The organism is Sorangium sp. So ce185 (assembly GCF_051526825.1).
In the GTDB taxonomy this organism is placed as follows: Bacteria; Myxococcota_A; Polyangia; order Polyangiales; family Polyangiaceae; genus Sorangium; species Sorangium cellulosum_D.
Genome location: NZ_CP150316.1, coordinates 10,341,305 through 10,571,990, shown reverse-complemented (window position 1 = coordinate 10,571,990; position 230,686 = coordinate 10,341,305). Strand labels below are relative to the sequence as shown.

Annotated in this window: 166 protein-coding genes and 3 pseudogenes (1 of these 169 only partly in view); 89 read left to right on the top strand and 80 right to left on the bottom strand. The window is 72.4% G+C overall.

The features are described 5' to 3' along the window. Positions 1-150, bottom strand: partial view of an NAD-dependent epimerase/dehydratase family protein gene (locus WMF26_RS38865; RefSeq protein ID WP_437996830.1) — the 5' portion only. Its footprint begins 924 nt before the window's first position; 150 of the gene's 1,074 nt are visible here — the first part of the coding sequence; it begins with the start codon at positions 148-150; its stop codon lies off the left edge, out of view. Positions 151-609: 459 nt separating this feature from the next. Between WMF26_RS38865 and WMF26_RS38860 the strand changes: the two genes are divergently transcribed. The 10 genes from WMF26_RS38860 to WMF26_RS38815 all read left to right on the top strand — a co-directional run bounded on the left by WMF26_RS38860 (position 610) and on the right by WMF26_RS38815 (position 10,673). Next, positions 610-1,839 carry an efflux RND transporter periplasmic adaptor subunit gene (locus WMF26_RS38860; RefSeq protein ID WP_437996829.1) on the top strand — a complete coding sequence of 410 codons (1,230 nt, stop codon included), beginning with the start codon at positions 610-612 and terminating at the stop codon, positions 1,837-1,839. Further along, positions 1,836-2,534 carry an ABC transporter ATP-binding protein gene (locus WMF26_RS38855; RefSeq protein ID WP_061628477.1) on the top strand — a complete coding sequence of 233 codons (699 nt, stop codon included), beginning with the start codon at positions 1,836-1,838 and terminating at the stop codon, positions 2,532-2,534. The genes WMF26_RS38860 and WMF26_RS38855 overlap by 4 nt, the downstream gene beginning before the upstream one ends. Beyond that, a complete protein-coding gene (locus tag WMF26_RS38850; protein ID WP_061628476.1) occupies positions 2,531-3,697 on the top strand; it encodes an ABC transporter permease in 1,167 nt (388 codons plus the stop codon). The genes WMF26_RS38855 and WMF26_RS38850 overlap by 4 nt, the downstream gene beginning before the upstream one ends. Positions 3,698-3,749: 52 nt before the next feature. Further along, positions 3,750-4,916, top strand: a complete 1,167-nt coding sequence (locus WMF26_RS38845; protein WP_020739752.1) for an ABC transporter permease — start codon at positions 3,750-3,752, stop codon at positions 4,914-4,916. A 266-nt stretch (positions 4,917-5,182) separates the two neighbouring features. Next, entirely contained in the window at positions 5,183-6,058 is an 876-nt protein-coding gene (locus WMF26_RS38840; protein ID WP_061628475.1) for a putative glycoside hydrolase, read from the top strand. 916 nt (positions 6,059-6,974) lie between these two features. Further along, positions 6,975-7,598 (top strand): RNA polymerase sigma factor, encoded by a 624-nt coding sequence (locus WMF26_RS38835; RefSeq protein ID WP_437996828.1) that lies wholly within the window; start codon positions 6,975-6,977, stop codon positions 7,596-7,598. Next, positions 7,595-8,233 carry a zf-HC2 domain-containing protein gene (locus WMF26_RS38830; RefSeq protein WP_437996827.1) on the top strand — a complete coding sequence of 213 codons (639 nt, stop codon included), beginning with the start codon at positions 7,595-7,597 and terminating at the stop codon, positions 8,231-8,233. Before WMF26_RS38835 ends, WMF26_RS38830 begins: the two co-directional genes overlap by 4 nt. A 143-nt stretch (positions 8,234-8,376) precedes the next feature. Beyond that, positions 8,377-9,162, top strand: a complete 786-nt coding sequence (locus WMF26_RS38825; RefSeq protein ID WP_437996826.1) for a DsbA family protein — start codon at positions 8,377-8,379, stop codon at positions 9,160-9,162. A 686-nt stretch (positions 9,163-9,848) separates the two neighbouring features. Continuing rightward, on the top strand, positions 9,849-10,232 hold the full coding sequence (locus WMF26_RS38820) for a helix-turn-helix transcriptional regulator (protein ID WP_437951174.1): 384 nt from the start codon (positions 9,849-9,851) through the stop codon (positions 10,230-10,232). A gap of 54 nt (positions 10,233-10,286) precedes the next feature. After that, on the top strand, positions 10,287-10,673 hold the full coding sequence (locus tag WMF26_RS38815) for a VOC family protein (RefSeq protein WP_020739749.1): 387 nt from the start codon (positions 10,287-10,289) through the stop codon (positions 10,671-10,673). A 72-nt stretch (positions 10,674-10,745) separates the two neighbouring features. Here WMF26_RS38815 and WMF26_RS38810 read toward each other — a convergent pair whose 3' ends face one another. Next, positions 10,746-11,627, bottom strand: coding sequence for an NAD-dependent epimerase/dehydratase family protein (locus WMF26_RS38810; RefSeq protein WP_437996825.1), 882 nt, complete (start codon positions 11,625-11,627; stop codon positions 10,746-10,748). A 92-nt stretch (positions 11,628-11,719) separates the two neighbouring features. Between WMF26_RS38810 and WMF26_RS38805 the strand changes: the two genes are divergently transcribed. From WMF26_RS38805 to WMF26_RS38785, 5 genes are all read left to right on the top strand, one after another. Further along, the gene (locus tag WMF26_RS38805; protein ID WP_437996824.1) at positions 11,720-12,727 is read left to right on the top strand and encodes an AraC family transcriptional regulator; all 1,008 of its coding nucleotides are present in this window, start codon (positions 11,720-11,722) and stop codon (positions 12,725-12,727) included. Between the two features lie 280 nt (positions 12,728-13,007). After that, complete coding sequence (locus WMF26_RS38800; RefSeq protein WP_437996823.1) at positions 13,008-13,928, top strand: transposase; 921 nt, start codon at positions 13,008-13,010, stop codon at positions 13,926-13,928. Between the two features lie 477 nt (positions 13,929-14,405). Beyond that, positions 14,406-15,056 (top strand): TetR/AcrR family transcriptional regulator, encoded by a 651-nt coding sequence (locus WMF26_RS38795; RefSeq protein WP_437333219.1) that lies wholly within the window; start codon positions 14,406-14,408, stop codon positions 15,054-15,056. 465 nt (positions 15,057-15,521) lie between these two features. Next, positions 15,522-16,208, top strand: coding sequence for a hypothetical protein (locus tag WMF26_RS38790; protein WP_437996822.1), 687 nt, complete (start codon positions 15,522-15,524; stop codon positions 16,206-16,208). Then, on the top strand, positions 16,205-16,939 hold the full coding sequence (locus WMF26_RS38785; RefSeq protein WP_437996821.1) for a ferritin-like domain-containing protein: 735 nt from the start codon (positions 16,205-16,207) through the stop codon (positions 16,937-16,939). The genes WMF26_RS38790 and WMF26_RS38785 overlap by 4 nt, the downstream gene beginning before the upstream one ends. Before the next feature lie 76 nt (positions 16,940-17,015). Here WMF26_RS38785 and WMF26_RS38780 read toward each other — a convergent pair whose 3' ends face one another. After that, positions 17,016-17,663, bottom strand: a complete 648-nt coding sequence (locus WMF26_RS38780) for a TetR/AcrR family transcriptional regulator (protein ID WP_061622161.1) — start codon at positions 17,661-17,663, stop codon at positions 17,016-17,018. A 100-nt stretch (positions 17,664-17,763) separates the two neighbouring features. Here WMF26_RS38780 and WMF26_RS38775 point away from each other — a divergent pair, with 100 nt between their 5' ends. The 3 genes from WMF26_RS38775 (at position 17,764) to WMF26_RS38765 (ending at position 22,038) form a co-directional block, all read left to right on the top strand. After that, positions 17,764-18,027: a twin-arginine translocation signal domain-containing protein gene (locus tag WMF26_RS38775; protein WP_061622160.1), complete on the top strand. Its 264-nt coding sequence runs from the start codon at positions 17,764-17,766 to the stop codon at positions 18,025-18,027. Next, positions 18,024-19,058, top strand: a complete 1,035-nt coding sequence (locus tag WMF26_RS38770) for a DUF6268 family outer membrane beta-barrel protein (protein WP_437996820.1) — start codon at positions 18,024-18,026, stop codon at positions 19,056-19,058. The genes WMF26_RS38775 and WMF26_RS38770 overlap by 4 nt, the downstream gene beginning before the upstream one ends. A gap of 145 nt (positions 19,059-19,203) precedes the next feature. Beyond that, a complete protein-coding gene (locus WMF26_RS38765) occupies positions 19,204-22,038 on the top strand; it encodes a serine/threonine-protein kinase (protein WP_437996819.1) in 2,835 nt (944 codons plus the stop codon). A 4-nt stretch (positions 22,039-22,042) separates the two neighbouring features. On the opposite strand, the gene WMF26_RS38760 is transcribed toward WMF26_RS38765, so the two are convergent. Beyond that, complete coding sequence (locus WMF26_RS38760; protein ID WP_437996818.1) at positions 22,043-23,683, bottom strand: sigma 54-interacting transcriptional regulator; 1,641 nt, start codon at positions 23,681-23,683, stop codon at positions 22,043-22,045. 335 nt (positions 23,684-24,018) lie between these two features. On the opposite strand from WMF26_RS38760, the gene WMF26_RS38755 reads away from it, so the two are divergent. Continuing rightward, positions 24,019-25,302, top strand: a complete 1,284-nt coding sequence (locus WMF26_RS38755) for a serine hydrolase domain-containing protein (RefSeq protein ID WP_437996817.1) — start codon at positions 24,019-24,021, stop codon at positions 25,300-25,302. A gap of 135 nt (positions 25,303-25,437) precedes the next feature. Here the strand turns inward: WMF26_RS38755 and WMF26_RS38750 are convergent, their stop codons facing one another. Continuing rightward, positions 25,438-26,970: a hypothetical protein gene (locus WMF26_RS38750; protein ID WP_437996816.1), complete on the bottom strand. Its 1,533-nt coding sequence runs from the start codon at positions 26,968-26,970 to the stop codon at positions 25,438-25,440. A 229-nt stretch (positions 26,971-27,199) separates the two neighbouring features. Between WMF26_RS38750 and WMF26_RS38745 the strand changes: the two genes are divergently transcribed. Continuing rightward, on the top strand, positions 27,200-27,583 hold the full coding sequence (locus tag WMF26_RS38745; protein WP_437996815.1) for a nuclear transport factor 2 family protein: 384 nt from the start codon (positions 27,200-27,202) through the stop codon (positions 27,581-27,583). Between the two features lie 67 nt (positions 27,584-27,650). Here WMF26_RS38745 and WMF26_RS38740 read toward each other — a convergent pair whose 3' ends face one another. The 5 genes from WMF26_RS38740 to WMF26_RS38720 form a co-directional block, all read right to left on the bottom strand. Then, entirely contained in the window at positions 27,651-27,908 is a 258-nt protein-coding gene (locus WMF26_RS38740) for a hypothetical protein (protein ID WP_437996814.1), read from the bottom strand. Further along, positions 27,905-28,372, bottom strand: coding sequence for a hypothetical protein (locus WMF26_RS38735; protein WP_437996813.1), 468 nt, complete (start codon positions 28,370-28,372; stop codon positions 27,905-27,907). The genes WMF26_RS38740 and WMF26_RS38735 overlap by 4 nt, the downstream gene beginning before the upstream one ends. 211 nt (positions 28,373-28,583) lie before the next feature. Further along, complete coding sequence (locus tag WMF26_RS38730; RefSeq protein ID WP_437996812.1) at positions 28,584-30,878, bottom strand: substrate-binding domain-containing protein; 2,295 nt, start codon at positions 30,876-30,878, stop codon at positions 28,584-28,586. Positions 30,879-31,110: 232 nt separating this feature from the next. Then, on the bottom strand, positions 31,111-31,881 hold the full coding sequence (locus tag WMF26_RS38725) for a TVP38/TMEM64 family protein (protein ID WP_437996811.1): 771 nt from the start codon (positions 31,879-31,881) through the stop codon (positions 31,111-31,113). 136 nt (positions 31,882-32,017) lie between these two features. Further along, positions 32,018-32,971 (bottom strand): hypothetical protein, encoded by a 954-nt coding sequence (locus WMF26_RS38720; protein ID WP_437996810.1) that lies wholly within the window; start codon positions 32,969-32,971, stop codon positions 32,018-32,020. Between the two features lie 258 nt (positions 32,972-33,229). On the opposite strand from WMF26_RS38720, the gene WMF26_RS38715 reads away from it, so the two are divergent. From WMF26_RS38715 to WMF26_RS38695, 5 genes are all read left to right on the top strand, one after another. Then, a complete protein-coding gene (locus WMF26_RS38715) occupies positions 33,230-34,483 on the top strand; it encodes a hypothetical protein (protein ID WP_437996809.1) in 1,254 nt (417 codons plus the stop codon). Between the two features lie 180 nt (positions 34,484-34,663). After that, on the top strand, positions 34,664-35,275 hold the full coding sequence (locus WMF26_RS38710; protein ID WP_437996808.1) for a hypothetical protein: 612 nt from the start codon (positions 34,664-34,666) through the stop codon (positions 35,273-35,275). 49 nt (positions 35,276-35,324) lie between these two features. Beyond that, a complete protein-coding gene (locus tag WMF26_RS38705) occupies positions 35,325-36,332 on the top strand; it encodes a cupin-like domain-containing protein (protein ID WP_437996807.1) in 1,008 nt (335 codons plus the stop codon). Between the two features lie 248 nt (positions 36,333-36,580). After that, entirely contained in the window at positions 36,581-37,210 is a 630-nt protein-coding gene (locus tag WMF26_RS38700; RefSeq protein ID WP_437996806.1) for a hypothetical protein, read from the top strand. Positions 37,211-37,259: 49 nt separating this feature from the next. Further along, positions 37,260-37,436: a hypothetical protein gene (locus tag WMF26_RS38695; protein WP_437996805.1), complete on the top strand. Its 177-nt coding sequence runs from the start codon at positions 37,260-37,262 to the stop codon at positions 37,434-37,436. 61 nt (positions 37,437-37,497) lie between these two features. Here WMF26_RS38695 and WMF26_RS38690 read toward each other — a convergent pair whose 3' ends face one another. Next, positions 37,498-38,385 carry a LysR family transcriptional regulator gene (locus WMF26_RS38690; RefSeq protein WP_437996804.1) on the bottom strand — a complete coding sequence of 296 codons (888 nt, stop codon included), beginning with the start codon at positions 38,383-38,385 and terminating at the stop codon, positions 37,498-37,500. A 65-nt stretch (positions 38,386-38,450) separates the two neighbouring features. Between WMF26_RS38690 and WMF26_RS38685 the strand changes: the two genes are divergently transcribed. Beyond that, the gene (locus WMF26_RS38685) at positions 38,451-39,254 is read left to right on the top strand and encodes an SDR family NAD(P)-dependent oxidoreductase (protein ID WP_437996803.1); all 804 of its coding nucleotides are present in this window, start codon (positions 38,451-38,453) and stop codon (positions 39,252-39,254) included. Positions 39,255-39,282: 28 nt separating this feature from the next. Here the strand turns inward: WMF26_RS38685 and WMF26_RS38680 are convergent, their stop codons facing one another. The 5 genes from WMF26_RS38680 to WMF26_RS38660 all read right to left on the bottom strand — a co-directional run bounded on the left by WMF26_RS38680 (position 39,283) and on the right by WMF26_RS38660 (position 44,427). Beyond that, the gene (locus tag WMF26_RS38680; protein WP_437996802.1) at positions 39,283-39,939 is read right to left on the bottom strand and encodes a hypothetical protein; all 657 of its coding nucleotides are present in this window, start codon (positions 39,937-39,939) and stop codon (positions 39,283-39,285) included. Positions 39,940-40,127: 188 nt separating this feature from the next. Further along, positions 40,128-40,892: a zinc-dependent peptidase gene (locus WMF26_RS38675; protein WP_437996801.1), complete on the bottom strand. Its 765-nt coding sequence runs from the start codon at positions 40,890-40,892 to the stop codon at positions 40,128-40,130. Positions 40,893-41,022: 130 nt separating this feature from the next. After that, the gene (locus tag WMF26_RS38670) at positions 41,023-41,757 is read right to left on the bottom strand and encodes an iron-containing redox enzyme family protein (RefSeq protein ID WP_437333193.1); all 735 of its coding nucleotides are present in this window, start codon (positions 41,755-41,757) and stop codon (positions 41,023-41,025) included. 85 nt (positions 41,758-41,842) lie between these two features. Beyond that, the gene (locus tag WMF26_RS38665) at positions 41,843-42,361 is read right to left on the bottom strand and encodes an SDR family NAD(P)-dependent oxidoreductase (protein ID WP_437996800.1); all 519 of its coding nucleotides are present in this window, start codon (positions 42,359-42,361) and stop codon (positions 41,843-41,845) included. Between the two features lie 116 nt (positions 42,362-42,477). Beyond that, complete coding sequence (locus WMF26_RS38660) at positions 42,478-44,427, bottom strand: putative Ig domain-containing protein (protein ID WP_437996799.1); 1,950 nt, start codon at positions 44,425-44,427, stop codon at positions 42,478-42,480. 746 nt (positions 44,428-45,173) lie between these two features. Here WMF26_RS38660 and WMF26_RS38655 point away from each other — a divergent pair. Together WMF26_RS38655 and WMF26_RS38650 are read left to right on the top strand one after the other, a co-directional pair. Further along, positions 45,174-45,659 carry a hypothetical protein gene (locus WMF26_RS38655; protein ID WP_437996798.1) on the top strand — a complete coding sequence of 162 codons (486 nt, stop codon included), beginning with the start codon at positions 45,174-45,176 and terminating at the stop codon, positions 45,657-45,659. Between the two features lie 89 nt (positions 45,660-45,748). Further along, on the top strand, positions 45,749-46,600 hold the full coding sequence (locus WMF26_RS38650) for an STAS domain-containing protein (RefSeq protein ID WP_437996797.1): 852 nt from the start codon (positions 45,749-45,751) through the stop codon (positions 46,598-46,600). 34 nt (positions 46,601-46,634) lie between these two features. Here the strand turns inward: WMF26_RS38650 and WMF26_RS38645 are convergent, their stop codons facing one another. Together WMF26_RS38645 and WMF26_RS38640 are read right to left on the bottom strand one after the other, a co-directional pair. Continuing rightward, positions 46,635-47,456: an SRPBCC family protein gene (locus WMF26_RS38645; RefSeq protein WP_437996796.1), complete on the bottom strand. Its 822-nt coding sequence runs from the start codon at positions 47,454-47,456 to the stop codon at positions 46,635-46,637. 12 nt (positions 47,457-47,468) lie between these two features. Then, positions 47,469-48,056, bottom strand: coding sequence for an ArsR/SmtB family transcription factor (locus WMF26_RS38640; protein WP_438002479.1), 588 nt, complete (start codon positions 48,054-48,056; stop codon positions 47,469-47,471). 340 nt (positions 48,057-48,396) lie between these two features. Between WMF26_RS38640 and WMF26_RS38635 the strand changes: the two genes are divergently transcribed. Both WMF26_RS38635 and WMF26_RS38630 read left to right on the top strand, forming a co-directional pair. Continuing rightward, on the top strand, positions 48,397-49,155 hold the full coding sequence (locus tag WMF26_RS38635) for a hypothetical protein (protein WP_437996795.1): 759 nt from the start codon (positions 48,397-48,399) through the stop codon (positions 49,153-49,155). A 200-nt stretch (positions 49,156-49,355) separates the two neighbouring features. Then, positions 49,356-49,940: a hypothetical protein gene (locus WMF26_RS38630; RefSeq protein WP_437996794.1), complete on the top strand. Its 585-nt coding sequence runs from the start codon at positions 49,356-49,358 to the stop codon at positions 49,938-49,940. Positions 49,941-50,027: 87 nt separating this feature from the next. Here WMF26_RS38630 and WMF26_RS38625 read toward each other — a convergent pair whose 3' ends face one another. Next, positions 50,028-50,258, bottom strand: coding sequence for a hypothetical protein (locus WMF26_RS38625; RefSeq protein ID WP_061624583.1), 231 nt, complete (start codon positions 50,256-50,258; stop codon positions 50,028-50,030). An 84-nt stretch (positions 50,259-50,342) separates the two neighbouring features. Here WMF26_RS38625 and WMF26_RS38620 point away from each other — a divergent pair, with 84 nt between their 5' ends. Continuing rightward, complete coding sequence (locus WMF26_RS38620; protein WP_437996793.1) at positions 50,343-50,552, top strand: SDR family oxidoreductase; 210 nt, start codon at positions 50,343-50,345, stop codon at positions 50,550-50,552. Between the two features lie 82 nt (positions 50,553-50,634). Here the strand turns inward: WMF26_RS38620 and WMF26_RS38615 are convergent, their stop codons facing one another. From WMF26_RS38615 to WMF26_RS38605, 3 genes are all read right to left on the bottom strand, one after another. Then, the gene (locus tag WMF26_RS38615) at positions 50,635-51,609 is read right to left on the bottom strand and encodes an aldo/keto reductase (RefSeq protein ID WP_437996792.1); all 975 of its coding nucleotides are present in this window, start codon (positions 51,607-51,609) and stop codon (positions 50,635-50,637) included. Positions 51,610-51,721: 112 nt separating this feature from the next. Further along, the gene (locus WMF26_RS38610) at positions 51,722-52,486 is read right to left on the bottom strand and encodes a dienelactone hydrolase family protein (protein WP_061624580.1); all 765 of its coding nucleotides are present in this window, start codon (positions 52,484-52,486) and stop codon (positions 51,722-51,724) included. A gap of 63 nt (positions 52,487-52,549) precedes the next feature. After that, positions 52,550-53,890 carry an LLM class flavin-dependent oxidoreductase gene (locus tag WMF26_RS38605; protein ID WP_437339559.1) on the bottom strand — a complete coding sequence of 447 codons (1,341 nt, stop codon included), beginning with the start codon at positions 53,888-53,890 and terminating at the stop codon, positions 52,550-52,552. Between the two features lie 621 nt (positions 53,891-54,511). Between WMF26_RS38605 and WMF26_RS38600 the strand changes: the two genes are divergently transcribed. Beyond that, positions 54,512-54,988, top strand: a complete 477-nt coding sequence (locus WMF26_RS38600) for an N-acetyltransferase family protein (RefSeq protein ID WP_437996791.1) — start codon at positions 54,512-54,514, stop codon at positions 54,986-54,988. 31 nt (positions 54,989-55,019) lie between these two features. On the opposite strand, the gene WMF26_RS38595 is transcribed toward WMF26_RS38600, so the two are convergent. The 5 genes and pseudogenes from WMF26_RS38595 to WMF26_RS38575 all read right to left on the bottom strand — a co-directional run bounded on the left by WMF26_RS38595 (position 55,020) and on the right by WMF26_RS38575 (position 58,307). Further along, the gene (locus WMF26_RS38595; protein WP_438002478.1) at positions 55,020-55,727 is read right to left on the bottom strand and encodes an aspartate/glutamate racemase family protein; all 708 of its coding nucleotides are present in this window, start codon (positions 55,725-55,727) and stop codon (positions 55,020-55,022) included. Positions 55,728-55,799: 72 nt separating this feature from the next. Next, a pseudogene (locus tag WMF26_RS38590) lies at positions 55,800-56,042 on the bottom strand (NAD-dependent epimerase/dehydratase family protein); the annotation flags it as partial. Between the two features lie 41 nt (positions 56,043-56,083). After that, complete coding sequence (locus WMF26_RS38585) at positions 56,084-56,494, bottom strand: hypothetical protein (protein WP_437996790.1); 411 nt, start codon at positions 56,492-56,494, stop codon at positions 56,084-56,086. A 45-nt stretch (positions 56,495-56,539) separates the two neighbouring features. Continuing rightward, positions 56,540-57,079 (bottom strand): hypothetical protein, encoded by a 540-nt coding sequence (locus WMF26_RS38580; protein ID WP_437996789.1) that lies wholly within the window; start codon positions 57,077-57,079, stop codon positions 56,540-56,542. Positions 57,080-57,623: 544 nt separating this feature from the next. Next, positions 57,624-58,307, bottom strand: a complete 684-nt coding sequence (locus WMF26_RS38575) for a hypothetical protein (protein WP_061624576.1) — start codon at positions 58,305-58,307, stop codon at positions 57,624-57,626. Positions 58,308-58,923: 616 nt separating this feature from the next. Between WMF26_RS38575 and WMF26_RS38570 the strand changes: the two genes are divergently transcribed. Both WMF26_RS38570 and WMF26_RS38565 read left to right on the top strand, forming a co-directional pair. Further along, entirely contained in the window at positions 58,924-71,082 is a 12,159-nt protein-coding gene (locus WMF26_RS38570; protein WP_437996788.1) for a tetratricopeptide repeat protein, read from the top strand. A 352-nt stretch (positions 71,083-71,434) separates the two neighbouring features. Continuing rightward, a complete protein-coding gene (locus tag WMF26_RS38565; protein ID WP_020739698.1) occupies positions 71,435-71,773 on the top strand; it encodes an HU family DNA-binding protein in 339 nt (112 codons plus the stop codon). Positions 71,774-71,979: 206 nt separating this feature from the next. On the opposite strand, the gene WMF26_RS38560 is transcribed toward WMF26_RS38565, so the two are convergent. Continuing rightward, positions 71,980-72,582: a hypothetical protein gene (locus tag WMF26_RS38560; RefSeq protein WP_437568221.1), complete on the bottom strand. Its 603-nt coding sequence runs from the start codon at positions 72,580-72,582 to the stop codon at positions 71,980-71,982. Between the two features lie 211 nt (positions 72,583-72,793). Continuing rightward, the gene (locus WMF26_RS38555) at positions 72,794-73,072 is read right to left on the bottom strand and encodes a hypothetical protein (protein WP_061626740.1); all 279 of its coding nucleotides are present in this window, start codon (positions 73,070-73,072) and stop codon (positions 72,794-72,796) included. Positions 73,073-73,342: 270 nt separating this feature from the next. Between WMF26_RS38555 and WMF26_RS38550 the strand changes: the two genes are divergently transcribed. Next, entirely contained in the window at positions 73,343-74,176 is an 834-nt protein-coding gene (locus WMF26_RS38550; RefSeq protein ID WP_437996787.1) for a hypothetical protein, read from the top strand. 147 nt (positions 74,177-74,323) lie between these two features. On the opposite strand, the gene glyA is transcribed toward WMF26_RS38550, so the two are convergent. Together glyA and WMF26_RS38540 are read right to left on the bottom strand one after the other, a co-directional pair. After that, positions 74,324-75,595 (bottom strand): serine hydroxymethyltransferase, encoded by a 1,272-nt coding sequence (gene glyA / locus WMF26_RS38545; protein ID WP_437996786.1) that lies wholly within the window; start codon positions 75,593-75,595, stop codon positions 74,324-74,326. Beyond that, positions 75,592-76,938 carry a dihydrolipoamide acetyltransferase family protein gene (locus WMF26_RS38540; protein WP_437996785.1) on the bottom strand — a complete coding sequence of 449 codons (1,347 nt, stop codon included), beginning with the start codon at positions 76,936-76,938 and terminating at the stop codon, positions 75,592-75,594. The genes glyA and WMF26_RS38540 overlap by 4 nt, the downstream gene beginning before the upstream one ends. A 271-nt stretch (positions 76,939-77,209) precedes the next feature. Here WMF26_RS38540 and WMF26_RS38535 point away from each other — a divergent pair, with 271 nt between their 5' ends. Then, positions 77,210-79,096, top strand: a complete 1,887-nt coding sequence (locus WMF26_RS38535; protein WP_437996784.1) for a glycosyltransferase family 39 protein — start codon at positions 77,210-77,212, stop codon at positions 79,094-79,096. A gap of 57 nt (positions 79,097-79,153) precedes the next feature. On the opposite strand, the gene WMF26_RS38530 is transcribed toward WMF26_RS38535, so the two are convergent. After that, the gene (locus tag WMF26_RS38530) at positions 79,154-80,857 is read right to left on the bottom strand and encodes a hypothetical protein (RefSeq protein WP_437996783.1); all 1,704 of its coding nucleotides are present in this window, start codon (positions 80,855-80,857) and stop codon (positions 79,154-79,156) included. Positions 80,858-81,289: 432 nt separating this feature from the next. On the opposite strand from WMF26_RS38530, the gene WMF26_RS38525 reads away from it, so the two are divergent. Next, complete coding sequence (locus WMF26_RS38525; protein WP_437996782.1) at positions 81,290-82,336, top strand: glycosyltransferase family 4 protein; 1,047 nt, start codon at positions 81,290-81,292, stop codon at positions 82,334-82,336. 60 nt (positions 82,337-82,396) lie between these two features. On the opposite strand, the gene WMF26_RS38520 is transcribed toward WMF26_RS38525, so the two are convergent. Next, a complete protein-coding gene (locus WMF26_RS38520; protein WP_437996781.1) occupies positions 82,397-82,864 on the bottom strand; it encodes an ABA4-like family protein in 468 nt (155 codons plus the stop codon). A 167-nt stretch (positions 82,865-83,031) separates the two neighbouring features. Here WMF26_RS38520 and WMF26_RS38515 point away from each other — a divergent pair, with 167 nt between their 5' ends. Next, entirely contained in the window at positions 83,032-83,826 is a 795-nt protein-coding gene (locus WMF26_RS38515; protein WP_437996780.1) for a class I SAM-dependent methyltransferase, read from the top strand. 7 nt (positions 83,827-83,833) lie between these two features. Here WMF26_RS38515 and WMF26_RS38510 read toward each other — a convergent pair whose 3' ends face one another. From WMF26_RS38510 to WMF26_RS38500, 3 genes are all read right to left on the bottom strand, one after another. Then, positions 83,834-84,139 (bottom strand): hypothetical protein, encoded by a 306-nt coding sequence (locus WMF26_RS38510; protein ID WP_061622822.1) that lies wholly within the window; start codon positions 84,137-84,139, stop codon positions 83,834-83,836. A gap of 528 nt (positions 84,140-84,667) precedes the next feature. Continuing rightward, positions 84,668-85,300, bottom strand: coding sequence for a TonB family protein (locus tag WMF26_RS38505; protein WP_437996779.1), 633 nt, complete (start codon positions 85,298-85,300; stop codon positions 84,668-84,670). A gap of 57 nt (positions 85,301-85,357) precedes the next feature. Beyond that, on the bottom strand, positions 85,358-87,661 hold the full coding sequence (locus WMF26_RS38500; protein ID WP_437996778.1) for an ArnT family glycosyltransferase: 2,304 nt from the start codon (positions 87,659-87,661) through the stop codon (positions 85,358-85,360). A 113-nt stretch (positions 87,662-87,774) separates the two neighbouring features. Here WMF26_RS38500 and WMF26_RS38495 point away from each other — a divergent pair, with 113 nt between their 5' ends. The 5 genes from WMF26_RS38495 to WMF26_RS38475 all read left to right on the top strand — a co-directional run bounded on the left by WMF26_RS38495 (position 87,775) and on the right by WMF26_RS38475 (position 93,968). After that, positions 87,775-88,557 carry a Uma2 family endonuclease gene (locus WMF26_RS38495; protein ID WP_437996777.1) on the top strand — a complete coding sequence of 261 codons (783 nt, stop codon included), beginning with the start codon at positions 87,775-87,777 and terminating at the stop codon, positions 88,555-88,557. Positions 88,558-89,084: 527 nt separating this feature from the next. Next, complete coding sequence (locus tag WMF26_RS38490; RefSeq protein ID WP_437996776.1) at positions 89,085-90,905, top strand: hypothetical protein; 1,821 nt, start codon at positions 89,085-89,087, stop codon at positions 90,903-90,905. Between the two features lie 38 nt (positions 90,906-90,943). Then, positions 90,944-91,786 carry an HmuY family protein gene (locus WMF26_RS38485; protein ID WP_437996775.1) on the top strand — a complete coding sequence of 281 codons (843 nt, stop codon included), beginning with the start codon at positions 90,944-90,946 and terminating at the stop codon, positions 91,784-91,786. Then, entirely contained in the window at positions 91,783-93,459 is a 1,677-nt protein-coding gene (locus WMF26_RS38480) for an MXAN_6640 family putative metalloprotease (protein WP_437996774.1), read from the top strand. The genes WMF26_RS38485 and WMF26_RS38480 overlap by 4 nt, the downstream gene beginning before the upstream one ends. Before the next feature lie 86 nt (positions 93,460-93,545). After that, on the top strand, positions 93,546-93,968 hold the full coding sequence (locus WMF26_RS38475) for an STAS/SEC14 domain-containing protein (RefSeq protein ID WP_020739679.1): 423 nt from the start codon (positions 93,546-93,548) through the stop codon (positions 93,966-93,968). A 77-nt stretch (positions 93,969-94,045) separates the two neighbouring features. On the opposite strand, the gene WMF26_RS38470 is transcribed toward WMF26_RS38475, so the two are convergent. Beyond that, entirely contained in the window at positions 94,046-95,617 is a 1,572-nt protein-coding gene (locus WMF26_RS38470; protein WP_437996773.1) for a S8 family peptidase, read from the bottom strand. Positions 95,618-95,957: 340 nt separating this feature from the next. Here WMF26_RS38470 and WMF26_RS38465 point away from each other — a divergent pair, with 340 nt between their 5' ends. Then, positions 95,958-96,977 (top strand): lactonase family protein, encoded by a 1,020-nt coding sequence (locus WMF26_RS38465; RefSeq protein ID WP_437333160.1) that lies wholly within the window; start codon positions 95,958-95,960, stop codon positions 96,975-96,977. A gap of 46 nt (positions 96,978-97,023) precedes the next feature. Here the strand turns inward: WMF26_RS38465 and WMF26_RS38460 are convergent, their stop codons facing one another. Then, positions 97,024-97,578 carry a hypothetical protein gene (locus WMF26_RS38460; protein WP_437951094.1) on the bottom strand — a complete coding sequence of 185 codons (555 nt, stop codon included), beginning with the start codon at positions 97,576-97,578 and terminating at the stop codon, positions 97,024-97,026. 570 nt (positions 97,579-98,148) lie between these two features. Beyond that, complete coding sequence (locus WMF26_RS38455) at positions 98,149-98,865, bottom strand: hemerythrin domain-containing protein (RefSeq protein ID WP_437996772.1); 717 nt, start codon at positions 98,863-98,865, stop codon at positions 98,149-98,151. Between WMF26_RS38455 and WMF26_RS38450 the strand changes: the two genes are divergently transcribed. Further along, positions 98,746-99,381, top strand: a complete 636-nt coding sequence (locus WMF26_RS38450) for an FMN-binding negative transcriptional regulator (RefSeq protein ID WP_437996771.1) — start codon at positions 98,746-98,748, stop codon at positions 99,379-99,381. The genes WMF26_RS38455 and WMF26_RS38450 overlap by 120 nt on opposite strands. An 82-nt stretch (positions 99,382-99,463) precedes the next feature. Here WMF26_RS38450 and WMF26_RS38445 read toward each other — a convergent pair whose 3' ends face one another. The 7 genes from WMF26_RS38445 to WMF26_RS38415 all read right to left on the bottom strand — a co-directional run bounded on the left by WMF26_RS38445 (position 99,464) and on the right by WMF26_RS38415 (position 105,795). After that, entirely contained in the window at positions 99,464-100,159 is a 696-nt protein-coding gene (locus tag WMF26_RS38445; RefSeq protein WP_437953967.1) for a pirin family protein, read from the bottom strand. A 121-nt stretch (positions 100,160-100,280) separates the two neighbouring features. Continuing rightward, complete coding sequence (locus tag WMF26_RS38440) at positions 100,281-101,240, bottom strand: GNAT family N-acetyltransferase (protein WP_437996770.1); 960 nt, start codon at positions 101,238-101,240, stop codon at positions 100,281-100,283. A 294-nt stretch (positions 101,241-101,534) separates the two neighbouring features. Then, a complete protein-coding gene (locus WMF26_RS38435) occupies positions 101,535-101,951 on the bottom strand; it encodes a VOC family protein (protein WP_437935525.1) in 417 nt (138 codons plus the stop codon). Between the two features lie 193 nt (positions 101,952-102,144). After that, complete coding sequence (locus WMF26_RS38430) at positions 102,145-103,320, bottom strand: hypothetical protein (protein WP_437996769.1); 1,176 nt, start codon at positions 103,318-103,320, stop codon at positions 102,145-102,147. Then, positions 103,317-103,547: an acyl carrier protein gene (locus WMF26_RS38425; RefSeq protein WP_437996768.1), complete on the bottom strand. Its 231-nt coding sequence runs from the start codon at positions 103,545-103,547 to the stop codon at positions 103,317-103,319. The genes WMF26_RS38430 and WMF26_RS38425 overlap by 4 nt, the downstream gene beginning before the upstream one ends. Positions 103,548-103,563: 16 nt before the next feature. Further along, positions 103,564-104,358: an acyltransferase gene (locus WMF26_RS38420; RefSeq protein WP_437333153.1), complete on the bottom strand. Its 795-nt coding sequence runs from the start codon at positions 104,356-104,358 to the stop codon at positions 103,564-103,566. 252 nt (positions 104,359-104,610) lie between these two features. Continuing rightward, complete coding sequence (locus tag WMF26_RS38415; protein WP_437996767.1) at positions 104,611-105,795, bottom strand: lysylphosphatidylglycerol synthase domain-containing protein; 1,185 nt, start codon at positions 105,793-105,795, stop codon at positions 104,611-104,613. A 155-nt stretch (positions 105,796-105,950) separates the two neighbouring features. On the opposite strand from WMF26_RS38415, the gene gor reads away from it, so the two are divergent. Then, entirely contained in the window at positions 105,951-107,369 is a 1,419-nt protein-coding gene (gor, locus tag WMF26_RS38410) for a glutathione-disulfide reductase (protein WP_437996766.1), read from the top strand. 170 nt (positions 107,370-107,539) lie between these two features. After that, a complete protein-coding gene (locus WMF26_RS38405; protein WP_061624094.1) occupies positions 107,540-108,130 on the top strand; it encodes a DUF420 domain-containing protein in 591 nt (196 codons plus the stop codon). A gap of 57 nt (positions 108,131-108,187) precedes the next feature. On the opposite strand, the gene WMF26_RS38400 is transcribed toward WMF26_RS38405, so the two are convergent. From WMF26_RS38400 to WMF26_RS38370, 7 genes are all read right to left on the bottom strand, one after another. Further along, positions 108,188-108,838 carry a sulfite oxidase heme-binding subunit YedZ gene (locus WMF26_RS38400; RefSeq protein WP_437333150.1) on the bottom strand — a complete coding sequence of 217 codons (651 nt, stop codon included), beginning with the start codon at positions 108,836-108,838 and terminating at the stop codon, positions 108,188-108,190. A 2-nt stretch (positions 108,839-108,840) separates the two neighbouring features. After that, entirely contained in the window at positions 108,841-109,881 is a 1,041-nt protein-coding gene (gene msrP / locus WMF26_RS38395; RefSeq protein WP_437996765.1) for a protein-methionine-sulfoxide reductase catalytic subunit MsrP, read from the bottom strand. 47 nt (positions 109,882-109,928) lie between these two features. Then, positions 109,929-110,711, bottom strand: coding sequence for a DUF5995 family protein (locus tag WMF26_RS38390; protein ID WP_437996764.1), 783 nt, complete (start codon positions 110,709-110,711; stop codon positions 109,929-109,931). Positions 110,712-111,895: 1,184 nt separating this feature from the next. Further along, positions 111,896-112,669, bottom strand: coding sequence for a succinate dehydrogenase/fumarate reductase iron-sulfur subunit (locus WMF26_RS38385; RefSeq protein ID WP_061628390.1), 774 nt, complete (start codon positions 112,667-112,669; stop codon positions 111,896-111,898). Further along, on the bottom strand, positions 112,669-114,582 hold the full coding sequence (locus tag WMF26_RS38380; RefSeq protein ID WP_061628391.1) for a fumarate reductase/succinate dehydrogenase flavoprotein subunit: 1,914 nt from the start codon (positions 114,580-114,582) through the stop codon (positions 112,669-112,671). Before WMF26_RS38380 ends, WMF26_RS38385 begins: the two co-directional genes overlap by 1 nt. Before the next feature lie 19 nt (positions 114,583-114,601). Further along, positions 114,602-115,297, bottom strand: a complete 696-nt coding sequence (locus WMF26_RS38375; RefSeq protein ID WP_437314778.1) for a succinate dehydrogenase cytochrome b subunit — start codon at positions 115,295-115,297, stop codon at positions 114,602-114,604. Positions 115,298-115,455: 158 nt separating this feature from the next. Continuing rightward, positions 115,456-116,316 (bottom strand): response regulator, encoded by an 861-nt coding sequence (locus tag WMF26_RS38370; RefSeq protein ID WP_437996763.1) that lies wholly within the window; start codon positions 116,314-116,316, stop codon positions 115,456-115,458. Positions 116,317-117,841: 1,525 nt separating this feature from the next. Between WMF26_RS38370 and WMF26_RS38365 the strand changes: the two genes are divergently transcribed. The 3 genes from WMF26_RS38365 to WMF26_RS38355 all read left to right on the top strand — a co-directional run bounded on the left by WMF26_RS38365 (position 117,842) and on the right by WMF26_RS38355 (position 124,006). Next, on the top strand, positions 117,842-119,173 hold the full coding sequence (locus WMF26_RS38365; protein ID WP_437996762.1) for a class I SAM-dependent methyltransferase: 1,332 nt from the start codon (positions 117,842-117,844) through the stop codon (positions 119,171-119,173). A gap of 86 nt (positions 119,174-119,259) precedes the next feature. Next, positions 119,260-120,381 carry an aminopeptidase gene (locus tag WMF26_RS38360; protein ID WP_437996761.1) on the top strand — a complete coding sequence of 374 codons (1,122 nt, stop codon included), beginning with the start codon at positions 119,260-119,262 and terminating at the stop codon, positions 120,379-120,381. A gap of 1,354 nt (positions 120,382-121,735) precedes the next feature. Further along, entirely contained in the window at positions 121,736-124,006 is a 2,271-nt protein-coding gene (locus WMF26_RS38355) for an ATP-binding protein (protein WP_437996760.1), read from the top strand. Positions 124,007-124,049: 43 nt separating this feature from the next. Here WMF26_RS38355 and WMF26_RS38350 read toward each other — a convergent pair whose 3' ends face one another. The 4 genes from WMF26_RS38350 to WMF26_RS38335 form a co-directional block, all read right to left on the bottom strand. After that, positions 124,050-124,568: a nuclear transport factor 2 family protein gene (locus WMF26_RS38350; RefSeq protein ID WP_061628398.1), complete on the bottom strand. Its 519-nt coding sequence runs from the start codon at positions 124,566-124,568 to the stop codon at positions 124,050-124,052. A gap of 116 nt (positions 124,569-124,684) precedes the next feature. Beyond that, positions 124,685-125,095, bottom strand: a complete 411-nt coding sequence (locus tag WMF26_RS38345; protein ID WP_061628399.1) for a response regulator — start codon at positions 125,093-125,095, stop codon at positions 124,685-124,687. A gap of 113 nt (positions 125,096-125,208) precedes the next feature. Then, positions 125,209-127,581 carry a phosphoribosylformylglycinamidine synthase subunit PurL gene (gene purL, locus WMF26_RS38340; RefSeq protein ID WP_437996759.1) on the bottom strand — a complete coding sequence of 791 codons (2,373 nt, stop codon included), beginning with the start codon at positions 127,579-127,581 and terminating at the stop codon, positions 125,209-125,211. A gap of 277 nt (positions 127,582-127,858) precedes the next feature. After that, positions 127,859-129,133, bottom strand: a complete 1,275-nt coding sequence (locus WMF26_RS38335; protein WP_437333140.1) for a SpoIIE family protein phosphatase — start codon at positions 129,131-129,133, stop codon at positions 127,859-127,861. Positions 129,134-129,482: 349 nt separating this feature from the next. Between WMF26_RS38335 and WMF26_RS38330 the strand changes: the two genes are divergently transcribed. From WMF26_RS38330 to prs, 3 genes are read left to right on the top strand one after another with little or no spacing between them, the layout of a single operon-like run. After that, entirely contained in the window at positions 129,483-130,463 is a 981-nt protein-coding gene (locus tag WMF26_RS38330) for a LolA family protein (protein WP_437996758.1), read from the top strand. After that, positions 130,463-132,415, top strand: a complete 1,953-nt coding sequence (locus WMF26_RS38325; RefSeq protein ID WP_437996757.1) for a class I SAM-dependent methyltransferase — start codon at positions 130,463-130,465, stop codon at positions 132,413-132,415. Before WMF26_RS38330 ends, WMF26_RS38325 begins: the two co-directional genes overlap by 1 nt. After that, the gene (prs, locus tag WMF26_RS38320) at positions 132,412-133,335 is read left to right on the top strand and encodes a ribose-phosphate diphosphokinase (RefSeq protein ID WP_061624325.1); all 924 of its coding nucleotides are present in this window, start codon (positions 132,412-132,414) and stop codon (positions 133,333-133,335) included. The genes WMF26_RS38325 and prs overlap by 4 nt, the downstream gene beginning before the upstream one ends. Positions 133,336-133,342: 7 nt before the next feature. On the opposite strand, the gene WMF26_RS38315 is transcribed toward prs, so the two are convergent. From WMF26_RS38315 to WMF26_RS38305, 3 genes are read right to left on the bottom strand one after another with little or no spacing between them, the layout of a single operon-like run. Next, a complete protein-coding gene (locus WMF26_RS38315; protein ID WP_437996756.1) occupies positions 133,343-134,413 on the bottom strand; it encodes a glycosyltransferase family 4 protein in 1,071 nt (356 codons plus the stop codon). Then, positions 134,406-134,843, bottom strand: a complete 438-nt coding sequence (locus WMF26_RS38310; RefSeq protein ID WP_437996755.1) for a serine O-acetyltransferase — start codon at positions 134,841-134,843, stop codon at positions 134,406-134,408. The genes WMF26_RS38315 and WMF26_RS38310 overlap by 8 nt, the downstream gene beginning before the upstream one ends. Further along, positions 134,840-134,989 carry a hypothetical protein gene (locus WMF26_RS38305; RefSeq protein ID WP_437996754.1) on the bottom strand — a complete coding sequence of 50 codons (150 nt, stop codon included), beginning with the start codon at positions 134,987-134,989 and terminating at the stop codon, positions 134,840-134,842. Before WMF26_RS38305 ends, WMF26_RS38310 begins: the two co-directional genes overlap by 4 nt. 1,455 nt (positions 134,990-136,444) lie before the next feature. Here WMF26_RS38305 and WMF26_RS38300 point away from each other — a divergent pair. From WMF26_RS38300 to WMF26_RS38280, 5 genes are all read left to right on the top strand, one after another. Beyond that, entirely contained in the window at positions 136,445-136,744 is a 300-nt protein-coding gene (locus tag WMF26_RS38300; RefSeq protein WP_437996753.1) for a hypothetical protein, read from the top strand. 179 nt (positions 136,745-136,923) lie between these two features. Further along, the gene (locus tag WMF26_RS38295; protein WP_437996752.1) at positions 136,924-138,990 is read left to right on the top strand and encodes a hypothetical protein; all 2,067 of its coding nucleotides are present in this window, start codon (positions 136,924-136,926) and stop codon (positions 138,988-138,990) included. A 162-nt stretch (positions 138,991-139,152) separates the two neighbouring features. Next, complete coding sequence (locus WMF26_RS38290) at positions 139,153-139,371, top strand: hypothetical protein (RefSeq protein ID WP_044989269.1); 219 nt, start codon at positions 139,153-139,155, stop codon at positions 139,369-139,371. 461 nt (positions 139,372-139,832) lie between these two features. Further along, on the top strand, positions 139,833-140,303 hold the full coding sequence (locus WMF26_RS38285; RefSeq protein ID WP_061621497.1) for a ferritin-like domain-containing protein: 471 nt from the start codon (positions 139,833-139,835) through the stop codon (positions 140,301-140,303). Between the two features lie 207 nt (positions 140,304-140,510). Then, complete coding sequence (locus tag WMF26_RS38280) at positions 140,511-141,293, top strand: leucine-rich repeat domain-containing protein (RefSeq protein ID WP_437996751.1); 783 nt, start codon at positions 140,511-140,513, stop codon at positions 141,291-141,293. Here the strand turns inward: WMF26_RS38280 and WMF26_RS38275 are convergent. Together WMF26_RS38275 and WMF26_RS38270 are read right to left on the bottom strand one after the other, a co-directional pair. Then, a complete protein-coding gene (locus WMF26_RS38275; RefSeq protein ID WP_437996750.1) occupies positions 141,274-142,962 on the bottom strand; it encodes a M23 family metallopeptidase in 1,689 nt (562 codons plus the stop codon). The two genes, WMF26_RS38280 and WMF26_RS38275, sit on opposite strands and share 20 nt — an antisense overlap. Then, on the bottom strand, positions 142,959-143,546 hold the full coding sequence (locus tag WMF26_RS38270; RefSeq protein ID WP_437996749.1) for a hypothetical protein: 588 nt from the start codon (positions 143,544-143,546) through the stop codon (positions 142,959-142,961). The genes WMF26_RS38275 and WMF26_RS38270 overlap by 4 nt, the downstream gene beginning before the upstream one ends. Before the next feature lie 638 nt (positions 143,547-144,184). Here WMF26_RS38270 and WMF26_RS38265 point away from each other — a divergent pair. The 6 genes and pseudogenes from WMF26_RS38265 to WMF26_RS38240 form a co-directional block, all read left to right on the top strand. Next, on the top strand, positions 144,185-153,136 hold the full coding sequence (locus tag WMF26_RS38265) for a neuraminidase-like domain-containing protein (protein ID WP_437996748.1): 8,952 nt from the start codon (positions 144,185-144,187) through the stop codon (positions 153,134-153,136). 39 nt (positions 153,137-153,175) lie between these two features. Then, positions 153,176-153,724: a hypothetical protein gene (locus WMF26_RS38260; RefSeq protein WP_437996747.1), complete on the top strand. Its 549-nt coding sequence runs from the start codon at positions 153,176-153,178 to the stop codon at positions 153,722-153,724. A gap of 192 nt (positions 153,725-153,916) precedes the next feature. Next, the gene (locus WMF26_RS38255; protein ID WP_437996746.1) at positions 153,917-161,221 is read left to right on the top strand and encodes a SpvB/TcaC N-terminal domain-containing protein; all 7,305 of its coding nucleotides are present in this window, start codon (positions 153,917-153,919) and stop codon (positions 161,219-161,221) included. A 51-nt stretch (positions 161,222-161,272) separates the two neighbouring features. Beyond that, positions 161,273-161,683 carry a hypothetical protein gene (locus WMF26_RS38250; RefSeq protein WP_437996745.1) on the top strand — a complete coding sequence of 137 codons (411 nt, stop codon included), beginning with the start codon at positions 161,273-161,275 and terminating at the stop codon, positions 161,681-161,683. Positions 161,684-161,791: 108 nt separating this feature from the next. Continuing rightward, on the top strand, positions 161,792-165,301 hold the full coding sequence (locus WMF26_RS38245; protein WP_437996744.1) for a toxin TcdB middle/C-terminal domain-containing protein: 3,510 nt from the start codon (positions 161,792-161,794) through the stop codon (positions 165,299-165,301). Positions 165,302-165,319: 18 nt separating this feature from the next. Further along, a pseudogene (locus WMF26_RS38240) lies at positions 165,320-165,538 on the top strand (RHS repeat-associated core domain-containing protein); the annotation flags it as partial. 355 nt (positions 165,539-165,893) lie between these two features. On the opposite strand, the gene WMF26_RS38235 reads toward WMF26_RS38240, so the two are convergent. Further along, a complete protein-coding gene (locus WMF26_RS38235; RefSeq protein WP_437996743.1) occupies positions 165,894-166,037 on the bottom strand; it encodes a hypothetical protein in 144 nt (47 codons plus the stop codon). 65 nt (positions 166,038-166,102) lie between these two features. Here WMF26_RS38235 and WMF26_RS38230 point away from each other — a divergent pair, with 65 nt between their 5' ends. Together WMF26_RS38230 and WMF26_RS38225 are read left to right on the top strand one after the other, a co-directional pair. Beyond that, on the top strand, positions 166,103-166,522 hold the full coding sequence (locus tag WMF26_RS38230; protein WP_437996742.1) for a DUF1308 domain-containing protein: 420 nt from the start codon (positions 166,103-166,105) through the stop codon (positions 166,520-166,522). Between the two features lie 58 nt (positions 166,523-166,580). Next, the gene (locus WMF26_RS38225) at positions 166,581-166,985 is read left to right on the top strand and encodes a DUF6210 family protein (protein ID WP_437996741.1); all 405 of its coding nucleotides are present in this window, start codon (positions 166,581-166,583) and stop codon (positions 166,983-166,985) included. A 249-nt stretch (positions 166,986-167,234) separates the two neighbouring features. Here the strand turns inward: WMF26_RS38225 and tnpC (WMF26_RS38220) are convergent, their stop codons facing one another. From tnpC (WMF26_RS38220) to tnpA (WMF26_RS38210), 3 genes are read right to left on the bottom strand one after another with little or no spacing between them, the layout of a single operon-like run. Further along, positions 167,235-168,563 carry an IS66 family transposase gene (gene tnpC / locus WMF26_RS38220; RefSeq protein ID WP_437996740.1) on the bottom strand — a complete coding sequence of 443 codons (1,329 nt, stop codon included), beginning with the start codon at positions 168,561-168,563 and terminating at the stop codon, positions 167,235-167,237. Then, a complete protein-coding gene (tnpB, locus tag WMF26_RS38215; RefSeq protein ID WP_437996739.1) occupies positions 168,517-168,987 on the bottom strand; it encodes an IS66 family insertion sequence element accessory protein TnpB in 471 nt (156 codons plus the stop codon). Before tnpB (WMF26_RS38215) ends, tnpC (WMF26_RS38220) begins: the two co-directional genes overlap by 47 nt. Then, positions 168,981-169,316, bottom strand: coding sequence for an IS66 family insertion sequence element accessory protein TnpA (tnpA, locus tag WMF26_RS38210; RefSeq protein WP_437996738.1), 336 nt, complete (start codon positions 169,314-169,316; stop codon positions 168,981-168,983). The genes tnpB (WMF26_RS38215) and tnpA (WMF26_RS38210) overlap by 7 nt, the downstream gene beginning before the upstream one ends. A 227-nt stretch (positions 169,317-169,543) precedes the next feature. Between tnpA (WMF26_RS38210) and WMF26_RS38205 the strand changes: the two genes are divergently transcribed. The 9 genes from WMF26_RS38205 to WMF26_RS38165 all read left to right on the top strand — a co-directional run bounded on the left by WMF26_RS38205 (position 169,544) and on the right by WMF26_RS38165 (position 175,628). Next, a complete protein-coding gene (locus WMF26_RS38205; RefSeq protein WP_437996737.1) occupies positions 169,544-170,143 on the top strand; it encodes a hypothetical protein in 600 nt (199 codons plus the stop codon). Then, positions 170,133-170,594, top strand: coding sequence for a hypothetical protein (locus WMF26_RS38200; protein ID WP_437996736.1), 462 nt, complete (start codon positions 170,133-170,135; stop codon positions 170,592-170,594). The genes WMF26_RS38205 and WMF26_RS38200 overlap by 11 nt, the downstream gene beginning before the upstream one ends. A gap of 17 nt (positions 170,595-170,611) precedes the next feature. Further along, positions 170,612-171,130, top strand: coding sequence for a hypothetical protein (locus WMF26_RS38195; RefSeq protein WP_437996735.1), 519 nt, complete (start codon positions 170,612-170,614; stop codon positions 171,128-171,130). A 437-nt stretch (positions 171,131-171,567) separates the two neighbouring features. Then, positions 171,568-171,876 carry an IS66 family insertion sequence element accessory protein TnpA gene (gene tnpA / locus WMF26_RS38190; RefSeq protein WP_437996734.1) on the top strand — a complete coding sequence of 103 codons (309 nt, stop codon included), beginning with the start codon at positions 171,568-171,570 and terminating at the stop codon, positions 171,874-171,876. A gap of 11 nt (positions 171,877-171,887) precedes the next feature. Beyond that, on the top strand, positions 171,888-172,229 hold the full coding sequence (gene tnpB / locus WMF26_RS38185; RefSeq protein ID WP_437562944.1) for an IS66 family insertion sequence element accessory protein TnpB: 342 nt from the start codon (positions 171,888-171,890) through the stop codon (positions 172,227-172,229). Between the two features lie 50 nt (positions 172,230-172,279). After that, positions 172,280-174,172, top strand: coding sequence for an IS66 family transposase (gene tnpC, locus WMF26_RS38180; protein WP_437996733.1), 1,893 nt, complete (start codon positions 172,280-172,282; stop codon positions 174,170-174,172). 156 nt (positions 174,173-174,328) lie between these two features. After that, positions 174,329-174,610: a hypothetical protein gene (locus WMF26_RS38175; RefSeq protein ID WP_437996732.1), complete on the top strand. Its 282-nt coding sequence runs from the start codon at positions 174,329-174,331 to the stop codon at positions 174,608-174,610. A 215-nt stretch (positions 174,611-174,825) separates the two neighbouring features. Continuing rightward, positions 174,826-175,068 (top strand): hypothetical protein, encoded by a 243-nt coding sequence (locus tag WMF26_RS38170; RefSeq protein ID WP_437996731.1) that lies wholly within the window; start codon positions 174,826-174,828, stop codon positions 175,066-175,068. Further along, positions 175,065-175,628 (top strand): hypothetical protein, encoded by a 564-nt coding sequence (locus WMF26_RS38165; RefSeq protein WP_437996730.1) that lies wholly within the window; start codon positions 175,065-175,067, stop codon positions 175,626-175,628. The genes WMF26_RS38170 and WMF26_RS38165 overlap by 4 nt, the downstream gene beginning before the upstream one ends. 71 nt (positions 175,629-175,699) lie before the next feature. Here WMF26_RS38165 and WMF26_RS38160 read toward each other — a convergent pair whose 3' ends face one another. From WMF26_RS38160 to WMF26_RS38150, 3 genes are all read right to left on the bottom strand, one after another. Further along, positions 175,700-176,539: a glutaredoxin domain-containing protein gene (locus WMF26_RS38160; RefSeq protein ID WP_437996729.1), complete on the bottom strand. Its 840-nt coding sequence runs from the start codon at positions 176,537-176,539 to the stop codon at positions 175,700-175,702. Next, positions 176,536-178,665 (bottom strand): ABC-F family ATP-binding cassette domain-containing protein, encoded by a 2,130-nt coding sequence (locus WMF26_RS38155; RefSeq protein ID WP_437996728.1) that lies wholly within the window; start codon positions 178,663-178,665, stop codon positions 176,536-176,538. The genes WMF26_RS38160 and WMF26_RS38155 overlap by 4 nt, the downstream gene beginning before the upstream one ends. A 187-nt stretch (positions 178,666-178,852) precedes the next feature. Further along, entirely contained in the window at positions 178,853-179,479 is a 627-nt protein-coding gene (locus WMF26_RS38150) for a glutathione S-transferase family protein (RefSeq protein ID WP_437996727.1), read from the bottom strand. Between the two features lie 842 nt (positions 179,480-180,321). Here WMF26_RS38150 and WMF26_RS38145 point away from each other — a divergent pair. From WMF26_RS38145 to WMF26_RS38120, 6 genes and pseudogenes are all read left to right on the top strand, one after another. Then, positions 180,322-195,834, top strand: a complete 15,513-nt coding sequence (locus WMF26_RS38145) for an SDR family NAD(P)-dependent oxidoreductase (RefSeq protein WP_437996726.1) — start codon at positions 180,322-180,324, stop codon at positions 195,832-195,834. An 8-nt stretch (positions 195,835-195,842) separates the two neighbouring features. After that, complete coding sequence (locus WMF26_RS38140) at positions 195,843-199,835, top strand: type I polyketide synthase (RefSeq protein WP_437996725.1); 3,993 nt, start codon at positions 195,843-195,845, stop codon at positions 199,833-199,835. Positions 199,836-200,084: 249 nt separating this feature from the next. Continuing rightward, complete coding sequence (locus WMF26_RS38135) at positions 200,085-200,492, top strand: DUF7793 family protein (protein ID WP_437996724.1); 408 nt, start codon at positions 200,085-200,087, stop codon at positions 200,490-200,492. Next, positions 200,489-201,595 carry a PAS domain S-box protein gene (locus WMF26_RS38130; RefSeq protein ID WP_437996723.1) on the top strand — a complete coding sequence of 369 codons (1,107 nt, stop codon included), beginning with the start codon at positions 200,489-200,491 and terminating at the stop codon, positions 201,593-201,595. Before WMF26_RS38135 ends, WMF26_RS38130 begins: the two co-directional genes overlap by 4 nt. 100 nt (positions 201,596-201,695) lie before the next feature. Next, positions 201,696-203,957 carry a DUF3160 domain-containing protein gene (locus WMF26_RS38125; RefSeq protein ID WP_437996722.1) on the top strand — a complete coding sequence of 754 codons (2,262 nt, stop codon included), beginning with the start codon at positions 201,696-201,698 and terminating at the stop codon, positions 203,955-203,957. A 223-nt stretch (positions 203,958-204,180) separates the two neighbouring features. After that, a pseudogene (locus tag WMF26_RS38120) lies at positions 204,181-204,345 on the top strand (hypothetical protein); the annotation flags it as partial. A 61-nt stretch (positions 204,346-204,406) separates the two neighbouring features. Here the strand turns inward: WMF26_RS38120 and WMF26_RS38115 are convergent. From WMF26_RS38115 to WMF26_RS38090, 6 genes are all read right to left on the bottom strand, one after another. Beyond that, positions 204,407-205,033: a glutathione S-transferase family protein gene (locus WMF26_RS38115; protein ID WP_437996721.1), complete on the bottom strand. Its 627-nt coding sequence runs from the start codon at positions 205,031-205,033 to the stop codon at positions 204,407-204,409. Positions 205,034-205,207: 174 nt separating this feature from the next. Then, positions 205,208-206,245: an RNA polymerase subunit sigma-70 gene (locus WMF26_RS38110; protein WP_437996720.1), complete on the bottom strand. Its 1,038-nt coding sequence runs from the start codon at positions 206,243-206,245 to the stop codon at positions 205,208-205,210. Between the two features lie 360 nt (positions 206,246-206,605). Beyond that, the gene (locus WMF26_RS38105) at positions 206,606-208,837 is read right to left on the bottom strand and encodes an ATP-binding protein (RefSeq protein ID WP_437996719.1); all 2,232 of its coding nucleotides are present in this window, start codon (positions 208,835-208,837) and stop codon (positions 206,606-206,608) included. Beyond that, complete coding sequence (locus WMF26_RS38100) at positions 208,834-210,813, bottom strand: ATP-binding protein (protein WP_437996718.1); 1,980 nt, start codon at positions 210,811-210,813, stop codon at positions 208,834-208,836. Before WMF26_RS38100 ends, WMF26_RS38105 begins: the two co-directional genes overlap by 4 nt. Before the next feature lie 193 nt (positions 210,814-211,006). Next, positions 211,007-212,065, bottom strand: a complete 1,059-nt coding sequence (locus WMF26_RS38095) for a YihY/virulence factor BrkB family protein (protein ID WP_437996717.1) — start codon at positions 212,063-212,065, stop codon at positions 211,007-211,009. A gap of 243 nt (positions 212,066-212,308) precedes the next feature. Next, on the bottom strand, positions 212,309-212,650 hold the full coding sequence (locus tag WMF26_RS38090) for a hypothetical protein (protein WP_020739604.1): 342 nt from the start codon (positions 212,648-212,650) through the stop codon (positions 212,309-212,311). A 148-nt stretch (positions 212,651-212,798) separates the two neighbouring features. Between WMF26_RS38090 and WMF26_RS38085 the strand changes: the two genes are divergently transcribed. The 3 genes from WMF26_RS38085 (at position 212,799) to WMF26_RS38075 (ending at position 217,648) form a co-directional block, all read left to right on the top strand. Beyond that, positions 212,799-215,819 carry a TIGR03960 family B12-binding radical SAM protein gene (locus tag WMF26_RS38085; protein WP_437996716.1) on the top strand — a complete coding sequence of 1,007 codons (3,021 nt, stop codon included), beginning with the start codon at positions 212,799-212,801 and terminating at the stop codon, positions 215,817-215,819. 108 nt (positions 215,820-215,927) lie between these two features. Then, the gene (locus WMF26_RS38080; protein ID WP_061624161.1) at positions 215,928-216,617 is read left to right on the top strand and encodes a sensor histidine kinase; all 690 of its coding nucleotides are present in this window, start codon (positions 215,928-215,930) and stop codon (positions 216,615-216,617) included. A 137-nt stretch (positions 216,618-216,754) separates the two neighbouring features. Then, complete coding sequence (locus WMF26_RS38075; RefSeq protein WP_437996715.1) at positions 216,755-217,648, top strand: Uma2 family endonuclease; 894 nt, start codon at positions 216,755-216,757, stop codon at positions 217,646-217,648. 30 nt (positions 217,649-217,678) lie between these two features. On the opposite strand, the gene WMF26_RS38070 is transcribed toward WMF26_RS38075, so the two are convergent. The 3 genes from WMF26_RS38070 to clsB form a co-directional block, all read right to left on the bottom strand. After that, positions 217,679-218,866, bottom strand: coding sequence for a vWA domain-containing protein (locus WMF26_RS38070; RefSeq protein WP_437996714.1), 1,188 nt, complete (start codon positions 218,864-218,866; stop codon positions 217,679-217,681). Between the two features lie 2 nt (positions 218,867-218,868). Beyond that, positions 218,869-219,708 (bottom strand): AAA family ATPase, encoded by an 840-nt coding sequence (locus WMF26_RS38065; protein WP_020739599.1) that lies wholly within the window; start codon positions 219,706-219,708, stop codon positions 218,869-218,871. An 86-nt stretch (positions 219,709-219,794) separates the two neighbouring features. Next, positions 219,795-220,943, bottom strand: coding sequence for a cardiolipin synthase ClsB (gene clsB / locus WMF26_RS38060; RefSeq protein WP_437996713.1), 1,149 nt, complete (start codon positions 220,941-220,943; stop codon positions 219,795-219,797). A gap of 488 nt (positions 220,944-221,431) precedes the next feature. Here clsB and WMF26_RS38055 point away from each other — a divergent pair, with 488 nt between their 5' ends. The 5 genes from WMF26_RS38055 to WMF26_RS38035 all read left to right on the top strand — a co-directional run bounded on the left by WMF26_RS38055 (position 221,432) and on the right by WMF26_RS38035 (position 229,056). Next, positions 221,432-223,345, top strand: coding sequence for a glycoside hydrolase family 2 protein (locus tag WMF26_RS38055; RefSeq protein ID WP_437996712.1), 1,914 nt, complete (start codon positions 221,432-221,434; stop codon positions 223,343-223,345). Between the two features lie 239 nt (positions 223,346-223,584). Continuing rightward, positions 223,585-224,724 carry a glycosyltransferase gene (locus WMF26_RS38050; RefSeq protein ID WP_437996711.1) on the top strand — a complete coding sequence of 380 codons (1,140 nt, stop codon included), beginning with the start codon at positions 223,585-223,587 and terminating at the stop codon, positions 224,722-224,724. Positions 224,725-224,727: 3 nt separating this feature from the next. Then, positions 224,728-225,849 (top strand): UDP-galactopyranose mutase, encoded by a 1,122-nt coding sequence (gene glf, locus WMF26_RS38045; RefSeq protein ID WP_437996710.1) that lies wholly within the window; start codon positions 224,728-224,730, stop codon positions 225,847-225,849. Further along, entirely contained in the window at positions 225,846-228,080 is a 2,235-nt protein-coding gene (locus tag WMF26_RS38040) for a family 1 glycosylhydrolase (RefSeq protein ID WP_437996709.1), read from the top strand. The genes glf and WMF26_RS38040 overlap by 4 nt, the downstream gene beginning before the upstream one ends. Positions 228,081-228,501: 421 nt before the next feature. Beyond that, positions 228,502-229,056 (top strand): hypothetical protein, encoded by a 555-nt coding sequence (locus WMF26_RS38035; RefSeq protein ID WP_437996708.1) that lies wholly within the window; start codon positions 228,502-228,504, stop codon positions 229,054-229,056. Positions 229,057-229,187: 131 nt separating this feature from the next. Here WMF26_RS38035 and WMF26_RS38030 read toward each other — a convergent pair whose 3' ends face one another. Further along, positions 229,188-230,045 (bottom strand): helix-turn-helix domain-containing protein, encoded by an 858-nt coding sequence (locus tag WMF26_RS38030; protein ID WP_437996707.1) that lies wholly within the window; start codon positions 230,043-230,045, stop codon positions 229,188-229,190. Further along, positions 230,042-230,200 carry a hypothetical protein gene (locus tag WMF26_RS38025; RefSeq protein ID WP_165374388.1) on the bottom strand — a complete coding sequence of 53 codons (159 nt, stop codon included), beginning with the start codon at positions 230,198-230,200 and terminating at the stop codon, positions 230,042-230,044. The genes WMF26_RS38030 and WMF26_RS38025 overlap by 4 nt, the downstream gene beginning before the upstream one ends. Positions 230,201-230,686 lie beyond the last annotated feature (486 nt).

Here is a 230,686-nt window from a genome sequence, read left to right as displayed (position 1 = left end):
GCGGTTGAGCTCCTGGAGGACGCCGACGATGTAGCCCCCGATGAACCCGGCCGCGCCGGTGATGAGCACCGTCTTCCCCTCGAACCGGAGCGCGATGTCGCCGAGCATGCCCGAGAGGCTCCGCAGCTCGTCCTCGATGAGCCGATCCATGTCGCTCGCTCCCTTACCCGATGACGGTCGGAGTTGGAACCGGGACGATGAAGGACGCCCATCGCATCGAGGAGCTTGCGGCGCCACGGCGCGCCGCCGGCGAAGCCGGACGCGGGGCCGTCCGCGCAGACGAGGATCTTCGGCGCGCGGGCGAGCCTCTCCCAGAGCGCGACCGCCCCGCGGAGGAGCGGGTCCTCGGTCGTCCTGTCCGCGCCCCCGCTCGTGCCGGCGATCGTCCTGCCGCGATCCTACCTCGCGTGCCCCTCGCATCGGGCGCCGCGCGATGCATTGTAGTCGGGACGTGCAGATTGCCACGGCACAGGGCGCCGGTCCGCGAGGAAAGCGGCGAGCCGGCCGCGGCGCGGCGCCGCGGGCGCCTGTCGGGCGCGGCCGGCGCCGCGTGTCAGGAATTAACGTTAGAATATAAACGCCACGCCCGAAGCGTGATAAGGAGGCGCCGTGTCCGACCAGCTCAGCTCGGATCTCGCGTCGCTCCGGATCCGGCGGGACGTCGATCCCGATCGGCGGAGTCCGCTCCGCACCGCGCTCGTCGCCGTGCTCGCGCTCGCGGCGATCGCCGGCGCCGCCGTGTTCGTCGCGCCGAGGGCGCAGAGCGCGATCTTCAAGACCGAGGTCGCCACCACCGAGGTCGCGCTGGTCTCGCCCGCGCAGGCCTCGATCTCGGTGACGTCGACCGGGTATGTGGTCCCGCAGGTCGTCTCCCGGGTCGGGGTCCGGATCCCGGGCCGCATCGCCCGGGTGTTCGTGAAGGAAGGCGACGTGGTGAAGGCGGGCGATCCGCTCGTGGAGCTCGAGGACGCCGACCAGAAGAGCCTCGTCGCCGCGGCCCAGGCCAAGGTCGCCGCGGCGCGTGCGCGCGCCGCCGCCTCCCGGGCGAGCATCGCCGAGGTGGAGCAGCAGGTCGCTCGGGAGCGGGCGCTGGTCGAGCGCCAGGTGACCGGCCGCGCCTCGATGGAGGACCTGACCGCGCGCATGAACGCCCTCGCGCAGTCGGCCGCGGCGGCCGACGCCGAGGTCAAGGCCGCGGCGGCCGACGTCGAGAGCCTCCGGGTCACGCTGGCCGAGCGGAAGATCGTCGCGCCGATCAGCGGCACGATCATGACGAAGCCGCCGGAGGTCGGGGAGGTCGTCGGCCTCGAGCTGCCGCGCCTCGTCGAGATCGCCGATTTCACGTCGCTCGTCGTCGAGACCGACGTCCCGGAGACGCGCCTTTACCTCATCGAGCCCGGCAAGCCGTGCGAGGTCGTCCTCGACGCGTATCCGTCGAAGCGCCACCGGTGCACGACGCTGGAGATCGGCAAGCGGGTGAACCGCGCCAAGGCGACCATCCCGGTCAAGGTGAAGTTCGTCGGGGAGGCGAAGGAGGCGCTGCCGGAGATGAGCGCGCGGGTGAGCTTCCTCGCGGAGGCGCTGTCCGAAGAGGCGATGAAGGAGCCGCCGAAGCGGGTCGTGCCGGAGGCCGCGGTGGTCGAGCGGGCCGGCGCCAAGGTGGTGTTCGTGGTCGACCAGGGCCAGACGAAGATGGTGCCGATCCGGGTGGGAGGGCCGGCGCCGGGGGGGCTGGAGCTGCTCGACGGCCCGGCCCCGGGGGCGCGCCTCGTGGTCAAGCCGCCCGCCGACCTCGCGGACGGCCAGAAGATCAAGGAGAAGGGAAAGGGGAGCGAATGACCGAGGGGTATCGCGACGGGAAGCCGAAGCCCATTGTCGAGCTGCAAGGGGTCGGCAAGACCTATTTCCGCGACAAGGAGCCGATCGTGGTGCTCGACGACATCACGCTCGATATCCCGGAGGGGTCGTACGAGGCGCTGATGGGCCCCTCGGGCTCGGGCAAGTCGACGCTCCTGAACCTCATCGCCGGGCTCGATCGCCCGACGCGCGGCACGGCGCGCGTGGCGGGGCAGGAGCTCACGCGGATGAGCGACGGCGAGCTGGCGCGCTTCCGGTCGAGGACGATGGGGTTCATCTTCCAGGCCTACAACCTGATGCCGGTCCTCACCGCGGCCGAGAACGTCGAGCTGCCGCTCCTGCTCACGGATCTGTCGGCGTCCGAGCGGCGGAAGCGCGCGCAGACGGCGCTGCGCGTGGTCGGGCTGGAGGAGCGGATGGGCCATTATCCGCGGCAGCTCTCCGGCGGCCAGGAGCAGCGGGTGGCGATCGCGCGGGCGATCGTGAACGACCCGACGATCATCGTGGCGGACGAGCCGACCGGCGATCTCGATCGGAAGAGCGCCGACGAGATCCTGACGCTGCTGGAGAAGCTCAACAAGGAGTTCAAGAAGACCATCCTGATGGTCACGCACGATCCGCAAGCGGCCGAGCGCGCCACGGTGACGCGCCGGCTCGACAAGGGGAACCTGTCATGAACCTCGTCTCCGTCGCCGCCAGGAACGTCCTCCGGAACAAGTTCAGGACGCTGCTGACCGTGATCGGCGCGGCGGTGGCGGTGCTCGCGTTCGTGCTCCTCCGGACGGTGCTGACGGCGTGGAACGTCGCCGCCGACTACGCCGCGAAGGACCGGATCGCGACGCGGCACAAGATCTCGTTCATCCTCCCGTTGCCGAAGCGTTACATGGCCACGCTCCGCGAGGTCCCCGGCGTGACGGAGGGGACGTTCATGAACTGGTTCGGCGGCAAGGACCCGCGCGACGCGACCAATTTCTTCGGCTCGATGGCGGTCGAGTCGGCGACGTTCTTCAAGGTCTACGACGAGATGGTGGTCTCGCCGGCGGACATGGAGCGGTGGCAGGCCGATCGCAAGGGCGCCATCGTGGGCGACGTCCTCGCGACGCGGCTCGGCGTGAAGGTGGGCGACACGGTGACGCTGGAGGGGTCGATCTACCCCGGGCCGTGGCAGTTCAACGTCTCGGGGATCTACACGGCGTCGCGCAAGTCGATCGACCGCTCGCAGTTCATCTTCCATTACGATTACCTGAACGAGTCGATCCCCGAGCGGGATCGCGACCAGATCGGCTGGATGGCCGCGCGGATCGACGATCCGTCGCGGAGCGCGGAGATCAGCGCGGCGATCGACAAGATCTTCGATGAGAAGGACATCCAGACGGCGACGATGAGCGAGCGGGCGATGAACATGTCGTTCATGGCGATGATGTCGGCCGTGCTGACGGCGCTGAACGTGGTGTCCGTCATCATCCTCCTCATCATGATGATGATCCTCGGCAACACGATCGCGATGGGCGTCCGGGAGCGGTCGCGGGAGTACGGCGTGCTGCGCGCGCTCGGATTCGAGCCGAAGCACGTGCGGATCTTCATCATCGGGGAGGCGGCGACCACCGGGCTGCTGGCGGGGCTCGTGGGGCTCGCGATCGCCTATCCGATCATCGAGCTCGGGATGGGGCGGTGGCTGGAGGAGAACATGGGCGGCATGTTCCCTTATTTCCGGATCGATCCTTTGACGATGGTGATGGCGGTGCTGCTCTCGATGGGGCTGTCGCTGGTCGCGTCGCTCCTGCCGGCGCACCAAGCCTCGAAGCTCTCGGTCACCGACGCGCTCCGGCGCGTGGCGTGAGCGAGCGACGTCGGAGCCTGTCCAGGACACCTGAAAGCGGGAGAGAGCGCTGATGATCCCCGTCGCTTACAATGTTCGGAATCTGGTGGTGCGCAAGACGACGACCGTCGCGACGGCGGCGGGGCTCGGCCTCGTGGTGTTCGTGTTCGCCTCGGTGCTCATGCTCGCGAACAGCGTGGAGCGCACGCTCGGGCGCACGGCGCGGAGCGACGTCGCGATCGTGATCCGGAAGGGATCGGACGTCGAGATGGCGAGCAGCGTCGAGGAGCAGCAGATCGGCTTGATCCTGGCGAGCGCCGAGGTGGCGAAGCGGCAGGACGGCAAGCCGGACGGCGCGGCGGAGGTCGTGGCGGTGATCCTCCTCGACAAGCTCGGCACGGACGGCGTCTCGAACGTCCAGGTGCGCGGCGTGCCGGACGACGTGCTCGCGTTTCGCTCGCAGGTGAAGATCGTCGAGGGCCGGCCGGCGCAGCCGGGCACGGACGAGGTGATCGTGGGGCAGGCGATCTACCGCCGCTTCAAGGGCCTGTCGATCGGCGAGTCGTTCGATCTCCGCAAGAACCGGCCGGTGAAGGTGGTCGGGGTGTTCTCGGACGGCGGCTCCTCGTCGGAGTCCGAGGTCTGGGCCGATCTGCACACGGCGCGAGCGGCGTTCGGCCGGGAGGGGAGCGTGTCGTCGGTGCGCGCGCGGCTCGCCTCGGAGAGCAAGTTCGACGCGTTCGAGGCGTCGATCGAGCAGAACCGGAACCTCGGGCTCGAGGTGATGCGCGAGAGCGAGTATTACGAGAAGCAGTCCGAGGGGACGAGCATGTTCATCAAGGGGATGGGCGTGCTCATCGCGGTGTTCTTCTCGATCGGCGCGATGATCGGCGCGATGATCACGATGCACGCGTCGATCGCCAACCGGCAGCGCGAGATAGGCACGCTGCGGGCGCTCGGCTTCTCCCGGCTGAGCATCCTCACGTCGTTCCTGATCGAGTCGGTCCTCCTCGCGCTGGTCGGCGGGGCGCTCGGCGTGCTCGCCGCGCTCGGGATGAGGTTCGTGCGGTTCTCGACGATCAATTTCGCGAGCTTCTCGGAGATCGTGTTCACGTTCGAGCCGACGCCGGGGATCCTGATCGCGTCGGTGCTGCTCGCCGTGATCATGGGCGTGCTCGGCGGCTTCTTCCCGGCGCTGCGCGCGGCGCGGGTCAGCCCGATCCAGGCGATGCGGGGGTAGCTCGGGCGCGACCCGGGCGGCGGGAGGGCTCGGGGGTGGCCGGGATTCCAGGCCGCGAGACGAGCCTGGCGTACATGCAGGAGCACCCTTTCGTGGCGATCTGAGCGAGGGGCGCGCGGCCGCGTTGCGAGGAGGGGAGGGGGAGAGCGGGAGAGGGCCGAAGGGGCGGCGAGGGCGATGTGTGTCGGCCGGGAACGGTGTCTTGGCCGAGGGGGCTCGTGCGCGGGTGGCCGGCGGCGTGCTCTACGTTGGCCGGGGGGAACGGCATGCCCACGGTCACCAAGGCGATTTACGTGAACTTCGCGGCAGGGAGGAGCGCGGACCGGATGAATCGGCTCTCCTCCCTGGTTCAGCGGACGGAGCTGAACTCCCTGGTCATCGATGTCCGGTCGGATGGAGGAGCGCTCCTCCTGGATCGCGACGAGGCCACCAGGGTCAGGCTGGGAGCCCTTCGCGACGCCGGGATCTACCTCATCGCCCGGCTGGTCGCGTTCAAGGGAGGTCCGCGGGGCTGGTACGATCCAGGCTCGGAGGAGCGATGGCGAGAGATCGCGGAGATCTCGCTCCGTGCGTTCGAGGTCGGTTTCGACGAGGTGAATTACGATTACGTGCGCTATGGCGCGGCGCGCGAGCCGCGGTCGCGGACGCCGGTCGAGGAGAGGGCGCCGACGATCCGCGCTTTCTTCGAGTTCCTTCGCGCGGAGGTCGGCGACGCGGCGTCGCGGCCGATTTCGGCGGATCTGTTCGGGATCACGCTCCTCGGGCCGCAGGACGGCGTGGGCCAGCGGCTGGAGGATGCGGTGGAGCTCTTCGATTACGTGATGCCGATGCCGTACCCGTCGCACTGGGGGCCCGGCAGCTTCGGGCTCGCGAACCCTGCCCATCACCCGTACGAGACCGTCCACGCGTCGCTGTCGGCCGGCTGGCAGAGGGTGGCCGATCTGCCGGGGCGGATCGCGCTGCTGCGCAGCTGGGTGCAGGCGTTCGACCTGGACAGCTCGCGCCCGATGCGGCGGTACAAATATACGCCGTGGCATGTTCGGGAGCAGATCCGGGCGATCGAGGACGCCGGCTGCGCCGGCTACGCGGCGTGGAATGCCCGCAGCGCGTACGAGGAGAGCGCGTTCCTGCCAGGGGGGTAGCCCGACCGGGTTGCGACCAGCGACCAGCGACCAGCGACCCGACCCGGGTTGAGCCGACCAGCGACCCAGCGGCAGCCCGACCCGCGCAACCCGACCCGGGTTGCGGATTGCGAGGATCGCCGACCCGAGGAGCGATCCGCCCCGGGTCGATTCGACCCGACCAGCGGCAGCCCGACCCGGGTTGAGCCGACCAGCGACCCGACCCGGGTTGAGATGAACAACCCGGACCGGACCGACCCGGGTTGACCGACCCGATCCGGGTTGCGGTGCGACCGACCAGGAGGCGCGACCCGACCCGGGTTGCGGATTGCGAGGATCGCCGACCCGAGGAGCGAGCCGCCCCGGGTCGAATCGAATCGACCCGACCCGGGTTGCGCTGCCGCGACCCGACCCAGGTTGAGCGGGGACGACCCGGCCCGGGTTGAGCCGAGGCGGCAACCTGACCGGGGCAGCGGCAGCCGCGGGAACCGGACCCGGGTTGCGGTGAACGGCAACCCGGCCCGGAGTGATCCGACCCAGGTTGAGCCAGCGACTTGGCTCAGGTTGAGCGGCGACGCGGTTCGCGGGGTCAACCGCGGGTCGCGGGTCAACCCGCGTGGACAACCGACCCAGGTTGAGTGGCGCGCGGAGTGGCGCGCGCGGGGTCAACCCGGGTCGGGGCGGACCGCGGGGTCAACCCGGGTCGGGGCGGACTGCGCGGACCGCGGGGTCAACCCGGGTCGGGTCAGCACCCCGGGTCGGGTCAGACCGTGGGGTCAACCCGGGTCGGGTCAGCAGGTCAGACCGCGGGGTCAACCCGGGTCGGGCCAGCAGGTCAGCAGACCGCCCCCGCGGTGCCCCCGCGCTCCCGCGCTCCGTCTTCGTCGAGGGCCTGTAACCTCCGGCCAGAGCCGGCCACAGTGGCTGCGTGGCATCCATGCCTGACGTGTGGCCCGCCGCGACGGCGCTTGCGCTCGACGAGCGCAGCGCTCCGGCTGACCAGCTCACGGAGCTGCGCGCCTGCGCCGCGGCCCGGCGCACGCTCGCGGAGCTCTACGCCGCGCACGCTCGGGGCGTGCACCGGTTCCTCTGCGACCTCCTCGGGGACAGCGCCGCCGCGGCGGACGCGACGCAGGAGACCTTCGTCCGCGCCTACCGGCGTCTGCACACGCTGCAGGCCGTCGAACGCCCAGCGCCGTGGCTCTTCGGCATCGCCCGGCACGTGTCCCTGGAGTTCCGCAGGGCGCGCGTGCGCCGGCGGCGGGTCGTGGACGACGCGCCGCTCGAACCGTGGGAAGTGCGCGGCGAGGGTGGCAGCGCCCTGCCGTCGCCCGAGGACGAGCTGCTCGGCCGGGAAGCCATCGGCGTCGTGCAAGGCGCGCTCGCGCAGCTCACCGAGGACCGCCGCGCGGCGCTGCTGCTCCGGCTCGACCACGGCCTCTGCTACGAGGACATCGCGCGCTTGATGGAGTGGAGCGTGCCCAAGACCAAGGTCGAGATCCACCGCGCCCGGCAGGTGTTGCGCGCGGCGCTGGCACATTACGAAGGAGGCCAGCGATGAACGCGTGCCCGATCGAGGCGGTGGAGGCGTACGCCGACGGCACGCTCGACCCGGCCGAGGCGCAGCGCGTCGCCGCGCACATCGAAGCGTGTCGCCGCTGCGCAGCCGAGCTCCGCTGCCTCCGCGCCGAGCAACGGCTGTTCACAGCGCGCGCGGCGGCGCTCCCCGGGCCGCCCTTGCTCGAAGCGGTGCTCGCGCGCGCCGCCGAGGGCACGCCCGCGCGCGCGGTCGAGGACGCGGCGCCGTGGGCGAACGCGGACGCCGGCGCGCCGGCCCGCCGCGGCCCCGGCGGGCGTCGGGCGGTGCGGGCATCGGCCCCGTGGGGGATGCGTGCGATGGCCGCGGCCGTCGCGCTGGCGCTCGCCGCCGTCGCGGCGCAGCCGCGCCCTGCCGAGCCGCCGCCCGTCGAGGCGGTGGCTGATCCCCCGCCGGCGCGGACCGACGAGGCCGCGCGCGCGTCTGAAGCGCGCGCCGCGGAGCCGCTCGAGGACGATGTGATCGCAAACGCGCCCCTCTGCGACGAGAGCGTCTGCGACGGGTGTGTGCCCGCCGTATCGTCGATGGAGGAGGCCGCGGCCGAGCGCGTCGCCCCTGGTCACGCGGCTCCGGGCGGGGAGGCGGGCAGCGCGCCGTAGCGCGTAACTCGCGACGTCGGCGGGCCACAGCGCTGGTGAGGCCCGCGGGGGAGCGAGCGCCGCGCCGCGGCGCCGGCAGCGCCATGCCGCGCGGCCGAGGAGGAACCACGATGAGCCGCTCGATTCGATGCCTGTCCATCCAGATGTCCCGTGTCGCTGTGCTCGCGCTGCTTGCCGCAGTCGTCTCCGCGACTGCGTGCGCCGAGGCGCGCGGGGACACCGAGAACCAACCGCTCCCTCGAGGCGAGCGTGTCCTGACGGCGCGCGCCCCCGCGCCCGCTGCGGAGGAGCGCGCCCCCGCGGCCGCTGCGGAGGAGCGCGCCCCCGCGGCCGCGGGCTGCGACGACCCGGGCCGGTCCTGCGACTGCGACGCGCACAGCGCCGGCGCGGAGCCCCCGGAGCAGTTGCCGGTCGAGGCGGTGGCAATCGGCGCCGCGCCGGCGCGCGGCCCGGAGGACGCCCCGGTGACGGTCGTGATCTTCTCGGACTTCGAATGTCTCTTCTGCGCAAAGGCGTCGCGGACCCTCAGAGAGCTCGAGGCCGAGTACCAGGGCAAGCTCCGTGTCGCCTACAAGCACCGTCCGCTGCCGATTCACGCGCGGGCGCGCGCGGCAGCGAGGGCATCGCTCGCCGCCCACGAGCAAGGCAGGTTCTGGGAGTTCCACGACGCGCTCTTCGCGTCACCCGGCGCGCTCGACGACGCCTCGCTGGAGCGCGTCGCGTCCAGTCTCGGCCTCGACCTCGCCCGCTTCAAGCGCGATGTGCGCTCCAGCGCGCTCGACGCCGCCGTCGCGGCCGACGACGCGGAGGCGACCCGGCTCGGTCTCCGGGGCACACCGACGATCTTCGTGAACGGGCGCCGCATCATCGGCGCGCAGCCCGCGGAGGTCCTCCGCGGTGCGATCGACCAGGCCCTCGCCGCGCGCTGAGGAGAGCGCGCGACCGGCGACCGAAGCGCCGACGGCGTGAATCGTCATGTGTCTCGGCATATCTTCGAATGATTCCGGCGACATAGCACCATCCTCAGCCACGCGCGCCGCCCGCCGCCAGGGCGCCACCGGCGCCGCAGTTGATCTCGCGCAGCAGCCGCGAGACGCGCACCTCCGTCCGCCGCGCAATCGACGTCCGCCCCCTCAAGCGGGCGCCGCGACCCGACCCGGGTTGAGGCGTCGAGCGACCAGCGACCCGACCCGGGTTGAGGTGTCCGGAAGTGTCCGACCTGGGTTGAGGTGTCCGACCCGGGTTGAGGTGTCCGACCCGCGCAACCCGGGTTGAGGCAGGCGACCGCGACCCGGGTTGAGGTGCCCGGGTTGAGGTGTCCGAGGTGTCCGGGGTTGAGGTGTCCGGGGTTGAGGTGTCCGGGGTTGAGGTGTCCGGGGTTGAGGTGTCCGGACCTGGGTTGAGGCGGCCGGGTTGACCTGGCCCCACCTGGCGCCACCCGCCACCCGACCCGGGTTGAGGCAGCGACCCGCAGGGCAGGTCTCGTTGCGCCAGCCGCGGGTCGGGTTGCACCGCTTGTGCCCGTTGCCGCCGCGGCCTATCGTGGACGCTGGCGATGCTGCTGGGACAGGACGCACTGAGGAATCTCTGTCGGGCACGCGACCTGCTTTCCGAGGTGCACGACACGAAGCTGTCGATCGAGGACGTGGCCCGCGAGGCGGCGATCTCTCCTTATCACTTCATCCGGCAGTTCGAGGCCGTGTTCGGCGTGACCCCGCACCAGTATCGCATCCGGCAGCGCCTCGACCTGGCCAAGCAGCTCCTGGCCGCCGGGCGGCACTCCGTGACCGACGTGTGCATGGAGGTAGGATTCTCTAGCCTCGGCAGCTTCAGCGCTCTGTTCGCGCAGCGCATCGGCATGCCGCCTTCGGCGTACCAGCGGCGGCTGCGCGCGATGGTCCAGGTGCCGGGGAAGCTCCCGTGGGAGCTCGTCCCGGGGTGCCTCAGCCTGATGGGCCGCCTGCCGCCGGAGGCGTTTCGCAGTTTTCGAGAAGCCTGATGCGGGCGACCCTGGCAAAGTCGGCCCAGAACCGCCAGCTCAGCGAGGCAAACGATGAAGATCAAGCTCAACAGCATCATGGTCGAGGACCAGGACCGAGCGCTGAAGTTCTACACCGAGGTGCTCGGGTTCAAGAAGAAGAACGACCTCCCCGTCGGGGAGTATCGATGGATCACCGTGGTCTCGCCGGAGGGCCCCGACGACGTCGAGCTCGTGCTGGAGCCGAACGCCAACCCGGCCGCGAAGACGTTCCAGCAGGCGATGTTCGCGCAGGGCATCCCGCTCACCGCGTTCGAGGTGACCGACCTGCGAGCCGAGTTCGCGCGCCTCAAGGAGCGCCAGGTCGCGTTCACACAGGAGCCCACCCCGATGGGCCCAGTCATGATCGCGGTGTTCTCGGACACTTGCGGGAACCTGATCCAGCTCTATCAGCCGCTCTAGCCAGCGAGCGCCGCTCTGCGGGCGCTCCGGCAGCAGAGCTCGGGGTCCGCCGCTGCTGCCCTGGAGCGCGGTTCACGAGGCTCCGTACCCCTGCGCGGGGTTGCGCAGCGCGCCACAGATCCCTCCGAGCGCCTCTCCCACGCGCGGCGTCCAGCCGAGGCGGCGCAGCTTGGCCGCATCGAGGGCGGCGTCCATGGCCAGGAAGCCTGCCATGAGCCCGTGCGCGGCCCGGGCCTCGGCGAGGCTCCACGAGCGCACGGGCACCCTCGCGACATCGCCGATCGCCGAGAAGAGGGTCGCCATCGGCTCGGGCGACGCGTCGGCGGCGTGGAACACGCCCGCCGCGTCCGACTCCAGCAGCATGGCGTAGGCCACCGCCAGATCCCGCACATGAACGGTGGACCAGCGGTTCGTGCCGTCATCGATATAGCGCGCCACCCCCGCTGCGCGCGCGGCGCTCACCAGGCCCGCCACCGGGCCTGCGCCATCGCCGTAGACCATCGGAGGCCGCACGACCAGACCGCGGAGCCCCGCCGCGCCGAGCACGCGCGACTCGGCCGCCACCAGCCACTCGAGCGGCCCACCGGGGTTGACCGTATCGTCCTCCGACACGGGCACCCGCGAGGATCGAGCCATCGGCGCCCCGGTGGTCGTGACGAAGGCGCCGCCGTTCATGGCCGCGAGCATCGCGGTGACCGCCGCCGCGTCCGTGGCGGCGCGATCCTCCCCCGCCGTGGCCGCGGTGTGCACCACGCCGTCGCCGGCCGCCGCCTCGCGCGCGAGCACGTCCAGCTGGTAGAGATCGCCCCGCACCGGATCCGCTCCGCAGGCCCGAACCGTCGCCTCCGACGCGTCGCTGCGCGCGAGCCCGCGGACGCGATGTCCGCGCGTGACCAGGGCGCGGGCGACCGCCGAACCGATGAATCCGCTCGCGCCCGTGATGAAGATGTCCATGTCTGGCTCCTTGTGGGTTGGTGGTCGAAGCCTGGCGGACGCCCCGCGGGTCATCCATGTGGTAGGATCCAGGTTCCTTTTGCGATCGTCCAATGCCGGATGTCCTCACCGCGCTGCTCCGCCACGTGCGCATCGAGGCCAGCCACTTCGGCCGTGTCGAGCTCGGAGCCCCCTGGGGGGCCCGCGTCGGCCGGCGAGAGCTCGTCTTGCTCCACCACCTGCTCGAAGGCGAGATGTGGCTGGAGCTGGATGGCCGAGAGATTCACGTGGGTCGGGGCGACCTGCTGCTCTTGCCGCACGGCGTTCCCCACTGCCTCCGGCATCGACCCGGGGCACCGGTCGACGACGAGGGGCGCTGGCTCGCGCCTCCTGCGCCGGGTGCGCAGACGGTGCGGCGCCGGCTTGGCGGCGACGGCGCGAGGACGGTGGTGCTCTGCGCCGCCATGAGCCTCGTCGGCGCCGGGAGGTCGCTGCTGCTGCGCGCGCTGCCCTCGGTGGTGCTCCTTCACGCCGGCTCCGGAGAGCCCGTGCCCGGTCTCGGCCGGCTCCTGGACGGCATCCGCGACGAGGTGCACGTCCGGCGACCTGGCGCACCGGTGATGGCCGCGCGCTTCGCGGAGCTGCTCCTGCTGCAGGCGATTCGCGCGGAGCTCGAGCGCCCCGCGCCTGCCGGCTCCTTTCGAGCCGCGCTCGCGGACGAGCGCGTCGCCCGCGCGCTAGACGCGCTCTACCTGGCGCCGGAGCGCACGTGGACCGTGGCGTCGCTCGCGCGGCAGGCGGGCATGAGCCGCTCGGGTTTTGCTCATGCATTTCGCGAGCAGGTGGGGGAGAGCCCGCTCCGGCACCTGATGCGCTGGCGTATGGAGCTGGCGAAGGAGAAGCTGCGGGAGCATCCCGAGTGTGCCCTCGCCGAGGTGGCGTCGTCCGTGGGCTACCGGGACCAGGCCGCCTTCGGCGTCGCATTCCGTCGAGAGGTCGGGGTTTCCCCGGGAGCCTATCGGGCAATCGGATCAGCAACAACAACCCGACCCGGGTTGGACCCGGCCCGAGACGACCCGACCCGACCCAGGTTGGACCCGGCCGGGTTGAAGACGACTTGACCCAGGTTGGACCCGTCCCGGGTTGAGGTAGCCAGACAGAGCAACGGAGCAGAGGGCAGCACGACCCAGGTTGAGGTAGCAACAGAGGTAGCAACAAGGTCAAGGTCGAGGTGGCAACAAAGCAAAGCGAGATAACAGCGGCAGAGATAGCTGCAGCCAGGATCAATCAGGATGGCGGACACGGAGGGCGTCATGGCGCCGCCACCCACGGAGCTGATATAACTCCTTGAAATCACCCGCGGGAACTGTTGGCATGGTGTTTGCTATTGCACGCTCAGCCATGAGCCAGCCCCGCGAGATCACTCCCGGCGCCACGTACATGATCACCCGTCGCGTCCTGCGTCGACATCTGCTCTTCCGCCCCGACGCGGCGATCACTCAGCTCCTGATTTACGCCCTGGCGGTCTCCGCGCGGCGCTATGGCCTCCGGGTCCACGCGCTCTGCGCGATGTCAACGCATCTGCACTTGATCGTGACCGACGTGGCGGGCGTTTTGCCGCGCTTCCTGCAGTTCTTCCATCGCATCGTCGCGCTCGGCACGAAGGTGCTCCGCACATGGGAAGGACCGGTGTGGGACCATGAGGCCCCGAGCGTGGTACGGCTGCTGACGCGCGCGGCCGTAGTGGAGAAGATCGCGTATATACTCGCAAATCCCGTGGCTGCAGGCCTCGTCCGACATGCGCGTGAGTGGCCGGGCGCCAAGGTGGATATGGACGCGCTCGGTCACGGCGTGCTGCGCGCCGCGCGCCCCTCTGCGTATCTTGACCCGGAAAACCCTCAGTGGCCTGAGGAAATTACGCTCTCGCTCTCGCTGCCGCCGGTCATTGAACAGGACGGCGCGGAGGCCTTCCGTCAAGAGGTCGCCGCCGAGCTCGAGCGCCAGGAAGCGCAGGCCCATGAGGAGCTGCTGCGGCAGGGGCGTCGCTTCCTGGGCGCCGAGCGAGTACGTGAGGTCTCCCCCTACGCGCGTGCTACGAGCTTTGAGGCGCTGCGCGAATGCAATCCTACGTTCGCGGTCGGCAGCGAGCAGGGGGATGCTTGGCGCATCGCTGGTGCTGCGGTGCGGGCGTTTCGCGCTTCGTACCGCGCGGCGCTCGAACGCTGGCGCGCCGGGGTGCGCAGCGTCGTATTCCCGGCGGGGACGTGGTGGATGCGCGTGTTTCACGGCGTCATAGTGCAGGACCTCGTGCTCTCGGCATAGACGCGGCGCAATTGCGCGCGCAGGGAGCGGCCACAACCTGGATTGGGCCGCCCAGCATGGTCGTGTGGCGGGCGACGCGAGTCGTCTCCGCGTCGCGGCGCGACTGCCAACCCGGTTCGGGCGATCGGCCACAGGTCGCCGCAACCTGCGTTAGACCACCTCCGTGACCGTCAACCCGGGTCGAGGCTCGCGGGTCAACCCGGGTCGGGGCACGTTGCACGCACGTCTCTGCACGCACGTCTCAACCCGGGTCGGGTCGCGTCGCGGGTGGAGTCGCGTCGGGGTCACATGATTGCCGACCTGGGTCGATTCGGTGGCCAACCCGGGTCGGGTCGATCCCGGGCTGGTCGCGCCGGGCTGGTCAACCCGGGTCGGGTCGCGGGTCGGGTCGCGCGGGTCGGGTCGCGGGTCGCGACGGACGCGGGTCCGGGTCGGGTCGCGGGTCAACCCGGGTCGGGTCGCGGTATGCTGGCGATCATGTCCAGCTCGAGGGTCAGGCAAGCGCACGGGAACGAGACCCGCGAGCTCATCGTCGCCACCGCGGAGCGGCTCTTCGCCGAGCAGGGGGTGGCGGCGGTCTCGAACCGTCAGGTGAGCGAGGCCGCGGGGCAGGCGAACAACTTTGCGGTCGGCTATCACTTCGGCACCAAGGCCGACCTCGTGCTCGCCATCGTCCGCCGCCATGCCCCGGCCATCGAGCGACGGCGCGCGGAGATGCTGGCCTCGATCAAGGGCTCGTCCGACCTGCGCGACTGGATCGGGTGCCTGGTGCGGCCGCTCACCGAGCACCTCGCCTCGCTGGGCAGCCCGAGCTGGTATGCGCGCTTCATCGCCCAGGCGACGACCGACCCTGCCTTCCGCCGCATCGTGATCGACGAGACGGTCGCCTCGACGTCGATGCAGGAGACCATCGAAGGGCTGATCCGGCTCATGCCGGTCCTCCCGGAGGAGGTGCGCGCCGAGCGCGGCGACATGAGCCGGCAGCTCATCGTGCACATGTGCGCCGAGCGTGAGCGGGCGCTGCAAGCAGGCACCGCCACGACGCGAGCAACGTGGGAGGCCGCCGCGGTCGGGCTGGTGGACGCCCTCGTCGGGCTGTGGCGGGCCCCGTTCACCCCCACGACCTGATCCACGGCGCTGGCACGACAGACCAGGAATCCGAGGGGTCGATGCACGCGTATCGTGCGCCTCGCGGAGCACGGCAGAGCAGGCCAGCGCCGCCTGCTCGCGCCAAAGGCGCTCACCGGCCGGACGACGGCAACGTGTCCGTCCTCGACGGCGCCCCCGGAGGAGCTCCACGCCGCCGTCCCGGCGCCGCGATAAGGCTCGAAGCGCGCGAGAGCACCCCTCCGAGCATCAGCGGCCGTCGCATTCACGCCGGCAACCGCGCGGCGATGCCCGCGCCCTCGTGAGCGCCGCGACGGCAGGGACCGCGGCGCCATTGTTCGGATTTTTGATTCAATGCTGTGTAGAAAATGCAGATTCCCTCCGCTTTCCTGCGCGCGTACGCTGATTCACGCGGGCCGCGCGAGCGGCTTGTACCGCGGCGGAGGCACTCCGCAGCGCGTACCACCTTTCGTGGAGGCGAACTGTATGCGTGAGGAGACGAGACGGGCAGCATTGCGTGCGGCGGCGAGGGTCGCGCTGGGGGCGCTGGCCTATGGCGCCTCGGTCGGCTGCGGCGGGCATATCACCACCGGCGGGCCGTCATCGGATCTGGATCCCGACGAGCACCTCGCGACGGAAGCGCCGGAATCACCGGACGCGCCGGGATCGCCGGACGCGCCCGACGACGCGGCTCCGGCCGGAGAGGACGCCGGCGACGGCGGGGCAGCGCCGACGGCGGAGGAGCCCGCGCCCGGCTGCACGCCCGCGGAAGGCGATCCGGACTGCTCCGAGGCCGCCCAACCGGAGCCGCCCGAGCTCGCGTGCGCCGAGCCGGCGAGCCTCGACGACGCGGAGGCCCGCCCTCGCGCCGAGCTCGATTGCTGCCTCGACTACACGGCAGAGCGCGCGCCCGCGCGCGGGGCAGGCCTCTCCGAGCAGGAGGTGGTCGCCCTCGCGGAGGACGCCTCCTTCGTGAACTGCTGCACGGCGTTGATCGTCGGCGTGGGCGCCGGCGCCATCTCGTACCGGGAGGCCGAGCCGGTCCGCGGCGTCTGCTGTTTCGGCAACGTGGTCGCGCCCGAGCAGGAGCTCTATTCCCAGACGTTCTGCACGCCGTGGGGCCCCCCGGTCCCGCCCGCGCTCGACGCCGACGCCGCGCCGGAGGTCGCATGAACGCCTCGCAGCTCGATCTCCGCGACGAGGCGCGCGCCCGAGCCTTGGACGTGAGCGGGTATCCGGCGGCGCTGTTCCCCTCGGCGATCCGCACCTGGCACGGGCGGATGGTGAACGAGCACGCGTCGTCGGCGGTGTTCGAGGCGCTCGCGCGCCAGCTCGCCGAGGCGGGCTTCCCGAAGGAGCTCGCCGACGCGTGCCGGGGCTTCGCCGCCGAGGAGCGCCGGCACGGGATCCTCTGCGGCGCCGTGGTGGAGGCCCTCGGCGGGGCCGCGACCGCGAGCGTCCCGGAGCGCCCGGAGTTCCCCCTGCACCGCGACGCGCCCCCCCGCGCCGCCGTGCTCCGCAACGTGATCCACGTCTGCTGCATGAGCGAGACCGTGGCCGTGGCCCTGATCGGCGCCGAGCGGCTGGAGATGCCGCCCGGGCCGCTGCTCGAGCTGCTGACGCGCATCTATGCCGACGAGGTCGGGCACGCCCGCTTCGGCTGGCGCCTGCTCGAGCAGGTCGCGCCGGAGCTCTCCGCGGCGGAGCGGAGCGCGGTCGAGCGCTACTTCCCCGTCGCGTTCCGGCACCTCGTGCAGCACGAGCACGCGCACTTGCCGCCCCACGACGCTCCGCCGCAAGGCGAGCAGCTCGGGCTGTGCAGCGGCCTGAAAGCGCGCGTGCTGCTCGACGAGACCATCGAGGAGGTCATCCGCCCCGGGCTCCGTCGCTACTTCGCGTGCTGACCCGCCGCGCGCTCGCGCGCCGCCGGGACACCCTCCCTCGTCGCCGGGACCCGCCCCCTCGGGTGACCCTCGCGGATCACCCGCGCTTCGGCCGCTTGCCGCGGGCCGCGGGCGCCTCGGTCTCCGCGGGCGCCAGGGTCTGCCGCGCCAGCTCGCGCGCGTAGGTGACGCGGTCGGCCGGCGAGCCGAGCGCGCTCAGCCCCTCGTAGAGCCCCGCGAAGAACCCCGGGAACAGGACCGCCGAGAGCGCGGCCACCACGCGGCGCGCCGCCGCCCGCTCCTCCAGCCCAGGCACCGCCGCCCGGACGACGTCGCGCAGGCGCACGACCACCGGCGCGAAGAGCGTCGGGAAAGGACCGCTGTAGTCGTCGGCGTGAAACGCGTCGTGCAGGTGGGCCCGGCTCAGGTTCGGGAAGCGCAGGCAGCCCTCGAGGAGGTAGCCGAGCAGCCCGCTGAGCGCCTCCATCGGATCGTCGGGCATCCGGGCGAGGAACTCCTCGGTGTGCTCGAGCATGTTGCGAATCGACACCTCGAGCGCCGTCGCGAGCAGCGCCTCCTTCGACCGGAAGTAGTAGTTCACCGCGGCGATGTTCACCTCCGCCGCCGCCGCGATCCTCCGCACCGTCGCCTGCCCGACGCCGTGCTTCTCGATCTGGTCGATCGCGGCGACCACGAGCCGCTGGCGTGGATCGTCCGCGTGGGCAGGGGGGTCTCGGTCGTTCATACGCTTGTTTGAAACAAATCTTGACGACGCGCCGTACAGATGTCAACGATTTAAACCTTCGTTTGAATCGTTTGTTTTGTAAGGCGCCGGAGATACATCGATGATCGATCGACGGAGGTTCCTCACCCATACGGCGGTCGCGGGCAGCTCGGCCGCGCTCGGCTGCGCGCCGGGCCATCGTGGGCTCGACCAGGAGGTCGCGTCCGCCTGGTTCCACGGCGACGACGCGCTCGCGAAGGGCCAGGCGGCGGGCGTCTGGCACCGTTGCGAGCTCATCGGCCAGCCGGTGATGGACGCGGCCCGCTGGTATTTCCTGGCCCAGGCGCGGCTCTTCGACGGGCTCGACGAGCGGGTGACGCGATGAGGCCCGCCGATCGCGCCGCCGCGCGCTCCGCGGCGCAGCTTCGAGGAGGCGCCCCCCGCCGGATCGCGCGGACCGCGCGGCTCCTCGCCCTCGCGGCGCTCCTGTGGGTCCTCGCGCCGGGCGCCGCGTGGGCCCAGCTCCCCGACCTCGCGGACCTGAGCGCGCAGTACATGCCGGGCGCCGCGCTCGAGGACCCACGCCCGACGCGGGCGCAGGTCACGTCGTACGAGGCGAGCGTCAACGTGCCCCTCCCCCTCGGGGAGAAGACGTTCCTGATCCCGGGGGCGATGTACCACGTCGAAGCGGTCTCCTACGCCGACGCCTTGCCCGGCTTCGACCAACTCCGGGCCTTTCACTCCGTCGATGTCTCCGTGCTGTTCGTCCAGCTCCTCCCCCGCGACTGGTCGCTCTCGCTGCGCGTCGCGCCCGGGCTCGCGGGCGACTTCGAGGGCTTCGACGGCGGGCTCGCCCGCATCAGCGCGCTCGGGCTCGTGACCAACACGCTCTCGGAGCAGCTCGTGCTCGGGGGCGGCGCGCTCGCGTCGTTCAGCTTCGGCACGTTCCTCCCGCTGCCGGCCGCCTACGTCGACTGGACACCGACGCCGTACCTCCGCCTCGAGGCCTTCCTCCCTGGCTTCGCGACGGCGAAGCTCCTGTTCTCGGATCGCGTCGAGCTCGGCCTGCGCGCGGACCTGGCGGGGAACGCCTACGCGGTGCGCGACGCGCGCGTCGCGGGCGCGTGGCCCTGCGCCGCCCAGCCGGCCGACGACCCGGCGACCGAGCCGGACGAGCGGGTGGCGCGGCCCGAGCGTTGCGTCGATCACATCGCCTATTCGGTCGCGACCGCGGGCGTGACGCTCGGCGTGCGCGCCTTCGGGACGGTGTGGCTGACCGCCCAGGCGGGCCACAGCCTGTTCCGTCGCTTCGAGCCGATGAACGCCGATGACGATGGCATCCCCGGCGAAGGGCAGAGCATCCCGAACGTGCTCTTCTTCCGCGCCGGCGCGACGTGGCGTATCCCGAGGAGCTGAGGCGCGGCCCGCCGCGATGGCTCCACCACGCCTCCAGAGGGGCCCTCTCCCCTCGCGACGCCGCGGCGTGGGGGCGAGGCGCACACCAGGCGCCCCCGGCGCCGGACCGTTGATGGCGGCTCGACCCCGGTGCATCCTCCGCCTCATGCGCCCGGGAGAGGTCATCGACAGCCGCTTCGAGATCGAGCGCGTCGCGGCCTCCGGCGGGATGGGGACGATCTACCGCGCCCTCGACCGGGCCACCGGGGCGCCGGTCGCGCTGAAGCTCCTCGGCCAGCCCGACCGGAGCGCCGCCCACCGCTTCGAGCACGAGGCCCGGATCCTCGCCGAGCTCGATCACCCGAGGATCGTCCGCCACGTGGCCCACGGCGTCACCCCCGACGAGGTGCCGTACCTCGCCATGGAGTGGCTCGAAGGCGAGAGCCTCGCGCAGCGCCTCGCCCGGCAGAAGCTCGACCTCGAGGAGAGCCTCGCGGTGCTCCGCGCGACCGCCGAGGCGCTCGGGGCGGCGCACGCGCGGGGCATCGTCCACCGCGACATCAAGCCGGGCAACCTCCTGCTCGTCGGCGGCGAGGTCGCCGGCCTCAAGGTGCTCGACTTCGGCATCGCCAGGACGAAGCGCACCCTCGGCGCGCTGACGCGCACCGGCTCGGTGATGGGAACGCCGGGCTACATGGCCCCCGAGCAGGCCACCGGCGACCGCGACCGCCTCGACGCGCGGGCCGACATCTTCTCGCTCGGCGCCGTGGTGTTCGAGTGCCTCACGGGCAGGCCGGCGTTCCAGGGCCAGCACGTGATGGCCCTCCTCGCCAAGCTCCTCATGGAAGACCCGCCGCGCGTGCGGCACCTCCGCCCCGAGCTGCCACAGGAGCTCGACGACTTCGTCGCCCGCATGCTCGCCAAGGACCCCGAGCAGCGGCCGCGCGACGGCTCGGCCGTGCTCGAGGCGCTCGACGCCCTCGAGCGCGATCCGAGCAGCGGCCTGGCCGCGCCGCCCGTGCTGTACGAGGCGATCACCACGGGCGAGCTCCGGCTGCTCTCGATGGTGGCCGCGAAGGAGCTGCACCCGGCCTCGTGCGACGGCTCGGCCAACACCCTCGTCGCCGCCATGCCGGGAGACCTCACGCGCAAGCTCCACACGAGCGCGCAGCCGTTCGGCGCGCGCGTGGACGCGCTCGCCGACGGGACGATCGTGCTCTCGATCGCCGGCGTGGGCGACGCGGTCGAGCAGGCCGCGCGCGCGGCGCGGTGCGCCATGAAGCTCGGACAGATCTTGCCCGACGCCTCGGTCGTGCTCGCGACCGGCCGCGCCGAGCACACCGGCAGCCTCCCGGTCGGGCCCGTCATGGACCGCGCGGCCGCGCTCCTCGCCCTCGCCGAGCTCGAGGCCCGGGCGCGTCCGGAACGGAAGCCCGATCCGGTGCGGATCGACGACGTCACCCGGTCACTGCTCGACGCGCGCTTCGAGATCGAGGCGGCGCGGTCCGGCACGTTCTTCCTGCTGCAGGAGCGGGAGGTCGGCCGGTCGGCGCGGACGCTCCTCGGCAAGCCGAGCCCCTACGTCGGCCGCGACCGGGAGCTCCGGAACCTGCGCGAGCTCCTGGAGGACAGCTTCAGCGGGCCCGAGCCCCGCGCCATCCTGATCACCGGGCCGCCGGGGATCGGCAAGTCCCGCCTGCGCTACGAGCTCATCGAGGTCCTGCGGGAGCGGCACCCCGAGATCACCGTCGCGGTCGGCCGCGGCGACTCGCTGAGCGCCGGGTCGCCGTTCTCGCTGCTCGGCTCCGCGCTCCGGGGCGCGGCCGGGATCACCGGCGGCGAGCCCGCGCCGGCGCAGCGCGAGCGGCTCCTCTCGCTCGTCGCGCGCGCCCCGGCGCTCGGCCCGGGCGACAGGACGCGGATCGCCGCCTTCCTCGGCGAGATCGTGGGCACGCCGTTCCCGAGCGAGGCCGACCCGCGGTTCCAGGAGGCGCGGCAGAGCCCGGCCCTCTTGGCCGACCAGATCCCGCTCGCCTACCTCGACTTCATGGAGGCGGCGTGCGCGGCGGGGCCGTACCTGCTCGTGCTCGAGGACATCCAGTGGGGCGACGCGGCGTCGCTCAAGCTCATCGCGCGGGTGCTCCGGGAGCTCCGCGACCGGCCGTTCGCGGTGCTCTACCTGGCGCGCGTCGAGGTGCGCAAGGTCTTCCCCATCCTCTGGGAGGGCAGCGAGGTCCACGAGATGACGCTCGGCGCGCTCCCGCGCCGCGCCGCCGAGGAGCTCGTGCGGCAGATGCTCGGCGACGGCCTCCCGCCCGCGGAGGTCGCGCGCCTCGTCGAGCGCGCGAGCGGCAACGCCTTCTACCTCGAGGAGCTCATCCGGGCGGTCGCGGAGGGGCGCGCGGACCGGCTGCCGGAGACGATCCTGGGCATGGTGGAGGCGCGGCTCGAGGCGATCCCCCCGGAGGCAAGGCGGCTGCTCCGGGCGGCGAGCGTCTTCGGCGAGACGTTCTGGAAGCAGGGGGCGCTCGCCCTCCTGGGCGACGCCGGCGGCTCGACCCTCGCGGTGGACTGGCTCCCCTGGATGCTCCAGCGCGAGCTCCTCGAGCGGCGCGAGCAGAGCCGCTTCTCGGACCAGGAGGAGTACGCGTTCCGGCACGCGCTCATCCGCGACGGCTGCTACGCGATGCTCCCGGACCACGATCGCGCGCTCGGCCACAGGCTCGCGGCCGAGTGGCTCCTCCAGGCGGGGGAGCACGACGCCAAGGTGCTCGCCGAGCACTTCGAGCGGGGCGGCGAGCCGCGGCTGGCCGTGGAGTTCTACCTGCACGCCGCCGAGCAGGCGCTCGCCGGGAGCGACTCGGCCGCGGCGAGCGCGCTGGCGGAGCGGGGGCTCGCCCTGGGCGCGGAGCGGGACGTCGAGGCGGCGCTCCGCGGGATCCGCGAGGGGGCGACCAGCACGCTCCGCAAGGGCGGCGCCGCCCTCTCGTCCAGCTCGTGAGCGCTCAGGGCGACCGCTTGCGCGGCCGCGGGATGCCGTACGCGTCGATGCGGTTGATCAGCGTGCGCAGCGAGATGCCGAGGAGCTTCGCGGCGCGCGTCTGGTTGCCGGCGGACTGCTCGAGCGCCTCCAGGACGCGCTGGCGATCGACGGCCCTCATCTCGAGCCGCAGCCGCTCCATCTCCTCGGAGTGCGGCGTCGGCGTGGGCGGCTCCGCGGGAGGCCCGGCGCCCTCGGCGCCCTCGCCCGGCGGCCCCCCGCGCGCCCGGGCGGCCTCCCCGGCCGGCGGCGCCGGGGGAGCCGGCGGCGGCGTGGAGCCCCTCGGCGGCGGCGTGGAGCCCCTCGACGGCGGCGTGGGGCCGGCCTGCGGCGCCGGGGGCGCCGGCGGCGGCGTGGAGCCCCTCGACGGCGGCGCGGCGTTGCTCAGGGGCGCGGGCCCGCTCAGCGGCGGCGCGGAGCCGCTGAGCGGGCCCGCGCCCCCGCTCGTCAGGTGCGGCGGCAGATCGGCGGGCTGGACCGAATCCCCCGCGCACAGGACCGCCGCGCGCTCGATCACGTTGCGCAGCTCGCGCACGTTCCCCGGCCAGGCGTACGCCTCGAGGACGGCGAGCGCCTCCGGCGAGAGGCGGGGCGCGCTGCGCTGCTCCAGCTGCCGGCACGCCTCCCCGAGGAACCTGTCGGCGAGCGGGCCGATCTCGGCGACCCGCTCGCGCAGCGGCGGGACGACCAGCGAGATGCCGTTCAGCCGGAAGTAGAGGTCCTGCCGGAAGGCGCCGCGCGCGACCTCCGCCTCCAGATCGCGGTTGGTCGCCGCCACGAAGCGCAGATCGATCCGCCGGGGCGTGCGGCCTCCGATGCGGAGCACCTTCCGGTCCTCGAGGACGCGGAGCAGCTTCGCCTGGAAGGCGAGCGGCAGCTCGCCGATCTCGTCCAGGAAGAGCGTCCCGCCGTGGGCCGACTCCAGGAGGCCCGGGCGCGCCTGGCTCGCGCCCGTGAAGGCGCTCTTCTCGTGGCCGAAGAGCTCGCCCTCGAGGAGCGACGGCGGCAGCGCGGCGCAGTTCAGCTCGACGTAGGGGCCGCTGGCCCGCGGCGAGCGCGCGTGGAGGGTCCGGGCGAGCACCTCCTTGCCCACCCCGGTCTCGCCGAGGATGAGCACGCTGATGAGGCTCCGCGCGGCGCGGGCGGCCTGCTCGTAGAGCGCCAGCATGGCCGGGGCCCGCACCACGACGTCCGCGGGCGCGCAGCAGTCGGGCGCCGCGGCGGCCTCCGCGGGCGCGCGGCCGACGACGATGGTCGTCGCGCCGAGGTTGAAGCGCTCGCCGATGCCGATCTCGGCGCTGTCCCGCGACAGGCGCCGCAGCCGGTGGGTCCGCGCCGTCACCCCCGGGAGCTGCTGCTCGCCGACGAAGGTGCCGTTGGCGCTCCCGAGATCCTCGATCCGGAGCGGGGGGCCGACGTGGAGGACGGCGTGCCGGCGCGAGACCGAGCGGTCCTCGATGCGCACGTCGCACCCCTCGTCGCGGCCGAGGACGACGCAGCCGCGGGGCGGCAAGGGGGCGAAGGCGATCGTGCTGCCCGCCACGATCGCGAGCCGGAGGGTCGTGCAGGAGCCCCGCGCATCGCCGCCGGGAAAGCCTTCGTCCACGAGCACATCCTACGCGGGGCCGCGCATCGATCCGCACGAAGATCTGCACGAATGATGCAAACCCGTGCAGATCGTTCGGATCGTGCAGGCGGATGCACGACCCGCGCGCCGGTCGCCGGAGCGAACGGACGTCACCGCCGCAAATTGCTGGGTCCGCCGCCCGGCACGCGTCCTGCTCCACGCTCCACGACCGCTGAGAGCGGCGATGACGACCTCGATCCCACAGCGCGCGGAGCGCCTCCGAGCGGCCTCTGCAACGGCGCGGCTTGGCCCCCACGGATCGCGGTTCGCCACCCCACGGATCAGGAGCGATCATGTGCACTGAGCATGGATCTTTGAATCGCAGGCGTCTTCTCCAGGGGCTGGGCCGCACGGCGGCGGTGGCTGCGTTCGCGCCATCGGTCCTGTCGGCCCGGGTGGCCGAGGCGCACGCGCCGATGCATGCGCCGGTCTACGACAGGCTCGTCCCCGGGCGGCCCGAGAGCGTGGGCCTGAGCTCGGAGCGCATCGAGGACGTCTTCGCGAGAATCCAGCGCCGCGTGAACGACGGCCTCTTCCCGGGCGCGGTCGCCCTGATCGCGCGGCAGGGGAGGATCGTGGGGCACCGGGCGTTCGGCACCCGGGTTCGCGGCGCGCACGAGCCGGTCACGCTCGACACGCTGTTCGACCTGCTCTCGATCACGAAGGTCCTGGCGACGGCCACGTCGGCGCTGATCCTCGTGCAGGACGGCGTCCTGCGGCTGCACGATCGGGTCGCCGACTTCGTGCCGGAGTTCGCGGCCAACGGCAAGCGCCGCATCACCGTGCGGGACATGCTCCGGTACGCGGCCGGCCTGCCGATGGACGCCCCGTTCCTGGAGGATCCGGACGACGAGCGCGTCTGGCGGCGGATGGCCGAGTCGCCGCTCGAGTACCTGCCCGGCACGCAGGTGCTCTACAGCGATCTCACCTACCGGCTCCTCGGGCGGGTGATCGAGGTCGCCGCGGGCGTGGATCTCGACACCTTCGCGAAGGAGCGCATCTGGGGCCCGCTCGGCATGCGCGACACGACGTTCAACCCGTCGGCGGCGCTGATCCCGCGGACCGCGGCCACGGGCTACTCCGAGATCCGGGGCCGGGTGGTCCGCGGCGAGGTGCAGGACGAGCAGGATTATGCGCTCGGCGGCATCGTCGGCTGCGACGGCGTCTTCTCGACGGCGATCGACATGGCGGTCTTCTGCCAGATGATCCTGAACGGCGGCAGGTACGGCGGCGTCCGCGTCTTGAGCCGCAACGCCGCCGCGGCGATGGTGAGCAACCAGACGCCCGAGGTCTCGGCGGCGGAGACCGATGTGTCCCCGCTGTCCAACCTGCTGTCGACGCCCAAGGGCTATGGCTGGGAGCTCGCGACGCGCCGCTTCTCCAGCGGTGGGATGCGCCTCTCGAGGGGCTCTTACGGAAAGGCGGGCGGCGCGGGGACCTTCATGTGGATCGACCGCAGCCGCGAGCTGTTCGGGATCCTGCTCACCAACCACGGCTTGCCGAACCCGTTCGACGAGATCGGGTGGAGCCGGATGCTCGACGCGGTCGGGACCGGGGAGTTCTTCGACGGCATCATCCAGGCGGTCGTCGACGAATAGGGGGCGCGGGCTCTCCCGGTGAGGGCGTGAACGGGGACGGCGGGGCGGCGGCCCACGCGCGGCGCGGCGCTGCTCGCGATTGCGCCCGGCTTGGGCTGCTGTCGCCGGTGGGGCGGCGCGGGCTGCGCCGCCGGCTCAGGGCGCGGCCACGGCGGTGATCTCCCCGGTCGTGTACAGCGCGGAGGTGTCCCACGCGAGCCCGGGCGCGAGCGGCAGGGCGATGCTCACCTCCGCGAAGGTGCCTGTGAGCTCGCCGCTCCAGCCGAGCAGGGCGATCGTGTCGCCGGCCTGGAACGACGCGGCGTCGTCGGCCGGGACCACCTCCAGGACACCGCCGAGGCCCACGTCCCCATCCACCTCCAGGAGCGGCGCGGCGCCCGGGCTCGCGACGGCGATGCGCAGCGCGGCGCTCGGGCCCTGGCGGTAATCGCCGGCCACGCCCGTCGACGGGTACGCCTCTCCCACGGAGAGCTCGCCGGCCTGCGCGTTGACGAGATCGCCCACGAAGCTGCCGGTGCTCAGGCGGCCGCCGGCGAAGTCGAAGTCGCCCTCCTCGACCTCGATGGCGCCCGCGTCGAGCTCCCCGCGCACGAGGCGCACCACGGGGCCCGGGCCGGGTTCGGCGCCCTCGCGGAGCGGCGCGGTCCGGAGGAGGCCGCCGATGCTGACCTGGCCCCGCCGCTCGATGAGGAGCGACGGGGATGTCGCCCACGACGCGAAGACCGTCACGTCGCCGCTGTTGCGCCACGACGCGTAGGGCTCGTTCACCCGGACGAACCCTCCGCCGAACTCGGAGCGGATCTCCGTGTCTTCCGTCACGAGGCTCCCATAAGCGCCGATCGTGAGCTCGCCGTAGCCCACGCGCCCGACGCGCAGGAGCCCCTCGTTGGTCCAGGTGGCGTCCCAGCCCCTCACGATCGCCGAGCTCGACGCGTAGAGCGGCGAGGAGGCGTAGGTCTCGATCCGCGCGCCCGCGGTGAAGACCTGGGCCCCCTGCTCGACGAGCAGCGTCCCGTGGCCGTTCGCGCCCAGGTTGAACACCCCGGTGTTGACCCACCGCGTCGCGGAGCCCGTGACGGTCACCTGGCCCTCGCAGACCGGGCACGTCGCGATGTAGGCGTTGTTCGAGAAGAAGCTCCCTCCCTGCTTGATCTCGACGTAGCTGATCCCCTCCGCGTGACCGATGTTCGCGCTCGTGCACCTGAGGGAGGCGTCGTATCCCTCGACGAGCACGTATCCTTCGGCCAGGTAGCCGCCCCCGCCGAGCGTGAGATCGTAGGTGGTCACCTGCGCGCCTCGCTGCACGAGGAGCGATCCGCGCGACTCGGTGCGGAGCGAGAGCGCGAGTTGCCCGTTGTTGATCCACCGCGATCCGTATCCGACGACCTGGACCGTTCCCCCCGAGCCGACGCCCGCCGCCACGGCGGCGCCGGCGCTGATCAACGTCCCGCGGCGGCTGACGATCACCTCGCCCGAGGTCGGCTCCATGGGCGTGCTCGCGCCGCCGATCACGAGCGCATTCGGCCCGAGGTCCCAGGGGTCGCTCGGGTCGACGGCGCCGGGCGCCACCTCGCCCGAGACCGTCACGTCTGCGTGGGCCGTCCCCGCCAGGCCCACCGAGGCTGCCGCGAGCGATGCCGAGAAAGCGTGTCGAGCTAGCTGGTTCATCCGCTGTACCTCCCCAAAAGAAAATTCTCTTCGCGCGGAATCGATCCTCCCCCCGCGCGACCTCGAGCCGGGGTCGCTGGTGGGCTCGGTGACCCGTAGCGCAAGCGCATGGGTGACGCTCCCCACTTCCGTGAGCGGTTGGGCGCACGGGCGCACGCGCGATCGTGGTTGTCGTGCCCGGCGCCAGGGCGGCCTAGGCGCGCGCGCCGCGGCTCGGTATCCTGAGCCCATGACCGAGGCCGAGGTTCGTCAGCTCCTGGAGCGTTATTTCCACACCGCTTTCAACGACACCGAAGAGGCCTTCGCGGCCCTCTTCACGCCTGACGGCGTCCTCGAAGATCCTGTGGGCGCCCCGCCGCTCCGCGGGCGGGAGGCCATCATCGGCTTTCTCCGCGCGGCCAAGCCGAAGATCGAGCGCGCGAACGTGCAAGTCCGCGAGATCATGGCCTGCGGGGATGAGAGCGCGGTGCGCTGGTCGCTGGACCTGCGGACCAGGAAGGGCGATCACGTCGGCATCGAGGGGATCGGCAACTTCGTGTTCAACGAGCGGCGCCAGCTCCGCCTGGTCCGGGAGTTCTACGACGTGGAGCTCCTCCGCAAGATCATCGCCTGATGCGGCGCGAGGCCGCCGGGGCGCGCAGCGACGGCTCGCCTGGTCGTCACAGGACCGCCGTGGCGCGTCATGGCAGCTCTTCGCCGCCGCCGGCGGCGTCGCTGCTGCTTCCACCTTCACCGCCGCTCGCGGGCGGATTGAACACGGCGACATATCCATCCCGGCCTCCCGCATAAATGATGACACCGCCTGCTGAGACGAAGATGTTGCCGGTCGGGTCGATGGCGAGCTCGCCGCTCGCGGAGATCGGACGGGTGAAGACATGCCCGCCGTTCTCATCCAGCTTCGTGAGCGTTGTCCCGAGCCCAGTGACCGAGGTCGTCACGAGGATCTCGTCCGCCGGGTTGACCGCCACCGAGACATGGCCCGCTTCCTCGATTCCCAGCCCTGCCATAACACATCGCCCGCCGGAGAGAGCTTGGAGACGAGCGCGTACACGAGGCGGCCATCGAAGGTTACTCGATATGCCGTCGCTACGTTGCCGGCGCTGTCGAGCGCGAGGTCCGCTGCATAGCTCGCGTACCCACCCAGGGGGCGCAGCCAGAGGGCGTGGCCTGCGGCGTCCACCTTCATGATGCTGGTGAGGCCCGGCTCCTCGAAGGCGATGTACGCGTTGCCGAGCGCATCGACGGCCATCTGGCGCACGTAGGGCTCACCGGCGTTGAGGTAGAGGTCGAAACCATCGCTCCAGATGTGGTTGCCGTCGGCGTCGAAGGGGGGAGCCGAAGCGCTTGCTCCAGAGCAGCGCGCCCGAGGGGTCGAGCTTGAGAAGGAAGACGTCCCGTCCACCCGCGCTGGTCAGAGGGCCGGCGCCGAAGTCGACCGTTCCTTCGAAGTAGCCGGTGACGTAATAGTTTGCCATGGCGTCGCTGGCGATGGACAGCCCGAGATCGGCGCCGGTGCCGCCGAACCCGCGCGCCCAGGCCGGCGGCAGGGCCCTCGTCCGAGGAGAGAGAAAACGTGAGACGATGCCTGAGCGTGGCTCCCCTGGCCCCGGCCGTCAGGCGATGCGCGCCGATCCGCGCCGCGCGCGGGCCGGGCGGAGGACGCCTGTCGTCAGCTCGTGCAGGACGCCCGCCAAGGACGAGTACGTCGATAGATCGCCGAGCTCCACGTCCACGAGGCTCCTGGCGATCTCGGGTCGCATGCCGACCAGGATGACGCGCGCGCCGAGCAGGGCGACCGCGCGGCTCGTCTGGCCGAGCGCGTGGGCGACCTGCGCGTCCACGGCCGGCACGCCGGTGATGTCGAGCAGCACGAACCGCGCCTCATGCCGGCCCACGCCCTCGGTCACGGCCGTGAGCACCTGCAGGGCGCGGTCCCGGTCGATCGCGCCGACCAGCGGCACGAGCAGCACGCCGGGCAGGAGCGGGATCAGCGGGCAGCCGAGCTCGCGGACCGCGTCCGAGAGCGTGCGCTCGGTCGCGTAGGCGGTCTGCAGCTCGTCGTTCTTCGCCGAGAGCGACTGGACGAGCTCGTTGCGCTCGAGGGCCGCGGCGAGCTGCGACGCCCAGATCCCGACCGTGCCCTCGTCGCCGGTCAGCTCGCGGAGGGTCGGCCCCATGAGCGCCAGGATCCCCCAGTCGTGCTGGACGGTGCGGATCGGCAGGAGGAGCATCATGAGCGCGCCGCTCGCGGCCGAGGGGGGCAGCAGCTCCGCAGGCGGAAACGCCTCCAGCCGATAGTGGCTGCCGATCGGGGGCGTCGCGCTGCCGTCGCGGCTGTAGGCGCCGGCGACGACGAGCGTCGTCGCGTCCTCCCGGAGCGCAAGGCAGCCCCAGATCGCGGGCGTCTTCGCGAGCCAGGAGAGCGAGAGGGATTCCTGCTGGGAGCCGCTGAGCAGCGACAGGCCCACCTCATAGTTGGACCTCACGAGCATCCCGAGCTGCGCGACGGCGTCCGTCTCCACCGTGAGCCGAGCCCGGGCGATCGAGAGGTGCACGCTGTCCAGGAACGCCGCGACCCGCTGCGCGGACCCCGCGTCTCCACCCAGCCGCTCGCGGCGCCGCTCGTAGGACAGGCGGAGCAGGCGGACGATCGCCATCAAGGTGCCGATATCCGGGGTGATGCCGATCGCCTGCTGGTAAGCGCGCTCCAGCTCCTTCGTCGGAGGGGGCGCGGTGCCCTCGATCGCCGCGGAGTACCCCGCGAGCACCAGGGCGACCCCTGGCCATACGGCGGCGGGCGACGTATCGGGCGCGAGGCGCTGGGGCGCGAGGAGCAGCTCGACCATCCGCCGGTCCAGGTCGCCGCCCTCGTCCTCCCCGGACGACGCGTCCTCGTCGAGGAGGCTCTGGATCACGTCGCATCCGCACGAGAGCCGCTGGATCAAGGTGGTCGGCGTGAGCACGAGATCGGGCGGGGCGGTCTGGCCGTCGAGCATCGACACGACGAGATTGCACGCGGCGCTCCCCATCATCTCGAACCGCTGGCGCACCGTGGTCAGCGGCGGGTCCGTCGCTTGCGCGTCCGGCACGTCGTCGAAGCCGACGATCGCCATGTCCTCCGGGATACGGACGCCCGCCACCTTCAACAACGGCATCATCCCGAGCGCGTTCTTGTCCGTCCCGAAGACCGCCGCCGTGCACGCATGCCGCTTCGCGAGGAGCTGCGGAGCGGCGTTCTCGCCTCCGGTATACCAGTTGTCGTCGCTCCGGATGACCAGCTCGGGATCGAACGGTATCCCCGCCTCCGCGAGCGTCTCTCTGTAGCCTTCGAAGCGAACGACCACATCGGATTCGTGGAAGCAGCCAACGAACGCGATGCGCCGGTGCCCGTGCTCGATCAGATGGCGCACCGCGCTCCGGATCCCGCTGCGGTTGTCCGGGATCACCGACGGGCAGTTGCCCTTGTGGACATGGGTGCCTACGACGACGAGCGGGACCCGCTCAGCAGCGAGCTGCTCGATGCCGCTCACCCCGATGACGACGATCCACCCATCCACCTGCTCTCTGGCGAGCGACGGGGCCTGGAGCGTGGCGGGCGTGCCGCGCAATACCAGCGTCCGACAACCGCGCTGCCGCGCTGCCTCGTGGATGCCCATGAGGACCGGGTTCCAGAACGAGCCGTCGAGATAGGGGGAGATAACGCCGATGGTATATGCACGGCGCGTTCCATGGACGCCCGCTCCGCGGAGGGGTGGCGCTGCGGGGCGGCCCGGATCGCGCATCGAGCGGCCGGCCTCGTCTCCCATGGCTCGTCGTCCGGCCGCGCCGTCTCCCTGGTCCGAGCCGCCAGGTTGGTTGCCCGGCGGCTCCGGCGACTCGACGTCACTGCTCCGGCTAGCTTGAACCATCGCCCGCTCTCCCTGCTCACCGCCCCACGGCTGCGCTGCCTCGTGCATCCATACCATGATCTGGACGCGGGCTTCCGCTGCGCGTCGGCGTCGAGAGCGCCGCGCGTGTGGCCCTCAGGGCCTTCAAGCGACCGAGCAGCAAGGAGAATAGCGACGCCATTTCGATAGCGTATCGGTCCTGTCGACGGCCTCGAAACGAGCTGCGCGCGCGTGGCGCTGGTCGATCTCTGGGTTACATCGCGCTCCGCCCCGCTCCCCGCTTCGAACGCTGCGCCAGGAAGAGCACGAGCGCGATGGCGACCGTCATCGCGCCCATGCCGACCCACACCGCGGGGGGCGCGCCGCGCAGGAAGTCGAAGACCTTCGGACCGAAATAGGCGGTCGCCAGGAGGGGCAGGACATACCCGGCCAGCGAGCCCCAGAAATGGGTCCAGAACGGAACCCTGGAGACGCCGAAGAACACGTGGAGCATGGGCGGCATCCAGAAGACGAGGCGGAGCACGAACACCGTGAGCCAGGCCCGCTTCTCCAGCGCCTCGTCATAGGCGCGGAAGCGCGCCGGCACCCGCCTCGCTACCCAGTCGCGCGCGACGAAGCGCGCGAACGAGAAGCCAACGACGCTCGCCGCCATGGTCCCTGCCATGGAGAGCGCGAACGCCGTCGGCCATGGCCAGATGAGCGGCGCCGCCACGATGAACACCGTACCCGGCACGCCGAACGGCTGAAGCGCGGCGTACGCCGCCACGAACGCGACGTACCCCCACGGCCCGAGCTCCACGAGCGCCTGCTTGATCCGCGCGGGCTCGCCGAAGGTCTCGAACACGCCCGCGCGCTGCGCGACGACGAGGAGAGCGGCCACCGCCGCCACGGCGCCGAGCCTCACCCCGCGGAGGGCGCGGGCGCCGGCGACGTCGGGCGGGACAGGCGAGGTCGAGGCAAGGCCCTCGGCGCTGGCGCCGCCTGGCTCGGGCGCGCGATCGGCCGGTGAATGGGACTGCCGCACTCGACAGAGTTGACACTAAGGGTCGATTTTGTCAAATCCTGGAGATCGACAGGGTGACCTTCCGTTGTCGCTCTCGTCGTCCGTGAGCGAGACGAGCGCCACCCCGCGCGGCGTCATCCGCGCGGCGCTCCCCTCATCACGTGCCGCAGCCGGCGCGCTCCGCCCCGAGCGCGAGATCGTCGTACCACATCGTCTTGGCGCCGCCGTGGTACTTCTCGAACCCGAACTTGAAGAGCTTGTAATCGTACGGACCCCAGTCCGTGACGTGCATCGCGTCCACCTCCTTGCTGTCCACGAACACGCGCACCTCCCTGCCCGGGCCGTCGTAATAGAACTCGAGGCAGTACCAGGTGTTCGCGACGAGCTTCACGCCGCCGGAGCACGTGTACATCCCGCCGTTCGAGAGCTTCTCGGCGTCGTCGCTCTTGCGGTTCAGCTCGAGCTGGCACTGGTGCTCGCCGATGCGGATAGCCTCGCCGTCGTTGGGATCGCCGGTGCCGGACACCGCCGCGACATAGGTGTTGTGGCCCATCTGGATGTCGGTATCGCTCTTGAGGTAGACCCTGCCCCAGAACTTGCTCGGGACGGCGACGCCGAGCATCTGGCTGAAGTCTGTGCCCGACACCTTCACCGAGCCCGTCCCGCTGTGACCCGTGCTGTCCAGCTTGACGTAGTTGCCCATATTGCTGCGCTGGTATTCGGGGAAGAACTGGAGCTCGGAAGGCAGCGAGCCCCCCTCGAAGTCGGAGCAGAAAATGCTGCACCCACCGGAACCCGTGCTGCCGGTCGACGTGCTGCTCGTGACGTCGCTGCCCCCGGTCCCCGTCGTGGCGCCGCTGGTGCTGGTGACGCTCCCGGTGGTGGTGCTTCCGGTGGTGACGCCGCTGCTGGTGACGCCGCCGCTGGTGACGCCGCCGCTGGTGACGCCGGAGGAGGTGCTCCCCGGGCCAGCGGGGCCGCCGCCGGCGCCGCCGGCGCCGCCGCCACCGTCGTTTCCGGAGCTCGAGGTACCGCCGCACGCGGCCGCCGCGGACGCAAGCGCAAGCGCAAGCGCAGCAAAGAAGGCAAAGGAACGAGCCGAGAAGGACATACTGGAGATCTCCTCAACAAAGGGCGCAGAATGGCCCAAGCGATGCTTGCGACTCTACCAGTGAACCCCGCGCGTGTCAGGCACAACCGGAGGAGTGGGCCGCGCCAGCGCGGTTGCGGGCGTGCAGGCGAGGCGGCGATGCGCGCGACCGCGCGCGCACAAGCGGCCTTCGCCGGGCACGGCCGGCCGGCGCATGCGATCTCGCGCGCGCCGCGCGGCGGCGATCCTCCCCGGTCGAGCTGAGCCGGCGGTCGCGACATGCCGTCTGCTTCCCGGCCCCCCTTCGAGCTCACGAGCCCGCGCGTCGCGTGGCGTTACGAGGCCGTGGGCCGCGTCCTCGGGGGCGTCGCGCTGCTCCCGATCGTGGTGCCCCTCGTCGGCAGCACGATGGCCGTCGTCTTCGCCGAGGTGCTGGACGACGGGAGCCTCAAGCGGACCGCGTTCGGCACGCTGGCCCTGGTCCTGCTCGGCGTGCTCCTCGCCTTCGTCCTCGCCCTGGCGAGCGCCTTGCTCAGCACCACCGCCTTCGGCCCGAGGCGCCCGGTGCGCGTGTCCGCCGGGGCGGCCGGGCTGCGCCTCGCCCGCGGCGCGACGGAGCGCTCGATCCCGCGCGCCGCGATCGTGTCGGGCCTGCTCTTGACCGAGCCGCGCGTCCGGGTCGATCTCCACCTGCGCGGCGGCCGGGTGCTCGAGGTGCAGGTCGCGCGGGAGCGCGACGGCGAGCGCCTGCTCGCGGCGCTCCGGATCGGCCCGGCAGAGCGGCGCGTCGCGGTCTCGCTGGGCGGCGTCAACCGCGAGCTCGTGGCCGGCTGCGTCGGCCTGCCGGGCTTCATGGTGCTCTGGGGCGGCGCGCTCGGCGCGATCTCCAGGCCGATCTTCGGCAGCGCCGCGCTGGCCGTGGCGTGGCTGGCCCTCAGCCTGGGGTCCACCTGGCTCTTCCGCCGCGCCGTTCGCCGCACCGAGGTCGTGGTGGGCAGCGACGGCGTGCGCGTCGAGCGGCCGTTCTCGAGCGTCTGGCTCCCCTACACCGAGCTCACCGCGGTGCAGGCGCGCGGCGATCGGCTCGTGCTCGCGCGCCGGCGCGGCGAGCCCGCGGTCGACCTCGAGGCCGGGGAAGACCTGACCGAGGCGCTCGCGCAGCGCATCCGCGAGGCGCACGCGTCCGCGGTCGGCAGCGCGGCGCCGCGCGGCGCGGAGGCGCTGGAGCGGCGCGGCCGCGACCTCGCGGCGTGGCTCGACGACCTCCGCAAGCTCGTCTCCGCCGGCGACTACAGGGCCACGGCGCTGAGCCCCGAGGACGTGCTCCACACCCTCGACGACGCCGACTCTCCGCCGGATCGCCGGCTCGGCGCGGCCCTGCTCCTGCGCATCGCCGGCTACCCCGAGGCGCGGGACCGCATCCGCGTCGCCGCCGAGGCCACGGCCGACGACGCGCTCCGCGCGGCGCTGGAGCACGCCGCCGAGGAGGAGGTCGACGACGCCGCGCTCGCGCGCGCGCTGCGCCGAGCTTGACCGCGCTCGCGCGCGCCGCGCCCAGCTCGCGCCGCGGAGCGCTGGGCCAGGGCCTTGAGCCACTCTGGGCCAGGCGCGACGGAGGCTCCGGGCCAGGGCCATCGACAGCGCGAACTTCAGGGAGATCAGGCGCTGTACGGAATGGCACATGCCGTGCACGACGCAGGCGTGGAGGTGTTCATGTCACGGTTCTTTCTTGTGGACGATGGATCCTTGTTGACGCCGCGGCCCACGCCCCCGCCCCGAACGGCGGCCCTGGTTCGTGGGGTATCCCGCGCTGCCGCCGCGGCGGCGGCCGTCTTCGTGGTGGCCTGTGGTGCGCCGGTCGTCGAGGAGGGGAGTCAGGAGGACCAGCCCACCACCGAGCCTCAGCCGGAGGAGGAGTGTGGCGCTGGGGCGGCGATCCCGCCGATGCCTCCTCCCCGGGACGACGAGGGCGAGATCATCCCACCGATGCCGCCTCCGCCGCCCGACGGCGAGGCCGTCCCGCCGATGCCGCCGCCGATGCCGCCGCCGTGCGGCGACGAGGGAGAGATCATCCCGCCGATGCCGCCGCCGCCGGACGGCGAGGAGGGCGGGATCATCCCGCCGATGCCTCCGCCGTGCGGCGACGGGGGAGAGATCATCCCGCCGATGCATCCCCCGATCGAGGAGGATGGCGAGATCATCCCGCCGATGCATCCCCCGATCGAGGAGGATGGCGAGATCATCCCGCCGATGCCGCCGCCGCCGCCGGACGGCGAGGAGGGCGAGATCATCCCGCCGATGCCGCCGCCCCAGCCGTGCGAGTGAGCCGTTCGAGGGTCGTGCCGGTGCATCCCTTCACCTGATGAGGTCGACGATGGGCGAACGTGATCGCGAGCTGGAAGTTGCGCCGGAGTGGTGGCGCTGGGCCACGGAGAACCTGCTCCGCGGCGTGTCGGAAGGCGCGGTGTCGGAGCAGCTCCAGGCGGCGGGCGTGAGCGCCGCGCAGGCCAGCGAGCTGCTCTCGGCGATCGTCCGTTCGCCCATCTTCCTCGCTGCCCGGCCGTTCGCCCGGGCGGCGCGGCAGCAGGAGATGCTGGTCCGGCTCAAGCAGAGGATGGCGTCGAACGCCCTCGATCCGACGGGGATTCCGCGGCGCTCCGGCGTGTCTGCCGCGGAGTTTCGCGACGTCTATGTCGCCGGGAACATCCCGGTCATCCTGACCGACGTGGTGACCCGCTGGCCCGCGTTCGGCCGGTGGACGCCGGCGTATCTGGCCGAGGCCTTCGGCGACGTCGTGGTCGACGTCACGACGGGGCGCATGAGCGATCCCGATTACGACATGCACGCGGCGAAGCACACGCAGAGCACGCCGCTGCGCGACTTCGTCGCGCGCATCGAGGCCGCCCGCACGGAGACGAACGACTTCTACATGGTCGCCAACAACCGCGTCCTCGAGCGGACGAGGCTCGGCTCGCTGCTGGGCGACGTGGTCCTCCCGGACGGGTACTGCGCCGCGCATCGGCTCCTCGGCAGCTCGGCGCTGTGGCTCGGCCCTGCGGGGACCGTCACGCCGCTGCATTACGACACGTCCAACATCCTCTTCGGGCAGGTGTACGGCAGGAAGCGATACCGCATGATCGCCCCGTTCGAGACGTCGCTGTTCGAGGGGGCGCGCGCGATGTACGCCGACCGGGATCCGGAGCAGGACGCGATGAGCCCGGCGCTCGTGAAGGACGTCGTGCTCGAGCCGGGCGAGGCGCTCTTCATCCCCGTCGGCTGGTGGCACCACGTCCGCGCGCTGGACGTCAGCATCAGCCTCGGGATCAACAGCTTTCCGTTCCACAACAACTTCGACTGGTACCGGCCGAGCAGCGTGGCGTAGCCCTCGAGGCGGAGCGCCGCGCTCCAGGGGCTGAAGCTCGGTCGCCGATGGCGCGCCGTTACGGAATCAGCCTCCGGCGAGATCGGGATGACAAAGCGTCGCGGCGGGCGCGCTCGGCCCGACAGCTCGTCATCCGGTGCGCAACATGGACGCATTCATCCGCGCGCTTCACGCGCGTGCTTGGCTGGCATGGGAGGTGCTCTTCAGGCCGACCGATGCGAAACCCTCTCTTTGCAGCGATGTTTTCCGTGCTGACCACGGCCTGTGGCTCGCGAGAGCCAGCGCTGGCGCGCTCGCCGCAGCCGGCCGATTCGCCTCCCCGGGTGTTCATCGACGCGATGCTGATCGACATGCACCCGGACAGCGTGCCCCGCCTCGCCGGGAGGAGCTTCGAGGAGATTGTCGCGGACAGGGACGTCCGCGTGCTGTCGGGAGCGCACGCGCTCGCCACCGACGACGTGACCACCGATATCGAGCTCACGCGGGGTGAGCGCGTCCCCCCCGCGCAGCCCGCGCCGGCGCCGGAGCTCGAGCTCAGCCTCGCCGAGCACGACTTCCGCTTCGAGGTGCGGCCTCGGCTGGTGGAGCCCGACGCCGTCCACCTGCGTGTCGTCCTGGAGCTCGATGGTCGACCGACGCACCCCCCGCACACGTTCAGCGGCAGCGTCATCGTTCGCAACAGTCAGTTCGTCCCCTTCCGCACCGACTTCCCCGCGCGCGGCGAGCGGCTCGTCGTGCTGCTCGTGAGGCCGGAGATCCTCCGGGATCAGGAGGACTGGCGGCGATTCATGGAGCGCCGGAGATCTCGGCCGCTCGACGCCAGACCCGCGGTTCCCTCCGGCGATGACCCTGGGCGGACCCACCCGCAACCAGGCTGATCGAGGAGAGCGCCAGGAGCGGCGGGCGCCGCCGGGAAAAGAGCGCTCCGTGAATGAGCTCGTCCGGGCCTGGAAGGTCGCCGACGGCGAGGGTCATGAAGCGGAGGACGACGAGGACGGCCCCGGATCGGCGCCCGTCGCCTCGCCGTCCCAGTGGTCTCTGACCTGCGATTTGTCGTGCACCTCGTCGACCGAGCGCACAAGGCTCTTGTTCGAGTCGGTGTAGACGCAGACCTCATCCGGCTTCTGCTCGCCGATGACGACGAAGCGGCACGGCGGGTCGCTCGTTAGCGAAGCGCCTCGCGCACCGCGGCGTCGAGCGTGTCGACCACGAGGCGCACGCGCGGCACCTTCCGGAGCTCTCGATGGTACGCGAGGAAAATGGACGACGACGGCAGCTCCGCGTCGACCTCGAGCCGCACGAGCCCCGCGATCGAGCGGACCGAGGGGTCGGACATGAGCGCGATCCCCTGGCCCTGGAGCGCCGCTTCGAGGAGCGCGTGGTGCGAGTTCGACCTCACGACGAAGCGCTTCGCGCCGTGGGCCATGAGCCACGAGCTCTTCGCGGTCTGCGCCAGCGTTCCCTCGTAGCCGACGAAATCGTGGCGCGCGAGCTCCGCCGTCCGCAGCCGCGCGCCCCGCAGCCGCCGCTCGACGTAGCTCGGCGCGGCGTAGAGCCCGAACGAGGCCCGCCCGGCCAGGCGATGGACGACCGCGGGCGACGACGACTTGTTCCCGCGAATCGCGACGTCCGCCTCGCGCCGCGCGAGGTCGACGAGCCGCGTCTCCGAGAGGATCTCGAGCTCCAGCGCCGGATACAGCCGCCGGAGCTCGCAGAGGCGCTGCGTGACGGGCCGCACGACCTCGTCGGCCAGCGACAGGCGCACCGTCCCGGAGAACGCCTCGTCCCCTTCGTCGCGCCGGATCGCGTGGAGCCCGCTCTCGATCCGCTCGGCGAGCGCCACGAGATCGAGCGCGTCGGGCTCGACCGACGTCCCCCCGTTGCTCCGGTGCACGAGCGGCCGCCCGAGCGCCGCTTCCAGCGCGTCGATGCGCCGCGCCGCGGTGGAGGTCGAGACCCCGAGCGCCCGGCCCGCGGCGAGGAAGCTGCGGTGACGGTGCAGCGCGAGGAGAACGCGGAGATCGTCCCAGAGCGGAACACCTGCGTTTTGCATCCGTGGAAATCGGATTACCACCGATACCCATTGTCGACAAGCGCGCCGGCGGCCATCTTCCCGGTATGAACGCTTTCGATTTCAAGGGAAAGACGGTGCTCGTCACGGGCGCCTCGATGGGCATCGGCGAGGCGTTCGCCCGCGAGCTGTCGCGGCGCGGGGCCACCCTGGTCCTCGTCGCGCGCAGCGAAGCGAAGCTCGCCGCGCTGGCCTCCGAGCTCGGCAGAGCGCATGTCGTCGCCGTGGATCTCGCCGCTCCGGGGGCCGCGCGGCGCGTCTTCGATGCCGTCGCGGAGAGGGGGCTCGACGTCGATGTCCTCGTCAACAACGCGGCCTTCGGCGTCTACGGCGCCTTCGGCGGCCTGCCCCTGGCGACGCACCGCGAGCAGATCGATCTCAACGTCGGCGCGCTCGTCGAGCTCACGCACCTGTTCATGCCCATGATCGAGCGGCGCCGGGGGGGCGTGATCCAGGTGGCGTCGACGGGGGCCTTCGTGCCTTCCCCGTACTTCGCGATCTACGCGGCGACGAAGGCGTTCGTCCTCTCCTTCAGCGAGGCGCTCTGGGCCGAGTACCGCCCGCGCGGCGTGCGCGTGCTCGCCTTGTGCCCCGGCGCGACGGATACGCCGTTCTTCCAGCGCTCGGGCGACATCCCGGGGGCCGAAAGGCGGGCGCGGCCCGAGGACGTGGTGCGCCTCGGCCTCTCGGCCTTCGTGGCCGGTCGCGCCTCGGTCGTCCACGGCGCCGCGAACAGCCTGAGCGTGTTTCTCCTCCGCTTCTTCAGCCGCGAGCTCGTCGTGAAGATCATGACGCGCCTGATGAAGCCGCGGGGGGAGGAGCTCCCCGGCGCCGCGGGCCGCGCGGCGTGACCTCGACGCGCGCCCGGCGCCCAGGGCCTCAGTCGACGCTGACGGCGGTCACGGCGGTCCAGTCGTTGCGGCCGTCCGCGGAGACGACGTGGAAGCGGAGCGCGTCCTCGTGGCGCGCGGTCGAGACGAGGGCCGCGCTGGCGCCGACGAAGTCGTCGCCGCGGCAGGTGTCGCGGAGATCGCCGCCGTCGTCGAGCACGCCGACGCGCGCGGGCGCCGCGTGCCCTTGCAGGTACGGTGCGGCGATGAGCTCGGCCAGGGTCGACGGGGAGGGGACGGGCGCGTCGAGGTCCCAGAGGCGGAGGTGCTTCGCGTCCGCGAGGTGGGCATAGAGCCGCTCGACCTCCTTGCCGGTGTCCTCCTCGACGGCGAGGACGAGGAGGAGGATACGGTCGTCGTCGCGGGCGCGAGCGCGGGCCTTGAACGAGAGGGGACCGCGGAGGGTGAGCACCGCGGGGAAGCGGCCCTGGGGCGCGCTGAAACGCACGAGGGTGCGGCCGAGGGGGCGAGGTGGCGTGAGGCCGGCCGGTGCGCCCGGTGCGGGCGGCGGGGCGCCCGGGTCGGGGGGGAAGAGCAGGTAGGCGGCGACGAGGAGGACGGGCTCGGGCGCGCCGCGGAGGAGGCCGTCGTGGCCGGAGGCGAGCTCGAGGGCGGTGATGTCGAGGCGGAGGCGGAAGGAGCGCACGCGCCGCGCGGGCGGCGCCGCGGGGGCAGGCGACGCGGAGGACGCCGGGCGGGGCGCGGAGGACGAGCCGCCCTTGCGGGACCTGGCTTTGCGCTTTCGGGCCATCGAGGGAGCGGGAGATACCATGACCGGCCGCGCACGGGCGATCGGCGCGCGCGGGGCGGCGGGGGCGGCGGCCCGCGGCGCCGCTACCGGCCGGCCGGGTCCTGGCGATAGAACGCCTTCAGCTGATCGTAGAGCTCCGGGTGCTTCGCCCTGAGCTTCCGCGGCTTCTCGAAGAAGGCCTCGGTGACGACGGCGAAGAACTCGGCCGGGTTCGTGGCGCCGTAAGGATCGATGACCGTGCGCTTGAGGCTCGCCTCGTCGCGGACGAGGCGCTCGTACTCGCGGCCGAGGATGCGCGCCCACGCGGCGTACATCGAGCGCTCGGGCAGCTCGGGCGCGCCGTCGGCGGGGCCCTCCTCCTGGTCGAGCTGGTGCGCGAACTCGTGGAGCACGAGGTTGTGGCCGTCGCTCACGTCCGCCGCGCCCGCGAGGACGCCGTCCCACGCGAGCACGACCGCGCCGCGCGACCACGACTCCCCGAGCCGCGCCCGGCCGCCCTCGACGACGACGCCCCCGTCGCGCACCTCCCGGCCGGGGGCCACGTAGGCGCTCGGGTAGACGAGGATGACCTCGAGCTCGGGGTAGTAGTCGGTCTCGCGGTGAAGGAGGAGCAGGCAAGCCTGCGCCGCCACCGTGACCCGGATCTCGTCGGTGATCTCCAGGCCGCCGCACCCCTCGAACGGCTTCTCGTCCAGGAAGACCTGGATGTGCCCGAGGAGCTCCTCCTGGTCCTCGGCCGCAAGGCGGCCGAAGCTGGGCACGTTCCGGTCGAGGATCGCGCGCCACGCGGGCGGGAAGGGCGCGCGGCGGACGGCGGCGCGCCGGCGCTTCCTGAGAAAGCCGAGCATCGACGCCGATCTTACCCGCGCGCGGGGCCCCGCCGGAAGGCGCGCGCGGGGCCCCGCCGGAAGGCGCGCGCGGGGCCTCGCCGGAAGGCGCGCGCGGGGCCCCGCCGGGAGGCGCGCGCGAGAGGCCCGCTCACGCCTGCCGGAGCCCCATCGCGCGCGCGACGCCGTCCCGGTACGAGAGCCACGCCGCGTGCGCGGCGGCCACCGCCGACGCGACCGCGTCCGCCGCGGGGCCCTCGTCGGGCACGTGCCCCAGCACCATCTCCCACGCGTCCCGCCGGTGCCCGCCCTCGACCGCCCGGTGCGCCCGCACGAGGCGCATGCGCTCGGGCGGACACCCGTAGTGACGCACCATCGGGTGCGCGCGCAGCGCCTCGTCGATCGGCGGCGCCTCGCGCTGGCCGAGGAGCTCGGCGCGCTCGTGCACGCTGCCCTCCACGAAGATCGTGAGCACCGCCGCGCCCACGACCCACGGCGGCGCCGCGCTCACGCGGTCGAGCAGCGCCCGGTAGGCGCGGGCCTCGGGCTCGAGCGGGATGGACTCGTCCTCGATGGCCGCGCGCGGGATGCCCAGGCCGTCGATCATCTCCAGGAAGAGCTCCGGGTGCGGCGCGCCCAGGGAGAGCTTGCCGGTCTGCTCCTCGAAGAGGTTCTCCGCCAGCGCGCTGCGCACCGCGGCCGGCGGCGACTGGCCGAGCACGCGCGCGAGCAGCACCGGGAAGTCGCGCACGTAGACCCGGTACTCGTGCCGGAAGTGGACGACGAGCTGGTCGCGCGTGAGGCCAGGGCCGGTGAGGTGCGCCCAGGCCCAGTGGTTCTTGCGGTCCATGATCGCGAGCAGGCGCTCCTGAAGGCGATTCGTCATGCGGCAGCTCCTCGGCAAGGGGAGCCTTGGTTGTACAGCACGGGCGAGGCGCGCGCCCACGCCCTCCGGGCGAGCGGATTGCGCCTCACAGCCTGGGCGCGAACCTGGACCGCATCAGGGCGATATACGCCTCCTCCGAGGTCTGGCGCCGCGCGGCGACGAGCGGCGCGATGTTCTCCGTGCCGAGGTACCGCAGCCGGTCGGTGCCGTCGGTCGCGGCCTCGAAGATGACGTGCGCGACGCCCTCCGAGGTGGCGCCGTCGCGCGCCTGCACGAGCTCCGCGAAGAGCCTGCCGGCGCCGTCGACGAAGGGCGCGTAATCGGCGATCGGCGCGGTCTGACGCGCCTCTTCGGCGCTGCGCTCCACGAAGCGCGTGCTCGGCACGCCCCCCGGCTCGACGATCTTCACCCGGATCCCGAGCGGCGCGAGCTCGTACGAGAGCGCCTCCGAGAACCCCTCCAGCGCGAACTTGCTCGCGCAGTACGACGAGAGCATCGGGAGCGTGAATACGCCCGCCCCGGAGCTCACGTTGAGGACGACGCCGGAGCGCCGCGCTCGCATGGCCGGGAGGACGGCGCGCGTCACGTCCATGACGCCGAACACGTTGACCTCGAACTGCTCGACGCAACCCGGGTCGGGTAGTCGCCGCTCCTCCGCTGCCGGTCGTCGCTGCGCTGGATGCCCCGCTGGCCGTGGCCGTCCCTCGCGGGACGCCGAGATCAACGGCGGGCGGCGTTCGCGTCGCTGCGTCTGGCTGCTCTTCGACGAGACGCGCCTAGCGCCGTCGTTGCGAGGAGCAGGAGGAGCGCCGCGGGCGTGCGAGGGGGGCCGGGCACCGCGCAGCCGCAGCCGCTCGGCTCGCCGCCGGTGTCGCTCGCCGCGCCGGCCTCTCCCCCGCCGCCCTTTCCGCCGGCGCCCCCGCCCGCCGTTCCCGCGCCTCCGCCTCCTCCAGGGCCGCCTCCACCTTCGCTCGTGCTCCCGCCTCCGCTCGAGCTGCTCGTGGAGGCCGCGCTCGAGGCCTCGCCCATCCCGCCCGGCGGCGACAGCGTGTACATGAGCGCCGCGCCGGCGGGGACGCTGGCGGACAGCGCGTCGCTCACGCCGCTCACGTCGGCACGGCGCCACAGATCGCGGATCACCGGCGTCCCCGTGACGCCAAGCTCCGAGAGCTGCACCGACATCGTCATGTCCTGGTCGCCGTGATTGAAGAACGCCACGGCCTTGCGGTCGCCGCTCAGGTCACGGACCCAGATCTCGCCGCCGTTCACCGCCGTGCGGTGGCCGCGCGCGCCGAGCGCGTCCTGGTTCACGGCGAGCACCTCCTCGTTGGTGAGCAGCGCGAGCGTCCACGCGTCCGAGCCGAGCCGCGCGGGGTTGCCGCCGAACATGAGCGGCGACGGCAGCATGGTCCACAGCGACATGATCGTGACCTGCTCGTTCTTGGTGAACGTCGTCTGACCGGACGCGTGCCATTCGTTGCGTGGGCCGAGGTAGCCGAGCGGCAGCATGTCGAGGTCGGGCCAGTGGCCCGGGGTGAGATCGCCGACGCCCTGCCAGGTGCTCGCTGCGCGGAGCACGCCGGGGAGATCGGTGAGCGCGTTGAAATCCCAGAAGTCGTTCACGACGCGCCACATGTTGGCGTTGCCGTTCAGGTGGCCGGACGAGGCGATCAGCCACGAGGGATCGTTGGGACCCGGCGAGAAGCTCAGCACGATCGAGCGTCCCGTCTTTTCCACGGCCCTGTGGATCGCGTCGGCCTCGGCCTGGTGATACCTGCGCGTCGTGTTGTTGAGCATGTCGTCGATCTTCACGAAATCGACGCCCCAGGACGCGTACTGCTGGAAGAGCGCGTCGTACCAGGCCTGCCCCGCCGGCGTGTCGCCGCGCACGCCCCACATGTGATCATCCCAGGGGCAGGGATCGTTCGGGTTGCCCGCGTCGCGCGTGGAGAAGCTCGACCCCGCGATGGGGAGATTCGCGTCGTACGATTTGCGCGGCACGCCGCGCATGATGTGGATGCCGAAGCTCAAGCCCATCGCGTGGATGCGGTCCGCGAGGCTCTTGAAGCCGTTGCTGCCCGTCGCCGATGGATATTTGCTCGCGGCCGGCAGATAGCGGCCGTTCGCGTCGATCGGCTGTCCGGGCTCGTACCAGCGATAGTCGATGACCACGGTGTTCCAGCCGTACGGCTGGAGATGCGTCCTCACCGCCTGGGCCTGGTCGATCATGTCCTGCTCGGTGACGCTCGCGCCGAACGAGTCATAGCTGTTCCAGCCCATCGGAGGCGTGAGGGCGAGCGTGCCGCCGGACTGCAGCGTGTACGTAGCGCTCGCGGTGCCGGCGGAGCTCGTGACGGTGACCGTGACCGGGTAGGAACCGGCGGCCGGCGTCGTCCCCGAGATGATCCCCGTGGACGGCGCGAGCGTGAGCCCGGCGGGCAACCCCGAGGCAGAGAACTCGAGGGGCGCCCGGCCGGTGGCGGGGATGGCGAACAAGAACGGCGACGAGGGCGCGGCGCCGTACACGAATGGGCCCTGCAGCCGCGGCGCCGCGGGCGCCTCCGCCATCGAGATGTCGATGGTCGACTGCGCGTGTGCGGCCCCGCTCAGGACCAGGGTCGCCGCGAGTGTGGCTCCAACCAGAAGAAAGGAGGTGCGAGGTCGTCTCATGAGCTCTCCTGAGTGTCGGATGCATGCCGGCGTCGTGCTCGGCGCACGAGCCTCAACGCCTGTGCGCTGAGCAGCGGCGGCAGCTAGAGCGCCGATCACGTTGAATTTCGGCGAAATCGATTCATGGGAACAGGAGCGCGAGGGACGCAAGGGGAAGAGAAGAATACAATTCCATCTCCGTCCCCTCGCGCCGCTTGCGCCATTGCGGTCTATCCTCTTGCTGCATGCCGGGCTCTTTCAGCTTGCTCCTCGGCGGATCCGGCGGGTGACGCAAGGTGTCGGTGCGCATGGAGACCCACCCAGGGCGCGACAAAAAGGATAGCGTTAGGGATTATGTTAACGTTAACATAAGCGACGTCAATTCAAATCGACGGGTCGGCGCGTCTCGGCCGGAGCTCCGCTGCCGCCATCTCCGGCGGGCGGTGGATCGAGAGGGGGCCAGCGCTCGTCGTCGCGCGTCGTGGTCGAGATCGCGCTGGTCCTGCGCGAGAGCACTGCGGTCCCGGCCGCCGCTCGGACCGCGAGATCTGACGTGTTGTTATCGTTGACATGACGGGCCGGCGCGACCTCGCGCCGCCGGATCACGTCGGAGCCCGTTCTGGGAGCGCTCACCATGTGGCATGGTTCACACTCGCTGAATCAGTCCGGACTGATCTTGACAAGCTGGGCGGAATGCGATGTTCTGTCCCTGCGGGAGCATCGTGTGGGGGCTGCGAAGCGCGGCCGCGTCGAGGGTGGGGGGAGCCATGAGGATCGTTCTAAGGCAGTCGACCGAGACACGGACTGGCATCTCCGTCGTGAAGACCGCGCGCGCCATCGACACGTTCAACATCCTCGGCAGCCGCATTCACACGATCGAGAGCACCTATTGCGCCGATGGCATCCTCACCCACCGGTGGTTCGGTGAGGTCTTCGATGAGGAGATCAAGGAGATCCTCGGGGTCCACTTCGTGGATGCTTTCATCGAGAGCAAGTGCACGAAGCTCCTCGCCGACCTGAGCCAGTGGGCCGCGAGCTGGGACGGCGTCAACGATTTCCTGCGAGACGACGTGATGCCGCGGCTCTTCGCGGCCGGCCTGCGGCACCTGGCCGTGTTCGTCAAGCGAGACGAGAGCACCGAGGACCACGCCAATCGGTTCGCGCTGGAGCGGTTCGCGAACGAGATCGACAACGTGAACGCCTCGTTCTCCTCCGAGAGAGCGGCCGTGGAATGGCTGAGGGCGCGCGGCTGAGCGGCGCCGCCGCGCGACGCCGCGATGAGCGCTGAGCGAGGGGCCCCGGGATGTCCGAGTACCGCGATAGGGCACGCAGCGAGGTTGCTTTGGAGCGCGAGCAGCCGGGTCGAGCGCCGGCGAAGCTGCGCGACGTCTTCGACCAGCTCCGCGACGCCGTCATCCTCTACAACCTTGACGGCTCCGTCGATGATTGCAACGCCCGCCTGCTGGAGATGTACGAGGTCGGACGCGAGGATCTGCGCCTCTTCGAGGTCGCCGTGGGCAGCGCCGGCGCGGCCCATCCGCTCGATCCGCTGCGGAAGCTCTGGCCCGAGCTGCTGAGCGACGTCCGCAAGAGCTTCGAGTGCCGTCCACGTACGCGCCAGGACGGCAGCGTGCTCCACGTGGAGTGCTTCGCCCGCAAGGTGGATCTCGCGTCGGGCCAGGCGATCCTCGTCGACATCCACGATGCGGAGCGGAGGCGGCGAGCCGAGGAAGCTTTGCGGGAGAGCAAGCGACAGCTCGAGCAGCTGGTCCTGAGCCGCACGGCAGCGCTGCAGGACAAGCTCCGGCTGATCGAGGAGCAGAAGGAGGCGCTCTTCGCGCTCTCTACCCCGGTGATCCAGGTCTGGCAGGGCATCCTCGTCCTGCCGCTCGTCGGCACGGTCGACGGCAGGCGCTCGCAACAGATCATGGAGAGCGTGCTGTCGAGCATCGTGAAGACCTCGGCGCGGGAGCTGATCATCGATATCACCGGCGTGCCCTCCGTGACCGAGGAGGTTTCCCGCTACCTGCTCCAGACGATCCAGGCCGCGAAGCTGCTCGGCGCGACCTGCTCGCTCACCGGGATGTCGGCGCAGGTCGCGCGATCGCTCGTCGCTCTCGACGTCGACTGGTCGTCCCTGCGGATCAGCGGGACGCTCCAATCGGGGTTGCAGGCCGCGATCGCGCGGGTCTGAGCGGGGGCCATGGCAGGCCCCCCGGAGCGGGCGGCTATGCGTTCGCCTTCTGCGCGGCGTTGGCCGGGAAGCGGGCCTCCAGCCAGGCGCGCCATCGCGGCTCGAGCTCGGCGGCGGTCTCGGCCGCTCGATCGCCGTAGAAGAACAGGCTGACAGCGACGCGCGCCTTGTCTTCCCAGGGGTAGCTCCCGAGCAGCGCGACGCCCTGCGCCGGCTGCTCGAGGCGCAGCAGGACCTCGCAGGTCTGGTCGCTCTGCTCGACGTGCTCGACGGTGCCGACGAGCGGCGGGGCCCCTGCCGGCGCTGACCGTCGCTCGCCCAGGTTGGGGCCGGAGACGCCGAGCGCGGTCGCGAGCTGCTTCCAGGCCTCGGCGTGCGCGCCAGGGTAGGCGCTCATCGCGCGCGCGGCGGCGGCGCGCTGGTCGGCAAAGTGACGCAAGTACAGGCGGAGGACCCGGAAGAAGCCGGGCCAGCCGCTCTCGAACCCCTCGATCTCGTCGTCCCAGGCGTCCTTGGACGTGAACAGGCTGTGCACGAGCCGCACGAGGCACTCGCCGCCCGAGCGGCCGGAGACGACGAACTCCGTCGCGAGGGGCGGAGCGCCCTCGCTCCAGCCGTGCTCCTCGTACTCGAGGCGCGACGGGGGCCCCCACGCCGTGATCGTTCCCGACGAGGCGGCGCCTTCGCCGAAGGTGAACTCGATCTTGCCGCCGACGCGCTCGTCGGCGGTGGTGGGCGCGAACCAGGCGCTGATGCCGGGGCCGGTCGCGATGGCGCGCCACACCTGCTCCGGCGTTCCGGGCACGATGAGCTCGAGCTCGACCCAGCGTCGTTCTGCGTCGCTCTTTATCGGCATGAAGGCTCCTTTCTAGGGGTCATCGCTCGGCTTTGGATAAGCCATCACGAGCAACCGGTGCTCGCGCCCGCCGGGGGCGGCCGCGTCGTGATATCGCGCCACGAGGTCCGTGACGGCCTTGCTGAGATCGGCGGTGAAGGCGGCGCGCTCTGCGGCCGACGCGAACCGGATCTCCGTGTCGATCGAGAGCGTCGCCAGCCGCTTCTGGGCGTCGAACGCGAGGCGCCACAGCCTGCCGACCTCGCGGACGACGCGCGCCGCGAGCGCGATGAGGTAGCTCGCGGACAGGCGATCCCTCGTCCGCTGTGGATCGGCGGCGGCGGGGCCGAGCGCGCTCGGAGATACGACATAGGCGCTCGCGGTCGCCACGAACAGGCGCTCCGTCAGCCCGCCCCATTTCCGCTCGCCGGCCGCCCGCACCAGCTGGTGCGCTTCGAGCGCGCGCAGGTGGTAGTTGACCTTCTGACGCGCCAGGCCCACCCGCTCCGCGAGGCTCGCAGCGGAGGCCGGCTGCGCGAGCTCCGAGAGCAATCGGCTCCGGACCGGGTCGAGCGCGACGACCGCCGCGGCAGGGTCTTCGATGACCTCAACGTCCAGCATGTCGTCCAGCACGTGGCCCATGGTAGTTTGACAAATTTTGTTGTCAAGGCTTCCGTCCGACCCAGGTTGAGGTGCCGCCCCGCCGGCGACCCGGGTTGGGGGGCACGGACCCGACCCAGGTTGAGGTGCCGCCGGCGACCCGGGTTGGGGTGGCACGGACCCGACCCAGGTTGAGGTGCCCCCGCGACCCAGGTTGAGGTGCCGCCGGCGACCCGGGTTGGGGTGGCACGCCGACCCGGGTTTGGGGCAAGCACGGCCCCGGCGGGTGGCCCAGGCCGCCACCGAACCCGGGTCGGGTCGCCCGTCGCCGTCGGGCGGCTCTGCTTTTATGATGCGGCCCATGGCGTCGTCTCCTGCCCGTGCATCGGGTCCGTCTCACCGCGCCGGCGCCGTGCCGCCGGCTCTCCTGCGGCTCCTCCTGGTCGTCGCGCTCGCAGGATGCGCCGTCGAGCAACGCACCTTCGTCGACAGGGGCCAGGGCGGCGCCGGCGGGACCGGCGCCTCAGGCGGGACCGGCGCCGCAGGCGGAGGCGGCGCGAGCAGCGACGCCGCCTCGACCACCGGGTCCAGCGGCGGCAGCTGCGCGGAGCCATCGGATTGCCCCGCCCCCGCCGAACCATGCCAGATCCCAGCGTGCGTCGGCGGCAGGTGCGGCACGGCGCCGCTGCCGGAAGGCACCGAGATCGCGCCGACGACGGGCGACTGCCAGCGCACCGTCTGCAACGGTCGCGGCGCCCAGGTCGTCGTCGCCGCCGACGAGCCCGCGGACGACGGCAACTCGTGCACGTCGGATTCCTGCGACGGGACGACACCTGTGCACTTGCCCCTGCCCGGACCATGCCCAGGCGGACGATGCGACGACGCTGGCCAGTGCGTGCCGCTCCAGTGCGCGCAGGACGCCGAGTGCGGCGCCTCGACAGAATGCTACCGAACCACCTGTGATAACGGCCTCTGCGCAGAGGGACCCGCGCCGGCAGGCACCCTGTGCAACGCGCAGCAGGATCAGTGCGACGGCGCGGGCCGCTGCGTCGACTGCGTGAACAGCGGCGGATGCGGAGAGTGCTGCGTCTGCTCCAGCGGCGTCTGCGTCGAGGCGTGAGCCGTCCCCGGGCCCGCGTTCCCGCCCCGCGCCCCGACCCCCGCGCCCCGACCCGGGCCGGCGCCCACGGTCGCCGACCCCCCTCGCTTTCTTGCTCCGCCCGCGGCGCCTGCCGCTAGGATCGCGGCATCGTGCGCCCGCGCGCCGCCACCGCTCGAGTGCGCCCGCGCGCCGCCACCGCCCGAGAAGGAGATCGCTCCGTGCACCGTCGACATGCGCTCTTGATCCTGATGCTCTGCCTCGCCCCCCTGCTCGTCGCTTGCGGGCACCCCTGGAAGACCACCCGTCAAGCCGTGCCGAACCCGTTCTACGGCAAGGGGCGCTTCGCGGTCGTCCCGATGGCGTTCCTCGGCACCACGGTCGGCGACATCACCGAAGCCGACTGGATGGCCGACAAGGACGCCGAGCAGCGGCAGAGCTGGCAGGAGGACAAATCGGCGATCAACGAGCAGTTCACCGAAGCCCTCATGGCCGAGACCGCGTCGGAGGACGCCGTCGTCGTCAGGGCGGTGAGCGCCGGCGACGCGCCGTTCTTCATCCGCGCGAACGTCACATCCTATGAGCCCGGCATCTTCACGGGCGTCTTCAACAGGCCCACCGTCATCAAGGCGACGGTGCAGCTCACCGATCCGGCCGGGACGGTGCTCGACGAGGTCCTGCTCGAGACTGCGGCGCCCGCGAGCTTGTTCAATCCATCGAGCGGAGGGCGCGCGCGGGCAGCGGCGAAGGAGCTCGGAAAGCTGACGGGGATGTACGTGCTCCACCGCGTCCGCGGCGACGACTGAGCTGCTCCCGGCGACCCGACCCAGGTCGAGGTCGCCCGCCTCCCCGGAGCAAAGCCCCCGCGTCATGCCGCGCCTGGACGACGGGGGCTATTCGCCCTTGGCGAGAGACTTTCCCTGGGCCTCCAGGGCGGCTTTCAGCACTCCGATGGCCTTCGGCCCCACGCCATGAAGCGAAAGGAGCTGGGCCTCCGAGAATCGAGTGACCTCGTCCAGGCGAGAGACGCCCATGAGCGCGAGCGCGCGCGTCGCCGGCTTCCCGATGCCCTTCGGGAGCGAGGATCCTGGTTGTTCCTTCGGTTTGCTCGGTTTGCTCGGCATGGGTCCATCCTGACGGGGTGATTGGCCGCCCGGCGGCCAGCGCAGCCAACTTCCCGGAGCGCCAACCCCACAACCACGCTCAGCATGCCAGGGCGAGGCCCCCCGGACAACACCGCGGCACGGGGTGGAGGCCCCGAGGAGCACTACGCGGCGCTCGGGAAGAACGTGCCGCTCGGGCGCGTCGGCGAGGCCGAGGAGGTGGCCAACGTGATCGCCTTCCTCGCCTCCAAGGCCGCAAGCTACGTGACCGGCACCAGCATCAACGTGGACGGCGGGACCTCCGGCGCGATTTAGTCCGCGCCGCCGCGCCCTCGGCGAGCCCCGCTCGCCAGGCGGCAGCCGCTGCCTCGAGCCGGCCGCCGCCCAGCGCGGCTCCTCAGAGCGCGCCTCCCGCGGACGCCTGCGCCGCGCCGCGCGAGCGCGCGTCCGCCGCGGGCACTGGCTCGGGCACCGAGCCTGCCTCGCTCAGGCGCCGCTTCGCCTCGGCGAGCACGTCCGCCGGCAAGGGGCCCTTCCTCGCGAACTGCAGGTTGTCGCGCAGGTGCTTCGGATTCCGGGTCCCGACGATCGTGGTGCTCAGCCCCGGGTGCGAGAGCGTGAAGCGCAGGGTGAACTCGATCCGGCTCAGGCCGTCGAGCAGCTCGTCGAGCCTGGCCCGCTCCCAGCGGTCCTGCATGGTCGTGCCGGGCAGCATGTAGTTCGTGCGCTGCCAGTCGGTCGGCGCGCCGCGCGCCACGCCGCCGCGGATGATGGTGCCGGCGCCGGCCTGGGCCGCCTTGCCGATCACCTCCTCGTGCTCGCGCTGCAGCGCGGAGTACGGGATCTGGAAGGCGTCGAAGACGCCCATCTCGATCTGCTCCACCAGGTTGGGCAGCGTGCCCGAGACGCCGAGGAAGCGGACCTTGCCCTCGCCCTTGAGCTTCAGCGCCTCCTCGAGCGCGCCGTCCTGCTCGAACTCTCGCCGGGTGAGGCTCCGGTGGAACTGCACAAGGTCGAGGTGGTCCGTCTTCAGCAGGCGCAGGCTGTTCTCCACGCCGTGCCGGATGTTCTGCGCCGTGTGCACGTGCTCGCCCTGGGCGCCGCCGACGACGCAGCCGCACTTCGAGGCGAGGAAGTACTCGCCCCGGCGATGCGAGATGAAGCGCCCGATGCGCTCCTCGCTGCGGCCGTAATCGATGGACGTGTCGATGAAGTTGATCCCGGCGTCGAGCACGTCGTTCAGGATACGCTCGGCCTCCTGATCCGAGAGCTCCGGGCCGCGCGGGGCGCCCCGCAGCTCCATGGCGCCGAAGCCGAGCGTGGTGACGCGGACGCCGGTGCGTCCGAGCAGACGAGTGGGCAAATCGGTCATTGTCTTCCTCCGCGGGCGCGCGCGCGCCGCAGCTTGCAAGCCGTGAGAGCGGGGCGAGCTCCGCGAGCCCGCCCACCTTGTGGCGTGGAGATGAGCGCTGGCGCCGTCCGGCTCAGCTCTTCGGAGGCGCCGACTTGAGCGTCGCGTCGAACAGCGCGAGCAACGTCTGGTAGTGGCGCTCGGACGCGGCCTGGTTGTACACCGCCGAATCGGAGGGGACCCAGCCGTGCTTCGCGCCTTCGTACGTCTCGACCGTGTGCCGCACGCCCGCCTGCTGGAACGCGTCGATCAGGCGCTGCTTTTGCTGGTCCGGGAACGAGGCGTCCTCGACGGCGCCCGCGACGTAGACGCGCGCTCGGATGCGCGGCGCCAGGAGGTGCGGGCTGTCCGGATCGTCGGTCGCCAGGTTGCCGCCGTGGTACGACGCCGCCGCGATCACGCGGTCAGGGAAATGGCCGGCGGCCGACAGCGACAGCCCGCCTCCCATGCAATAGCCCGTGGTGCCGATCGACAGCGAGCTGACGTCGGGGCGGTCGGCCAGGAAGGCGAGGAACGCCTCGGTGTCCGAGCGCACGTTCGCCTTGGTGGCCGTGGCCATGTATTTCTGCTGCCAGTGCTTGCGGAACTCGGGATCTCGGCTGAAGGTCTCGGCGTCCGGCGCCTGGTAAGGGCCGCCGCGATAGAACAGATCGGGCAGCAGGACGAGATAACCGCCCTGCGCGATGCGCTCCCCCAGCTCGAAGAGCGCGGGGCGTATGCCGCGGCCGTCCTGGTACACAAGCACCGCGGGCCAGGGGCCTTCGCCGGCGTCGGGCCGGAAGATGGAGGCTTCGGTTTGCCCGTCCCGAGTCTTCAACGTGACCGTGGTTCGTGACATCTGTTCCTCGTGCCCGGCGTCCGGGCGGGTGGTCGTAGACGCGAACGGGCGCGCCGATCGCGCTCAGCGCGGCGCGGCGCGCTCTGGAAAGAAACGATTCGCGGGCCGCGCGAGCCCCAGGTTCTCGCGCAGCGTGCTCCCTTCGTACTCGCGCCGGAACAAGCCCCGTCGCTGGAGCTCGGGGACGACGCGATCGACGAAGTCGTCGAGCCCGCCCGGCAAGTAAGGGAACATGATGTTGAAGCCGTCGCAGCCGTTCTGGACCAGCCACTCTTCCATCTGGTCCGCGATGGTCCTGGGCGTACCGACGAACGCGAGCCCCCCGAAGCCGCCGAGGCGCTGCGCGAGCTGGCGTACCGTGAGCCCTTCCCGCTGCGCGAGCTCGATGACGCGCTCGCGCCCGGACTGCCCGGCGTTCGTGGGGGGGATCTCCGGGAGCGGCGCGTCCGGATCGAAGCGCGAGGCGTCGCAGCCGAGCATGACCGAGAGCGACGCGATGCTGCTGTCGAAGTGCACGAGGCCATCGAGCCGCGCGCGCTTCTCCTGCGCTTCCTGCACGGTCTCTCCCACGACGACCAGCGCGCCGGGCAAGATCTTGAGCGTGTCGGGATCCCGCCCCAGGCGCTCCCGCCTGCCCTTGACGTCGGCGTAGAAGCGCCGCGCGCTCTCCAGCGTGGATTGCGCCGCGAACACGACCTCTGCGGTCTCCGCCGCGAGCTGCCGGCCTGCTTCCGAGGCGCCCGCCTGCACGATCACCGGCCACCCCTGGACCGGACGCGCGATGTTCAGCGGCCCGCGCGCGGAGTAATACTTGCCCTTGTGGTTCAGGACGTGGAGGCGCTCCGGGTCGAAGTAGATCCCGGCCTCGACGTCGCGCACGAACGCGTCGTCGGCGAAGCTGTCCCAGAGCCCCGTGACAACGTCATAGAACTCGCGCGCGCGCCGGTAGCGCTCGTCGTGCTCCACGTGCTCGGTGAGGCCGAAATTCAGCGCTGCGTCCGGGTTCGCGGTGGTGACGATGTTCCAGCCGGCGCGCCCGCCGCTGAGGTGATCGAGGGACGCGAAGCGCCGGGCGACGTGAAACGGCTGATCGAACGTGGTCGACGCGGTCGCCACCAGGCCGATGCGCTCGGTGGCGCCGGCGAGCGCAGAGAGCAGCGTGAACGGCTCGAACGACGTGACCGTGTGACTGCGCATCAGCGCGTTGAGCGGCATGTTCAGCACGGCCAGGTGGTCGGCCATGAAGAACGCGTCGAAACGAGCCTGCTCCAGGCGCTGCGCGAAGCGCTTGAGGTGAGAAAAATTAAAGTTCGCGTCCGGGTAGGCCCCCGGATAGCGCCAGGCGCCCGTATGAATGCTGACAGGGCGCATGAACGCGCCGAGCTTCAGCGTGCGTGCGGCCATCTTCGGCCTCCACGCCGCGAGCGCGGCCACTCCAAGCGTCCCGTTGCCATGTGCGATGTCTACTATAACGGATGCCAAGGCGAAAGCGGAAAATATAACGGATGCCACGGCGCCGGCGGGGACGGCGGGCGAGCTTCCTGAAGCCCCAGGCGCTCGCCGGGGGGTCCCCGGGCCGCGCGTGGCCGGTCGCCGCGCCGATCCGCTTCGAGGGCGGGGTCGTGTCGCTGGGCGGGTCTGCTTCGCGTGCTCCGTCGCCCGCGAAAAGGCGCTCTAACGGCCTGACCCCAGGCCGTCGCGGGCGAGGGCGAGGGTTCGCGCGTGCTCGGGCACGCCCTCCAGGAAGCTCCGCCGCAGCTCGGGATCGTCGATGAGCGCGGCCTGCGCGAGCAGGCGGCGGTGGGCCTCGTCGAGGGCGGAGGCGGCAGCGGCGTGCTCGCCGAGGGCGTGGAGGCACTCGGCGTGAATGAGCCGAGGCCTCGCCTCACGTGCGCCAGCGTCGCATCGCTGTCTCCTCCACGGTTCGCCTGCTGGGCGGCGCGCAGGAAGAGCCGCCGAGGAGGAAGCTCTCGTCGTCCCGCCGGCGCACCCGCCTTTGCGTTAGATTCTGCCATCTTGCCGTGCATGGACGACCATGACAGCCCCATCATCCGAGCCGCTCGCCCCGAGGACGCCGAGCTCCTCGGCGCGCTCGCCCGCCGCTCCAAGGCGCACTGGGGCTACTCGCCCGAGTTCCTCGAGGCGTGCCGCGCGGAGCTCTCGATCTCGCCGGCGTACATCGCGCAGCATCCGACCTTCGTCCTCGCGCGCGGAGACGATCCGCTCGGGTTCTACACGCTCGAGGCCCTGAGCTCCACCGCGGTGGAGCTGGGCCACCTCTTCGTCGAGCCGGCGGAGATCGGACGCAGCCTCGGTCGCGCGCTCCTGTCGCACGCGCGTGAGGAAGCGCGGCGGCGCGGGTATCGCGTCCTCGTGATCCAGAGCGACCCGAATGCGGCGCGGTTCTACGAGGCCTGCGGCGCGCGGCGCGTGGGCGAGCGGCGCTCGGCCAGCATCCCTGGCCGGCTGCTCCCGCTCTTCGAGCTCGACCTGTCGGGCTGACGCGCCGCTGCTCGCGACCGAGGGAGCCGACTCACGCCGGCGCGGCCGCGCCGTCCGCCGCCCGGCGCAGCGCTGCCCGCGCGAGCAGTCGTGTGGAGTCGAGCGTCGGCAGCGGGGAGTTCGCGTCGCTCATGATGAGCGGGATCTCGGTGCAGCCGAGCACGACGGCGTCGCAGCCCTCCGCGCTCATCCGCCCGATGATCCGCTGAAAGCAAGCGATCGCCTCGGGCCTGAAGACGCCGTACACCAGCTCCTCCATGATGATGCGGCTCATCTCCTCGCGCTCGGCGGCGCTCGGGCGCACCCACTCGAGCCCGAGCGCCGCGAGCTTCTCCGGATAGATCTCGCTCTCGACGAGCCAGCGAGTCCCGGTCAAACCGACGCGCCGGAGCCCGCGCAGGGCGGCCTGTTCCGCGACGACCTCGGCGATGTGCAGCCAGGGCAGCGGCGACCGCGGCTCGACGTAACGCAGCGCCTGGTGGATGGTGTTGTCCGGGCAGATCAGGAAGTCGGCGCCGATGCTCGCGAGCTTGTTCGCCGAGGCGAGCATCAGCTCCCCTACGCCCTCCCAGTCGCCGCGGTCGATGTGCTTCATGTACTCGGCGAGCGAGGGCGTGTGCATCGAGACCTCGGGGTGAGCGTGCGGGCCGAGGAGCGCTGCGCCTTCCGCGCAGAGGGTCCGATAGCAGAGCGCCGCGCCCTCGGAGGAGCAGCCGACGATACCGATGTGCTGGGTCATGACGAGCGTGCCCGGAGCGTACCAGAAGATGAGCTCGGGCATCAGCGCGCCCGTCCGCCGGGCCTCGTGCAGATCCGACGAGAGCGACGCGGCGCAATGCACCACGACCTGCGCACCGCGCACCGCCTCCTCCCGGGCGCGCTGCTCCGTCATCTCGCCGAGCACCGTCTCGGCGCCCATGCTCTCGAGCTCCGCGCGCGCGTCGGGCCGCCGCACCAGGGCGCGGACCCGCAGGGCCTCCTCGAACAGGCGCTTCACGACGTAGTGTCCAACGAACCCGTTCGCGCCTGTGACGAGGGCGACCTTGCCTTTCATCTCCAGGAGAGCCTCCCAGCGCTCGAGATCAGGAGAGCGCATCATGGCAGTATACTCGACCGAGGTACCGCGCCCTGCCCGGGCCGGTCCATCTCGACGGCTGAAGGCCACCCTGGATTGGTGGGCGCGCCGAAGCCGCGTGCGCGTCGAACCTGGGTCGGGCCACGATCTTCGGCGCGTCCCCGAGCCCGATCGAGGTTCCTTTCGTCCTTGATGAACCGGGCGATGCGGTCCCATGCCCGCACGACCCTGCCCCAGTCGGCGCGCCGCTCGGCGACGCTCTTCGGGCTCACGGCGAGGACGTCGTAGAGGATGCCCAGCACGTCCGCGCTGGTGAAGAGCGCGGTCGAGCCCGGCAGCTCGCGCCGCGCCAGTCCGCTGTTGGGCTGCCAGGCGACGACGGCGTCGACGCCGCCGGATTTCAGGGTCTGCGGCGTCTGGTCCGTCGGCACATCAGGGGCCGCGCGGCGGCCCGCGAGGCGTTCCGCGCGATGGCATCAGGGCTGAGCGGCGCCCTGGCCGTCTCCCTCGTCGGAGCCGTCGATATCCGGGCACTTCTGCACGATGAGATCGCACTCCGGGATGGTCGTCTCCAGTGCGCTCACCGGGGAAGCGCACGTGAGCGCCCGGACCTTCGCGACGTGCGCGAGCAGACACGCCTGGTACTCGGCCACGGTCGCGGTGCAGCCCGTGCGCGCTTCGGCCGGCGGCAGGCAGCTCGCCGGGGGCGCCGGGGGGGCCGCGGCCTCGTCCGCCCGCGGCTGCTGGGTCTCGGACATGCATTTCTGCATCACCGCCTCGCACGCCTGCCCGACCGTGGACCACAGCATGCCGACGAACTCGCAGGTATCCTGCTTGGAGAGCTCGAGGCTCGGCGCGAGCGACTGGCACGTGGACTCGACGTCGGCGGTCGTGAGGTCCTTGAGGTGCTTGCTGCTCACATCGGCGGGTATCGGAGCGGCCACCACGTCCTTGCCGCCCCAGAGGACGAGCGACAGGAAGGCCGAGAGTGCTCCGAATCGAATCAGTCGGTTCATTCGTTCTCTCCCTTGTACGAGCGGCCGCCTCGGCCGCGGTGGGGCTCGGGAGCAACCCACGTACCGGCGGCCTCGTTGTGCACGATGGGACCGCGCGCGCCCGGCGCGGCGGGGCGGGGCGGCCAAGGGATTCATTCGTCTTCCGAGCTTCCCGCCTTCCTGCTCGGCCGCTCTGACGATATCCCATGAGCTCCACCCTCCAGCGCTGTCCTCCGCGCCGCGCTGGCCGGGCGGGCAGGATGGGCACAGGGCTCCTCGCCCGCTGGAGAGCCTCCGATCACCGCGGACGGCGCCCTGGGGCCCGGAGGAGAAGAAGATGAACCGCCGAGGCGCCAAGGACGCCAAGAAGAGAACTTCTGGGCTCTCCTGGCGTCCTTGGCGCTTTTCTTCTGGATCGCTGTACCGGACGCGGCCGAGCGGCGCGTCGCCCGAGTTCGTCCCTGGTTCCACGGAGACGGCAGGCCCGTGGAGACCCGTGGACAGGGAGAGGGAGACGCCGGGGGGCGCGCTCCGGGCCCCGGGAGAGGCCCGGGGGCGCCGGCCGTCAGACGAGCTCGCGCTCGCCGCCCGGATACACGAACGAGTCGCGGGGCGAGTACCACGAGGCGCTCTTCACCACCTGGATCGGGCTCCCGGGCCGGAGCGCATACACCGGGTGATCCTTCGCGAGGAACTCGACCGACAGGAGCTCGTACGGGTCGGCCATGTCCGCGATGTAGGGGTAGTTGCCGGCGAAGAGGCGATCTCCGATCTTCGTCACGTAGGTGAGGTGGCCGCGCGCGACCACGCCGATCTTGTTGCCGACGTGCGCCCGCGTCCGGATGATGGGCACGCCGTCCACCGAGGTCGTCGCCACGAGCTCCTTGCCGTGCAGCTCCAGCGTGGTCGACCCGGGCGACGCCGGCACGCCGCGCTCGCTCACATACCGGCGCACCGCGTCGGACGAGTTGAAGTAATGCGTGAAGAAGCGGGCCGGGCTCGCGCCGTCCGGCGTGGTGTGACCCGCGAGGTCGAGCCCCAGGTAGGTGAGCGAATACGCTCCGAAGCCGGACGTCTGCTCCGGCTTGTCGACCACGTACTGATTCATGTAGATGGCCCTGTTCTCGGCCGGCGTGAGGCCGCTCGGCAAGAGCGCCGCAGCGGCGTCCGGATCGGCGGGTATCCAGCTCGAGTAGAGCATCCGGCTATCGATGACCATCTGCGGCGCGGCGAGCTTCGACTCCGACATTGCGCTGTCTTTCTCCCCCCCGGGAAGGACGAGCACTATCACAACTCGCCGCCCGGCGATCGGCGGCTGTCCGGGATCGCAGACAGCGATTGCCCGGCCACGAGGGTGAGAGGCTGTCGAAGGAGGGAGTCGGGCGGGCGACACCGACGCAACCAGCAACGCTGGGCGGCGGGCGGCATCGCCGTTCGCCCGGGCCGCGCCGGCGCCCGACGTGGCGAGACGGAGGCGATGCGCCTACCCGAGCGCCGGTGAGCGGACAGCGCACCACCCCGAGCGCGCCCGCTGGCGGCGCGCTTCAGGCCGCGCCGACGAGGGGCTGGCGCGCAGGCGCCTGGCCCGCGGCGCCCGCCGGCGTCGGGCGCGGGCGACGCCACCCGCCTCACCGCATCTCAGCGCCTCTGCCCGGGCCATTCTCCTCCGCCGTCGCCGCGCGCCGCGCAGCGCCGCCCCGGCGGCCGAGCCCGCCCCGGCCGCGCCGGGCCCCCGATCGCTGAGCCCATTTGGGAAACGCTCCTGTTACCTTGGGCGACGCTCCGCAGCGCACTGCGGGCGCAGGTTCGAGGGCAGCCGGCACGCCGGCCTGCTGCCCCATCGCCAGCCGAGGTCCGGATCCAACATGCAGCAGGACACGAAGGGCGCGCGCGTCTCTCTCCGCATCGACAACCTCGAAGCCGCGCTCGAGCAGGGGATCGACAACGAAGCGGCCGCGCTCGACGTGCTCGTGGCCGCCGCGGCGAAGGGGAGCCCGCACCCCGAGCTGTGGGCGAAGCTCCACGAGTCCGCTGCGCGCCACGACCGGTTCTCCGAGCTCGCGTTCGCGTACGAGCGCTTCGCCAGCGAGCGGCGCTTCGGGATGCTCCCGCAGGCCGCCCAGGCCGAGGTCCTCGTCCACGCCGCCGAGTTCCTCGCCGATTTCTTCGGCGACCCCGGCGGCGCTCGCCCCTACCTCGAGCGCGCTCTCTCCGTCCTGCCCTCGCACCAGGAGGCCTTCCTGCGCCTCGAGCGCATCCTCGTCGAGGCGAACGAGCCACCGAAGCTCGCGGACCTCTACGCCCTCGCCGCGGGCTACCGCCCGGAGCGCGCCGAGCAGCTCGCGCTGCTCCGCCGCGCCTTCGCGCTCGTCGAGGTCAGCGGGAAAGAGGAGGAGCGCGCGGTCAAGCTGCTCCAGCAGATCCTCCGGATCGACCCCGGCGACGCCTCGGCGCGCTGGGCGCTCGAGGAGCGCTACGCGCGCGCCGGGCGGCTCCAGGAGATCGCGAGGATGCTCGAGCCGGCGCTCACCACGGAGCCGCCCCCGGCCGACGCGCTCGAGATCCGCGCGCGGCTCATCGACCTCTACAGCGGCCCGCTCAAGGAGATTGAGCGGGCCCTGCCGCACGTCGAGGAGGTGCTCGCGCTGAACCCGAGCCACGAGGCCGCCTACCGCGCCGCGGAGGCCCTGCTCGGGCGCAAGACCGCCGTCGTGCGCGCCGCCGCGGCGCTCGAGGCCGCCCACGCGCGCCGCGGGCGGCCGCAGGAAGCGGCGCGGATGATGGCCCTCCAGATCGAGAACCTCCGCGGGCCGCGCCGCGTCGAGGTGCAGAAGCGGCTCGTCGAGCTGCAGTTCCAGCGGCTCGGCGACCTCGCGGCGGCGTTCTCGCTGTCGGAGCAGATCCTCGCGGTCGACCCCTCGGACGAGGCCGTGCGCGACCGCTTCCTCCAGCTCGCGTCGGTGCTCGACCGCCGGGCCGACGCGGCGCGCGTGCTCGTGCGCGCCGCGTCCGGCGCCAAGGACAAGCCGCTCCGGGCGCACATCGCCGCCGAGCTCGGCGAGCTGTACGAGGGCCTCGGGGACGGCCGGAAGGCGCGCGCGGCGTTCCAGCAGGCGCTCGACGGCGAGCCCGACGCCGCGGCCGTGCGGCGCGCGGCCCGCGGGCTCGCGAAGCTCTGCGAGCGCGAGCGCGACGCGCGCGGGCTCGCCGGCGCGCTCGAGCGGCTCGCCGAGGCCGAGACCGAGGCCGAGGCGCGCGAGGCCGCGGCGGAGCGGCTCGCGCGCCTCTACGAGGAGGAGCTCAACGACCCGGCGGGCGCGATCGCGGCCTACCGCAAGCTCGCGGAGCCGGGCTCCTCGCGCGAGGCGCGCGCCCTCGCCGCGCTCGAGCGGCTGTACGAGGCCACGGCCGCGCACGAGGGGCTCGCGTGGGTCCTCGAGCGGCGCGCCGAGGCCGAGCCGAACCGCCGCGCGGCGCGGGACCTCGCCTTCCGGGCGGCCGAGCTGCGCACCCGGCTCGCCGACCTGCCGGCCGCCATCGCCGCCTGGCGCCGCTACCTCGCGGCGTTCGGGCCGTCGCGCGAGGCGCACGCGCGGCTCATCCCGCTCCTCGAGCAGGAGCGGCGCTGGGCCGAGCTCGAGGCGCTCCTCGAGGCCGAGGCCGAGCTCGCGGCGGGGCAGGAGCGCGCCTCGGTCCTCGCCCGCATCGGCGCGATCCGCATGGCGCGGCTCGACGATCCGGCCGGCGCGATCGCCGCGTACCGCGAGGCGCTCGCGCTCGATCCGACGGATCGGCCGAGCCGGATCGCGGTCGAGAAGATGCTCGGCCCGCCCCCGGCGAGCGGCGCCGGCGGCGCGGAGCCCGCCCCCTCGCGGCAGAGCGCCCACCTCGTCCTGACCGACGATCAGCGGCTCGCGGCGTGCGCGGTGCTGGAGCCGATCGCGCGCGGGGAGGGCGCGGCGCAGCTCCTCGTGCGCGTGCTCGAGACCCGGGCGGAGATCGCGCCCGTCGCGTGGGCCCCGGGCGCGGCCGCGCCGGCGCCGGCCGACGTGTCGGGCCGGCTCGCGGCGCTCGAGGAGGCGGCCGCGGTCGCGGAGCGCGAGCTCCGGGATCCGAAGAAGGCGCTCGACCTTTCGGCGCGCGGGCTCTCGATCGCGACCGCGTCCGCGCCCGAGCGCATCGCCCGGTGGGTCGCCGAGGTCGAGCGGCTGACCGAGCACGGCAGCGAGTCCGCGCGGCGCGCGCCGACGCTCGCCGGCGCGCTCGGGGATCGCGCGGTCGACAGCGCGCCGCTGTCGCACCTCGCGCGGCGGGCGGGCGAGGCGCTGCTCGCGAGCGGCGACGTGACGCAGGCGCTCGCGCTCTACCGGCGGGCGCTCGCCTTCGAGCCGTCGTCGCGCGAGCTCATCGCCCGCGTGGACGCGCTCCTGCGCGAGCAGGGCAGCCCCGAGGAGCGGCTCGCCCTCTACCGCGAGGCGCTCGCGCAGCCGTGCACGCCCGCGCGGCGGCGCGAGCTCCTGCACGCGATCGGCACGATCCAGCGCCGCGACGTCGGCGACCTCGCCGGGGCGGCCGAGACGTACCGCGCGGCGATCGAGGACGACCCGGGCGACGACGCGGCGTACGAGGCGCTCCTGGAGACGTACGCGGCGGGCGGCGCGTGGGACGCGCTCTACGACGCGCTGGCCGAGCGGCTCCCGAGCGCCCCGCCCGACGAGCGCGTCGGGCGCGAGCTGCGCATGGCCGAGGCGGCGGCGAAGGGCGGGAAGGTGCCGAGCGCGGTCGCGCACTACCGCGCGATCCTGTCGGGCGGCGCGGCGCTCTCCGACGCGGCGCTCTCCGCGATGGAGGCGCTCGCGCTGTCCGCCGGCGACGCGGCGCTGCTCCGCGAGGTGCTCGAGCGGCGGGTCGCCGCCTCGGGCGATCCGCAGGACGAGGCGCTCTGGCTGGAGCGGCTCGGCGAGCTCGCGGCGTTCGGGATCGGCGGCGCGTCCGGCGCGGACGCCGCCCCGGGCGATCTCGACGCCGCGGTGGCGGCCTGGCTGCGCGCCGCCGCGCTCGCCGAGGGGCCGCTCGCGGATCCGGAGCGGGCGCAGAAGCTCTACGAGCGCGTGCTCTCCGTCGCGCCGAAGCACCGCGACGCCGCCGGCCGCCTCGCCGCGCTCTACCGCGGGCAGGGGGCCTGGGATCGGCTCGCGGCCGTCTGCGAGGTCCTGCTCGACACCGCGGAGGGCGACGACGAGGCGCTCGCCGCGCTCGCGGCCCTCGAGGACGCGGCGATCCGGGCGCGCGCGACGGCGCGCTTCGTCGACGCCGCGCTCGACCTCCGCGATCGCATGAGCGGCGAGGGGGAGGGGAGCGAGGGGGAGCGGAGCGCGCCCGCCGGCAAGCCCGCCGCGGCGCGGCGCCGCGCGATCGACGCCGCGCTCGCGCGGGTGCTCGCCGCCGATCCCGACCGGCAGGACGAGGCCGCGTCCGTCTACCGGCGGCTGCTCTCGCCGCCCGAGGGCGGCGACGCCGCGCAGGGCGCGCTCGACCCCGCCGCGCTGGAGGCGTTCCGCGCCTTCCTCGCGCAGAGCCCGGACACGCTCGCGCGCCGCGTGGACCGGCGCTGGCTCTTCACGCTCCTCGTGGAGCGCGCGCGCGAGGACGAGCGCCGGAGGGCGCTCGCCGCGTGGGCCGCGTGGGAGGAGGAGATCGGCGAGCGCGCGGCGGCCGCGGCGCTCTACGCCCGGCTGCTCGAGGCGGATCCCGAGAACGACGACGCGCTCGCGGCGCGGGGGCGCCTCCTCGCCGAGCTCGGCGACGACGAGGGCGCGGCGGAGGTGCTCGCGATGCGCCGCGATCGCAGCGAGGGCAGCGCGCGCGTGGCGCTCGACGTCGAGCTCGCGACGCTCCTGCTCGATCGGCTGGATCGGCCGGCGGAGGCGCTCGACGCGGTCGCGCCCGCGATCGAGGCCGGGACCATCGAGCCCGCGGTGCTCGAGATCGCGGAGCGCGCGCTGGGGCGGCCCGAGACGCAGGCGCGCGCCGCGCTCTTGCTCGAGCGGGCGTGCGACGCGCTCGACGACCCGGAGGCGCGCGTCGCGCTGCTCGAGACGCTGCTCGCGAGCGCGCCCGCGCCGCGCCCGCCGTCCGAGGCGAGCGCCGCGCCGGGCGCGCCGCGCGGCGCGCTCGACGGGGGCAGCCTCGCGTCCGCGCAGCGCGCCGCCGTCCGCCGCGGCTGGTTCGAGCGCCTGCTCGATCTCCACGAGGGCGACGCGGCGCGGGGCCTCGAGGTCGCCCTGCGCGCGGTCTCCGAGCTGCCCGGCGAGCTCGACCTCTGGGATCGGCTCGAGGAGCTCGGCCGCCGGGCGAAGCAGCCCGAGCGCGTCGCGGCCGCGCACGCCGCGGCGCTTAGCGACGCGGGCGCGGCGCTCCCGCCCGACGTCGTCGAGGAGATCGGCCGGCGGGCCGTCGAGCACCACGAGGAGTGGTTCGACGCGCCGGAGGCCGCCCTCGCGCTGCTCCGCCGGCTCGTGGAGCTCGTGCCGGGCTCGCTGTGGGGCTTCGAGCGGCTGAAGCTCGCCTACAACGCGGCCGAGCGCTGGGAGGACCTCTTCGCGCTCTACGACGCGATGCTCGAGCGCACCTCGGCGCCCGACGAGCGCATCTTCCTCCTGGAGGACGCCGCGGCCGTGGCGCGCGACCTCGCGGGCGACGGCGAGCGCACGATGCGCTACCTCGAGCAGCTCCTGCCGCTCCAGGACGACGCGCGCACCCGCGCCGCGCTCGAGCGGCTCTACGAGCGGCACGGCAGGCACCGGCCGCTCATCGATCTCCTGACGGCCGAGCTGCCGAGGCTCTCCGGCGAGGCCGCGGAGCGGCTCCGCGAGCGCATCGCGCTCCTCTGGATCGAGGGGGTCGGCGACGCCGCGTCGGCGCTCCCCGCGATCGAGCAGCTCCTCGACGCGTGGCTCTCGTCCCGCGCGCCCGGCGCGCCCCGCGCCGCCTTCGCGCTGCTCGAGCGCATCCTCGCGGCGATCCCGCCCGAGCAGGCGCCCGCCGGCGAGGCGGGCGCGCTCGCCGCGCGCGCGGCGCGGCAGCGGTCGGCGGTCCTGCTCGCGCGGCATTACCGCGAGGAGGGGCGGCCGGAGGACCTCGTGCGCGCGCTGGAGGTCCAGCTCGAGGGCGCCGACGTGGACGACCGCCCGGCGCTCCTGCGCGGGATCGTGCGGCTCCGCCGCGACGCCCTCGGCGACGAGCCGGGCGCGTTCGCGCGGCTCGCCGAGCTCATCGAGCTCAGGCCGTCGGACCCCGGCGATCGCGCCGAGCTCGCGGAGCTCGCCGAGCGGCTCGGCCGGCACGACCGGCTCGCCGAGGTCCTCGCCGCCGCCGAGCCGCGCGCCGAAGGCCCGCAGCAGGCGCTCGCGCTCGTCCGCGACGCCGCGCTCCTCCGTCGCGACCGGCTCGGCGACGCGGACGGCGCGATCGCGCTCTTCCGCCGGCTCTTCTCGCTGGCCGAGCGCCACGGCGACGCCGCGGCGGCGCGCGACGCCGCGCGCGCGCTCGACCGGCTCTTCGCCGAGGGCGACCGCGTCGCCGAGCGGTGCGACGTGCTCGACACGCTGGCCGCGCTCGAGGCCGACCCGGCGGCGCGGCGCGAGGCCCTCGGCGAGCTCGCGCGGCTCGCCGCGTCGCGGCTCCGCGACGAGGCGCGGGCGATCGCCGCGTACTCGGCGCGCCTCACCGACGACCGGCAGGACCTCGAGGCGCTCGACGGGCTCGCCGCCATCCTCGAGGAGGGCGGGCGCTACCGGGAGCTCACGGCCGTGCTGGAGCGCCGCGCGGCGGTGCGCGGCGGCGCTGGCGGCCGGCGCGATCTCGGGCGGGTCGCGCGGCTCTTCGAGCGCGAGCTCGGCGACGCCGAGCAGGCGATCACCACCTGGCGCCGCATCCGCGAGGAGCTCGCGCCCGATCCCGAGAGCGGGGACGCGCTCGCCGCGCTCTACACGCGCGCCGAGCGCTGGGCCGACCTCGTCGCGCTGCTCGAGGTCGAGGCGTCCGCGGCCCGCGCGCTCCCCGGCGGGGCCGGCGCGGCGCGCAGCGCGGAGCTCTTCCGGCGCCTCGGCGACACGCACCGCGATCGCACGCTCGCGTGGGAGCGCGCCGTCGAGGGCTACCGCCGCGCGCACGAGGCCGAGCGGGCCGCGGGCGGCGAGGGCGGCGAGGGGGCCGCGCGCGGGTCGGCCACGGCGCGCGCGGGGCTCGAAGAGCTGCTCCGCCGCATCGAGCCGGCGTCGGCCGAGCACCGCGGCGCGCTGGTCGCGGCGGTGGGCGCGCTGCTCGAGATCTGCGCCGCCGCGGACGACTGGCGCGCCGAGGTCGCGCTGCTCGAGCCGCGGCTCGCCGCGGCCGAGACGGACGCCGAGCGGGTCGCCATCCTGAAGGCCTCCGCGGCGCTGCTCGAGGAGCGCGGGGGCGACCGGGAGGGCGCCTTCGAGCTCGCCTTCCGCGCGTTCCTCCTGTCCCCCGGCGAAGGGCAGCCCGAGGGCCTCCTGCGGCTCGCCGATCTCGCGGGCCGCTGGCACACGATCGCCGACGCGCTCCCCGAGCTCGAGCGCCGCGGCGACGTGCCGCCTGCCACGCTCCGCGACCTCACCTTCCGCGTCGGCCGCTGGCACCGCGACGCGCGCGCCGACGCCGACGCGGCCGAGCGCGCGTTCGAGCGGGCGCTCCTCCACGACCCCACGAACAGCGCCATCCTGCTCGATCTCGCGGAGCTCCTGCGGCACCGGCGCGGCCCCTCGCTCGTCCCGACCCTGCTCCGGCTCGCGGCGGCGACCGGGCACGACCTCGCCCTCTACCGCGAGGCCGTCGAGACCGCGCGCGGCGCGGGCGACGCCGCCCGGGCCCGCGACATCGCCGCGGAGCTCCTCGAGATCGCCGTGCGGCGCCTCGGCGACGAGGAGGGGCAGCCGCCGGTCCCCGGCGCGTGGCCCCCGTCGCGCGCCGCGCTCTGGGCGATCGACGCGCTCGTCGCCATGCTCGCGGACGCCGGCGAAAGGCCGCAGATCGTCGCGCTGTGCCGGCGCGGCGCCGCGCTCCCGCTCGCGTCGGGCGAGCAGCGCCGGCTCCTGCGGATCGCGGCCGAGGCGGCGGAGCCCGAGGAGGCGATCGCCCTCTACAGCGGGCTCTTCGGCGACGATCCGGCGGACGAGCCGGTCGGCGAGAGCCTCGCGGCGCTCCTCCGGAGGGCCTCCCGGCACGAGGAGCTCGTGCGCCTGCGCGAGCGGCAGATCGAGGTCTCGGGTGACGCCGAGCGCCGCGTCGCGCTCCGGTACGACGCCGCGGAGCTCCTCGCGGAGACCCCGCGCGCCGCCGACGCGATCGCGCTGCTCCGCAAGAACCTCGCCGAGCGCCCGGGGCACGCCGCGTCGATCGACAAGCTCGCCGCGCTGCTCGAGGCGGGCGGGCTGCACCGCGAGCTCATGCTGCTCCGCGAGGAGCAGGCGTCCGCGCGCGAGGCGGAGGGCGTCGGGCCGGCGGCGGCCGAGCTCTGGCTCCAGGCGGCGTCCCTCGCCGAGCACGAGCTCAACGAGCCCGAGCGCGCGATCGCGAGCTACGGCCGCGCCGCGGAGATCGGCTCGGTCGAGGCGCTCGACGCCCTCGCCCGGCTGCTCGCGCGCCGCGGCGAGCACGCGGCGGCCGCCGAGGCGCTCGAGCGGCTCTGCGCGGGCGCGCCGCCCGAGGAGCTGCACCAGGCCGCGCTGCGCCTCGCGGACGCGTACCTCGCCGCCGGCGAGCCCGACCGCGCCCGCGCCTCCCTCGAGCGCGCGGTGCCCCGCGCCGCCCAGCCCGCGCCGCTCCGCGAGCGGCTCGCGTACCTCTACCGCGCGTCGGGCGCGTGGGGCGCGCTGGCCGAGCTCATCGCCGGCGACGCCGCGCGCGCCGACGAGGCGCAGGCCCGGCTCTCGCTCCTCCGCGAGGCCGCGGATCTCTACCTCGCGCGCGCGAGCGCGCCCGCCGCCGCGATCCCGCTGTTCGACGAGGCCATCGTCCTCGCCCCCGACGACCTCTCGCTGCGCCTCGCGCGGAGCCGCGCCCTCTCCGCAGCGGGCAGGACCGACGACGCGACCGCGGCCCTGCGCGCGATCGTCGCCGACTTCGGCAGCCGCCGCCCGAAGGAGCGCGCGTTCGTCCACTACGAGCTCGCCCGCGTCGCGCTCGCCGCGGGCGACCGCGCCCGCGCGATGGCCGAGTTCGACCTCGCGCTGCGCGTCGATCCCGCGCACCCCGACGCGCTCCACGGCCTCGCCGGCCTCGCCCTCGAGGACGGCCAGCTCGAGCGCGCGCACCGCGCCTACCGCGCGCTGCTGCTCGTCGCGCGCCGGCCCCGCGACGAGGGCGGCGAGGGGTTCGCCGGCGCGCGGCGCAGCACGATGCCGCCGACGCGCTCCAGCGTGGCCCTGCCGACGTCGACCTCGTTCAGCCGGGCGGAGGTCCTCCTCGCGCTCGGCGAGATCGCGCGGCGGCAGGGCGCGCCCGATCGCGAGGTCGAGTACGTCGAGTCCGCCTTCGAGGCGGCGCGCGAGAGCGACGCCGAGCACGAGAAGCTCCTCGCCGCGCTGCGCGCCCGCGGGCGCCACGACCTGCTCGCCCGCGCGCTCGAGGCGCGGCTCGCCGGCCCGGCCCTCGAGCCCGCCGAGGACGCCGCCGCCGCGCTCGGCGAGCTCGCGTCGCTCTACGAGGGCCCGCTCGATCGCCCGGAGCCAGCGCTCGCGGCCCGCCTGCGCGCCCTGGATCTCGCGCCGGGCGCCGGCCCCGCCCACGACGCCGCCCTCGAGCTCGCGCGCCGGCTCGGCCAGACGCACCGGTACCTCGAGCTCGTCGAGCGGCTCTGCGCGCGGGCGGCCTCCGAGCCGTACGAGGTCGCGCTCCTGCTCCGCTTCGCCCGCGCCCTCGAGCTCGCGCCGGACGGCCTCGATCGCGCCGCGGCCGTCTACCGCCGCGCCGAGGCGAAGATCGCGGCCGGCGCGCCCTCGGCCGGGCGCGAGGCGGGCGCCGACCTCGAGCAGCTGTGGCGCTCCCTGGAGGCCATCTACGACCGCCTCGGCGACCGCCTGGCGCAGGCCGACGTCCTCCGCAAGCGCATCGCGCGCGCCGACGACGCGCGCGCCGACGACGCGCATCCCGACGACGCGCGCGCCGAGGGCGCGCACGCGGCCCCTGCGGGCCGCCCGGATCGCGCCGAGCCGCGGTACCGCCTGGCCGCGCTGCTCGCCTCGGACCCGGCCGAGGTCGATCCGGCGATCTCCCTCCTCGAGGAGGCGCTCGAGCTCTCCGCCGATCCGGACCGGGCCGAGGCGATCCTGCGCGACGCGCTCCGCGCGGATCCGAGGAACCCGCGCGCGATCCGCCTCTTCGAGCGCCTCGCCCGGCAGAGCGGGCGCCCGCGCGCCCTCGTGGACGCGCTGCTCTTGCTCGCCGAGATCGAGGGCCCGGGCGTCCTCGAAGAGGCGGTCCGCACCGCCCGCGCGCTCGGCGACCGCGAGCTGGCCGAGTCGATCCTGCTGCGCATCGTCGGCGCCGGCGCGGCGCCCTCGTCCGACCCGCCCGGCACCGCCTGGGCGCTCGTCGCCCTGGCCGAGCTCCGCGAGGAGGCCGGCGATCTCGCGGCCGCCGCGTGGCTCTGCGAGCGCGCCGCGCGCGCCTCGGCGCCCGAGGACGAGCGCGCGCTGCTCCTGCACGCCGCGGAGCTCGCCGCCGGCCCGCTCGACGACCTCGCCCGCGCCGCGCGCCTCTACGAGGAGCTCCGCGCCCGCGAGCCCGCCGAGCGCGAGATCTGGATGCCCCTCGCCGGCGTGTACCGCCGGAGCGGCGACGCCGCGCGCCTCTCGACGCTGCTCGAGGAGACCGTCCCCCTCGTCGACGACCTCTCCGAGCGCTGCGCGCTGCGCCTGGAGCGCGCGCGCCTCCTCGCGCAGGAGTCGCCGGCGCAGGCGGCGCTCCTGCTCCGCGACATCCTCGACGAGGACCCGACCCAGGTGGAGGCCGCCATCCTCCTCGCCACCATGCTCGAGGAGGCCGGCCGCACCGAGGAGCTCGGCGAGCTCTTCGCGCTGCAGCTCGACGCCGCGAAGGACCGCGCGGACGTGGCCTCGATCGCGTCGATCTCGATGCGCCTCGGCGCCCTCCTCGAGCAGCGCGGCGACGAGCGCGGCGCGCGCGACGTCTACCTCGGGGCCGTCGACTGGGACGCCACGAACCGCGACGTCCTGCGCGCCCTCGTGCGCCTCAGCCGCAAGCGCGACAGCGCGGACGATCTCGTCGACGCGCTCGAGAAGCTCCTGCGCATCGAGCAGGGCGACGAGGCGGCGCAGATCGCGCTGGAGCTCTCGGAGCTGCACGGCGCGCGCGGCGACGACGCCGCCGCCGAGGCCGCCCTCAAGGCCGGCTACGCGGTCTGCCCCGCGAGCGACCGGCTCCGCGAGGAGCTCGCGTCGCGCTACGCGGCCCGCGAGGCCTGGCACGCGCTCGCCGAGCTGCACGTCCTGACGGCGCGCGTCGCCGGCGCCGACGAGGCGCGCGTCGCGTCGCTCTGCCGCGCCGCCGAGATCCTCCGCGACCGCGCGGGCGACGCCGCGGCCGCGGCCGAGCTCCTCGAGCGCGCCCTCGGCGTCGCCCCCGGCGACCGCGACGTCCTGCTCGCGCTCATCGACGCGTGCGGCGCGTCCTCCGACCACGCCCGCGCGGCCCGCGCGCTCACGGCGACGCTCGAGGCGAGCCCGGACGACCCGTGGCTCTACCGCGCGCGGGCCGAGGTCCACGGAGCGCTCGGGCAGGGCGACCGCGCGCTCGCCGATCTCGAGCGCGCCTACGCGCTCGGCGGCGCCGAGTACGCGCGCGAGCTCGTCGCCGAGCTCGAGCGGGCGCTCGCGCGCGCGGCGGCGCGGCCCGCCGAGGCCGAGCCCGCGCCGTCCGAGCCCGCGCCCGACGCCGCGGGGGCCGCCTCGCCCCGCGCGCTCCGGCTGCGCCTCGCCGAGATCCTCGCGCGCTCGGGCGATCTCGAGCGCGCGCGCGCCCACCTCGGCGACCTGCTCCACGCCGACTCCAAGGATCGCGCGGCGCTCAAGGCGCTCGCCGGCCTCGAAGAATCGGCCGAGCGGTGGGACGCCGCGAGCGCCGTCTACCGCCGGCTCATCGCGCTCGAGGAGGGCGACGCCCTCGTCGCGACCGCGCTCCGCCTGGCCGGCGCCTGCGCGCGCGCCGGCCACCTGAGCGACGCCCGCGGCGGGCTCGAGCGCGCGCGCCGCGCCGCGCCCGGCAACGCCGAGATCCGCGAGCGCCTGCGCGCGCTCTACGCCGAGATCGGCGCGAGCCGCGAGCTCGCCGCCATCACGCTGGAGGAGGCCGCGGCCGCCTCCGACGTGGCCGGCCGCTTCGCGCTCCTCGTCAAGGCCGGCCGCCTGCTCCTCGAGGTCGGCGACGCGGCGCAGGCGGCCCCGGTGCTCCGGGAGGCGCGCTCCCTCCGCCCGGAGGATCAGGAGGTCGCCCTCCTGCTCGTGGACGCGCTGACGGCCGCGGGCAGCCCCAAGGAGGCGCGCGCGGTCACCTCGGAGCTCATCGTCGCCAGCAAGGGGCGCCGCTCGCGGCTCCTCGGCGCCGTCTACCACCGCCTCGCGCGGATCGAGGACGCCGAGGGGAATCCGCGCGAATCGCTCACGGCGCTCTCGAGGGCGCTCGAGAACGACCCTCAGAACGGCGAGCTCGCCATGGCGCTCGGCGAGAGCGCGCTCGGGCTGGGGGAGCAGGACATCGCCGCGCGCGCTTACCGCGCGGTCACCCTGATGAAGATTGCCCCCGAGCCCGGCGAGGGCGGCACCACGCTCGCCGCGCGCGCGCTCGCCTATTACCACCTCGGCGCGATGGCGCTCGCCGCCGGCGATCGCCGCAAAGCGCGCCTGATGCTCGACAAGTCCGTCTCCGAGGACGGGTCGCTCGAGGCGGCCCGGGCGCTCCTCGACGAGCTGCGCGCCGGCTAAACCCCCCTCCCGCGCGTCTCGTCAGGTATGCCCCGGTCGCGGCGGCCGCCCTCGCGGCCGCCCGAGGCGGCGCGCCGTGGGCGCCGGCGCGCCCGATTCCAGCGGTATTTTGCGGCTTTGGGGTGCCTCTCCGGCCCGCGGCGGCGCCGCGCCGCGGGCCCTCCCGGCGGCGCGTTCCCCCGCTGGCGCGCCGCTCCGGCGCGGCCTTTCAGGGGTCCGCGCGATGCCCGCTCTCAGAAATCGCGATTTCTCCCCGCATTTTTGTCTTTTTTTGTCCTGAGTCGTGTGTAAGGTTCACTAAGGCTGTGCGCGGCGAGGTGTCGCGCGCGAGCTCATGTCCGAGGAGAGTGCCATGGCAACTAAGAAGACGGCCGGGGGCGGCGCGAAGAAGACGTTGAGCAAGAGCGGCCTGATCCAGGCCATCACCGAAGCTGCCGGTGATGAGCTGAGCCGCAAGCAGGTGAAGAACGTTCTCGAGTCCCTCATCACGATCGGTCATCGCGAGCTGAAGAAGTCGGGCGTGTTCACGCTCCCCGGCTTTGCGAAGTTCCGGGTGGTCAAGCGCCCTGCGACGAAGGCGCGCCAGGGGATCAACCCGTTTACCAAGCAGCCGATGACCTTCGCCGCGAAGCCGGCGAGCAAGTCGGTCCGCGCTCGGCCGATCAAGGCCATCAAGGACGCGCTCCTCTAGGCAACAGGATCTCCCAGCGGAGCGCAGGGCGGCCACGGCGACGTGGCCGTTCTTGCTCCATGGCCCCGCGCCAGCCCTTTCGGCGCCCGTGGCGTGGGGGCGAGGCCTCCCGCGCGCCGTCGGCCGCGCGCCGGCCGGACGCCGGCTCCCGGGGCCGGCGGCGCGAGGCGGCGAGCGCCGCCCGCGCCGTCACGCCGCGGCGTGCGTCATTTCTTGCGGCTGTAGGCCTGCGCCGCCACCGGACCCGAGCCGGTGCGCGCTTTGACGACCAGCTTCACCGTCGCCGGCAGGGGGAACGGCCATTGGTAGCAGCTCTGCTTGGCGCCGATGGCGGCAGTCGGGCCGGTGTCCGAGTCGACCGCGAGCACCGGTTTCAGGTTGAGCGCGGCGAGCGCCGGCTGACCTCCGGCGTTGAGGTCGAGCTCCAGCTGCAGATCGACCTCGGTGACGGTGGGGAGCGCCTGCGCCAGGAACGTGTAGCAATAGCCCGGTTGGAGCATGAAGGTCTGCCCCGAGGCCGTCTGCCCCTCGGGGACCACGTTGCACACCGGTGCCCCCTCCGGCTGCATCTTCGGCGCCTCGCCGGAGGCGCGGCCCTGGAACATGGTGGTCATCGCCAGCGACTGGACTCCATCGCAGGGCGCTGCCGTGGGCACCGCGACCGGGGGCAGGCCGGCGTCCGGGGGCGGGGCGGACACCGTCGGCTGCGGGGGCGGCAGCGCCCCCGCGTCCGGGGGCTCGTCCGCGAACTCCGACTCCTTGCTGCCGCCGCCGCAGCCCAGCGCTGCCGCCGCGAGAGCCAAGAGCACTGCTGAACCCAACGACCTACCCGTCACCGTCATCTGCGGCCTCCTCGCGCACGCCCTGCCGCACGCCGCGGCTCCTCGTTCGGACAGCTGCGCTCGCGGGCGCTCATACACCCGAAGGAGGCCGGGGGCTACGAGCGAGGCGCCTTCGCCCGGGCGGGCCAGCGCAGGCGCGCCCGCGGCGGCGGCCCCGCTCGCGCGCCGCTCGCGCCGCTCAGCCGGACCCGCCCACGAGCTCGCGCAGGATGCACATGCGCGCGACGAGGAGCGCCTCGGGCCGGATCGCGTGGTCGAGGTACGCGGCCGAGTTCGCCTCCACCAGCGACTCGCGCAGCATCCCCTGCTCCAGGAAGGTGACCGCGCGCCCGAGGTGCAGCCGCGCCCTGTCGGCCGCGATCCCCATGCCGGCGCTCGCCAGCATCTCTCGTTCCAGGAACCACCGCGAAAACTCTCCGGGACGATCGAGCTTCGCGCGGGAGCCTTGGTCGGTCATGACGTAGGCTACCTCACTTTTTGCTCCTCGGCCAGCCGAGCCCGGCGGCGGTGACGCTGGAAATCATGGCAGAAACAGCATGAATCCGCCGGACGGGCGCGATGAAAGCCGGGGCGTGACCCGTCCAAAGCCACATCCGGCGAACGGCCCTGAAGCCCGGTGGATCGGGCCCCGGGCCCGCTCCGCGGAGCTCCCGCGAGCGATCGGTTGCGTCGCGAGCCCGTCAGTGAGATTGAACGCGGCGTTCTGCCGGAATTCGAGGAGGTTCTTTTGCTCCGTACGTTGGGCGTCCTGCCAGCCATGGTCCTCACCGCCGCCCTCGCTGCTGGTTGTCAACAGCGAGAGGCCTCCCCACCGCCGAGCTACGCGAACCAGCCCCCGCCCGGCTACTACCAGCAGCCCGGCTACCAGCAGCCTGGGTACCAGCAGCCCGGCTATCAGCAGCCGGGGTATCAGCAACCCGGGTATCAGCAGCCCGGCTACCAGCAGCCCGGGTATCAGCAGCCGCAGCCCGGGTACCAGCAGCCGGCCCCGACGCAGCCCGCCCCGACGCAGCCGGCGCCGACGCAGCCCGCCCCGACGACCTCGGCGCAGCCCGGCGGCTTCCCGTGGCCGTTCCCGTTCCCTGGCCAGACCGGTGGCCAGCAGACCGGCGGCCAGCAGCCCGCGCCGAGCGGCAGCGGGAGCAGCTCCGGCAGCGCGTCGCCGGTCGACCCGAACTTCGCCTCTGCCGCGACCATCCCGCTGAACAACCTCGCCGCGACCGAGGCGCCGGGGATGACGAAGGAGGGAGGGCCGATCGCGGGCCAGTTCAGCGCCGGGCAGACCCTCGAGCAGCAGATCCAGCTGATGCCCGGCAAGTGCTACACGATCCTCGGCGTCGGCGCGGGGATCACCGAGCTCGACATCAGCCTCGTCGCGCTGACCCCCATCCCGATGGGCTCGTCGGTGCTGGCGCAGGACAACCTGACCGGCGCCAACGCCGCGCTCGGCGGCCGGGGCAATTGCTACCGCTGGTCGCTGCCCGTGGGCATCAACGCCAAGTACATCGTCAAGGCCACCGCCGGCTCGGGCGTGGCCGCCGCGCAGCTCTACGTGAAGTGACGCGCGAAAGCGCCGAGGACGCCGGGAGATCTCTCTCCGGGCGTCCTCGGGGGCTCGCCGTGAAGCGACACGCGAAAGCGCCGAGGACGCCGGGAGATCTCTCTCCGGGCGTCCTCGGGGGCTCGCTCCGTCGGTCGGCGCTTGGTGTTAGACGCGGATCCCGGGCGCCGGGAAGCCGCGGCAGAGCTCCGCGACCTCGGCGGCGATGCGCGCGATGCGCGCCTCGTCGTTGACGTTCTGCGCCACGTCATCCATCCACGCCGCCAGGCGCTCCATCTCGGCGACGCCCATGCCGCGCGACGTCACCGCCGGCGTGCCGATGCGGAGCCCCGACGGATCGAACGGCTTGCGCGGGTCGAACGGGATCGAGTTGTAGTTGGCCACGATGCCCGCGCGATCGAGCGCCTGCGCGTACGGCTTCCCGCCGATCCCCTTCGAGGTCATGTCGATGAGCAGGAGGTGGTTGTCGGTCCCGCCCGTGATGAGCCGGAAGCCGCGCGACTCCAGCGCGCGCCCGAGCGCCTGCGCGTTCTGCACGATCTGCTTCGCGTAATCTCGGAACCCGTCCTCCGAGGCCTCCTTCGCCGCGACCGCGATCGCCGCGGTCGTGTGGTTGTGCGGCCCGCCCTGGAGGCCCGGGAACACCGCCTTGTCGATCGCGCTCGCGTGCTCCTTCTTGCAGAGGATCATCGCGCCGCGCGGGCCCCGGAACGTCTTGTGCGTCGTCGACGTCACCACGTCGGCGATGCCCACCGGCGACGGGTGCGCCCCGCCGGCCACGAGCCCCGCGATGTGCGCGATGTCCGCCGCCAGGATCGCCCCGACCTCGTCGGCGATCGACCGGAACGCGGCGAAGTCGATCGTGCGCGGGTACGCCGTCGTCCCGCACCAGATGAGCTTCGGCCGGTGGGCGCGCGCCAGGTCGCGCACCTGGTCCAGGTCGATGCGGTGATCGCTCTCGCGCACCCCGTACGGGACGCTCTTGAAGTACTTCCCCGTGATGCTCACCGTCCAGCCGTGGGTCAGGTGCCCGCCCGCGGGCAGGCCGAGGCCCATGATCGTGTCGTTCGCCTGCGCGAACGCGAGGTAGACGGCGAGGTTGGCCGGGCTCCCGGAGTAGGGCTGCACGTTCACGTGGTCGGCCCCGAACAGCTTGGCCACCCGCGTGCGCGCGAGCTCCTCGACCACGTCGATCTGCTGCTGGCCCTCGTAATACCGCTTGTGCGGGTAGCCCTCGGAGTACTTGTTCGTCAGCACCGAGCCGGTCGCCTCGAGCACCGCCCGAGACACGTAGTTCTCGCTGGCGATCAGCCGGAGCGTGTCCGCCTCGCGGCGCTCCTCCAGGCGGATCAGCTCGGCGATCTCCGGATCGACCTCGCTCAGCGGCCGCAGGCCCTGCACGTCGTTCTTCACGCTCATACCTCGAACTCCCCGCGTGAAAGGATGTCGGTGACCCGCCAGAGGAACGAGTTCGCCAGCACCCCGTCGATGATGCGGTGGTCGTAGGACAGCGCGAGGAACATGACCGGATGGATCGCGATCGAGTCCTCCTTGTCCTTCGTGACCACCACGACGCGCTTCTTGATCTCCCCCATCCTCAGGATGCCGACGTTCGGCTGTGAGATGATCGCGCCGCCGAACAGGTTGCCCTTGAGGCCGGGGTTGGAGACCGTGAAGGTCGTGTTCGCCAGGTCGTCGGCGGTGATCTTGCCCGACTTCGCCCGCCCGGCCAGCTCGTCGATGCTCCGCGCGATGCCGCGCAGCGACAGCTCGTCCGCGTGCTTGATGCTCGGGACGATGAGGCCGCCGGGCGTGTCCACCGCCACGCCGAGGTTGACGTCGCGCAGCACCACGTACGAGTTCTCGAGCACGCGCGCGTTGAACTCCGGGTGCTCGCGCAGCGCGCGGACGGCCGCGGCGCAGATGAAGGACAGGAACGTCAGCGACACCCCCGCCTTCTTGAACTCGTCCTTGTGCGCGTCGCGCAGCTTCGACGTCTCGTGCAGGTCGACCTCGGCGACCGTCACCACGTGCGGCGAGGTCACCTTGGAATAGACCATGTGGTCGGCCGTGATGCGGCGGCGGCGGCTGAAGGGCACCACCTTGTCGCCCGGCTTGGGCGTGTAGGGCGGCACCTTGTACGCGCCGTACCCGACGCCGGGCACCGGCGGCACGAACCCGCCGCTCGACTGGATGAGCTGCGACAGCTCGGCCGCCTGGCTCGCGGCGATCCCCGGCGAGGGCGCCGCGCTCGCCTGCGGCGCCGGCGCCGGCTCGGCCGCCGCGCCGTGCGCCGCGCGCATCACGTCGTCGCGGGTGATCCGACCGTGCTCGCCGGTCCCCTGCACGCCGCGCAGATCGACGCCCGCCTCGAGCGCCAGCTTCTTCGTCGACGGGCTCGACAGCGGGCGGGCGCTCTCGTCATGCCCGTTGCTGCCCGGCGCGGGCGCGGGCGCGGGCGCGGGCGCCGGGGAGCTGGCCGCGGCCGCGGCCTGCGGGCGCTGCTCCGCTGCGCCCTGCGCCTCCGCCGCCTCGTCGATCTGGCAGAGCAGACCCTCCTTGGCGACCACGGATCCCTCGGCCGCCGCGATCCGCGTGACGCGACCGGCGGTCGGCGCCGGGATCTCCGTGTCTGCCTTGTCGGTCGCAACCTCGAGCAGCGGCTGCTCGCGCTTGACGAAATCGCCCTCGCGCACGAGCCACCTCGAGACGGTCCCCTCGAGCACGCTCTCGCCGAGCTGCGGCATGCGAACATCGACCATCGCTTCTCGCTCCTCCAACGCGCGCCGCCGTGAGCGCCCGTTTCTCGGGGCAAGGCGGCACGGTCGTATACGCCGCCCGCCCTTCGAGAGCAACGACACAGTGTTCGTCCGCTGCGTATCTTTATTCACCCTGCTTCACCCTGCTTCACCCTCCCGGTGCCTGGCGAGCCGCCCCCGCCGACACGCCCGGCGCAGGAGGGCTGGAATCGTACGTGGAATCGCACGTCGACGCACGTAGACGCTGGCGCGCCCGAGCCGGTAAAAGGGCCCGGTGCGTGACGCCGCGCCGGATGTGACCGCGGTCCCTCGTCCCCGGGCCGCCTCGACCGAGATCGCGCGCGAGCGCCCCGACGCCGGGCCGGCGCGCGTCGCGGGGGCGCGGGCGATCTGCGCGGTCTCGCTCGGCGCGATCGCGTTCCTGCTGCTGCAGATCTTGACCTACGGCTACGGCCGCGATCAGGGCATCTACGCCATGGTCGCGCGGGCGGTGCTCGACGGCGGCATGCCGTACCGCGACGCGTTCGATTTCAAGCCGCCCGGCATCTTCTTGATCTACGCGCTCGCGCGCGCGCTCTTCGGCCCGGCGCAGTGGGGCATCCGCGCCCTCGAGGTCGCCGGCCTCGCCGGCATGTGCCTCGCGATGACGTCGCTCGCCGGCCGCGCCTTCGGCGATCGCCGGATCGGGATCGTCGCCGCCGCGCTCGCCGTGCTCGTGCACGCCCAGCTCGATTTCTGGCACACGGCGCAGCCCGAGTCGTTCGGCGGCATGCTCACCGTCGCCGCCCTGCTCGTGGCCGCGCGCGGCGTGGGGCAGGGCCGCGCCGCCGGCGGGCCGCGCCCCACCCCGCGCGCGGCCGCGCTGGTCGCTTCGGGCGCGCTCTTCGGCGCCGCCGGCCTCCTCAAGCCGCCCCTCGCCGGCGGCGGCGTCGTGCTCGCCGTCGCGCTGGCCGCGCCCGCCCTCGCCGAGCTCGCGCGGCGCGGCGCGGCGCTCGCGCGGCGCGGCGCCGCGAGCGCCGCGGCCGTCCGGCCCGCGATCGAGGTCGAGCCGGCGCGCTCTCTTCCGGGCGCGCCGCCGGACGCGCCCGCAGGCTCTCTTCCAGGCGCGCCGCCGGACGCCCCCGCACCCTCGCTTCCGGGCGCGCCCGCGCGCTCTTCCGCGCCCGCGCTCGTGTGGGCCGCGCTCCGGCCCGCCCTGCTCATCGCGCTGGGCGGCGTGCTCCCCGTGCTCGCCTGCGTCGCGTGGTTCGCCGCGAAGGGGGCGCTCGGCGATCTGTGGGAGGTCCTCTTCGTCTTCACGCCGCATTACACCGCGCTCGGGTGGCGCGGCGTGGGCGTGCTCGAGATGGCGTGGCACGGCGTCAGCGAGTGGCTCGTCCGGTACTCCGGCCCGATCGCGCTCGGCCTGGTCTGCTTGCTCGCGCTGCACCCCGAGCGCCACGAGCGCGCGGGCGTGGCGCTGTTCGCGGGCGTGATCGCCATGCACCTCGCCGGCGTGGTGATGCAGGCGAAGTTCTTCCCGTACCATTACGGCGCGACCTGGCCGCTCACCGCGATGCTCGCCGCGCTCGGCCTCTGGAAGGCGTGGCAGCGCTGCGTCCGGCGCGGCGCGCGGGCGGCCGCCGCGCTCGTCGCGGCGCTCGTCGCTGCCGCTTTCGCCCGCTCCGCGACCAAGGACGTGGCCGACGCCTACCTCGATCGCTGCGCCGAGCGGCTCGCGCTGCTCGCCGCGGGCGCGCGGGACCAGGGCCGTCTCGACCGCCTCGCCTCGGTGGCCGACGTGAACGCCGCGGCGAACCGCGCGGTCGCCGCGTGGCTGCGCGAGCGCGTCGCGCCGGGGCGGCCGGTGCTCGTGTGGGGCTTCGAGCCGGTGATCTACGACCTCGCCGATCGCCCGCCGGCGACGCGTTACCTCTACAACGTCCCGCAGCGCGCGGCGTGGGCCCGGCAGGAGGCGCGCGACGCGCTCATGCGCGACCTCGCCGCGAGCCCGCCGGCGGCGATCGTGGTCGAGCGCCACGACGTCTTCCCGTCGGTGACCGGCGACGCGCTCGACTCGCGCGACACGCTGGACGGGTTCCCGGCGCTCGCGGGGCTCATCGACGATCGCTACGAGCTCGCCGTGCTCATCGAGGATTTCGAGATCTACCTGGAGCGCTGAGGGGCGGGTCGGCGCGGGGGCGGCGGCGCGGCCCGGAGGGCTGCGCGCGCGCCGGGATCAGGGGCAGGCGTTGTCGCGGCCCGGGGTGGGCGCGGCCGTCACGAAGCGGCTGCCGTCGCGGGCGCCGTCGGCGCAGCGCTGGATCGACTGCGTCGCCGACAGCTCGGCCGTCGCGCCTTCGTCGACCTGGACGCGCCGGGGGGACTCCACGTCGCTGGAGATCAGCGCGTTCAAGAGCGCATCATCATCGAGATCGTTCGTGCCGTAGACGACGGCGTCGATGAGGCGCGCGTCCGTGACCGGCGTGCCCGAGGGGAAGTCCGCGGGCAGCCCCTGGTACAAGGCGACCGCGTCCGCGCCGTTCTGCAGGGTCTCGTCCGGGAAGACGAGGGCGGGCGCCGGCATGACGCCGCTGTTGCCGACGAGCAGGAGGCCGAATCGGTCGGTCGTGGCGTTGAGCACGATCGCCCGGTAGGAGGTGTCGCCGGACCCGTTGAAGAACACGAGCGTGTAGCCGGCGAGGCTCGTGAGCCGCCAGCCCGTGCTGATCTCGACGAACTCGCGATTGTCGTTCACCGGCGTGGTCGGCGTGTCGGCGTCGAGCTCGTTGATCTGGAGCCGGAGCACCGTCACCCGGAACGTGGTCTGCCGCGCGCCCGGGCGGCTCACCACGATTTCCCCCGGGCCGATCGGCGTCGCATCCGAGAGCGCGGGGATGGTGATCCGCGTGTCGGAGTCGACCGTGAACGGTTGCGGCAGGTAGCTCACGGTCACCTCCGTCGCACCGGTGAACCCCGTGCCGGTGAGCACGAGCGCGCCCCCGACGGCGATGATCGGGTAATCGACCGAGGTCACCTGGGCCGGCGCCCCGCACGGCGGGCACGAGGAGCCGCCGCAGTCGACGCCGCCCTCGTCGCCGTTGAGGCGGCCGTCCGCGCACGAGGCCGCCTGGCACACGAAATCGAGGCAGACCTGGGACGGGCAGTCCGTGTGGACCAGGCACTCCACGCAGGCCCCGGCGGCGTTGCACTTCCCGCCGTCGCCGAGGGCGCACTCGGTGCCGACCGCCTTCGGCTCGTTGACCGGGGAGCCGTCGCGGCAGGCGTCGATCGTGCACTCGCTGCGGTCGTTGGGCACGTCGTCGTCGTCGTCGACCTCCACGACCGCGCCGCCTTCGTCACAGACGCGCTCGCTGCAGTCGCCGGCCATCTGCATCTCCGCCGGCGTCCCCGCGGCGACGGGCTCGGTGACGCACCCGCCGTCGACGCACCTCGCGATGGCGCACTCGCTCGCGGGCTCGGCGCAGTCCGCGTCGCCGGTGCAGGTGCCGCCGCCGCCGCTGCCGCCGGACCCGCCGTCTCCGCCGCCGATTCCACCCTCGCCGCCGTCACCTCCGATGCCACCGACTCCGCCGGATCCACCGTTGCCATTCCCGGAGCCGCCGTCGCCACCGCCGGAGCCGCCGTCGCCACCGCCGGAGCCGCCGTCGCCACCGCCGGAGCCGCCGTCGCCACCGCCGGAGCCACCGTCGCCACCGCCGGAGCCACCGTCGCCACCGCCGGAGCCACCGTCGCCACCGCCGGAGCCACCGTCGCCACCGCCGGAGCCACCGTCGCCACCGCCGCCGCCGTCATTGCCGCCGGAGCCGCCGATGCCGCCCCCGCCGCCGTCATTGCCGCCAGAGCCGCCGGCTCCCCCCAGCCCTCCTGCGCCCCCTTGTCCGCCGCTCCCACCGTCGCCGATCTGGCTGCGATCGGGCATCGTGGCCACCTCGCAGCCCGAGGTGGCCAGCAGCGAAATGCTCAGCGCGAGCGCGGATCCGTATCGATTCGATCTCGAAGTCATGGACACACCTGGTTTCAGGTTGGGCTGGGCGCGCAGGCCGTCGACGCCGTCTGCGCTGCCCCGCGGCAAGGACGAGCGGACGGGCATCCTAGACGCATGGGACGCCTGTTGAAAGCGCGCCGCGCCGCACGGCGCCGGGCCGAACCCGCGCTGGCCGGCGGCGGCCTGCTGGCCCGCGGCAGCGCCCGCTCCCGCGCGCTCCCTCGCCGGGGTGGCGGGATCCGCCTGCTGGCATGCTCGTTGATGCATCGAACCGCCGGCATGCGCTCCGCCTCGGGCGGGGGTCGAGCATGACGCCCCGGTTGCGGCGCGGCGACGCAGGGACGCGGCGATCGAGGAGCAACGAGCATGCGAATCGCGATCATCTCCACCCCGTTCATCCGGGTGCCGCCCTCCGGGTACGGAGGGACCGAGCTGTTCTGTTACGAGCTCGCCGAGGGGCTGTCGGAGCGCGGACACGAGGTGACGCTCTTCGCGACGGGCGATTCGTCGGTCGCCTGCCGCCGCCTGTCGCTCTACGCGAGCCCGCGCTGGCCCCCTGCGCCGGAGGACGAGGTCAACCACGTCGCGTGGGCCGCGTCGGAGATCGCGCGGGAGGACAGGTTCGACCTGGTGCACCTGAACAGCCCCATCGCCGTCCCGTTCACCCGCTTCCTCCGTGTCCCGGCCGTGCACACCCTGCACCACGCGTCGTGCGACGAGAGCTCGCGCATCTACGCCCAGCACCCGGAGATCGCGTACGTGGCCATCAGCGAGCGGCAGCGCTCCCTCGAGATCGCGCTCCCGCGCTCGTGCGTGATCCATCACGGCGTCACGCCGGCGCGCTACCCGACGAGCCTCTCCGACGAGGGCTACCTCGCGCACCTCGGCCGTTACGCCGAGGAGAAGGGGACCCACCTCGCCCTCGACATCGCGAGGGCCGCGGGCATGCAGCTCAGGCTCGCCGGCCGCGCGCACTCCAAGGATCGACTCTACTACCTTCGCGAGGTCGCCCCGCGCCTCCGGGAGAGCGGCGCGTCGGACCTCGGAGAGATGGATCTCGATCGCAAGGTCGCGCTCCTGCGCGGGGCGCGCGCCCTCCTCTGCCCGCTCCAGTGGGAGGAGCCGTTCGGGCTGATCGCCGTCGAGGCCATGCTCTGCGGCACCCCGGTGCTCGGCTTTCGCCGCGGCTCCTTCACCGAGATCGTCGACGAGGGGATCACGGGCTTCCTGGCCGCGCCGGGCGACGGCGCGCGCCTCGCCGCGATCGCGGCGGGGCTCGCGCGCTTCGACCGCGCCGCCTGCGCGCGCCGCGCGCGCGAGCGCTTCAGCAGCGCCGTGATGGTGGGGAAGTACGAGGCGCTCTACCGCGCCGTGAGCGGCCCGCGGCGCGCCCACGGCTCCCGCGCAGCCTGAGCGCCGCGGGGCTGCCCCGCTCGCGCGCCCGAGCGCGCGGTCCGCGCCCCGGGCCGGACCTCACGAGGGCGGCGGCGACGGCGCGCCGCGGGGGGACGCGGCAGCGTCGTCGATGTCCAGCCGGCGCCGCAGCGCCGCGCGGAGCGCCAGGTAGCCGAGGAACCCGACCGGGCCGAAGAGCAGCGTCAGCGCCAGGCAGGGCACGACCGTCCAGTGCGGTATGCCGAGCCGCGCCGCGTCGCGCACCTCCCAGGAGCCCGTGAACAGGTCGAACACGAGATAGTGGATCCACCCGACCAGCAGCACCTCTCGGCGCGCGAAGAGCTGCCCGACCCCGTGCAGGCTGCCGAAGCTGCCCTCTCCCTTGCCGAACGTCGGCACGATCAGGATCAGGTACACGAGCGCGAGCGCCGCCGCCGTGCCCGCGGCGACGCGCTGGGTCCATCTCCATCGAGGCGCGAAGGCGAGCAGCAGCCAGCCGGGGAGGACCGCCGCGTTGCAGATCGAGAAGATCGTCTCCAGATCCATGGGCTCGGGGCAGGGTAGGTGAACGCTCCTGGAGAGGCCAGGAGGCGCGAGGAGGCGCGGCTCGAGCGATCGTCCGCCCCCGCGGGGCGGCGCCGGATCGAGGCGCGTCGCGCCGCGGCCGTCGCGCGGGCCTCTTTCGCGAGGCGCGGCGGTGATAAGAGGCGGCCATGAACGAGCTCTTGCACGCCCTGCTCCGGCGCCCGCCGCTCGGGCGCGCGGCGCGGGCCGCGTCGGACTGGGTCGATCTCCAGCTCACCCACGTCGTGACCTCGCTCGCGCGCTTCGCCCCGCGGGCGCGCGGGCGGCTGCTCGACGTGGGCTGCGGCGACAAGCCCTACGAGCACCTCTTCCTCCCCCACGTCCTCGAGTACCTCGGCGTGGAGCACGAGGCGACCTTCGGCGCCACGGCCGCGCGCGCGCGAGGCAAGGCCGACATGCTCTATGACGGCGAGCGGCTGCCCTTCCCGGACGCGAGCTTCGACACCGTGCTGAGCGTGCAGGTCCTCGAGCACACCCCCCGCCCGGAGGCGCTCGTCGCCGAGATGGCGCGCGTGCTCCGCCCCGGCGGCCTGCTCCTCCTGAGCGCGCCGTTCTCGTTCCGCCTGCACGAGGAGCCGCACGATTACTTCCGTTTCACCCCTCACGGCCTCCGCGCGCTGTGCGGCCGCGCCGGCCTGATCATCGAGGAGATCTGCCCGCACGGCGGCCTCTGGAGCCTGCTCGGCCACAAGGTGAACAGCTACCTGGCGCTCCAGGTGGCGCAGATCGGCGGCGTCGCGCAGGCGATGGGCAAGCTCGGCCACGAGGCCTGCGAAGGCCGCGGCGCGCGCGTGTGGACGCTGCCGCTGGTCGCGCCGGCGATGATCGCGGTGGCCGCGGGCGCGCGCGTGCTCGACCGCGCGCTGCCCGATCCCACCGAGACGCTCGGCTTCACCCTGGCGGCGCGGCGGCCGGCGGCCTGACGCTCGCCTACGAGCGGCCCGGGGCGAGCTCCCCGGCGATGCGCTGCACGCTCTGGAGCAGCGCCTTGATCTGATCGCCGACGACCGGCCCCGCGTCCTCGACGAGCCCCTCGATCTGCTCGAGCACGGGCGGCAGCCCGTCCGCGGTGACCTCGTGGATGCGCTCGCCCCCGAGCTTCGCCTCGATGCGCGCGAGCTCGTCCTTGAGCTCGCCGAGCGCCTGCGACACGTGCTCCCGGTTCTGCACGTGCTCGTGGCGCGAGAGCTCATACGCTATCGCGATCGCGCTCCGGACATCCCGCTGCACTTCCATCCGCTCCATGCTTCCTCACCCGTGCCGTCGCCGGCGATAGTGGATCTCGAACGCGACCGGCCGCGGGGCGTCGCACCGCCTGGCGGCCGGTACACCCATCCATGGGCGTGGTCTGCCTGGCCGTCCGCCGATCGCGCTTGCGGGGCGGATCGGGCGGACGGCGTGTCGCCTTCAACGTTTCAGCGCTTCAGCGTTCCAGCGCAAAGCAGCTTCCGTGCCCTCGCCGGCCCTCTCGCCCTGCTCGGCCGAGCCCGGGCGCGCGCGTCTCCCGAGCCCGCGCCCGGCGCAGCCCACGCGGACGATCCGCCTCACGTGTCGCAGATCGCCACGCGGTCGCGCGCCTCTGGCGGATCGGTCGTTCGTCGGGGCCGGCCGCGGGTAGCGCTCGCATTTGCCCTAAGAGAGTTCCCATGAAGGCGGGAAGGCAGGAAGATCATTGATCTTTTCTTCCCGCCTTCCCGCCTTCATGTTCAATTTTGAGCACTGCCGGGCCGCGTCCAGGCCGGCCGCGCTCCCGGGCAGGGCCTCTCAGGGCACCAGCTCCATGCCGCTGAACTCGATGGGAAAGGTGATGACGGTCGTCACCCCGCCTTGCGGCGGGGGGAACTGCATCTTCTCGAACGTGTCGGCCACGCAGCGGTCGACCTGCGGGTTCTTCGCGGTCGACCTCACGACGTCTGCCTTGTTGACCTTGCCGCTCGGGCCGATGGTCGCCTTGACGGTCACCTTCCCGACGAACTTCGGCGAGCTCTTGACGCCGATCTTGTAGCACTCGTCGAAGAGCTCCGCGTGCTTCTCCACGACGTCGCGGACCTGCACCTCCGAGAGGCTGCCCCCGAGCGTCCCCGTCGCGACGGCCGCGCCCGGCTTCACGTTCCCGTCGCCCCTCGGCGCGGCCGGCTTCGGCGCGGCCTCGACCGGCGCGGCCGCCCCGGGGACCTGCGAGGTCGCCGGGGGCGCCTCGCCGGCGGCGGGCGTCGTGCCCGCCGGCGCCGGGGCCGTCGTTCCCGCCGGCTCGGCGGGCGTCGCGCCCGCCGGCGCCGTGGAGGTCGCGCCCGCCGGCTCCGGCGGCGCGGACTGCGCCGGCGCCTGGGCGGGCGGCGGCGCGCACGCCGACGCGAGCGCGAGGACCAGAACCAGACCTGTTCGGCGAGAGCTCATGCCCGAAGGTAAAACCCGGATGCGGGGCCGTGTCCACGAGGATGGAGGCGCCGCCGCTCAGCGCAGCCGCAGCACCTCGACCTCGGACGCGCCGCCGCCACCGAGGAGCCTCGGCGCTCGGCCCCGATCGCGGGCCTTCAGCGACGCCCAGAACACCTCCGTCCCCGGCCGCTTCCGGATCGGCACCGGATCGGCGTAGACGAAGCCCGCCCTCCAGCGCTGCGGCGAGATCGCCGTCGGGAGGCCGACCTCGCGGTAGACCGGGTCCGCCATCGTCGTGGACAGCGGGGCGCGCTCGACCACCCGCGACCGCACGGAGAGCGCCACGTCGCTCGCCGCGGGCCCGCCCGCGCGCACGAAGATCGTGAGGAGCGAGCGCGCGCCCTCGTGGAACGTGGTCCCGAGCAGCTCGGTGCCGTCGTCGAACCGCGCGCCGAGCGGCGCGAGCGCGGCGGCGATCTCCGAGAAGAGCGCCGTCGCGCGCGCGGCGTCGCCCGCGGCCAGCGCGGCGTTGTGGGCGATCCGCTTCTGCTCCAGCGTCTCCGGCGGGCCGGCCGGCGGCTCGGCCGGCTGTCCGAAGTGCGCGCGGAGCTCCCACGTGAGGAACGGATCCGGCACGATCTCGCGCTCGGGCTCGGTGCCCGAGACGAAGTACCAGGCGAGGAGCCCCGGCTCCCGCTCGCGGAACGAGAACGCCTCGATGCCGCGCGCGCCCTGCGCCCGCGCCTCCGCCCCGACGCCCGCGCCGAGCGCCCAGAACGGGCCCACCGCCGTGATGTCGAAGCGCTGCGCGAGGCTCGCCTGGTCCCGGTCGAGCATGAACCGCGTGTCCGCGAGGTAGGCGCCGCGGGGCGGCGCCTCCCTCGGCGCGGGCCGGGTCGGCTTGACGACGCGCCCGCCGAGCGCCCAGACCTGGGCCCAGGTGGCCTTCATGCCCTCGTGCATCTCGACGACCGCGTCGGTCGGCGTCCGCGGCAACCTCGGCGCGAGCCAGCGCAGGAACGCCGTCTTCTCCCCGTCGGAGTCGATGAGGTGCCCCCGCTCGTTGAAGCGCCCGCCCGTCTCGCGCGCGTAGCGCAGCGCGGGGAGCCCGTCGCGCAGCACGGCGGCGAGCGGCGCGAGCCACAGCGCGAGCGCCGCGAGCGCGGGCCACGCGGGCGCCGGCCCGGCGGGATCGCGCGCGGCGCCGGGCGCGCGTCGCGCGGCCGCGGCGGCGGCGCGCTCGAGCAGCGCCGCGAAGGTCGCGACGAGGGCGGCGGCGGCGAGGGCGAAGTAGGCCCCGAAGTAGTGCGGCCAGAAGATGTGGATGTCGGCGCCCTGGCGGAAGACGACGTACTGCACCGTCGCCGTCGCGAGGTAGAGCAGCGGCAGCGCGTCGTGCTCGCGCCGGAGCAGGACGAGCCGCGCGGCGCAGACGAGCGCGGCGAGCTTCCCCGCGGCGATGGCGATCGGCGTGAACGAGAGCTCGATCCAGTACCGCCGGCCCGCGAGCACCTTGGCGAGCGGTTCGGCGTTGCCCGACGAGCGGAACCCGTAGCTCGCCAGGAGATCGCCGAGCTTGCCGGCCTGGTGGAAGAGGGCGAGGTAGAGCGCGGCGGTCAGCGCCGCGAGGAAGGCGGTGAGCACCCACCACTGCGCGTAGCGCCGCTCGTGGATTGGCCCGAAGACGCGCTTCGGGAGCAGGTAGGCGCGGAGCGCGCCGAACGCGAGCAGCCCCGCCGTGAGCACGAACGCGGGCCAGTCGGCGTGCATGCCGAGCGTGAGCCCGAGCGCGCTCACCGCGAGGTAGCGGCGTCGGGCCGTCTGCGTGAGCCGGACGTACCCGAAGAGCCCGAGCAGCGTCCAGGCCATGACCGGGACCTCGAGCGCGTTGAGGCTCGCGAACGCGAGCGTGATCGGCAGGACGACGAACGCCGCCGCCGCGGCCGCCCCTGCGGCGGGGCGGTAGACGCTGCGGCCGATGGCGTAGAGCAGGGGCGGCGTCGCGGCGCTCAGCAGGACGGCGGGCAGGCGGCAGACGACGTCGTGCCGCCCGAGGACCTTCATGAACGCGGCGGTCGTCCAGAAGATCCCCCAGGGGTGGTGGCAGTAGTACATCTCCGGCGCCGGCCGGCTCGCGGTGTACTCCCACACGGGCCCGAGGATCTTCCAGCGGAGCATGTTCTCCGCGATGATCCCGACGCCGGCGGACGACGCGTAATGGCCGGCGAGGATGGGCCCGAACATCTCCCACGCGGCGGCGAGCGCGAACCATGCGGTGGCGACGGCGGTGACGGCGAGCGCCGCGCGGGTCTCGAGGCGGGATGCGGCGGGGAGGCCGCGCAGATCGGTCGGGCGGGGGGCGGGGCGCGGGAAGAGCAACGTGCGCGCAGCCTAGCGTCGATGGGGCGCTTCCGGAGAGGAGAGACTCGCCCGCCGCCCGCGGCGGCGGCGGCGCGGGTCGATGCGCGCGCGCGGCTCGGGTAAGGTAGGGCATGTCGACCGAGGCGCACAGGCAGGTTCACGGGCGGGCGCACCGCGACGGCAGGGGGCGCGATCCGACGTTCTATCCTGTGGAGAAGAAGATGGGGGAGGACTCCCTTCAGACATGGATCGTGGAGCTCCTCCGCCCGCTGATCGAGCGCTGGTACCAGGAGCTCGGCCGGCCGCGGTTCGTGGGGGCGGACCAGTTCATCTACTATCAGCAGTTCGATCCTTCCAAGGTCGTGGCGCCGGACGTGTACGTGCTCCCCGGCGTGCCGCCGGGCCGGCGCGTGCGCAGCTGGAAGGTGTGGGAGACCGGGATTGCCCCGAGCTTCGCGCTCGAGGTCGTCTCCTCCGACGAGCCCTACAAGGATTACGTGGACGCGCCCGAGCGCTACCGGGAGCTCGGGGTGAGGGAGCTCGTGATCTTCGATCCCGACTGGGAGAGGAGCCGGGATCGGGTGCGCTGGCAGCGCTACCGGCGGCTGAAGACGCGGGGGTTCGTCCGGGTGGAGACGACGAACGTCGATCGGATCTACGCGCGCGTGCTCGGCTGCTGGCTGCGGGTGATCGGCGCGGGCGACGCGGCGCGCGTCCGGCTGGCCACGGGATCCGCGGGCGAAGCGCTCTTCCCGACCGCCGCGGAGGCGGAGCAGGCCGCGCGGGAGGCGGAGCGGGCCGCGAAGGAGGCGGAGCGGGCCGCGAAGGAGGCGGCGCTGGAGCGGGTCGCGGCGCTCGAGGCGCAGCTCGCGAGCGTCGCGAGCGCGAAGGACAAGGGGCCTGGGGCGCCCTGAGCCTCGCCGGCGCGCGGCCGTTCAGGCCCGGAGCAGCGTGACCCGCCGGCCCGCGGGCGTCCGGGCCTCGTCGAGCCGCGTGCGCGCCTCGACGTCGCCGGCCGCGGCGCTGACCGCACGTCGGTTCCGGATCGAGCCCTCCGGCCTTCGAGGGCCTCTCCTTCGGTTTCGGATCGACGCACCCCCCCTCGCGAGGGGTCGCCGGCACATCGCGACCTCTCGGTGCGAGCTTTCGAGGCCCTCGCGTCGGGTCTGGATCGACCGAGCGCCCCTCGCGAGGGGTCGCCGGCACATCGCGACCTCCCTGTGCGGCCCTCCGAGGCCCCCCGGTCGGTTCCGGATCGACCGAGCGCCCCTCGCGAGGGGTCGCCGGCACGTCGCGACCTCTGCGCGCGGCCCTCCGAGGCCCCCCGGTCGGTTCCGGATCGACCGAGCGCCCCTCGCCAGGGGTCGCCGGCACGTCGCGACCTCTGCGCGCGGCCTCCGAGGCCCTTCGGTCGGTTCCGAGATGGTAGCTTCCCGCCACTTTGGGTACCCCGTCCCCCCCGGCGGAGCCTCCGGCGGCCCCCGCCCCCGCGGTCCGCGCGCCGTCCGGCCAGCTCCGCCCCGCCGCGAGCGCCGCGGTCCGCGCGCTGTCCGGCCCGCTCCGCCGCGCCGCGGACGCCGCGGTTCGCGCGCCGCTCAGCGCGGCGCTCGCGCTCGTCGTCGTCGCCGCGTCCGTCTACGTGATCGCCCTCCCGCTCGCGGTCGTCCGCTATCCGCCGATGACCGATCTCCCGTTCCACGCGGCCCAGACCGCGGCGCTCCGGCACTACCTCGATCCGGCGTGGCACTTCCGCGAGCAGTTCACGCTCCAGCCGCTCGCGGTCCCGTACATGTCCATGTACGCGCTCGGCGCCCTGCTCATGCTCGTCCTCCCGCCCGTGGCCGCGGTGAAGGTCGCGGCGGCGGCGATGCTCGCGCTCCTGCCCGCGGGCCTCGCCGTCCTCTTCCACGGCCTGAAGCGGAGCCCCCTGCTCGGCGTCCTCGGCCTCGTCCTCGTCTGGTGCAACCTCACGCACTGGGGCTTCCTCAACCACATGGGCGCGCTCGGCCTCTTCGCGATGGTCGTCGGCCTGACGCTCCTGCTCGTCGATCGCCCCTCGCGCGGCCGACAGGCCGCGCTCGCGCTCGCGCTCGTCGCGCTGTTCTTCACCCACGTCTTCCGCTTCCCGTTCGCGATCGCCGCCGTGGTCGGCGCGGCGATCGTGGTGTTCCCGGCGACGCGGCGGCTCCGCCCCATCGCGCTGCCGCTCGCGCCCGCGCTGGTCCTCTTCGCGGCGTGGCTCGCGGTCCGGACCGACACCCTCCACGCCGCGCCCTTCACCCCCGCGCTCCACTGGGAGCGGCTCGGCGAGGCCCCGTCGCTCCTGTTCACGAGCTTCACCGATCCCGCCGAGGCGGCGGCGGCCCGCCGGGCGGCGCGCCTCGTGCTCGCCGCGCTGCTCGTGTGCCTCGGGGGCGCGGCCGTGCAGCTCGCCGCTTCCATGTCCGCGCCGGCGCCCGCGCCCGCCACCCCCGACGCGGCGCCCGCCGCCTCCACGTTCGCGCCGGCGCCCGCGCCCGCCACCCCCATGCCCGCGCCCGCCGTCCCGGACGCGGCGCCCCCTCCCGCCACGGACGCGCGGCAGCGTGCCTTCGCGCGCCTCGCCGCCCTCGTCCCGATCGCCTGCGCGGCCGTGTTCCTGGGCCTGTTCCTGAGCCTGCCGCTCCAGATCGGCCTCTGGTGGTACGTCTACCCGCGAGAGATCGTCGCGGCCCTGTTCCTCGCCCTCGGCGCGTTCCCGGACCTGCCGCGATCGCCCTGGCTCAAGGCGCCGGCCGTGCTCGCGATCGCGGCCGCGGCGCTCTCCCTCGGCGACGTCGCGCGCGACAACTACCGCCGCTTCGACCACAGCACGCGCGACTTCGACGCCATCATCGCCCGCATCCCGCCCGCGCCCAGGCTGCTCTACCTCGTCTTCGATCACGGCGGCTCGACCCGGGCGACGACCCCGTTCATCCACCTCCCCGCCTGGGTCCAGGCCACGCGGGGCGGCTGGCTCAGCTTCCATTTCGCCGTCTGGGACGCGTCGCCGATCGCCTACCGGCCTCGCGCCGAGCCGGGCGCCGTCGTCCCGCCGCCGACGCCGCTCCGGTGGGAGTGGACGCCGGAGAAATTCGACGTGCGCCGCCACGGCGCCTTCTTCGACTGGTTCCTCGTCCGCCGGCGGGCGGGGGCCGATCACCTCTTCGCCAGGGACCCGAGCATCGTCCCCGTCGATCACGTCGGCGACTGGTGGCTCTACCGGCGCGCCGGCGCGCCGTAGCCAGCGCTCCGGCCAGGGCTTCTGTTACCATGCCGCACATGCGCTCCTCCCCGGCTTCCGCTCTCCTCGCAGCGGGGTTCGCCCTGCTCGCCCTCTGCGCCTGCGGCTCCGACGAGCCGGCCAATCCTGGCGCGGGCGGCGCCGGCGGTGGCGCGGGCGACGGGGGCGGCGGCTCCACCGGGGGGCCCGTGTGCAGCGAGCCGACCCCGGTGCCCTGCGAGGACGAAGTCTTCCAGCAGATGAACCTCCAGTCCGACGTGGCGCCCGGGGAGCTCAGCAACGAGCAGGACGGCGGCGGGTTCCGCTCCCTCATCGACGCCACCGCGGGCGGCGCCTTCGCCGCCGAGCCCCACGCCTACGTCTATGCCCGGTTCACCGACGGCGGCCTCGAGAAGGTCGAGATCTCCGACGAGGCGTCGCTCGGATCGATGGACTGGGACATCGCCTTCCGGCGCTACGTCGTGCGCATCAACAGCGGCCACTCCGGGCCGTCCTGCGTGACGGCGGCGCGGCTGCCGGGGACGCCCGACTACGACGCGCTCGCCGAGGCCCCCGGCGAGCTGAGGCTCCGCAGCGACGAGTACTTCACGAGCGACATGAGCGACATGAGCGACATGAGCGAGACCTGCGCGCTCATCCCCGACGGCTCCGGGCTGGAGTCGCCGGCGACCGCGCTCTCCGGCTACTGGAAGTACCCCGGCTGCGTGCAGATGAGCGGCGCCGTCTACGTCCTCCAGCTCGCGGACGGCCGGAGGCTCAAGCTGACCGTCACGCACTTCTACGACGAGGAGAACCAGGCGAAGTGCCAGGAGACCGGCGAGGTCCCGATGGGCGACACCGGCGCGGCCAACCTCCAGATCCGGTGGGCCTTCCTCCCGTGAGCCGGCCCTCCGGCGCCGGGCGCCCCGCCCCCGCGCGGCGCCGCCGCGCCGCATGCGCCGCGGCCTCGTGGCGCCGCCGCGCCGCCTGCGCCGCAACCTCGCTCGCCCCGGCGCTCGCCGCCTCGCTCGCCCCGGCGCTCGCGGCCTGCGGCGCCGGCGACGCGCCCTCGCTCGACGGGCCCGCCGCGGCGCCGCTCGATCGGCCGGACACGCGCGGCACCGAGCTCCAGTTCCGGTTCGATCCGGACGACGCTGTCGAGACCTTCGCGTCGGCCTCGGGGAGCTTCCTTGTCCACTTCGCGCGCGAGGGGCGCAGCGCGGTGCCCGCCGAGGACGCCGACGCGACGGGCGTCCCCGACTTCGTCGAGGAGGTCGCCGCCATCTACGACGAGGTGATCGTCCACTACCGCGACGTCCTCGGCTTCCGGCCGCCGAGGAGCGACGAGGACCTCCCCGACAACGGCGGCGACGGCCGCTTCGACGTCTACCTCGTCGACTTCGCCGGCGTCGGCGACGGCGTGTTCCGCGTCGACGCCTGCGCGCCGGACGACGAGGGCCGCTGCGCCGGCTTCATGACCCAGGAGAACGACTTCAGCGGCTACGACTACCCGTCGACGCGGATCGCGAACCGGATCCTCGGCAGCCACGAGCTCTTCCACGCCGTGCAGGCGGCCTACGATCACGGCCAGGACACGCCGATGCTGGAGGGCAGCGCGGTCTGGGCGACCGAGTCGTTCGACCCCTCGCTCCAGGACTTCGAGGGCTTCGTCGGCGGCTACCTCTCGAACACGGATCGATCGCTCGACGTGCCCATGATCGGCCCGGTCGACCCCTTCAGCTACGGGAGCGCGGTCTTCTTCCAGTTCCTCGAGGAGCGCTACGGCGACGGCACGGTCCGCGAGCTCTGGGAGCGCGTCGAGGACGGCGCGTTCGGCGAGGCCGATCCCGTGTGGTTCGAGCAGCTCGACCCCTTGCTCGCGTCGCGGGCGCAGGCGACGTTCGCCGACGCGTTCGTGGAGTTCGCCGCCTGGAACCTGCTCACCGGCCTCCACGCCGATCCCGAGCGCTCCTACGCCGCCGGGGCCGGCTACCGTGGCCTCGTCCCGCGCTCCGTCGCGGCGCCGCACGCCGGCCGGCTCCGCGTCTTCCACGCGTCGGCGCAGTACTTCAGCGCCCCGCCCGACGGGCGCGCGGCCATGACCGCCGCGCTCGCGGGCGACCCCGCGCAGCTCGAGGGCCTCGCCCTGCTGCTCGCGGCGCGGCGCGGCCGCGCGTACGGCGAGATCGCGCGCGCCGACGACGTCGCCGCCGGCGCGGAGCTCGTCGACACGGCCGGCGCCGACGGCCTCGCCGTGATCGTGGTGAACGGCCTCCAGGACGGCGACTCGCGCAAGCCGACGCTGTGCATCGGCACGGCCGACGAGGTCGCGGCGTGCCGGGCCGAAGCGGAGGGCGGCGGCGGCGCGGGCGGCGGCGGCGGTGCGGGCGGCGCGGGCGGTGGAGGAGAGGCGCCGCCGGAGGGCGAGGAGGGCGGCGACGACGGCGGGTGCAGCTGCGGCGTCGTGGCGCCCGCCGCGGCCGGGAGCTTCGCCGCAGCCGGGGGCTTCGCGCTCGGCGCGTCGCTGCTCGCGCTCGCCCTGCGCCGGCGCAGGTTCACGCGCATCCACCGCTGATCTCGGCCGATCGCTCACCCGCTGCGGCGCGCCCGCTGCGCCGGAATGCGGTCCCGCGCTCGACGCGAGACGCTACGATGCTCTGCATGAGCGACCCCGGTCCCGAGGCTGCGCGCCTCACCCTTCGCGAGGATCCGGACGGCTTGCTGTGCACCGTCGTCGAGGGCGACCTGTCGGACGACATGGCGCGCGAGATCGCCGCCGCCTGCAAGGGCCTGTCGGACAGCGGCCGCGAGGTCCTCGTGCTCTCGGATACGCGTCGCGTCGGCACCATCTTGCCGTCGGCGCGCAAGGTGATGGCGAGCGAGATGCGCGCCGTGCGCTTCGACGCCATCGCGCTCTTCGGGGCGAGCTTCGCCGTGCGCGTCGTCTGCACGCTCGCGGCGAAGAGCGTGCAGCTCCTCACGCAGCAGTCCTATCCGGTGCAGTTCTTCGAGACGGAAGCCGAGGCGCGCGCGTGGCTCCACGCGCAGCGGGACGCGCTCCGCGGGAGCCGGCCGCGCGCGTGACGTCACGCGCCGGCCGCGCGCGCGACGTCACGCGCCGGCCGCGCGCGCGACGTCACGCGCCGGCCGCGCACGTGATGTCACGCGCCGGCCGCGCGCCGCCGCCGCGCCGCCGCGGCCAGGCCGAGGAGCGCCGCGACCGCGAGGCCGCGCCGCTCGCCCGAGGGAGCGCCGGCCGCCGCGCACGCGCAGCCCGCCTGCTCGTCCGCGCCCCCTTCTTCCGGCGGCCGCGGCTCCGGCGGCGGCGGCTCGTCCCCGAGCACCTCCCGGAGCGCCGCGACCGGGTCGATGATCCCGTACCCGAAGATGGGGTCGTGCCCGCGCTCGTCGGGGAGGGCGAACGGCGCCGGCCGCGCGGTGCGGATCAGGATGTCGTAGAGCTCGCCCGCGGTCCGCTCGGGCGCGGCGCTCACGAGCAGCGCGGCGACGCCGGCGGCGACCGGGCACGCCGAGGAGGTCCCGCCGAACAGCGACGTGTAGTCGTCCGGGCTGTCGCCCTCGCGCCCGGCGATATCCGTGCTCAGCGTCCCCGTGGGCGCGACGAGATCGAGGGAGCTTCCGCGGTTCGTGAACGACGTCTCCTCTTCCAGGTGGTTGACCGCGCCCACGTTGAGGACGCCGCGCGCGGCCTGGATCTCGTCGTCGCGGATCTCCCGGTTGTCGTTCCCGGCGGCGAAGAGGACGAGCGCCCCCTTCCCGTCGCGCCCGGCGTCGAACAGGCGATTGATCGCGTCCTCGACCACCCTGGGGACGGGCATCGGCTCGGCGTATCCCCAGCTGTTGGACACGACGGCGGCGTTCACCTCCAGGGCGAACTCGAAGGCGTCGACCGAGGCGGAGAGCGGCTGCGGCTCCTCGTCGAGCAGCCGCACGCACCGCAGCCTGCACTCGGGGCAGCCGCCCGCGATGCCCACGCCGTTGTCGGTGTCGGCGGCGATGAGGCCCGCGCAGGCGGTCCCGTGGTTCACGCCCTCTGCGCCGGGCAGGTAGGTGGGGTCGTCGTCGCCGTCGATGACGTCCAGGCCCGGATCCATCTTCGCGGCGAGGTCGGGGTGATCGAGGTCGCAGCCGGTGTCGACGACGACGATGGACGTGGCCGCGTCGCCCCGCGTGCGCCCCCACGCCTCTTCCATCCTGAGGTCGTCGAAGTACCACTGTCCGGGCAAGCGCGGGTCGTCCGGCGTGAACGGCGCGCCGCGCGCCTGGAGGCGCACGTGGAGGTCCGGGATCGCCTCGCGCAGGAAGGCCGGCCGCGCCGCGCCCTGCAGCCGCTCGGCGACGTCGAGGCCGTCGCCGCCGCCCGCGTCCCTGACGAGCCATAGCCCGATCGAGGGCATCAGCGGCCTCACCACCTCGAGGCCCGCGCCGGCGAGCTCGCCCTCGGCGCCCGGCTCGACCTTCACGATCGCGGTCGCGCCCACGCTCGCGTGGATCGTCCGGCCGTCGGGGTAGCGGAGCCGCAGCGGCGAGAGCGCGCCGCCGGACGCGCCCCGCGCGGCCGGCCCGAGCCGCTCGACGGCGACGCGGCGCCCGCCGTCCAGGAACGACGGCGCGCTCGCGGCCGGGCGCGCGCCGCCGGCGAGGGCGTCGCCGGCGCCGGCGGCCAGGAGGAGCGCCGCCGAGGAAAGCAGGATCGAGGGCTTGCGTCTCATCGCTCTCCTGGATCTACCGGACCGCGCGGCACCCGACCAGGGCCGCCCTGGAGCGGCGCTCGGACGAGAAAGAAACAGACCGAGATCCGGCGCTCCGCGGAGCGAGAGAAGGAGAGAGGCCGCCGAGGCGCCGAGGACGCCAAGGAGCATGGATATTCCGGCGAGCGCTCCGCAACGATTCAGACCGCCGGAGTGTCGATATGCCCGAGCAGCAGATTCGCGAATGCTCGAGGCGAGGCGACGCGCCCTCGGCGTCGACTTTCCAGGGGGCGTCGGATCGGATAGAAGGCGTTCCACTCCACCCTGCCAGCTGGCGCTGGCCGAAAGCCCCTTCACCGCGATGACCCAGGCCGCCACCTACGTTTACGTCTCCAACGCCGAGAGCCGCGAGATCTCGGTGCTGCGCCTCGACACCGCCGACGGATCGCTGGCACCCGTGCAGACCGTCGGCGTCGACGGCCAGGCCGGGCCGCTGGCGATCTCGCCGGACCGGCGCTTCCTCTACGTCGCGTTGCGCTCGGAGCCCTATGCCGTGCAGAGCTTCGCGCTCGACGCCGCGAGCGGGCATTTGAGGCCGCTGTCGGCGGCGCCGCTGCCGGACAGCATGGCGCACATCGTCACCGATCGCAGCGGTAGAACCCTCTTCGGCGCCTCCTACCACGGCCACAAGATCACCGTCAGCCCGCTCGGCGGCGACGGCTCGGTCCGCGCGCCTGCCGCGGTGTTGCCCGCCGGCCGCCACGCGCATGCCACCCTGGTGGATCCGTCGAACCGCTATGTCTTCGTCAGCGCCCTCGGCTCGGATGCGGTGCTGCAGTGGCGCTTCGACGCGGCCACCGGCCAGCTCACGCCCAATGATCCGGAGGCGCTGCCGGTGCATCCGCAGGCCGGCCCGCGCCACCTGGTGTTCTCTCCCGACGGGCGCTTCGTCTACCTGCTCAACGAGCTGGACGCGACCGTCGAGCTCCTGGCCTTCGACGCCGAGCGCGGCACGCTGTCGGCGGTCCAGCGCCTCTCCACGCTGCCCGAGGGCTTCTCGGGCAAGCCCTGGGCGGCCGACCTGCACCTCACGCCCGACGGCCGCTTCCTCTACACCTCGGAGCGCACGTCGAGCACGCTGGCCGGCTTCAGCGTCGATGCGCAGACCGGCCGCCTGACCCTGGTCTCGCACGCGCCGACGGAACGGCAGCCGCGCGCCTTCCAGGTCGACCCCAGCGGCCGCTGGCTCGTCGCCGCCGGGCAGCTCTCGCACGCCGTGCGCGTGCACGCCATCGACCCCGCGAGCGGCCGGCTCACCGCCTCGACGTCGTTTCCGGTGGGCCGGAACCCCCTCTGGGTCGAGATCCTGAGCTTCCCCTGAAGGGGAGGCCCGCGGCGCCGGTGCTCGTCGCGCGGCCCCGGCGCTATTATCCCTTCTCGGCGCCTCGGATCACCATCGACGCGAGCAGGTCCATCATCCTCGACAGGTCCTCCCGCGCCGTTCCGTCGGGGAGCGCCACGAGCCGCGTCGCGACGCGCTCCAGGAACTGCTGCCGCGCCCGCTCGAAGCCCGGCGCCAGCTGGTCGTGCAGCGCGCACGTCACCAGCTCCTGATCGAGCTGCCGCCAGAAGAACTTGCTGTCGACGGTCGTGGCGCAGAGCCGGCCCGTGAAGCCGACCACCGTCCGCGCGCCCGCCTCGAGGAGCTTGTCGAACAGCGGGCCGCTCGCCGTCTCGCCGCAGCAGAAATACAGCACGCGGCCGCGCGCCCAGAGCTCGATCTCCTGCGCGGGGCTCTCGTGCGATAGCAGGATTCCGTCCGGCGACTCGTCGTCCACGACGCAGCTGGTCCTACCGTGGGACGACACGACGATCCCGCGGAACGGGTTGCCCCCGCTCTCGGCCCGCGCGATCTGGCGGATGATCCTCCGCCGCTCCGCGCTCGCGCGCCCGAACGGTACGATGGAGAACTGCTCTCCCATACGCCCATAGAGCTGCGTGCGCCCCGTCGCGAACCACGCGCTATCCGGGTCGAAGGATGTGTCAATCGAGAGTACAGGTCGAGCCGTCATCCTACCTCCGTCGAAGATTCCCCGTGTGCGCTGCCCAGCGCTCGCCCGCACCGGCGAGCGCCGCCGCTCGCGCCCGCCGCGCCGGCCGGCTGCCGCCGGGCACCAGGCCCGCCCAGCGGCTTCTTCGCAGCATCATCCCTCGTATCCGGTGGCATCTCGAGCCCCTGCCGCAAGACGCGCAACAGTGTACGATAGCGACTGTAGGGGAATCCCTTCTAGAAAAATCGTGTTCGTTCCGATGAATTTTCTCGCTCACGTATGCTGTTGGTGGGCTCCTGCGCGCGCGGCGGCTCATCTTTTTACCGCGGGCGGCTTACCGCGGGCGGCGGCACGCGCGCGTTGCGCGGGGGTGTCGCGTCGAGACATCGCCGAGAAGCCGCGAAGCGCGCCGCGCGGCGGGGGGGCTCACACGAGCGCGCTGCCCCGCCGCGCGCCCGCGCCGCGGCGCCCACCGAGCGTCGCGGCGGGGCAGCGCGCGGCTCAGGGGAGGGGCGCGGCGGCGTCGGTCTGGCCGAGGACGAGCTTGCGGGGCTCGCCCTGCCGGAGCTCGTTCATCCGCGCCTGCATCGCCTGCCCGAGCTCCTCGCGCGCGCCGTCGTCGAGGAGCTTCTTCACCTTGGGAAACAGGTGCTCTTCCTCCTCCTTGTGGTGGTGCTCGAGCTGCTCGGCGAGCACGTGCAGCTTGGGCCCGAACTTCTCGTCCTTGGTGTCGAGCGCCAGGAGATCGGCCAGCACGCGCTTGAGCGACAGGTGCTCCTCCAGCGATTCGAGGAGGATATCCTCGGTGCGGCGGGCCCGAACGGCGGGGTAAAAGTGCTGCTCCTCGAGCGTGATGTGCGTGGCGAGGAGGTCGGCGGCCGTGAAAAACTGCTCAGGGGCGACGGAAGAGGCCTTTTTCAGGCCGGAGAACTGCTGCTCGAGCTCGCGGTGATGGCGCTCGAGAAGATCGATGGCGTCCATAGAGATCTCTATGTAGCGGGCGCCGCCCCGCGAGCAAGCCGGGCAGACGCCCGTGCGCCGCGCCGGGCGGCGCTCATCCCGGCGCCGCGCGCGGCGGAGCGGGTGTAAGCTCTCGGCATGTACTCGCCTGCGGCATTCGCCGAGACGGATCGCGATCGGCAGCTCGATCTCGTCGAGCGACACAGCTTCGGCTGCCTCATGGCGGCGGATGATCAGGGCGGCATCGAGATCGCGCACCTGCCGTTCGTGCTCGATCGCGACGCCGGGCCCTCCGGGCGGCTCCGCGCGCACGTCGCGCGGGCGAACCCCATCTGGCGGCTGGCCACGGGCGGCAGGCCGGTCGTCGCGGTGTTCTCCGGGCCGCACGGGTATGTCTCGCCCCGCTGGTACGAGCAGCCGACCAGGCAGGTGCCGACGTGGAATTACGCCGTGGTGCACGCCCACGGGCGCGCCGCTTCGCCGATGAGCCGGGATGAGCTGATTCGGCTGCTCGACGACCTCGCCGGCATCCACGAGCGCGGCGCGGCCGAGCCCTGGAGCTCGAGCGCGCTCGACCGCGAGCTCCACGAGAACCTCCTCCGCGGGATCGTGGGGCTCACCATCGAGATCGACCGCCTCGAGGGCAAGTTCAAGCTGAGCCAGAACCGCTCGCCCGCCGACCAGGCGCGCGTCGCCCGCGCGCTCGCCGAGCGCGGGAGCCCGGATGATCTCGACATGGCGCGCCTGATGAAGGCGCGGGGCGAGCCCGGATGAGCCGTGGGGCGGGCCGGACCGCCCCACGGCAACGCCGATGTCTGAACCAGGGAGCTCCTGATGCAGATTGCCGATCTGCCCTTCACGCAAGATCGAACAGCAGCACCTCGCCCGCGTCCTTCCCGACCAGGTGGAGCGCGCCTCCCGCGCTGATCGCCGCCGCGTCGCCGGCCTCGAGCACCGTCCCGTTCAGCGCGACGCTCCCGCGCGCCACGTGGACCCAGGCGCTCCGCCCGGCCGCGAGCTCGTACCGCGCCTCTTCCCCCTGCCCGAACAGGCCCACGAACAGGCTCACGTCCTGGTGGACCGTCACCGAGCCGTCGCGGCCGTCCTGCGAGGCGACCAGCCGCAGCTTGCCCTGGCGCTCCTCCTTCGAGAACGCCTTCTGCTCGTAGCTCGGCGGATACCCGCGCCGGTCCGGCAGGATCCAGATCTGCAGCAGGTGGGTCTCGCCCGTCTTCGACGGGTTCATCTCGCTGTGGAACACGCCCGTGCCCGCCGACATGCGCTGGACCTCGCCGGGGCGGATGGTCGAGCCGTTCCCCATGCTGTCCCGGTGCGCGACCTCCCCCTCGAGGACATAGGTGATGATCTCCATGTTCTGGTGCGGGTGCGACCCGAACCCCCGCGCCGGCGCGACGCGATCGTCGTTGATCACGCGGAGCGCCCGGAAGCCCATGTGCGCCGGGTCCTGGTAGTCGGCGAACGAGAACGTGTGGAACGACTTCAGCCATCCGTGGTCGGCATAGCCGCGCTCGCTGGAGCGGCGGAGCTGCATCGAAGAAGTGGTGTTTGCCATGCGCTTCATGATGCGTCGGCCGATCCATCTTGTGAATCGGCATTCACGTCATGGCTTCCATCTGGATCGTAGATGGATCCCGCCCCGCCGGGGGCCGCTGTCAGACGACCTCGAGGTTGGTCACCTCGGCGTCCAGCCACGGCCTGTCCCCCGGGAGGAGCACGAAGGCGTCGAAGGACGCGTCGGTCGGGCGGGCGCCGGCCGGCTTGAGCTGGTCCTGGGGGACGAGCGTCAGGTTGGGCGCGCTCACCACCGGCGCGGTGGCCTGCCCGGCGAAGGCCTCGGAGGCGGCGCGCAGCACGGCCGCGAGCCGGTCGGCGGTCGGCTCGGGCAGGAAGAGCGTGTCGACCGTCGCCACCCGGTCGATCCCCCGGGCGGTGGCGATCTCGGACAGGAACACCGCGGCGGCGCCGACTGGCCGGCCCGCTTCTTCGACGAGCAGCAGCCGGCGCGGCCGCGGATCGCGCAGGCTGTGCTCGAGCTGCGCCGCGTCGGGCGCCGACCAGAGCACGCGATCGTCGCCGCACGCCGCGATCGCCGCGAGCACGTCGGCCGCGGCCTCGGTCGGCCTGGCCACGGCCTGCGTCGGCGCGGCGCTCGCCCGGGGGACGAAGCCGTGGTTCCGGCACGTGGCCAGCTGCTTCCGCCGGAGGCCGGCCGCTTTGACGGCGTTGTAGAGCACGCGCTGCGCGGGCCCTGAGCGCGCCTCCACGAACACCACGATCGGCAGGCCGGACGCGCGGAGGCCGGCCAGGAGCTCGCCGTACAGCCGGCTCGCCAGCCCCTGTCCCTGGAACTTGGGGCGCACGCTCACGAACGAGAGGACGTACCCCGGGGACGCGGCGCCGCGGAAGCGGAAGCGGCGCGGCGCGACGCCGATGAAGCCGGCCGGCTCGCCGCCCTCGCGCGCGAGCACGGCGCGCGGCGTCGGGCCGGGGAAGCCGAGCTGCCACCTCAGGTAGTCGGCCGTGTAGTGGAGTGCCGGCGGCGGCCACGCCTCGCGCAGGACCAGGCTGGCCTCCTCCGCCGCGGCGATCGGGTCGACGTGCTCGAGCTGCATGGCGGCGAGCCTCGCAGAATCCGCCGGCGAACGGAACCAACGGCACCGACGGGCGCCTTGTGCCGCCGCATCCACCGCGGTGAAGGGTCGGCGGCATCACCGATTGGGGTCAGCGCATGGCCCGGCGCCGCAGCGCCGAACGATTGTCCTTCGCTCGCCCCCCCCGGTTGCCGGGCCCTTCGATGCGCTGCCGCCTGTCTCGGGATCGTGCCTGCGTCCCCCGCACTCTGCCGGCCCAACGCTATGGCTCACGCGCGTGCATCTTCGCACGTCGCGTGCAGCGATTGGTTGGGCTCACTCGGACCATTGCGGATTCCAGACGACCTCCCAGAGATGACCATCTGGGTCTTGGAAGTAACCGGAGTAGCCGCCCCAGAATGTGTCGTGCGCAGCCTTGATGATGGCGGCTCCCGCTGCTCTCGCCTTTGCCATCACGGAGTCGACCTCCGCTTTCGATGTGACGTTATGGCCCAGCGTCATCTCGGTCGGGCTGGCGCGACCTGCGGAGAGACCTGTGTCATGTGCGATGCTCGCGCGAGGCCACAAAGCCAGACGCAAGCCAGGCTGAAGCTGGAAGAACACAACAGCGCCGTATTCAAACTCTTTGCCGACGATGCCTTCGGTCTGGAAGCCGAGACCGTCCCTGTAGAAACGCAACGACACTTCGAGGTCGTCGACGCCGATAGTGATGACTGTGATTCGTGGCTTCATGTTCTCTGCATTCCGTCAGACCCGACTATCAGTCGATTGATCGGCCGAAGCCGCCGGACCAGGTCGGTCTAGCTCGTCGCCTGTCGTGACGTCCCACGGGAAGTCTCACGGTTTGGCTCTGCGGCGCAACGCCCGGGTGCCGTGCAGCGCCATAGGGTAGACCCGCCCCTGGCCGGACTCCTGACGGGTGGAGCTAGAGACCCGCCATCTCGGGAGAGCGCCGCACGACGTCGGGCCAGCCGGATGGGTCGTTGCCGTGCTGGGCGAGGAACGCGTACACCCACCGCTCGAGCCCGAACGCGATGCACACGCTGTGCATCGGGCCCGCGCCCTCGATGGCGCAGCTGAACGCGCGGCCGAAGAAGTCGGTGTGGTAGTTCAGCGACCCGGCCGCCACCCGCTCGCCCTCCGGGAGCATCAGCGAGATCTCGTACTTCGTCTCGCTGCTGATCTGGAAGTACGTCTTGGCCGCCGCGTCCGGCGCGATGAAGAACGGATCGCTCGCCGTCCGGATCTCGCCCGCCAGCCGGTGCTCGTCGAGGTAGCGCGCCACGAGCTCGTTCCCCTGCTCCCGCAGCCCGAGGACATGCTCCCGCGTCCCGAGGAAGACGATCTCCCGCATCGTGAACTCCCAGAGCCGCCGGAGATCGACCATCTTGCTCGACTCGTAGCGGAAGCAGCGGCCCGCGAGGGCGTAACGCGCGCCGCCCGCCGGCAGCACGCGGTCCCGGTTCGCCGCGTAGACGTGATAACAGACCGCCGGCGAGAGGCAGACTTCCGGGTGCGCCATGTCGCCGAGCGCCCGGTCGTCGAGCGTCTCCCGGTCCTGGTGCCGCGCCCGGAAATCCTCGATGCGCGGCATGTCCTCCGGCAGGTGGCACGCGAACGTGACGATGTGAGGGAACGAGCGAAAATAATCGCACTTCGACAGCGTCGCGGTCGGGATCAACGTCGGTACCAGGATCGGGCTCGGCGAGAACGGCGCGCCGAGCGCCTCCAGCGAGCGATCGAAATAGCGGTAGAGCCGCAGCGGGATCCCCTCCAGGGCGACCTGACCCTGGCCCATCTGCGTGATCCCGGCGGGGAGCGCGCCCCCGCGGAACTCGACCCGGTCGCACGCCGGGCTGCGGTACACGAGCTTCCGCGCGAGGGAGCGCAGGCTGCGCTGCATGGTGCGCGCGAGCGCCTCGGCCGCGCGCGCGAGATCGGCCGCCCGCTCCTCCGGGGCCTCGAACTCCAGCGCCGCGCCCTCGCGGACGAAGCGGATGTCCGAGATCTCCTTCGAGAGGAACGCGATCTGCTTCGGGATCTCCTCCTGCGCCATCTCGGTCGCGGGCGTCGCGAGCTCGACGGTGACGGTCCTCCTCACGAGGCACGCTCCTGGATGAGGGCGCTCAGCGCCCGCGGCGTGCGCGCGAGGCTGAACTTGTCGTCGGGGAGCGTCACGTTGAACTCGTCCTCCAGCTCGGTGAGCAGCTGGAGCGCGCGAATCGAGGAGAACCCCGCATCGTAGATGTCGTCATCGGGCTGTATCGCGGCCGGCAGGCTGCCGACCGTGACGATGACCTCGATCACCTTCTCGACCTCAATCGCCATGAGCAAGCTCCAGGGTTCAAGATGCGCTGCCTTCGAGCGAGCGCCTCCTCACGTCGTCCGCGCCGTTGCTCCTCGCGCCGGCGCGGTCCGCCTCGGCGGCCGGCGGCGGCTCGGTCCGGAGGGATGCCACCCGCCGCGCCGGATTGCCAGCGACGACCGTGTACGGCGGGACATCGGCCATCACGATGGAGCCCGCCGCCACGACGCTGCCCTCGCCGACCGTGACCCCCGGGAAGATCATCGACCGGGCGCCGAGCCAGACGTTGTCCTCGATGACCACGGGCCGCACCTCGCTGTCCGCGGGGGGCAAGCCGCGCTTGCGGTCCTCCGGATCGCTCGGGTGGCCGCTCGAGTCGAGGATGTAGACGCTCCCCGCGATCCGGCAATGCTTGCCGATGGTCACCGACTTGCCGACGATGATCCGGCAGTCGTGCCCGATCCCGGTGTTATCGCCGATCCGCAAGGTCGGCCGGTCGGAGAACCGCGCGGCGAAGACGATGTTGACCTTGCCGTCGAGCACCACATTGTCGCCGAGGATCATCTCGCCCCGGCCCTGGATGTAGTGAATGAAGTTCCCCGTCCGGACACCCTTGCCGTACCGGGAGCAGTGCGACTTGAGGTGCGGCTCGCACACGAGCACGCGAGCGCCGAACCAATACGCCTCGCGCGCCGCCTCGAACGCCACGCGCATCGGGACCACGATCGGCCGCGGCGCGGGCAGCGTGAAGCTCTTGACCTGCCGGCGCACCTGGCGCACGGCGCGGGCGACGCTGTGATCGGAGGTGGCGAGGAAACGAACCAGGTTCTTCATGGAGGGTCGCTCTGCGCAGCCTGGCCGGAGCAGCGATGTTCAGCGGGGCGCCCGGCAAGAAGGACGGAAGGAACGTCAGGGAGCCTGAGAGTATACCCCGGAGCCTGCCGCGTCGATCGCTCTCTAATCGCTGTATCGCGTGGTCCCGGCGCGGTTCCAGACCCTATTACAAACCAATTACAGGCAGCGCATCACCCACGAGCATAAGCAAATCCCGTGACAACACCGCGCCGCGGGCCGCGCGACGCCGGTTCAGGCCGGCTCTCGTTGCGCGCCCGTGGGGGCGGCGCCCGCAGGGGGAGCGGCGGTGGGGTCCTTCGCCTCCATATGGGGCAAAACGCCCCGGAGCAGGGCCAGGCCGAGCGCGGCCTCGACGAGGGTGAGCGCCACCGCCCAGGTGGTCGTGGTGGCGGCGATGGCGGCGAGGCGCTCCTCGCGCGTGACCCCGGCCGCGAACCCCTCGAGGAGCGCGGCGGCGAGCACATCGCGCGTGCCGAAGCCCTGCGGGGTGAGCGGGAGCGTCACCGCCACCATCAGGATGGGGATGTACGTCAAGGCGGCCCCGAGGGGGATATGCACGCCGAAGAACCAGAAGGGGAGCCAGGTGCCGGCGAACAGGACGAGGAGGTGCGGCACGCGCGCGGCGAGGGCGACGAGGTGGCCGCGCACGCCGGCCTCGAAGAGCGGGGCGAGGAGCTTGGTGCGAGCGAGCCGGGCGGGGCGCAGCGCGAGGACGGCGAGGTAGAGCACGCCCGCGGCGAGGAGCAGGGCGGACCCGGCGAGCGGCCCGCCGTTCGCGGGCACGGCGACCGCGCCGAGGAGGAGCAAGCAGCCGAGCCACGACGCGTAGACGACGAGCGTCGCGCCGGCGACGCGCGCGAGCGGCGCGCCGTGCGCGCGCGCGAGGAAGACCGTGATGAACGCCTGGCCCACGTGGTGGTTGAGCAGCGAGGGCAGGTAGGAGGCGCCGCGGAGCACGAAGAAGTCGCGGAAGGCGACGGGGGCGATCAGCCGGCGGTAGACGAGGACGGTCGCGAACGTGTCGGCGGCGAGGAGCGCGAGGATGAAGAGGGCGGCGAACGCGGCGAAGAGCGGGGCGTCGACGCGCGAGAGGGCGGCGCGGAAGGCGTCGAGGTCGAGGCGGCCGAGGACGAACGCGACGAGCGCGATCGCCAGCGCGAAGGGCAGGGCGCGCCGCGCGCGAGCCCAGCGGCGCGGCGCGCGCCGCTCGGGCAGGTCGCCATCGCGGGGCGGCGCGGCGTCGCGCGGCACGGCGTCGCGGGGCGGCGCTGCGTCGCGGGGCGGCGCTGCGTCGCGGGCCGGCGCTGCGTCGCGGGCCGGCGCGGCGTCGTGGGCCGGCGCGGCGTCGCGGGGCGGCGCGGTGTCGCGCGGCGGCGCGGCGCCGGCGAAGGTTCCGGTGTGGGTCGGGGAGCGCAACGGCGGGACCCTAGCAGAATCCCCGCCGAGGGGCCGAGAGGAGCGGCGCCCGGGACCGCGCCACCTCCCGGCCTCAGCGGACGCGCGCCGGCCCCGCCTCCGGTGAGCGCACGCTGCGCGGCGACCGCGCCCCGCATGGGGCATAGTCGTCCACCATGTCCAAGTACGATTACGATCTGTTCGTCATCGGCGCCGGCTCCGGCGGCGTGCGCGCCGCCCGCATGTCCGCTTCCTACGGCGCCAGGGTCGCCATCGCCGAGTCGCGCCACCTCGGCGGAACGTGCGTCAACCTGGGATGCATCCCGAAGAAGCTCCTCGTCTACGCCTCGCACTACACCGAGGACTTCGAGGACGCCGCCGGCTACGGCTGGTCGGTGCCCGGCCACGGCGGCGACGGGCAGGCCGGCCCGTCGTTCGACTGGGCGACGTTCCTCCGGAACAAGAACAAGGAGATCGAGCGCCTGAACGGCGTCTACGAGCGGCTGCTGAAGAACTCGGGCGCCGACATCCGCTGGGGCCAGGCCAAGGTCGTGGACCCGCACGCCGTCGAGATCGACGGCGCCAGGATCACCGCCGAGCGGATCCTCGTCGCGACCGGCAGCTACCCGTGGGTCCCGGACCTGCCCGGGCGCGAGCTCGCGGTCACCTCGGACGACGCGTTCCACTTCAAGAGCATGCCGCGGCGCGCGGTCATCGTCGGCGGCGGCTACATCGCGGTCGAGCTCGCCGGGATCTTCCACGGGCTCGGGGCCAAGGTGTCGCTGGTCCACCGCGGCATGCACCTCCTGCGCGGCTTCGACGACGACATCCGGGCGTTCCTCGCCGCCGAGATCCAGAAGAAGGGCCTCGACCTCCGCCTCGGCGCGAGCGTCGAGAACATCGAGCGGCGCGGCGACGGGCTGTGCGCGGCGCTCGCCGACGGCACCGAGCTCGCGGCCGACTGCGTGCTGTACGCGACGGGGCGCCTGCCGAAGACCAAGGGGCTCGGCCTCGAGGAGGTCGGGGTGGCGCTCGACGAGGACGGCGCGGTCGTGGTGGACGACGCGTTCCAGTCGTCGGTCCCGTCCATCTACGCGATCGGCGACGTGATCGCGCGCGTGCAGCTCACGCCCGTCGCCATCGCCGAGGCGATGGCGCTGGCGAAGCGGCTCTTCCGCGGCGAGGACGGTCGCGTGGACTACACCGGCATCCCGACCGCCGTGTTCAGCCAGCCGAACGTCGGCACCGTCGGCCTGTCGGAGTCGCAGGCGCGAGAGCACCACGACGTCGCCGTGTACCTCTCGACCTTCCGCGCGCTCAAGCACACCCTCACCGGGCGCGAGGAGAAGACGATGATGAAGCTGGTCGTCGACCGCGCGACCGACCGGGTGCTCGGCGTCCACATGGTCGGGCCCGACGCCGGCGAGATCATCCAGGGGTTCGCGGTCGCGCTGAAGTGCGGCGCGACAAAGGCGCAGTTCGACGCGACGGTCGGCATCCACCCGACCGCGGCCGAGGAGTTCGTGACCATGCGCGAGCCGCTGCGGAACATGGATCGCAGCCCCCCGATGGGGATCGCGCCGAGCTCGGCGTAGCCCGCGGGCGCGCGTGCGCCGCCCACGCCGGCGCGCGCGCCCGCCCGTGCGCTGGCGACGGCTGCGGTCGGTTGCCGACCACGTCCGTCCGCCTTCGCCGGCCTTCGATCGCCGGCGTCCGGCCGCTCCGGCTCGCCCGCTCGCGTTCGCGCTCTGCGCGCTCCTCTGGTATGGACCGCGCGATGTCGACACCCGCCTCGACCCCCTTGAAGCCGGTCGGCCTGCTCGCCCGCACCAACGACCGCTCGTTCTACGTCTTCAACGCCGTGCTCTCCGCGGCCGCGCTGGCGTTCCTCGCGTACATCCTCATCATCCGGCGCGGCGCGGGCGGCGCGGATCTCCGCTTCATGCCGCCGCTCAACGCCGCGCTCAACGCGACGGCCGCCACGCTGCTCGTCGCGGGCTGGATCGCGATCAAGCGCCGCGCGATCGTCGCGCACAAGTACCTGATGGTCTCGGCGTTCGTCGCCTCGTCGCTGTTCCTCGTCGGCTACCTCGCCTACCACTTCGTCCACGGGGACACGAAGTACCAGGGCACCGGCCCGCTCCGCGCCGTCTACTTCGCCGTGCTCATCTCGCACATCGTGCTCTCGGCGGGCATCGTGCCGCTCGCGCTGACGTCGTTCTACTTCGCCTACAAGGCGAACTTCGCGAAGCACGCCCGGGTCGCGCGGGTGACGCTGCCCCTCTGGCTGTACGTGTCGGTGACGGGCGTGCTCATCTATTTCATGCTGCGCGGCAGCCCGCCGGCGGTGCCGTGAGCGCGCCGCCGCGCGCGCCCGGCCTCGGAGGCCCTCGGCGGCGGCGCGGCGCAGGGCTCAGCGCGACGCCGCGCGCCTCTGCAGGACGGCGCTGACGATGCGCGCCGCGAAGAGCAGGGCGAGCAGCGCGGCGTAGATCATCGGCTCGGTCGCGTCCTTCTTCACGCGGAGGAAGAAGTGCGCGACCCCGAGGACGGCGGCGACGTACGCGAGGCGGTGCAGCCGCTTCCAGCGCGCGGCGCCGAGGCGCTTCAGCATGCGCGCGGTCGACGTCGCCGCGAGCGGGACGAGCAGAAGGAGCGCGACGAAGCCGGCGAGGATGAACGGGCGCTCGGTGATGTCCTCGACGATCGCGCGGACGTCGAGCCCCTGATCGACGAGCGCATACGTCAGGAAGTGCGCGCACGCGTAGAAGAAGGCGAGCAGCCCGAGCGCCTTGCGGATGCGCAGGGGAAACGTCCAGCCCGAGACGATCTTGAGCGGCGTCGCCGCAAGGGACGCGACGAGCAGCACGAGCGCGAGGAGCCCGAGCTGGTTCAGCGCCTCGGCGACGGCGTTCGCGCCGAGCGCGCCGGCGCGGGCGCGCAGGCCGAGCACGGCCAGCGGGATCAGCCCGCCGGTGACGACCGCCGGCACGAGCCAGGGCAGCTTCCGGCCGGCGCGCGCCTGGGCGCCCGGCCGCGACATCGTCCTCGCGGGCGCGCCCATGGTCAGAAGCTCTCCCGCAGGTCCATGCCGCTGTAGAGGCTGGCCACCTCCTCCGCGTAGCCGTTGAACGGCAGCGTGGGGCGGCGGCGCAGCTCACCGATCCTCCGCTCGGTCGCCTGGCTCCAGCGCGGGTGATCCACCGCGGGGTTCACGTTGGCGTAGAAGCCGTACTCGTCCGGCGCGGCCTGGCTCCACGTCGTCTTCGGCTGTCGCTCCGTGAGCTTGATGCTGACGATCGATTTGCACCCCTTGAACCCGTATTTCCACGGGACCACAAGGCGAATCGGCGCTCCGTTCTGGCCGAGCAGCGATTTGCCGTAGAGGCCCACGGCCAGCATCGTGAGCGGGTGCATCGCCTCGTCGAGCCGGAGCCCCTCGACGTAAGGCCAGTCGAGGACGTCGCTCCGCTGGCCGGGCAGCCGCTCCGGATCGAGCAGCGTGGTGAACTGGACGTACCGGGCGCGGGAGGTCGGCTCGAGGCGCCGGAGCAGCGCGGCCAGGGGGAACCCGAGCCAGGGGATCACCATCGACCACGCCTCGACGCACCGCATGCGATAGACGCGCTCCTCCAGGGGAAACCACGCGAGCAGGGTGTCGAGGTCGATGACCGCGGGCTTCTCGATCTCCCCCTCGCACGCGACGGCCCAGGGGCGCAGGCGGAGCCGGCCGGCGTTCTTGGACGGCTCCGACTTGCTCAGGCCGAGCTCGTAGAAGTTGTTGTAGGTGACGATGGCCTCGTAGTCGGTCCGCGCTTCGTCGGTGACGAACGCGTTCTTCGCGCTCGCCTCGCCCGCCTCGCCCGCCTCGCGGCGCGGCGCCGCGCCGTCCAGCGGCGGCGCGCTGGCGAGCGGCGTGGCCTCGCCGCCGGGGGCGCCGGCGTCCGCCACGCCGGCCTCGCCGCCGGTGAGCCAGACGAGGCCGCCGCCGATGGCCGACGCCGTGCCCGCGAAGAGCGCGGCGTTCTTCAGGAGCTCGCGCCGCCTCAGGTAGAGCGCTGGAGGGGTGATCTCGCTGGCGGGCGGCTCCTTGGGCAGCTTGCTCATGCCCCATTCTACGATCGGACCGGGCTCCGGTTACGGGCCGGACGCGCTCACGCGGCCCTTGACAGGAGGCGCAGCGCGGCGTGGGGCGCGTGGTGGAGCGAGGGCAGCGCGAGCATCTGCCCGATGCGCGCGGAGCGCTGCTCCACCCCGCGGGCGACCGCCGCCCGCTCGCTCGCGGTGCGCGCCTTGAGCAGGGCCAGCACGTCGGTCCAGACGCGCTCGCGCCACCGCGAGAGCATCTCCATCGACACCCAGACCGCGAGATCCGGGGCGGTGTCGCGGAAGATCGCGCTCAGGGGGCAGCCATGCCGGACGGCGAGGCGCTCGAGCGCCTCGATGACCGAGCGGCGGAGCAGGGTATTGACCTCATCGTGATCGTGCTTGAGCCGCGCGAGCATCCGCGGGTCGCGGCCGTGCCCGAACTCGACGATCGTCGCGTGGATCCCGAAGACCAGGTCGTAGTTGATGTGGGCGCTGAACCCGAGCAGGGCGTTCTGCACGGGGGGCGCGAACCGGGACGACGTGCTCGCGTACGCGATGTGCCAGGCGCCGCAGTCCTGCGCCGCGCCCCGCTCGCACCACCGGAACGTCTCGAGGTACCGCTCGCAGAACCGCCCGGCGAGGCGCGAGATCCACGCGGGCTCGAGGAAGATGCCGTCGGGCCGCTCCACCTGCGCCGCGACCGCGCGCGTGACGATGCCGTAGACGTCGGTGAACGCCGCCCGCCGATCGCCCGCGGCGATCAGGCGACCCGTCACGGTGTCGAGAACAACGGCAGCATCGTGGACGCTCTTCGGGTGCAGATTAAGGCCGTCGATGCAGCTGCTCATGAAGTCCCCTCCTACTTCTTCGCTCGTCAAAGAGACCTGATCCGATGTTCGAACTTCCGCGTCCGACCGCCTCGCTGCCGCCGGCCGCATCGCCTGAGCGCAGCATGAACGGTGAAGCAGAGGCGCCGGCCGTCGGTCCCCCCGGACCCGGCCTTTCTGGTCTGCGTCCCGGTGCGCGTCGTTCCCATGTCGAAAGCGGATCTGGAGACCCGCCGGGAGAAAGGTCGCCGCGGATTTTGCCCTTGCTTCTCCTACTGCCGGCCCTCCCCAGAACCGGCCCCCCGCAGAAGAGCGATGACTCGATGCGATCCAGACGCGCTCGCCGCGGGATGCCCCCCCTCGCTGCGGCGCTCTAAGTTGAACCTAGTCTACGACATGGTGTGGGGTGACCACAATTGTCTTATGACCGCTGATCCCGTTCGGGACAGTTTTGAGGTTATGCTAACTAGCGACCTCGAACAAGCGGCAGTTGACCCTGACACGTTTCTTTCTCGCGCGGGAGATCGCCACGGCATCTTCCGGGTTGCGCTGCTACTGGAGCGAAGGTTTGTCGAATTCGGAAACCCATCGTCTCGCGTAGCTGCAAGTCGCGACGAGATGTTCTCGAAACATGCCGAGTGCTTATCCCATGTCGGCTGTACGGTCGGCGCCGGCAATGTGAAGAGCGTTTAGGAAGCCCCTGAGCCGGCGCTCAGGAAACTCCTGGTACGTTTTCCACAAGGGAGGTCGGTTTCTTGCGTCGATGTTGAAAATGTCGTGAATGTGGCGGATGAGGACGCTCGCGTCGCGACGGTCGCCGCCGCAGCGCGGCCGCGCCAGCGGCAGGGCTCGCCTGTCATCGCGGCTGGGCCCTGCCGCGTGATCCTCGCGCCGAGGTCCTGCAGCCTGCGCCTGCAGGGCGCGGGGGCCGGCCGTACGGCGGCGATCGCCCGGATGGCGCGCCGTGACCGCCGGGCGCAGGGCGCGCCCCGGCGCTGGACGGCCGGGCATCGCGAACGGCCGCGGCGCCGACGGCGCGGCCCCGCCGCGCGCGGGACGGCCGTGACGGAGCCTGGCGTCCACGGCATGCGCGGCGGCGGGGCTTTGCTGTCGAGGAGCGAGGAGTAAAGAGGAGGGGCTTCGCTGGCCAGGGAGGGGGAGGGGCGCCGGCGCCGCCGGGCGAGGCCGGCGAGCCGGCGCGGCGCTCAGCCGGTGCCGCCCTTGGCCTGCACGTCGCGGTAGCGCAGCGTCGCGCGCAGGTAATCGCGGTTCATCTGCGCGATCACGTCGAGGGGGATCTCCTTCGGGCAGACCGCCTCGCACTCGCCGACGTTCGTGCAGTGGCCGAAGCTCTCGGCGCGCATCTGGCCCACCATGTTGAGGCTCCGCTGATCGCGCTCCGGCTGGCCCTGCGGCAGGATGTTGAGGTGCGTGAGCTTCGCCGCGGTGAAGAGCGAGGCCGACGCGTTCGGGCACGACGCGACGCAGGCCCCGCAGCCGATGCACGCGGCCGCGTCCATGGAGCGCTCGGCGACCGGCTTCGGCACGGGGACGGCGTTCGCGTCCGGCGCGCTGCCGGTCGGCACCGAGACGTAGCCGCCCGCCGCGATGATGCGGTCGAACGCGCTGCGGTCCACCGCGAGGTCGCTCACGACCGGGAACGCCTGAGCCCGCCACGGCTCGAGCCACAGCACATCGCCGTCCTTATAGTGACGCATGTGCAGCTGACACACGGTCGTCCCACGGAGGGGGCCGTGCGCCTGGCCGTTGATCATGAAGCCGCACATGCCGCAGATGCCCTCGCGACAGTCGTGATCGAAGGCGATCGGCTCCTCACCCTTGAGGATGAGCCGCTGATTGAGCACATCGAGCATCTCGAGGAAGGACATGTGCTCGCTGACGTCGGGCACCTCGTACGTGACGAACCGGCCCGCTTCGTACTTGCCCTTCTGACGCCAGACATGGAGGGTGAGGCGCATTATTTGTAACTCCGCTGCGTTGGGTGAACCTCGTTGAACTGGAGCGGCTCCTTGTAGAGCTCCTGGGCCTGACCTTCGCCTCGCCAGCCCCAGGCGGCGACATAGGTGAAGTTCTCGTCGTCGCGCTTCGCCTCGCCCTCGGGCGTCTGGTGCTCCTCGCGGAAGTGCCCGCCGCACGACTCTTCCCGGTAGAGGGCGTCGCGGCACATGAGCTCCGCCAGCTCGAAGAAGTCGGCGACGCGCGCCGCCTTCTCGAGCTCCTGGTTCAGGCCGGTGCCCGTGCCCGAGACGCGGACGTCGCGGTGGAACTGCTCCCGGAGCTCCGGGATCCGCGCGAGCGCGCCCTTGAGCCCGGGCGCGTTGCGCGCCATCCCGCACTGCTCCCACATGATCTTGCCGAGCTCGCGGTGGAACGAGTCGGCCGTGCGCGAGCCGTTCGCGGCGAGCAGCCTGTTCAGCCGCTCGCCCGCCTCGCGCTCGGCGTCCCGCACGGCGGGGTGGAGGTCGTCGACCCGCTCGAGCTTCGTCGACGCGAGGTAATCGCCGATGGTGTAGGGGATGATGAAGTAGCCGTCGGCGAGGCCCTGCATCAGCGCGCTCGCCCCGAGGCGGTTCGCGCCGTGGTCGGAGAAGTTCGCCTCGCCGAGCACGAACATGCCGGGGATCGTGCTCATCAGGTTGTAGTCGACCCAGAGCCCGCCCATCGTGTAGTGGATGGCCGGGTAGATGCGCATCGGGACCGTGTACGGGTCGTCGCCGGTGATGCGCTCGTACATGTCGAAGAGGTTGCCGTAGCGCTCGGCGATGGCGGGCTTGCCGAGGCGCCGGATGGCGTCCGAGAAGTCGAGGTACACGCCGAGCCGGGTCGGCCCCACGCCGCGGCCCTCGTCGCACACCGCCTTGGCCGCGCGCGACGCGACGTCGCGCGGCACGAGGTTGCCGAAGCTCGGGTAGCGGCGCTCGAGGTAGTAGTCGCGCTCGCCCTCCGGGATGAGCTCCGGCGGGCGGGTGTCGCCCGCGTTCGTCGGCACCCAGATGCGGCCGTCGTTCCGGAGCGACTCGCTCATGAGCGTGAGCTTCGACTGGTAGTCGCCCGAGACCGGGATGCACGTCGGGTGGATCTGGGTGAAGCACGGGTTGCCGAAGAGGGCGCCGCGCTTGTGCGCCCGCCAGATGGCGGTGGCGTTCGACCCCTTCGCGTTCGTCGAGAGGAAGAAGACGTTGCCGTAGCCGCCGGAGGCGAGGACGACCGCGTCGCCGAGGTGCGTCTCGAGCGCGCCCGTGATCAGGTTGCGCGTGACCAGGCCGCGCGCCTTGCCGTCGACCACGATGAGGTCGAGCATCTCGGTGCGCGGGTACATCTTGACCTTGCCGAGGCCGATCTGCCGCTCGAGCGCCTGGTAGGCGCCGAGGAGGAGCTGCTGACCCGTCTGCCCGCGCGCGTAGAACGTGCGCGACACCTGCGCGCCGCCGAAGGAGCGGTTCGCGAGCACGCCGCCGTACTCGCGCGCGAACGGCACGCCCTGCGCGGCGCACTGGTCGATGATGTTCACGCTGATCTGCGCGAGCCGGTACACGTTGGCCTCGCGCGCGCGGTAGTCGCCGCCCTTCACGGTGTCGTAGAAGAGGCGGTAGATGCTGTCGCCGTCGTTCTGGTAGTTCTTCGCGGCGTTGATGCCGCCCTGCGCGGCGATGCTGTGGGCGCGGCGCGGAGAGTCCTGGAAGCAGAAGCTCTTCACGTTGTAGCCGAGCTCGGCCAGCGTCGCGCTCGCCGCGCCGCCGGCGAGGCCGGTGCCGACGACGAGGATCGTGTACTTCCGCTTGTTCGCCGGGTTGACGAGCTTCAGGTTGAAGCGGTGCTGGTCCCACTTCTTCTCGATGGGACCTTCGGGGATCTTCGCATTGAGCTGCATGATGACGGGGGCTCCGGGCTCAGCGGACGATGCCGAACAGGACGGCCAGCGGGATGGAGGAGAAGCCGACGGCGAGCAGGATCGACGCGGCGGCGGCGAACTTCCTGAGCGCCGGCGTGTAGCGCGGGTGGCTGAGGCCCATCGACTGGAACATGCTCCACGCGCCGTGGTAGAGGTGCAGCGCGAGCAGGCCCATCGCCACCATGTAGGCAATCGCCACGGGCGCCGAGCTGAAGCCCTTCACGACGTTGTCGTAGGCGTCGAGGGGCACGAAGTCGGGGTGCACGGTGCCCGTCGTCAGGTGCAGCAGGTGATAGAGGATGAACGCGGCGAGGACGCCGCCGCTCAGCAGCATCGTGCGGGCGGCGAGGTTCGGGTGCCTCTGCCCCTTCACCTGGTAGCGGACCGGCCGGGCAGCGCGGCTGTGCAGCGCGAGCGATACGCCCGTGTAGACGTGGACGATGAGGGAGGCGAGGAGGAGCAGCCGCGTCCCCCAGAGCAGGGAGGGCGTCCCGTGGAGGAAGGCGGCGTAGTCGTTGAACTTCTGCCGGCCGAGGAAGACCTGCAGGTTGCCGGCCATGTGGCCGATCACGAAGCCGAAGAAGACGACGCCGCTCAGCGCCATCGCGAACTTCTTGCCGACGAGATCCCGGTAGAAGAGCGCGATGCGCTGGGCCCTGGTGGGGAGAGTCGATGGGGCAGCAGTGGGGCTCATCGCTCCCCTCCTTTAGTGGCGTGCGAACGCGTTCGCCAGAGGGAATCTCGCGCTCGATCGCGGAAGATTTTGCGGGCGTCGGCCGCAGATCTCGGCCCGAGGGAGGCGCGCTGCCCGCGGCGTTCGCGGCGAGGCGGGCGGGGCGCGGAGGATGGGCGTCAGGCGGCGCGCGGGTCGTGCGCGCGTCTTACCTTGCGACCGTAAAACGCCAGCGCGAGCTCGATCGCGAAGATGCCGATGGCCTGCTCTTCCTGGCTGGTGAACGCCGGCAGGCGCTCGTCGCGGAGGACGACGAGGCCGCCGATCGAGCGCTCGCCCAGGCGGAGCGGCGCCACGATGGCGGCGCCGAAGCGCTCGCCCTCCGCGGTACAGAGCAGGTCGGGCGCGTCGTCCGCCGACAGGCGGACGGGGGCGAGCGCGCCCTCGACCTGGCCGGCGAGCCGCGCGATGAACGCGGCAGACACCTCGGCGCCGGAGGCCGCCTGGTAGAGCGCGGCCCCGTGGTCGAGCGCCAGGGAGAGCGCGGCGCTCGTTGTATAGACCACCTTGGCCGCGAGATCCACGGCGCGTTCGGGGAAGTCGTCCCGCGAGAGGGACGCGACAAGGGCGGCGCTCGCCTGGTGGACGGCCGCCACCGCGTCGAGGTGGGTGCGCAGCATGGCCGCCTCGAGCAGCCGCTTCATGTCCTCGATGTCGTACGGCTTCTCGAGGATGTCGTACGCGCCGCTCTGCATGCACTCCACGGCGGTCTGCGCGCTCGAGCACGGGGCGCCGACGATGATCTCGAGGTCCGGGCTGATCGCCTTGAGCGCGGCGATGGTCCCGGCGCCTTCCATGCCGGGCGCCCTCACGTCGGCGATCGCGAGGTCGAACCGGCGCGCCTTGACGAGCTCGATCGCGGCGAGGCCGCTCTCGGCGCAGGTGACGTCGAAGCCGCCGTCGCTGAGCTCGACCGCAAGCCTGTCGAGGACCCTCTTCTCGGCGTCTACCACCAGCACATGGGGTCGGGCCTGGCTCACTGATGCCTCCTCCTCTGGTTACAAGGGGTGCCGCGCCGCCTGCCGTCCGGCGCCGTCGCGATCGCGCGATGACCACGCCGGTCGTGGCCGATGTCGCCCCACCCGGCGGAGCCCCCTCCGGTCTCTACCAGCTGTCCAAAGTTCGCCTACAGTCCAATAGAACCGGGTTTCCAGCGAAACGGAAGCCGAAGCGGCGTTGACGCGGTCCTCCTTGAACAGGGCGAGGCGCCGCGCGCCCGGCGCGGATGTGCTCCGGTATGCCGATTCCTGTGGGCCGTGTGAGCGCGCGTCGCAGGGAGAGACCGCGCGGGCCGCGCGCGTCTTCGGGCCTGTTTCGCGAGGAGCGGCGGTGGTCGCGCGCCGCACGGCGGAGAGGATGTGGTCGGTGCGCTGCTCGCCGCCGCGGGCGACGTCCGTCGCGCCGATGGCGGCGCGGTCGCGCCGCGCTGGGCAGCGGGTCCGCTGGCGGCGCGCTCCACGAGGAGGCGCTCGAGCGGGCCGTGACATCGGCGCGGCGGGCGCGATCCCGAGCGTGAGCGCGCGTGCGCGTCGTCGTCGCGCGCGTGCGCGTCGTCGTCGCGCGCGTGCGCGTCGTCGTCGCGCGCGTGCTCGTCCTCCGTCCTGGTGCGCGCGCGTGCTCGTCCTCGTGCGCGTGCTCGTGCTCGTGCTCGTGCTCGTCCTCGTGCGCGTGCGCGTGCGCGTGCGCGTGCTCGTGCGCGTGCTCGTCCTCGTGCGCGTGCTCGTCCTCGTGCGCGTGCTCGTGCGCGTTCTCGTGCGCGTGCTCGTGCGCGTTCTCGTCCCCGTCCTCCGTCCCCGTCCCCGTCCCCGTCCTCGTCCTCGCGCGGTCGCGTCGCCTTCGCCTCCATGCGCGTGGCGCGTCGACCTCGCATCGTGGATCTCCGCGGTGGAGCCGTGCGCGCATCGCGCAGCGTCGCCTCGAGCAGCGCGGCCGCCGCGGCGCACGGGCGCGGCGCGTTCCCGTCGCGCGGCGCGTTCCCGTCGCGCGCTCCGCGTTCCCGTCGCGCGCTCCGATCCGAGCACACCGCGCCGACCTGGACGATCGACGCTCCCCGGGCGAGCGCGACGTCGATCTCCCGCCCTCCTGCCGTCCCCGGCCGTCCCGCGCGCCCGCACGGCGGACGATCGGAGAGGGGGAACGGACCGGCGGCGGCCGCTCGCGACCGAAAGACCGGAAGAAGGTGGGGAGAAACTCGAATCATCCTCTCGATGTCCTCCCTTCGTCTGGAACATGAAACCTCCCAGACACAGTTCTGTTGTCAGGGCCTCCCCGAACACCTCTCCGAACCTCCTGGAACCCTGTCGACCACGTTCCTCCTGTCCCCGACGACAGCGCATGTCCGCGTCGTCCTCCGACCGTTGTGGGCGTTACGGGACTCGCTGTGATGGTGTCGATGAGATGACATGTCGCTTGACGGGAAAGCGCAGCTCGGTTCAGCTCGTCGGGCGGCCGGGGGGTCGCGGAGGGGGTCCGATGTTCATCGTCAGGAAGGGCGAAGTTCCGCTGTTGTCCCGTTGGGTGAAGGAGGCGACCTCGCGCCTGCTGGAGCGCTATGACGGGACCCCGTTCGAGCTGCGCTTGTGGGGCGGCGAGCGGCTGCGCCTCGGCGCGGGCGCGCCGGCGTTCGCCGTGACGTTCCGGACGCGCCGGGCGCTCTGCGAGGCGGCGCTCCGGGGCACGCTGGGGCTCGGCGAGGCGTATGTCCGGCGCGAGGTCACGTTCGACGGCGATCTCGAGGACTCGCTCGCCGGCCTGTTCCAGCTCGCGCGCTCGGTGCGGTCCGTGCGGTCCCTGGACGCGCGCTTGCCGCACCTCGCGCCCGCGCTGCCGTCGTTCGAGCGCGGCCTCTCCGGCGTGCTCGACGCGCTCCGGCTCGGGCTGCTCTCCGGCGCGGCGAAGCGCGAGCGGCTCGCCGTCGAGCGCCACTACGGGCTCGGCAACGACTTCTACCCTCTTTACCTCGACAGGCGCCTCCAGACCTCGTGCGGCTACTTCCGGTCTCCGGGCGAGGCGCTCGACGACGCGCAGGCGCACAAGATCTCCGTCGTCGCGCGGAAGCTCGCCCTCCGGCGCGGGCAGCGGCTCCTCGATCTCGGCTGCGGGTGGGGCCACCTCATGTTCCACGCGGCGGAGACCTACGGCGTGCAGTGCCTCGGGATCACGCTCTGCGAGAACCAGGCGAGGTACATCCGCGAGCAGGCCGCGGCGCGGCGGCTCCCGGTCGAGGTCCGCGTGATGGGCTGCGAGGACCTCGACGGCGATCCGCGGTGGGATCGGCTCGTCTCCCTGGGCTCGATGTGCCACGCCGGCGCGCGCCGGATCGAGGTGTTCTACGACAGGGTGAAGGCGCTGCTCGCCGAGGGCGGCGTCTGCCTGCTCGAGAGCGTCACCCGCGAGCAGGAGTCGCCGCGGACTGACCCGTTCGTGCAAAAGCACATCTTCCCGGGGTACTGGCCTCCATCGGTCCAGGGGATGGCGGCGCGCGCCGCCGCGCGCGGCCTCGACGTGCTCGACGCGGAGAACCTGCGCCGCCACTCCGCGCTCACGGCGCGCTGCTGGCGCCGCAACTTCCTGGACAACCGGGAGAAGATCGAGCGGATCACCGGCTTCGACGGCGCGTTCCTGAGGACGTGGGAGTTCTACCTGGCCTGCGCCGCCGCCGCGTTCCGCAGCGGGCACCTCGGCGCCGTGCAGATGGTGCTGTCGAACGGGGCGCCGCGCGACTACCCGCTCGCGCGCGAGCCCCTGTACGCCGCGGAGGAGCCGTCGCTGCGGGACCGCGCGCCGATCGTCCCGGCCGTGCAGTTCAGCGCCTGGGGCGCCGCCGCGCCGTCCTGATCCCGGAGGCGCGCCGTCCCGTCGGCACGCGCGCCCCCCGCGCGGAAGAGCTTGTGAACCCCGCGCGGCCAGCTATCAGCTAGAGCATGAGCGAACGGCTGCCGGCCAGCGCCCATCGCGGCGCCGCGCCCTCGTGGTCTGCGTCGCGCCCTCGCCGCCCGGCGCGCGCGGGCAAGGCCGGAAGCGCGCTCCTCGCGGCCGCCCTCTGCGTCCTGCTCTCCTCGTGTACCCAGATGCGCTACATCGCGCAGGCGGGCCTCGGTCAGCTCTCGATGGCGTGGAGCGCCGAGTCGCTCGAGGACGCCGTCGGCGACGCCCGCAGGCCGTGGCGGACGCGCGCGCTCTTGCGCGAAGTCCCGCACATCAAGCGCTTCGGGGAGCGCCACGGCCTCACCGCGACCGACAATTACCGCACGTATGTCGAGCTCGATCGCCCGGCCGCGGTCTGGGTGGTCAGCGCGTGCGAGCCGCTCCGGTTCCGCTCCAAGACGTGGAGCTTCCCCATCGTCGGCACCGTTCCGTACGTGGGGTGGTTCGACCTGAAGGCCGCCAAGGAGTTCGCGGCGCCGCTCAAGGCGGCCGGCTGGGACGTCGACGTGCGCCCGGCGGGCGCGTACTCGACGCTCGGCTGGCTGGAGGATCCGGTCCTGTCCACGATGATCTCCAGCGGGGACGAGGCGCTCGGCGAGCTCGCCAACGTGGTGCTGCACGAGTCGCTGCACGCGACGCTCTACCTGAGGGGCCAGACGAGGCTGAACGAGAGCCTCGCGAGCTTCGTCGGGGACGAGCTCGCCAAGCGCTACCTGGATGAGCGGGTGGGCCCCTTCTCCGCGGAGAAGACGGCCTACATGCGGGAGCAGGAGCGGAGCGAGGCGCGGGCGAACGCGCTGCACGAGGCCTACGTCGAGCTCGACCGGCTGTACGCGTCCTCGGCCTCCGACGCCGAGAAGCGGGCCGCGAAGGCGGCGGTGCTCGCCCGGCTCAAGGCGGAGATCGGGGCGCGCCGCTCGCTCAACAACGCGTCGCTCGTCCAGTTCCGCGTCTACAACTCGGGGGACGAGGAGCTCCGGGCCCTGCTCGCGACCTGCGGCGGCAGCTGGCCGAGGTTCCTGGGCGCGCTGAGGAAGCTCGAGCGCCACAGGTTCTCCGCGCCCCAGGAGAACGTCGGCCAAGTGATCGAGCCGCTGATCCGGGCCGGGTGCAGGTAGGCGCCGTGCGCGCGTAGGGCCGTGTGCGGCATTGCGCGCGTGCCGACCTGCGCGCCGCGTGCCGCGGTGCGCTGCGCGCGCGTGCGGTGCTGCGCGCCGCGTACCGTGCTGCGCGCCGAGGACAACGTGTGGCGTCAAAATCCGCTGCGGCGCGTCGCGCGGAGCGTCCGGCGTCCTTGCAATCGTGCGCTCTCATGGCGCATTGCAATGCGGTTTGCCCCAGGCGGGTGGACAATTCATTGTCCAGGTAAGAATTCCGTTCTGGATCTGAACCCATCCGTGGATCGGACCAGTCCCTGCGGAAATGTATGACGGGCATCGCACCTCCGGGCGGTGCGCCCCGCGGCTGGCGACGGGCTTCTGCGGTTTTTTTGGCCGTGGGGGCCCGGCCGTGCGGGGGGATCGAGGTTGGCCCGCCGGTTGCTGAATGTATCGGCCAGATGTCGCTCCCGTTCGCTGCTCGGTTTCATGGGGCCTCGGCGGGGGCGGCGCCCCTGGCACATCGTTCGCAGTGCAAGCCCCAGTCGTTGGGGGGCGCCGAGCGAGGTGATCGGCGGCATCTCTGCCGAGCGATCGTGACCCCGCCGCCACCCGGATGCCATGGACCTGCTGTCGGCTCCTTGTTGATTGACTTGTCGCCGGACGCCGGCGGAGAGCTTCGGTTCGCGTGATGATAGCCGCCTTGCGGGGCGATTAAGGAGGGATGAACGAGGCGCGCGCGACGCGCGTCGCCAGCTGAGATGGCTTAACGTGATCAGCTTGTCGATCTTGGTTCGAGCTTCTCTTACTCTCTTGCAGCTCTCGACTTCGACTCCGCTTCATCGCTTCGCCTCCCCTTGCCCTTGCCCTCTGCTTCGCTTGAGCTTGCACCTACGGTCTCTGGTCTGCGCTTGATCCTTTGCTTCTCCTTCTTCTTTCGCTTTGACTCGCTTCTTTGATTGTCTTAACGTCTCGCTTCGACTTTGCTTCCCCTTTGCTCGTGCTTTCTTGCTTGGACGCGCTTCACATCGCTTTCCTGGCTTTCCTGACTTCTCTCTCGTGACCGCGGGTCTTTCAGGTCCCTCCGGTGGATCCCCCCTCCATCGGCGCTCCTGAGCGGCTCCGGTGGGTCCGCGGCTGCGGACCTCAGGCCGGCGGGCTCTCCCGACCGGCCTTTCTTTTTTTTGTGCACACGGGCGCCGCCGTACGCGCGCCAGGCACGGCCTTACGGGGGCGCCCGTACGGTGGCCGAACCGCTCGACCCGGCCGCGGAAATCCACTAACGACGAGCCCTCCGAACGATCCGCGTGCCCTCCTCGCCCTCGCGGGGTCCCGTCGAGGGGGCGTGGGGAAGTGCCGAAGTGGAGGGCGGGACATGATGCAGGGGCACGGTGGGCGGGGGCAGGGCGTCGATCTCACGAATTGCGCGGTGGAGCCCATCCACATCCCCGGGCGGATTCAGCCGCACGGAGCGCTGCTCGCCCTCTCGCCCGGCGATCTCGTCGTCCGCCACGTGAGCCTCAATGTCGGCGCCGTGCTCGGGAGCGGGCCCGAGGGCGTCCTCGGGCGCCCGCTCCTCGACTTCATCGCGCCCGTGGCGGGCGGAGATCTCGAGTCCATCCTCCGGTCTCCGGATCCCGGCGCGCTGAACCCGCTGAAGGTGACCGCCAGGGGCGAGGGCGCGGCGGCGTGGCTCGACGCCATCGCGCACCGGGCGGGCGAGCGGCTGATCGTGGAGCTCGAGCCGCTCGATCCGCGCGAGCTTCCAGGCGACGTGTCGTTCTCGAGCGTGTACCGCGCGATCCACGCGGCGATCGAGCGGATCCAGTCGGCCGAGGGGCTCTTCGACGCGTGCGAGGCGACGGCCGAGGAGATCAAGCGGCTGACCGGCTACGACCGGGTGATGATCTACAGGTTCGATCGCGACTGGAACGGCGAGGTCATCGCCGAGGCCAGGGCGGCGGACATCGAGCCTTACCTCGGGCTGCGCTATCCGGCCTCCGACATCCCGCCGCAGGCGCGGGAGCTCTACCTCCGCAACTGGCTCCGCATCATCCCGGACGTCGACTACCGGCCTTCGGACATCGTGCCTTCGCCGGAGGCGCCCATCGATCTCAGCTTCTCCCAGCTGAGGAGCGTCTCGCCGATGCACATCCAGTACCTCAAGAACATGGGGGTCGGCGCCTCGATGAGCGTCTCGCTCATCCGCGAGGGGGTCCTCTGGGGGCTCATCGCCTGTCACCACCGCACGGCGAGGCCGCTGTCGTTCGAGATCCGGCAGGGCTGCGAGCTCTGCGGGAGGTTCCTGTCGATCCAGCTCGCGGCCAAGGAGAAGCTCGAGGACAGGGGGCACAAGCAGGCGCTCAAGGCCCTGTCGGACGAGATCGTCGCGGCGGTCTCGCAGCGGGAAGATCTCATGGTCGGGCTCGCGGAGAGCGCCGGAGCGCTCATGAGGCTCGCGGACGCGCCGGGCCTCGCCCTGCTCCACGGCGACGAGGCGACCGCGCTCGGCGCCGCGCCCGCGCCGGACGAGCTCCGGCGCCTGTACGCGTGGCTCCGGCGCACGGTCGCCGATCGGCCGGTGTTCCACGCCGAGTCCCTGTCGCGGGTCGACCCCGACTTCGCCCGCATCAAGGACGTGGCGAGCGGCGTCCTCTGCATCTCCATCCCCGAGCCGGAGCCCTGGTATGTCGTCTGGCTCCGGCCCGAGGTGATCCAGACGGTGAGCTGGGGCGGCAACCCCGAGAAGCCGGTGGAGAGCACGGCCGAGGGCGCGCTGCTCGGCCCCCGGCGCTCCTTCGCGCTGTGGAAGCAGGTCGTCGAGCAGACCGCCGTCGCCTGGAAGCCCGCCGAGATCGAGGCGGCCGAGCTGCTCCGGCGCGCGCTCATCGAGCTCGACCTCACGCGGCAGGTCGGGCGGGAGAGGGCCGCGCGCGCCGCGGCCGAGCGGAGCAACGCCGAGCTCGAGCAGTTCGGGTACATCGTGGCGCACGATCTCAAGGAGCCGATCCGCGGGATCAGGTCGTTCTCGACCTTCGTGATGGAGGACGACGGGGCGGCCCTCTCGGCCGAGTCGCAGGGCTACCTGCGGCGCATCGGCGACCTGGCCGGGAGCACGATGGAGCTCATCAACTCGCTTTACGAGTACTCCCGCGTCGGCAACGTGGATTTCTCCTTCGGGGAGGTCGACCTGAGCGAGGTGCTGGCCGACGTCGAGCGGCGGCTGTCCGGCTCGCTCCTGCAGCGCGGCGCCGAGATCCGCGCGCCGCGCCGGCTCCCCCGGGTGGTCTGCGACCGGATCCGGATCGGCGAGGTGCTGGCCAACCTCATCTCGAACGGCCTCAAGTACAACGCGAGCCCGAACCCCTGGGTGGAGGTGGGCTTCGACGAGCGCTCGGATCCCACCGTCTTCTACGTCAGGGACAACGGCGTGGGCATCCCCGCGGACGAGCGGCACCGGCTGTTCACGATGTTCGAGCGGCTCTCGACCGCGGCGCAGTACGGCGAGGGGACCGGCTCGGGGCTCGCCATCACCCAGCGCATCGTCGAGCGGCACAAGGGGAAGATCTGGGCGGATTCGCCCCCGACCGGGGGCACGACGTTCTACTTCACGCTCGCCGAGGCGCCGCCCCCCGCCAGCCGGTGATCCCGGGCGCGGCCGTCGCCCGGCCAGGGCCGGAGCGCCGCGATCAGAGGCCGTCGTCGTCGGGCGCGCGCCGGGGGTGGACGGTGGCAGAGACGATCTTCCAGTCGCCGTCGACCTTCTCCAGCCGGAGCGCGACGGGCAGCTCGTCGCGCCGGGCCGGGTGGCCGTGCCGGGCGCCCGTGACGGTCGCGGTGGCGGTCACCTCGGCGGTCATGCCGGCCGGATCGACCTGGATCTCCGTGTCGCCGAAGCTCACGTCCGCGGTCTGGTAGACGACCGCGGCCTGGGTCGCGGCCGCGGCGAGCTCGTCGCGGCCGCTGAGCCGGTCGCTGATCTCGACGACGCGGGCGCTCGCCTCCTTCGTGAAGATCTCGGCGAACTCCTTGCGGACGCGGCCGTGGCGCACCAGCGGGTTGCGCTCGCCGTCGTCGATGCGCACCGCGTCCGCGAGCTGGGCGAGCCGGTCGCGGATCCGGTCCTCGTCGGACGGAGAGAGCAGCAGCGCCACCGCGGCGAGGACGGCGCCGAGGGCGATGAGCCCGAGCGGGAGCCAGCGTTTCATGCGGGAAGTATAGGCGACGGGCGCCGCGCGAGCCCACCCGACCCCGGATGGAGCGCGGCAGCGCGCGCCGTCGCCGGCGCCGCGGGGATCCGCGCGATCGCGGCGAGCGCGCCCGCTCAGGCCGTCGCGGCGAACACGGCGAGGACGCCCACCCGGAGGGCGGTCAGGACGGCCTCGCGGAGCCGCGCAGAGCCGAGCACCTCTTTCCAGAGATACCCCGCGATGCCGAGCGACTGGGCCCGTGTCAGCATCATCGGCGCCGGCTGGCCCGTGATGAAGATCACCGGGGCCTCGGTGATGTGCTTGAGCTTCTCGAGCAGCTCCAGGCCATCCATGTCGGGGAGGCGGTAATCGAGGATGATGCAATCGGGCGGGCTCGTCCGGCACACCTCGAGGGCGGCCTTCGCCGTCGGCGCCTCGATCAGCGTGACGTCGATGTCCGCCCAGTCCCGCAGGTAGCGCCCGTAGATCGTGCGATCGATCTCGCTGTCCTCGACGAGGAGAATCACGGCCTTCCGGAGCGCCATGGACGCCACTGTCCTTTGTCCAACCGTTGGACGCAAGTTGGACGTTGCACGCAGCGCGTGGGGAACCACCCCGAATACCGCGGGGGCATCCCCCGATACGATAGGCCCCGTCGCTAGCGCCCGACGATCGGCTCGAGGCACCGGTCGCGCGCGTCGCGCAGCGCGCTGAGCTCGACGTCGATCACCGCGCCGCCGCCCGCCGCGATCGTGAGCCGAGCCCCGCCGGTGGTGCCGAGCTCGGTGCAGGGCACGCCGGCCTCCCTGGCCCTCCGGGCGACCTCGGGGGCGTCCTCGGGCCGGACGCTGACGACGACGCGGCTCGGCGCCTCGCCGAACAGCGCCTCGGCGAGCGCCTCGCGCGCTCCATCGTTCGGCCCCTCCGGCAGCCGCACGCGGGCGCCCACCAGGGCCGCCGGGTCGTCGGCGGCGGCGCAGCACTCGCCGAGCGCGATCGCGAGCCCGCCGTCGGAGACGTCGTGCGCGCTCTGGAGGAGCCGCGGCCGCGAGCGCGCCAGGGCGAGGCAGAGCCCCTGGAGCCGCGCCTCGCGATCGAGATCGATGGCGGGGCTCGGCCCCTTCACCTCGCCGGTGTGGCGCGCGACGTACTCGGAGCCGCCGAGCGGGCCGCCGCGCGGGTCGCCGAGCAGGAGCACCGTGAGGCCGGCGGCCGGGAACGACGCCCGCAGCACGTCGCCCGCGTCCGCGACGAGCCCCACCACCGCGACCGTCGGGGTGGGCAGGATCGCGCGGCCGTCGGTCTCGTTGTAGAGCGACACGTTGCCGCTCACGACCGGCACCGAGAGCGCGCGGCACGCCGCCGCCATGCCGTCGATCGCGAGCGCGAACTGCCGCATGATCTCCGGCCGCTCCGGGTTGCCGAAGTTGAGGCAGTCGGTCAGGCCGATCGGCTCCGCGCCCGCGCACACCACGTTGCGGCACGCCTCGGCCACGGCCATCGCCGCGCCCTGGAACGGGTCGAGCTCGCAGAGCCGGCCGTTGCAGTCGCTCGAGAACGCGAGGAGCTTCTCGAACCGCTTCCCGTCCTTCTCGCAGGGGACGCGCACCACCGCGGCGTCGCTGCCGGCCCGGACCTCGGTGCCGCCCCGCACGATCTGGTCGTACTGCCGCCACACCCACGCGCGGGAGCCGAGGTTCGGCGAGCCCGCCATCGCGAGGAAGAGCTCGGACCACGAGGCCGGCGCCGGGAGGGTGCGCGGGTCGAAGGCCCGGCGCGCCGGCAGCGTGGCGTCGTCGCGCTGGGGGCGGTCGTACTTCGGCGCCGCGTCGGTCAGGAAATCGACCGGGAGGTCGCAGACGACGACCGGATTGCGCGCGGTGCTGGCGGCCGCGGCGCCGAGCGGGTCGTAGCCGGGCGTGGCGCGCACGACCCAGCGGCCCGTGTCGGTGACCTTGCCGATGATCGCCGCGTCGAGCTCCCATTTCGTGCAGATCTCGATGACGCGCGCCTCGCACCCGGGCTTCGCGACGAGGAGCATGCGCTCCTGCGACTCGCTGAGGAGCATCTCGTACGGGGTGAGCCGGGCGGCGCGCCGCGGGACCAGGTCGAGGTCGAGGTCGAGGCCGCTGCCGCTCCGGCCCGCCATCTCGACCGACGACGAGGTGAGCCCCGCGGCGCCCATGTCCTGGACGCCGACGAGCAGGTCCTCGGCGAAGATCTCGAGGCACGCCTCGAGCAGGAGCTTCTCCATGAAGGGGTCGCCGACCTGGACCGTGGGCCGCTGGCTCGGGCCGCCCTCGGAGAACTCGTCCGAGGCCATGGTGGCGCCGTGGATGCCGTCGCGCCCGGTCTTGGCGCCGACGTAGAGCACGTTGTTGCCGATGCCGCTCGCGCGGCCGTAGAAGATGCGGTCGGTGCGGACGACGCCGCAGGTGAAGGCGTTGACGAGGATGTTGCCGTCGTAGGCGCGGTCGAAGAAGAGCTCGCCGCCGACGGTGGGGACGCCGATGCAGTTGCCGTAGCCGCCGACGCCGGCGACGACGCCGCGGAGCAGCTGCGGGGTGCGCGGGTGGTCGGGCCGGCCGAAGCGGAGCGAGTCGAGGTTGGCGATGGGGCGCGCGCCCATCGTGAAGACGTCGCGGAGGATGCCGCCGACGCCGGTGGCGGCGCCCTGGTAGGGCTCGATGTACGACGGGTGGTTGTGCGACTCCATCTTGAAGACGGCCGCGAAGCCGTCGCCGATGTCGACGACGCCGGCGTTCTCGCCGGGGCCCTGGATGACGCGGGGGCCGGCGGTGGGGAGGCGCGAGAGGTGCACGCGCGAGCTCTTGTACGAGCAGTGCTCGCTCCACATGACGCTGAGGACGCCGAGCTCGGTGAACGTCGGCTGCCGCCCGAGGCGCTCGCGGGCGCGCTCCCACTCGCTGGCCGAGAGCTTGTGCGCCTGCGCGAGGGTGAGGTCGACCGGCGGGTCGCCGGGGAAGGGGGTGGGGGCGGCGGGGGGCGGGGCGGCAACGACGGCGCTCATCGCGGGCCTAGCTAGCGCAAGGACGCGAGGAGGGGAAGCAGGGGAGCGACCCCTCCGGCTCACCCGCACAGGAGCCGGGTCCAGATCGGCGTTTTCGGCGCGCAGGCGTGCTCCAGCACCCCCGGGCCCGCCGAGCAGAGCGGGGCTCACCCGCACAGGAGCCGGGTCCAGATCGGCGTTTTCGGCGCGCAGGCGTGCTCCAGCACGCCGAGCACCGAAAACGTCGAGATGGGCCCGGATCCGCAGCGGGTGAGCCCCGCTCTAGGCGTCGCGCCTTCTAAGCATCGCGCTTGACGACGAGGGCCGTGAGGTCGTCGATCTGCTTCGCGGAGCCGGCGAAGCGGCGCACCTCGGCGAGGAGGGCGCCGAGGATGTCCGAGGTGGGGCGCGCGTTCAGGCGGTGGATGAGATCGCCGACGCGCTCCTTGCCGAACACCTGCCCGGCGGCGTCCTGGTACTCGTAAAAACCGTCGGTGAGCAGGACCAGGAGATCGCCCGGCGCCATCACCAGGGGGGGCGGCGGGGGGAGGTCGAGATCCTTGAACATGCCGAGGGGGACCGTCGTGGGATCGCGCCAGACGACCTGGCCCTCGGCCGCCCGGTAATGCAGGAGCGGGCCCTGCCCGGCCGCGTGGTAGCGGAGCTGGTGCGTGACCGGGTCGAGGATCCCGAGGAAGGCGGTGATGAAGCGGTCGTTCGGCAGATCCTCGATGAGCTGCTGGTTGATGTGGTGCATCAGCGCGTCCATGTCGGCCGAGAGGCGCAGGCCGATGCGGAGCATCGCGCGGAACTGCGTCACGCTGAGCGCGGGGCCGATGCCGTGGCCGGCCGCGTCCGCGAGCAGCAGGAGGAGCGGCGACATGTCCGCGCGCTCGTCGAGCCGGATGACGTCGTAGATGTCGCCGCCGGTGTCGTCCGCCGGCTTGCTGAACGCCGACAGCGAGTATCCAGGGCAGCGCGGGAGCCGGCGCAGGAGGATGTTCTGCTGGATGTCGCGCGCGATGGTGAGGTCGTGCTCGAGCTTGATCTTGATCATCCGCTCCTCGAGCAGGAGCGTGCGCTGCACGGCGACGGCCGCCTGCGCCGCGAGCAGCTCCGCGACGTCGCGCTCGTCCGGGCCGAAGTGGCCCACCGCCGAATTCAGCATCTGCAGCACGCCGACGAGCTTGTCGTCGAGCCCGATGAGCGGCACCGTGATCAGGGATTTCGTGTGATATCCCGTCCGGCGGTCGATCTCCGGATTGAACCGCGGGTCGGTATAACAATCGTCGACGACGATGGTCTGGCGCTTGCGCGCGCACTCGCCGGCGATGCCCTTGTCGATGCTGACGCGGATTTGCGTCTCGCCCGTGGCGACACGCGAGTAAAGCTCTTTGGCCTCGGCGTCGTAGAGGAAGACGCTCCCGCGGTCGGCGCCTATCACCTCCCGCCCCGTCTTGATGATGAGCTCGAGCAGCTCGGTGAGATCGCACGGCGCCGCGAGCTTGCGCGAGACGTCCAGGATCAGGATGAGCGACGACGCATCGATCAGGGAGGGAGTGCCCACGCGCATGCGGCCCGAGAGTGTGGGCTACGTGGAAATAGGGGTCAAGACATGGTCTCGCCCGGGATGCTCGTGGCGAGCCCATCGACCAGCGCGTGTCGCTTCCGCCGTCGCTTCCGCCGTCGCTTCCGCCGTCGCTTCCGCCGTGATTTCCCTGGCGGTTCCGTCGTCGGGCCGCCGCGCTTCGCCCGGGGCGCTGCTTTTTTTCGCGCGGCGGCGGCCCCGCGCGCCGCGGCGACGACGCGAGATCGTCGATGCAGCGCGGCGGCCCGCGGGCCCCCGCGTCATCGGCGCTACCACCTCGGCCCTACCTGTCCTAGAACACGCGACGCACACGCCCCTGAAAGCGAGCTCTTCGATGATCCGCCTCCGCCTCGCCGCCCTCGCCCTGCCCGCCGCCCTGGCCGCGGCGGCCTGCGACGCGCCGTCCGCTCCGGTCGGCGCGGCGCCCGACGCCGCGCCCTCCGCCGCCGCGCTGCCGGACCCGCCGCCCTCCGCCGCCGCGCCGCCGGCGAGCGCCCCCGCGGCGCCCGCCGACGCGAGCGCGGTCGCGGCCGACGCGGCGGCGCCGGCCGACGCGGGCGCGCCGGCGGAGGACGCGGGCCGCAAGCCGTCTGTCGACGCCGGCGACGCGGGCGGCGCGGCGGCGGCGCGCGACGCGGGCGGCGGGCGCGCCGAGGCGCCGGCGGCGACCGGCGCGTCCCCGCCGGTCGCGGAGGCGCCGTTCGTCCCGCCGCCCGAGCCCGGGTCCGCGGACGCCGTTGCGGCGGAGGTCGACGCGATCTTCGTGGGCAAGAAGACCTATGTCGCCCGCTTCAAGCAGGAGCACACCCAGAAGATCTCCGGCGCCGTCAAGAAGCAGAGCGGCGCGCTGTCGGTCCAGAAGCCGGACAGGATCTCGTTTCGCTACGATCCGCCGAGCCGGAACCGCATCGTCTCCGACGGCGTGTCGCTGAAGGTCTACGTCGCCGAGGACCGGCAGATGTTCGTCACGCCGGTGAAGAACTCGGAGTATCCGGGCGCGCTCTCGTTCCTGATGGGCCACGGGCTCCGCCCGTCGTTCACGTTCACCTTCAACGAGAAGGCGAGCTTCGAGGGCGGCCCCGTGCTCATCGGCAAGCCGCGGGCGCCGACTCCCCACTACGAGCTCGTGATGTTCTATATCGACAAGGCGCTCCTCGCGAAGAAGGACCCGGGCGTCGTGCGCCGCGTCCTCATCCTCGACGCGCAGGGCAACCGGAACCGGTTCGACTTCGAGAACGCGTCGCAGCCCGCGTCGATCGATGCCGCGGAGTTCCAGTTCACCCCGCCGCCCGGCACCGACGTCAAGCAGAATTGATGATTCCGCGCCCCTCGCTGCCGGAGCTGTTTCCCGACTTTCATCCGGAGTGGATCCTCGCCGAGGACGCGGATCTCATCGTCGTCGACAAGCCGGCTGGCCTGTCGACGCACGCGCCCGAGGCGGACCGGATCGACGACGTGGTGACGCGCCTCCGCGCCTTCCTCCGCGGCCGGGGCGACGCGGAGGCGTACCTCGGGATCCACCAGCGGCTCGATCGCGACACGTCGGGGGTCCTGCTGTTCACGCGGCGGCGCGAGGCGAACGCCGCCGTCGCGCGGCAGTTCGAGGGGCGCACCGTGCAAAAGACGTACGTCGCCGCCGTGTCCGGCTTCGGCGATCGCGCGCCGCGCGGCACGCTGCGGCACCGCCTCGTCCCGGCGCCGGGCGGCGCGATGCGCGCGCTCGCCGAGGCCGGCGCGGGGCGAGAGGATCGGGGCGCAAGGCGGCAGGATCGGGGCGCGAGGCGAGAGGATCGGGGCGCCGGGCGGGAAGACCGGGGCGCGGGCGGCCAGGAGCGAGCCGCCGGCGGCGCGCTGGCGATCACCCGCTACCGGCTCCTCGAGCGCCGCGGCGACCGCGCCCTGCTCGAGCTCCGGCCCGAGACCGGCCGCACCCACCAGCTCCGGGTGCAGCTCGCCGCGATCGGCCTGCCCATCGCCGGCGATCCGCTCTACGGCGGCGCCGAGGCCCCGCGCCTGCTCCTGCACGCCGCCGAGCTCCGCCTCGATCACCCGGCCACCGGCGCGGCCGCGACCTTCCGATCGCAGCTGCCGGCGGCGTTCGAGGCGTGGCTCGCGGACGCGCCGGCGGACCCGTACGCGGGGGGCGTCGCGGCCGTCGAGCGCGCCATGCGCGAGGCCGCCGAGCGGCGCTACGCCGTCGCGCGCGCCGGCGACACCACGGCGTTCCGGCTCGTCCACGGCGCGGGCGACGGGCTCCCCTCCCTCTCGGTCGACCTCTACGGCGAGCACCTCGTCGTGGCGCTGTTCGGCGCGGGCGAGGGCGAGCCGGGCGCGCCGCCGCGCGACGTCGTGCTCGACGCGGCCCACCGGCTCGGGGCGAGGGGCGTCTACCTCAAGGTGCGCCCGAAGCACGCGAGCGTGATCGTCGACGCGCGGCGCGAGGAGTTCGCGCCGCGGCACGCCGTCCGGGGGGAGAGCGCCCCCGAGGAGCTCACGATCTTCGAGCACGGCCTGCCGTACAAGGTGCGGCTCGGCGACGGGCTCTCGACCGGCATCTTCCTCGACCAGCGCGAGAACCGGCGGCGCGTGCGCGAGCTCGCCCGGGGCGCCCGGGTGCTGAACCTGTTCGCCTACACGGGCGCGTTCACCGTCGCGGCCGTGGCGGGCGGCGCGCGCGAGAGCGTCACCGTCGACGTGTCCCGGGGCGCGATCGCCTGGGCGCGCGAGAACCTCGACGCGATCGGCGCGGACCCGGCGGCGCACGTCGTGGTCGAGGCCGACGTGTTCCCGTGGCTGAAGGCCGCCGCCCAGGCCGGCCAGCGCTTCGACCTCATCGTGCTCGATCCGCCGAGCTTCGCGACCACGAAGAAGAGCCGCTTCAGCGCGGCGAGCGACTTCGGGGCGCTCGCCGCGCTCGCCTTCCGACTGCTCGCCCCGGGCGGCCGGCTCCTCGCCTGCACCAACCACCGCGGCATCGCGCGCGCCAAGTTCCGGCGCCATTTGCACGAGGCCGCGCGTGAAGCAGGATGCGACGTCGTGCAGATGAAAGACCTCCCCGATCCCGTCGATTTTCCGAGCGAGCCGGGCATGGACCCCCACCTGAAGAGCGTGCTCGCCACCGTCGGCGCGCCGGCGGCCAGGGCCGGCGCATCCGCGAAGGGCGCGCCGGCGGCGAAGGGCGCGCCGGCGGCGAAGGGCGCGCCGGCCCGCGGCGCTCGCCGAGGGGCCGCCGCGCCGGCCCGGGCGCCTCGCCGGGGGGCGCGATGAGCCAGCGCCGTCTCCTCATCACGATCCGCTCGTACGCCTACCTGGAGCCCGCCTTCCTCGCCGCGGGCGACTTCGAGCGCGGCCTTGTCGAGCGCAAGAGCTTCCCGGACGGCGAGCGCTACCTGCGGGTCGCGGTCGACTGCTGGGGGCGCGACGTGGTCCTGCTCGGCGGCGCGCCGCAGGACCTCGACTGGCTCGAGATCTACGACCTCGGCTGCGCCATCTCGCGCGCCGGCGCCCGGTCGCTCTCCATCGTGATGCCGTATTTCGGCTACGCGACCATGGAGCGGGCCGTGAAGCCGGGCGAGGTGGTGACCGCGAAGACGCGGGCGCGGCTCATCTCGGCGATCCCGACGTGCGACGCGGGCACGCGCATCTTCCTCTTCGATCTGCACACCGACGGCATCGAGTTCTACTTCAGCGACTCGCACGTGACGCGCCACCTCTACGGCGCCCCGCTCATCACGCAGGCGGTCCGCGCGCTGATGGGCGATCGCCCGTACGTGCTCGCCGCCACGGACGCCGGACGGGCCAAGTGGGTGCAGAGCCTCGCCCGCGGCCTCGGCGTCGAGCCGGCGTTCGTCTACAAGGAGCGGCGGGGCGACGGGGTCGGCGTGACCGGCGTCAACGCCGACGTCTCGGGCCGCGAGGTCGTCATCTACGACGACATGGTCCGCACCGGATCGTCGCTCGTCCAGGCGGGGCGCGCCTACCTCGCCGCCGGGGCGTCGAAGGTCCACGCCGTCGCGAGCCACCTGGTCCTGCCGGGCGACTCGCTCGAGAAGATCAGGAAGGCGGGCGTGTTCACGACGCTGCTCGGCACCGACTCGCACCCTGGCAGCCAGCAGCTCGCCGACACGCCCGGCGCCCTGCAATCGGTGGCGCCGCTCGTCGTGCGCGCGCTCGAGCGCGAAACCTAGAGCACCGTCACCCGGGGCCCGACGCCGGCGCGGGCCGGCCGCCCAGCTCCCCGTAGAGGCCGGTGAGCCGCTCGACGACGGCCGAGATGTCGTACCGCGCCCGCGCCCGCTCCCAGGCGCCGCGGCCCACCCGCTCGCGGAGCTCGACCGAGCCGAGCAGCCGGCTGATCCGCTCGGCGAGCGCGTCCACGTCGCCCGCCGCGATCAGGAAGCCGCTCTCGCCGTCGGCGATCACCTCGGGGACCGCGCCGACCCGGGTCGCCACCACCGGCCGGGCCGCCGCCATCGCCTCCAGGAGCGCGATCGGCAGCCCCTCCGCGTGGGACGGGAGGATGAACACGCTGCTCCCCTCGAGCACCCGGGACTTCGCCTCGCCGCGCACGCTGCCCAGGAACCGCACGCTGTCGCCCAGGCCGAGCTCCGCGACCAGGCGCTTGTAGCGGGCGAGGGCGTCGGGCTCCGCCGGCCCGGCGAGGTTGAGCACCGCGGCGGGGTGCTGCCGCACCACCTGCGCGAACGCCCGGATCGCCTCCGGGACGCCCTTGCGGTCGTCGATGGAGCCGAGGAGCAGCACGCTCGGGGCGGCGGGGAGCGGGAGCGGCGCGGCCGGCACGGAGACCGCGTTCTCCAGGGTGACGATGCGGGAGCCTGGCGCGACGCGGCCGAGGTAATCGGCCCAGTACGCGCTCAGCGCGATCACCGCGTCCGCGTCGCGCAGGCTCCGGGCGATCCACCCCTTGAGCCGGCTCTCTGCGACGAAGTCCTCGAACTTGCTGCCGTGGATGTGCAGGATCGTCCGGTAGCCGAGCCACTGGCCGAGCTGCGAGAAGACCGCCTTCTCGTAGAAGGACCACCCGTACGACGAGTGGATGTGCAGGACGCGGCACCCGGGGCTGTTGGCGACGATCGCCGCGCACCCGCGGGCGAAGCGCGCCAGCTTGCCCCGCAGCCCGGGCTCGGGGGCGGTGTCGCAATGGCGCGTGGGGATCCGCTCCAGCATGGTCTCCACGTAGGTCGCGATCCCCCCCACCGCCGGGGCCCGGGGGCCGATCACCAGCACGCCCGCGCGCTCAGCCATCGGCGCCCTCGCTCGCTTGCTTCAGGATCCGGGCGGGGACGCCGCCCACCGTCGCGCCCGCCGGGACGTCCTTGACCACCACCGCGTTCGCCCCCACCACCGCGCCGCGCCCGATGCGGATCGGGCCGAGGATCTTCGCGCCGGCGCCCAGGTAGACGTCGTCCTCGATCACCGGCACCCCGGTTTGGCCCTGGCGCCCGCCGATCGTCACCTGCTGGGCGATGACCACGTTCCTGCCGATCCGCGCCTGCGCGTGGATCACCACTCCCATCCCGCCGTACCCGAACCGGGTGCCGGCGCCGATCTCGGCGCTGGGCGGGATCGAGCTGTTGTAGACGAGGAAGGTCGTCCAGTAGAGCAGCTTGGGGACCACGGGGATTTGCTTGGCGTGGAACCAGTGCGCGACGTTGTACAGATGGATGGCGTTCATGGAGTTCTCGACGGCTCTCGCCCGGGCCGGCCAGGCCAGCCGTCCACCGGCATGGCCAGCATGGCTCGCGCCGCGGCGGCGCCCGGCGCCCCGGCGAGCGGGGCCTCGTCCTCGTCCTGGTACTGGCGCTGATAGGTCTCCGCCATCGTCGCCACGTCGGAGGGAGAAGGAAATCCAAACGTCTCGGAACGTCAAGCCCCAACTGCGGGGCGTGCCCGTGGTTGACAGGGCGATGTTCTATGCTATCCGGCGCTCCCGCGCCGACCGCTCCGGCGCGAAGCTTACCAACGCAAGGCTCTCCGGAGCGAAGCTGACGTCGATCGCGGCATGATCGATCAAGGAAGCCCGACGACCAGCGGCGAGCGTTGGAGTCGCCGCACACGATGACGCTAGCGTGCCCGTCGGAATGCTGCGCTGGCCGCATCGACGCGCACCATGGTGCGATATTCTCATGATGAAGCCAGATTTCGCGGCGCTCGTGGCGTCCGTCGTGACGCTGATGAGCGCCTTCATCATGGGCTGCGGGGCTGACTGCGAGAGCACCTGCGAGAAAGCGCATGACGCAGGCTGCGGATACATGTGGACGAGACGAGAGGCGCTCGACCCCAGTCAGCCCCCGAGGCCAGCCTGGACTTGCGCCAGCCTATGCGCGGACATCGAGAGAAAGAGCGAGGTGGCCGACTGTACGAGCGAGCTCGATGACTACATGGGCTGCGTCGACGACCAGCGCAACGTTTGCGAGACCGGCACATGCGTCTCGGAGGGGATTCGTCACACGGGATGCATGCTAAGCTACTGCGCGAAGCATGGCGAGGGGCTGTGCTCATCTCTGTAATCGGCGCCTGAGCGCGCGCCCAACCCTGGTCGGGCGACCCGGGTTGTGACCCGACCGCCCCGATCGGGTCGCGCTCACTGGCTCGAGCCCTTCCCGGCGCTGCATTCAGCGCCGGGGCACAGCGCACGACCACGTCAACGCGCGTCCTGAACTCTCGGGCTGGCGCATCGTGGCTCATCATGGCTAATGATGGATATGCCCGTGCCTCTGCGAGCCGGAGCTCGCCGGAAACCGACGCGGGCCGCATACTAGAGAGGTTTTTTTCGCTGGGACTGGCACATCGTCCTCCGTCTCTCGTTCACGTCCCCGTCTCCCGTCTCCCGTCTTTCGTCTCCCGTCTTTCGTCTTCGCTCTTCCGTGCGCGTGCGCGTGCGCGCTGATTACGGGGAATCGCGCACGCGCACGCGCACGAGGGACGCGCACGAAGACGGGAGACGGGGGACGGGAGACGCAGGACGGGGGACGGGGGACGGGGAACGCAGGACGGGGGACGGGGGACGGGGAACGCAGGACGGGGAACGCAGGACGGGGAACGCAGGACGGGGAACGCAGGACGGCAACCCCATGGAGAGCCTACCGCCAGATGAACGGATGAACCGGCTGATTCCGAGGTTCCTGGCAGATGGGGCGTGTCGGGCGGGGCAGGATGCCGGGTTGTGCAGCGCCGGACCGCTGTCCGAGGCATCTCGCTTGCACCCGCGACGGGACGAGGACGTCATCGCTGCATCGCGCGCGCTGCGCCTCGGTCGAAAGGGGAGGTACCATCATGAGCACTCTTCGCAAGGTCCACCTGGGTCTCGGTCTCGCCTTCGTGACGGCGCTCGGCTTCGTGGCGGGCCCCGTGTTCGCGGACACCCCCTCCGATGACGAGTCGGTCGGCGAGGCCGCTTCGGCCCTCTCCTACTCCTGCACGATGTCGGGTCCTCCGGGGTACAGGGCCGACGCGATCTTGACCCTCCTCCCGAACGGGACGTGCCGCCGGGATCGCACGGGCGTCCCCGGCCTGGTGACCACGCCCTCGTGCCACGAGGTGGCGAGGACCATCGGCTGTATCCTCATCAACTGATCAACGACCGCTCCGCCGAGCGTCCCGCAGCGCGCCGCGCCTGCTCCCGCCGTGGGATCCAGCGCCCGAGGGGACATCCTCCGTGGCGAGGATGCTCGCCCGGAACCCGCGCTTCGTGGATCTTTGCACCGGGCATGAACGGACGCATGCTCGGCGCAAAACCCGATAGACTGCCATGCGTGGACGCCACGACTCACCACGACGCGGAGCGACCTCCGTCGATCCCGCCTGCAGCCAGGTACAACCCCGCGCAAGGGACGTTCGAGCTCGGGGAGACGGACGCCGACGGCCGCCCTTCCGGCGAACGCCTGGCGTACCGCGCGAGCGACGGCTCGTTGCTCTCGCGCTGCTGCTACGCGGACGGGGTGAAGGACGGGCCGTTCACCGTGTTCCACCCGAACGGTCAACCCGCGCAGCGCGGGCGCTACCGGGGCGGCCAGCTCGACGGCGAGGTGGTGGCGTACGGCAGCGACGCCCCGACCGAGCTCAGGCTGCGACGGTGCTGCGTGCCGCCCGGCGCCTGGGAGCTGCGAACGCAGGTCAGGCAGGGGCAGATCCTGCGCGAGGTCTTTCACGACCGCGCCGGATACCCGATCTCCGCGGACGGCTCCCGCTGGCCCGAGCGACCCGCCGGCGTCGCCGAAGCGGCGGACTACGACCAGGGCTCGCAACGCTGGATCCTCGTCGAGGAGGACGAAGCCTCGGCCGCGACCCTCCACCGTTACTTCACGACCGCGGGCAAGCCCGCTCAGGAGATCGAAGTTCGCGCTGGAGCGCGTTATCGCGAGCTCCAGTACGACGCCACGGGGCGCCCTTCCGAGGAGCGGCACCTCGATCCCGAGGGACGCTTGCACGGCCCGTCCACCCGCTGGTTCCCCGATTCGGACGCGAGCCCTTACCTCGATCCGCGCGTGCGCGAGGAGCGCGGTCAGTACGCGCACGGGCACCCCGTCGGAGCGTTCACGATGCTCGACGCGGACGGGGCGCCGGTCGCTCGGCGCGAGCTCGGCGCGGCCCTCGACGAGGCCAGCCTCGTCGCGTCGCCCGCGCTCGCCGAGGACCTCGCGGCGTGGGAGGCCGAGCGCGTCTGGGCCCTCGCGCGAGAGCTCTTGCAGGGCGGCCGCGCGCGCGAGGCCTGCTGCGCCGCGGCCCGCGCGGCGGTGCGCGGCGGCGAGCGCGAGCGGCTCGCCGAGCTCCTGCGCGCCGCGACGCTGCAGCCAAGGCCCGAGATCGCGGCGCGACGCGGGCGAGCGCTGCTCGAGGCGACCGACGTGACCGCGCTCGCCGCCCTGGACGCGCTCCTGCTCGGCGCCGAGCCGAGCGCAGCCTACCGCAAGCTCGCCGCCGCGTTTCCGGGCTCGCGCCGCGTCGCGCTCTCGCTCGTCGAGGCGGCGATGCTGCTCGAGCCCGAGCGCCGCTCGACCTGCATCACGCGCGCGCTCCTGCGGCTCGATCTCGGCGACACGCGCGGCGTGCTCGAGGACGCCGATCGCATCGAGCCCGAGGCGCCCGCCGTGGCCGAGCACCTCAGGACGGTGGTGCGGGTGCTGTTCGCGGAGCTCGATTTCTGGCCGGCGCGCCAGGCCATCGATCCGGTGCCGGGCGACGCGTCGGTCGAGGTCGAGGTCGGCCAGCCGATCGAGCAGGTCCGGCAGGAGATCCAGGTCTACGCCACCCGCTTGATGCGCTTGCGCGAGGCCGTGCAGCGCGGCCTGTCGGGCGCGGAGCCGTGTCCGTGGCTCCCGCCGGACCTGTCGCACCTCTTGCCGGAGGGGCCGGTGGAGCTCGCGCGGACCGAGGCGACGTTGACCGAGGAGACGGAGAATGGCGTGGAGACCGTCGAGCTCACCGTGGACGAGACGCTCGACCCGGGAGCCCTGCCGGTCTCCCTCCTGATGCGAAGGGTCCGCGCCGAGTGGGCCGCCCTCTGCTGGCTTTGCTGGTCGGCCGGCCTCGACCGCGTCGCGCTGCCGGAGCGCATCGCGCACCGGCCCGACTTCACGGCGGCGGTCAACATGGCGCTCTCCCGCTGCTTCCGCGCGCGCGACCAGCGGCAGACCGGCGGGCTCGTCAGCCGGGCGCGCGGCGTGCCGGGCTTCGTCTGGGAAGGGCACGCGATCGACGAGCTCGACCCCACGCTCGCGGCCATCGCGGACGACGAGACCTTCGAGGTGCGCTGCCTCTTCGCGTGGCTCCTGTTCCCGGAGAACCTCTCCCCGTTCCAGAGCGATATCCGCGCTGCGTGACGCCGATTCAGGGGCGATGGGACGTTATTGATTGTCTCGCGCCGCCGCTCCAGCCCTGAGCCCGCGCCGCCGGGCGCGGAATTCTCTTGCCGGCGCCGATCGGCGCGTGGATGCTCTCCCCGGATGCGCGGGTGGCGCGCAGAAAGGATGAGCGTCGAGGCCATGGACGAGCTCGTACGACAAGTCGCAGAGAAGGTGGGCATCTCGGAAGACAAGGCGCGCGTGGCCGTGGAGACGGTGGTCAATTTCCTCAAAGCGAAGCTCCCTGCTCCGCTCGCCGCCCACGTCGACACCGCGCTCGGCGCCGCCGCCCCCGCCATCGCCAACCTGGACGTGGGCGGCCTCGCGAGCTCCCTCGGCGGCCTCTTCGGCAAGAAGTAGCCTCGCCCCCTTCGCTGGGGCTGCCCGCCCTCTCCCTTCCACCGAGCACCTCCCCTTCTCCCGACCTCGACGGCGCGGCCTCCGCGCTCCTCCAGGCCGAGGCGCGCTCACGTCCAGGACGCGCTCAGGCCGCGCCGCTCCGGCCGGCGCGATCACGCTGCCTGCGCCCTCGGCGTTTCACGGCTCCGTCCTGGCCCGGCGCGCGCCGCGCGGCCTCGATCTGGGCTGCGTCTTCGCATCCGCCGTGCGCGCGGGGCCCGGAGAGGCCGTCGCGGGCACGGCCGCCCGTCGACGAGCGTGGAAGGCGCGCTGTTCCTGGACGGCGCGCGCCGCGCGATGGATAGCCGCTGCACAGGCGGGCTCCGGCACCGGGCTTGCGAGCATCGAAGACCTGGAGAAGCACCCGCCCACGTCCCTCTTCCCGGGCGGCGCAGCTTCCGGGTCGAGAGGAGCGATATTCCATGGCGTCCGTGATCGGCGGCGAGGCCGCGTTCATCGGGTCCTTGACTGAACTGATCGAGCTCAATTGGTCCGCGGTGGACGCGCTCCGAGCGGCCCTCTCGCGGATGAGCCGCCCAGGCGACAAGAGCCGGCTGGCGAGCTTCTTGAGCGATCACGAGCGCCACCTCGAGGAGCTCGCCGCCCTGGCCCACGAGCTCGGCGATCCGCCCGTCGAGAGCGCCGTCCGGCCCAAGCTGAAGAGCAAAGCGCTGACGAACGGGATGGCCGGAGAACGCGCCATCCTGGAGGCGATGAGGCATTACGAGGAAGACAGCTGCGCCGCCTACGAGAGGATGATATCGTCGCGCGAAGGCCTCTCGGACCGCGCGCGGGACCTCCTCCGGCAGTCGCTCGCGGTGGAGCGGCGTCACCGGGAGTGGTTCGCGGAGCAGCTCGACGCCCGGCAAGGGCTCCTGCTCCTGCCGCTGTAGCGAGCGCGCCGGTGCGCAACCCATGCGCAACCAACGACGGTGTCGACGATGACTCCGTCCTGATCGAAGATTGACGCTCGGAGTCGATTCGCGTCCACGCGATCTCCGCTGCGGGCGCGGAGGCCCTGTCGGAGCTCGGCGATTGGCCCCGTGAGCGCGCTTTGCGGGCGGCGGTTTTCTTTCGCCGTCTCGTGTATCATCGCCGCGATGATTCGCCCCCTGGTCCTTGTCTCCCTTGGCCTCGCCATCTCCCTCCTGGGCTGCGACGAGCCCAAGAAGCCCGCCGCCCCTGCGGCCTCCGCCGCCCCCGCCGCGCAGGCGCCCGCCGCCGCGACGCCCGCCGCGAGCCCCGCGGCCAGCGCGCCGGCGCCGCCGAAGAAGGAGGTCGTGTGCACCAAGAGCGACCCGGTGACCTTCTCGCATCCGGCGCTCGAGGCCAGGGTGCGGCAGCAGCTCCAGAAGCCCGAGGGGCCGATCAAGCACGCCGAGCTCAAGAACATCAAGACCATGAACCTGTCCGACGCCCAGGGGCTCGACGAGCTCGATCCCTGCCTCTTCCCCGAGCTCACGGGCGTCAAAGGGCTTTACCTGCCGCCGGGCAAGATCGACGATCTCCGCCCGATCAAGGGCCTGCTCCGGCTGGAGTCGCTGCGCGTCTCGGCGACGCTGGTCAAGGACCTCTCCCCGCTCGCCGGGCTCGTCAAGCTCGACCGGCTCGACATCGGCCGCACGCCCGTGGAGGACCTCACCCCGCTCGCCGGCCTCACCAACCTGACCGAGCTCCAGATCGACGAGACCGAGGTGACGGACCTGCGCCCGCTCGCCGGCCTGAAGAAGCTCGAGATGCTCCAGATGAAGCGGACGCGCGTGAGCGATGTGTCGCCGCTCCGGGAGCTCAAGAGCCTCAAGAACGTGTACCTCGAGGGCTCGCGGGTCGACGACGCGAGCCCGCTCCGGAGCATCCCCGGGATCAAGATCCACGAGGGCTGACGCGCCCGGCCGCGCGCCGCCGCGCCGCGCCGAGCGCCGCCGCCGCGGCGAAGAGCCCGAGCGGCCAGCGCGCTGCCGCGCCGTCCGCGTCGGCCGCGCCGGCCGCGGCGCACGCGCAGCCGAACTCGCCATGGACGCCGCCGTTCATGAGGGGCCCGTCGTCCGCGGCGCCCCCTGCGCCGCCCGCCGCGCCGCCGGAGCCGCCGGAGCCGCCGGTGGCGCCGCCGGCGCCCTCGCCCGGCGGCGGCGCCTCGACGAGCGCGTCGATGACGTAGAGCGCCGGCCCGGAGCCCTGCGCCAGGAAGGGGCGCGGCGGCAGCGCCGGGCCGAGCGGCAGGGCGGCGAGCCGCGCCGCCGGCCACACGACGGCCTCGTCTGGATCGAGCCGCCACGCGGCGGCGGCCGCCGCGTCCGGCACGGCCCGGCGCGCGGCGCCGTCGACGAGCCACACGGACGCCCCGCCGTCGTCGCCGCGCACGAGCAGCGGCGACGGCGGGAACGCGTCGCCCTCGGGGAGCGCCTCGAGCGCCGCGTCCGGCGCGCTGGCGACGTCCCAGAACCGCGAGAACCGCCAGGCGTCCAGCGCCCCGGCGCCTCCGAGCGGCCGCCGCACGCCGCCCGGCAGCTCGAGCGGGCACGCGAGCGCCCTCGGGCTGCCCTCGAGCTCGACCTCCTCGCCGCTCAGCGCATCGACGCTGTAGGCGTGGACCGCGTGCTCGCCCCCGAGCAGGCTGAGCGGCATCGGCGCCTCGAAGCCGTGCGCGCAGGAGCCGAGCGGCGCGCAGAGGTCATCCCGGGGCAGGTCCGCGGCGAGGGTGTGGCCCTCGGCGCCCGCGTCGGTCGCCGCGGCGTCGAAATAGAGCCGCGCGCTGCCCGGCGCGCCCTCGGCGGCGTCCGGGTCGTGGGTCCAGCCGCGGATCCCGTCGCAGCCCGCGGTCTCGAGGGCGCCCTCGGGGGGCTCGTTGAGGAGCGCCTGGTACGAGGCCACGAGCGAGCTGTAGGGCGGCACATACACAAGCCCGACGCCGCTCAACGATTGCCGCACGTTGAAGTGCAGGTGAATCGTCGTCGGCGTGCCGCCAAACACGTTGGAGACCTTCCCGATGCGCTCGCCGCGCGACACGCCCTGTCCCACGGAGACCTGGACATCGGACATGTGCAGGTAGTCGTAGCGAGTCCCGTCCTCGCCGGTCAGGTACACCGAGTAGCCGCCGATGCTCGTGATGATGCCGTCGGCCACCGCGACCACCCAGTGCTTGCCCGCCTCGCACGTGGGCGGCCGGACGTCCTGCCCCTGGTGTCCCGCCCCGGAGGGGCAGAGCGGCATCGCCCACGAGCGCGACTCGCAGAAGTTGTCGCGCCACGGATAGGCGTAGTTGTCCGCGTCGCACTGCCCCCCGCGCGGGCCGGCGCTCCCCCCTTTGCTGTACACCTGGGAGTTGGCGAACGCCGGGCCCTCCTCGAGGGGAAAGCGCATGGCGGGCGCGTACACGACGCCGTCGGCGCGCCCCTCGCCCGAGCCGGGGACGAGCTCGCCGGCCGGATGATAGGAGAACGGATCGGCCGCGGCCGCGGTCGGCAAGAGCGCGAGCGCCGCCGCGGCGACGAGCGGGGCCGGCGCGGCGGGGCGGCGGCGATGGAGGCGGGGAGGGGGGAGCGGCGCGCTCATGGCCTGTCTCCCGCCGCCTTCGCGCCGACGCCGCCCACGTAGACGAGCTCCGCGGCGAGCTCGCGGAGGAGCGCGTCCGAGGCGCAGGGCGGGGCCTCCGGCGACGCGCACTCGACGTCGAGGGCGTAGGTGACGCCGTTCTCGATCCAGGACGCGGTCCAGATGCCCTCGTTCGCCGTGATGAGCGCGGGCGCCCCGCGCACGGCGTGGGCTGGTTGGAAAGGTGGAATACCTGGATACTTGCGCTCAAGGCGGGTCATGGTGAGCGAGACGGTGATCGACTCCGTCTTTGCCCAGAACGACGTCCAGTGCTCCTTGGCCACGAGGACCGGCGCCGCGAGGAGCTCGGGCCGGGGCGGCACGAGCACCGGGACTTGCGAGATCCTGGCGGCGTGGGCCGCCGCCTCGGGCAGCGCCGCGAGCGCGCCGCGGTCGACCGAGGCGGCCGGCGGCCAGGTGACGGCGGCGATCACCGGCGCCGCCGTGGCGACGAGCGGCTGGGCGGCGGCCGGATCGCGCGGGGCCTCGGAGGGAGGAGCGGCCTGGTCGCACGCGGCGAACGCAACAGAGAGAGAGAGGAGCACAACGAAAGCGGTGGGAACGCCGCGCATGGAGCCTCGCGGAAGGGGACCCAGGATTCTAGTCGAAGAGCTGTGGCGATGGCCAGGAGATGGCGTGGCGCGCGCGAGATGTCGCCGGGGTGTGACCGGGGCGACTTGACGCCGTGCGCGAGGCGCCGGTGAGGCGCGTCATGGGTGCGTGTGCGTCAGACGACACCGCGCCTTCCATGCGTGCGTGAGCTCATGGTCGCAGCCATGCGGCCGCGCTCGTCCGGCGACAGCAAAAAACAGGCGATCGTCGGTCGCGCGCGAGGCGTGGAGCTACCCCGGGATCACCGTATGTCGGGAACGTGTTTCGAGCTTTTCAACGAGACGCTCCGTGGTAGTTCAAATCACGTCCTGCAGGCGCGTTCGCGGCGCGGCGCTGACGCTCGCAAGGGCTGAAACAGGGGATCGATAGGGAACAACTGATTCCTCGCGGATGGGCGAGGGGGGCTCGCACGGGGCGAGCGGCGCGAAGATCCGCGCGCCGCTCGCCCCAGGGGCAGCGGTCTCCGTCGTCTTCTCCGCTGCTCCCGGTCGGCGACGAGGCGCATCGACCGCGGCGGCTGAAACTTGCGCCACTTGGGTGGTTCTTGACCATGGAATCGAAGGGAGCTCGCATGAGAAGGTATAAACTCTCCGGTCGGGTCGTCCGAGCCAAGAGCGAACGGGGCGTCGGTAGTGTGCGTGTCGAGGCGTGGGACAGCGCGGAGGTCAACACGGATCTCGTCGCCGTCGCCGTGACCAACCAGAACGGCGATTTCGAGATCTCGCTCGACCAGGACGACGTGGTTCGTCATTTCCAGGGGCGGGAGCCGGTGGCCGCGCTCCGCGTGTTCGCGCTCGGGGGCGAGGAGTACGTCACGCGCTACACCCAATGGAAGTTGTCGACGCAGCCCGCCTCCCTCCGGATCGAGGTGGACCTCGCGGTGACCTCGACGAAGCGCGCCCCGGCCACCGCGACCGTGCGCGGCAATGTGCGGAACGAGCAAGGCGCGGCCCTCGCGAACTTGATGGTGCGCGCCTACGACGTGAAGCTGACGTCACAAAGCGAGATCGGCTCGTCGGCGACCGACGCGTCGGGTCATTACAAGATCTCCTATTCGACCATCCTGGCGTCCGGCAAGCAACGGCCGGATCTGCGGGTGATCGTCTACAACGGGTCGAACCAGGAGCTGGGCCGCTCCGCGCTGATCGTCCGCGCCCCGTCGACCGCGGTCGTCGACCTGGTCACCAGCCAGGACCAGGAAGACCGCGGCCCGTCCGAGCTGCTGCAGGTCAAGGCCCGCACCGCGGCCCATACGCAGGGGGTGTTCCTCGGAGACCTCCAGGCCGAGCAGGTCGATTTTGTCGCGAAGGCGACCGAGGTGGAGCGCGGGCAGGTCGAGGCGCTCGTCGGGGCCGAGTCGCTCAGGTTGTCCGTCGGCGTCGCCGAGTCCGCCGATCCTTATTACCCCTTCGTCCGCATGGGCTTGCCGAGCACGAGGCGCGGGCTCCTTTCGTACCCCAAACCCGCGCTGCGCCGCGTGCTCGACGAGGCGAAGGCGGCGAAGATCGTGGGCCGCGAGGTCAACGATAGCATCGTCGATCTCCTCACCGAGGCCGCCGTCGGCCTCGCCACGGAGGCGCCGCCCCCGGGGACGACCTGCAACCTCGGTCAGCTCCTCGATCTCGAGCTGGGCGGGTCCTACACGCAGGACTTCATCGCCGAGTACATGGCGTTCGATGGCACGCCCGAGGCCTTCTGGACCCACCTCGCGTCCCTGCCCGCGTACCAGGGCGAGGGCTCGCTCCTCATCCCGCGGCTCAAGCTCCTGCTGCAGCTGGGCGCGCTCACGCGCTATCACTTCCCGCTCATCTCGGAGCTGTGGGATCGCTGGCACGACAACCAGCTCAATGACCTCAAGGACCTCGCGGCCTACAGCGAGGCCGACTGGATCGCGATCTTCGCCCTCCAGCGCAACGGCTCGCCCATCGACTGCCCGGACGACACGCCCGGAGCGACGGTGGCCGAGCGGCGCGCGACCTACGCCAAGGTCATCCGGCGCGCCCTGGAGGTGGCGTTCCCGTCGAAGGCGGTCGCGTCCGCCATCTCTGTGGTCGGCGGGAGCGAGCTGCCCGCGTTCTTCAACAACAACCCGTCGTTCGAGCTCGGCAAGGCGCGCGCCGGCCACTTCATCGCGTCGAACCCGGGGGCGTTCGCGGGGCTCTCCAACCCCGAGGCCGCGATGCGCGACCTCAAGGCGGTCGAGCGGCTGTACAAGCTCACACCCAAGTACGAGGAGGCGAAGGTGCTGCTCGATGGCGGGCTCAAGTCGGCGCGGCAGGTCGCCCTCCGCGGCCGGCTCCGGTTCGACGCCGAGTTCGGCGCTGCCCTCGGAGGTTCCGAGATCGCGGACGACATCTACGACAAGGCGACCGCCGTCTCCGATGTTGCGCTCGCGCTGGCGCTCAAATTCGGCACGGCCTTCAACCAGAGCTCGGCCCACGTCCTGCCCGACCCCGCGGGCCGCGCGGGCCAGGCGGCGTCGGGCCTCGCGACCTACGAGGAGCTCTTCGGCTCGGCCGACGCGTGCGCGTGCGCGCATTGTGCCTCGGTCTACGGTCCGGCGGCGTACCTCGTCGACCTCCTCCACTTCCTCGATCGTTACTACTCCGAGGTCACGAAGAGCGGCAGCTCCAAGTGGACCGCGAAGGAGCTGCTCCTCGGCAGCGCGCCGGGCTCGACACCGTCGCTCCCCGGGCGGCGCCCGGACATCGGCCGGATCGACCTCACCTGCGAGAACACCGACACGCCGCTGCCGTACGTCGACCTGGTGAACGAGATCCTCGTCCACGCCTTCGTGGGCGAGACCCTGGAGCAGAACGAGGCCCCGCCCGCCTTCCCGGAGCACATCGCGACCGTCGGCACCGCCGAGGATCTCGCGGCCATGCCGAACCCGCCCAGCGGCGAGGAGGACTGGCACGAGGACGCTTACGAGCGCCTCTCGAGATGCGACTTCCCCCTCAGCTTGCCGTATCACCACCGGCTCCACGAGGCGCGCGTCTATCTCGAGCACCTCGGCGTGCCCCTGCACGCGCTCATGTCCGAGCTGAGGGCGAGCTGGTCCAGCCCGGAGGCCATGTATCCCGAGGACGCGGCCGCCCATCGGCTCGGGCTCTCGCCGCGCGAGCGCGACCTGATCCGCGGCACCCCGATCGCGGGCGTGACCCTGGCGAGCGCCTGGGGCGTCGGCTGGGTCCCCGGCGGGCTGCTCAACGTGCCGGAGTTCCTCAAGCGCTCGGGGCTGTCCTACGACGAGCTGCGCGACCTGCTCGAGACCTCCGTGCTCCATCGCTTCGGGTCGCCGACGATCGAGCCCGCGGGGAGCTGCAAGATCGAGGAGCAGACCATCGGCGGCCTGAGCGGCGATCTGAGCGATCTGGACTTCCTGCACCGCTTCCTGAGGCTCCGGCTGCGGCTCGGCTGGTCGATCCGCGAGCTCGATCAGGTGCTGGCCGCGTGCGCGCCCGGCGGCACCGACATCCTGAACGGCCGCGCGCTGCGCGTGATCTCGGTGATCCAGGCGCTGCGCGCCGAGCGGGGCATCTCGCTGCCGATCGCGGTGCTCGCGAGCTGGTTCGGGCCGCTCGATACCCAGCGCCGCGACGCGGGCGAGACGCCGTCGTTCTACGAGCAACTCTTCCAGAACAAGGCCGTGACCAACCCGGTCGACGCCGCGCTCGCGCTGCCCGGGGTCGCCAGCCTCGCGACCGAAGACCTGCTCGAGTCTCACACGCCCGCGATCCTCGCCGGCCTGCGCATCAGCCGGGAGGAGCTGTCGCTGCTCACCGAGAGCTCGGGGCTCGCGCTGGACCCGCTCGTCCCGGCGAACACCGCCGACCTTGCGCCGGTGACGCTCGCGAAGCTCCACCGCTACGTCACCTTTGCGCGGGCGGCGCGGCTGTCTCTGCCCGATTTCCACGTGCTCTACAACCTGAGCAAGTACAAGCCGCTCGAGGCCGATTACCCCGAGCATACGCTGCGCTTCCTGAACACGGTCGATCGCGTCCGGCGCTCGGGGCTGTCGCCCGCCGACCTCGAGGTCATCTTCCGGGCGCGGTCGTCCCCGCGCGCGCGGATCGCCGTCACGGACGAGGCCGCGAACCCCGTGCTGGACCAGATGTTCGGCTCGCTGCTGGCGTTGCGCGGCAAGAACGGCGGCCCGGACGACGAGGCCGAGGCGGCCCTCATCGAGGACACGCTCGGCGCGGCGCTGAAGCTGGACGCGCGGTCGACGCACCTGCTCATGGCGGACATCCTCACGACGGGCGAGCCCGGCGACGCGTCGCTCGGCAGCGCGTTCTCGCTGCCCGACCCGCCGCCGCCGTCGCTCGACAACCCCCGCCGCGCCGCGCAGCTCGCCGCCTACCGGCACCTGGCCAGGGCCGCGGCGGTCGTGCAGCAGCTCGGCGCGAGCGCCGACGAGATCGAGCGCATGTTCGCCGGCGCGTCGCCGGCGCTCGACCTCGACGGGCTGCCGCGCACCGAGAGCGACGGCGACGCCTCGCCGCTGTTCGAGGCCTGGGAGAAGCTCGTGGATTTCGTCGCGCTCCGTTCCCACCTGGTCGGGCCGAATCCGTCGCTGGCGAGTCTACTCATCATGGACGGGATCACGGCGGAGGACGCCGCGGCGCAGGCCGCCGCGACGCTGGCCGCCGCCACGGACTGGCCCGCGGCGGACGTCGCGCGGCTGCTCGTCGCCCGCGGCTACGCGGCGCACTATCCGAGCAGCACCGCGGAGCAGGTCTCGCTCCTCGGGCTCGTGCGCCGCGCGCTCGTGGTGCTGAAGCGGCTCGGCGTCTCGGCCGAGCAGGCGTTCGCGTGGGAGAGCTCGATTTACTCGGACGGCGCCGGGCCCGCCGAGAGCATCATGCGGGTCGCGAAGGCGAAGTACTCCGACGCCGATTGGGCCAGGGTGGCGCCGCCGCTGCGCGACGTGCTGCGCGAGCGGCTCCGGTCGTCGCTGGTGGCGTACCTCGTGGCGAAGCGGGGATACGAGGACAGCGACGACCTGTTTGCCAACCTGCTCGTGGACGTCGAGACGAGCCCCGCGGTGATCACCTCGCGCCTGAAGCAGGCCATCGGCTCGGTGCAGACGTTCGTGCAGCGCGCGTTTTTGAACCTGGAGGCAGAGCTGGCGCTCCCGGAGGAGGCGGCGCGCGAGTGGGCGTGGCGCAAGAGCTACCGCGTCTGGGAGGCGAGCCGCAAGGTCCTGCTCCAGCCGGAGATGTACCTCGACCCGTCGCTGCGCGACGACAAGTCGCCGTTCTTCAAGGCTCTCGAGAACGAGCTCCGGCAGAACGACATCACCGACGACGCCGCGGAGCGCGCGTTCGAGCGGTACCTCGACAAGCTCGACGAGGTCGCGAACCTCGAGATCGTGGCCGCGTTCCACCAGAACGAAGACGGCGACGAGACGCACCTCCCCATCGACGTGCTCCACGTCGTCGGCCGCACGGAGGGCCAGCCTTACAAGTACTTCTACCGCACGCGGGTCGACGGTCTGTCGTGGACTCCCTGGGAGCCGATCGATCTCGACATTGAGGGGGAGAGCGTCCTGCTCACCGTGGAGGACCGTCGCCCGCACCTGTTCTGGCCGATCATCGAGGAGCGCGCCCTTCCGGACCAGCAGATCCCGACCGACACGCGCCATCCGGGCAAGGAGGCGGAGACGCGTCATTACGTCCGCCTCGCATGGAGCGAGCGCCGAAACGGCGCGTGGGGCGCGCGCCGCATGAGCGGCGGCTCGGAGGTGTCGATGCTTCCGGACGAGCCCCCCTACGTCTCGCTGTTCCCGGAGCGCGCATCCAACCGGCCGCCCCGGATCGCGGTGATACAGAGCTGGGACATCAACGCTTATCGCCTCGGGCACTTCGAGCGAAGCAGCTGCGGCGCGCTGGTGGGCACCAACTACGCCGAGGCCGAAAAGAAGGACCAGAAGTTCTGGTTCGCGAAGCCCAGCTGGTCGCACTGCCGGCGGCAGCTTGTGGTCTCGCTCGATAACGCGATCAGCTTGTTCGTTCCGATCGAGCTCAATGACCTCCGGAAGATGCTCCCGCTGTTCAGGGATGTCACCCCGTTCCGCGCGTTCTTTCCGCGCGAGATCGGCGCCGGGGAGAGGGACGACAGCGCCGATGCCGGAGCGCCGTTCTTCTTCTACAAGGACGCGAAGTCGACATTCTTCGCCGAGCTCGTCCTGACCGCGCACACCGAATGGCCTACCGTGAGCATCCAGCCTGGGATCACGGCGTACGGCGACGTCGCCAAGAACGACGCCGTGCTCGCCATGCGCGCGGGGACGGCGGCGGCCGGTTGGGCGAGGGAGTCGCCCATGTTGATCCGCATCGCGCACATCCACGAAGACGCGAAGCGATACCGGTTCACGTCCTTCTATCACCCCTACGTCTGCCTGTTTCGCAAGGAGCTGCAGCGCGCCGGGGTGGACGGGCTGCTCAAGTGGTCGCTCCACCGGCCCAAGCCGCTCCAGCTCAGCGACGGCGAGTTCTTCGAGGATCGCTACGACCCGGAGGAAGCCAACGTGCTCACGCCGTATCCGAAGGAGGAGGTCGACTTCTCGTTCCAGGGCGCGTACTCGCTCTACAACTGGGAGCTGTTCTTCCACGCGCCGCTGCTGATCGCCCTGCGGCTGATGCAGAGCGGCCGGCACGCCGAGGCGCAGCGCTGGTTCCACTTCATCTTCGACCCGACCACGGGCGATCCGGCCCCGTCGCCCGAGCGCTTCTGGAACGTGCGGCCGTTTCGCGAGAACAAGGATCTCGCCTCGATCGAGGAGGAGATCCGGGATCTGTCGCCCTCGCAGCAGGGCACGATGGCCAAGCTGTTGAGCTCGCTCCTGACGACCCAGGACGACGAGCCGGAGAAGGTCGATCTCGTCGCGCAGATCGAGGCGTGGCGGAAGGACCCGTTCAATCCGCACATCGTCGCGCGGATGCGGCCGATCGCCTACCAGAAGGCGGTGGTGATGAAGTACGTCGAGAACCTGATCGCCTGGGGCGATCGGCTCTTCCGGCGCGAGACCATCGAGTCGATCAACGAGGCGATGCAGCTGTACATCCTGGCCGGCAACCTCCTCGGCCGGCGCCCGGTGCGCATCGAGCGGAAGGACGCGGTGACGCCGCGGAACTACTGGCAGCTCGAGGCGCTCGGGCTCGGCGACCTCTCCGACCCCGTGGTCCAGTCCCGGTCCCGCGTCGAGGCGGAGAGCCTCGTGGCGAGCTCGCTGATGGATCTGCTGCGCCGCACGTTCTCCGAGCGGGCGATCGACCTGGGAGAGCTCTACTTCTGCGTGCCCCGCGACGAGGCGCTCTCGGGGCTGTGGGACACGGTCGCCGATCGGCTCTTCAAGATCCGACACTCGATGAGCATCGAGGGCGTGGTCCGGACGCTGCCCCTGTTCGAGCCGCCCATCGATCCGATGCTGCTCGTGCAGGCGAGGGCGCTCGGCGTGGACCTCGCGACGGTGCTCAACGAGGCGAGCTCCCCGCGGCTCCCCTACCGCTTCCAGGTGCTGCACGCGAAGGCGATGGAGCTCTGCGGCGCGGTGGCGGGGCTCGGCGCCGCGCTGCTCGCCGCCATGGAGAAGAAGGACGGCGAGGCGATCGCGCGGCTGCGCTCGGGCCACGAGGTCGAGCTGCTCGCGGCGGTGCGCGAGATCAAGGCGCAGCAGATCAAGGAGGCCCAGGCGACCGTCGCCTCGCTGGAGCGGTCGCTCGAGACGGCGCAGCTCCGCCGCGACCACTACGCGAGCCTGCCGCGGATCAGCGCGGCGGAGCAGGCGGCGCTGGCCATGAGCGTCTTTGGCATGGAGCTCGGGCTCGTGGCGCAGGCGGTCGCCGCCATCGCGCCCGGGGTCGAGGCGATCCCTCCGGTGACGTTCGGCGGCGCCGGCGCGTTCGGGAGCCCGGTCGCCCTCACCACGATCGGGGGGCAGGCCTCGGGCGCTCCGATCGAGGCGGCGTCGAACGTGCTCTCCATGGTCGCCGGCGCGATGCGCGAGGGCGCGTCGATCGCGTCCACGCTGGCCGGATACGAGCGGCGCGCCGAGGAGTGGGCGCTGCAGGAGCGGCTCGCGGCGAAGGAGATGCAGGGGCTGGAGAAGCAGATCGTCGCCGCGAAGATCCGCGCGGCGGTGGCCGAGGTGGAGCTCAAGAACCACGATCGGCAGACCGAGCAGGCGCGCGAGGTGCTCGAGTTCCTCCAGGACAGAAAGCGCACGACCGAGGAGCTGTACGACTGGATGGTGGCGGAGCTGTCGACCGTCCACTACCAGACGTACACGCTGGCCTACGACATGGCGAAGCGCGCGGAGCGGGCGCTCCGGTTCGAGCTCGGCACGTCCGACAGCACGCCCGCCGTGGTGCGCTTCGGCGCCTGGGACAGCCTGAAGCAGGGCCTGCTCGCCGGCGAGCGGCTCCAGCACGACCTCCGCCGCCTGGAGGTCGCGTTCCTGGAGCAGACGCCGCGCGAGGCGGAGCTGGTCAAGCACGTCTCGCTCGCCGAGGTCGCGCCCGAGCAGCTCATCGAGCTCCGGGAGACCGGGACGTGCGAGTTCGAGCTGCCAGAGGCGGTGTTCGATCTCGACCATCCGGGGCACTACTTCCGGCGCATCAAATCGGTCGCGGTCACGATCCCGACCGTGACCGGCCCGTACGCGGGCGTGAACTGCACGCTCACGCTGAGCGGCACCAAGGTGCGGAGCAGCTCGGTGGTGGACGACACCTACGCGAGCGGGACGAACTTCCGGGCGGATCTCGTCCCGCTGACGAACGTGATCACGACCAGCAACGGGGTGAACGACGCGGGGCTGTTCGAGCCGAACCTGCGCGACGAGCGGTATCTCCCGTTCGAGGGCGCGGGCGTGCTCGGCACCTACAAGATCGAGCTCCCCGCGGCGAACAACCGCTTCGACATCGCGGCGGTGAGCGACGTGATCCTCCACATCCGGTACACGGCGCGCTCGAGCGGCGCCCTCGCGGAAGCGGCGAACGATCACTACGACGAACACCCGCCGGCGCGGCGCCGGCTCTTCAGCCTGCGGTCCGAGCTGCCGGCCGAGTGGGCCCGGTTCATGGCGCCGGCGAGCTCGAGCGCGCCGCAGGAGCTCTCGATCCCGCTCACGCCGGAGATGTTCCCTTATGCGCCGGCGACACGGAAGACCGTGCTGACGAGCGTCACCTTCTATGCGCGGTGGAGCGGCGAGAAGTTCTACTCGAGCGGAGGTACGCTCAGCGGCCACGTGACGCGGCCGGGAGCCGCGGCGGCTCTGCTCTCGCTCCCGAGCTACCTGGGAGAAGGCGAGTGCAATATGGGCAAGAGCGACACCTTGAGCCCGGCCGCGCCCGGCGAATCGTGGGATCTGGGTACCTGGACGCTCAGCGTGACCAGCGACGAGGTCAACGCGATAGCGGACAAGCTCAGGACGGCCAGCCGGCTCGACCACACGCTGCAGGACATCTATCTGCTCTGCGACTACCGCACCGAGCAGCTGCCGCAATCGTCGCAACCGTAGAGGACGACCCCGCGATCGAACACCAAGGAGTCAACGACCATGTCGGACAACATCACGCTTCCTCAGGGCGCGGGCACGCTCCTCGCCACCGATGAGATCCTCGGCGTCCACGTCCTGCGCGCCAAGGTGCAGACGGGCGTGGACGGCACCGCCGTCGACGTCTCGCAGAGCAATCCGCTGCCGGTCGGCCTGGTCGGGTCGCTCCCGGCCGGCGCCAACACGGTCGGCGCGGTCCACGTAAAGCCGGCCACCGCAGGTGGGCTCTCCATCTACCACAATATCGGGCTGAGCAACACGGGGCAGAACGTGAAGAGCTCCGCCGGACAGGTGTTCGGCTGGCACCTCGCCAACACGGGATCGAGCGCGGCGTTCGTGAAGCTCTATGATATGGCGGGGACCCCGACCATGAACTCCGATACCCCTGCCGTGACGCTGTGCGTCCCCGCCGGGCAAGTCACCTCGGCCGAGCACACGAACGGCATCGCGTTCACGAACGGCATCGGCATCGGCGCGACCGCGGGCTCGGCGGACAACAACAACTCCGCGCCCGGTTTGAACACGCTCGTCGTGAACGTGTTCTACAAGTAGCGCCGCCCGCAGAGGGGGGCGAGCCCCTGTCCCGGGGGACCGGGCGACGAGGACAGGGCCGTGGAGAGCTCGAACCGTCCGTGAGCGGCGCTGGCCCGGCGCCGCTCACGGGCTCGGCGGCCGACGCCGTGGTGCCGGAGCGACGCGCTCCGGGCGCGTGGGCCGCCCCTTGCCGTGGGAAGAGGGAGACGGATGAACAGTCGTGAGCCCAAGAAGGAAACCACCGCTGCGCAGGCAGCATCACCGGCCGCGCCGGACACCGGAGCGCGCGGCAGGAGCCGAGACTCCGCGTCCGTCGCCCGGGCGGGGTCCGGTAAAGACACCGAGGCTCCGAAGGGCCTCCCGGGCGCGCCCAAGGCGCCGGAGCTGCCCGCGCCCGCGCTGCCGAAGGGCGGCGGCGCGATCCGCGGGGTGGATGAGAAATTCTCCGCGAACCCGGTGACGGGCACGGGGTCGTTCTCGATCCCGCTGCCGCTGAGCCCCGGTCGCGCCGGGTTCGGGCCAGCGATGGCGGTGACGTACGACTCGGGGGCTGGCAACGGACCGTTCGGCGCCGGCTGGCAGCTGTCGATCCCGCGCATCGCGCGGAAGACCGACAAGGGCCTTCCGCGTTACGACGACGCTCAGGAGAGCGACGTGTTCGTCCTGTCCGGCGCGGAGGATCTGGTGCCCGCGCGGTCGATCGACGGCGCGGAGCTCGACCGGTACGAGACGGAGAGCGAGAAGGTGATCCGCTACCGTCCCCGTGTGGAGGGCGCGTTCGCGCGGATCGAGCGCCGCGAGGTCAAGGCGAGCGGGAACGTGTACTGGACGGCGACGGCGCCGGACAACGTAACGAGCGTCTACGGGCGGAGCCCGGAGGCGCGGATCGCCGACCCGGCCAGGCCGGAGCGCATCTTCTCGTGGCTGCTGGAGGAGACCCGGGACGACAAGGGCAATGTCGTGGCCTACGCGTACAAGGCGGAGGACCTGACCGGCGTGGCGCGCGACGAGGCGGCGGAGAGCCACCGCCACGCGGGCCGCGCGGCGGTCGCGAACCGCTATCTCAAGCGCGTGCGTTACGGGAACACCGTGCCGGGCGACGCGGAGAGCAGCCTGTTCGAGGTCGTCTTCGATTATGGCGAGCACGACGTCGAGGCGCCCACGCCCCAGGAGAGCGCTTCGTGGCCGGTCCGCCAGGACCCGTTCTCGGCGTACCGCGCTGGCTTCGAGATCCGCACATACCGCCTCTGCCGCCGCGTGCTGATGTTTCACCGGATGTCGGAGCTCGGCGAGGCGCCGTGCCTCGTGCGGTCGCTCGACCTCACGTATGTGGAGAACGCTACCCTGACGCGGCTCGCCACCGCGACGCAGGCCGGCTATGTCCGCGATCCGCAGACGCAGGCGTACAGCCGCGAGGCGCTACCGCCGATCGCGCTGACGTACAGCGAGCCGGTGATTCACCGCGAGGTGAAGTCGCTCGACCCCGAGAGTCTGCGCGACCTGCCCGGCGGCGCGATGGGGGCTGGGCGCCGGTGGGTCGATCTCGATGGAGAGGCGCTGCCCGGCGTGCTGATCGAGGAGGGCGAGGCGCTATATTACAAGCAGAACCTCGGCGGGGGCGTCCTGTCCCCGGCGCGGCCGCTGCCGTCGCGGCCGGCGATCCTGAACGGCGGGCAGCTGCTCGACGTCGACGGGGACGGGCGCAAGGAGATGGTGGTGTTCGAGCGGCCGGTGGCGGGCTACTTCGACCGCACGGACGCGGGCTGGGCGCCGTTCCGCCCGTTCGCGTCGCAGCCGAACGTCGACTGGAGCGATCCGAACGTCCGTCTCATCGACCTGAACGGCAACGGCCACGAGGACATCCTGATCACGGGGCCTGACACGTTCACGTGGTATCCGTCGCTTGCGAAGGGCGGCTTCGACCGGCCGATCACGATCGCGCGCCCGAGCGACGAGGAGCGCGGGCCATCGCTCGTCTTCGCCGACGCGGCGCAGAGCATCTTCCTGGCCGACATGAGCGGCGACGGGCTTGTCGACCTGGTGCGGATCCGGAACGGCAACGTGTGTTACTGGCCCAACCTCGGCCATTGCCGCTTCGGCGCCAAGGTGCAGATGGGCGGGAGCATGCGGTTCGACCACGAGGGCCGCTTCGACCCGAAGCGCATCCGGCTCGCGGACGTGGACGGCTCGGGGACGACCGACATCGTTTACCTGCACCCGGACGGGGTGCGCTTCTATGCGAACAACGCCGGCAACACGCTGGCCGCGCCGGTGATCCTGCCGCGGCTGCCGGACGTGAGCGAGCTCGCGGCGGTCGACGTGCTCGACCTGCTCGGCTCCGGGACCGGGTGCCTGGTGTGGGCCTCGTCGCTGCCCGGGGCGCGCCCGGCGGTGCGCTACATCGATCTGCTCGGGAGCAAGAAGCCGCATCTGTTGACGTCGGTCGCCAACAACCTCGGCAAGACGACGACGGTGACGTATGCCCCGTCGACGAAGTTCTACCTCGCCGACCGGGCGGCGGGCCGCCCGTGGGTGACGCGGCTGCCGTTCGTGGTGCACGTCATCGAGCGCGTCGAGGTGTTCGACGCGGTCTCGCGGCATCGCTTCGTGACGACGTATGCGTACCACCACGGCGACTACGACGGGGTGGAGCGGGAGATGCGCGGCTTCGGCATGGTGGATCAGCGGGACACGGAGTCGTTCTCGGCGTTCAGCGGGACGGGCTTCGCGCCGCCTGCGGCGAACGCCGATCCCGAGCTGCACCTGCCGCCGGTGCTGACGAAGACGTGGTTTCATACCGGCGCCTGGATCGAGGGGGCGAAGATCTCGGCGCGGTACGAGAGCGAGTATTACGCGGGCGACGCAGGGGCGGTTCGCCTGGAGGATACACCGCTCCTCGAAGGGCTCAGCGCCGTGGAGATGCGCGAGGCGTGCCGGGCGCTCAAGGGGCGGCCCCTGCGTCAGGAGGTCTATGCGCTCGACGGCTCGGCGGAGGAGCCGCGTCCGTACGTCGTCACGGAGAGCAGCTACGGGATCCGGCGGCTCCAGCCCACCGTGGGCGGTGCGCACGCCGTGTTCTTCGCCCATCCGCGCGAGGCGCTGGAGTACCATTACGAGCGCAACGAGAGCGATCCGCGCGTCGTGCACGCGCTCACGCTGGAGGTCGACAACCACGGCGCGGTCAAGCGGACGGCGCAGATCGGGTATCGCCGCCAGGCGGCGTGGGCGGCGTTCCCCGAGCAGGAGGAGGGGAAGGCGACGCTGACGGAGCACGACGCGGTGCACCTGGTTCCCGATGAGGAGGGTGCTTATCGCATCGGGGTTCCGATCGGGAGCCGGACCTACGAGCTGCATGGCCTGCCGCTCGGCGAGGAGGGCGTGCTCGCGTTCCAGACGGTCTTCGACGCAGCGGACGAGGCGACGGACCTCGCTTACGACGGGACGCCGAGCGGATCCTTCGAGAAGCGCCTGTTGCAGCACACGCGCACGAGGTACTGGAGCGACGATCTCGCGGGGCCGCTGCCGTTCGGCGAGGTCGGCACCAGGGCACTGCCGTATGAGAGCTACGCCAAGATCCTCACCCCCTCGCTGATCACATCGGTGTTCGGAGCCAGCGTCACGAGCGGCGTGCTCGCGGAGGGCGGCTATCTGCAGCTCTCGGGCGATCCGGATTACTGGGTGTCCTCGGGGCGGGCGGTGCCCTCGGCGGCCCACTTCTACCAGCCGACGGCGTTCGTCGATCCGTTCGGCAACACGTCGCAGGTGGTCTATGACGCGTATCGCCTGCTCGTGACCCAGGTGACGGATCCGCTGAGCAACGCCGTGATTGCCGTGCCCGACTACCGCGTCCTCACCCCGCGGCAGCTCACCGATGCCAACGGCAACGTGAGCGAGGTGCGCTTCGACGCGCTGGGCAGGGTCACGCTCTTGGCGGTGATGGGCAAGCCGGGCGGCGGCGAGGGCGACACGCCCGAGGATCCGACGGCCACGTTCGCGTACGATCTGGAGCGATTCGTGCTCACCGGCAAGCCGAACGTGGTGCACGCCCGCGCCCGCGAGCAGCACGGCGCGGGCAACACGCGCTGGCTGGACACGTATACGTACTCCGACGGCTCGGGCAACGAGGTGCTGCGGAAGGTGAATGCGGAACCGGGGCTGGCGCCCGAGCGCGACGGGACCGGCGCGCTGGTACACGACGCGCAGGGCGACCTGGTCTTCTCGCACGCGACGCCGCGCTGGGTCGGCACCGGGCGCACGGTGCTGGACAACAAGGGCAATCCGGTCAAGCAATACGAGCCGTTCTTCAGCGCGACGCACGAGTACGAGGACGAAGCGGAGCTCGTGGAGTGGGGGGTCACACCGATCCTGCGGTACGATCCGCTCGGCCGGCTCATCCGGACCGACCTGCCGAACGGCACGTTCTCCCGTGTGGTGTTCGATGCGTGGAAGCAGACGTCGCACGATCCGAACGACACGGTGCTGGAGAGCACGTGGTACGCGGCGCGGCAGGCGCTGGCTGCGGGCGACCCGGAGCGGCGGGCGGCGGAGCTCGCGGCGGCGCACGCCGGGACGCCGGCGGTGAGCCACCTGGACGCGCTGGGGCGGGTGTTCCGCGCCGTGGCGGACAACGGGGCTGAAGGGCAGTACGTCACCCAGACGACGCTCGATATCGAAGGGCAACCGCTCGCGATCACCGACGCGCGTGGCAACCTGGCGATGCAGCATCGGTTCGGGCTTGGCGGGCAGCTCTTGTATCAGAACAGCAACGACGGCGGGGAGCGGCGGATGCTGGCGGGCGCGACCGGCCAGCGGCTGCGGGCGTGGAACGGGCGAGGGTTCGCGTACCGCTCGTCGTACGATGTCCTGCGTCGGCCGACGCACGAGCACGTGCAGCTGGGCTCGGGCAGCGAGCGGGTGGCGCGCCGTTACGTCTACGGCGAAGCGCATCCGCAGGCGACGTCGCTGAACCTGCGCGGTCGGCCGTACCAGGTGTATGATGGCGCGGGTGTGGTGACGAGCCAGGCGTACGACTTCAAGGGCAACGTGCTGCAGGCCACGCGGCGGCTGCGGAGCGACGTGCACGCGGACGCCGACTGGTCGGTGCTGGCGGGGCTGACGGATGTGTCCGCCATTGCGACGGCGGCGGAGCCGCTGCTGGAGACGGAGAGCTTCGGGACGGAGACGGCGTACGACGCGCTGAACCGGCCGACGAGCGTGACGGCGCCGGACGCGAGCGAGGTGAAGCCGACGTACAACGAGGCGGGGCTGCTGGAGCGTGTGGAGGCGCGGATTCGAGGCGCGGTGGCGTGGACGACGTTCGTGGACGACATCGACTACGACGCGAAGGGGCAGCGCGAGCGGATCGAGTACGGCAACGGCACCTTCACGGAGTATACGTATGATCCGCTGACGTACCGGCTCTCGCGCCTGAAGACGACGCGGAGCTCGGACAGCACGGTGCTGCAGAACCTGAGGTACGTGTACGACCCGGTCGGGAACATCGTGGAGATCGGGGACAGCGCGCAGCAGACGGTGTTCTTCAATAACGACGTGGTGTCGCCGAGCGCGCAGTACGTGTACGACGCGGTCTACCGGCTGATCGAGGCGACGGGGCGGGAGCACGCGGGCGGGCTGTCGGACGCGCCGCGCGACCAGAACGACCTGCCGATCCAGTCGCTGCCGCACCCGAACAACCCGCAGGCGCTGAGGAACTATACGGAGCAGTATGTCTACGATGCGGTGGGCAACCTGCTGAGGATGGTGCACCAGGCGGGGACGGGGAGCTGGACGCGGTGGTACGCGTACGAGACGGCGACCAATCGGCTGACGAGCACGACCGGGGACCCGGAGAACGGGCCGTTCAGCACCTATGCGCATGACGCGCACGGGAACATGACGTCGATGCCGCACATCACGGCGCTGACCTGGGACGAGAACGACCAGGTGCGGAGCGCGGATCTCGGCGGCGGCGGCGATGTCTATTATGACTACGACACTGCGGGGCAGCGGGTGCGCAAGGTCTGGGAGCACAGCGGGCTCGTGGAGGAGCGCATCTACCTCGGCGGCTACGAGGTGTACCGGAGGCGCGACAGCTCGGGGCTCTCGCTGGAGCGGCAGACGCTGCACGTGATGGACGGCGCGCGGCGGGTGGCGATGGTGGAGACGAAGACGGTGGACACCTCGGGGCCGTTCACGATGACGCCGCGGGTGCGCTACCAGCTCGGCAACCACCTCGGGTCGGTGTCGCTGGAGGTCGACGGGGCGGGGCTTGTGATCGGGTACGAGGAGTACCACCCGTACGGGACGACGGCGTACTGGTCGGCGGCGTCGGGGATCGAAGTCTCGCAGCGGCGGTACCGGTATACGGGTAAGGAGAAGGACGAGGAGACGGGGCTCTACTACTACGGGGCGAGGTACTACGCGCCGTGGCTCGGGAGATGGGCGAGCGCGGATCCCGCAGGGCTCGATGCCGATGGGCCTGGGCTCTACGAATATGTACGAGGCAATCCGATTCGACTGCTCGATCCGAACGGAAGCCAGAGCGCAGAGCCGTCACGTTGGGAACGATTCAAGCAATTCGTGGCCGACAAGGCGACGGAATACGCAAGCATGGCGGAAGGCGCAGGGATAGCAGGGAAAGAGGCGCTAGGCGGGCTCGCGCTGCTCAATAATGATCCTGCGGCGGCCTTGGCGAATCTCGCTGCAACCGCGAAGGAGCGCTATGAGCGGAAGGGAGGTGGCGTTAACGGCGCTGTCGCGGCGGTAAACGTCCTGAATCCCTTCGCTCAAGCAGGGGAAGCGCTCCAAGCCGCAGAATCGGCCGCTCGTGCCGGAGATGCCAAGGAGTACGGTCGACAAGTCACCCATGCGATCATCGCCGGCGCCCCTCTTCGAGGGGTGTTCAGGGGTATGGCTGGTCCCGCAGCCCGTCCGCCGCTAGCGGCCGTCGGCGGCGGGGGAGCGATCGTTCCCCTGGAGGGGGCGAGCCCGAGAGCAGTCCCAGGGGTAGGTGCCGGCGCCGCTGCGATACCCGGCCCCAAGCTGGCGCCTGCGGGGGCTCCGTTGGGCGCCGCGGATGACCTCTCGGTGGCGCAAAGCAAGGGTGGCTCTGCAGCACCAGGCGCCGCGAAGCCTGCGTCAGACGCCGCGAAGCCTGCGTCAGACGCCGCGAAGCCTGCGTCCAAAGCGGAAGCAAGCACAAAGACGGTCACGAACTCCGCTGGCGATTCTGTGATTCGCACGTTGGTCAGCAACGAAGATGAGCTTCTCGCAATCGCTGAACGGGCGGCAGGTGGCAGGCTTGACGCTTGGACGGAGTTCAAGCCGAACTATTGGATAAGCCCAGATGGCAAAAAGAAGATCGAGTTTAATCTAGAAGGTCACAAGAACACGAATGAGGGACCGCACGTGAAAGTGCAGGTTGCGGTGCCCGATCCGAAGGGCAAAGGTGGCTGGCAGACGGTGCAGAAGGCGTTTATTGCAGGGTGGGAAAAATATAAGACTGACCATAGGTAGTGGCTCGGCACCGTGCGGTGCGTGCTGGCAAACGTCGCGAAAGAGAAGGCAATGAACATAGTCAATTTGGATGTGGCCGCGCGGCAGATCGAATCGCTGATCGGGACGAGGCTCCCGTCGATCGTTCCAGATGCGATTGATGATGCGCTCGGTACTCTTCAGTGGACAAGCATCCCAACAAACATCGAAGATGATGACGCCATGGCGAAGCTGCTCGGGCTCTCTTCGCTGCCACCGGACACCGAGCTGGTCGTGGTCACGGATGTTTCGTTCAAAGAGGGCAGTGGCGCGTTCGCGATGTCCGCGTCTCAATTCGAGGAATTTCAGGCGTGGTACTCTGACGAATTCTCGGAGCGAGTTTTTTCGGGCTGCGATGTCATTGTCTGGGCGCCGGTGGACAGGCGATTGTGGGTCGTGCATCATGAGGGCGTATACGCTACCGCGCAGCTTCGTGCTCCCTGACCTGTGGGGCGAGATCGCCGTGCTCGATTCTTTGGCCAACGAAACGTCGCCGGGACGGGCTTCGCGCCGCCCGCGGCGAACGCCGATCCCGAGCTGCACCTGCCGCCGGTGCTGACGAAGACGTGGTTCCACACGGGCGCCTGGATCGAGGGGGCGAAGATCTCGGCGCGGTACGAGAGCGAGTATTACGCGGGCGACGCAGGGGCGGTTCGCCTGGAGGATACACCGCTCCTCGAAGGGCTCAGCGCCGTGGAGATGCGCGAGGCGTGCCGGGCGCTCAAGGGGCGGCCCCTGCGTCAGGAGGTCTATGCGCTCGACGGCTCGGCGGAGGAGCCGCGTCCGTACGTCGTCACGGAGAGCAGCTACGGGATCCGGCGGCTCCAGCCCACCGTGGGCGGTGCGCACGCCGTGTTCTTCGCCCATCCGCGCGAGGCGCTGGAGTACCATTACGAGCGCAACGAGAGCGATCCGCGCGTCGTGCACGCGCTCACGCTGGAGGTCGACAACCACGGCGCGGTCAAGCGGACGGCGCAGATCGGGTATCGCCGCCAGGCGGCGTGGGCGGCGTTCCCCGAGCAGGAGGAGGGGAAGGCGACGCTGACGGAGCACGACGCGGTGCACCTGGTTCCCGATGAGGAGGGTGCTTATCGCATCGGGGTTCCGATCGGGAGCCGGACCTACGAGCTGCATGGCCTGCCGCTCGGCGAGGAGGGCGTGCTCGCGTTCCAGACGGTCTTCGACGCAGCGGACGAGGCGACGGACCTCGCTTACGACGGGACGCCGAGCGGATCCTTCGAGAAGCGCCTGTTGCAGCACACGCGCACGAGGTACTGGAGCGACGATCTCGCGGGGCCGCTGCCGTTCGGCGAGGTCGGCACCAGGGCACTGCCGTATGAGAGCTACGCCAAGATCCTCACCCCCTCGCTGATCACATCGGTGTTCGGAGCCAGCGTCACGAGCGGCGTGCTCGCGGAGGGCGGCTATCTGCAGCTCTCGGGCGATCCGGATTACTGGGTGTCCTCGGGGCGGGCGGTGCCCTCGGCGGCCCACTTCTACCAGCCGACGGCGTTCGTCGATCCGTTCGGCAACACGTCGCAGGTGGTCTATGACGCGTATCGCCTGCTCGTGACCCAGGTGACGGATCCGCTGAGCAACGCCGTGATTGCCGTGCCCGACTACCGCGTCCTCACCCCGCGGCAGCTCACCGATGCCAACGGCAACGTGAGCGAGGTGCGCTTCGACGCGCTGGGCAGGGTCACGCTCTTGGCGGTGATGGGCAAGCCGGGCGGCGGCGAGGGCGACACGCCCGAGGATCCGACGGCCACGTTCGCGTACGATCTGGAGCGATTCGTGCTCACCGGCAAGCCGAACGTGGTGCACGCCCGCGCCCGCGAGCAGCACGGCGCGGGCAACACGCGCTGGCTGGACACGTATACGTACTCCGACGGCTCGGGCAACGAGGTGCTGCGGAAGGTGAATGCGGAACCGGGGCTGGCGCCCGAGCGCGACGGGACCGGCGCGCTGGTACACGACGCGCAGGGCGACCTGGTCTTCTCGCACGCGACGCCGCGCTGGGTCGGCACCGGGCGCACGGTGCTGGACAACAAGGGCAATCCGGTCAAGCAATACGAGCCGTTCTTCAGCGCGACGCACGAGTACGAGGACGAAGCGGAGCTCGTGGAGTGGGGGGTCACACCGATCCTGCGGTACGATCCGCTCGGCCGGCTCATCCGGACCGACCTGCCGAACGGCACGTTCTCCCGTGTGGTGTTCGATGCGTGGAAGCAGACGTCGCACGATCCGAACGACACGGTGCTGGAGAGCACGTGGTACGCGGCGCGGCAGGCGCTGGCTGCGGGCGACCCGGAGCGGCGGGCGGCGGAGCTCGCGGCGGCGCACGCCGGGACGCCGGCGGTGAGCCACCTGGACGCGCTGGGGCGGGTGTTCCGCGCCGTGGCGGACAACGGGGCTGAAGGGCAGTACGTCACCCAGACGACGCTCGATATCGAAGGGCAACCGCTCGCGATCACCGACGCGCGTGGCAACCTGGCGATGCAGCATCGGTTCGGGCTTGGCGGGCAGCTCTTGTATCAGAACAGCAACGACGGCGGGGAGCGGCGGATGCTGGCGGGCGCGACCGGCCAGCGGCTGCGGGCGTGGAACGGGCGAGGGTTCGCGTACCGCTCGTCGTACGATGTCCTGCGTCGGCCGACGCACGAGCACGTGCAGCTGGGCTCGGGCAGCGAGCGGGTGGCGCGCCGTTACGTCTACGGCGAAGCGCATCCGCAGGCGACGTCGCTGAACCTGCGCGGTCGGCCGTACCAGGTGTATGATGGCGCGGGTGTGGTGACGAGCCAGGCGTACGACTTCAAGGGCAACGTGCTGCAGGCCACGCGGCGGCTGCGGAGCGACGTGCACGCGGACGCCGACTGGTCGGTGCTGGCGGGGCTGACGGATGTGTCCGCCATTGCGACGGCGGCGGAGCCGCTGCTGGAGACGGAGAGCTTCGGGACGGAGACGGCGTACGACGCGCTGAACCGGCCGACGAGCGTGACGGCGCCGGACGCGAGCGAGGTGAAGCCGACGTACAACGAGGCGGGGCTGCTGGAGCGTGTGGAGGCGCGGATTCGAGGCGCGGTGGCGTGGACGACGTTCGTGGACGACATCGACTACGACGCGAAGGGGCAGCGCGAGCGGATCGAGTACGGCAACGGCACCTTCACGGAGTATACGTATGATCCGCTGACGTACCGGCTCTCGCGCCTGAAGACGACGCGGAGCTCGGACAGCACGGTGCTGCAGAACCTGAGGTACGTGTACGACCCGGTCGGGAACATCGTGGAGATCGGGGACAGCGCGCAGCAGACGGTGTTCTTCAATAACGACGTGGTGTCGCCGAGCGCGCAGTACGTGTACGACGCGGTCTACCGGCTGATCGAGGCGACGGGGCGGGAGCACGCGGGCGGGCTGTCGGACGCGCCGCGCGACCAGAACGACCTGCCGATCCAGTCGCTGCCGCACCCGAACAACCCGCAGGCGCTGAGGAACTATACGGAGCAGTATGTCTACGATGCGGTGGGCAACCTGCTGAGGATGGTGCACCAGGCGGGGACGGGGAGCTGGACGCGGTGGTACGCGTACGAGACGGCGACCAATCGGTTGACGAGCACGACCGGGGACCCGGAGAACGGGCCGTTCCGCACCTATGCGCATGACGCGCACGGCAACATGACGTCGATGCCGCACATCACGGCGCTGACCTGGGACGAGAACGACCAGGTGCGGAGCGCGGATCTCGGCGGCGGCGGCGATGTCTATTATGACTACGACGCTGCGGGGCAGCGCGTGCGCAAGGTCTGGGAGCACAGCGGGCTCGTGGACGAGCGCATCTATCTCGGCGGCTACGAGGTGTACCGACGTCGCAACAGCTCGGGGCTGGAGTTGGAGCGACAGACGCTGCACGTGATGGATGGCGCGCGGCGGGTGGCGATGGTGGAGACGAAGACGGTGGACACGTCGGGGCCGTTCACGGTGACGCCGCGGGTGCGCTACCAGCTCGACAATCACCTCGGGTCGGCGTCGCTGGAGGTCGACGGGGCGGGGCTGGTGATCGGGTAAGAGGAGTATCATCCCTACGGGACGACGGCGTACTGGTCGACCAGCAGCGCGGTGGACGTGAGCCAGAGGCGGTATCGCTATACGGGTAAGGAGAAGGACGAGGAGACGGGGCTCTATTACTACGGGGCGCGCTACTACGCGCCGTGGCTCGGGAGATGGGCGAGCGCGGATCCCGCGGGGATGGTCGACGGGCCCAATCTATATTGCTATGTGCGATCGAATCCCGTAATCCTGACCGATCCGACGGGGAAGCAAGCTGCGCCGAACTTGGGCACTCCTCAGGTCGTCGAGGCTGCGAAGTCGGCGCTCGCGCGCGCTGCGGCGAAATGGGGAGCTGCGAAGGTGCTCTCAGGAGGAGCGCCTGCCGCGGGCCCACAGGTCGCAGCGGTCGGGGCACCGGCTGTAGAATTAGGCTTGGCCAGCGGCGCAGTGGGAGCTTACGCGGCCAGTGTCATCGGCAGCATGGCCCTGACGACGAACATCCACATGCAGCGATCGGCGTCCATCGCTCGCTATGGAAACCCGTGGGGCATGCCGTCCACTGACGCGGCGTTTCCTCTGCAGCGGCATCTTCGTGGCAACCCTCTGGCTCCTACCGCCGAGGTCGGACCGACTTCGCCGTCGCAGCCGTCACCGTCACCGTCACCGTCGCCGTCGCCGTCGCCGTCACCGTCACCGTCGCCGTCGCCGTCGCCGTCGCCGTCGCCGTCACCGTCGCCGTCGCCGTCGCCGTCATCTCAGTCTCAGCCTGAGCCTCAGTCTCAGGACGATGAGCAGAGACGACGCCAAAATCGCGAAACGGTGAACCTCGATACGGGGACACTGGTTGCAGCCTCGTCGTTGCGAGACCCGTGGATAACGCTCGGGTTGAACGCGTTTCTGGCTGACAAGAATCTGGTGGCAACGGAGTCTGTGATCAATGAGTTTCTGGCGGGTCCCATCAAGGCTGCCGGAGCCACCGAGCAGACTCTCGCAGCCGCGCTGCTCGCGCGTGTCACGGTAATCCGTGATGATCCGTCGGCACGCGTCATGAATCTTCAGGCGCCGTCGAATAAGAAGCAGAAAATTCTGGGCCCTGTTGACAGGATTGACTTCGGTACAGGTGATAAGCTGGGTATACGGACGATCAGCAGCGACAGAAAGTTTTATGATAAGGCCAGGAAGCAAGGCGTCCACCTGAACGCGGTTATTTATCCGCCGAACCCATATGCAGGACATTGATTGGGTGGCACAAACGAGGACTGGGAGCGCGGTAATGAAACAAGTAATACTATGGGACATGCCTGACGAGATAATGCTTGTCGTCGAGCACCCGAGCGGCGTGGTGTATCAGAATCAGGTGGGAGGCGTGGTTTGTTGGCAGGCAGAGCTGGAGGGCGTGCTTTCTCCACTCGATCTGAGTGATGAGACTGCGCAACGCATCCAGAATTGCCCGTATCCGTCGGGGCGAGAAGGTATTACGGACGAAGTCGCAGATACGATCGATGCGCTCCTTGCTTCGGAGCCCGGAGCAAGGTTCTTGAAAGTGGACCGCGCGCGCTTGGGCCACTCCTGGGAAGCTTGGGTGTACGTGCTCGTCGACTCACCTGATAGCAGCGCGTCAGATGTTGCTGGGACATATTTTGGTCCGATTCACGGATTCGGTAGTGCAAGAGGAGTATTGACATGGCCTAATAGCGACTGAGCGGCGTGCGTAACCGCCCGACAGGCGCCATCTTGTGCCGTCGCGCTCCCGCGAGCACGCTCCGCCGTTTCGCCGCTGCGAGCCGTGCGCGCGCGTTCGCAGGCGGCGAGGCCCGCGCGGAGCGGCGCCCGGCGCAGCCGCGGCCGTCCGCGGCCATACGCGACCGCGTCGCCGCAGCGCACCAGGCGGCGGCTCTCGCGCTCCCCGCGATCTGTTCGATCAGCCGCGGCCCCCCGGGGAGGCCTCGGCTCACGCGTCGGTCGCCGGCGACTTGCCCCAGGCGTCGGGCAGCAGCTCGTCCAGGCGCGACAGCGGCCAGCCGGCTTGCAGCTTGCCGATGACGTCCGTGGCCCACGCCAGCGGGTCGACGCCGTTCAGCTGGCAGGAGCCGAAGGCGGTATACGCACGGGCGAGGCGCTCTGCTCCCTTGTCCGAGCCGGCAAACAGGTCGCCCGCCTTCTCGAACTTGGCGCGGATGTGCATGCCGCAGCCGAGGCGGCGCTCGTCAGGCACCACGGGGGCGCCGTCCTCGTCCTCCATCGCGTCATAGCCGGCGTAGCCGTCGCCCTGCATGTACCCGCAGAAGCCGGCGAGCATCACGGCCGGCCGCTTCGAGCTCCAGTCCGGGGCATAACGAAACGCAACCAGCTTGGTGCCATCATCGACGCGGGCCGCGAACGACCAGACATGCCCGCGCTTGACCCCGTTGGGATGATCGCGATCGAGCACGCGCAGGCCCGTGTCGTCCACATGCAGGTAGAACGCACCGACCACCCGCTCGAAGATGCGGTCGGCGACCGGGGTGAGCACGTCGACCCCGAACGCCGCCCAGTCGCCCAGGGTCGAGGGCGACAGCGACACGCCGCTGCGGTCGTACTGCTGCGTTTGTCGGTAGAGAGGCGTCGAATCGTGGTACTTGTGCACGAGGATGTGCGCGAGCAGGCCCGGTCCCGGTCGGCCCCGATCCATGACCTTCTCGCTCGCCGCGGTGACGACGCCCTCCTCGGGGCAGGCGGGGCAGGCCAGCTTCTCGCGCTTCTCCTCAATGATCCGGAACTGGGCCGGCACGAACTCGAGGACCTCGGTGGTGCGATAGCCGATGCACTGTTTCGTCTCCCCGCAGTGCTCGCAGGCGCGCTCGGCCTCAGGGACCTGGATGACGCGCTCCTCGCGCGGCAGGTCCCTGGGCAGCGGCGCGCGGCCACCACGGCCGCGCGGAGGCTTCGGAGGATCAGGCGGCTGCGGCACGGGGCCGTCGCCCGGCGCTGTCGCTGCCGCCTCGTTCGAGGGAGCAGGCGCGGGCTCGCCGACCTTCTGCTCCGCGTCGCCGAGCGCCGCGAGCATGAGCGACAGCTCCTCGGAGCTGACCTTCTGGCTCTTGCGGCCGTACAGCTCACGAAGCGCGTTGGCCAGCCGGACGCTCAGCGCGGTGTTGGTGTCTCGCTGCCCGACGAGCAGCTGGACGACCAGCTCGATGAGGTCCGCGATGCGGCCCTCGGCTGCCAGCTGCGCGAGCTTGAGCCGGACATCCTCAATGTCGACGGGTAGCTTGGCGGGCGGTGCGGGCGGCTCGGTCATCGGGCGCGCCATGTATCCACGGCGCGCCGGACAAACAAGGCGTTACGTTCTCAGACGGAGTTTTCTCCGTCCCGCCCCTCTTCGGGCGCCAGCGCTTGCGCCGTGTCGCGGTCGACAGGTCCAGCCCTTCGAGCATCAGCTCCGCGGACTCGACCTCGACGTGCGTCGCCCCTTGCGGCACGTCGCGCGCCAAGTGGAACCTTCCGCACGCCAGCTTCTTCGCCATGAGCATGTACCCAGTGCGATCCCAGAACAAAATCCGGATCTGGTCGCCTCGCCGATTCCTGAACACGAACAGATGCCCGCAGAGCGGGTCGGCTCCGAAGCACTGCGCCTCCAGCGCCGAAAGGCCATCAAAGCTCTTCCGCAGGTCGGTCGGCTCGGCCGCGACGTACACGCGCACCGACGGCGGCAGCGTCAGCACGGCACCTCCTCGGCAGCGAGCGCCAGCACTCGCTCGAGCGTGGCCGGGTCGAAGCCCGGCCGAACACGGACCACCCGGCCGTTGGGCAGCGCGATCTCGATCGGCTCTGTCGCCGCCGGCGATGTGTCGGCCACCACGTGCACCGGCAGAAAGCGCGGCGCCTCCACCGACGGAGGCGACGGCTGGGAGGCCCCGTCAGCCCGCAGCTTCCAGCGCCACCAGTACAGCTGCTTGGCCTTGTACCCCTCGCGCTGTGCGAACTGCTCGGCGCTCAGCCCGCTCCGCTCCCATCGCTGCACCCGCTCGGCCCACTCCGCTCTCGTCGCCATCGCTTCCTCCTTCGTCGCGATGGGAACAGCTAACCGGCGCCGCACGGGGGGTCACGATGGCGTTGGTCGGGCGCTTACGCTCAAGAGTTGGCGCATAAAGATCCTACTCATGTTCGTCAATTGTTGGAGAACGGCAACTTTCGACAGGGATCGCCTCCTCCAACGAGCAGACCGCTGCCATCTCGCGAGTGGTGGGGCGCCTTTCGAAACTGGATAGGTTTTTGATCATGATGACGCTCGTAATTCCTCCCGCCCGAATCAACGTGTTTTCCGTTCCGGGAATCAACTTGCATTCCGGTCAACTCGTGGAGGTTCGATTGCCGCTCAGCTGGACGGCTGATGACGCAAATAATCTGCTCTCTCTGCTGCGTGTGAGTGCGGAAGGTGCCGGGATCCGCATGTCGTTAGCTAATACCTTGCAATCACGGCCGCTGTCGTGGCTCGATTGGTTCTGGAGGAGAAGCGCTGATGCTGTCGTGGCTTCAGCAGCTGGCTGCTCTGTTGGAGAAGCTCGGACTCTCTGTGAGCGATGTGGTGTTGAAGCGGGCCAGCGCATCGCTACGCTACCATGGACTGATCGGAAGCTGCTCGATCTGGAGTTGGCCGGAAATGCAGATGTTATCGTGGTTGATGATGTCGGCCTTGATCCCATCGGGGAGAAGCGTGTCCTCGGCCGCATAGAGGCTATGCTGGCTGCTCGCCGCCTCGGAGTCTTTGCGCTCAGGTTTCCTCTCGTGACTTACTCAGGCGAGTCCAAAGAGCCAAGATATTCGCCGTCCTGGTCGCCTCATGTAGCGGTTGTCGCGTCAGTGCGAGATGATCGCTGATGACGACCGCTCCGAGGTAGACGCGCCGGCCAAGAAATATGACCGACGGCGGCGTGCGCCGTCGTCGGCATCCCTCCCGGCGGCAGCCGAAGCTGATCCTTCGCGGGTCGCCTACGGTCCGTATCGCCTGCTCGTGACGGAGGTGACGGATCCGCTGAGCAACGTCGTGGAAGCCGTCCCCGACTACCGCGTCCTCGCCCCGTGGAAGCTGACGGACGCGAACGGCAACGTTAGCGAGGTGCGCTTCAACGCGCTGGGGAGGGCCAGGCTACTGGCAGTGATGGGCAAGCCGGGCGGCGGTGAGGGCGACACGCGCGAGGATCCGACGGCCGAACGTGGGCAAGGAAGCCCTCCTGGACTTTGCGAGCAAGGGGCCATTGTCAAAGATTCCGACGCAAGGAGTCATTTCGAAAATTCACGTCCTGACCCAGAACGGATGGGTCATGATTAATCCGTAGGCGGTGTGTGATGTCTGTGGAATTTCAGGTAGTAATCAACGAGCCCATTGCTATCGGTCAGTGTGTGGAGGAGTCGTCGAAGGTTCTAATAAGGCTTCTCGGGAACGTACGTGCGCCTATTAATATTGCGCTGTGTGAACTAGATAGTGGTCTGAGTCCTCAAGCGGTCATTGGGCGCGGTGTTTCAAGTCAATCGTTCTCCATTTCTGCAGGAGAAGATGCGCTTGTTGGCGTTGACGTTTATGATTTTGAGAGTCCGGACTTTCGGGAAGAGGCAGGGACGTGGCTTGTCGCGGAGGTCCGCCTTCGTACCGACTTGAGCTTCGTCCTCTCGTTGAGCTTTGCTGTCGCTGTGGCGCTAAAAACACGCTCGACGGTCCTCGATGACGCTGGACATCTGAGCCTTGAACGGCATCTCAACCCCGATGACGTTATAGAGACACTACGCTTGCCAGTGAGCTCGACGTCGCTCGAGGCAGCGGCGTCGTCGTTCTGTAAATCTATCAGGTTTCGCTTTGGAGACGATTGATGTATTTGGGGTGAGGCGCTCACGAGTGAGATGGCACACGTAGCCTGGATCGCCCCTTCGCTCTCCCGCCTCGATCTCGCATTCGATTTCGGCGGGGGCTCGGAGCGGACCGGGGCGGCGCGGGAGGCGGCGCGGGCCGGGTCTGCCGGTAGAGCGTGGCGCGGCTGACGCCGAGCGCCGCACACGCCTGCGCGATGGGGACGTGCGGGTCATCGAGCTCTTCGATGACGTCCATCAGCGCTCTCCGTCGGTCGTGAGATTGACGCCCAGAATGGCAGAGACTTTTTTGGGGAGGTCGATGAGCTTCTCAGCGAGCGCGAGCTTCTCCTCGAGCCGCGCCGAGCGCTTCTCGAGCTCGGCGATGCGCCGGTCCTTCGTAAGCGCTGCATGAAGCGCCGTCTCTCCCCAGCCGCCACGTCCAGCGCATGATGGCGCGCATGACAAGGACATCGACGACAGAAGAAAAATGGGCGGATCGAGTCCGGGCGTGGCGCGAGAGCGGCGAGTCGGCCGAGGAGTTCGCGCGGAGCCGCGGCTTTGCGGCATCGACGCTGCACGGCTGGTCGAGCCGGCTCTCGCGGGCGGAGCGCCCGCGCTTTCTGCGGCTGGTGCCGAAGGCGCCAGCGGCGATGAGCGCTCCGGAGCTCGTCGTCGAGGTCGGCGGCGCGCGGGTGCGCGTCGTCGCGGGGTTCGACCCAACGCTCCTGGCCGAGGTGGTCCGCGCCCTGGGCGGTGCAGCGCGATGATTCCGGCGGGCGTGCAGGTGTTTGTCGCGCTGGAGCCGGTGGACATGCGCTACGGCTTCGAGCGGCTCTCGGGTCTCATTCGCGAGCGCGTGGGGTACGAGGCCCGATGCGGCGCGCTGTTCGCGTTCATTGGAAAGCGGCGGACCACCATCAAGATCGTCTTCTTCGACGGCAGCGGACTCTGTCTCTTTTCGAAACGCCTCGATCGCGGTACTTTCGTGCTCCCCGACCCGCCGGCCGAGGGCGCGACGCACGTCGAGGTGGACGACGCGACGCTCGAGACGCTGCTCGACGGCATCGAGATCGCGCCCACGCCGAAGCCCACAAGGCGCGCCCCGCGCCGCGTTCACTGACTCCGCCGAATTTGCTCGACAAGTACGATCGGCGCACGTAGAGCGGCGCCGTGCACGACGCTGCGGACAAGCCGACGCAGACGCCCGAGCAGCAGCGCATCGCGCAGCTCGAAGCTGAGCTCGCCGCGGCGAAGAGCGAGCTCGTGGGAGCGCGCGACGCGCTCGCGCAGCTCCGGCGCGCCTACACACGTGCGCTCGAGCAGCTCCAGCTTCTGCGGCGCCGCTTGTTCGTGGCGAAGGCGGAGCGGGCCGAGGTGAGCGCCGAGCAGCTCGCGTTCGACTCGATGTTCCTCGAAGTCCAGCGCCTCGAGAAGGCCCTGGATGCCGCCGAGCGCAAGAGCGGCGACGAGCGGCAGCACGACGACCCCAAGGGGCCGAAACGACGGCCCGGCGGCAAGGGCCGCCGCGACCTGTCCGAGTCCGACCTCCCCGTCGTCCGCATCGAGCTCTCCTGTCCCGAGCTCGATGCGACGGCGATGCGCATCGGGGTCGAGGAGACCTCACGACTCGGCTACGAGCGTGGAGGCATGCGCCGCATCGTGCTCGCACGCGTCGTGTACAAGGCCGAGAGGTCCGTCACGGATGCGAGCAGCTCGGCCGAGGGGGAAGCTGCCCCGCTCCAGGTCGTCGCGAAAGAAGTCCCGACGGCGACGCCTGCTGTGAGCGTCAGCCCGGAAGACACGGCCGCGGCCGGCGCGCCGAGCGCTTCGTCCGCACCTCTCGACACGCCGCCGTCGGCGCCGACGGGCGAGACCTGCACGGTCTTCATCACGACGCCGCTTCCGAAGGAGCTGTTCCGGAGGTCGTTTCTCGCGCCGTCGGTCGTTGCGCACATACTCACCAGCAAGTACCTGCTCGGTGTCCCGTTCTATCGGCTGGAGCAGCAGCTGGAGCTTCAGGGGGCGTCGCTCGATCGCGGCACGATGTGCCGTTCCGCCGAAGATGTGGGCGCGACCCTGGGCGCCATCGTCGAGGCCGCACGGAAAGAGGCCTTCGAGACCGCCTTCTGCCTCTCCACGGACGCCACCGGGGTCTCCATCCAGCCCGGGCCCATCCAGGAGCGCAAGGACAAGAAGCCAGGACCGTGCCGCAAAGGACACTTCTTCGTCGTCCTCGCGGACAAGGATCACGTCTTCTTCGAGTACCAGCCCAAGCATACCAGCGCTGCGGTCTGCGAGATGTTCCGCGGCTTCTCGCGATACATCCAGGCGGACGCCCACGCGATCTATGACGCCCTCTTCCGCGGCACGCCCCCAAGGGGCGCTTCCGCCGACGAGGGACGTGGACCGCCACCGACGGAGGTCGGATGCTGGTCGCATTGCCGCACCAACTTCTGGGAGGCGGCGGTCTGCAAGCACGAGCTCGGCGTCGAGGGGCTGCGCCGGATCAATGCCCTGTTCGCCGCCGATCGCACGCTGGCGGATCTCGCGCCAGCGCAGCGCAAGGTGCGCCGCGACGCGGCCGTCCGCCCCCTGGTCGACGCGTTCTTCGCCTGGGTCAAGGCCGAGCACGCGCGTCCCCGCGAGCGCGGCCTGGTCTCCACCGCACTCGGCTACGCCCTCAACCAGGAGCAGCCCCTGCGGCGCTTCCTCGACGACGGCCGCTTGCGCCTGGAGAACAACGCGAGCGAGCGAGCTCTGCGATCCATCGCTGTGGCGAGAAAGGCGTGGCTGTTCTTCGGCAGCGACGACCACGCCTCCGCCGCGGCCAACCTCTTCTCGCTCGTCGCGAGCTGCAAGCTCCACCACCTCGACCCCGAGGCCTACCTCGCCGACGTCATCCGCGTGATGCCCTACTGGCCGCGCGAGCGCTACCTCGAGCTCGCCCCGAGGTACTGGGCGCGCACCCGCGCTCGCCTCGTCGCCGAAGAGATGAAGCTGCCCCTCGGGCCGATCACCGTCCCGCCCCCGCTTCCCGCGGAAGAGCAGCGCGCGACGAGCTGACCGGGCCGGTTCCATCGCGCCCATCCTGCACCAGCTGACCGACGTTGGGGGCTACGGCGCTTCGCGCAGCGCTTACCTTTGTCCGGACAAACTGCTATCGAGGAGTGGCGATGCCCTGTGTGCGGCGTCGTGATGCACGTCCGCATCATACCCGTCGTGCCCGACGTCCATCGCAGCTGGGAGCTCGTCGATCTGGTCCTTTGGTGGAGCCAGGTGCCCCCGCCGGCCAAGGAGGTCGTGGCGCTCAGGAGGCACTTCGACGACTTCGCCGGCGTTCCGGTCGATGAGCTCTGGCGGCGTCTGGCGAGCGGTGAGCGCAGGCTCGTGATCGGCAGGTTCTTCGAGGGCGAAGCGGTCCGGATGCTGGACAGCGCCAGAGAGAGCGGGCTCGACCTGCGGATCGAGCCGACCGGGCAGAGCGCCGATCGCCTCGAGTGAGGGGCGAGCGTCCTCGGGCGAGGCCGCGGCGCTCAGCGCTCCGGTTCGGCCTCAGCGGGAGGGTGAACGCGGACGGTGGGACGAAGATGGGGTGGTGCAGGTGCATGTGCCGATCGTCGAGAGGTGCGCCTTCGACCCGTCGAGGTTGGTCGTTGCTCGGATGCTGCGGCGAATGTATGGTCGTGTCACCTTGTACCGATGGTGAGGCCGGCGCGATGACGCGAGAGCGATGGGTCGAGGTCTGGATAGAGAGCTCCTCCCGCGGCGGGTACCTTCTCGTGCTGCGACCGGACGACGCGGGCGGTTTTGAGCTGCGGGATCCGCAGAAGGGCGGTGAAGCCGTGGAGAGGTTCGCGACCTATGAGGACGCCGTTCACTGGCTGAATGAGGACGAATACGACCTCGTTGAAGGCCGTTGGTATCACGAGCGAGCCGCTGCTGGGGGTGGCGGCGGTTGACCGTAGTCCTCTCGGAGCATCGAGCGTGGCGCGCAGCACATCGCGGGCCGGGGGGCGCCGCCGCCGCCGGCGGAGGTGCCGCCCTCCCTGCCGGTGCACGCGGCGGCCGACGTGTTCTCCTTCGTGATGGAGCTGGAAACCTCGAGGTGCCTGCGATGAACGCGGAGGAATGGATCCGTGCCAAGGTGAGCCGCGCGTTTCGCGCGAGCGTCGACGCTGGCATCGGGAGGTGGTCGAGCGAGGGCGATGAAGCCGATCCGGAGTGGGGCCAGGTCCTCTACAAATACTCCGATCACCGCATGTCGCTCGCCCTCTTCGAGGGGGGGTGCGAGCGGCTGGGCGACGATCGATCCGAGCGTCTCGCGTATGCCGAGATCCAGGATGTCGTGCCCCTGCTTCTCACGGAGCTCGTTCGTGTCCGCGATCTCGACGCGATCGTAGGGATCGGCGTCAGGCTGCGGACGCGAACGGCTGTCATCGACGTGCCGCTCAGGGTGTATTCAACGCTGTGCCCCACGCTGAAGCACATCGCAGATTATTTCTCGCTCCGTGGCCGGTGAAGGGGACGATCTGCGCGAGGGGCTCGGCGCGCCGAGCGCCGGCTCGGCGAGCCGCGCGCCCGCCCGCCGCCTCAGAGCGTCGTCCCGCGCGCCGCCCGCGCGAGCGCCTGGTCGAGCGCGTGCGGGCTGTACCCCACGAGGATCTGCCCCCGCACGTCGATGATCGGGATGCTGCCCCCGCGCTGGTGGCTCTTCGCGAGCTTGTCCTGCATCTCGGCGGCCGCGGCCGGGTCTTCCTCGATGTCCTTCACGATGGCGGCGACGCCCTTCGCGCGCAGGTAGTCCGCGGCCTGGTGGCACGGCTTGCACCACGAGGCGCCGTAGATGATCACCGTCACCCCGGCGAGCTGGCCCGGCGCCGCCGGCGCCCCCGCGCCCGCGGAGCCGCCGGGGCCCGGCGCCGCCGCGGGCGGGGGCGCCGTCTTCGCGACGTGCTCGGCGCGCCGCTTCTCCAGCAGCGACTCCCACTCTCGCCGCGGCATCGTCCGGACCGCGTACGTGCCGTCCGGGCGCTTCTGCGTCAGATCCGCGACGTAGAACACGTCGCGCGTGCCCTCGGTCCGGTCCGAGAGCATGGCGCGCACCATCGCGCGGCCCTCGGCCGGCACGTCGGCCGGGCGGAGCTCGACGTGCGTGTCGCCCTTCTCGTCGATCCACGTGAGCATCAGGTTCGCCGTGTCGTCGCGCAGATCGAGCGGCGGCAGCTCGGCGGGGGCCTGCGCCGGGGCGGTGCCGTCGTCGCGCGGCTCCTTGCACGCCGGCGCGAGCGCCGCCGCGGCGAGCGCGAGCAGGACCGCCGCGCGCCGAGCGCCTGCCGCCGCCGCGCCGCCCGCGCCCCGCGCGCCGCCAGCGCCGCGCGCCCCGCCCGCGCCCCGCGCCCCGCCGCCAGCGCCCCGCCCCCCGCCCGTCACGCCCCGCCCCCCGCGGTCGCCGACGCCCCCAGCTCCTCGCTGAGCGCCATCCACTCGGTCATCGCCGCGTCGACGCGCTTCGCGAGCGCCTGCTCCTCGCGCGCCTTCTCGGCCAGCTTCGCCCAGTCGCCGCCGGGATCCCTCTTCAGCTCCTCGCGCATCTCGGCGAGCTTCGCCTCGCCGGCCGCGATCTCCGCCTCGAGCTCCTTCACCCGCTTGCGCTTGCGCTCCGCGGCCCGCGCCGCCGCCTTGTCGCTCTCGAACGCCCGCTTGCGCGCCGCCGCGTCCCCCGGGCCCGCCTCGTCCGGAGGCGGCATCGTGGCGCCGCTCCGCCGCACCGCGCGACCGGGCTTCGCGCCCCTGTCGGCCGCGGCGCCCCGCGCCGCCTCGTCGCGCGGCGCCGGCGCGCCCGCGGCCCTCTGCGGCGCGGGCGCCCCCGCGGCCTTCTGGGCCCCACGGCCGCCCCCGGACGGCCCGCGCCCGGCGTCGCGCTCCTCCGCTTCGCGCGCCGCCGCCTCGGCCGCGAGCTTCTCGAGGTTGTCGCGGTAGTCGCGGAAGCCGCCGGGATAAATGTCCACGCTCCCCTCGCGCACCGCGACGATGCGCGTCGTCACCTGCTCCAGGAACCGCCGGTCGTGCGAGACGAGCACCACCGTGCCCTCGAAGCCGGTGAGCGCCTCCTCGAGGATCTCGGCGGCGGGGATGTCGAGGTGGTTCGTCGGCTCGTCGAGGAAGAGCAGGTTGCGCGGCTCGAGCAAGAGCTTCGCGAGCGCGAGCCGGCTCCGCTCGCCGCCCGAGAAGCCCTGGACCTTCCGGAGCGCGTCGTCGCCGTAGAAGCGGAAGCGCGAGAGGTACTGGCGGGTCGCGTCGACGTTCATGTCGGCGCGGACGCTGCGGATCTCCTCCACCGCGGCCTTCGACGGGTCGAGCGAGCCGAGGTGCTGGTCGAAGTAGCCCTGGCAGAGGTTCGTCCCGCGCCGCACCTCGCCCGCGTCCTCGGGCGCGCCCGCGCCGGCGAGCAGCTTCAGCAGCGTCGATTTGCCGGTCCCGTTCGGGCCGACGACGCCGACGCGGTCGCCGCGCCGAAGGAGGAGGTCCACGCCGGAGAAGAGCGTGCGCCCGCCGCGGCTCGCGCCGAGCCCGCGCGCGTCGAGCACGATGTCCCCGCTGCGCGGGGCGGGCGCGAACCGGAACCGGACCTTCTCGGCGACCGCCCAGACGTCCTCCGGCCGATCGATGGTCTCGAGCTTCTCCAGCATCTTGCGCCGGCTCTGCGCCTGCTTCGTCTTCTGGCCGGCGATGTTGCGCCGGATGAAGTCCTCGGTCTTGGCGACGAACGCCTCCTGCCGCTCGGCGAGCTCGCGCTCCCGGGCGAGGTCTTCCTCGCGCGCGACCGCGTAGTCGCTGTACTTGAGCGGGTAGGTCCGGAAGCTGCGGTGGCCGAGCTCCATGGTGTTCGGGCAGACGGCGTCGAGGAAGGCGCGGTCGTGCGAGACGCAGAGCAGCGCGCCGGCGAGGCCCGCGAGGTGCTTCTCGAGCCAGGTGATCGTCTCGATGTCGAGGTGGTTCGTGGGCTCGTCGAGCAGGAGCAGGTCGGGCTCGATGGCGAGCACGACGCCGAGCTGCAGGCGCCCGCGCTCGCCGCCGGACAGGCTCGCGACGGGGCGATCCATGTCGGCCGGCGTGAAGCCGAGGTGGGCCGCGATGATCTCGACGCGGCGCTCGAGGTCGTCGCCGCCGGCGATGTGGTAGCGATCGGTGAGGTCGCTGAGCCGGGCGAGGTCGGCCTCGCTGCCGCTGGCCGCGGCGTGCTGCGCCGCGGTGAGGGCGTGGCGCAGCTCGAGGACCTCGGAGAACCCGGAGAGGAAGGCGTCGAGCACCGTGCCCTCGGCGTGGAGCTCGTGCGATTGCCGGAAGTAAGCGACCCGGATCCCCTTGCGGATCACGACCGAGCCCGTGTCGGGGGTGAGCTCGCGGGCGACGAGGCGGAGCAGCGTCGATTTGCCGGCGCCGTTCGGGGCGACGAGCGCGGCGCGCTGGCCTTGCTCCAGGGAAAAGGTGATGCCCTGGAAGAGCTTGTCGGCGCCGTAACCGAAGCTGAGGTCGGCGACCTGGAGGACCGTCATTGCGGCCGAGTTCTAGCATGCGTCGGGCGCGCGCAAGGCGCGCGGGGCGCCTGGCCCGACGCCGCGCCGGACGCCGCGCCGGACGACGTGGAAGACCGCCCCGTCCCCGGCCGCGCGCAGGCGTCGAAGCCGCGCGGGCGTCGGGGAGGGGGCGCCTCGCCCGCCCGGCGAGCGAGGCGCCCGGGGCTCAGGTCTGGGCCATCGCCGCCTTGATGGCCGGGCGCTCCATGATGCGGCCGAGCCAGCCCTGCAGGTTCTTCTGCTCGGCGTAGTCGATCTTGGCCGCCATCAGGCCCCAGCCGAGCATGGCCGCGAGGTCGAGATCCACGAGGGTACAGCGCTCGCCGAGGAGGTAGGGGCGGCCGGCGAGGCGCTCGTCGAGGATGCGGAGCAGGCCGCGCAGCTCGGTCAAGGCGTGCTCGGCTTGCTTCTCGTGGTGCATCTCCTTGGGGAAGTAGTCGCTCGTGTTCGCCATGTAGCGGAACAGCGCGCCGGTGAGGCTGACCTGGCCCCACACGAGCCAGCTCAGCGCCGTGAGCTGCTCGGGCGAGCCGGGCGTCGGCCACAGGCCCTTCTGCACGCCGTAGCGCTCGCCGAGGGCGATCTGGATCGCCACCGACTCGAACACCGGGGTGCCGTCGATCACGATGGTCGGCACCTTGCCATTCGGGTTGATGGCGAGGAACTCCGGCTTCCTCTGGTCGCCGGCGCGCAGGTCGAGCCGGACGCCCTCGTAGGGGACGCCGAGCTCGGCGAGCGATACGAGGATGCGACCCGCGCTGGACTGCGGGGAGTAGTAGAACGTGATGGACATGGTGTTGGCCTCCGGCGCCCCTTGTAGTGGATCCGAGTCGCCAGAGTCACGCGCGGCGTGCGGCGGAACGCCAGGCTGGCTCCGAGCCCGCTGCCGAGGCAGATGCGCGGCATTTGCCATGTGGAGCAAGAATTCGACGGCGGTTTGGGGCCCCCGAGGTGGGCGATCCTCCGCGGGTCGTGGCCTCCGGCGGGGAGGCCCGCTGAGCCCGGCGACAGCGGCCGCGCGCCTGTGGGGGCGCCGCTCCGGCGGCCCGGGCGCCGAAGGGGCCGCACTCGAACCATCCCATTCGGCATCTGGCTCCCCTGCAGCGAGCCTCGGTGAGGGGATGGCGCGCACATCGGCGGCGCTTGTCGGAGTCTCACGCCATTCGCTGCAAGGTGCGGAGATGATTGACAATGGCGCGCTTGTGCTGTTCCAGTAGCTTGTAATCTGTACGTCACTGTTCGACGGTAATTCGCGCTAAGAGCCAGGGCGCCCGGAGCGCCCCGAAGCGCACGACTGCCTCGCCTCCCGCCGGGAGCGCGGCGCAGCGCGCCCTCTCCGGCAAGCCGCGAGCACCTCCGACGTCGTCGCGACGCGGAGCGACGCCCAGAGAGATGGACTCGATTTGATCCACGGATCCTGCGCCGATCCTCGTCAATTTCTGCCCGTGTATTCACGGACGTTCGTTTGATTACTGCCGGGCAACACATTTTACTAACCTTGCGTAAGCGACTTATTTCCTGTAATGCTCGTTATGGCGAGGCGCTGTGCATTCGGTGTCTGAGCCCTGAGATCCGGCCGGTACTGGGGGGTTCCGCGGAGGCGATGTTTTTACGCCCTGCCTGAAGGAGGCGGCTATGTCGCGCGAATCACGGAAGCAGCTCTGCACCCTTGCTGAGGTGCAGGAATGGCTCACGGAGAGGATCGCGGAGCGCTCGGGCGCGTCGCCAAGGTCGATCGACCCCGGCGCGCGGTTCAGCGATTGCGGGCTCGACTCCATGGCTGCCACGGGCTTGCTCGCCGAGCTGGGGAGCGCCATCGGGCGCCGGCTCCACCCGACGCTGATATGGGAGTGCCCCACGATCGAGTCGCTGGCGCGTCACGTGGTCGCGGAGCCGGAGCAGTCGCCTGCTCCTCGCGGCGCGCGCTCGGGCGACGAGGCCCACGGGACGCGGGGCGCCGAGCCGATTGCCATCGTCGGTGTCGCCTGCCGGTTCCCGCGAGCGCCGGACCGGGACGCCTTCTTGCGGCTGCTGCGGGGCGGGGTGGACGCCATCGGGGAGGTCCCCCGGGAGCGGTGGAGCGTCGACGCGTATTACAGCGCGGAGCCGGGCGCCCCCGGGAAGATGAGCACGCGCTGCTGCGGGTTCCTGGAGCAGGTCGACCAGTTCGACCCGCAGTTCTTCGATATCTCCCCGCGCGAGGCCGTCCAGATGGATCCTCAGCAGCGGCTGATGCTCGAGCTCTCGTGGGAGTCGCTGGAAGACGCCGGCGTGGCGCCCCGGGGGCTCAAGGGAAGCCAGACCGGCGTGTTCTTCGGCGCGACGTGGAGCGATTACGCGAGGGGGCCTCGCGGCGATATCGAGGCGATCGCCCAGCACACCGCCACGGGACAGGACCTGAGCATCATCCCTGCGAGGGTGTCCTACGCGCTGGGCCTGCAGGGGCCCAGCCTTCATGTGAACACCGCCTGCTCCTCGTCCCTCGTGGCGGTTCACCTCGCGTGCCAGAGCCTGCGCCTCGGCGAGTGCGATCTCGCGCTCGCCGGCGGCGTGAACCTGATCCTCGCCCCCGAGAGCACGGTGGCGATGTCCAAGTTCGGGGCGCTCTCGCCCGACGGCCGCTCCAAGGCGTTCGACGCGCGCGCGAACGGCTACGCCCGCGGCGAGGGCGGCGGGGTGGTCGTGCTCAAGCCGCTCTCCCGCGCGCTCGCGGACGGCGACGTCATCTACTGCGTGATCCGCGGGAGCGCCGTCAACAACGACGGGTTCAGCAACGGGCTGGCCGCGCCGAACCCGAAGGCGCAGGAGGCGGTCCTCCGCGAGGCGTACGCGCGCGCGGGGGTGAAGCCGGAGGAGGTCGATTACGTCGAGGCCCACGGCACCGGCACGATCCTCGGGGATCCGATCGAGGCGAGGGCGCTGAGCGCCGTCCTGTGCGCGGACCGCCCGCCGGAGCGGCCGCTCCGGATCGGATCGGTGAAGACCAACATCGGCCACCTCGAGGCCGCCGCGGGGATCGCCGGGCTCATCCGCGTCGCGCTCTCGATGCAGCACCGGGAGCTCCAGCCGATCCTCCATTTCGAGCGGCCCAACCCGCACATCCCGCTCGACGAGCTGCGGCTCGCGGTGCAGCGCGCGGCGGAGCCCTGGCCGGAGAGGGCCCACGGGGAGGCCCTCGCCGGGGTCAGCTCCTTCGGCTTCGGCGGCACCAACTGCCACGTCGTGCTCGAGGGCATGCGCCACGACCGGACGCTCCTCTTGCCGCTCTCGGCGCCGAGCGCCGGGGCGCTCTCGGCGCTGGTCGCGCAGGTCCATGCGCTCGCCGCCTCGCCCGGCGAGCGGCCGCCGCTCCCCGCGCTGTGCGCCGCGGCCGCGGCGCGGCTCAGCCAGGACGACCACCGGCTCGCGCTGACCGTCTCTTCTTATGACGAGCTGGACGCGCGCCTGCGCGCCCTCGGCGACGCGGGCGCGCCCTACCGACCCGGCGCCTCGATCGGCGTGGCGGGCGCGCAGCGGCCGAAGGTCGCCTTCCTGTTCGGCGGCCAGGGGTCGCAGTGGCTCCGCATGGGGCGCGACCTCCTGCGCGAAGAGCCGGTGTTTCGCGCGGCGCTCCTGCGGTGCGACGAGGCGATGCGGCCGCACGCGCCCTTTTCGCTCCTGACCGCGCTGACGGCGGGGAGCCCGCGCCTGCTCGACGCAACCGATGTCGTCCAGCCGGCCATCTTCGCGATCCAGGTCGCGCTCGCGGCGCTGTGGCGATCCTGGGGCATCGAGCCGGACGCCGTCGCCGGACAGAGTCTCGGCGAGGTCGCTGCGGCGCACGTGGCCGGCGCGCTGAGCCTCGAGGACGCGGCGCGGATCATCTGCGCTCAAGGTCGTCTGCTAGAGCAGGCGAGCGGCGCCGGCGGGATGGCCCTCGTGGAGCTCTCCGTCGCCGAGACGGAGCGGGCGCTCGATCGCCACGAGCCACACGAGCGCCGCCTCTGGGTCGCCGGCAGCAGCAGCCCGAGCGCCACCCTGGTCTCGGGCGACGCCGGGGCGCTCACGGAGCTCCTCGACGAGCTCGCCGGCCGGCAAGTGGCGTGCAGGCGCATCCGCGTAAACTGCGCCTCTCACTGCCCGCACATGGACGCGCTCTGTCCGGAGCTCGCGCGGGCGGTGCAGGAGATCTCCCCGCGGCGCGGCGCGATCCCGTTCTACTCCACCGTGACGGGGGCTCGCTGTGAGGGCGACGCGCTCGGCCCCGCGTACTGGGCGCGCAACCTGCGGGAGCCGGTGCTCTTCTCCGCCGCCGTCGAGCGGCTCGTCGAGGACGGCCACGGCGCCTTCGTCGACGTGAACCCCCACCCCGTGCTCGCGCACGCCGTCACGGCGAGCCTCGCTCACCTCGGGCGAAGCGGCCTCGTGGTGCCGTCGCTGCGGCGCGAGAAGCCGGCGCGGGCGATCCTGCTCGGCTCGCTCGGCGCCCTGTACACGGCCGGCGCGCCCGTCGCGTGGCCAAGGCTGGCTCCGTCCGGCGCGAGCGCGCCGGACGCGCTCGTGGCGTCGTTGCCGTGGCTGAACGGACCCGAGCCGCAGGCGGCCTCGCAGCCGCAAAGGGCGCCGGCGCGCGAGGCCACCTCCGCCGAGCTGCTCGTGCTCTCGGCGCGCTCCCCGCAGGCGCTCCGGGAGCTCGCGGCGTCGATGGCGCCCCGGCTGCGGGCGCAGGGCGGAGCCCTGCTGCGCGACGTCTGCTACACGGCGAGCGTCCGGCGCAGCCATCACGAGCACCGGCTGGCGGTCGTGGGCGCCTCGCGGGACGAGATGGCCCGCGCCCTCGAGGCCTCCCTGGGCGGGGCGACGCACGCCGGCGTCGCGCGTGGCGAGGTGGCGCCGGGGCCGCGTCCCAGGGTGGTGTTCGTGTTCTCGGGCCAGGGATCGCAGTGGCCGGGGATGGGGTGGACGCTGCTCCAGGAGGAGCCGGTCTTCCGGGGCGTGGTGGAGGCGTGCGACGCGCTGCTGAAGGCGCATGCGGGCTGGTCGCTGCTGGACGCGCTGAGCGCGCCCGAGGCCACCTCCCGCCTCCAGGAGACGCAGGTGGCCCAGGCCGCGCTCTTCGCGGTGCAGGTCGCGCTCGCGGCGCTCCTCGGCTCCTGGGGGATCACCGCCGACGCCGTGATCGGGCACAGCGTCGGGGAGCTCGCGGCGGCGCACGTCGCCGGGGCGCTCGGGCTGGAAGAGGCGGTGCGCATCGTCCACCACCGGGGGCGGCTCATGCAGCGGGCGACCGGCCTCGGAAAGATGGCCGCCGTCCAGGCGTCCCCGGAGCAGGCGGCGCGCGCGCTCGAAGGATACGAGGGGCGGCTCTCGATCGCCGCCGTCAACGATCCCGGCTCGGTCGTGCTGTCCGGGGACGCGGCGGCGCTCGGCGAGGTGGTGGCGGAGCTCCGGCGCGCCCGGGTGGAGTGCCGCGAGCTGCCGGTGAACTACGCGTTCCACAGCCCCCAGATGGAGCCGTTCCGTGGGGAGCTCGCGAGCGCGCTCGGGGACATCGCGCTGCGCCGCACGGACAGGCTCATGGTGAGCACCGTGACGGGCGAGGGCATCGGCGGCGAGGCGCTCGACGCGTCCTACTGGGCGAGGAACCTCCGGGAGCCGGTGCTGCTCGCGCGTGCGCTCGACAGCGCGATGACCGCCGGACACCAGCTCTTCCTGGAGGTGGGGCCGCACCCTGTGCTCTCGGCCAGCGTGCAGCGGTGCCTCTCGGCGCGAGGCGTCGACGGGCTGGTCGCCCCGACCTTGCGCCGGGGTCGCGACGGGCGGCGCTGCCTGCTCGAGTCGCTGGGCGCCCTCTATACGCGCGGGTGCCCGGTCGAATGGGCCCGGATGTATCCGACGGGCGGGCGCTGCGTGTCCTTGCCGGGCTATCCGTGGCAGCGCAAGCGATACTGGCTGGAGGCGCCGGGGGACGCGCGGCGGCGCGAGGCGCCGGGCGCGCCCCCTCCGGCGCTCCCGTCGCTCCTGCAGTCGGCGGACGCGGCGGCCTTCGCGGCGCAGCTCGGGCTCTCGGCGACGCTGTCGGCCGAGGAGCTCGGCGTCGTCGGCCGGGTGCTCGACGCGCTGCGGGCCAAGGTGGACCAGGAGCGCGCGGAGGCGGAGATCCAGCCGTGGCTCCATGAGCTTGCGTGGAAGCCGCGGCCCCTGCCGCCGCGCCCGCGCCCGGCCACGCCCGGGCACTGGGTCGTGCTCATCGACGACGGGGGCATCGGGGACAGGCTGGCGGACGCGCTCGAGGCGTCGGGCGCGACGTGCTCCCGGCTCCGCCTGGGGACCGCCGCGCGGCGCCTGGCAGAGCATGTGTGGACCAGCGATCCGACGCCGGAGAGCCTCGGGTCGTGGTGGTCGGAGCGCGCGGCCGAGCGCGGGCCGGTGCGCGGCGTGGTCCACCTGTGGAGCCTCGGCGGCGCGTCGCAGGGCGACGACACGCTGGACGCCGCGCTCGCGCGGGGCGTCGAGAGCGCGCCGGCCTTGCTGCGCGCCGTCCTGCAGGCAGCGCGAGGCGAGCGGCCGCGGCTTTGGTTCGTGACCCGCGGGGCGGTGTCGGTGGGCGCGGGCGACCCGGTCACGGCGCCCGCGCAGGCGGCGCTCTGGGGGCTTGGCCGGACCCTGGCGCTCGAGCATCCGGAGGTCTGGGGAGGGCTCGTCGACTTGGCGTCTTCTCCAGGGGAGCACGATGTCCCCGCGCTCCTGGCCCAGGTGCTGACCCCCGACGGCGAGGACCACGTCGCGCTCAGGCCGTCGGGGCGGTTCGTGGAGCGGCTCGTGCGTTGCAGCGGGTCGCCGGCCAGTGCGCCGGCCTGGTCCACGTCGGGCACGGTGCTCATCACCGGGGGGCTCGGCGCGCTGGGCAGGCATGTCGCGCGGTGGGCGGCGCAGCGGGGCGCGCGGCACATCGTGGTCACGAGCCGCAGGGGAGCGTCGGGCGACGACCGCGACGTCATCGCGTCGCTGGAGTCGCTCGGGGCGCCTTGGACCGTCGCGCAGGCCGACGTGGCCGACGCGGGGGCGATGGCCGCCGTGCTCGCGGACATCGACGCCCGGCTGCCGCCGCTCTCCGCGGTGTTTCATCTGGCGGGCGTCGCCGATGAGACGCCGCTCTCGGCCCTGGACAGCGCGGGGCTCCGCCGGGTGCTCTCGCCGAAGGTCCACGGGACCTCGGTGCTCGACGCGCTGACGCGCGACCGGCCCCTCGACGCGTTCGTCTGCTTCACGTCGATCGCCTCGGTGTGGGGAGCGGTGCGGCACGCCAGCTACGCGGCGGCGAACGCGTTCCAGGACGCGCTCGTCCGGGAGCGCCGCGCCGCGGGGGCGTCCGCGGTCGCCGTGAGCTTCGGGCCGTGGCGCGGCGGCGGCATGGCGACCGGCGCGATCCCCTCGTTCGAGGAGCGCGGGGTGCGGGCCTTCGGCCCGGAGCAGGCCTTGGCGGCGCTGTCCTCCTGTCTGACCGCCGGGGCGGCGCAGGTGGTCGTGGCCGACGTCGACTGGCCGAGGTTCTGCGCGGTGATCGAGAGCAGCGGCCCCCGCCCGCTGCTCTCGGAGATGCCGCGCGCCGGAGGGCCCGCCCCGGGCGCCGCCGCGCCCGCCCTCCTCGACGACCTCGCGGCGGCGCCGCCGCGGGAGCGGCGCCGGACGCTCCAGCGATGGATCCAGGCCTCGGTCGCCGAGACGCTGGGGTTCGCCGAGGCCGACGAGGTGAGCCCGACCCGGGGCTTCTTCGACCTCGGCATGGATTCGCTGATGGCCGTGAAGCTGTGCCAGCGCCTGGGCCGCACGCTCGGCCGGCCGCTGTCGTCGAGCGTGACGTTCAACCACCCGAACGTCGTCGCGATGACCGACTTCCTGCTCGAGGAGCTGTCGCCGAGCCTGCCGGGCGACGCCGCGCCTCCGGAGGCCGAGGAGGGCGCGGACGGCGCGGGCGGCGCGGCGTCGAGCGACGTCGGAGGGCGCGCCGTGGCCGGCGACGAGCCGATCGCGATCGTGGGGATGGGGTGCCGCTTGCCGGGCGGCGTGGAGACCCCGGAGGAGTTCTGGCGGCTGCTCGAGCAGCGGGTCGACGCCGTGGGGCCGATCCCGGCGGACCGCTGGGACGCCGCGGCGTACTACGACCCCGATCCGGACGCGGCCGGCAAGATGTACGTCCGGGAGGGCGGCTTCCTGGCCGCGGCGCCCGATCGGTTCGACGCGCGCTTCTTCGGGATCGCGCCGCGGGAGGCGGTCCACCTCGATCCGCAGCACCGGCTGCTGCTCGAGGTCATCTGGGAGGCCATGGAGGACGCGGGCATGGTGCCCGGCGAGCAGCCGCTGACGGGCGTCTTCGTCGGGATCGGGCCGAGCGACTACGGCATCCTGCAGCGGACGCACGCGGATCTCGAGGCGCTGGACGCCTACACGCTCTCGGGGACGTTCACGAGCTTCTCCGCGGGCCGGCTCTCGCACGCGCTCGGGCTCGAGGGGCCGAGCATGGCGGTCGACACGGCGTGCTCGTCGTCGCTGACGGCGATCCACCTCGCCTGCCGGAGCCTGTGGGCGGGCGAGTGCCGGGTGGCGGTCGCGGGCGGGGTCCAGCTGATGCTGGCCCCGCACCTCAGCGTGTACCTGTCGCGCCTCCACGCGCTGGCGCCGGACGGGCGGTGCAAGACGTTCTCGGCGGACGCGGACGGGTACGGCCGCGGCGAGGGCTGCGGCATGGTCGTGCTGAAGCGCCTGTCGGACGCGGCGCGCGACGGCGATCGCATCCTGGCGGTGATCCGCGGCTCGGCCGTGAACAGCGACGGCCGCAGCGCCGGCATCACCGTGCCGAACGGCAAGGCGCAGGAGGCGGTCGTGCGCGCGGCGCTCTCGATCGCGGGGCTCTCGCCCGGCGACATCGATTACGTCGAGGCGCACGGCACCGGGACGGCGCTCGGCGATCCCATCGAGGTCGAGGCGCTCGCGGCGGTCTACGGCGAGGGGAGGCCCGGCGGCCGGCCGCTCAAGATCGGGTCGGTGAAGACGAACCTCGGCCACCTCGAGTCGGCGGCGGGCGTGGCCGGCGTGATGAAGGTGGTGCTGTCGCTGGGGCACGGCGCGCTGCCGGCGCAGCTGCACGCGCGCGCGCTCAACCCGCGCATCCCGTGGGCCGAGCTCCCGATCGAGGTGACCACGGCGGCCGAGCCGTGGCGCCGCGGGGAGCGGCCCCGCCGCGCGGGCGTGAGCTCGTTCGGGATGAGCGGGACCAACGCCCACCTCGTGCTGGAGGAGGCGCCGGAGGTCCCCGAGCCGCCCGCGCTCCCGGACGCCCCGCTCACGCTGCTGCCCCTGTCGGCGAGGTCCCCCCGGGCGCTCGCCGCCCTGGCCGAGGCCTACGAGCGCTTCCTCGGCGGCGCGCCGCCCGACGCGCGGCTCGCGGACATCGCGTACACGGCGAGCGTGCGGCGCCGCCACCACGAGTTCCGGCTCGCGGTGGTGGGCCGGTCCCGGGAGGAGCTCGCCGAGGCGCTCGGCGCGCACGCGCGGGGCGAAGCGCACCCCGCCGCGACGAGCGGGCAGACGGTGCTCGGGTGGCAGCCCCAGGTGGTGTTCGTGTTCTCCGGGCAGGGCTCGCAGTGGGTGGGGATGGGGCAGCAGCTCCTCGCCGAGGAGCCCGCCTTCCGCGCGGCGCTCGAGGCGTGCGAGCCGCTCGTGCAGCGGCACGCGGGCTTCTCGCTGCTCGCCGAGCTCGCCGCCCCCGAGGCGACCTCGCGGCTGGATCAGACCGAGGTCGCCCAGCCGGCGATCTTCGCCGTGCAGGTGGCCCTGGCCGCGCTGTGGCGATCGCTCGGCGTCGCGCCCGACGCGGTGATCGGCCACAGCGTGGGCGAGGTCGCGGCCGCGCACGTCGCCGGCGTCCTCGGCCTGGACGAGGCGATCCGGCTCGTGACGATCCGCGGGCGGATCATGCAGCGCGCCACGGGCCTCGGGAAGATGGCCTCCGTCGCGCTGTCCGAGGACGAGGCGGCGGCCGCCCTGGAGGGGCGCGCGGACCGGATCTCGATCGCGGCGATCAACGACGCGCGCTCCGTGGTGCTCTCCGGCGACGCGGCCGCGCTCGAGGAGGTCCGCTCGGGCCTGCGCGCGAGGCAGGTGCCCTGCCGGATGCTGCGGGTCAACTACGCCTTCCACAGCCCGCAGATGGAGCCGCTCCAGCGGGATTTCCGGGGCGCGCTGGGCGACGTCGCGGCGGGCCGGCCGTCGATCGCGATGTACAGCACGGTGACGGGCGAGCGCCTCGATCGCGAGCCGCTCGACGCGGGGTACTGGGCCCGGAACATCCGCGAGCCCGTGCAGCTCGCCCGGGCCGTCTCCGCGGCGTGGGCGGACGGCCACGAGATCTTCCTGGAGGTCGGCCCGCACCCGGTGCTCCTGGCCAACCTCCAGCAGCTCCTGTCGGAGCGGGGCACGGGGGGGAAGGCGCTCCCCACGATGCGGCGCGACCAGGGAGAGCGGCGGAGCGTGCTGCAGGCGCTCGGGGCCCTCTACGCCCACGGCTATCCGGTGCGCTGGAAGCTGCAGTATCCGTCGGGCGGGCGCTGCGTGCCGCTGCCGGCGTATCCCTGGCAGCGGGAGCGGTACTGGATCGAGGGCGCCGCGCCCGCGCCCGGGCGCTCGGCGGCCGCCGAGGCGACCGGGGTCGCGGAGGAGCTGCTCTACGCCGTCGCCTGGCACCGCGGCGAGCCCGCGCGCCCGCCCGCGGCCTCGCGCCCGCCGCGCGGCGCGTGGCTCCTGCTCCTGGATCGGGCAGGTGTGGGCGAGGCGCTGGCCGCGCTCCTCGACCAGCGCGGCGACGCGTGCGTGCGCGTCGCGCGCGTCGGGGACGGGCGCTACGCGCGGCTGGGCGACGGGCGCTACGAGGTGGACCCCTCGGACGGCGCCGCGCTGTCGGCGCTCCTCGACGACGCGTTCCCGGGCGACGCGGCGTGCCGAGGCGTCGTGCACCTGCTCGCCCTGGACGCCGCGGCGGCCGAGGCGACGACGCCGGAGACGATCGAGGGCGACGTGCGCCTCGCGGGCCTGAGCGCGCTGTCCCTGGCGCAGGCGCTCTCGCGCAGGGGGTGGCGCGACGCGCCGCAGCTCTGCCTCGTCACCCGCGGGGCGCAGGCCGTGGCCGAGCCGGCGCCGGTGTCCGTGGCCCAGGCGCCGCTCTGGGGCGTGGGCGGCGTGCTCTCGGCCGAGCACGCGGCGCTCCGGTGCAAGCGCGTCGACCTGAGCCCGACCCCCGCGGCCGGTGAGGTCGCCGCGCTGCTCCGGGAGCTCGACGCCGGCGATGGCGAGGACCGGATCGCGCTCCGCGGCGAGGCGCGGTACGTGGCGCGCCTCGCGCGCGGCGTCCCCGGGGCCCGCGCCGGCGCGGGCGAGAGCTTCCGCGCCGACGGCGGTTACCTCATCGCCGGAGGCCTCGAGGGGTTCGGCCTCTCGCTCGCGCGGTGGATGGTGGACAAGGGCGCCCGCCATCTCCTGCTCACCGGCGCGGGCGGCGCCGCGGAGGCGGCGCGGGGCGCGATCGCGGCGATGGAAGCGGCGGGCGCTCAGGTGATCGCGGCCGAGGTCGACGTGGTCGAGCCGACGCGCGCGGCCGAGGTCGTGGCAGAGGTCGAGCAGCGGTTCGGCGCGCTCCGGGGGGTCGTCCACGCGGCGCCGGCCGCGGGCGGCGCCGCGCCGGAGCGCGACGCGCGCGGCGCCTTCACGGCGGCCGCCTCGCGGGCGCGCGGGGCGTGGAGCCTGCACGAGGCGACCGCGGGCAGGCCGCTCGACCTCTTCCTCCTGCACGCCTCGGCGATGCCGCTCCTCGGCGCACCCGGCGACGCTTCCGCCGCGGCGGCCGACGCGTTCGTCGGCGCGCTCGCGCACCACCGGCGCTCCCTGGGGCTGCCCGCGCTGACCGTCGACTGGGGCCTCTTCGCCGAGGAGACCGCCGCGGAGGGGCGCCACGGCGCCGCGGCGCGCCTCTCGCGCGGGGGCGCGGGGCTCCTCACCGAGGCGGACGCGCTGGCCGCGCTGGAGCGCCTGCTCGGCGCAGGCGCGGCCCAGGCCGGCGTGCTGCGGTTCGACCTGCGCCGGTGGCTCGAGTTCTACCCGACCGCCGCCGCGTCGCCGTTCTGGGAGCAGCTGCGCCGGGAGGGCGATCGCGCGAAGCCGCGCGCCCCCGAGATCTCGCGCCTGCGGGCGGCGCTCGACGGCGCGGCGCCGGAGGAGCGGCCCGCGCTGGTCGAGGGCTTCGTCCGGGAGGTCGCGGCCCGCGTCCTGCGGCTCGATCCGGGCTCGATCGACCGGCACGTCCCGCTCAACGATCTCGGCATCAACTCGCTGATGAGCCTGGAGCTGCGCAACGGCCTGGAGGCCGGCCTGGGGCTCTCGCTGCCGTCGACCTTGCTCTGGACCTACCCCCACGTCGCCGGGCTCTCGGCGTACCTCGTCGAGCAGCTCGGCGCCGGCGCCCAGCCCGCGCCTGCGCCGGCGCAGCCCGCGCCTGCGCAGCCCGCGGCGGCGCCGGACGTCGAGCCGATCGCCGTCGTCGGCCTCGCGTGCCGGCTGCCCGGCGGCGGCGACGATCCCGAGGCGTTCTGGCGCGCGCTGGAGGACGGCGTCGACGCCATCCAGCGGATCCCCGCGGCCCGGTGGCCCGACGACGCGATCCCCGACGGGCCGCCGGGGACGCGCTGGGCCGGGCTGCTGGACAGCGTCGACGGGTTCGACGCGCGCTTCTTCGGGATCTCGCCGCGCGAGGCCATGAGCCTCGATCCGCAGCAGCGCCTCCTCCTCGAGGTGGCCTGGGAGGCGTTCGAGGACGCGGGGCAGCCGGCCGATCGGCTCCTCCGCAGCCGGACCGGCGTGTTCGTCGGCATGGCGGCCCAGGACTACCAGCACCGCGTCGCCTCGCTCGATCCGCGGCAGCTCGACGCCTACTGCGCGACCGGAACCTTGGCGAGCACCGCCGCGGGGCGCCTGTCCTACGTGTTCGGGCTCGAGGGGCCGAGCATGACCGTGGACACGGCGTGCTCCTCCTCGCTGGTCGCGATCCACCTCGCCTGCCAGAGCCTGCGGAGCGGCGAGAGCGACATGGCGCTCGCGGGGGGCGTCAGCCTCATCCTCTCCCCGCTGACGATGAGCCTGATGGGCCAGACCAACGCGCTCTCGCCCGACGGCCGGTGCAAGACGTTCGACGCCGCCGCGAACGGGTACGTGCGGTCCGAGGGCTGCGGCATGGTCGTGCTCAAGCGGCTCTCGGACGCGCAGCGGGACGGCGACCGGATCTGGGCGCTGGTCCGGGGCTCGGCCGTCAACCAGGACGGGCGCTCGTCGGGGATGACGGCGCCGAACGTGCTCTCGCAGCAGGCGCTGCTGCGGCAGGCGCTGGAGAGCGCCCGCGTCTCGCCGTCCCAGGTGGGCTACGTCGAGGCGCACGGCACCGGCACCTCGCTCGGCGATCCGATCGAGCTCACGGCCCTGAAAGAGGTGCTGGGCGGGCCGCGGCCCGACGGGCTGCCCTGCTGGATCGGCTCGGTGAAGACGAACATCGGCCACCTGGAGGCGGCGGCGGGGGTGGCGGGGTTCATCAAGGTCGCGCTCTCGCTGCGCCACGAGCTGATCCCGAGGCACCTGCACTTCCAGACGCTGAACCCGCGGATCTCGCTCGAGGGCACGCCGTTCGCCGTCCCGGCGGCGCCGCTGGCGTGGCCGTCCGGCGGCGCGCCGCGGATCGCGGGGGTGAGCTCCTTCGGCATCAGCGGCACCAACGCGCACGTCGTGCTGCAAGAGCCGCCGCCCGCCGCGCCCGCGCTGGAAGGCCGCGCGTCCGTCGTGCTGCTCCCCCTCTCCGCGCGGAGCCCGGCCGCGCTCTCGGCCCTGGCCGAGGCGTACCGGCGCTTCCTGGAGGACCCCTCCGGAGCTCCCGCGGATCTCGCCGACGTCGCGTACACCGCGAGCGTGCGGCGCGTCCACCACGAGCACCGGCTGGCCGTCGCCGGCGGCTCGCGGCAGGAGCTCGCCGCGCTGCTCGCGGCCTGCGGGCGAGGCGAGGAGGCCGCCGGCGTCGCCCGCGGCGACGCGCGCGCGGGGGCGCGGCCCCGGGTCGTGTTCGTGTTCCCGGGCCAGGGCTCGCAGTGGCCGGGGATGGGGCGGCAGCTCCTCGCCGAGGAGCCGGTCTTCCGCGAGGCCCTCACCGCGTGCGACGCGGCGATCGCGCGCGAGGCGGGGTGGTCGCTGCTCGAGGAGCTCCACGCCGGCGAGGAGCGCTCGCGCCTCGCGGAGATCGACGTCGTGCAGCCGGCGCTCTTCGCGATCGGCGTCGCCCTGTCCGCGCTCTTCCGCGCGTGGGGCGTGGAGCCCGACGCCGTGGTGGGGCACAGCATGGGCGAGGTGGCGGCGGCGCACGTCGCGGGCGCGCTGACGCTGGACGACGCCGCGCGCGTCGTCTGCCGCCGGAGCAAGCTCCTGCGGCGCATCAGCGGCGCGGGGGCGATGGCCCTCGTGGAGCTGCCGATGGAGCAGGCGCGGCAGCTGGCGTCCGGGTACGCGGGCCGCGTGTCCGTGGCGGTGAGCAACAGCGAGCGGTCGACGGTGCTGTCCGGCGAGCCCCTCGCGCTCGACGAGATCCTGGCAGATCTCGCGCAGCGCGGCGTGTTCTGCCGCCGCGTCAAGGTGGACGTCGCGTCGCACAGCCCGCAGGTGGATCCGCTCCTCGACGAGCTGCGGGCGGCGCTCGAGGGGCTCGCGCCGGGGGCGGCGCGGGTGCCCATGCGCTCGACCGTGAGCGGCGAGATCTGCCGCGGCGAGGAGCTCGGGCCGGCGTACTGGGCGCGGAACCTGCGGGATCCGGTGCTGTTCTCGGGCGCCGTGCAGCGGCTCGCGGACGAGGGGCCCGCGCTCTTCCTCGAGATGAGCCCGCACCCGATCCTCGCGCCCGCCATCGAGGAAGGGCTGCGCGCGAAGGCGCCCGGGGGCGCGGCGCTCCCGTCGATGCGGCGGGAGCGGGACGAGAAGCGATGCCTGCTCGAGGCGCTCGGGGCGCTCTACGCGCGCGGCTACCCGGTGGACTGGGCGCGCCAGCACCCGTCGGGGGGCCGCTGCGTCTCCTTGCCGGCGTACCCCTTCCAGCGGGAGCGCTACTGGATCGACGAGGCCCCGCGGGCGCCGTTGCCCGAGGGGCGCCCCGCGGCGCCGGACGACGACGACGAGCTGCTGTACGCCGTCGCGTGGGAGCGCCGCGCGCCGGAGCCCGCGCACGGCGACGGCCGCCGCTCCCACCGTGGCGCCTGGCTCGTGCTCGCGGACCGGACCGGGACCGGCGCCGAGCTCGCGGAGCTCCTGCGAACGCGGGGCGACGCCTGCGTCGTCGCCGTGGCCGGCGAGGTCACGGCGCGCCACGGGGCCGGGCTCTACGAGCTCGACCCGCGAGACCCGATGGCGTTCCGGTACCTGCTCGAGGACGCGTTCGGCGGCGGCCCGGCGTGCCGGGGCGTCGTGCACCTGTGGAGCCTGGACGCGCAGGGCCCGGACGGCGTCACGCTGGAGACGCTGGAGCGGGACCAGCGCCTCGGGACGCTGAGCGCGACGTTCCTCGCGCAGGCGCTCGTGCGCAGGGCGTGGCGCGACGCGCCGCGGCTGTGGCTCGTGACCCGCGGCGCGCAGGCCGTGGCGGAGGCCGCGCCGGTGTCGGTGTCGCAGGCGCCGCTCCTCGGCTTCGGCCGCGTGCTCGCCTCCGAGCACCCGGAGCTCCGGTGCACGCGCGTGGATCTCCCCCCGGCGCGCGCGCCGGAGGACGCCGCCTCGCTCGCCCGGGAGCTCGACGCCACGGACGACGAGGATCACATCGCGCTCCGGGCGGGCGAGCGCTACGTCGCGCGGCTGGCGCGCGCCGCGCTGCGGGAGCGGCGCGCCGGCGGCGTCGCGCTGCGGCCGGACGGCACCTACCTCATCGTCGGCGGGCTCGGGGGGCTCGGGCTCTCGCTCGCGCGCTGGATGGTGGACCGGGGCGCTCGCCACCTCGTGCTCGCGGGCCGCAGCGGCGCGTCCGACGAGGCGCGGCGCGCGGTCGACGCGCTCGAGGCGCGGGGCGCGCGCGTGACCGCGGCCCAGGCGGACGCGTCGCGCCGCGAGCAGGTCGCCGAGCTCCTCGCGGCGATCGACCGCCGCGGGCCGCCGCTCCGCGGGGTCGTGCACGCGGCCATGGTCATCGCCGACAGCACCGTGATGGAGCAGAGCGCCGAGCGCTTCTGGAAGACCATGGCCCCGAAGATGCACGGCGCGTGGAACCTCCACGAGCTGACCGCGGGCACGCCGCTCGACTTCTTCGTGATGTACTCGTCGGTGGCCTCGCTCCTCGGCGCGCCGGGCAACGGGAACTACACCGCGGCGAGCGTGTTCCTCGACGCCCTCGCGCACCACCGGCGCGCGCTCGGGCTGCCCGCGCTGAGCATCGACTGGGGGCTCTTCTCCGACGTGGGCATCGCGGTCCGGCAGGCCGACATCATGGGCCGCGTCGGCGACCGCGGCATGGACACCCTCACCGAGGCGGACGGGCTGCGGATGCTCGAGCGCCTGTTCGCGGCGGACGTGCCCCAGATCGGGGTCGTCCGGTTCAACGCGCACAGGTGGCTCGAGTCCTACCCGAGCGTCGCGCGGTGGCGCTACTGGGACCGGCTCACGCGCGAGCGCCCCCGCGCCGCGCCGAGGTCGTCGGACATCGTCCGGGTCCGCGAGGCGCTGGAGCGGGAGCTGCCCGAGGAGCGCCGGTTCCGCCTGCAAGGGCACCTCCGGGAGCAGCTCGGCCGCGTGCTCCGCGTCGAGCCGGCCGCGATCGGCCCGCTCGAGGTGTTCGCCAGCCTCGGCATGGACTCGCTGACGAGCCTCGAGTTCCGCAACCGCCTCGAGTCCAGCCTCGGCCTCAGCCTCTCGGCGACGCTGCTGTTCACGTACCCGAACATCGCGTCGCTCGCCGACCACCTGCTCGCCGAGATCGAGGCGGCCGACGCCCCGGCCGAGGAGGTGACCCAGCGGACCTTCGCCGACTCGCTCGGCGATCTCGACGGAAGTGCGTTGCTGAGCCTCCTCGACGAGGAGCTCACGCTGGCCAGCGGGAGGAAATCGCTATGAGCGCGCCGGTGACGGATTACGAGGCTCGTCTGCGGCAAGCGATCGCCACCATCCGGGAGCTCCGGGCCGAGCGGGACGCCCTCGCGCGCGCCAGGTCCGAGCCGATCGCCGTCATCGGCATGGCGTGCCGGTTCCCGGGCGGCGCGTCGACGCCGGAGGCCTACTGGCGGCTGCTCGAGGACGGCGTCGACGCGGTCACCGAGATCCCCGCCGAGCGGTGGCGCCTCGAGCCCGCCGCCGACGAGGCCCCGGATCCGCGGGCGCGCGCGACCCGCTGGGGCGCCTTCCTCCGGGACGTCGACAAGTTCGACGCGCGCTTCTTCGGCATCTCGCCCCGGGAGGCGGCGGCCATGGATCCGCAGCAGCGCCTGCTGCTCGAGGTGGCCTGGGAGGCCCTGGAGCGCGGCGGGCAGGTCCCGGAGCGGCTCGCCGGGACGAGCGCGGGCGTGTTCCTGGGCATGAGCACCAACGACTACGCCCACCTGTGCGGCGCGTTCGAGCCCGGCGCGCAGGACATCCACGCCATGACGGGCAACTTCTTCTCGTTCCCCGCGGGCAGGCTCTCGTACACGCTCGGCCTCCACGGGCCGAGCCTGACCGTCGACACCGCGTGCTCGTCGTCGCTCGTGGCGGTCCACCTCGCGTGCCAGAGCCTGCGGAGCGGCGAGTGCTCGCTCGCCCTCGCGGGCGGCGTCAACCTCCTCCTGTCGCCGGCGACGATGCGGCTCATCGCGACGACCGGGGCGCTCTCGCCGGACGGCCGGTGCAAGGTCTTCGACGCGGAGGCGAGCGGCTTCGTCCGCGGCGAGGGGTGCGGGCTCGTGCTCCTGAAGCGGCTCTCCGACGCGCAGGCCGACGGCGACCCCATCTGCGCCGTCATCCGCGGCTCGGCGGTCAACCAGGACGGCCGATCCACGGGGATGACGGCCCCGAACGTCCTCTCCCAGCAATCGATGCTGAAGAAGGCCCTGGAGAGCGCCGGCGTGCAGCCCTCGGAGATCGGCTACGTGGAGACGCACGGCACCGGCACGTCGCTCGGCGATCCGATCGAGATCGAGGCGCTCGCGCAGGTCGTGGGCAGGCCGCGCGCGGGCGAGGCCGGGTGCGTCCTCGGGGCGGTGAAGACGAACATCGGCCACCTCGAGGCGGCCGCCGGCGTGGCGGGGCTGATCAAGGCCGTGCTCGCCCTCCAGCACGGCGCCATCCCGGCGAACCTCCACTTCCGGGCGCTCAACCCGCGCATCCGGCTGGAGGGCACGTCGCTCTCCATCCCCACGCGCAAGCTCGCGTGGAAGGCGGGCGGCGCCGCCCGCCTCGCCGGCGTGAGCGCGTTCGGCCTGAGCGGCACCAACGCGCACGTGATCCTGGAGGAGGCGCCGCCGAGCGCCGCCGCCTCCGCGGGCGAGGCGAAGGTCGTGCTCCTGCCCCTCTCGGCGAGGTCCCCGGAGGCGCTCGTCGCGGCGGCCCGGGCGATGCGCGATCTCCTGCGCGAGCCCGTCACCGACGCGTCCCCGCGCCTCGCGGACATCGCCTACACGGCGAGCGCCCGGCGGAGCCACCACAGCCACCGCCTGGCCGTGGTGGGGAGCTCCCGGGAGGAGCTCGCGACGTCGCTCGACGCCTGCGCCGAGGGTCAGGCGCCCCCGGGGGCGACCCGGGGCGTCGCGGAGCCGGGAGCGCGGGCCAGCGTGGTCTTCGTGTTCCCGGGGCAGGGGTCGCAGTGGGCCGGCATGCACCGGGAGCTGTTCGCCGAGGAGCCGAGCTACCGCGCCGCGCTCGAGGCCTGCGACGCGCTCGTGCGGCGCCACGCCGGCTGGTCGCTCCTCGACGAGCTCGACGCGCCCGAGGCGACCTCGCGCCTCCAGGAGACCGAGGTGGCGCAGCCGGCGCTCCTCGCCGTCCAGGTGGCGATGGCCGAGCTCTGGCGGTCGCTGGACGTCCGGCCCGGCGCGGTCATCGGGCACAGCGTCGGCGAGATCGCGGCCGCGCACGTCGCGGGCGTCCTGAGCCTGGAGGAAGCCGTCAGGCTCGTGGTGCTGCGCGGGCGCCTGATGCAGCGGACGAAGGGGCTCGGGAAGATGGCCCTCGTCGGCGTGCCCGCCGACGAGGCGGCGCGCCTCCTCGAGGGCGCGGGCGATCGCCTCACCATCGCGGCCGTCAACGATCCGCGCTCTGCCGTGCTGGCCGGCGACGAGGAGGCGCTCTCGGACGTGCTGCGCCGCCTGCGCGGGGAGGGGGTGGACTGCCGCCTGCTCCCGGTGAGCCACGCGTTCCACAGCGCGCAGATGGCGCCGCTGGATCGCGAGCTCGAGCTCGCGCTCTCCGGGCTCGCGCCGCGGAGGGCGGCGCTGCCCCTGTTCAGCACGGTGACCGGCGCGCCCGCCGCCGGGGGCGAGCTCGATCCGGCGTACTGGGCGAGGAACATGAGGGAGCCGGTGCGGTTCGCGGGCGCCGTCGACGCGGCGCTGGCCGCGGGGTACCGGATCTTCCTCGAGGTCGGCCCGCACCCCGTCCTCGCCGGTCACCTCCAGCAGTGCTTCTCCGCGCGGGGCGCGGAGGCGCGCGCGGCCTCCTCGCTCCGGCGAGGGCTCCCGGCGCGGCGGTGCCTGCTGGTGTCGCTCGGGGCGCTCCACGCGCACGGCCACGCCGTCGCGTGGCACCGCCTCTATCCGGCGGGAGGGCGCTGCGTCCCGCTGCCGACGTACGCCTGGCAGCGGACGCGGCACTGGATCGCGCGCGAGCGGCCGGAGGCGCCGGCCGCCCCGGCAGCGCCGCGGCCGTCTGGCGATGCGCCCGCGCCCGAGCCCGAGCCGGCGGGCGGGTCGGCGCCGGACGCGCTGCCGGACGCGCTGATCGAGCGCCTCCGGGCGGCCGCGGCCGACGAGCGCCGGCGGCTGCTGGAGGCGTGGCTGCAGACCGCCGTGGCGCAGACGCTGGGGCTGGACGGGCCCGAGCCGATCGCGCCGGGCGTGAGCCTGCTCGACCTCGGGCTCGACTCGCTGATGAGCCTGGAGCTCCGGGATCGGCTGGAGCTGGGCCTCAAGGTCAAGCTGCCGATCAACCTGCTGCTCGAGCATCCGACGGTCGCGGCGCTCGCCGAGCGCGCGCTGGACGCGCTGCGCTTGCCCGCGCGCCCCGACGGCGAGCGCGCCGAGCGCGGCGAGCGCGCGCCCGCGGGCGGAGGAGCCCCGCGGAGGTCGCCGCTCGTCGCGATCCAGCCCGGCGGCGAGGGATCGCCGTTCTTCTGTGTCCACCCGTTCGGCGGGCCGGTGCTCTGCTACACGGAGCTCGCGCGCCACCTCGGGACGGAGCGGTCCTTCTACGGCCTCCAGGCGGTCGGGCTGGACGACGGCGCCGCGCCCGACGACCGGATCGAGGACATGGCCGCGCGCTACCTCGAGGCCATCCGGACCGTGAGGCCGGCGGGCCCCTACCTGCTCGGCGGCTGGTCGCTCGGCGGGCTCGTCGCGTTCGCGATGGCGCACGAGCTCGCGAGGTCCGGCGAGCGCGTCGCGCTCCTGGCCATGATCGACGGCTACATCTCGAGCCCGAGCTCCCCCGAGCGCCGGCTGTGGCAGCTCGTCGAGTCCGCGAGGATGGCCCGCCCCGAGATGGCGTACGACGAGCTCCGCCGGCTCGACGAGGGCGCGCTGACGGCGCTCGTCCTCGGCGCGGCGCGCGGCGTGGCGCCGGGCTTCGCCGAGGCGGTCCAGCGGCTCGGGGCGGCGCACGGGCGGGCCGCCCGCTCGTACGTCATGCCCTGTTACGGGGGTCGCGTCGTCTATTTCCGCGCGGCGGAGCAGCCGCCGCCAGGCCCCTTCGGTCCGGTGACGGAGCCCTACGGGACTCTCTATCAGCCGATGGCCGGGATCTCGTCACAACCGATCGAGATCCATGAAGTCCCGGGATCTCACCACACGATGCTCCGGGAGCCTCACGTCAGGGTCCTGGCAGAGCGGCTCAGGGAGCGCTTGCTCGCCGCGGACGTCCGCCCCCGCTGAGGCGAGCGAGGCAGTCGGGCCTGCCGAGGGCAGAGCGGAGCACATTGGACGCCGCTGTGAGCCTTCGCCCGGCGTCTGCTCGGGTGTGCAGCTGCGCCGGCGTTCCCGATGTGTCTGCAATGAAACGCTACACGCCCCGATCGAATTACGATAGGAGATCAAGGGGGCAACCTGGGCGGAGCCGCCGCTCTGGTGGGCCATGGCTGGGTGCTCTCGTTCGAGCGGCCAGCCGGCGTGAGGAGGACAGGGATGGAGAACAGCACGGCGGTAACCTTCTCGTCGGGCAGAGTCTGGCTTGACGACGCGAACGGGATTGTGCGGGTCGAGTTCGCGCCCGGGACGCATCAAACGATCCAGATCGCCCGGGAGGTCATCGCCGGCATCAACTCGATCACCAGCGGCGCGCGCCGGCCGGCGCTCGTCGATCTCACCCGCGTGAAGGCGGCCGATCGCGACGCCCGGTCCTACTACGGAAGCCCCGAGGCGACGGCGAGCTGGTCTGCTGCGGCGCTGCTGGTCGACTCGCCCTTGAGCACGACCATCGCGAACATCTGGATGGCAGTCTTCAGCACGATTCACGGCAAGCGCGCCAACCCGTCCAAGATCTTCTCCGACGAGGCGGCCGCGGTCGAGTGGCTGAAAGGGTTCCGCTCGTGAGCGAAGGAGAGCCGTCGACCGACTCTCGCGTTGCCGAGCTTTGCTCGATTCTCCTCGGGGCGAATCCGGCGCTGGGCGAGGCCCCGGGCGAGGCCAGCTTCGACCTGGCGAAGCGCGCCGCCGAGGCGCTGGTGCAGGAGGTGATCGAGCGGCGGGCGAGGGAGGAGCGGCTGGAGCGCCGGCTCAACGACATCATGGTGATGCTCAACTCCATCGTGTCGTTCGACTTCACGAAGCGGGCGGAGGTCAGCGATCAAGGCGACGCCTGGGACGCGCTCGCGCTCGGCCTGAACATGGTGGCCGAGGAGCTCGCCTCCAGGGTGGTGTCCAAGGAGTACGTCGACAACATCCTCCAATCGATGAGCGATCTGCTCGTCGTCGTGGACAAGGCGGGCTCCATCACCAGCGTGAACACCGCGGCGTGCCGCCTGTCGGGCTACACCGCCGAGGAGCTCGTCGGCGCGCCCGCCAGCACCATCTTTCCGGGCGCGTTTCCCTGCATCATGGGCGACGACGAGAGCAGCGTCCTCCTGGAGGAGACGGCGTTCCAGAAGAAGACGGGGGAGGTCGTCCCTATCTCCCTCTCGACGTCCGTGATCACCGGCGGCCTCGGGGAGAGCCAGGGGCTCGTCTGCGTCGCGCGCGATCTCACCGAGCGCAAGCGCCTCGAGGAGGAGGAGCGCCAGCGCCTCGAGCAGGTGGTGCAGACCCAGGCGCTCCTGCTCGAGGAGCTCTCGACGCCGCTCATGCCGATCGCGGATCAGATCCTGGCCATGCCGGTGATCGGCTCCGTGGACGATCGCCGCTCGACCCAGATCATGGAGACGCTGCTCAACGGCGTCGTGGCGCGCGAGGCGCGGATCGTCATCATCGACATCACCGGCGTGCGGAAGATCGACGCGCGGGCGGTGCAGGGCATCGTCAACGCGGTGAAGGCGGTGAAGCTCCTCGGCGCCCAGGTGGTGCTGACCGGCATCCGGCCGGAGGTCGCGGTGGCGCTCATGGAGCTCGAGTTCAATCTCGGCGGCATTTACACGTTTGGCTCGCTGCAGACCGGCATCGGATACGCCATGAAGCAGCTCCAGAAGCCGAAGCCGGCGTGACCTGACAGGCCACGATGCCGCGCCGGCGAGCCCGGCATCGTCCTTGCCCGCGTCGGGCTCGCCGCGCCTCCGGGGAGGCGCGCTCCGAAAGGGGAACACGATGCCCAGGACGTCCCTTCACGTTTCCATCGTCCCGCTCCTCCTGGCCCTTGCCGGCGGCTGCTCCAGCGACGGCCTGCCGCCGTCCGACGCCGGCGGTGCGCCGTCGGAGCAGCCGCCATCGCCGTCGCCGACATCGCCGTCAGCGCCGCTCGGGCCCGAGCAGCAGGCGGAGCTCGGCGCGCTGCTCGCGGAGCGGGAGTCCTCGGCGCGCATGACCGCCGCGGACTTCGCCTCGAAGTACAGCGTCGACTTCGCGTCGGGCCTCTCGTACGCGCCCGCGGACGCCGACAACCTGTCGCTGATCCAGGGCTCCACGTTCCGGCTCGACGACGACGAGCTCGCGAAGCTGTCCGCGAACGGCTTCGTCATCTCCGAGAAGAGGACCTTCCCGACCTTCGTGTACGGCTACGAGAGCATCTACGCGCTCGACCTGCCGCTCTACGTGTCGGCCGACTCCATCCTGTACGCGGTCCACCGCTCCTACGACGCGATCCTGAAGCTCCTGGAGGTCGCCTCGCTGTCCTCCGAGCTCGGGACGATGCTCGAGGAGATGCGCGCGCGGCTCGCCGCGGGCGCGGGCGGCGAGCTCGGCGCCGAGGCGCGCGCCGACGCCGACCTCTTCACGGCCGTGGCGCTAGCGCTCCTGAACGACGAGCCCGTCGCGCCCGTCGCGGGCGCTGACGCGGCGAAGATCGACGAGCTCGTGGCGGGCGCCAAGGCCCACCAGGGCGCGGGCGAGGTGCGCCTCTTCGGCGTCGACCGGCTCATGGACTTCTCCCAGTTCGAGCCGCGCGGCCACTACGCCGACACGCCCGAGCTCGGGCGCTACTTCCGCAGCATGATGTGGCTCGGCCGCGTGGATTTCCGCTTCCTCGAGACCCAGGAGAACGGCGAGCAGGTCTTCCACCGGCGGCAGCTCGAGGGCGCTTACGCGCTGCGCGCCCTCGCCGAGGGGAAGACCCTCGACCGTTACACGCGCATCGACGACGCGATCCAGGCGTTCGTCGGCGAGAGCGACTCTATGACGCTCCCCGAGCTCGACGCCTTGCTCGCGGACCTCGGCCTCGCCGACGCCGCCGGCCTCGCCGGCGTCCCGGACGACGCGATCGTCGCGGTCGTCGGGAAGAAGGGCTACGGGACGCAGCGGATCTCGAGCCACATCATGATCAACGGCCTCGACAAGGGCACGCTGCCCCTGTCGGCGAGCTTCGCGCTGCTCGGCCAGCGGTATGTCGTCGACTCGCACGTCTTCTCGAACGTGGTCTACGACCGGGTGCAGGGCGGCGCCGTCAAGCGCATGATGCCGAGCCCGCTCGACGTGGGCTTCGCCGCGCTCGGCAACGACCACGCGGGCCTCCTGCTCGCGCCCGAGCTCGGGCAGTTCTCCTACGCGCCCGACCTGCACATGATGCGGGTGCTCGTCGACGCGCACCCGGCCGATTTCTGGGGCAAGAACCTCTACAACCGCTGGCTCGGCGCGCTGCGCGAGCTGTCGCCGTCGCGGGCGCTCGCCGAGGCCGAGGGGCTGCCCGGGGTGGCGAAGACCGAGGCGTGGGGCCGGCGCCTGCTCAACACGCAGCTCGCCTCCTGGGCGGAGCTCCGGCACGACACGATCCTCTACGCCAAGCAGTCGTACACGGGCGGCACCACGTGCGAGTTCCCGGACGCCTACGTCGACCCGTACCCGGCGTTCTACGCGCGCATCGCCGAGCTGGCCGAGCACGGCGGCAGGGTCGTCGAGTCGCTCGATCTATCGACCTTTCCCGCGATCGAGACGGCGCTGTCGGCGTACTTCGCGCGGCTGCAGGGCGTCGCGACGACGCTCGGCGAGATGGCGGAGAACCAGCGCGCCGGGCTGCCCCTCACCGAGGAGCACCTCGCTTTCATCAACCAGGCCGTCCGGATCCAGTACGGCTGCGGCTCGCCCGAGGGCGTCGAGGGCTGGTATGCCGATCTCTTCTACCAGCCCGTCCTCGGCGCGAAGCAGGACCCGACGATCGCCGACGTGCACACCCAGCCGACCGACGAGGTCGGGGCGATGGTCGGCCGCGTGCTGCACGTGGGCACCGGCCTGCCGCGGCTCATGGTCGTCACCGCCGACCCGTGCGGCACGCCGCGCGCGTACGTGGGGCTCGTGTCGTCGTACTTCGAGAAGATCACCGGGAATTTCGAGCGCATGACCGACGAGCAGTGGGCCGGCGAGATCGTGGGGGCGACCCCGGGCGATGTCGCCTGGATGAAGGACATCGTCGCCCGCTGATCGCGCGGCCCGGGGCCACGCGAGCTGGCCTTCGTGGAATGTGTGCCGCGGTGTGCCGGCCGAGGCGCCGTGCGACAGCGGGATCACGGTCTGCCGTGGATGTCGTCGCCTGGGGACCGCGCGTCGAGGGCGTGCCTAGCGCGGCGCGCTGCGCGGGCTCCGCGGTTGAACCTCGGACTGGAGTGAAATTTTACATCAGAGCCCGCTCGCGACAGGCTCGGGTTTGAACTTCAATTCATCTGACGAGTGGCGCTTGCCGACGCTGCGCGAGCTCGTCTCCATCCTGGATCTAGGTCACAGCACGGCGTTTCCGGACATCCTCACGATCCGGGAGAACAGCATCTACTGGTCCGCGACCAAGGTGGCGGCAGACGACTCGCTGGCCTGGGGCGTGCTCGCCAGCGAATGGCCACGACCATGGCGAGGGGTGGACGGTTACGGCCTAACGGCTACTTGGCCGCGATGCTCGCCAGGGCCTGTGCGATGCGCGGCGGCGCGTTGGGGCGGGCGTACATTCGCTCCATATAAGAGAGAAGTCCGGGACAATCGCCCAGCAGCTTGGCCTCGTTGCCCCAGTCGAGCGTGTAGGCGAGCACGAAGTCGGCGACGGTGACGCCGTCGCCCACGACGAACTGGCGGCCCCGCATGTGCTCCTCGAGCACCGTGGCCATCGCTTTGAACTCGCGGCTGGCGAGGTCGATGTCGGCGGGCAGGCGCAGCGCCTCGGGGTAGAGCGAGCGGTGCCGGGCGATGCGCCAGAGCGGCTGCTCGAGCTCGGTCACGGTGAACAAGAGCCAGCGGTTGAGCTCGGTCCGCTGCCGTAGATCGGTCGGCAAAAGGTGCTTTTGTGGGTACTTCTCTGCGAGATAAAGCACGATCGCCACCGACTCGGTGATCACGAGGTCTCCGTCGACGAGCACAGGCACCTTGCCGGCGGGGTTGATCTTGCGAAATTCGGGCCGGTTGTGCTCGCCCCCCCTGAGATCGACGCTGATCGCTTCGAAGTCGACCCCCAGCTCCTGCAGCGTCCAGCGGACACGGATCGATCGGGTCGGCGCAAATTCGTAAAATTTCATCGTCGGCGCTCCTGTCGAGGTCGGTGCCCCATCCTTCGAGGCACGCTCCCCCTTGAGACCGGGCTGGCGGCGAAAACTGTTCGATCGCCCGAGACTTTTTTTCGAGCCCTCCGCGCGCCCCAGGGCCTGTGCCGAGGACCCCGGCGAGGCGGGGGTGTTCGAGATGCCCGCTCCTCAGCCGGGTAGCCGCGCCGGCGCGCCGTAGCGCTCGAAGGCGCCCGCAGGTAACAAGAAGGTGTAGATGGCCGCCACCGCCCCGGGCGAGAGCGACGGCACCTGGAGCAGCAACGGGCGGAAGGCGCCGTCGTCTTCGCGCCGGTAGGCCACGAAGGCCGGCGCCCCGTTGGCGCGCACGGGCAGAAGGCGCAGCCGGCCCGCCGCGCCGCAAGACTTGTGCGCGGCGAAGCTCACGATGGCGTCGCGCCCCGCGTACCAGGTCGGCGTGGGCGGCATGGTCAAGAAGGCGTCCTCGCGCAACACGGCCGCGAGCAGCGTCAGATCGTTGGCCTCCCAGGCTCGCACGTAGCGCGCGAGCAGCTCGGCCGCCTCGCCCTCGGGCGGCTGCCAGGGCGCCTCGCGCGCGAGCGGGGCCTCGGCCTCGAGCGTCGCCCGGGCGCGCGAAAGCAGGCTGTTGGCCGCCGAGGTCGTCACGTCGAGCAGCGACGCGGTCTCCTCGGCCGACCAGCCGAGCACGTCACGCAGGAGCAGCACCGCGCGCTGCCGCGGCGGCAAGAGCTGAATGGCCGCGAGAAACGCGAGCGCCACGCCCTCGCGCCGGCTCAAGCGGGCCTCGGGCCCGACCGCCTCTTCGACCGACCAGGCTTCAGGGCAGGGCTCGAGCCACCAGGGCTCGGGCGAGGGCGGCAAAGGCGGCACCGTCGGGTCGGAAGGCCCGCTCGCCTCGGGCAAGAGCGCCCGCGGCTTGCGCCGGGAGGCCAGGTCGAGGCAGACGTTGGTCACGATCTTGTAGAGCCACGCCTTGCGCGTGCCGCGCCCCTCGAAGCCGTCGAACGCCCGCCACGCCCGCACGAACCCCTCTTGCAGCGCGTCTTCGGCGTCGTGCAGCGAGCCCAGGATGCGGTAGCAATGCAGGCGCAGCTGCGGGCCGAGCTCGGCGGCCAGGCGCTCGAAGGCCTCGCGGTCGCCGGCGGGCGCGGCGCCGGGCTTCTCGGCCCCGCCGAGCGGCGCCGGCGCGGGGTCGTGGTCGCTCATGCGATGTCTATAGCGACCGTCCCGGGGGGCGCCAGCGCCGGGGGCGAGCGCAGAGGCTCCGGACGCCCATCATGACGGGAACCATCAGGGTCAGGGTGGGCATCGAGGCTGAGAGCGGTGCGACGTTCCGACCCGCTCCGCGCTCCGGCCGCCTGTCGCAGGCGCCGGTTTGAATTTCAATTCACCGCGAGGCTCCGGACAGCCTCCGGTTTGAATTTCAATTCACCCCCGAGGCTCCGGACAGCCTCCGGTTTGAATTCCGATTCACCCCCGAGGCTCCGGACAACCCCCGGCTCGCACTGAGCGCCTCCCCCCGCGCGCGCCGCCCCCCGCCGCCCTCCCGCCGCCCCCGCCCGCCCCTCACGCCGCCGCCGCGGCCGACTGGAAGGCCCGCGACAGCTCCGCCGGCGCCGGGAGCGCCGCGCTCGCGAGGCCGCGCCGCGCCACCGCGAGCCAGCGCATCGGGTCGGCGACCGCGCCGCTCGCGATCGCGGCGAGCAGGCGGCGGCGCATCCAGTCCTTGCGGCGGTAGAAGCTCGTGCCGTGCTCGGCCGTCGGGCGCGGGACGTAGCTCGCCAGCGAGACGTGCGTCTTCTCGTGGAGCAGCAGATCGGTGAGCGCCGTGAACGCGACCGCGTCGTCCCGCAGGAGCACCGCCGTGAGCAGCGTCCGCACCCGCGACGAGGCGAGGTTCACGCTGATCCCGCTCCCGTCGGTGTGCGCCATCTCGTCCGGGCCGTAGAGATCCTGGTGCACCCAGATCGGCGACGTCGGCAGGTCCGCCGCCTCCGAGATCGCCGCCTCGAGCCGCTCGATGACCGTCATGGCCGCGGCCACGGCGCGGACGCCGGGCACCTCGGCCGCGATCGACAGGAGCGCGTCGCGCGAGGTGCGGGGCATCGGGCACGGCGCCGCGCTCGCCGGCCGCTGCGGCGCCGCCGCGGCGGCCTCGGCGAGCGGCGGCGAGGCCGCGCCCTCGGTCGCGAGCCGCCGCCAGAACGCCTGCGCGAGCGGCTCGTCGATCGCGAGGTACACGAGCTCGCCCGGCCGCGCCCCGGGCGCCTCCCGCCCGGCAGCCTCGGGCGCCGCGGCGGCGCCGAGCGGCGCGCGGGCGGCGCTCCGCCCGGGCCCCGGCGGGGAGCCCTCGAGCGGGCGGAGCACGCCGTCCCGGTGCGCCTTGAGCAGCTCGCGCAGCGTGAGCGGCGCGCTCCGGGCGTGGAGCTGGCCGAGCAGCGGGGACAGCGCCGCCCCAGGGGGCCGCGGGCCGGCGTCGACCACGATCGACCGGAAGAGCGGCGCGTCGAGCAGCCCGCTCGCGAAGCGGATGACCTGCTCGGGGGCCGCCACCGTGGGGGTGCGCGCGCCCGGATCGAGCTCGTCCACCGCCTGGGCGGAGGCGATCGTGACGCTCTCGCCGAGCAGCGCCGCCTGCACGAGCCGGTCGAGCACCGACGAGAGCCGGTGATCCACCGCGCGCAAGAGCTCGCGGTCGTACAGGGCGTCGCGCAGGATGAAGCGCTCGAACGCGGCCACGAGCGCCGCCTCGACGGCCGTGGACGTGCTCGCCGCGACCGCCGAGCGGCCCTTGTTGAGCGGCACCGCGAGCGGCAGCTCCGCGACAAGTCCGAAGCCGGCCGCCGTGATCGCACGCGCGAGCTCCCGGTGCAGCCCGAGCTCGGGGCCGGGGAAGGGGTCGATCCGCGCCGCCACCGTGAGCCCCTTCTGGGTGATCGTGAGCTGCGGCTCGACGCCTTCGCCCCGGCCCACGAGGAGCTCGATCGCGCCGCAGAGCTCGCCCGACGGCGGGAGCCGGAGCGGCACCTCGGCGGCGCGGCGGAGGCGCGCCCGCGCCGTGTTGACGAGCGCGCCGTCGACGTAGATCCGCGCCACGGCCGGGTCGACGAGCCCCACCGCCGAGGCCACCTCGGCGGCGAGCGCCGGCCGCGAGATCGGCTGCGCGAGCGAGAGCCGCACCGAGGTGCCCGTCGTCGACCGGCGCGGCGGCGCGGCGGCGCCCGCGAGGCCAGGCGGCGGCGCGGCCGAGGAGCGGGGCAAGGACAGGAGCGTCCACGAGAAGTCGTCGTAGGGCGGCCCCGCGCCGAGCGGCGCCACGAGCAGCCGGTGCCCGCCCGAGGGCGTCGCCGTGACCACCTCGATCCAGGGCGCGATCTCCAGCGCCGAGAAGAAGCCGATCCCGTGCTCGCCGATCGCGTCGGGCTCGCCCGCCTTGCCGCTCCGGAAGGGGACGAGCAGGTCGGCGAGGAGCTCGGTCCGGCTCATGCCGCGGCCCTGGTCGGCGACCGAGATCTCGCGCCCGTCCTCGGTCGAGCGGACGTCGATGCGGGCGCCGGGCGGCGAGGCGTCGAGCGCGTTCTGGAGCAGCTCGCGGAGCGGGCCGATCCGCGACGACGCCTGCGCGTAGATGGTGCGCGAGAGGATGCGCTGCGCGAGGTCGGGCACCGTGGCCTCGCCGCGGCAGGCGGCGACGAGCGCGAGGCGCTCCGCGCTGCTCGCCTGGAGGTACGCCTCCGCGCGCCCGTGGATCCGCACGAGGAGCAGCTCCGAGAAAAGCCCGTACGAGATCTGGGTCATGGATCGCCTCCGGACGTCCTTTCGCCGGGCCGGAGCGCGGCGCAGGCCGCCCCGTCCACGGGTTCGCCGACGATGAGATCGCGCTCGAGATCGGCCTCGCGCACCCCGGAGGCCCGGTCGAAGGCGGCCCGCAGCGCGTAGCGGTCGCACCAGCCCGCGGGCCGCCGCACCGCCGCGCTGTCGTCGCGGATGAGCAGGAGCCGGCGCGTGCCGAGGCACGGCAGCGGGCCCGCCGGGCGCCGCGACGGCGCGTCCGGGGACGGGAGCGCGCCCGGCGCCCGACGCGCCGCGGCGCCCCCGCCGCCGCCCGCCTGGAGCCGGCCCCGGCAGAGGGCGACCATGGTCGTGTGCGGGCTCACCGCGCGCGCGACGAGCAGCGGCAGCCCGGCGAGATCGCCGCGGCGCCGCGCCAGGGCCGCGAGCGTCTCCGGCGGGTCGAACTCGAGCTCGTCCTCGAGGAGCTCGCGCTCGCCGGGCAGGTGGGGCTGCCACTCGCGCTCGGCCCAGAAGCTCTCGGGCACGAAGAGCCGATCGGCCACGCTCGGCCCGAGGAACCCGAGCAGCGCCTCGCGCCGCTCGGGGTTCACCATGCAGCGCCCCGGGCCGAGCAGGGCGCGCGCGAGCTCGAGGGCCACCTCGTCCCAGCCCGCGGACTGCAGCATGAGCGCGCTGATCTGCGCGGCCATCTCGGCGAGCCGGTCGCGCGCGCGCCGGCCCTCGCCGCCCTCCGCGGCGATCTGGATGAGCCGCCGGTAGAACGCCGTCGCGGCTGCGGTGAACGCCGGCCCGACCTTGAGCGCGTCGCGCCCCTCGGTCAGCTCCACGGCGGCCGGAAAGTCGATGAGCGCGAGCTCGGCCAGGGCCAGGCACGCCTCGACCTTGACCCCGGCGTGGAAGGTGGCCGCCGAGATGCTCGGGAGCAGCGCCCGCCCGCCGACGTGGAAGCGCGCGACGAGCGCGCCGTCGCGCCCCTCCGCGAGGCGGGCGCGCGCCTCCTCCGCGGGCGGGCCGCTCGCCGCGGCGGGGCGCGGGCCGCTCGCCGCGGCGGGGCGCGTGCCGCTCGCCGCGGGGCGCGGGCCGCTCGCCGCGGGGGGGTCGTCCGCGCCGTCGGCCGGCGCGGCCGCGATGCGCTCCTCGACGAGCCGCCCGCCCGAGATCAGCCGGCCGTCGTTCACGGCCGCGCCGTCGAGCAGCACGAGGGCGCGGCTCGCGGGGAAGAAGTGGAGCGCGTCGCGCAGGTAAGCGCGGACCGCGCCCGACTCGAGCAGCGACGACGTGACGCGCACGCGCGTGCCGAGCAGCGGCGCGATCCGGCGCACCGAGCACATCAGCGCGGCGGTGAGCTCGGGCGACGCGCGGCCGCGGGCGCGCTCGGGCTCGTCGGGGGCGAGCTCGGGCGCGACGCCCGCGTCGCCCAGGCTGGGCCACGCCACGACGCGGATCGCCCACCCCTCGATGCCGTCGCCGGTGGTGAGGTGCAGGCTGAAGCCCTCCGGGTCCGACAGCCCGAGGCCGAGCACCGAGAAGAACCCGACCCCGAACCGGCCCAGATCGATGCCGGGCCGCTTGTCTGTCGCGAACGGGATGAGCAGCCGTGAGAGGATTGCCCGGAGCCCCATGCCGGCGCCGGTGTCGCTGACGTCGACGCGCCCGTCGATGACGGCGACGTCGACGAGCGGCTGCGGCGCGCGGGCCGCGTCGGCGGCGTTGAGCACGAGCTCGATGAGCGGCCGGAGCGGGTGCCCGAACTGCCGGGAGATCTCCTCGTCGAGGATCTTGATCAGGTAGGCGCGGTCGATGGGGGGATCGGCGATGTCGCGCTGCCCTGCGCAGAGCGCGTCGAGGGCCGGTCGGTGCAGGCCGATGGCGACGAGCTCGTGCAGCGCTCCCAGAAAGTACAGCCCGGCGTCCCCTTTCGGAGGCGCGGGGCGCCGGCTGCCGCCCCCGTCACCCCCGGCTCCGTAGTGCGCGTGCACGCTCGACTGCTCCCCCTCACGCCCGCCCTCGACATCCCCCTGCGCGAAGTGCGCGCACCCACCGTGCGAATGCGCGCCGAGTGAGCGCCGAGCGGCGAACGATCGGCGGAGCTTTCACCGCCCGTGCCGAGCCGAGCCGTCGGGCGGCGGCCGTCCGTCCTTCAGCGCGCGGCCGCCGGGGGCGGCGGGCCCGCTACCCCGCGGCCCGCCGCGCGGGCGGCGAGCTCGGGGCGCCGCGCTCTTCGCCTTCGTCCGCCTCGCCCTGGGCGTCGCGGCGCTGCGCCGCGGCGCCGCGGGGGAGCGCCGCGCTCTGGGGCAGCGTCGCGCTCTGGGGCAGCGGCGTGGCGCTCTGGGGCAGCGGGGTGGGGCTCTGGGCAGGGTCGGAGAGCTGGGCCAGCTCGGAGAGCTGCAGCGCGCTCCACTTGCCGGGGGGCGGGATCGACAGCACCCCGGCGCGCTCGCGCTCCAGGCGCGCGTTCAGCTCGCCGCCGATGAGCAGCGCCAGGGCCAGGAGCCACAGCCAGAACAGGAAGATCGCGACGGTCGCGAGGCTCCCGTAGAACGTGGCGTAGCGGCCGAGCGTGGCGACGTAGAGCGAGAACAGGGTCGACACGACCGACCAGAGCACCACGGTGAGCACCGCGCCCGGGAAGACCCGGCGCCGCTCGATGTTCGGGCGCTGGATCGAGAGCCTGAAGAACGCGGCCACCATGCAGGTGACGAGCCCGGCCGGGAGGGCGAAGGCGACGATGCGGGCGCCGATCGAGCCGGAGAGCGAGCCGATCAGCACGCCGACGCCGGCGACCACGGGCACCACGGCCAGGCTGGCCATGACGCACGCCGCCGCGATCGCCCTGCGGACGTACCAGGGGCGCTCGCGCGTGTTGTAGATGGTGTCGAACACGCCCATGGCGGTCGAGAGCCCGGAGGACGTGATCCAGAGGAAGCCGGTGATGCTGATGGGGGCGACCGCCGACGACTGCGAGAGCCGGAAGAGCTCCTCGGAGACGAGGTTCGCGACCTCCGGGGGCGCGGCCTTGAGGAGCGGCTGCACCACGAGGTCCGACCACTCCTTGGTCCGGCTGAGCACGTAGCCGGCGAAGGCGGCGAGGGGGATCAGGCTGAGGAACGCGTCGAAGGCCATCGCGCTCGCGGCCCGCGGCCCGTTGTGGCGGTCCAGGCTGACGATGACGCTCCACACCGCCTTCGCGGCGCGGTGGCGCTCGATGTGTCGCCGGATCGCAGATGGCACGGGCGCAGCGTCGCTCTCCCGGGTGCGGGGCGCAATACCATCCGCCGCGCGGGAGAGGCGCGGCGATCTCGGGACAGCGGCAACTTCCGGCGGCGCAGCCGAAGGCGCGCGTCGAGGACGCAGGGCGGCGGTGTCCGTGCGGGGCAGTCCCACACGCTGGATCGCGTGACGGGCGCGTCACGATCGCGCGGCGCGAGCGCAGACGCGGGCCGCGCTCAGGCCTCGGCGATCGTGTCGGCGCGCCTAGGCGTCGGCGTTCCTGTCGGCCGCGAGGAGGCTCTGCACCGCGTAGGGCACCGACTCGACGCCGGCGAGCTCGGCGAGGGCGTAGGCGATGTGCTCGCGGCTCGCGTGCGGCGGGATGCCGACGATCGCCCACGAGCCCCCCTCGCCGCGCTGCAGGTTGCTCCCGCGCTCGACGCGGAGCGCGGCGATGGCCGGGTAGACGGCGACGGTCATCCGCTTCGGCCGGAGGCGGTCCAGCGCGCGCATCGCGAAGGCGATCCGGTCGAACTCGCTGGGATCGCGGTACTCGACGTGCCGCTGCCGATCGATCTCCACGTGGTGGGCATCCCGCTCGCGCACGGGGTGAGCATAGCCCAAGCGGGCCGTCGCGCCGCTCCGGGCCCGCGGCGATCCCGGCGCCGCTGCCGGCCGCGACAGCGGGCGGGCGCCCGGAGCCCGGGGCCCGCGGGTGCCGCCACGCGCCGGCCATGCTACGCGCCGGGGCGCCATGGACAGCCTCCCCCTGCTCGCCGACCACCCGTACGCCTCCTTCCTCGATCAGGTCGAGAAGCCCGCGCGCTACGCGGGCGGCGAGGTCGGCTCGGTCGTGAAGGACTGGGCGTCGGTCGAGGCGCGCGTCTGCCTCGCCTTCCCCGACGTCTACGACATCGGGATGAGCCACCTCGGCTTCAAGATCCTCTACAAGCTCCTGAACGACGACCCGCGCACGCTCGCCGAGCGCTGCTATGCGCCGTGGGTCGACATGGAGGCGCAGCTCGTGAAGCGCGGGCTGCCGCTCGTCTCGCTCGAGTCCGCGCGGCCGCTCCGGGACTTCGACGTGGTGGGCTTCTCCCTGCAGTTCGAGCTCACCTACTCCAACATCCTCACGATGCTGCACCTCGGCGGCGTCCCCCTGCGCGCGGAGGACCGCGGCGAGGACGACCCGATCGTCATCGCGGGCGGCCCGACGGCGACCCACCCGGAGCCGATCGCCCCCTTCCTCGACGCCCTCGTCATCGGCGACGGCGAGGAGAAGGCGACCGAGGTGGCCCTCACGTGGACCCGGCTCAAGCGCGAGGGCGTGCCGCGGCGCGAGCGGCTCATCGCGATCGCGCGCCTCGGCGCGGTGTACGTGCCCTCGCTCTACGCGACCCGGCTCGACCCCGACACCGGCCTCGAGGTCGTCGACCGCCCGCTCGTCGACGGCATCCCGTTCCCCGTCGAGCGCGCCCTCGTCGACCTGAACCAGTACCCGTTCCCCGACGAGAGCCCCACCGGCGGCCCCGAGGCCATCTTCGACCGCATGTCGATCGAGATCGCGCGCGGCTGCACCGAGGGGTGCCGCTTTTGCCAGGCCGGCATGATCTACCGCCCGGTCCGCGAGCGCGATCCCGAGCAGATCGTCGACACCGTGATGCGCGCGGTGCAGAAGTCCGGCCAGGACGAGGTCTCGCTCACGGCGCTGTCGACGGCCGACGTCTCGTGCATCTCGCCGCTCGTCAAGAAGGTCACCGATCGCCTCACGAAGGAGCGCATCTCGCTCGGCGTCTCGTCGCTGCGCGCCTACGGGCTCGAGCCCGACCTCCTCGACGAGCTCAAGCGCGTGCGCGCCACGGGCCTCACCTTCGCGCCCGAGGCGGGGACCCAGAGGATGCGCGACGTCGTGAACAAGAACGTCACGGAGGAGCAGCTCCTCGAGACGGCCGAGCGCGTGTTCAGCCGCGGCTGGGGCAAGATGAAGCTCTACTTCATGATCGGCCTCCCGACCGAGACCGACGAGGACGTGCGCGGCATCGTCGAGACAGGCGCCCGCGCGGCCGGCGCCGGGCGGAGGGCGGCCGGCAAGGGCAAGCCGGTCGACGTGACCGTCAGCGTCTCGACCCACGTGCCGAAGCCGCACACCCCGTTCCAGTGGGCGGCGATGGACGCGCTCGCCGAGGTCGGGCGCAAGCAGCAGCTGCTCAAGGACACGGTGCGGCCCTACCGCGCTGTCACGCTGAAGACGCACGAGGCCCACGCCAGCGTCCTCGAGGGCATCTTCGCCCGCGGCGACCGCCCCCTCGCCGACGTCCTCGAGCGGGCGTGGCGGAGCGGCGCCCGCTTCGACTCGTGGGACGATCAGCTCAAGCTGTCCGTGTGGGAGGAGGCGTTCGCGCACTTCGGCGTCGACCGGGCGAGGTACCTCGGCACCCTCCCGGTGACGGCGCGGCTGCCCTGGGATCACATCGACGTCGGCCTCGAGGAGGGCTTCCTCGCGAAGGAGTACAGGAAGGCGCTCCAGAGCCGCCTCAGCCCGCCGTGCGGCAAGGTCGCCGGCACGTTCGTGCACCACACGAACCTCGAGGACGCCAGGGCCGATACGCGGCGGCTCGTCTGCTACGACTGCGGCGTCGCCTGCGACATGACGCAGATGCGCGAGGAGCGGCTGACCTTCCTCGACCGGCTCGGCGCCCACAAGCGCTCGCTGCCGGTGCTCACCGGCGCGGCCGCCTCGCCCCCGGCGGACGCCGCGCCGTCGCCCGCCGCCGCCAGCTCGCCCGCCGAGCCGGCGCACCTCGGCGGCGCGGAGTCCCCGCCCGCCGGCGCGGCGGAGCTCCCGCGCGAAAGCGCCGAGGATCCGTCCCGCGCCGAGGCCGCGGCGCCCCCGCGCGCGAAGCCGCGCGCGCCCGCGCCGAAGGGGCGCGGCGGCTTCCGTTACCGCTTCTGCTTCGAGAAGACCGGCCCGATGGCGCTGCTCGGCCACCTGGACGTCGTGCGCGAGCTGCCGCGCGTGCTCAGGCGCGTCGGCGCGCCGATGACCTACACCGCGGGCTTCCACCCGAAGCCCGACATGACGTTCTCGCCGGCGCTCTCGCTCGGCGTCATCAGCCTCGACGAGTACGTCGACCTCCGCCTCGAGCGCGACCTCGACCCGGCCGCGCTCGAGGCGCTCGTCGCCTCGATGTCGGCCGCGAGCCCCCGCGGGCTCGCGTTCCGCGGCGCCGTGAAGCTCGGCCCGGAAGACCCCGCCCTGAGCAAGCTGATCGCCGGCGCGCGCTACGCGCTCGCGTTCGCGCGCTCGGCGGTCGGCGCCGACGCCGAGGCGGTCCTCGCGGCCCGCTGCAGCGCCGCCCTCTCGGCCGCGTCGCTCCCGATCCGCCGGGAGATCGAGCGGATCGCGAAGATGGTCGACGTGCGCCAGTACCTCGTGCGGGCCGAGGTGGGCGGGCCCGACGTGCTCTCGGCGCTCGCGCGCGCGGGGCTCGTCGGCGATCTCGTCGCCCTGGAGGTCGAGGTCGACATCCGCGGCTCGGGCGCGGTGAAATCCTCCGAGGTCGCGGCGGTGATCGCGGGCGAGCCCGGGGGGGCGCCGGGCGCGATCGCGCCGCCGCCGCACCGCGCCGTGCGGCTTCAGCTGTTCGGCCGCGCCGCGCCGTCGGGCTCCGCCGCGGGCGAGCGCTTCTCGCTCTTCGACCTCGAGCGGGCGCGCCGCGTCAAGTCGGCCCCGGAGCCGGCGCCGTCCATCGCGCTCGCCGCGGACGCCGAGTGAGCCAGCCCGGGACGGTCGCACCGCAAAGATCCTCCGGGTGATGTCATCGCGTCGCCCGCGGAGCGCGCGGGCGATCGCCCGCGGATCGGCTACGCTGCGGTCCGCTTTATGGCAAAAGAGGGTCACGAGACCGAATGCTGCGCCGCGCGCCTCGCCGCGGCGGGAGCGGTTGGTGCGAGCGTCGCCCATGAGCTGCGCAACGCCCTCGCGGTCGCGGAGTCGTCGCTCTACCTGGCGCAGCGCGACCTCGACGATCGGCCCCGCCTGCTGCGCCACCTCGACCGGGTGACGTGCGAGATCCGCAAGGCGCACGAGGTCATCGGCAGCGTCCTCGGGCTGGCGCGCGGCGAGCCGCTGCGGCGCGAGCCGGCGCACGTCGGCAAGCTCATCGAGAGCGCCCGGCACGCGCTGGTGCTGCCCACGGCGGTCCGCTTCGAGGTCGCCGTCGCGCCGGCCGACCTCACGCTCCAGTGCGACCCCATCCTGCTCGAGCGCGTCTTCTCGAACCTCTACCTCAACGCCATCGAGGCGCTCGACAACGCCCCTGGCGGCTCGATCGTCACGCGCGCGTGGCGAGGCGACGAGCGCACGTACCTCGAGGTCGAGGACAACGGCCCTGGCGTCCACCCCTGCGTGGTCGACCACCTGTTCGAGCCGCTCGTGACCGCCAAGGTGAAGGGGACCGGCCTCGGGCTCGCGCTGAGCCGGGTCATCATCGAGGCGCACGGCGGCGAGATCACGGCGACGACGGGCCGGTGCACGGGCACGGCGTTCCGCATGTGGCTGCCGAGCCAGTAGCCGGGCGCGCCGGCCGGGCCCGTCGCTGGACCCCTGGCCGGGAGCGCCGCCGCCGGGTCGCGCCGCCCGCCGGGTTGCGCCGCCCGCCGGGTCGCGCCGCCCGCCGGGTCGCGCCGCCCGCATGCTATCGTCCTCTCATGTCCATGCAGGCCAAGCGCCGTCCGGCGGAACGCGGCCCGTTTCGGCCGGAGCACCTCCGCTCGGGCGCACCGTACGAGCTGTCGAATGGCCACCCTGTGTACTGCGCCCCCACGGGCGGGCGAGGCTCCGGGCCGAACCACCTGGGCAGCTCGGTCGTCGGGTGGGACCCGGCGGTCAAGGAGGCTGGCGTGGACACGGGTTATGCCCTGGGGCCGGGCACCCTCCGGGCGCCGGACGTGGCGGTGGGGAACGTGCCCGACCGGCCCGGCTGGGTGAAGGGAGTACCGGAGCTCGCCATCGAGTACGCCGACGTGGGGCAGGACGAGGCGGAGCTCACGGAGAAGATCGACGACCTGCTCGCGGCCGGCACGAAGCTCGTGTGGGTGGTGCGCCTCAACGGCCCACGGCGGGTCGAGGTGCATGAGCCCCGACGGAAGGTGCGGGTCGTGCTCCCCGGGCAGACGCTGAGCGCGCCGGGCATCCTGAAGAACTCGTTCCCGGTCGAGGCGCTCTACGATCGCAGCGAGGCGGAGAAGGCCACGCTGACCAACCTGCTCCAGCGGCGCGGCTACGAGGACCTCGACGCCGTGCTCGCTGCAGGGCGCGAAGAGGGGCGCGAAGAGGGGCGCGAAGCGGGGCGTGAAGAGGGGCGCGAGGAGGGGCGCGAAGAGGGGCGCGAGGAGGGGCGCGAAGAGGGGCGCGAGGAAGGGATCCTCGAGGGCAAGCGCGATGCGCTGCGGCGCGTCCTCGATCGGCGAGGGCTGCGGCTCACGAAGTCGGCGGCGGCGAAGATCGCGTCGTGCAGGAGCGAGCGCGAGCTCGATGGCTGGCTCGACCGCGCCCTCGTCGCGTCGACCACCGCGGAGGTGTTCAGGCGCGCGGCCCGCTGACGCGCCCCGTCGACCGCGCGCCGCGCCGGCTCAACCGCGGCCGCGGACGAGCTCGGAGACGGCCTCTCCCAGGCCCTCGAGCGTGAGCGCGAACATCGGGAAGATGCCCTTGATCGCGTCGACGGTCGGGTGGGGGTACGGGCCGATCCCGTCGGGGTTCAGCCACACGGCGCGGTCGAAATGCTCGCGGAGCATCATCAGCCAGGCGACGCCGGGCAGCCGCGCGTCGGCGTCGGGCGATGTGCCGCCGTAGCCCGACGAGCCGAGCAGCTCGTACGGCGCCATCGACGCGTCCCCGACCATCACGAGCTTGTGCTGCTTGCCGCACTCGCGGAGGAGCTCGCGCACCGGCACGGGCTCCTGCAGCCCCTCGGTCTTGTAGACCTTCTCGTAGACGCAGTTGTGGAAGTAGTAGCTCCGCAGCTCCTTCCAGTGCGTCGCGCGCTTCGCCGCGCTGAACAGCTGCGACACGAGCGCGGCGTTGGGATCCATCGAGCCGCCCACGTCCATCATCAGGATCACGCGCGTGTTCGGCCGGCGCGGGGGCCGCGTGACGATCTCGATCTCGCCCGCGTTCCTGGCCGTCGCGTCGATCGTCGCCTCGACGTCGAGCTCGCGCTCGCCGCCCTCGCGCGCGAAGGCGCGCAGCTTGCGCAGCGCCACCTCGATCTGGCGCACGTCGAGCGTGACGTCGCTGCGGTAAGGCCGGTAGCGGCGCGCGTCGGCGTTCTGCATCGCGCCGCTCCGCCCGCCCGCGGAGCCGCCGACCTGGATGCCGCTCGGGTTGAACCCGCCGCGGCCGAACGGCGACGTGCCGCCGGTCCCGATCCACCGGTTCCCCCCGTCGTGGCGCTCCCGCTGCTCGCGGAGGCGCTCCTCGAAGCGCCGGAGCACCTCCTCGAGGTCGAGCTCCTCGAGCGTCGCCTTCTCCTCCTCGGAGAGGGCGCGCATCTTCACCGGATCCCGGAGCCACGAGAGGAGCTCCTCCGCGATCGCCTTGGCCTCCACGTGCACGCCGCGGAAGTGCTGGGCGAACGCGAGGTCGAAGTCGTCGAGGTGCGCCTCGGAGTGGACAAGGAGCGCCCGCGCGACGTGGTAGAAGCCGTCGAGCGAGCTCTCGTGGAGGCCCGCGGCGAGCGCGCGCGCGAGGCCGATCGCCTCCTGGGCGCCGACCGGGACCTTGCGGGCCCGGAGCTCGTAGAGGAACTCGACGAACATCGCTACGACCGGTACCGCCTGCCGCCGGCCAGCTGATCGGCCAGGGCCGCGAGGTCCTGCTCCTTCTTGAGCAGCGCGCCGAGGAACGGCAGCGTCTTGTCGAGCTTCACCTCGCCCACGCCCGCCTTGCGCAGCACGGCGATCCAGTCGATGAGCTCGCTCGTCGAGGGCCGCTTCCGGATCCGGGTGTTCTTCCGGATCTCGTAGAAGACCTGCATCGCCTGATCGGCCAGCGTGCGATCGAGCTCGGGGTGGTGGACGCGGACGATGTCCCGCATGAGCTCCGGCTCCGGGAAATCGATGAAGTGGAAGACGCAGCGGCGCAGGAAGGCGTCCGGCAGCTCCTTCTCGTTGTTGCTGGTGATGATCACGACGGGCCGCTCGCGGGCGACGATCTCGTCCCCGGTCTCGGCGACGCGGAAGCGCATCCGATCGAGCTCGTGGAGGAGGTCGTTCGGGAACTCGAGATCGGCCTTGTCGACCTCGTCGATGAGGAGCACGACGCGCCTGTCGGCGCTGAACGCCCTCCCGAGGGGGCCGAGCTTGATGTAGCGGCGGATGTCGCGCACGTCGCCGTCGCCGAAGCGCGCGTCGTAGAGCCGCTGCACGGTGTCGTAGACGTAGAGCCCGTCCTGCGCCCGCGTGGTGCTCTTGACGTGCCAGGGGATGAGCTCGGCGGACAGGCTCTGCGCGATGGCCTCGGCGAGCAGCGTCTTGCCGGTGCCGGGCTCTCCCTTGACGAGGAGCGGCCGCTCCAGGACCAGCGCGCAGTTGACGGCGGCCTCGAGCGCTTCGTTGGTGAGGTAGCGTTCGGTGCCGCGGAAGCGGCGGAAGTCGGACATACCGAACGGTAGCACCCGCCGGCGAGCGCGGCGGTGCGCGCGGGCTCGGGCGAAACGTCGAACGACGTCGTTCGAGCGCGCCGGGGTCAGAGCCAGTCGCGCGCGAGGTAGGCTGTCCACGAGGCCGCCCGCTCCCAGAGCGGGCGCCGGGCCCAGTGCGCGACGGTGATCTCGCGGCAGTGGGCGAGGTCGTCGGCGAACATCCGCTCCAGGGCGCCGGCGAACCCGCGGTGCGAGATGACGGCGTTCGCCTCGAGGTTCATGCGGAGCGACTGGCTGTCGAGGTTCGTGGAGCCGACGGTGGACCAGACGCCGTCGATGACCGCGGTCTTGGCGTGCAGGACGCGGCCGCGCCACTCGAGCATGCGGGCGCCGGCGTCGAGGAGGTGGCCGTAGATGGTGCGCGACGCGAGCAGGACCGCGGGCACGTCGGTGGTGCCGGCGACCATGATCCTGACGTCGACCCCGCGGCGCGCGGCGGCGGAGAGCGCGTGGATGACCCGGAGCGGCGGCAGGAAGTAGGCGTTGGTGATGAAGATCCGGCGTCGGGCGCGCTCGATGGCGTGCCGGTAGGCCTCGCGGATGCCGTGGCGGTGCCTGCGGCGGGGGAGGTCGTTGCTGATGATCTGGACGGCGGGGTCGGGCCTGCGCTCGGCGTAGCCGTAGCGCTGATCGTCGATGGGGCCGCCGCCGGCGCGCTGCCAGGTGCGCAGGAAGAAGTACTGGAGCTCGGCCGCGGCGGGGCCCTCGATGCGGAGGTGGGTGTCGCGCCAGCCGGCGCCGCCGTCCTCCGGGGCGGCGTAGTCGTCGGAGATGTTGAGGCCGCCGGTGAAGGCGACGGTGCCGTCGACGATGAGCGCCTTGCGGTGGTCGCGGCGGGTCACCTTCCCGAAGGGGGCCGAGAGCTCGAGGGGGCGGAAGGCGAGGGGACGGACGCCGGCGCGGCGGAGCCCGTCGAGGAACGACGACGAGACGGACGAGCCCCAGGCATCGAAGAGCACGCTCACCTCGACGCCCGCCGCCGCCCGCGCCATGAGCGCCTCGGCGAAGCGCCGGCCGGTGCGATCGTCCCGCAGGATGTACGTCTCGAGGCAGATCGTGCGCTGGGCCCGGGCGATGGCCTCGAGCATGGCCGGGTAGGTCTGGGCGCCGTCCTTGAGGAGCGCGAGCCGGTGGGCGCCGACGGTCATCTCGGCGAAGGCGGGCGCGGTGGACGCGGGAGGGGGCGAGGACATGCAGCGAGGGGCCGGGCTGCTCGGGGTGAGGCGGCTGGATGGTAGCGCGGGTGAGGGGGCGGCATCGGCCCGATCGTCGATCCGGGCGGCCCGGCCCGAGGAGGGGGCGTGCGTCGCGCGGTGTTGGGGCCCCGCCGAACTCGCCTGGCCATCGCTCCTCCGGCAGAGCCGGAGGAGCGATGGCCAGGCTCAGACATCGGCCCATCCCCAACACCGCGCGACGCACGCCCCCTCCTCGGGCCTACCGTGGTGACGAGCGGGCCGAGTGAGCGTGTTGAGAGAAGGGAGGTCGGCGTGAACGGGAAATGTGGAGTTTGCTTTGATGTCCGGTCGAATGGGGGCGATGGGCCGGGCGGTGGAATGGGCCTATTTGAGAGGAGCGGTTGGACTTGCGCCGGGCGCACGGGCATCATCCAGCGCCTGGCGAGGAGCGCTGAGACTCCGCGGTTCGGTCCGGCTGCTCGCGCGCTGGGAGGGGACGTCACGCGATGACACCGAGGCGAGCGAAGGGGCGACACGCCGCGGAGGACGAGCTGTCGAGCGCGGGCGGCCGCGAGCACGGATATCCGAGGCCGCAGCTCCGGCGCGCCGGGTGGACCTCCCTGAACGGGACATGGGCGTTCGCGCTCGATCCGCAGGCGAGGTGGAGGAGGCCCGCCGAGGTCGTCTGGGATCGCGTCATCGACGTCCCGTTCTCGCCGGAGACGGAGCAGAGCGGGGTCGGGGAGACGGGGTTCTATTGCGCCTGCTTCTACCGGCGGACGTTCGAGGCGCCCGACCTCCGCGACGGCGAGCGGCTGGTCCTGCACTTCGGCGCCGTCGACTACGAGGCCACCGTCTGGGTAGAAGGGTGCGTGGTCGCGCGCCACGTCGGCGGTTACACGCCGTTCAGCGTCGACATCACCGACGTCCTCGGCGGGCCAGGGGCAAAGGAGATCGTCGTCCGCGCCGAGGACGACCCCGCCGACCTGGCGAAGCCGCGCGGCAAGCAGGACTGGCAGCGCGAGCCGCACTCGATCTGGTATCCGCGCACGACCGGCATCTGGCAGACCGTCTGGATGGAGCGCGTGCCGAGGACGTCGATCGGGGCGGTGCGCTGGGCGTCGAGCCTCACCCGATGGGAGATCGACTGCTACGTGAGGATCGCTGGCGAGCGGCGCGACGACCTGCGCCTCAGGGTTCGGCTCCACAGCGACGACGCGCTGCTCGCCGACGACACCTACGCCGTCGTCGCCGGCGAGGCGCACCGGCGCATCGCGCTCTCCGATCCGGGGATCGACGACTTCCGGAACCACCTCCTGTGGAGCCCCGAGTGCCCCATCCTGATCCAGGCCGAGATCGAGCTCCTCGGCCACGACGGAGAGGTGCTCGACCGCGTCCGGAGCTACACGGCGCTGCGCTCGATCGCGATCCAGGGCGATCGCGTCGTGCTCAACGGGAGGCCGCTCCCGCTCCGGATGGTGCTGGATCAGGGCTACTGGCCCGGGACCGGGATGACGCCGCCGGACGACCACGCGCTCCGGCGCGACGTGGAGCTCGCGCGCGCCATGGGCTTCAACGGCGTGCGCAAGCACCAGAAGATCGAGGACCCGCGCTACCTCTACTGGGCGGATACGCTCGGCCTCCTGGTCTGGGAGGAGATGCCGAGCGCCTACCGCTTCACCTCGCAGTCGGTCGAGCGCCTCACGCGGGAGTGGGCCGACGTGATCGAGCGCGATTACAGCCACCCCTGCGTCATGGCGTGGGTGCCGTTCAATGAGTCCTGGGGCGTGCCGAACCTGCCGGACAACGCCCGGGAGCGCCACTGGGTCGAGGCGCTCTACCACCTCACCAAGACGCTCGACTCGACCCGCCCCGTGGTCGGCAACGACGGCTGGGAGAGCGTCGCGACCGACATCATCGGGATCCACGACTACGACGCCGACGCGGAGCGGATCGCGCGGCGCTACCACGCCGAGGAGGTCCGGCCCCGGCTGTTCCAGCGCGAGCGCCCCGGCGGGCGCCTCCTCGTGCTCGACGGCCACCGCGGGGCGAGCGACCTCCCGATCGTCCTGTCGGAGTTCGGCGGGATCGCGCTCCGGCAGGGCACCTCGGGTATCTGGGGCTATTCGCTCTACAACGAGCCGAGGTCGTTCGCCCGAGCCTACGAGAGCTTGCTCGCGGCCGTGCGCTCGGTCGAGCTGCTCAGCGGCTTCTGTTATACGCAGTTCGCCGACACGTACCAGGAGGCGAACGGGCTTCTCTACGCGGATCGAACCCCGAAGTTCCCGCTCCACGAGATCGCCGCCGCGACGCGCGGCCGCGTCGCCGGGCACCTGCAGCCCGATTGCCTGGAGCTCCGAGGACGCGAGGGACCTCGGCAAGAGGGCGTGGTCGATCCCCTGGTCGAGGACGGCGGTTAGCCGCGCCGGGGCGCCGGCCGGCCTGGAGCGCTGCCGCGCGTCAGCCGACTCCGGTCTCGTCCAGATGCATTGGGTTTCCGAGCCTGTTCCTCGACATGGACACGCCCTCGCGCGGCGGCTTCGCGCGAGGAGCGCTGACGCCGCGCCGCGGCGCGATTCCGGGCATGCTCCTTGAATAACGCTTGTCCGAAGCCCGGGATGCGACCCAGGTGCACAGCGAGATCGAGCGGGAGGGATCGATGAGCGCGAGACCGCAGCCGGACGTGATCTGCTTTTCGCACCTGCGCTTCAGCTTCGTGTTTCAGAGGCCGCAGCACCTGCTCACGCGCTGCGCGCGGCGGCGCAGGGTCTTCTTCTTCGAAGAGCCGTTGTTCGACGGCGGGCCCCCGCGCCTCGAGGAGACGGCGACCCAGCACCAGGGCCTCTGCGTCGCGACTCCGCACCTGCCCTCCGGCGCCGAGCCCTCCCGGGCCTCTGCCATGCAACGCGAGCTCCTCGACGGCATGATGAGGCGCCACGCGATCAGCGACTGCGTGCTCTGGTATTACACGCCGGTGGCGCTGCCGTTCTCTCGGCACCTCGCGCCCGCGGCGACCGTCTACGATTGCATGGACGAGCTCTCGGCGTTCGCCGGGGCGCCCCCGGCGCTCAAGGAGCGCGAGGCCGAGCTCCTGCGCCGCGCCGATCTGGTCTTCGCTGGCGGCGCGAGCCTCTACGAGGCGAAGCGCGCGCTGCACCCGCGCGTGCACGCGTTCCCGAGCAGCGTCGACGTCGCGCACTTCGCCCGCGCGCGGGCCGCTTCCCGCGCCGATCCCGAGGACCAGGCCGCGATCCCGAGGCCGCGCCTGGGCTTCTTCGGCGTCATCGACGAGCGCATGGACCTCGAGCTCCTCGCCGCCGTGGCAGCGCTGCGGCCGGCCTGGCAGATCGTGCTTGTGGGGCCCGTGGTCAAGATCGACCCGGCGACGCTGCCCCGCGCGCCGAACATCCATGTCCTCGGGCAGAAGCGGTATGAAGACCTGCCCGCGTATCTCGGGGGCTGGGACGTGGCGCTCCTACCCTTCGCCCGGAACGAGGCCACGCGGTTCATCAGCCCCACGAAGACGCCGGAGTACCTGGCCGGCGGCAGGCCCGTCGTCTCGACGTCGATCCGCGACGTGGTGCAGCCCTACGGCGAGCTCGGGCTGGTGCGCATCGCGGACGCCCCCCGCGACTTCGTCGCCGCCGTGGAGGCGGCCCTCGCCGAGGAGCGCGGCGCGATGCTCGCGCGCGTGGACGACGTCCTCGGGCAGCGCTCGTGGGACGCCACCTGGGCCAGGATGGAGCGGCTCCTCGAGGGCGCCCTGGAGCGCCGCGGCCTCGCCGCGGCGGCGAGGTGAGCCATGTTCGATTACCTCATCGTCGGCGCGGGCTTCGCCGGGTGCGTCCTCGCCGAGCGGCTCGCCCGCGGCGCGGGCAAGAAGGTGCTGCTCTGCGACGTGCGCATGCATATCGGCGGGAATGCGTATGACCATTACGACGCCGCCGGCGTCCTCGTGCACAGGTACGGACCGCACATCTTCCACACGAACTCGCGGGAGGTCTTCGATTACCTGTCGCGGTTCACCGAGTGGCGCCCTTACCAGCACCGCGTGCGCGCCTGGGTCGACGGGCAGCTCCTGCCCATCCCGATCAACCTCGACACGATCAACGGCCTCTACGGCCTGAGCCTCAACGCGCTGGAGGTCGAGGGCTTCCTCGCCTCGAGGGCCGAGCGGCGCGAGCGCATCCGCACCTCGGAGGACGTGATCGTCAGCAAGGTGGGGCGCGAGCTCTACGAGAAATTCTTCCGCAGCTACACGCGCAAGCAATGGGGGCTCGACCCGTCGGAGCTCGACGCCTCGGTGACGGCGCGCGTCCCCGTGCGAACGAACCGGGACGACCGCTACTTCGCCGACACCTACCAGGCGATGCCGCTCCACGGGTTCACGCGGATGTTCGAGCGGATGGTCGACCACCCGGGTATCAAGATCCTGCTCAACACGGATTACCGCGAGATCTGCGCTGTCGTCCCGCACCGCGAGGTCATCTATACAGGCCCGGTCGACGCCTATTTCGACTACCGCTTCGGGAAGCTGCCCTACCGCTCGCTCGAATTCAAGTTCGAGACCAAGGATCAGGAGGTGTACCAGGCGGCGCCGGTCATCAACTACCCGAACGAGTACAGCTACACCCGGGTCACCGAGTTCAAGTACCTCACCGGCCAATCGCACCCGAGGACCACGATCGTCTACGAGTTCCCGAAGGGCGACGGCGACCCGTACTACCCCGTGCCGCGGCCGGAGAACGCGGCGCTCTACCGGAAGTACGAGGAGCTCGCCCGGTCGACGTGCGGCGTCCACTTCGCCGGTCGGCTCGGCACGTACCGCTACTACAACATGGATCAGGTCGTCGCCCAGGCCCTCACCCTCTACGCGAAGCTGACGGGCGCGCCTGGCACTCGGCCCCTCGCGGAGGCGGCGTGATCGGGCCGGGCGCCAACGAGTGCGGCGAGCCGGCGATCGAGGTCTGGGGCGGCGTCGAGTGCACGGTGAACCGTGTCCGCGACGCGTACCACGATCAGCTCGATCGGAACGGCCACGCGCACCGGCTCGACGACCTCGACCGCTTCGCCGAGCTCGGGATCCGGGCGCTGCGGTATCCCGTGCTGTGGGAGCGCACGGCGCCGGACGGCCTCGCGCGCTTCGCGTGGGCCGACGCGCGCCTCGGGAGGCTGCGCGACCTCGGCGTGCGTCCGATCGTGGGGCTCGTCCACCACGGCAGCGGGCCTCCCCGGACGAGCCTCCTCGACCCGAGCTTCGTCGAGGGGCTCGCGCGCTTCGCGCGCGCGGTGGCCGAGCGCTACCCGTGGGTCGAGGACTACACGCCGGTGAACGAGCCGCTCACCACGGCGCGCTTCTCCGGCCTCTATGGCCACTGGTACCCGCACGGGCAGGACGGCCGCGCCTTCATCCGCGCGCTCCTCACGCAGTGCCGCGCGGTCGCCGCGGCCATGCGCGCCGTCCGCGAGGTCAACCCGCGCGCGCGCCTCGTGCAGACCGAGGATCTCGGGCGGACGTTCAGCACGCCGCTGCTCGCGTACCAGGCGCAGCACGAGAATCACCGCAGGTGGTTGAGCTTCGATTTGCTCATGGGGCGGGTGGACCGGGATCACCCGTTCTATCCCCAGCTCCTCGAGTGGGGCGTGCCCGAAGGCGAGCTCGAGGCGCTCGTCGCGTCGCCGTGTCCGCCGGACATCCTCGGCGTCAATTACTACATCACGAGCGAGCGGTTCATCGACGAGCGCCTCGACCGCTATCCGCCGTGGGCGCACGGCGGCAACGGCCGGCACGCGTACGCCGACGTCGAGGCCGTCCGCGTGCTCGCCAGAGGCGTGGGCGGGCATCTCCCGAGACTCCTGGAGGTTTGGGAGCGTTACCGCCGGCCCGTCGCGATCACGGAGGCGCACCTGGGCGGCTCGCGCGAGGAGCAGCTCCGCTGGCTGGCCGAGGCGTACCGCGCGGCCGTGGCCGCGCGCGGGGCGGGCGCGGACGTGCGGGCGGTGACCGCGTGGGCGCTGCTCGGCTCGTTCGACTGGGACAGCCTCGTGGTGAGCGCGCGCGGGCGCTACGAGCCGGGCGTCTTCGACGTCCGCGGCGAGGCGCCGCGTCCGACCGCGCTCGCCGGGCTCGTCCGGGCGCTCGCGCGCGGGGAGCCCTTCTTCCACCCGGTGCTCTCGACGCCCGGGTGGTGGGGCCGCCCGGAGCGGCTGCTCTATCCGGCGGTCGGCGTGGAGGGGCGCGACGTCGCGGGGCGCGTCGAGCCGACCGGCGGCCCCGCGGCGCAGCCCGAGGGGCCGCCGATCGTGATCGCCGGCGCCGCGGGCATGCTCGGCAGGGCGTTTGCGCGCCTGTGCGCCCGCCGCGGGCTGCCGCACCGCATGCTGAGCCGCGCCGAGATGGACATCGCCGATCCCGCCTCGGTCGAGCGCGCCCTCGAGCGCTACGCGCCGTGGGCGGTCGTCAACACCGCGGGCTATGCGCGCGTGGACGACGCCGAGCTCGAGCCTCACCGCTGCGCGCGCGAGAACGCCTCCGGGCCCGCGGTGCTCGCGGCGGTGTGCCGCGAGCGCGGCGTCCGGCTCGTCACGTTCTCCTCCGATCAGGTCTTCGACGGCACGGGCACGACACCCTATGTGGAGACCGACGCGGCGCGGCCGCTGAGCGCGTACGGGCGGAGCAAGGCCGCTGCCGAGCGACAGGTGCTCTCTATCCTTCCGACGGCGCTGGTGGTGCGCACGGCGGCCTTCATCGACCCGTGGGACGAGGCTCATTTCGTCGCCGCCGCCCTGCGCGCGTTCCGCGACGGCCGCCCGTTCAGCGCGGCCGAGGACCTGATCGTGACGCCGACCTACACACCCGACCTCGTCGACGCGACCCTGGATCTCCTGATCGACGGCGAGGGCGGCCTCTGGCATCTGGCGAACCGCGACGCGGTGACCTGGGCTGAGCTCGCCGCTCGGAGCGCCGCGCTGGCGCGCCTTACCGCGGCGCTCCTCGTCCGCTGCCCGGGCAGCGCGCTCGGCTTCGTCGCGCCGCGCCCGCGGTACAGCGCCCTGGGCAGCCAGCGGGGGCTCCTGCTCCCTGCGCTCGACGACGCGCTCGCGCGATACCTGTCGACCGTGGCCGAAGCCCAGCTCGGCCGCCAGGCCGCTTGAGCCGGGACGAAAGATCGGGATCCCGCGGTCGGTGACAGGCGCCGTCGGTCGTCGGGAGAATTCGGAATCGTGTCCACGACCACCCTGGGTCGGATCGTGAGAAGCTGGTAATGGGCTTTCCGCGTCCTCCCGTGCGGTGAGCGCGTGTCCAGCGCTCGACAGCCATCGATCGGTGCGCGGCGTCACGGATGAGCTTGCTCTGCCGCCACGATCGCCTTCAGCTCTCGGTGGCGCTCGTGTGCCGGGCGTCTCGTGATGACAGACGACTCTCTGCTTCATTGGCGCGGCGTCTGTCGAGGGCGTCGACACGTCTGCTCCACCGGAGGAAAAGTGGAGCGGCCCGGTGGCGTTGCTTGCTCCCACCTTCGCGGGCGCTTAGCCTAGAACGCAGACGTAACCACGAAATTGCGGAGGAAACGCCATGATGCCGATGATGAGCATGCCGATGACGGGCTCGATGGGGATGATGCCCCAGATGATGGGGATGATGCCCCAGATGATGGGGATGATGCCCCAGATGATGGGGATGATGCCTCAGATGATGGGGATGATGCCTCAGATGATGGGGATGATGCCTCAGATGATGATGCCTCAGATGATGGGGATGATGCCTCAGATGATGGGGATGATGCCTCAGATGATGGGGATGATGCCTCAGATGATGGGTCAGATGCCCCAGATGATGGGGATGATGCCCCAGATGATGGGTCAGATGCCGATGATGGCGCGGATGACCTGTGAGATGGATAAGGAGGGGATGGTCTGCAAGATGATGCCCATGGAGGGCATGAACATGGACATGCTGCGCCAGCGCTGTGATGCCATGATGAAGATGATGGGCATGGGCATGCCGATGATGCTGATGTGCGGCAGCATGCCGATGATGATGTGCATGGGCACCGGCATGGGCATGGGCTCTGGCGCGAGCGGCACGAGCAACATGGGCGGCTCGAACGTCGCCAGCATGAACCGATGATCGCGCGCCCCTGGCGCAGCGCCTGACGGCTCGCCGGCGCCGGGAAAGCACGCGCCGATGGACAGGGCGCCTGGAGCGCCAGGAGATCCTTCTTCTCCCGGCGCTCCAGGCACCCTGGCGGCGCGCTCTGGTCAGCCGGTCTTTTCGACGTACGTCATCACCAGGTACATGATGACTTCCTGCTTGGTGGGGTTCCTGTACTGGTGGGGCACGTCGGCCTCGAACAGGATCGCGTCGCCCGTCGCGAGCAGGTGGCGCTCGGCGCCGACGATCATTTCCAGCGTTCCCGTCGTCACCACGAGGTTCTCGAGCGTACCCGGCGGGTGTGGATCCGCCTGCTCGGTGGCGAGGGGAGCGAGCTTGAGCTCGTAGAACTCGACGGTCCTCGGCACGTCGAACGGGAACAGCGCGCGCGAGGTGAACGAGCCGTCGTGTGACGTGAGCACCTTGGCGCGCGCGGCCGGGATGAGCGCCGTGCCGCCGATCGACTGGTCGCTGATCAGCGCCGAGAACGGCACGCCCAGCGCCCGGGCGATCTTCCAGAGCACGTTGATCGTCGGCGTGCTCTGGCCGAGCTCGATCTGGCTGAGCATCGCCCGGCTCACGCTCGACGCCTTCGCCAGCCGCTCGAGGGAGAGCCCGCGCTTGGTCCGGAGGCGGCGCAGGTTGGCGCCGACGATGCCGGTGAGCGCCGAGGACGAGTCCTGCGGGGCCATCTCGTAGCCCCAGGCCTCATCGGACGTCTCGTCCACGTCCCGCCGCGGCGGCTCCTTGTGCGCCCCGTTCCCCCTCGCGCGGCTCGCGAGGTCGGCGGCGCCTTCCGGCCCGCGATGCGAGAGCGCCCCGGCGAGCGGTGAGGAGCTCTCCGCGAGCTCGGCGGGCGCTCCCACCCCGTTCTTGAAGCCCGCCCCGGACGACGAGGCTTCGAACCGCTCGCCGGCGATCAGCCCGAGGGGGGCGCGCGGCGTGTTCTGGCGGACCGATTTCATCGCAGCTGCCAGACCGGCATCCACGTCCACACGGGGAACCACCAGAGGGCGACCGGCATGGTCAACGAGCTACCCGACGCCATCGTGTCGTTCTCGAGCGCGCGTTCGCTCCGAGCGACCCGCCGCTGCTGCCGGTACTCTTCCAAGTCGATCACTTGAGCACTCTGGGGGCGCATCCGACTTACCTCCAACCCGTAGACCTATCATCCGTTATAACGGATTGTCTGTCAAGGGACAGCTCGGTCATGACGCATCGGTGACGGCACAGTGCGTTATCGCGATGACGCCATCGGCCAATCTCATCCGTAGCCGGTCGTTTCGGCGAAAATGCCTTGAATTCAGCAATTCGTTGCGTTGTTGCTGTAAAATCTTCCGAGGCGCCACCTCGCTCGGCTGTCCACGCTTGACGCGACGCGCTATTCTTGCAGCGACATCAAAATGATGCGCCTCCGAAATAGTGGACGGCGCCGGGCGCGCGCGCGCCCGGAGTCGTCCGTCCCTCCACGGACACCTGTCGCGGGCGATGCGGGGTGGCCTGGCGTGTCTGTGCCTCTCCGCGTTTGTCCGTTGCCGTCCCCGCGCGGGTGCGCCGCTCGGCCCGGTGCGTTCCAGGAACATTCGGGGCGCGCCGTCCTCTGTTC

Excerpts from the sequence above, each read along its gene's own strand:
- WMF26_RS38845 (WP_020739752.1), top strand. The coding sequence starts at position 3,750 with ATGATCCCCGTCGCTTACAATGTTCGGAATCTGGTGGTGCGCAAGACG.
- gor (WP_437996766.1), top strand. The coding sequence starts at position 105,951 with ATGTCCAAGTACGATTACGATCTGTTCGTCATCGGCGCCGGCTCCGGC.
- WMF26_RS38385 (WP_061628390.1), bottom strand. The coding sequence starts at position 112,669 with ATGCGCCTCACCCTCCATGTCTGGCGTCAGAAGGGCAAGTACGAAGCG.
- WMF26_RS38555 (WP_061626740.1), bottom strand. The coding sequence starts at position 73,072 with ATGACCGACCAAGGCTCCCGCGCGAAGCTCGATCGTCCCGGAGAGTTT.
- WMF26_RS38840 (WP_061628475.1), top strand. The coding sequence starts at position 5,183 with ATGCCCACGGTCACCAAGGCGATTTACGTGAACTTCGCGGCAGGGAGG.
- WMF26_RS38360 (WP_437996761.1), top strand. The coding sequence starts at position 119,260 with ATGAGCGAACGGCTGCCGGCCAGCGCCCATCGCGGCGCCGCGCCCTCG.
- WMF26_RS38135 (WP_437996724.1), top strand. The coding sequence starts at position 200,085 with ATGGAGAACAGCACGGCGGTAACCTTCTCGTCGGGCAGAGTCTGGCTT.
- WMF26_RS38730 (WP_437996812.1), bottom strand. The coding sequence starts at position 30,878 with ATGGTTCAAGCTAGCCGGAGCAGTGACGTCGAGTCGCCGGAGCCGCCG.
- WMF26_RS38255 (WP_437996746.1), top strand. The coding sequence starts at position 153,917 with ATGAACAGTCGTGAGCCCAAGAAGGAAACCACCGCTGCGCAGGCAGCA.
- WMF26_RS38615 (WP_437996792.1), bottom strand. The coding sequence starts at position 51,609 with ATGACCGATTTGCCCACTCGTCTGCTCGGACGCACCGGCGTCCGCGTC.
- WMF26_RS38495 (WP_437996777.1), top strand. The coding sequence starts at position 87,775 with ATGTCGACCGAGGCGCACAGGCAGGTTCACGGGCGGGCGCACCGCGAC.
- WMF26_RS38810 (WP_437996825.1), bottom strand. The coding sequence starts at position 11,627 with ATGGACATCTTCATCACGGGCGCGAGCGGATTCATCGGTTCGGCGGTC.
- WMF26_RS38750 (WP_437996816.1), bottom strand. The coding sequence starts at position 26,970 with ATGAACCAGCTAGCTCGACACGCTTTCTCGGCATCGCTCGCGGCAGCC.
- WMF26_RS38670 (WP_437333193.1), bottom strand. The coding sequence starts at position 41,757 with ATGACGAATCGCCTTCAGGAGCGCCTGCTCGCGATCATGGACCGCAAG.
- WMF26_RS38200 (WP_437996736.1), top strand. The coding sequence starts at position 170,133 with ATGATCGCTGATGACGACCGCTCCGAGGTAGACGCGCCGGCCAAGAAA.
- WMF26_RS38530 (WP_437996783.1), bottom strand. The coding sequence starts at position 80,857 with ATGCCCGATCGCAGCCAGATCGGCGACGGTGGGAGCGGCGGACAAGGG.
- WMF26_RS38425 (WP_437996768.1), bottom strand. The coding sequence starts at position 103,547 with ATGGCGATTGAGGTCGAGAAGGTGATCGAGGTCATCGTCACGGTCGGC.
- WMF26_RS38420 (WP_437333153.1), bottom strand. The coding sequence starts at position 104,358 with ATGAAGAACCTGGTTCGTTTCCTCGCCACCTCCGATCACAGCGTCGCC.
- WMF26_RS38835 (WP_437996828.1), top strand. The coding sequence starts at position 6,975 with ATGCCTGACGTGTGGCCCGCCGCGACGGCGCTTGCGCTCGACGAGCGC.
- WMF26_RS38440 (WP_437996770.1), bottom strand. The coding sequence starts at position 101,240 with ATGCAGCTCGAGCACGTCGACCCGATCGCCGCGGCGGAGGAGGCCAGC.
- WMF26_RS38775 (WP_061622160.1), top strand. The coding sequence starts at position 17,764 with ATGATCGATCGACGGAGGTTCCTCACCCATACGGCGGTCGCGGGCAGC.
- WMF26_RS38715 (WP_437996809.1), top strand. The coding sequence starts at position 33,230 with ATGCCGTCTGCTTCCCGGCCCCCCTTCGAGCTCACGAGCCCGCGCGTC.
- WMF26_RS38765 (WP_437996819.1), top strand. The coding sequence starts at position 19,204 with ATGCGCCCGGGAGAGGTCATCGACAGCCGCTTCGAGATCGAGCGCGTC.
- WMF26_RS38205 (WP_437996737.1), top strand. The coding sequence starts at position 169,544 with ATGATGACGCTCGTAATTCCTCCCGCCCGAATCAACGTGTTTTCCGTT.
- WMF26_RS38580 (WP_437996789.1), bottom strand. The coding sequence starts at position 57,079 with ATGAACCGACTGATTCGATTCGGAGCACTCTCGGCCTTCCTGTCGCTC.
- WMF26_RS38525 (WP_437996782.1), top strand. The coding sequence starts at position 81,290 with ATGCGAATCGCGATCATCTCCACCCCGTTCATCCGGGTGCCGCCCTCC.
- WMF26_RS38855 (WP_061628477.1), top strand. The coding sequence starts at position 1,836 with ATGACCGAGGGGTATCGCGACGGGAAGCCGAAGCCCATTGTCGAGCTG.
- WMF26_RS38710 (WP_437996808.1), top strand. The coding sequence starts at position 34,664 with ATGTCACGGTTCTTTCTTGTGGACGATGGATCCTTGTTGACGCCGCGG.
- WMF26_RS38150 (WP_437996727.1), bottom strand. The coding sequence starts at position 179,479 with ATGTCCATCACGTTCTACTACTCCCCGCAGTCCAGCGCGGGTCGCATC.
- WMF26_RS38355 (WP_437996760.1), top strand. The coding sequence starts at position 121,736 with ATGATGCAGGGGCACGGTGGGCGGGGGCAGGGCGTCGATCTCACGAAT.
- WMF26_RS38805 (WP_437996824.1), top strand. The coding sequence starts at position 11,720 with ATGCCGGATGTCCTCACCGCGCTGCTCCGCCACGTGCGCATCGAGGCC.
- tnpA (WP_437996734.1), top strand. The coding sequence starts at position 171,568 with ATGACAAGGACATCGACGACAGAAGAAAAATGGGCGGATCGAGTCCGG.
- WMF26_RS38675 (WP_437996801.1), bottom strand. The coding sequence starts at position 40,892 with ATGCTCGGCTTTCTCAGGAAGCGCCGGCGCGCCGCCGTCCGCCGCGCG.
- WMF26_RS38225 (WP_437996741.1), top strand. The coding sequence starts at position 166,581 with ATGCCTGACGAGATAATGCTTGTCGTCGAGCACCCGAGCGGCGTGGTG.
- WMF26_RS38275 (WP_437996750.1), bottom strand. The coding sequence starts at position 142,962 with ATGAGCGCGCCGCTCCCCCCTCCCCGCCTCCATCGCCGCCGCCCCGCC.
- WMF26_RS38690 (WP_437996804.1), bottom strand. The coding sequence starts at position 38,385 with ATGCAAAACGCAGGTGTTCCGCTCTGGGACGATCTCCGCGTTCTCCTC.
- WMF26_RS38600 (WP_437996791.1), top strand. The coding sequence starts at position 54,512 with ATGGACGACCATGACAGCCCCATCATCCGAGCCGCTCGCCCCGAGGAC.
- WMF26_RS38290 (WP_044989269.1), top strand. The coding sequence starts at position 139,153 with ATGGACGAGCTCGTACGACAAGTCGCAGAGAAGGTGGGCATCTCGGAA.
- purL (WP_437996759.1), bottom strand. The coding sequence starts at position 127,581 with ATGAGCGCCGTCGTTGCCGCCCCGCCCCCCGCCGCCCCCACCCCCTTC.
- WMF26_RS38520 (WP_437996781.1), bottom strand. The coding sequence starts at position 82,864 with ATGGATCTGGAGACGATCTTCTCGATCTGCAACGCGGCGGTCCTCCCC.
- WMF26_RS38780 (WP_061622161.1), bottom strand. The coding sequence starts at position 17,663 with ATGAACGACCGAGACCCCCCTGCCCACGCGGACGATCCACGCCAGCGG.
- WMF26_RS38465 (WP_437333160.1), top strand. The coding sequence starts at position 95,958 with ATGACCCAGGCCGCCACCTACGTTTACGTCTCCAACGCCGAGAGCCGC.
- WMF26_RS38655 (WP_437996798.1), top strand. The coding sequence starts at position 45,174 with ATGAGGATCGTTCTAAGGCAGTCGACCGAGACACGGACTGGCATCTCC.
- WMF26_RS38050 (WP_437996711.1), top strand. The coding sequence starts at position 223,585 with ATGAGCGCGAGACCGCAGCCGGACGTGATCTGCTTTTCGCACCTGCGC.
- WMF26_RS38770 (WP_437996820.1), top strand. The coding sequence starts at position 18,024 with ATGAGGCCCGCCGATCGCGCCGCCGCGCGCTCCGCGGCGCAGCTTCGA.
- WMF26_RS38815 (WP_020739749.1), top strand. The coding sequence starts at position 10,287 with ATGAAGATCAAGCTCAACAGCATCATGGTCGAGGACCAGGACCGAGCG.
- WMF26_RS38720 (WP_437996810.1), bottom strand. The coding sequence starts at position 32,971 with ATGTCCTTCTCGGCTCGTTCCTTTGCCTTCTTTGCTGCGCTTGCGCTT.
- WMF26_RS38790 (WP_437996822.1), top strand. The coding sequence starts at position 15,522 with ATGCGTGAGGAGACGAGACGGGCAGCATTGCGTGCGGCGGCGAGGGTC.
- tnpA (WP_437996738.1), bottom strand. The coding sequence starts at position 169,316 with ATGGCGACGAGAGCGGAGTGGGCCGAGCGGGTGCAGCGATGGGAGCGG.
- WMF26_RS38145 (WP_437996726.1), top strand. The coding sequence starts at position 180,322 with ATGTCGCGCGAATCACGGAAGCAGCTCTGCACCCTTGCTGAGGTGCAG.
- WMF26_RS38350 (WP_061628398.1), bottom strand. The coding sequence starts at position 124,568 with ATGAAACGCTGGCTCCCGCTCGGGCTCATCGCCCTCGGCGCCGTCCTC.
- WMF26_RS38155 (WP_437996728.1), bottom strand. The coding sequence starts at position 178,665 with ATGACGGTCCTCCAGGTCGCCGACCTCAGCTTCGGTTACGGCGCCGAC.
- WMF26_RS38625 (WP_061624583.1), bottom strand. The coding sequence starts at position 50,258 with ATGCCGAGCAAACCGAGCAAACCGAAGGAACAACCAGGATCCTCGCTC.
- WMF26_RS38660 (WP_437996799.1), bottom strand. The coding sequence starts at position 44,427 with ATGAGACGACCTCGCACCTCCTTTCTTCTGGTTGGAGCCACACTCGCG.
- WMF26_RS38515 (WP_437996780.1), top strand. The coding sequence starts at position 83,032 with ATGAACGAGCTCTTGCACGCCCTGCTCCGGCGCCCGCCGCTCGGGCGC.
- WMF26_RS38460 (WP_437951094.1), bottom strand. The coding sequence starts at position 97,578 with ATGGGAGAGCAGTTCTCCATCGTACCGTTCGGGCGCGCGAGCGCGGAG.
- WMF26_RS38540 (WP_437996785.1), bottom strand. The coding sequence starts at position 76,938 with ATGGTCGATGTTCGCATGCCGCAGCTCGGCGAGAGCGTGCTCGAGGGG.
- WMF26_RS38435 (WP_437935525.1), bottom strand. The coding sequence starts at position 101,951 with ATGAAGCCACGAATCACAGTCATCACTATCGGCGTCGACGACCTCGAA.
- WMF26_RS38065 (WP_020739599.1), bottom strand. The coding sequence starts at position 219,708 with ATGTCCGACTTCCGCCGCTTCCGCGGCACCGAACGCTACCTCACCAAC.
- WMF26_RS38470 (WP_437996773.1), bottom strand. The coding sequence starts at position 95,617 with ATGAGACGCAAGCCCTCGATCCTGCTTTCCTCGGCGGCGCTCCTCCTG.
- glf (WP_437996710.1), top strand. The coding sequence starts at position 224,728 with ATGTTCGATTACCTCATCGTCGGCGCGGGCTTCGCCGGGTGCGTCCTC.
- WMF26_RS38505 (WP_437996779.1), bottom strand. The coding sequence starts at position 85,300 with ATGAGCTCTCGCCGAACAGGTCTGGTTCTGGTCCTCGCGCTCGCGTCG.
- WMF26_RS38800 (WP_437996823.1), top strand. The coding sequence starts at position 13,008 with ATGAGCCAGCCCCGCGAGATCACTCCCGGCGCCACGTACATGATCACC.
- WMF26_RS38400 (WP_437333150.1), bottom strand. The coding sequence starts at position 108,838 with ATGGGCGCGCCCGCGAGGACGATGTCGCGGCCGGGCGCCCAGGCGCGC.
- WMF26_RS38610 (WP_061624580.1), bottom strand. The coding sequence starts at position 52,486 with ATGTCACGAACCACGGTCACGTTGAAGACTCGGGACGGGCAAACCGAA.
- WMF26_RS38110 (WP_437996720.1), bottom strand. The coding sequence starts at position 206,245 with ATGAGCGACCACGACCCCGCGCCGGCGCCGCTCGGCGGGGCCGAGAAG.
- WMF26_RS38280 (WP_437996751.1), top strand. The coding sequence starts at position 140,511 with ATGATTCGCCCCCTGGTCCTTGTCTCCCTTGGCCTCGCCATCTCCCTC.
- WMF26_RS38250 (WP_437996745.1), top strand. The coding sequence starts at position 161,273 with ATGAACATAGTCAATTTGGATGTGGCCGCGCGGCAGATCGAATCGCTG.
- WMF26_RS38640 (WP_438002479.1), bottom strand. The coding sequence starts at position 48,056 with ATGCTGGACGTTGAGGTCATCGAAGACCCTGCCGCGGCGGTCGTCGCG.
- WMF26_RS38055 (WP_437996712.1), top strand. The coding sequence starts at position 221,432 with ATGACACCGAGGCGAGCGAAGGGGCGACACGCCGCGGAGGACGAGCTG.
- WMF26_RS38195 (WP_437996735.1), top strand. The coding sequence starts at position 170,612 with ATGTCTGTGGAATTTCAGGTAGTAATCAACGAGCCCATTGCTATCGGT.
- WMF26_RS38085 (WP_437996716.1), top strand. The coding sequence starts at position 212,799 with ATGGACAGCCTCCCCCTGCTCGCCGACCACCCGTACGCCTCCTTCCTC.
- WMF26_RS38620 (WP_437996793.1), top strand. The coding sequence starts at position 50,343 with ATGCCAGGGCGAGGCCCCCCGGACAACACCGCGGCACGGGGTGGAGGC.
- WMF26_RS38405 (WP_061624094.1), top strand. The coding sequence starts at position 107,540 with ATGGACCGCGCGATGTCGACACCCGCCTCGACCCCCTTGAAGCCGGTC.
- WMF26_RS38080 (WP_061624161.1), top strand. The coding sequence starts at position 215,928 with ATGGCAAAAGAGGGTCACGAGACCGAATGCTGCGCCGCGCGCCTCGCC.
- WMF26_RS38285 (WP_061621497.1), top strand. The coding sequence starts at position 139,833 with ATGGCGTCCGTGATCGGCGGCGAGGCCGCGTTCATCGGGTCCTTGACT.
- WMF26_RS38485 (WP_437996775.1), top strand. The coding sequence starts at position 90,944 with ATGCGCTCCTCCCCGGCTTCCGCTCTCCTCGCAGCGGGGTTCGCCCTG.
- WMF26_RS38575 (WP_061624576.1), bottom strand. The coding sequence starts at position 58,307 with ATGTCGGAGTCGAAGCTCGCCGCGCCGCAGATGGTCATCGATAGCCGG.
- WMF26_RS38260 (WP_437996747.1), top strand. The coding sequence starts at position 153,176 with ATGTCGGACAACATCACGCTTCCTCAGGGCGCGGGCACGCTCCTCGCC.
- WMF26_RS38830 (WP_437996827.1), top strand. The coding sequence starts at position 7,595 with ATGAACGCGTGCCCGATCGAGGCGGTGGAGGCGTACGCCGACGGCACG.
- WMF26_RS38745 (WP_437996815.1), top strand. The coding sequence starts at position 27,200 with ATGACCGAGGCCGAGGTTCGTCAGCTCCTGGAGCGTTATTTCCACACC.
- WMF26_RS38375 (WP_437314778.1), bottom strand. The coding sequence starts at position 115,297 with ATGAGCCCCACTGCTGCCCCATCGACTCTCCCCACCAGGGCCCAGCGC.
- WMF26_RS38325 (WP_437996757.1), top strand. The coding sequence starts at position 130,463 with ATGATTCCGCGCCCCTCGCTGCCGGAGCTGTTTCCCGACTTTCATCCG.
- WMF26_RS38605 (WP_437339559.1), bottom strand. The coding sequence starts at position 53,890 with ATGGCCGCACGCACGCTGAAGCTCGGCGCGTTCATGCGCCCTGTCAGC.
- WMF26_RS38380 (WP_061628391.1), bottom strand. The coding sequence starts at position 114,582 with ATGCAGCTCAATGCGAAGATCCCCGAAGGTCCCATCGAGAAGAAGTGG.
- WMF26_RS38795 (WP_437333219.1), top strand. The coding sequence starts at position 14,406 with ATGTCCAGCTCGAGGGTCAGGCAAGCGCACGGGAACGAGACCCGCGAG.
- WMF26_RS38705 (WP_437996807.1), top strand. The coding sequence starts at position 35,325 with ATGGGCGAACGTGATCGCGAGCTGGAAGTTGCGCCGGAGTGGTGGCGC.
- WMF26_RS38825 (WP_437996826.1), top strand. The coding sequence starts at position 8,377 with ATGTCCCGTGTCGCTGTGCTCGCGCTGCTTGCCGCAGTCGTCTCCGCG.
- WMF26_RS38310 (WP_437996755.1), bottom strand. The coding sequence starts at position 134,843 with ATGAACGCCATCCATCTGTACAACGTCGCGCACTGGTTCCACGCCAAG.
- WMF26_RS38070 (WP_437996714.1), bottom strand. The coding sequence starts at position 218,866 with ATGTTCGTCGAGTTCCTCTACGAGCTCCGGGCCCGCAAGGTCCCGGTC.
- prs (WP_061624325.1), top strand. The coding sequence starts at position 132,412 with ATGAGCCAGCGCCGTCTCCTCATCACGATCCGCTCGTACGCCTACCTG.
- clsB (WP_437996713.1), bottom strand. The coding sequence starts at position 220,943 with ATGTCCTCGCCCCCTCCCGCGTCCACCGCGCCCGCCTTCGCCGAGATG.
- WMF26_RS38265 (WP_437996748.1), top strand. The coding sequence starts at position 144,185 with ATGAGAAGGTATAAACTCTCCGGTCGGGTCGTCCGAGCCAAGAGCGAA.
- WMF26_RS38330 (WP_437996758.1), top strand. The coding sequence starts at position 129,483 with ATGATCCGCCTCCGCCTCGCCGCCCTCGCCCTGCCCGCCGCCCTGGCC.
- WMF26_RS38510 (WP_061622822.1), bottom strand. The coding sequence starts at position 84,139 with ATGGAAGTGCAGCGGGATGTCCGGAGCGCGATCGCGATAGCGTATGAG.
- WMF26_RS38035 (WP_437996708.1), top strand. The coding sequence starts at position 228,502 with ATGATGCCGATGATGAGCATGCCGATGACGGGCTCGATGGGGATGATG.
- WMF26_RS38125 (WP_437996722.1), top strand. The coding sequence starts at position 201,696 with ATGCCCAGGACGTCCCTTCACGTTTCCATCGTCCCGCTCCTCCTGGCC.
- WMF26_RS38445 (WP_437953967.1), bottom strand. The coding sequence starts at position 100,159 with ATGCAGCTCCGCCGCTCCAGCGAGCGCGGCTATGCCGACCACGGATGG.
- WMF26_RS38235 (WP_437996743.1), bottom strand. The coding sequence starts at position 166,037 with ATGACGGCGACGGCGACGGCGACGGTGACGGCGACGGCGACGGCGACG.
- msrP (WP_437996765.1), bottom strand. The coding sequence starts at position 109,881 with ATGAGCAAGCTGCCCAAGGAGCCGCCCGCCAGCGAGATCACCCCTCCA.
- WMF26_RS38565 (WP_020739698.1), top strand. The coding sequence starts at position 71,435 with ATGGCAACTAAGAAGACGGCCGGGGGCGGCGCGAAGAAGACGTTGAGC.
- WMF26_RS38300 (WP_437996753.1), top strand. The coding sequence starts at position 136,445 with ATGAGCACTCTTCGCAAGGTCCACCTGGGTCTCGGTCTCGCCTTCGTG.
- WMF26_RS38170 (WP_437996731.1), top strand. The coding sequence starts at position 174,826 with ATGACGCGAGAGCGATGGGTCGAGGTCTGGATAGAGAGCTCCTCCCGC.
- WMF26_RS38685 (WP_437996803.1), top strand. The coding sequence starts at position 38,451 with ATGAACGCTTTCGATTTCAAGGGAAAGACGGTGCTCGTCACGGGCGCC.
- WMF26_RS38785 (WP_437996821.1), top strand. The coding sequence starts at position 16,205 with ATGAACGCCTCGCAGCTCGATCTCCGCGACGAGGCGCGCGCCCGAGCC.
- WMF26_RS38390 (WP_437996764.1), bottom strand. The coding sequence starts at position 110,711 with ATGAGCAGCTGCATCGACGGCCTTAATCTGCACCCGAAGAGCGTCCAC.
- WMF26_RS38850 (WP_061628476.1), top strand. The coding sequence starts at position 2,531 with ATGAACCTCGTCTCCGTCGCCGCCAGGAACGTCCTCCGGAACAAGTTC.
- WMF26_RS38105 (WP_437996719.1), bottom strand. The coding sequence starts at position 208,837 with ATGACCCAGATCTCGTACGGGCTTTTCTCGGAGCTGCTCCTCGTGCGG.
- WMF26_RS38345 (WP_061628399.1), bottom strand. The coding sequence starts at position 125,095 with ATGGCGCTCCGGAAGGCCGTGATTCTCCTCGTCGAGGACAGCGAGATC.
- tnpC (WP_437996740.1), bottom strand. The coding sequence starts at position 168,563 with ATGACCGAGCCGCCCGCACCGCCCGCCAAGCTACCCGTCGACATTGAG.
- WMF26_RS38570 (WP_437996788.1), top strand. The coding sequence starts at position 58,924 with ATGCAGCAGGACACGAAGGGCGCGCGCGTCTCTCTCCGCATCGACAAC.
- WMF26_RS38115 (WP_437996721.1), bottom strand. The coding sequence starts at position 205,033 with ATGAAATTTTACGAATTTGCGCCGACCCGATCGATCCGTGTCCGCTGG.
- glyA (WP_437996786.1), bottom strand. The coding sequence starts at position 75,595 with ATGAGCGTGAAGAACGACGTGCAGGGCCTGCGGCCGCTGAGCGAGGTC.
- WMF26_RS38075 (WP_437996715.1), top strand. The coding sequence starts at position 216,755 with ATGTCCATGCAGGCCAAGCGCCGTCCGGCGGAACGCGGCCCGTTTCGG.
- WMF26_RS38475 (WP_020739679.1), top strand. The coding sequence starts at position 93,546 with ATGAGCGACCCCGGTCCCGAGGCTGCGCGCCTCACCCTTCGCGAGGAT.
- WMF26_RS38030 (WP_437996707.1), bottom strand. The coding sequence starts at position 230,045 with ATGAAATCGGTCCGCCAGAACACGCCGCGCGCCCCCCTCGGGCTGATC.
- WMF26_RS38645 (WP_437996796.1), bottom strand. The coding sequence starts at position 47,456 with ATGCCGATAAAGAGCGACGCAGAACGACGCTGGGTCGAGCTCGAGCTC.
- WMF26_RS38315 (WP_437996756.1), bottom strand. The coding sequence starts at position 134,413 with ATGGCTGAGCGCGCGGGCGTGCTGGTGATCGGCCCCCGGGCCCCGGCG.
- WMF26_RS38595 (WP_438002478.1), bottom strand. The coding sequence starts at position 55,727 with ATGACCCAGCACATCGGTATCGTCGGCTGCTCCTCCGAGGGCGCGGCG.
- WMF26_RS38305 (WP_437996754.1), bottom strand. The coding sequence starts at position 134,989 with ATGGCGGAGACCTATCAGCGCCAGTACCAGGACGAGGACGAGGCCCCG.
- WMF26_RS38635 (WP_437996795.1), top strand. The coding sequence starts at position 48,397 with ATGGCGTCGTCTCCTGCCCGTGCATCGGGTCCGTCTCACCGCGCCGGC.
- WMF26_RS38335 (WP_437333140.1), bottom strand. The coding sequence starts at position 129,133 with ATGCGCGTGGGCACTCCCTCCCTGATCGATGCGTCGTCGCTCATCCTG.
- WMF26_RS38450 (WP_437996771.1), top strand. The coding sequence starts at position 98,746 with ATGTACTCGCCTGCGGCATTCGCCGAGACGGATCGCGATCGGCAGCTC.